205 protein-coding genes, 3 tRNA genes and 7 pseudogenes (2 of these 215 only partly in view) are annotated in these 228,357 nt (G+C 68.7%); 81 read left to right on the top strand and 134 right to left on the bottom strand.

Features of this window, described 5'->3' with window-relative positions; translation table 11 throughout:
- The 9 genes from OHS82_RS29510 to OHS82_RS29470 all read left to right on the top strand — a co-directional run.
- On the top strand, positions 1 to 538 hold the final stretch of the coding sequence (locus OHS82_RS29510) for a mandelate racemase/muconate lactonizing enzyme family protein (protein WP_057582961.1). Its footprint begins 623 nt before the window's first position; 538 of the gene's 1,161 nt are visible here — the last part of the coding sequence; its start codon lies beyond the left edge, outside the window; the stop codon is at positions 536 to 538.
- Positions 535 to 1,539 carry a zinc-dependent alcohol dehydrogenase gene (locus OHS82_RS29505; RefSeq protein WP_057582959.1) on the top strand — a complete coding sequence of 335 codons (1,005 nt, stop codon included), beginning with the start codon at positions 535 to 537 and terminating at the stop codon, positions 1,537 to 1,539. Before OHS82_RS29510 ends, OHS82_RS29505 begins: the two co-directional genes overlap by 4 nt.
- A gap of 121 nt (positions 1,540 to 1,660) precedes the next feature.
- Positions 1,661 to 2,632: a hypothetical protein gene (locus OHS82_RS29500; RefSeq protein ID WP_057582957.1), complete on the top strand. Its 972-nt coding sequence runs from the start codon at positions 1,661 to 1,663 to the stop codon at positions 2,630 to 2,632.
- Positions 2,633 to 2,773: 141 nt separating this feature from the next.
- Positions 2,774 to 3,880 carry a multiple monosaccharide ABC transporter substrate-binding protein gene (gene chvE, locus OHS82_RS29495; RefSeq protein WP_057583418.1) on the top strand — a complete coding sequence of 369 codons (1,107 nt, stop codon included), beginning with the start codon at positions 2,774 to 2,776 and terminating at the stop codon, positions 3,878 to 3,880.
- 32 nt (positions 3,881 to 3,912) lie between these two features.
- Positions 3,913 to 5,466 (top strand): multiple monosaccharide ABC transporter ATP-binding protein, encoded by a 1,554-nt coding sequence (gene mmsA / locus OHS82_RS29490; protein ID WP_057582955.1) that lies wholly within the window; start codon positions 3,913 to 3,915, stop codon positions 5,464 to 5,466.
- Complete coding sequence (mmsB, locus tag OHS82_RS29485) at positions 5,463 to 6,710, top strand: multiple monosaccharide ABC transporter permease (RefSeq protein WP_057582953.1); 1,248 nt, start codon at positions 5,463 to 5,465, stop codon at positions 6,708 to 6,710. The genes mmsA and mmsB overlap by 4 nt, the downstream gene beginning before the upstream one ends.
- 85 nt (positions 6,711 to 6,795) lie before the next feature.
- Entirely contained in the window at positions 6,796 to 7,842 is a 1,047-nt protein-coding gene (locus OHS82_RS29480) for an aldose epimerase family protein (protein ID WP_057582951.1), read from the top strand.
- Between the two features lie 183 nt (positions 7,843 to 8,025).
- Positions 8,026 to 9,876 carry a pyridoxal phosphate-dependent aminotransferase gene (locus OHS82_RS29475; protein ID WP_057582950.1) on the top strand — a complete coding sequence of 617 codons (1,851 nt, stop codon included), beginning with the start codon at positions 8,026 to 8,028 and terminating at the stop codon, positions 9,874 to 9,876.
- Between the two features lie 140 nt (positions 9,877 to 10,016).
- Positions 10,017 to 10,784 (top strand): intradiol ring-cleavage dioxygenase, encoded by a 768-nt coding sequence (locus tag OHS82_RS29470; protein WP_057583415.1) that lies wholly within the window; start codon positions 10,017 to 10,019, stop codon positions 10,782 to 10,784.
- 36 nt (positions 10,785 to 10,820) lie between these two features.
- Here OHS82_RS29470 and OHS82_RS29465 read toward each other — a convergent pair.
- The 5 genes and pseudogenes from OHS82_RS29465 to arfA form a co-directional block, all read right to left on the bottom strand.
- A pseudogene (locus tag OHS82_RS29465) lies at positions 10,821 to 11,021 on the bottom strand (FAD-dependent oxidoreductase); the annotation flags it as partial.
- The gene (locus tag OHS82_RS29460; protein ID WP_328436187.1) at positions 10,934 to 11,152 is read right to left on the bottom strand and encodes an NAD(P)-binding protein; all 219 of its coding nucleotides are present in this window, start codon (positions 11,150 to 11,152) and stop codon (positions 10,934 to 10,936) included. The pseudogene OHS82_RS29465 and the gene OHS82_RS29460, both read right to left, overlap by 88 nt.
- A 270-nt stretch (positions 11,153 to 11,422) precedes the next feature.
- Positions 11,423 to 12,073 carry a DUF4360 domain-containing protein gene (locus OHS82_RS29455; protein WP_057582947.1) on the bottom strand — a complete coding sequence of 217 codons (651 nt, stop codon included), beginning with the start codon at positions 12,071 to 12,073 and terminating at the stop codon, positions 11,423 to 11,425.
- A 251-nt stretch (positions 12,074 to 12,324) separates the two neighbouring features.
- Positions 12,325 to 12,783 (bottom strand): RrF2 family transcriptional regulator, encoded by a 459-nt coding sequence (locus OHS82_RS29450; RefSeq protein WP_266717300.1) that lies wholly within the window; start codon positions 12,781 to 12,783, stop codon positions 12,325 to 12,327.
- A gap of 65 nt (positions 12,784 to 12,848) precedes the next feature.
- Positions 12,849 to 14,363 (bottom strand): arabinosylfuranosidase ArfA, encoded by a 1,515-nt coding sequence (gene arfA / locus OHS82_RS29445; RefSeq protein ID WP_057582943.1) that lies wholly within the window; start codon positions 14,361 to 14,363, stop codon positions 12,849 to 12,851.
- Positions 14,364 to 14,654: 291 nt separating this feature from the next.
- On the opposite strand from arfA, the gene OHS82_RS29440 reads away from it, so the two are divergent.
- The 3 genes from OHS82_RS29440 to OHS82_RS29430 are packed head-to-tail and all read left to right on the top strand — an operon-like array spanning position 14,655 to position 18,107.
- The gene (locus tag OHS82_RS29440) at positions 14,655 to 15,278 is read left to right on the top strand and encodes a toxin-antitoxin system, toxin component family protein (protein WP_199863962.1); all 624 of its coding nucleotides are present in this window, start codon (positions 14,655 to 14,657) and stop codon (positions 15,276 to 15,278) included.
- Positions 15,275 to 16,714 (top strand): MAB_1171c family putative transporter, encoded by a 1,440-nt coding sequence (locus OHS82_RS29435; protein ID WP_328434915.1) that lies wholly within the window; start codon positions 15,275 to 15,277, stop codon positions 16,712 to 16,714. Before OHS82_RS29440 ends, OHS82_RS29435 begins: the two co-directional genes overlap by 4 nt.
- A 52-nt stretch (positions 16,715 to 16,766) precedes the next feature.
- The gene (locus OHS82_RS29430; RefSeq protein WP_328434914.1) at positions 16,767 to 18,107 is read left to right on the top strand and encodes a pyridine nucleotide-disulfide oxidoreductase; all 1,341 of its coding nucleotides are present in this window, start codon (positions 16,767 to 16,769) and stop codon (positions 18,105 to 18,107) included.
- Between the two features lie 89 nt (positions 18,108 to 18,196).
- Here the strand turns inward: OHS82_RS29430 and OHS82_RS29425 are convergent, their stop codons facing one another.
- Together OHS82_RS29425 and OHS82_RS29420 are read right to left on the bottom strand one after the other, a co-directional pair.
- Positions 18,197 to 19,048, bottom strand: a complete 852-nt coding sequence (locus OHS82_RS29425) for an SMP-30/gluconolactonase/LRE family protein (RefSeq protein ID WP_057582937.1) — start codon at positions 19,046 to 19,048, stop codon at positions 18,197 to 18,199.
- Positions 19,045 to 19,818, bottom strand: a complete 774-nt coding sequence (locus OHS82_RS29420; RefSeq protein WP_057582935.1) for an IclR family transcriptional regulator — start codon at positions 19,816 to 19,818, stop codon at positions 19,045 to 19,047. Before OHS82_RS29420 ends, OHS82_RS29425 begins: the two co-directional genes overlap by 4 nt.
- A gap of 131 nt (positions 19,819 to 19,949) precedes the next feature.
- On the opposite strand from OHS82_RS29420, the gene OHS82_RS29415 reads away from it, so the two are divergent.
- Positions 19,950 to 20,549 (top strand): hypothetical protein, encoded by a 600-nt coding sequence (locus OHS82_RS29415; protein ID WP_057582933.1) that lies wholly within the window; start codon positions 19,950 to 19,952, stop codon positions 20,547 to 20,549.
- On the opposite strand, the gene OHS82_RS29410 is transcribed toward OHS82_RS29415, so the two are convergent.
- Positions 20,539 to 21,450: an ATP-grasp domain-containing protein gene (locus OHS82_RS29410; RefSeq protein WP_328434913.1), complete on the bottom strand. Its 912-nt coding sequence runs from the start codon at positions 21,448 to 21,450 to the stop codon at positions 20,539 to 20,541. The two genes, OHS82_RS29415 and OHS82_RS29410, sit on opposite strands and share 11 nt — an antisense overlap.
- Positions 21,451 to 21,794: 344 nt before the next feature.
- Between OHS82_RS29410 and OHS82_RS29405 the strand changes: the two genes are divergently transcribed.
- From OHS82_RS29405 to OHS82_RS29365, 9 genes and pseudogenes are all read left to right on the top strand, one after another.
- Positions 21,795 to 23,357 (top strand): acyl-CoA synthetase, encoded by a 1,563-nt coding sequence (locus tag OHS82_RS29405; protein WP_328434912.1) that lies wholly within the window; start codon positions 21,795 to 21,797, stop codon positions 23,355 to 23,357.
- Positions 23,354 to 24,811, top strand: a complete 1,458-nt coding sequence (locus OHS82_RS29400; protein ID WP_057582926.1) for a carboxyl transferase domain-containing protein — start codon at positions 23,354 to 23,356, stop codon at positions 24,809 to 24,811. The genes OHS82_RS29405 and OHS82_RS29400 overlap by 4 nt, the downstream gene beginning before the upstream one ends.
- A 107-nt stretch (positions 24,812 to 24,918) precedes the next feature.
- Positions 24,919 to 25,245, top strand: a complete 327-nt coding sequence (locus tag OHS82_RS29395) for a CU044_2847 family protein (protein WP_057582924.1) — start codon at positions 24,919 to 24,921, stop codon at positions 25,243 to 25,245.
- Positions 25,246 to 25,731: 486 nt separating this feature from the next.
- Positions 25,732 to 27,249, top strand: coding sequence for an FAD-binding protein (locus OHS82_RS29390; protein WP_057583411.1), 1,518 nt, complete (start codon positions 25,732 to 25,734; stop codon positions 27,247 to 27,249).
- A gap of 368 nt (positions 27,250 to 27,617) precedes the next feature.
- Positions 27,618 to 28,655: a rod shape-determining protein gene (locus tag OHS82_RS29385; RefSeq protein WP_057582922.1), complete on the top strand. Its 1,038-nt coding sequence runs from the start codon at positions 27,618 to 27,620 to the stop codon at positions 28,653 to 28,655.
- A 461-nt stretch (positions 28,656 to 29,116) separates the two neighbouring features.
- Positions 29,117 to 30,214 carry a glycoside hydrolase family 5 protein gene (locus OHS82_RS29380; RefSeq protein WP_057582920.1) on the top strand — a complete coding sequence of 366 codons (1,098 nt, stop codon included), beginning with the start codon at positions 29,117 to 29,119 and terminating at the stop codon, positions 30,212 to 30,214.
- 98 nt (positions 30,215 to 30,312) lie between these two features.
- Positions 30,313 to 31,230: an LLM class flavin-dependent oxidoreductase gene (locus OHS82_RS29375; protein ID WP_057582917.1), complete on the top strand. Its 918-nt coding sequence runs from the start codon at positions 30,313 to 30,315 to the stop codon at positions 31,228 to 31,230.
- A 118-nt stretch (positions 31,231 to 31,348) separates the two neighbouring features.
- Positions 31,349 to 32,512, top strand: a complete 1,164-nt coding sequence (locus tag OHS82_RS29370) for an FAD-dependent monooxygenase (protein ID WP_328434911.1) — start codon at positions 31,349 to 31,351, stop codon at positions 32,510 to 32,512.
- A gap of 59 nt (positions 32,513 to 32,571) precedes the next feature.
- Positions 32,572 to 32,915, top strand: a pseudogene (locus OHS82_RS29365) (aldehyde dehydrogenase family protein); the annotation flags it as partial.
- A gap of 42 nt (positions 32,916 to 32,957) precedes the next feature.
- On the opposite strand, the gene OHS82_RS29360 reads toward OHS82_RS29365, so the two are convergent.
- Positions 32,958 to 33,881, bottom strand: a complete 924-nt coding sequence (locus OHS82_RS29360; RefSeq protein ID WP_199863960.1) for a helix-turn-helix domain-containing protein — start codon at positions 33,879 to 33,881, stop codon at positions 32,958 to 32,960.
- Between the two features lie 110 nt (positions 33,882 to 33,991).
- On the opposite strand from OHS82_RS29360, the gene OHS82_RS29355 reads away from it, so the two are divergent.
- From OHS82_RS29355 to OHS82_RS29335, 5 genes are all read left to right on the top strand, one after another.
- Complete coding sequence (locus OHS82_RS29355; protein WP_328434910.1) at positions 33,992 to 34,840, top strand: NAD-dependent protein deacetylase of SIR2 family; 849 nt, start codon at positions 33,992 to 33,994, stop codon at positions 34,838 to 34,840.
- 47 nt (positions 34,841 to 34,887) lie between these two features.
- A complete protein-coding gene (locus tag OHS82_RS29350) occupies positions 34,888 to 35,826 on the top strand; it encodes an SDR family oxidoreductase (protein ID WP_079041555.1) in 939 nt (312 codons plus the stop codon).
- Positions 35,827 to 35,976: 150 nt separating this feature from the next.
- Entirely contained in the window at positions 35,977 to 36,738 is a 762-nt protein-coding gene (locus OHS82_RS29345) for a nuclear transport factor 2 family protein (protein ID WP_057582908.1), read from the top strand.
- A gap of 96 nt (positions 36,739 to 36,834) precedes the next feature.
- The gene (locus tag OHS82_RS29340; RefSeq protein ID WP_242433388.1) at positions 36,835 to 37,857 is read left to right on the top strand and encodes a macro domain-containing protein; all 1,023 of its coding nucleotides are present in this window, start codon (positions 36,835 to 36,837) and stop codon (positions 37,855 to 37,857) included.
- A 121-nt stretch (positions 37,858 to 37,978) separates the two neighbouring features.
- Positions 37,979 to 39,040, top strand: a complete 1,062-nt coding sequence (locus tag OHS82_RS29335) for a LacI family DNA-binding transcriptional regulator (RefSeq protein ID WP_057582903.1) — start codon at positions 37,979 to 37,981, stop codon at positions 39,038 to 39,040.
- Positions 39,041 to 39,135: 95 nt separating this feature from the next.
- Here the strand turns inward: OHS82_RS29335 and OHS82_RS29330 are convergent, their stop codons facing one another.
- From OHS82_RS29330 to OHS82_RS29320, 3 genes are all read right to left on the bottom strand, one after another.
- A complete protein-coding gene (locus tag OHS82_RS29330; RefSeq protein WP_057582901.1) occupies positions 39,136 to 40,620 on the bottom strand; it encodes a ricin-type beta-trefoil lectin domain protein in 1,485 nt (494 codons plus the stop codon).
- 237 nt (positions 40,621 to 40,857) lie between these two features.
- Positions 40,858 to 43,125, bottom strand: a complete 2,268-nt coding sequence (locus tag OHS82_RS29325) for a family 43 glycosylhydrolase (protein ID WP_057582899.1) — start codon at positions 43,123 to 43,125, stop codon at positions 40,858 to 40,860.
- Positions 43,126 to 43,401: 276 nt separating this feature from the next.
- Entirely contained in the window at positions 43,402 to 44,979 is a 1,578-nt protein-coding gene (locus OHS82_RS29320) for a sigma-70 family RNA polymerase sigma factor (protein WP_328434909.1), read from the bottom strand.
- A 443-nt stretch (positions 44,980 to 45,422) separates the two neighbouring features.
- Between OHS82_RS29320 and OHS82_RS29315 the strand changes: the two genes are divergently transcribed.
- Positions 45,423 to 46,853, top strand: coding sequence for a glycoside hydrolase family 43 protein (locus OHS82_RS29315; RefSeq protein ID WP_328434908.1), 1,431 nt, complete (start codon positions 45,423 to 45,425; stop codon positions 46,851 to 46,853).
- Positions 46,854 to 47,017: 164 nt separating this feature from the next.
- Here OHS82_RS29315 and OHS82_RS29310 read toward each other — a convergent pair whose 3' ends face one another.
- The 6 genes from OHS82_RS29310 to OHS82_RS29285 all read right to left on the bottom strand — a co-directional run bounded on the left by OHS82_RS29310 (position 47,018) and on the right by OHS82_RS29285 (position 55,905).
- Positions 47,018 to 48,715: an RICIN domain-containing protein gene (locus OHS82_RS29310; protein WP_443041913.1), complete on the bottom strand. Its 1,698-nt coding sequence runs from the start codon at positions 48,713 to 48,715 to the stop codon at positions 47,018 to 47,020.
- Between the two features lie 127 nt (positions 48,716 to 48,842).
- Positions 48,843 to 50,969, bottom strand: a complete 2,127-nt coding sequence (locus OHS82_RS29305) for a beta-galactosidase (protein ID WP_057582893.1) — start codon at positions 50,967 to 50,969, stop codon at positions 48,843 to 48,845.
- A gap of 52 nt (positions 50,970 to 51,021) precedes the next feature.
- Positions 51,022 to 51,960 (bottom strand): carbohydrate ABC transporter permease, encoded by a 939-nt coding sequence (locus tag OHS82_RS29300; RefSeq protein ID WP_057582891.1) that lies wholly within the window; start codon positions 51,958 to 51,960, stop codon positions 51,022 to 51,024.
- Positions 51,957 to 52,901 carry a carbohydrate ABC transporter permease gene (locus tag OHS82_RS29295; RefSeq protein WP_443041036.1) on the bottom strand — a complete coding sequence of 315 codons (945 nt, stop codon included), beginning with the start codon at positions 52,899 to 52,901 and terminating at the stop codon, positions 51,957 to 51,959. Before OHS82_RS29295 ends, OHS82_RS29300 begins: the two co-directional genes overlap by 4 nt.
- Before the next feature lie 100 nt (positions 52,902 to 53,001).
- Positions 53,002 to 54,390 (bottom strand): ABC transporter substrate-binding protein, encoded by a 1,389-nt coding sequence (locus OHS82_RS29290; RefSeq protein WP_057582887.1) that lies wholly within the window; start codon positions 54,388 to 54,390, stop codon positions 53,002 to 53,004.
- 387 nt (positions 54,391 to 54,777) lie between these two features.
- Positions 54,778 to 55,905, bottom strand: a complete 1,128-nt coding sequence (locus tag OHS82_RS29285; RefSeq protein ID WP_079041553.1) for a LacI family DNA-binding transcriptional regulator — start codon at positions 55,903 to 55,905, stop codon at positions 54,778 to 54,780.
- Between the two features lie 730 nt (positions 55,906 to 56,635).
- Between OHS82_RS29285 and OHS82_RS29280 the strand changes: the two genes are divergently transcribed.
- Complete coding sequence (locus OHS82_RS29280; protein WP_057582885.1) at positions 56,636 to 56,908, top strand: hypothetical protein; 273 nt, start codon at positions 56,636 to 56,638, stop codon at positions 56,906 to 56,908.
- Between the two features lie 287 nt (positions 56,909 to 57,195).
- Here the strand turns inward: OHS82_RS29280 and OHS82_RS29275 are convergent, their stop codons facing one another.
- A complete protein-coding gene (locus OHS82_RS29275; RefSeq protein ID WP_057582883.1) occupies positions 57,196 to 58,659 on the bottom strand; it encodes an aldehyde dehydrogenase family protein in 1,464 nt (487 codons plus the stop codon).
- A 136-nt stretch (positions 58,660 to 58,795) separates the two neighbouring features.
- On the opposite strand from OHS82_RS29275, the gene OHS82_RS29270 reads away from it, so the two are divergent.
- Complete coding sequence (locus OHS82_RS29270) at positions 58,796 to 61,264, top strand: SpoIIE family protein phosphatase (protein ID WP_328434906.1); 2,469 nt, start codon at positions 58,796 to 58,798, stop codon at positions 61,262 to 61,264.
- A gap of 153 nt (positions 61,265 to 61,417) precedes the next feature.
- Here OHS82_RS29270 and OHS82_RS29265 read toward each other — a convergent pair whose 3' ends face one another.
- Positions 61,418 to 62,815 carry an NAD(P)-binding domain-containing protein gene (locus OHS82_RS29265; protein WP_328434905.1) on the bottom strand — a complete coding sequence of 466 codons (1,398 nt, stop codon included), beginning with the start codon at positions 62,813 to 62,815 and terminating at the stop codon, positions 61,418 to 61,420.
- A 396-nt stretch (positions 62,816 to 63,211) separates the two neighbouring features.
- Between OHS82_RS29265 and OHS82_RS29260 the strand changes: the two genes are divergently transcribed.
- Positions 63,212 to 63,583 (top strand): ArsR/SmtB family transcription factor, encoded by a 372-nt coding sequence (locus tag OHS82_RS29260; protein WP_057582879.1) that lies wholly within the window; start codon positions 63,212 to 63,214, stop codon positions 63,581 to 63,583.
- Positions 63,584 to 63,675: 92 nt separating this feature from the next.
- Here the strand turns inward: OHS82_RS29260 and OHS82_RS29255 are convergent, their stop codons facing one another.
- Both OHS82_RS29255 and OHS82_RS29250 read right to left on the bottom strand, forming a co-directional pair.
- Positions 63,676 to 64,467 (bottom strand): aquaporin, encoded by a 792-nt coding sequence (locus OHS82_RS29255; protein WP_443041037.1) that lies wholly within the window; start codon positions 64,465 to 64,467, stop codon positions 63,676 to 63,678.
- A gap of 39 nt (positions 64,468 to 64,506) precedes the next feature.
- On the bottom strand, positions 64,507 to 64,821 hold the full coding sequence (locus tag OHS82_RS29250; RefSeq protein ID WP_057582875.1) for an ArsR/SmtB family transcription factor: 315 nt from the start codon (positions 64,819 to 64,821) through the stop codon (positions 64,507 to 64,509).
- Positions 64,822 to 64,951: 130 nt separating this feature from the next.
- Here OHS82_RS29250 and OHS82_RS29245 point away from each other — a divergent pair, with 130 nt between their 5' ends.
- The gene (locus OHS82_RS29245) at positions 64,952 to 65,164 is read left to right on the top strand and encodes a hypothetical protein (RefSeq protein ID WP_328434904.1); all 213 of its coding nucleotides are present in this window, start codon (positions 64,952 to 64,954) and stop codon (positions 65,162 to 65,164) included.
- A gap of 48 nt (positions 65,165 to 65,212) precedes the next feature.
- Entirely contained in the window at positions 65,213 to 65,632 is a 420-nt protein-coding gene (locus tag OHS82_RS29240; protein ID WP_057582871.1) for an arsenate reductase ArsC, read from the top strand.
- A 264-nt stretch (positions 65,633 to 65,896) separates the two neighbouring features.
- Here OHS82_RS29240 and OHS82_RS29235 read toward each other — a convergent pair whose 3' ends face one another.
- Positions 65,897 to 66,082 (bottom strand): hypothetical protein, encoded by a 186-nt coding sequence (locus tag OHS82_RS29235; protein WP_328434903.1) that lies wholly within the window; start codon positions 66,080 to 66,082, stop codon positions 65,897 to 65,899.
- Positions 66,083 to 66,194: 112 nt separating this feature from the next.
- On the opposite strand from OHS82_RS29235, the gene OHS82_RS29230 reads away from it, so the two are divergent.
- From OHS82_RS29230 to OHS82_RS29220, 3 genes are all read left to right on the top strand, one after another.
- On the top strand, positions 66,195 to 67,100 hold the full coding sequence (locus OHS82_RS29230; protein WP_328434902.1) for an NADP-dependent oxidoreductase: 906 nt from the start codon (positions 66,195 to 66,197) through the stop codon (positions 67,098 to 67,100).
- 64 nt (positions 67,101 to 67,164) lie between these two features.
- A complete protein-coding gene (locus OHS82_RS29225) occupies positions 67,165 to 68,226 on the top strand; it encodes an alkene reductase (protein WP_057582862.1) in 1,062 nt (353 codons plus the stop codon).
- Positions 68,227 to 68,233: 7 nt separating this feature from the next.
- Complete coding sequence (locus OHS82_RS29220) at positions 68,234 to 68,713, top strand: MarR family winged helix-turn-helix transcriptional regulator (protein WP_328434901.1); 480 nt, start codon at positions 68,234 to 68,236, stop codon at positions 68,711 to 68,713.
- 132 nt (positions 68,714 to 68,845) lie between these two features.
- Here OHS82_RS29220 and OHS82_RS29215 read toward each other — a convergent pair.
- A pseudogene (locus OHS82_RS29215) lies at positions 68,846 to 69,217 on the bottom strand (response regulator); the annotation flags it as partial.
- Between the two features lie 87 nt (positions 69,218 to 69,304).
- On the opposite strand from OHS82_RS29215, the gene OHS82_RS29210 reads away from it, so the two are divergent.
- The 4 genes from OHS82_RS29210 to OHS82_RS29195 all read left to right on the top strand — a co-directional run bounded on the left by OHS82_RS29210 (position 69,305) and on the right by OHS82_RS29195 (position 72,881).
- Entirely contained in the window at positions 69,305 to 70,513 is a 1,209-nt protein-coding gene (locus tag OHS82_RS29210) for a DUF418 domain-containing protein (protein WP_057582859.1), read from the top strand.
- A gap of 322 nt (positions 70,514 to 70,835) precedes the next feature.
- Positions 70,836 to 72,131 carry a DUF418 domain-containing protein gene (locus tag OHS82_RS29205; protein ID WP_328434900.1) on the top strand — a complete coding sequence of 432 codons (1,296 nt, stop codon included), beginning with the start codon at positions 70,836 to 70,838 and terminating at the stop codon, positions 72,129 to 72,131.
- Between the two features lie 82 nt (positions 72,132 to 72,213).
- Entirely contained in the window at positions 72,214 to 72,471 is a 258-nt protein-coding gene (locus tag OHS82_RS29200) for a type II toxin-antitoxin system VapB family antitoxin (protein WP_328434899.1), read from the top strand.
- On the top strand, positions 72,468 to 72,881 hold the full coding sequence (locus tag OHS82_RS29195; protein WP_057582853.1) for a PIN domain nuclease: 414 nt from the start codon (positions 72,468 to 72,470) through the stop codon (positions 72,879 to 72,881). The genes OHS82_RS29200 and OHS82_RS29195 overlap by 4 nt, the downstream gene beginning before the upstream one ends.
- Before the next feature lie 507 nt (positions 72,882 to 73,388).
- Here the strand turns inward: OHS82_RS29195 and OHS82_RS29190 are convergent.
- From OHS82_RS29190 to OHS82_RS29145, 10 genes and pseudogenes are all read right to left on the bottom strand, one after another.
- On the bottom strand, positions 73,389 to 76,316 hold the full coding sequence (locus OHS82_RS29190) for a discoidin domain-containing protein (RefSeq protein ID WP_057582851.1): 2,928 nt from the start codon (positions 76,314 to 76,316) through the stop codon (positions 73,389 to 73,391).
- A 27-nt stretch (positions 76,317 to 76,343) separates the two neighbouring features.
- Entirely contained in the window at positions 76,344 to 77,834 is a 1,491-nt protein-coding gene (locus OHS82_RS29185) for a glycoside hydrolase family 32 protein (protein WP_057582848.1), read from the bottom strand.
- A 99-nt stretch (positions 77,835 to 77,933) separates the two neighbouring features.
- Positions 77,934 to 80,234, bottom strand: a complete 2,301-nt coding sequence (locus OHS82_RS29180) for a glycoside hydrolase family 3 N-terminal domain-containing protein (RefSeq protein ID WP_057582846.1) — start codon at positions 80,232 to 80,234, stop codon at positions 77,934 to 77,936.
- 61 nt (positions 80,235 to 80,295) lie between these two features.
- Positions 80,296 to 81,183: a carbohydrate ABC transporter permease gene (locus tag OHS82_RS29175; protein WP_057582844.1), complete on the bottom strand. Its 888-nt coding sequence runs from the start codon at positions 81,181 to 81,183 to the stop codon at positions 80,296 to 80,298.
- A gap of 6 nt (positions 81,184 to 81,189) precedes the next feature.
- On the bottom strand, positions 81,190 to 82,176 hold the full coding sequence (locus tag OHS82_RS29170; RefSeq protein ID WP_443041038.1) for a carbohydrate ABC transporter permease: 987 nt from the start codon (positions 82,174 to 82,176) through the stop codon (positions 81,190 to 81,192).
- 34 nt (positions 82,177 to 82,210) lie between these two features.
- Entirely contained in the window at positions 82,211 to 83,506 is a 1,296-nt protein-coding gene (locus OHS82_RS29165; protein WP_328434897.1) for an extracellular solute-binding protein, read from the bottom strand.
- A gap of 451 nt (positions 83,507 to 83,957) precedes the next feature.
- Positions 83,958 to 84,965: a LacI family DNA-binding transcriptional regulator gene (locus OHS82_RS29160; RefSeq protein WP_057582838.1), complete on the bottom strand. Its 1,008-nt coding sequence runs from the start codon at positions 84,963 to 84,965 to the stop codon at positions 83,958 to 83,960.
- A gap of 188 nt (positions 84,966 to 85,153) precedes the next feature.
- Positions 85,154 to 86,197: a LacI family DNA-binding transcriptional regulator gene (locus tag OHS82_RS29155; protein ID WP_328434896.1), complete on the bottom strand. Its 1,044-nt coding sequence runs from the start codon at positions 86,195 to 86,197 to the stop codon at positions 85,154 to 85,156.
- Positions 86,198 to 87,208: 1,011 nt separating this feature from the next.
- Positions 87,209 to 87,388: pseudogene (locus OHS82_RS29150) on the bottom strand (XRE family transcriptional regulator); the annotation flags it as partial.
- A gap of 133 nt (positions 87,389 to 87,521) precedes the next feature.
- Entirely contained in the window at positions 87,522 to 88,430 is a 909-nt protein-coding gene (locus OHS82_RS29145) for a LysR family transcriptional regulator (RefSeq protein ID WP_328436122.1), read from the bottom strand.
- Positions 88,431 to 88,562: 132 nt separating this feature from the next.
- Between OHS82_RS29145 and OHS82_RS29140 the strand changes: the two genes are divergently transcribed.
- From OHS82_RS29140 to OHS82_RS29130, 3 genes and pseudogenes are all read left to right on the top strand, one after another.
- Entirely contained in the window at positions 88,563 to 89,681 is a 1,119-nt protein-coding gene (locus tag OHS82_RS29140; RefSeq protein WP_328434895.1) for a PrpF domain-containing protein, read from the top strand.
- Positions 89,678 to 91,111, top strand: a complete 1,434-nt coding sequence (gene dctA / locus OHS82_RS29135; RefSeq protein ID WP_057574818.1) for a C4-dicarboxylate transporter DctA — start codon at positions 89,678 to 89,680, stop codon at positions 91,109 to 91,111. The genes OHS82_RS29140 and dctA overlap by 4 nt, the downstream gene beginning before the upstream one ends.
- 317 nt (positions 91,112 to 91,428) lie before the next feature.
- Positions 91,429 to 91,943 (top strand): annotated as a pseudogene (locus OHS82_RS29130) (XdhC family protein); the annotation flags it as partial.
- On the opposite strand, the gene OHS82_RS29125 reads toward OHS82_RS29130, so the two are convergent.
- Together OHS82_RS29125 and OHS82_RS29120 are read right to left on the bottom strand one after the other, a co-directional pair.
- Positions 91,856 to 92,506, bottom strand: coding sequence for a response regulator transcription factor (locus tag OHS82_RS29125; RefSeq protein WP_328434894.1), 651 nt, complete (start codon positions 92,504 to 92,506; stop codon positions 91,856 to 91,858). The pseudogene OHS82_RS29130 and the gene OHS82_RS29125 overlap by 88 nt on opposite strands.
- Entirely contained in the window at positions 92,503 to 93,657 is a 1,155-nt protein-coding gene (locus OHS82_RS29120; protein WP_328436121.1) for a sensor histidine kinase, read from the bottom strand. The genes OHS82_RS29125 and OHS82_RS29120 overlap by 4 nt, the downstream gene beginning before the upstream one ends.
- Positions 93,658 to 93,780: 123 nt before the next feature.
- On the opposite strand from OHS82_RS29120, the gene OHS82_RS29115 reads away from it, so the two are divergent.
- Positions 93,781 to 94,512, top strand: a complete 732-nt coding sequence (locus OHS82_RS29115) for a class I SAM-dependent methyltransferase (protein WP_057574815.1) — start codon at positions 93,781 to 93,783, stop codon at positions 94,510 to 94,512.
- The gene (locus tag OHS82_RS29110; protein WP_328434893.1) at positions 94,509 to 95,186 is read left to right on the top strand and encodes a DedA family protein; all 678 of its coding nucleotides are present in this window, start codon (positions 94,509 to 94,511) and stop codon (positions 95,184 to 95,186) included. Before OHS82_RS29115 ends, OHS82_RS29110 begins: the two co-directional genes overlap by 4 nt.
- A 596-nt stretch (positions 95,187 to 95,782) precedes the next feature.
- Here the strand turns inward: OHS82_RS29110 and OHS82_RS29105 are convergent.
- From OHS82_RS29105 to OHS82_RS29095, 3 genes are all read right to left on the bottom strand, one after another.
- Positions 95,783 to 96,121, bottom strand: a complete 339-nt coding sequence (locus OHS82_RS29105) for an XRE family transcriptional regulator (RefSeq protein WP_328434892.1) — start codon at positions 96,119 to 96,121, stop codon at positions 95,783 to 95,785.
- On the bottom strand, positions 96,118 to 96,498 hold the full coding sequence (locus tag OHS82_RS29100; RefSeq protein ID WP_370444064.1) for a type II toxin-antitoxin system RelE/ParE family toxin: 381 nt from the start codon (positions 96,496 to 96,498) through the stop codon (positions 96,118 to 96,120). The genes OHS82_RS29105 and OHS82_RS29100 overlap by 4 nt, the downstream gene beginning before the upstream one ends.
- Before the next feature lie 185 nt (positions 96,499 to 96,683).
- Complete coding sequence (locus OHS82_RS29095) at positions 96,684 to 98,333, bottom strand: MFS transporter (protein ID WP_328434891.1); 1,650 nt, start codon at positions 98,331 to 98,333, stop codon at positions 96,684 to 96,686.
- Between OHS82_RS29095 and OHS82_RS29090 the strand changes: the two genes are divergently transcribed.
- On the top strand, positions 98,295 to 99,290 hold the full coding sequence (locus OHS82_RS29090) for an Lrp/AsnC family transcriptional regulator (protein WP_057574812.1): 996 nt from the start codon (positions 98,295 to 98,297) through the stop codon (positions 99,288 to 99,290). The genes OHS82_RS29095 and OHS82_RS29090 overlap by 39 nt on opposite strands.
- A 668-nt stretch (positions 99,291 to 99,958) precedes the next feature.
- On the opposite strand, the gene OHS82_RS29085 is transcribed toward OHS82_RS29090, so the two are convergent.
- From OHS82_RS29085 to OHS82_RS29050, 8 genes are all read right to left on the bottom strand, one after another.
- Positions 99,959 to 101,419 (bottom strand): aldehyde dehydrogenase family protein, encoded by a 1,461-nt coding sequence (locus OHS82_RS29085; RefSeq protein WP_328434890.1) that lies wholly within the window; start codon positions 101,417 to 101,419, stop codon positions 99,959 to 99,961.
- 59 nt (positions 101,420 to 101,478) lie between these two features.
- A complete protein-coding gene (locus OHS82_RS29080; protein ID WP_328434889.1) occupies positions 101,479 to 102,420 on the bottom strand; it encodes a malate dehydrogenase in 942 nt (313 codons plus the stop codon).
- 25 nt (positions 102,421 to 102,445) lie between these two features.
- Positions 102,446 to 104,074: a thiamine pyrophosphate-dependent enzyme gene (locus tag OHS82_RS29075; RefSeq protein ID WP_328434888.1), complete on the bottom strand. Its 1,629-nt coding sequence runs from the start codon at positions 104,072 to 104,074 to the stop codon at positions 102,446 to 102,448.
- 117 nt (positions 104,075 to 104,191) lie between these two features.
- The gene (locus tag OHS82_RS29070; RefSeq protein ID WP_057574808.1) at positions 104,192 to 104,929 is read right to left on the bottom strand and encodes an IclR family transcriptional regulator; all 738 of its coding nucleotides are present in this window, start codon (positions 104,927 to 104,929) and stop codon (positions 104,192 to 104,194) included.
- The gene (locus tag OHS82_RS29065) at positions 104,926 to 105,948 is read right to left on the bottom strand and encodes a carbon-nitrogen hydrolase family protein (protein ID WP_057574807.1); all 1,023 of its coding nucleotides are present in this window, start codon (positions 105,946 to 105,948) and stop codon (positions 104,926 to 104,928) included. Before OHS82_RS29065 ends, OHS82_RS29070 begins: the two co-directional genes overlap by 4 nt.
- Before the next feature lie 20 nt (positions 105,949 to 105,968).
- The gene (locus OHS82_RS29060) at positions 105,969 to 107,336 is read right to left on the bottom strand and encodes an amidase family protein (RefSeq protein ID WP_328434887.1); all 1,368 of its coding nucleotides are present in this window, start codon (positions 107,334 to 107,336) and stop codon (positions 105,969 to 105,971) included.
- A 367-nt stretch (positions 107,337 to 107,703) separates the two neighbouring features.
- Positions 107,704 to 110,295, bottom strand: a complete 2,592-nt coding sequence (locus OHS82_RS29055) for a beta-glucosidase H (protein ID WP_443061807.1) — start codon at positions 110,293 to 110,295, stop codon at positions 107,704 to 107,706.
- 171 nt (positions 110,296 to 110,466) lie between these two features.
- Positions 110,467 to 111,747, bottom strand: coding sequence for an MFS transporter (locus OHS82_RS29050; RefSeq protein WP_328434886.1), 1,281 nt, complete (start codon positions 111,745 to 111,747; stop codon positions 110,467 to 110,469).
- Positions 111,748 to 111,948: 201 nt separating this feature from the next.
- Between OHS82_RS29050 and OHS82_RS29045 the strand changes: the two genes are divergently transcribed.
- The 6 genes from OHS82_RS29045 to OHS82_RS29020 all read left to right on the top strand — a co-directional run bounded on the left by OHS82_RS29045 (position 111,949) and on the right by OHS82_RS29020 (position 117,491).
- Entirely contained in the window at positions 111,949 to 112,605 is a 657-nt protein-coding gene (locus OHS82_RS29045; RefSeq protein ID WP_328434885.1) for a helix-turn-helix domain-containing protein, read from the top strand.
- A 231-nt stretch (positions 112,606 to 112,836) separates the two neighbouring features.
- Complete coding sequence (locus OHS82_RS29040; RefSeq protein WP_057574805.1) at positions 112,837 to 114,159, top strand: ABC transporter substrate-binding protein; 1,323 nt, start codon at positions 112,837 to 112,839, stop codon at positions 114,157 to 114,159.
- Positions 114,156 to 114,884 (top strand): ABC transporter ATP-binding protein, encoded by a 729-nt coding sequence (locus OHS82_RS29035; protein WP_057574804.1) that lies wholly within the window; start codon positions 114,156 to 114,158, stop codon positions 114,882 to 114,884. The genes OHS82_RS29040 and OHS82_RS29035 overlap by 4 nt, the downstream gene beginning before the upstream one ends.
- Entirely contained in the window at positions 114,881 to 115,609 is a 729-nt protein-coding gene (locus OHS82_RS29030) for an ABC transporter ATP-binding protein (protein ID WP_328434884.1), read from the top strand. Before OHS82_RS29035 ends, OHS82_RS29030 begins: the two co-directional genes overlap by 4 nt.
- Entirely contained in the window at positions 115,606 to 116,478 is an 873-nt protein-coding gene (locus OHS82_RS29025) for a branched-chain amino acid ABC transporter permease (RefSeq protein ID WP_328434883.1), read from the top strand. The genes OHS82_RS29030 and OHS82_RS29025 overlap by 4 nt, the downstream gene beginning before the upstream one ends.
- On the top strand, positions 116,475 to 117,491 hold the full coding sequence (locus tag OHS82_RS29020) for a branched-chain amino acid ABC transporter permease (protein WP_057574801.1): 1,017 nt from the start codon (positions 116,475 to 116,477) through the stop codon (positions 117,489 to 117,491). Before OHS82_RS29025 ends, OHS82_RS29020 begins: the two co-directional genes overlap by 4 nt.
- Positions 117,492 to 117,561: 70 nt before the next feature.
- On the opposite strand, the pseudogene OHS82_RS43560 reads toward OHS82_RS29020, so the two are convergent.
- Together OHS82_RS43560 and OHS82_RS29010 are read right to left on the bottom strand one after the other, a co-directional pair.
- Positions 117,562 to 117,996 (bottom strand): annotated as a pseudogene (locus OHS82_RS43560) (zinc finger domain-containing protein); the annotation flags it as partial.
- A 161-nt stretch (positions 117,997 to 118,157) separates the two neighbouring features.
- Complete coding sequence (locus OHS82_RS29010) at positions 118,158 to 118,769, bottom strand: TetR family transcriptional regulator (protein WP_057574800.1); 612 nt, start codon at positions 118,767 to 118,769, stop codon at positions 118,158 to 118,160.
- Positions 118,770 to 118,855: 86 nt separating this feature from the next.
- Between OHS82_RS29010 and OHS82_RS29005 the strand changes: the two genes are divergently transcribed.
- From OHS82_RS29005 to OHS82_RS28995, 3 genes are all read left to right on the top strand, one after another.
- Positions 118,856 to 119,281 carry a nuclear transport factor 2 family protein gene (locus OHS82_RS29005; RefSeq protein WP_328434882.1) on the top strand — a complete coding sequence of 142 codons (426 nt, stop codon included), beginning with the start codon at positions 118,856 to 118,858 and terminating at the stop codon, positions 119,279 to 119,281.
- Positions 119,278 to 120,126 (top strand): NmrA family NAD(P)-binding protein, encoded by an 849-nt coding sequence (locus tag OHS82_RS29000; protein ID WP_328434881.1) that lies wholly within the window; start codon positions 119,278 to 119,280, stop codon positions 120,124 to 120,126. Before OHS82_RS29005 ends, OHS82_RS29000 begins: the two co-directional genes overlap by 4 nt.
- Positions 120,127 to 120,308: 182 nt before the next feature.
- Entirely contained in the window at positions 120,309 to 121,199 is an 891-nt protein-coding gene (locus tag OHS82_RS28995; protein WP_057574797.1) for a MerR family transcriptional regulator, read from the top strand.
- A gap of 102 nt (positions 121,200 to 121,301) precedes the next feature.
- Here OHS82_RS28995 and OHS82_RS28990 read toward each other — a convergent pair whose 3' ends face one another.
- On the bottom strand, positions 121,302 to 121,490 hold the full coding sequence (locus OHS82_RS28990) for a hypothetical protein (RefSeq protein WP_328434880.1): 189 nt from the start codon (positions 121,488 to 121,490) through the stop codon (positions 121,302 to 121,304).
- A 56-nt stretch (positions 121,491 to 121,546) separates the two neighbouring features.
- Here OHS82_RS28990 and OHS82_RS28985 point away from each other — a divergent pair, with 56 nt between their 5' ends.
- On the top strand, positions 121,547 to 122,632 hold the full coding sequence (locus OHS82_RS28985) for an aromatic-ring hydroxylase C-terminal domain-containing protein (RefSeq protein ID WP_328434879.1): 1,086 nt from the start codon (positions 121,547 to 121,549) through the stop codon (positions 122,630 to 122,632).
- A gap of 354 nt (positions 122,633 to 122,986) precedes the next feature.
- On the opposite strand, the gene OHS82_RS28980 is transcribed toward OHS82_RS28985, so the two are convergent.
- Positions 122,987 to 124,498: an NCS1 family nucleobase:cation symporter-1 gene (locus OHS82_RS28980; RefSeq protein ID WP_257233864.1), complete on the bottom strand. Its 1,512-nt coding sequence runs from the start codon at positions 124,496 to 124,498 to the stop codon at positions 122,987 to 122,989.
- Positions 124,499 to 125,169: 671 nt separating this feature from the next.
- Between OHS82_RS28980 and OHS82_RS28975 the strand changes: the two genes are divergently transcribed.
- Positions 125,170 to 125,304: a hypothetical protein gene (locus OHS82_RS28975; protein WP_257233865.1), complete on the top strand. Its 135-nt coding sequence runs from the start codon at positions 125,170 to 125,172 to the stop codon at positions 125,302 to 125,304.
- A 127-nt stretch (positions 125,305 to 125,431) separates the two neighbouring features.
- Here the strand turns inward: OHS82_RS28975 and OHS82_RS28970 are convergent, their stop codons facing one another.
- From OHS82_RS28970 to OHS82_RS28960, 3 genes are all read right to left on the bottom strand, one after another.
- Positions 125,432 to 125,839 carry a PIN domain nuclease gene (locus tag OHS82_RS28970; protein ID WP_057574795.1) on the bottom strand — a complete coding sequence of 136 codons (408 nt, stop codon included), beginning with the start codon at positions 125,837 to 125,839 and terminating at the stop codon, positions 125,432 to 125,434.
- Entirely contained in the window at positions 125,836 to 126,069 is a 234-nt protein-coding gene (locus OHS82_RS28965; protein ID WP_053672219.1) for a type II toxin-antitoxin system VapB family antitoxin, read from the bottom strand. The genes OHS82_RS28970 and OHS82_RS28965 overlap by 4 nt, the downstream gene beginning before the upstream one ends.
- Before the next feature lie 815 nt (positions 126,070 to 126,884).
- Positions 126,885 to 127,271, bottom strand: coding sequence for a hypothetical protein (locus OHS82_RS28960; protein ID WP_328434878.1), 387 nt, complete (start codon positions 127,269 to 127,271; stop codon positions 126,885 to 126,887).
- A gap of 70 nt (positions 127,272 to 127,341) precedes the next feature.
- Here OHS82_RS28960 and OHS82_RS28955 point away from each other — a divergent pair, with 70 nt between their 5' ends.
- Entirely contained in the window at positions 127,342 to 127,509 is a 168-nt protein-coding gene (locus OHS82_RS28955; protein ID WP_157876249.1) for a hypothetical protein, read from the top strand.
- Between the two features lie 1,039 nt (positions 127,510 to 128,548).
- Here the strand turns inward: OHS82_RS28955 and OHS82_RS28950 are convergent.
- From OHS82_RS28950 to OHS82_RS28835, 25 genes and pseudogenes are all read right to left on the bottom strand, one after another.
- Positions 128,549 to 128,666: pseudogene (locus OHS82_RS28950) on the bottom strand (DUF6643 family protein); the annotation flags it as partial.
- A gap of 956 nt (positions 128,667 to 129,622) precedes the next feature.
- Positions 129,623 to 130,489, bottom strand: coding sequence for a hypothetical protein (locus tag OHS82_RS28945; protein ID WP_328434877.1), 867 nt, complete (start codon positions 130,487 to 130,489; stop codon positions 129,623 to 129,625).
- Between the two features lie 67 nt (positions 130,490 to 130,556).
- The gene (locus tag OHS82_RS28940; protein WP_328434876.1) at positions 130,557 to 130,745 is read right to left on the bottom strand and encodes a DUF4314 domain-containing protein; all 189 of its coding nucleotides are present in this window, start codon (positions 130,743 to 130,745) and stop codon (positions 130,557 to 130,559) included.
- 291 nt (positions 130,746 to 131,036) lie between these two features.
- Entirely contained in the window at positions 131,037 to 132,098 is a 1,062-nt protein-coding gene (locus OHS82_RS28935) for a hypothetical protein (RefSeq protein WP_328434875.1), read from the bottom strand.
- Positions 132,099 to 132,175: 77 nt separating this feature from the next.
- Positions 132,176 to 132,772, bottom strand: a complete 597-nt coding sequence (locus OHS82_RS28930) for a hypothetical protein (RefSeq protein ID WP_328434874.1) — start codon at positions 132,770 to 132,772, stop codon at positions 132,176 to 132,178.
- A 15-nt stretch (positions 132,773 to 132,787) separates the two neighbouring features.
- Positions 132,788 to 133,075, bottom strand: a complete 288-nt coding sequence (locus OHS82_RS28925; RefSeq protein WP_328434873.1) for a hypothetical protein — start codon at positions 133,073 to 133,075, stop codon at positions 132,788 to 132,790.
- Positions 133,076 to 133,103: 28 nt separating this feature from the next.
- Entirely contained in the window at positions 133,104 to 133,451 is a 348-nt protein-coding gene (locus OHS82_RS28920; protein ID WP_328434872.1) for a hypothetical protein, read from the bottom strand.
- A 160-nt stretch (positions 133,452 to 133,611) separates the two neighbouring features.
- On the bottom strand, positions 133,612 to 134,016 hold the full coding sequence (locus OHS82_RS28915; RefSeq protein WP_328434871.1) for a hypothetical protein: 405 nt from the start codon (positions 134,014 to 134,016) through the stop codon (positions 133,612 to 133,614).
- Between the two features lie 76 nt (positions 134,017 to 134,092).
- The gene (locus OHS82_RS28910; RefSeq protein WP_328434870.1) at positions 134,093 to 134,395 is read right to left on the bottom strand and encodes a hypothetical protein; all 303 of its coding nucleotides are present in this window, start codon (positions 134,393 to 134,395) and stop codon (positions 134,093 to 134,095) included.
- A gap of 108 nt (positions 134,396 to 134,503) precedes the next feature.
- Positions 134,504 to 135,187: a hypothetical protein gene (locus OHS82_RS28905; RefSeq protein WP_328434869.1), complete on the bottom strand. Its 684-nt coding sequence runs from the start codon at positions 135,185 to 135,187 to the stop codon at positions 134,504 to 134,506.
- The gene (locus OHS82_RS28900) at positions 135,184 to 135,408 is read right to left on the bottom strand and encodes a hypothetical protein (protein ID WP_328434868.1); all 225 of its coding nucleotides are present in this window, start codon (positions 135,406 to 135,408) and stop codon (positions 135,184 to 135,186) included. The genes OHS82_RS28905 and OHS82_RS28900 overlap by 4 nt, the downstream gene beginning before the upstream one ends.
- On the bottom strand, positions 135,405 to 135,752 hold the full coding sequence (locus tag OHS82_RS28895) for a hypothetical protein (RefSeq protein WP_328434867.1): 348 nt from the start codon (positions 135,750 to 135,752) through the stop codon (positions 135,405 to 135,407). The genes OHS82_RS28900 and OHS82_RS28895 overlap by 4 nt, the downstream gene beginning before the upstream one ends.
- Entirely contained in the window at positions 135,749 to 136,450 is a 702-nt protein-coding gene (locus OHS82_RS28890; RefSeq protein ID WP_328434866.1) for a hypothetical protein, read from the bottom strand. The genes OHS82_RS28895 and OHS82_RS28890 overlap by 4 nt, the downstream gene beginning before the upstream one ends.
- 19 nt (positions 136,451 to 136,469) lie before the next feature.
- Positions 136,470 to 136,922 carry a hypothetical protein gene (locus OHS82_RS28885; RefSeq protein WP_328434865.1) on the bottom strand — a complete coding sequence of 151 codons (453 nt, stop codon included), beginning with the start codon at positions 136,920 to 136,922 and terminating at the stop codon, positions 136,470 to 136,472.
- On the bottom strand, positions 136,919 to 138,424 hold the full coding sequence (locus OHS82_RS28880) for a DNA cytosine methyltransferase (RefSeq protein ID WP_328434864.1): 1,506 nt from the start codon (positions 138,422 to 138,424) through the stop codon (positions 136,919 to 136,921). The genes OHS82_RS28885 and OHS82_RS28880 overlap by 4 nt, the downstream gene beginning before the upstream one ends.
- A gap of 69 nt (positions 138,425 to 138,493) precedes the next feature.
- Positions 138,494 to 138,976 (bottom strand): hypothetical protein, encoded by a 483-nt coding sequence (locus tag OHS82_RS28875; RefSeq protein ID WP_328434863.1) that lies wholly within the window; start codon positions 138,974 to 138,976, stop codon positions 138,494 to 138,496.
- A 59-nt stretch (positions 138,977 to 139,035) separates the two neighbouring features.
- Positions 139,036 to 139,188 carry a hypothetical protein gene (locus OHS82_RS28870; protein ID WP_328434862.1) on the bottom strand — a complete coding sequence of 51 codons (153 nt, stop codon included), beginning with the start codon at positions 139,186 to 139,188 and terminating at the stop codon, positions 139,036 to 139,038.
- Positions 139,185 to 139,403, bottom strand: coding sequence for a hypothetical protein (locus OHS82_RS28865; RefSeq protein WP_328434861.1), 219 nt, complete (start codon positions 139,401 to 139,403; stop codon positions 139,185 to 139,187). Before OHS82_RS28865 ends, OHS82_RS28870 begins: the two co-directional genes overlap by 4 nt.
- A complete protein-coding gene (locus OHS82_RS28860) occupies positions 139,403 to 140,053 on the bottom strand; it encodes a hypothetical protein (protein WP_328434860.1) in 651 nt (216 codons plus the stop codon). The genes OHS82_RS28865 and OHS82_RS28860 overlap by 1 nt, the downstream gene beginning before the upstream one ends.
- 84 nt (positions 140,054 to 140,137) lie before the next feature.
- Positions 140,138 to 140,587, bottom strand: a complete 450-nt coding sequence (locus tag OHS82_RS28855; protein ID WP_328434859.1) for a hypothetical protein — start codon at positions 140,585 to 140,587, stop codon at positions 140,138 to 140,140.
- A 103-nt stretch (positions 140,588 to 140,690) separates the two neighbouring features.
- Complete coding sequence (locus tag OHS82_RS43555; RefSeq protein WP_443061836.1) at positions 140,691 to 141,656, bottom strand: helix-turn-helix domain-containing protein; 966 nt, start codon at positions 141,654 to 141,656, stop codon at positions 140,691 to 140,693.
- 104 nt (positions 141,657 to 141,760) lie between these two features.
- Positions 141,761 to 142,888, bottom strand: coding sequence for a PD-(D/E)XK nuclease family protein (locus OHS82_RS28850; protein ID WP_328434858.1), 1,128 nt, complete (start codon positions 142,886 to 142,888; stop codon positions 141,761 to 141,763).
- 32 nt (positions 142,889 to 142,920) lie between these two features.
- Entirely contained in the window at positions 142,921 to 144,012 is a 1,092-nt protein-coding gene (locus OHS82_RS28845; protein ID WP_328434857.1) for an AAA family ATPase, read from the bottom strand.
- A 23-nt stretch (positions 144,013 to 144,035) separates the two neighbouring features.
- The gene (locus tag OHS82_RS28840; RefSeq protein WP_328434856.1) at positions 144,036 to 144,380 is read right to left on the bottom strand and encodes a hypothetical protein; all 345 of its coding nucleotides are present in this window, start codon (positions 144,378 to 144,380) and stop codon (positions 144,036 to 144,038) included.
- Between the two features lie 215 nt (positions 144,381 to 144,595).
- The gene (locus tag OHS82_RS28835; RefSeq protein WP_328434855.1) at positions 144,596 to 145,183 is read right to left on the bottom strand and encodes a hypothetical protein; all 588 of its coding nucleotides are present in this window, start codon (positions 145,181 to 145,183) and stop codon (positions 144,596 to 144,598) included.
- A 467-nt stretch (positions 145,184 to 145,650) separates the two neighbouring features.
- On the opposite strand from OHS82_RS28835, the gene OHS82_RS28830 reads away from it, so the two are divergent.
- Positions 145,651 to 145,851, top strand: coding sequence for a hypothetical protein (locus tag OHS82_RS28830; RefSeq protein WP_328434854.1), 201 nt, complete (start codon positions 145,651 to 145,653; stop codon positions 145,849 to 145,851).
- A gap of 150 nt (positions 145,852 to 146,001) precedes the next feature.
- On the opposite strand, the gene OHS82_RS28825 is transcribed toward OHS82_RS28830, so the two are convergent.
- The 20 genes from OHS82_RS28825 to OHS82_RS28730 all read right to left on the bottom strand — a co-directional run bounded on the left by OHS82_RS28825 (position 146,002) and on the right by OHS82_RS28730 (position 167,771).
- Positions 146,002 to 146,256, bottom strand: coding sequence for a hypothetical protein (locus OHS82_RS28825; protein ID WP_328434853.1), 255 nt, complete (start codon positions 146,254 to 146,256; stop codon positions 146,002 to 146,004).
- A 31-nt stretch (positions 146,257 to 146,287) separates the two neighbouring features.
- Positions 146,288 to 147,136, bottom strand: a complete 849-nt coding sequence (locus OHS82_RS28820) for a peptidoglycan-binding protein (RefSeq protein ID WP_328434852.1) — start codon at positions 147,134 to 147,136, stop codon at positions 146,288 to 146,290.
- Positions 147,137 to 147,176: 40 nt separating this feature from the next.
- A complete protein-coding gene (locus OHS82_RS28815) occupies positions 147,177 to 147,500 on the bottom strand; it encodes a hypothetical protein (protein WP_328434851.1) in 324 nt (107 codons plus the stop codon).
- Between the two features lie 177 nt (positions 147,501 to 147,677).
- A complete protein-coding gene (locus OHS82_RS28810) occupies positions 147,678 to 148,481 on the bottom strand; it encodes an AAA family ATPase (protein ID WP_328434850.1) in 804 nt (267 codons plus the stop codon).
- A gap of 680 nt (positions 148,482 to 149,161) precedes the next feature.
- On the bottom strand, positions 149,162 to 152,311 hold the full coding sequence (locus tag OHS82_RS28805; RefSeq protein WP_328434849.1) for a hypothetical protein: 3,150 nt from the start codon (positions 152,309 to 152,311) through the stop codon (positions 149,162 to 149,164).
- The gene (locus OHS82_RS28800; RefSeq protein ID WP_328434848.1) at positions 152,308 to 153,411 is read right to left on the bottom strand and encodes a hypothetical protein; all 1,104 of its coding nucleotides are present in this window, start codon (positions 153,409 to 153,411) and stop codon (positions 152,308 to 152,310) included. The genes OHS82_RS28805 and OHS82_RS28800 overlap by 4 nt, the downstream gene beginning before the upstream one ends.
- Positions 153,412 to 153,465: 54 nt before the next feature.
- Positions 153,466 to 154,395 carry a hypothetical protein gene (locus tag OHS82_RS28795; protein WP_328434847.1) on the bottom strand — a complete coding sequence of 310 codons (930 nt, stop codon included), beginning with the start codon at positions 154,393 to 154,395 and terminating at the stop codon, positions 153,466 to 153,468.
- 15 nt (positions 154,396 to 154,410) lie between these two features.
- Positions 154,411 to 155,307, bottom strand: coding sequence for a phage distal tail protein (locus OHS82_RS28790; protein WP_328434846.1), 897 nt, complete (start codon positions 155,305 to 155,307; stop codon positions 154,411 to 154,413).
- On the bottom strand, positions 155,307 to 159,557 hold the full coding sequence (locus OHS82_RS28785; protein WP_328434845.1) for a phage tail tape measure protein: 4,251 nt from the start codon (positions 159,555 to 159,557) through the stop codon (positions 155,307 to 155,309). The genes OHS82_RS28790 and OHS82_RS28785 overlap by 1 nt, the downstream gene beginning before the upstream one ends.
- A 553-nt stretch (positions 159,558 to 160,110) precedes the next feature.
- On the bottom strand, positions 160,111 to 160,416 hold the full coding sequence (locus OHS82_RS28780; RefSeq protein ID WP_328434844.1) for a hypothetical protein: 306 nt from the start codon (positions 160,414 to 160,416) through the stop codon (positions 160,111 to 160,113).
- 26 nt (positions 160,417 to 160,442) lie between these two features.
- Positions 160,443 to 161,024: a hypothetical protein gene (locus OHS82_RS28775; protein ID WP_328434843.1), complete on the bottom strand. Its 582-nt coding sequence runs from the start codon at positions 161,022 to 161,024 to the stop codon at positions 160,443 to 160,445.
- A gap of 16 nt (positions 161,025 to 161,040) precedes the next feature.
- Entirely contained in the window at positions 161,041 to 161,526 is a 486-nt protein-coding gene (locus OHS82_RS28770; RefSeq protein WP_328434842.1) for a phage tail tube protein, read from the bottom strand.
- 131 nt (positions 161,527 to 161,657) lie between these two features.
- Positions 161,658 to 162,092, bottom strand: a complete 435-nt coding sequence (locus OHS82_RS28765; RefSeq protein ID WP_043684336.1) for a hypothetical protein — start codon at positions 162,090 to 162,092, stop codon at positions 161,658 to 161,660.
- A gap of 55 nt (positions 162,093 to 162,147) precedes the next feature.
- Positions 162,148 to 162,585, bottom strand: a complete 438-nt coding sequence (locus tag OHS82_RS28760; RefSeq protein ID WP_328434841.1) for an HK97 gp10 family phage protein — start codon at positions 162,583 to 162,585, stop codon at positions 162,148 to 162,150.
- Positions 162,586 to 162,589: 4 nt separating this feature from the next.
- Complete coding sequence (locus OHS82_RS28755; protein ID WP_328434840.1) at positions 162,590 to 162,967, bottom strand: hypothetical protein; 378 nt, start codon at positions 162,965 to 162,967, stop codon at positions 162,590 to 162,592.
- A gap of 101 nt (positions 162,968 to 163,068) precedes the next feature.
- On the bottom strand, positions 163,069 to 163,485 hold the full coding sequence (locus OHS82_RS28750) for a DUF6093 family protein (protein WP_328436119.1): 417 nt from the start codon (positions 163,483 to 163,485) through the stop codon (positions 163,069 to 163,071).
- A gap of 2 nt (positions 163,486 to 163,487) precedes the next feature.
- A complete protein-coding gene (locus OHS82_RS28745; protein ID WP_328434839.1) occupies positions 163,488 to 163,931 on the bottom strand; it encodes a DUF6093 family protein in 444 nt (147 codons plus the stop codon).
- Between the two features lie 54 nt (positions 163,932 to 163,985).
- Complete coding sequence (locus OHS82_RS28740) at positions 163,986 to 165,095, bottom strand: glycosyltransferase family 4 protein (RefSeq protein ID WP_328434838.1); 1,110 nt, start codon at positions 165,093 to 165,095, stop codon at positions 163,986 to 163,988.
- Positions 165,092 to 166,468: a hypothetical protein gene (locus OHS82_RS28735; RefSeq protein WP_328434837.1), complete on the bottom strand. Its 1,377-nt coding sequence runs from the start codon at positions 166,466 to 166,468 to the stop codon at positions 165,092 to 165,094. Before OHS82_RS28735 ends, OHS82_RS28740 begins: the two co-directional genes overlap by 4 nt.
- A 52-nt stretch (positions 166,469 to 166,520) precedes the next feature.
- Positions 166,521 to 167,771 carry a nucleotide sugar dehydrogenase gene (locus tag OHS82_RS28730; RefSeq protein WP_328434836.1) on the bottom strand — a complete coding sequence of 417 codons (1,251 nt, stop codon included), beginning with the start codon at positions 167,769 to 167,771 and terminating at the stop codon, positions 166,521 to 166,523.
- Between the two features lie 66 nt (positions 167,772 to 167,837).
- On the opposite strand from OHS82_RS28730, the gene OHS82_RS28725 reads away from it, so the two are divergent.
- Positions 167,838 to 168,611: a glycosyltransferase family 2 protein gene (locus tag OHS82_RS28725; RefSeq protein WP_328434835.1), complete on the top strand. Its 774-nt coding sequence runs from the start codon at positions 167,838 to 167,840 to the stop codon at positions 168,609 to 168,611.
- A 126-nt stretch (positions 168,612 to 168,737) separates the two neighbouring features.
- On the opposite strand, the gene OHS82_RS28720 is transcribed toward OHS82_RS28725, so the two are convergent.
- The 5 genes from OHS82_RS28720 to OHS82_RS28700 all read right to left on the bottom strand — a co-directional run bounded on the left by OHS82_RS28720 (position 168,738) and on the right by OHS82_RS28700 (position 174,648).
- Positions 168,738 to 169,637 (bottom strand): TauD/TfdA family dioxygenase, encoded by a 900-nt coding sequence (locus OHS82_RS28720; protein WP_328434834.1) that lies wholly within the window; start codon positions 169,635 to 169,637, stop codon positions 168,738 to 168,740.
- 219 nt (positions 169,638 to 169,856) lie between these two features.
- Entirely contained in the window at positions 169,857 to 171,248 is a 1,392-nt protein-coding gene (locus OHS82_RS28715; RefSeq protein ID WP_328434833.1) for a glutamine synthetase family protein, read from the bottom strand.
- Entirely contained in the window at positions 171,248 to 172,753 is a 1,506-nt protein-coding gene (locus OHS82_RS28710; protein WP_328434832.1) for an amino acid permease, read from the bottom strand. Before OHS82_RS28710 ends, OHS82_RS28715 begins: the two co-directional genes overlap by 1 nt.
- Positions 172,754 to 172,828: 75 nt before the next feature.
- Positions 172,829 to 173,887: a hypothetical protein gene (locus tag OHS82_RS28705; RefSeq protein ID WP_328434831.1), complete on the bottom strand. Its 1,059-nt coding sequence runs from the start codon at positions 173,885 to 173,887 to the stop codon at positions 172,829 to 172,831.
- Positions 173,888 to 174,060: 173 nt separating this feature from the next.
- Positions 174,061 to 174,648: an ATP-binding protein gene (locus tag OHS82_RS28700; RefSeq protein ID WP_328434830.1), complete on the bottom strand. Its 588-nt coding sequence runs from the start codon at positions 174,646 to 174,648 to the stop codon at positions 174,061 to 174,063.
- Between the two features lie 130 nt (positions 174,649 to 174,778).
- Between OHS82_RS28700 and OHS82_RS28695 the strand changes: the two genes are divergently transcribed.
- On the top strand, positions 174,779 to 176,023 hold the full coding sequence (locus tag OHS82_RS28695; protein WP_328434829.1) for a helix-turn-helix domain-containing protein: 1,245 nt from the start codon (positions 174,779 to 174,781) through the stop codon (positions 176,021 to 176,023).
- Between the two features lie 65 nt (positions 176,024 to 176,088).
- On the opposite strand, the gene cutA is transcribed toward OHS82_RS28695, so the two are convergent.
- The gene (gene cutA, locus OHS82_RS28690; protein WP_328434828.1) at positions 176,089 to 176,415 is read right to left on the bottom strand and encodes a divalent-cation tolerance protein CutA; all 327 of its coding nucleotides are present in this window, start codon (positions 176,413 to 176,415) and stop codon (positions 176,089 to 176,091) included.
- Positions 176,416 to 176,700: 285 nt separating this feature from the next.
- On the opposite strand from cutA, the gene OHS82_RS28685 reads away from it, so the two are divergent.
- Positions 176,701 to 177,009, top strand: a complete 309-nt coding sequence (locus OHS82_RS28685; protein WP_328434827.1) for a hypothetical protein — start codon at positions 176,701 to 176,703, stop codon at positions 177,007 to 177,009.
- 77 nt (positions 177,010 to 177,086) lie between these two features.
- A complete protein-coding gene (locus OHS82_RS28680) occupies positions 177,087 to 177,650 on the top strand; it encodes a GNAT family N-acetyltransferase (RefSeq protein ID WP_328434826.1) in 564 nt (187 codons plus the stop codon).
- A 476-nt stretch (positions 177,651 to 178,126) separates the two neighbouring features.
- Here the strand turns inward: OHS82_RS28680 and OHS82_RS28675 are convergent, their stop codons facing one another.
- From OHS82_RS28675 to OHS82_RS28660, 4 genes are all read right to left on the bottom strand, one after another.
- Positions 178,127 to 178,978: an HNH endonuclease gene (locus tag OHS82_RS28675; protein WP_328434825.1), complete on the bottom strand. Its 852-nt coding sequence runs from the start codon at positions 178,976 to 178,978 to the stop codon at positions 178,127 to 178,129.
- Entirely contained in the window at positions 178,978 to 180,459 is a 1,482-nt protein-coding gene (locus tag OHS82_RS28670) for an AAA family ATPase (protein WP_328434824.1), read from the bottom strand. Before OHS82_RS28670 ends, OHS82_RS28675 begins: the two co-directional genes overlap by 1 nt.
- Before the next feature lie 793 nt (positions 180,460 to 181,252).
- A complete protein-coding gene (locus OHS82_RS28665) occupies positions 181,253 to 181,387 on the bottom strand; it encodes a hypothetical protein (protein WP_328434823.1) in 135 nt (44 codons plus the stop codon).
- Between the two features lie 146 nt (positions 181,388 to 181,533).
- Positions 181,534 to 181,719, bottom strand: coding sequence for a hypothetical protein (locus OHS82_RS28660; protein WP_328434822.1), 186 nt, complete (start codon positions 181,717 to 181,719; stop codon positions 181,534 to 181,536).
- Between the two features lie 309 nt (positions 181,720 to 182,028).
- On the opposite strand from OHS82_RS28660, the gene OHS82_RS28655 reads away from it, so the two are divergent.
- Positions 182,029 to 182,382 carry a DUF6233 domain-containing protein gene (locus OHS82_RS28655; protein WP_328434821.1) on the top strand — a complete coding sequence of 118 codons (354 nt, stop codon included), beginning with the start codon at positions 182,029 to 182,031 and terminating at the stop codon, positions 182,380 to 182,382.
- A 1,585-nt stretch (positions 182,383 to 183,967) separates the two neighbouring features.
- On the top strand, positions 183,968 to 184,183 hold the full coding sequence (locus OHS82_RS28650; RefSeq protein ID WP_328434820.1) for a hypothetical protein: 216 nt from the start codon (positions 183,968 to 183,970) through the stop codon (positions 184,181 to 184,183).
- 32 nt (positions 184,184 to 184,215) lie between these two features.
- Here the strand turns inward: OHS82_RS28650 and OHS82_RS28645 are convergent, their stop codons facing one another.
- Complete coding sequence (locus tag OHS82_RS28645) at positions 184,216 to 185,571, bottom strand: hypothetical protein (RefSeq protein WP_328434819.1); 1,356 nt, start codon at positions 185,569 to 185,571, stop codon at positions 184,216 to 184,218.
- A 747-nt stretch (positions 185,572 to 186,318) separates the two neighbouring features.
- On the opposite strand from OHS82_RS28645, the gene OHS82_RS28640 reads away from it, so the two are divergent.
- On the top strand, positions 186,319 to 186,549 hold the full coding sequence (locus OHS82_RS28640) for a hypothetical protein (RefSeq protein ID WP_328434818.1): 231 nt from the start codon (positions 186,319 to 186,321) through the stop codon (positions 186,547 to 186,549).
- A 68-nt stretch (positions 186,550 to 186,617) separates the two neighbouring features.
- Here the strand turns inward: OHS82_RS28640 and OHS82_RS28635 are convergent, their stop codons facing one another.
- Both OHS82_RS28635 and OHS82_RS28630 read right to left on the bottom strand, forming a co-directional pair.
- Positions 186,618 to 187,112, bottom strand: a complete 495-nt coding sequence (locus OHS82_RS28635) for an HNH endonuclease (protein WP_328434817.1) — start codon at positions 187,110 to 187,112, stop codon at positions 186,618 to 186,620.
- A 65-nt stretch (positions 187,113 to 187,177) separates the two neighbouring features.
- The gene (locus tag OHS82_RS28630; protein WP_328434816.1) at positions 187,178 to 187,597 is read right to left on the bottom strand and encodes a hypothetical protein; all 420 of its coding nucleotides are present in this window, start codon (positions 187,595 to 187,597) and stop codon (positions 187,178 to 187,180) included.
- A gap of 118 nt (positions 187,598 to 187,715) precedes the next feature.
- On the opposite strand from OHS82_RS28630, the gene OHS82_RS28625 reads away from it, so the two are divergent.
- Positions 187,716 to 187,874: a hypothetical protein gene (locus OHS82_RS28625; RefSeq protein WP_328434815.1), complete on the top strand. Its 159-nt coding sequence runs from the start codon at positions 187,716 to 187,718 to the stop codon at positions 187,872 to 187,874.
- A 414-nt stretch (positions 187,875 to 188,288) separates the two neighbouring features.
- On the opposite strand, the gene OHS82_RS28620 is transcribed toward OHS82_RS28625, so the two are convergent.
- The 5 genes from OHS82_RS28620 to OHS82_RS28600 all read right to left on the bottom strand — a co-directional run bounded on the left by OHS82_RS28620 (position 188,289) and on the right by OHS82_RS28600 (position 192,193).
- Positions 188,289 to 189,104 carry a hypothetical protein gene (locus OHS82_RS28620; protein ID WP_328434814.1) on the bottom strand — a complete coding sequence of 272 codons (816 nt, stop codon included), beginning with the start codon at positions 189,102 to 189,104 and terminating at the stop codon, positions 188,289 to 188,291.
- Between the two features lie 6 nt (positions 189,105 to 189,110).
- On the bottom strand, positions 189,111 to 189,437 hold the full coding sequence (locus OHS82_RS28615; RefSeq protein WP_328434813.1) for a hypothetical protein: 327 nt from the start codon (positions 189,435 to 189,437) through the stop codon (positions 189,111 to 189,113).
- Positions 189,438 to 189,849: 412 nt separating this feature from the next.
- Positions 189,850 to 190,893, bottom strand: a complete 1,044-nt coding sequence (locus OHS82_RS28610; RefSeq protein WP_328434812.1) for a major capsid protein — start codon at positions 190,891 to 190,893, stop codon at positions 189,850 to 189,852.
- Positions 190,894 to 190,906: 13 nt separating this feature from the next.
- The gene (locus OHS82_RS28605; protein ID WP_328434811.1) at positions 190,907 to 191,320 is read right to left on the bottom strand and encodes a head decoration protein; all 414 of its coding nucleotides are present in this window, start codon (positions 191,318 to 191,320) and stop codon (positions 190,907 to 190,909) included.
- A 186-nt stretch (positions 191,321 to 191,506) separates the two neighbouring features.
- The gene (locus OHS82_RS28600; RefSeq protein ID WP_328434810.1) at positions 191,507 to 192,193 is read right to left on the bottom strand and encodes a hypothetical protein; all 687 of its coding nucleotides are present in this window, start codon (positions 192,191 to 192,193) and stop codon (positions 191,507 to 191,509) included.
- Positions 192,194 to 192,378: 185 nt separating this feature from the next.
- Here OHS82_RS28600 and OHS82_RS28595 point away from each other — a divergent pair, with 185 nt between their 5' ends.
- From OHS82_RS28595 to OHS82_RS28580, 4 genes are all read left to right on the top strand, one after another.
- Positions 192,379 to 193,896 carry a type I restriction-modification system subunit M gene (locus OHS82_RS28595; RefSeq protein ID WP_328434809.1) on the top strand — a complete coding sequence of 506 codons (1,518 nt, stop codon included), beginning with the start codon at positions 192,379 to 192,381 and terminating at the stop codon, positions 193,894 to 193,896.
- A 40-nt stretch (positions 193,897 to 193,936) separates the two neighbouring features.
- Positions 193,937 to 195,121 (top strand): restriction endonuclease subunit S, encoded by a 1,185-nt coding sequence (locus OHS82_RS28590; RefSeq protein ID WP_328434808.1) that lies wholly within the window; start codon positions 193,937 to 193,939, stop codon positions 195,119 to 195,121.
- 80 nt (positions 195,122 to 195,201) lie between these two features.
- Positions 195,202 to 198,663, top strand: coding sequence for a DEAD/DEAH box helicase family protein (locus OHS82_RS28585; protein ID WP_328434807.1), 3,462 nt, complete (start codon positions 195,202 to 195,204; stop codon positions 198,661 to 198,663).
- A gap of 81 nt (positions 198,664 to 198,744) precedes the next feature.
- On the top strand, positions 198,745 to 199,155 hold the full coding sequence (locus tag OHS82_RS28580) for a hypothetical protein (protein ID WP_328434806.1): 411 nt from the start codon (positions 198,745 to 198,747) through the stop codon (positions 199,153 to 199,155).
- A gap of 253 nt (positions 199,156 to 199,408) precedes the next feature.
- Here OHS82_RS28580 and OHS82_RS28575 read toward each other — a convergent pair whose 3' ends face one another.
- On the bottom strand, positions 199,409 to 201,235 hold the full coding sequence (locus tag OHS82_RS28575; RefSeq protein ID WP_328434805.1) for a hypothetical protein: 1,827 nt from the start codon (positions 201,233 to 201,235) through the stop codon (positions 199,409 to 199,411).
- Between the two features lie 137 nt (positions 201,236 to 201,372).
- On the opposite strand from OHS82_RS28575, the gene OHS82_RS28570 reads away from it, so the two are divergent.
- Positions 201,373 to 202,221 carry a hypothetical protein gene (locus tag OHS82_RS28570; protein WP_328434804.1) on the top strand — a complete coding sequence of 283 codons (849 nt, stop codon included), beginning with the start codon at positions 201,373 to 201,375 and terminating at the stop codon, positions 202,219 to 202,221.
- 92 nt (positions 202,222 to 202,313) lie between these two features.
- Here OHS82_RS28570 and OHS82_RS28565 read toward each other — a convergent pair whose 3' ends face one another.
- A complete protein-coding gene (locus tag OHS82_RS28565; RefSeq protein WP_328434803.1) occupies positions 202,314 to 203,852 on the bottom strand; it encodes a terminase large subunit domain-containing protein in 1,539 nt (512 codons plus the stop codon).
- The gene (locus OHS82_RS28560; RefSeq protein WP_328434802.1) at positions 203,849 to 204,385 is read right to left on the bottom strand and encodes a hypothetical protein; all 537 of its coding nucleotides are present in this window, start codon (positions 204,383 to 204,385) and stop codon (positions 203,849 to 203,851) included. The genes OHS82_RS28565 and OHS82_RS28560 overlap by 4 nt, the downstream gene beginning before the upstream one ends.
- 555 nt (positions 204,386 to 204,940) lie before the next feature.
- On the opposite strand from OHS82_RS28560, the gene OHS82_RS28555 reads away from it, so the two are divergent.
- Positions 204,941 to 207,169: an AAA family ATPase gene (locus OHS82_RS28555; protein ID WP_328434801.1), complete on the top strand. Its 2,229-nt coding sequence runs from the start codon at positions 204,941 to 204,943 to the stop codon at positions 207,167 to 207,169.
- 156 nt (positions 207,170 to 207,325) lie between these two features.
- Here the strand turns inward: OHS82_RS28555 and OHS82_RS28550 are convergent, their stop codons facing one another.
- The 3 genes from OHS82_RS28550 to OHS82_RS28540 all read right to left on the bottom strand — a co-directional run bounded on the left by OHS82_RS28550 (position 207,326) and on the right by OHS82_RS28540 (position 209,959).
- Positions 207,326 to 207,787: a hypothetical protein gene (locus OHS82_RS28550; RefSeq protein WP_328434800.1), complete on the bottom strand. Its 462-nt coding sequence runs from the start codon at positions 207,785 to 207,787 to the stop codon at positions 207,326 to 207,328.
- Between the two features lie 67 nt (positions 207,788 to 207,854).
- Positions 207,855 to 209,300, bottom strand: coding sequence for a methyltransferase domain-containing protein (locus tag OHS82_RS28545; protein WP_328434799.1), 1,446 nt, complete (start codon positions 209,298 to 209,300; stop codon positions 207,855 to 207,857).
- Complete coding sequence (locus tag OHS82_RS28540) at positions 209,297 to 209,959, bottom strand: ParB N-terminal domain-containing protein (protein WP_328434798.1); 663 nt, start codon at positions 209,957 to 209,959, stop codon at positions 209,297 to 209,299. The genes OHS82_RS28545 and OHS82_RS28540 overlap by 4 nt, the downstream gene beginning before the upstream one ends.
- Before the next feature lie 129 nt (positions 209,960 to 210,088).
- Between OHS82_RS28540 and OHS82_RS28535 the strand changes: the two genes are divergently transcribed.
- On the top strand, positions 210,089 to 210,436 hold the full coding sequence (locus OHS82_RS28535) for a hypothetical protein (RefSeq protein ID WP_328434797.1): 348 nt from the start codon (positions 210,089 to 210,091) through the stop codon (positions 210,434 to 210,436).
- A 391-nt stretch (positions 210,437 to 210,827) separates the two neighbouring features.
- Here OHS82_RS28535 and OHS82_RS28530 read toward each other — a convergent pair whose 3' ends face one another.
- From OHS82_RS28530 to OHS82_RS28515, 4 genes are all read right to left on the bottom strand, one after another.
- Positions 210,828 to 211,745, bottom strand: a complete 918-nt coding sequence (locus OHS82_RS28530; RefSeq protein WP_328434796.1) for a methyltransferase — start codon at positions 211,743 to 211,745, stop codon at positions 210,828 to 210,830.
- A 10-nt stretch (positions 211,746 to 211,755) separates the two neighbouring features.
- Positions 211,756 to 212,073 (bottom strand): hypothetical protein, encoded by a 318-nt coding sequence (locus tag OHS82_RS28525; RefSeq protein ID WP_328434795.1) that lies wholly within the window; start codon positions 212,071 to 212,073, stop codon positions 211,756 to 211,758.
- A 60-nt stretch (positions 212,074 to 212,133) separates the two neighbouring features.
- Complete coding sequence (locus OHS82_RS28520; protein WP_328434794.1) at positions 212,134 to 213,273, bottom strand: ParB/RepB/Spo0J family partition protein; 1,140 nt, start codon at positions 213,271 to 213,273, stop codon at positions 212,134 to 212,136.
- A gap of 162 nt (positions 213,274 to 213,435) precedes the next feature.
- A complete protein-coding gene (locus OHS82_RS28515; RefSeq protein WP_328434793.1) occupies positions 213,436 to 213,606 on the bottom strand; it encodes a hypothetical protein in 171 nt (56 codons plus the stop codon).
- Between the two features lie 337 nt (positions 213,607 to 213,943).
- On the opposite strand from OHS82_RS28515, the gene OHS82_RS28510 reads away from it, so the two are divergent.
- Positions 213,944 to 214,471: a hypothetical protein gene (locus OHS82_RS28510; RefSeq protein WP_328434792.1), complete on the top strand. Its 528-nt coding sequence runs from the start codon at positions 213,944 to 213,946 to the stop codon at positions 214,469 to 214,471.
- 5 nt (positions 214,472 to 214,476) lie between these two features.
- A complete protein-coding gene (locus OHS82_RS28505; RefSeq protein WP_328434791.1) occupies positions 214,477 to 215,247 on the top strand; it encodes a hypothetical protein in 771 nt (256 codons plus the stop codon).
- Here the strand turns inward: OHS82_RS28505 and OHS82_RS28500 are convergent.
- Positions 215,236 to 216,195 (bottom strand): recombinase family protein, encoded by a 960-nt coding sequence (locus OHS82_RS28500; protein ID WP_328434790.1) that lies wholly within the window; start codon positions 216,193 to 216,195, stop codon positions 215,236 to 215,238. The genes OHS82_RS28505 and OHS82_RS28500 overlap by 12 nt on opposite strands.
- 490 nt (positions 216,196 to 216,685) lie before the next feature.
- Between OHS82_RS28500 and OHS82_RS28495 the strand changes: the two genes are divergently transcribed.
- Positions 216,686 to 218,272, top strand: a complete 1,587-nt coding sequence (locus OHS82_RS28495; protein ID WP_328434789.1) for a tyrosine-type recombinase/integrase — start codon at positions 216,686 to 216,688, stop codon at positions 218,270 to 218,272.
- 127 nt (positions 218,273 to 218,399) lie between these two features.
- Here the strand turns inward: OHS82_RS28495 and OHS82_RS28490 are convergent.
- The 3 genes from OHS82_RS28490 to OHS82_RS28480 form a co-directional block, all read right to left on the bottom strand.
- Positions 218,400 to 218,473 (bottom strand) — tRNA-Ile (locus tag OHS82_RS28490).
- 180 nt (positions 218,474 to 218,653) lie between these two features.
- Positions 218,654 to 218,726: transfer RNA gene (locus tag OHS82_RS28485), tRNA-Asn, on the bottom strand.
- A 5-nt stretch (positions 218,727 to 218,731) separates the two neighbouring features.
- Positions 218,732 to 218,804: transfer RNA gene (locus OHS82_RS28480), tRNA-Asn, on the bottom strand.
- Positions 218,805 to 218,961: 157 nt separating this feature from the next.
- Here OHS82_RS28480 and OHS82_RS28475 point away from each other — a divergent pair.
- From OHS82_RS28475 to OHS82_RS28460, 4 genes are all read left to right on the top strand, one after another.
- Positions 218,962 to 219,267 (top strand): hypothetical protein, encoded by a 306-nt coding sequence (locus OHS82_RS28475; protein ID WP_057574869.1) that lies wholly within the window; start codon positions 218,962 to 218,964, stop codon positions 219,265 to 219,267.
- Between the two features lie 104 nt (positions 219,268 to 219,371).
- Positions 219,372 to 220,826, top strand: coding sequence for a xylulokinase (locus tag OHS82_RS28470; protein ID WP_057574793.1), 1,455 nt, complete (start codon positions 219,372 to 219,374; stop codon positions 220,824 to 220,826).
- A 163-nt stretch (positions 220,827 to 220,989) separates the two neighbouring features.
- Complete coding sequence (locus OHS82_RS28465; protein ID WP_057574792.1) at positions 220,990 to 222,723, top strand: ABC transporter ATP-binding protein; 1,734 nt, start codon at positions 220,990 to 220,992, stop codon at positions 222,721 to 222,723.
- Positions 222,723 to 224,651, top strand: coding sequence for an ABC transporter ATP-binding protein (locus OHS82_RS28460; protein ID WP_057574791.1), 1,929 nt, complete (start codon positions 222,723 to 222,725; stop codon positions 224,649 to 224,651). The genes OHS82_RS28465 and OHS82_RS28460 overlap by 1 nt, the downstream gene beginning before the upstream one ends.
- 94 nt (positions 224,652 to 224,745) lie before the next feature.
- Here the strand turns inward: OHS82_RS28460 and OHS82_RS28455 are convergent, their stop codons facing one another.
- The 3 genes in view from OHS82_RS28455 to OHS82_RS28445 are tightly spaced (at most 54 nt apart) and all read right to left on the bottom strand, a layout consistent with a single transcriptional unit that may run on beyond the window.
- Entirely contained in the window at positions 224,746 to 226,032 is a 1,287-nt protein-coding gene (locus OHS82_RS28455; protein ID WP_079040936.1) for an RNA polymerase sigma factor, read from the bottom strand.
- Between the two features lie 54 nt (positions 226,033 to 226,086).
- Positions 226,087 to 227,988 (bottom strand): DNA primase, encoded by a 1,902-nt coding sequence (dnaG, locus tag OHS82_RS28450; RefSeq protein ID WP_057574789.1) that lies wholly within the window; start codon positions 227,986 to 227,988, stop codon positions 226,087 to 226,089.
- Positions 227,989 to 228,017: 29 nt separating this feature from the next.
- On the bottom strand, positions 228,018 to 228,357 hold the final stretch of the coding sequence (locus OHS82_RS28445; RefSeq protein WP_057574788.1) for an NAD(P)/FAD-dependent oxidoreductase. It continues 926 nt past the right edge of the window; only the last 340 of its 1,266 coding nucleotides appear in the window; its start codon lies beyond the right edge, outside the window — the gene reads right to left on this strand; the stop codon is at positions 228,018 to 228,020.

Raw genomic sequence — 228,357 nt, 5'->3', positions numbered from 1 at the left:
GCCCTTCAAGCCCGCGTGGCTGGAGGAGCCCTGCCCGCCGGAGAACCTGAAGGCCCTGGAGAAGATCGCCGCCAAGGTCGACATCCCGGTCGCCACCGGTGAGCGCATCCACGACCGCATCGAGTTCCGCGAGCTGTTCGAGAGCCAGGCCGTCGACATCATCCAGCCGGACGTCGGTCACATCGGCGGTATCTGGGAGACCCGCAAGCTCGCCGCCACCGCCGAGGCGCACTACGTGCTCGTCGCCCCGCACAACGTCGGCGGACCGGTCCTCACCGCCGCCTCCCTGCAGGTCGGTTTCACCACCCCGAACTTCAAGATCCTCGAGCACTTCAACGACTTCGCCGACGCGGAGATCAAGAAGGTCGTCAAGGGCGCGCCCGAAGTGATCGACGGCTACTTCCACCTCTCCGACGCGCCAGGTCTCGGCGTCGAGCTGGACGTGGACGCGGCCGCCGAATTCCCGCAGCAGCAGGCGCGCTTCGACCTCTGGGCCGAGGGCTGGGAACAGCGCAAGCCGAAGGCCGCCGAGCAGTGAGCACAGCCGTCGTGGTCGAGGCGCCGGGCGAGCACCGCATCGTCCCGCACGAACCGCGGCAGCCGGAACCCGGCGAGGCGCTGGTCCGCGTCCACGCGACCGGCATCTGCGGCAGCGACCGCGAGGTGTACCACGGCAACCGGCCCGAGGGGTACGTGCGCTACCCGGTGACCCCCGGCCACGAATGGTCGGGGACCGTCGAGGCGGTCGGCGCCGGCGTTCCCCCGTCGCTCGTCGACCGCAAGGTGGTGGGTGAGGGCTTTCGCAACTGCCAGGTCTGCGACCGTTGCCACACGGGCGCGACGACACTGTGCACGGAAGGGTACGAGGAGACCGGTTTCACACAGCCGGGGGCGATGGCCGCCACCCTCACCCTGCCGGCCCGGCTGCTGCACGCCCTTCCCGACGACGCCGACCTCACCGCGGCGGCCCTGCTGGAACCGGCGGCCTGCGTCGCGGCCGCCGCGATCAAGGCGCACGCCCTGCCGGGCGAGAGGGTGGCCGTGGTCGGCACCGGGACGCTCGGCATGTTCGCCGTGCAGTTCCTGAAGGCCGGCTCGCCCGCCGAGCTGCTGGTCGTGGGCACGGGCGGCGACCGGGAGGTGCTCTCCCGGCAGTTCGGCGCCACCGACTTCCGCACCAGCGACCAGGAACTCCCGGACGACATCGACGTCGTCATCGAGACCGCCGGGTCCACGACCGCCGCGCGGACCGCCTCCTCGCTGCTCAGGCGCGGTGGTCGGCTCGTCCTGACGGGTATCCCGGCGCCCGGTGCGGACGGGCTCGACCCGACGGACCTCGTCGTCCGCCAACTGGAGGTGCACACCGTCTTCGGGGCTCCACCGGACGCCTGGGCCTACACGGTCCGGGTGTTCGGAGCGGGGCTGCTCGATCCGCTGCCGCTCATCACGCACGAGCTGCCGCTGACCGCGTTCGCCGATGCCATCGAGCTGGTCGGCTCCGGTGATCCGAAGGTGGGCAAGGTGCTGCTCAGGCCGTAGGCCTCCGCCAAGCCGTACGCCGGCTCGGGACGTCCTGACGCGCCCCGGGCCGGTGTACACCCAGCCCAGCACGACCTGAGCCGCGAACCTTGACCGACATATCGAACACGAAGGACGGCATGTGACCACCGACGCTTCCACCACGGCAGCTCGCCGACCTGGTGAGCAGGCGCTCGCCACGCTCGGCCTGGGCGCGCCCGCTCTCGATCCCGCCGACGCCTCACCCCACGGGTTCCCGGGCGGCGGTCGCTGGCGCACCGAGGTCCCTTCGTGCGAGGGCCCCGAAGCGCTGGCCGTCATCCTGAAAGAGGCCTCGCGCCTCGACGTGCCGATCCACCGGATCAGCCAGGGCAGCGGCGTGTGGATGCTGACCGACGCCGAGATCACCGACATGGTCGACTCCACGGCCGAGCGTGACATCGAGCTGTGCCTGTTCACCGGCCCGCGCGGCACCTGGGACATCGGCGGCTCGACCCGCACCGACTCCCGGGGCGGCGGACTGCGTGCCCGCGGGCACGACGCGGTCGCCGGGTGCGTGGAAGACGCCCTGCGGGCAACGGAGTTGGGCGTCAAATGCCTGCTCGTCGCCGACGAGGGCGTGCTGTGGACGCTGCACCGCGCCCGCACGGCAGGCGTCATCCCGGCCGACACGACGCTGAAGGTGTCGGCACTCATCGGCCCCGTCAACCCTGCCGCGTACGCGGTGTACGAGCGTCTCGGCGCCGACTCCGTCAACGTGCCCAGCGACCTGACGCTCGATCATCTCACGGAGATCCGGCGGGCGTCGGCCGCTCCCATGGACATGTACATCGAGGCCCCCGACGATCTCGGCGGGTACATTCGGATGTACGAGGTCGCCGAGCTGATCCGGCGCGGCGCACCGCTCTACCTGAAGTTCGGCCTCTCCAAGGCGCCGGGCATCTACCCTTACGGCCACCACATGCGCGACGTGGCGCTCGCCACAGCCCGGGAACGGGTGCGTCGCGGACGTCTGGCCCTCGACCTGCTCGCACGTCACGGGGCGGACGGCGACATGGCCCCCCTCGGCTCGCGACTACCCGGTGAACTGAACAGGTTCGACTCCGGGTCATAACGTTCCGGAAACCTTGCTTCACAGAAGCCGACACAGGCGCGCAGAATCCCACACATCGCTTCTCGGTCTTTCCGGCGTCGCTCCGGAAGCGTCCTTCCCAGCGCGAGACCGATCCCTGCACACACATCAAGGATGATGATCATGCGCAACCGCAGAGCTGCCCTCGCCGCCATAGCCGGAGCCGCCTCCCTCGCCCTCACCCTGTCCGCCTGCGGGCAGTCCGGTGAAGGCGGCAGTGAGGAGAAGGCGGGCGACGCCAAGGGCGGCACCATCGGCATCGCGATGCCGACCAAGTCCTCCGAGCGCTGGATCACCGACGGCGCCAACGTGGAGAAGGACCTCAAGGCCAAGGGCTACAAGACCAAGCTGGTCTTCGGCGAGGACGACCCCGACCAGCAGGTCTCGCAGATCGAGAACCTGATCACCCAGGGCGTCAAGGCGCTGATCATCGCGGCGATCGACAACAAGTCGCTGAACAACGTCCTCCAGCAGGCCGCCGACGCCAAGATCCCGGTCATCTCCTACGACCGCCTGATCCTCGGCTCGAAGAACGTCGACTACTACGCGTCCTTCGACAACGAGAAGGTCGGCAAGCTCCAGGCCACCTACCTGGTGGACAAGCTGGGCCTGGCGTCCGGCAAGGGCCCCTTCAACATCGAGCTCTTCGCCGGCTCCAACGACGACAACAACACCAAGTACTTCTTCAACGGTGCGATGAGCGTGCTCAAGCCGTACATCGACAGCAAGAAGCTCGTCGTCAAGTCCGGCCAGACCGCGATGACCCAGGTCACCACCCTGCGCTGGGACGGCGCCACCGCCCAGAAGCGCATGGAGGACATCCTCACCTCGTCGTACAAGAGCGGCAAGGTCGACGCCGTGCTCTCGCCCTACGACGGCATCTCCATCGGCATCATCGCCGCGCTGAAGTCGGACGGCTACGGCACCGCCGCCAAGCCCCTGCCGGTCATCAGCGGTCAGGACGCCGAGCTCGCCTCCGTGAAGTCGATCATCGCCGGCCAGCAGTCGATGACCGTCTACAAGGACCTCCGCAAGCTCGCCCAGGTCGCCACGGACATGGTCGACGCCACCCTGAACGGCAAGAAGCCCGAGATCAACGACACCAAGTCGTACGACAACGGCACCAAGGTCGTCCCCGCCTACCTGCTGCAGCCGGTGAGCGTCGACAAGACGAACTACCAGAAGGAGCTCGTCGACGGCGGCTACTACACCGCGGACCAGCTCAAGTAAGCGTCGAACCTTACGGATTGGAAGGCACGACCATGGCGGGACCCGTCCTGGAAATGCGCTCGATCGTCAAGACCTTTCCCGGCGTCAAGGCGCTGTCAGACGTCTCATTGACCGTCCGTCAGGGCGAGGTCCATGCCATCTGCGGTGAGAACGGCGCCGGAAAGTCCACCTTGATGAAGGTGCTCTCCGGCGTCCATCCCCACGGCAGCTACGACGGCGACATCCTCTTCGAGGGGGAGGTCGTCCGGTTCAAGGACATCCGGGCGAGCGAGCAGCACGGCATTGTGATCATCCACCAGGAGCTGGCGCTGTCGCCGTACCTCTCCCTGGCGGAGAACATCTTCCTCGGCAACGAACACGCCAAGGGCGGGTTCATCGACTGGCGGGAGACCCTGCGGCACGCCACGGAGCTGCTGCGGCGGGTGGGTCTCGGCGACCACCCGGAGACCCGCGTCGCCGACATCGGCGTCGGCAAGCAGCAGCTCGTGGAGATCGCGAAGGCGCTCTCCAAGAAGGTGAAGCTGCTCATCCTCGACGAGCCCACCGCGGCGCTGAACGACGAGGACAGCGGCAAGCTCCTGGACCTGATCCTGGAGCTGAAGAAGCAGGGCATCACCTCGATCATCATCTCCCACAAGCTCAACGAGATCCGCAAGGTCGCGGACTCGGTGACGATCATCCGCGACGGGCACTCCATCGAGACGCTCGACGTGAAGTCGGCGGAGACGACCGAGGACCGGATCATCAGCGGCATGGTCGGCCGCGACCTCGACCACCGCTTCCCCGAGCGCACCCCGCACGAGGCGGCGGAGAAGGACGCGGCTCCGGCCCTGGAGATCCGCGACTGGACCGTGCACCACCCGATCGACCAGCAGCGCAAGGTGGTCGACGACGTGTCGATCCAGGTGCGCCGCGGGGAGATCGTCGGTATCGCCGGCCTGATGGGCGCGGGCCGCACCGAGCTCGCCATGAGCGTCTTCGGACGCGCCTACGGCCGGCACGCGGGCGGCACCGTCCTCAAGGACGGCAAGGAGATCCGTACGAAGACGGTCGCCGAGGCCATCGGCCACGGGATCGCGTACGTCACCGAGGACCGCAAGCACTACGGCCTCAACCTCATCGACACGATCAACCGCAACATCTCGCTGACCGCCCTGAACAAGGTCGCGAAGCGGGGCGTCGTCGACGAGCACGAGGAGCGGCAGGTCTCCGAGGGCTTCCGCAAGTCGATGAACATCAAGGCTCCGACCGTCTTCGAGCCGGTGGGCAAGCTGTCCGGCGGCAACCAGCAGAAGGTCGTCCTCAGCAAGTGGATCTTCGCGGGTCCTGACGTGCTGATCCTGGACGAACCGACGCGCGGTATCGACGTCGGCGCCAAGTTCGAGATCTACACGGTCATCGACCAGCTGGCCGCCCAGGGCAAGGCGGTCGTCTTCATCTCCTCCGAGCTGCCGGAACTGCTCGGCATGTGCGACCGCATCTACACGATGGCCGCCGGACGGCTCACGGGCGAGTTCCCGCGGGCCGAGGCCACGCAGGAAGTGCTGATGCGTCAGATGACGAAGGACAAAGAGGTAACGCGATGAGCACGGACGTGACCGACAAGAGCCCGGCGGCCGCGCCGCCCGGGAAGAGCGGGGGCTCCGCCTCCGGCGGCGGGCTGCTGCAGGTGATGCTCGACGGCCTGCGCCGCAACATGCGCCAGTACGGCATGCTGATCGCGCTCGGCCTGCTCGTCGTCCTGTTCCAGGTGTGGACCGGCGGCGACCTGCTGCTGCCGCGCAACGTCTCCAACCTGGTCCTGCAGAACAGCTACATCCTGATCCTCGCGATCGGCATGATGCTGGTGATCATCGCGGGTCACATCGACCTCTCGGTCGGTTCGGTGACGGCGTTCACGGGAGCCTTCGCGGCCGTCCTCACCGTCCAGCACGACGTGACCTGGCCCGTCGCGCTGGTGCTGTGCCTGATCGTGGGCGCGGTGGCCGGCTCGGTGCAGGGCTTCCTGATCGCCTATCTCGGCATACCCTCCTTCATCGTCACCCTCGCGGGCATGCTGCTCTTCCGCGGTCTGACCGAGATCCTCCTGGAGGGCCAGACCCTCGGCCCGTTCCCGGACGGTCTGCAGAAGATGGGCAACGGCTTCCTGCCGGAGGTCGGCCCCAACACCAACTACCACAACATCACGCTGCTGCTGGGCTTCGCCCTGCTGGCCTTCGTGGTCCTCCAGGAGGTCCGGGACCGCAAGCGTCAGCAGGAGTTCGCGCTCGACGTGGTGCCGCGCAACCTCTTCCTGCTCAAGCTCGTCGCCATCGCCGCCGCGGTCCTCACGGTCACGATGCTGCTCGCCAGCTACAAGGGCGCGCCGATCATCCTGATCATCCTCGGCCTGCTGGTGGTCGGCTACGGCTACATCATGCGCAACGCCGTCTTCGGCCGTCACATCTACGCGATCGGCGGCAACCTGCCGGCGGCGAAGCTGTCCGGCGTCAGGGACAAGAAGGTCACCTTCCTGGTCTTCCTGAACATGGGCGTGCTCGCGGCCCTGGCGGGTCTCGTGGTCGCCGCCCGTCTGAACGCGGCCTCGCCGAAGGCGGGCCTCAGCTTCGAACTCGAGGCGATCGCCTCGTCGTTCATCGGCGGCGCGTCCATGAGCGGCGGCGTCGGCACGGTCCTCGGCGCGATCATCGGTGGTCTCGTCCTCGGTGTGCTGAACAACGGCATGAACCTCCTCAGCGTCGGCAGCGACTGGCAGCAGGTCATCAAGGGCCTCGCCCTGCTGATCGCGGTCGGGTTCGACGTCTGGAACAAGCGCAAGTCCGGTTCCTGATCCGACGAGCGGGCCCCGCCTTCGAGGCGGGGCCCGCTCGTGTTTCCAGGGGCGGGCGGCAACGGGAAGTGGAAGGCGGGAAACAGTGAAGACGCTCTTCGGCGTGCTGGCCGACGGCACCGAGGTCTCCAGCTGGTCGCTGGAGAACGGCGGGACCCGGCTGAAGGTCCTCGACTACGGCGGCATCGTGCAGTCCCTGGAGATCCCCGACCGGGACGGCCGGTACGCCAACGTCTCCCTCGGGTTCTCCGCCCTCGACGACTACGTGGCCGGCAGCCCGTACTTCGGAGCGCTGATCGGCCGCTTCGGCAACCGCATCGCCGCGGGCCGCTTCACCCTGGACGGCGAGAACCACCAGCTGCCCCTCAACGACGGGGACCGGAGTCTGCACGGCGGCACCGAGGGCTTCGACCGGCGCGTCTGGGACGTCGAGCCGTTCACCGAGGGCCCGGACGTCGGTCTGCGCCTGCGCCTGACGAGCCCCGACGGCGAGATGGGCTACCCCGGCACCCTCGAGGTGACGGTGACGTACACCCTCACCGGCGGCGGCGACTGGCGCATCGACTACGAGGCCACCACCGACAAGGCCACCGTCGTCAACCTCACCAACCACGTCTACTGGAACCTCGCCGGCGAGGGCAGCGGCTCGGTGCACGACCACGAGCTGGAGATCGCCGCCGCCCGCTACCTGCCCGTGGACCAGGAGCTCATCCCCACAGGCGAACTGGCGGACGTCGCGGGCACCCCCTTCGACTTCCGCACGGCCAAGGCGGTCGGCCGGGATCTGCGCGTCGCCCACGAGCAGTCGTTGCACTGCAAGGGCGTCGACCACAACTACGTCCTCGACAAGGGCGTGACCGCCCGGCCCGAGCCGGTCGCCGTCCTGCGCGACCCCGCCTCCGGCCGCACCCTGAGCATCGCGACCACCGAGCCGGGCCTGCAGTTCTACTCGGGCAACTTCCTCGACGGCACGCTCGTCGGCACCGGCGGCCGCGTCTACCGTCAGGGCGACGCGCTCTGCCTGGAGACCCAGCACTTCCCGGACGCGCCGAACCAGCCGTCGTTCCCCACCACGGTGCTGCGACCCGGACAGACGTACCGGACGACGACGGTCCACTCGTTCGGCTCCTGACCCGTCCGTACGTCCCACGACCTGTGCTTCACAGCCAAACCACAACTTCTTACCGATTTCTCAGCGGTTGAACACCACCACCCGAACCCTCGTATGTAAGGACGGCCCGTGCTCCCCCGCGCGGGCCACCCAATGACGACGGGCCCGGTCGTCCCCGCCGGGCCCGCCCCATACGGAGGTTCCATGGCCGACAACGTCTCCTCGTTGTTCCGCAACAACGCGGCGCACAGCCCGTCGATGGCGGCGCTGACACGGGAGGGCGGCGAGGGGGTCGGCCCGGTGGACTTCTGCATACCCTGCAACCCCTACTTCCCCACCCCGGCGATGTTCGACGAGATGGCGGCCCGGCTGCGCGACATCATCACGTACTACCCGAGCAGCGCCGACACGATCACCGCGGAACTGTGCAGTCTGCTGCAACTCCCGCCGCAGGCCGTCGCCATGGGCAACGGCTCGACCGAACTGATCACCTGGATCGACCATCTGCTGGTCCGCGAGTCCCTCGCCGTCCCGGTCCCCACCTTCGGCCGCTGGACCGACCAGCCCATGGAGACCGGCAAGCGGGTCGACATGTTCCCGCTCCAGGAGTCCAGCGGCTTCGCCCTCGACCTCGCGCAGTACGCCGAGTTCATCCGGGCGCGCGGCACCAGGGCCGCGGTCATCTGCAACCCGAACAACCCCGACGGCGGGTTCCTGCACAAGCACGCCATCGTCCAGTTCATGGACGCGATGGCCGACCTGGACCTGATCGTCATCGACGAGTCGTTCCTGGAGTTCGCGGACGCCGAGGCCGAGCCGAGCGTCGTCCAGGAGGCGATGCTGCGGCCCAACGTGATCGTCCTGCGCAGCCTGGGCAAGAACTTCGGCCTGCACGGCATCCGCTTCGGCTACCTGGTCGCCAACCCTGCGCTGGCCGGACGGGTCCGCTCGATGCTCCCGAAGTGGAACCTCAACTCCTTCGCGGAACACGTCGTGTTCATCCTCAAGCAGCACGGCGCGGAGTACGCGCAGAGCCTGATGCAGGTGCGCCGGGACCGCCTCGACATGGCGAGCCAGCTCAGCGCCCTGCCGGGCCTGACCGTCTACCCCTCCCAGGGGAACTTCCTCTTCGTGCGCCTGCCCGTCGGCGCCGAGGGAACCGTGGTCCGCGACCGGCTGCTCGCCGAGCACCGCATCCTGGTCCGCGAGTGCGGCAACAAGATCGGTTCGTCGAGCCGCTTCCTGCGGCTCGTGGTGCGCCCCCAGGTGGACGTGCGCCGTCTGGTGTCCGGCATGGAGCAGGTGCTCTACGGGACCAGGAGGGGAGCCCCCGTGCCCGAGCTGAGCGCCGGCGCCGGCTACAGCTCGGGCACGGCGGCGGTGGACCGGCTGGTCACCAACGGGGCGGGCATGCCCGGCCTCGCCGCCCAGGCCATGGGCATGGCCCCGCCGGGACTGGTGGCCGCCGCCCCGGCCGCCGCCGTCGCCTCGGCGATGCCCGCCCCCGCGATGCCCGCCCCGGCGATGGCCCCGGCGATGGCGCAGCCCGCGCCGTCCGAGGGCGCCGGGGTGCCGCTGCCGGCCGCGGCGCAGGTCTTCCCCCAGTCCGTGCCTGCCCCGGCCCCCGCCCCCGCCCCCGCCCCGGCCCCCGTTCCGGCGCCGGCCCCCATGGCCCCGGCGGCCGCGATGGCACCTGCAGCAGCGATGACACCTCCGCCCATGTCTCCGGCGGCCATGTCCCCGGCCGCCATGTCGCCTCCGCCCATGGCCCCGGCCGCCATGTCCCCGGCGGCCATGTCCCCGGCGGCCATGTCGCCTCCGCCCATGTCGCCGGCCGCCATGTCTCCCGCGGCGATGGCCCCCGTGATGGCCCCGCCCATGGCACCGGTCGCTCCCGCCCCGCCGATGGGCCCGACGCCGCCCGGCGTCCCGGCCCGCGGCGGCCTCACGGCCGCCCAGGTCAGGGGCACCAACGGCCTCTCCCCCGCCGCGGCGACCGGCTGGCCCAACGCCCAGAGCTGGCCGAACGCCGCGGGAATGGGCCAGGCGGGGTAGTCCCGCCCAGGTGAGCCGACAGCCGGGTCCGGAGACCTGCCCGGTCCGTCGACTTCCTTGGCCTGCACGCGACTTGACGGCTCCTCACTTTGCCGTCCTGACAGCCTGCGGACAGAAAGCGTTCCTAGGGTGCCGTGTTCATGACAGACACTTCAGATGTGCGCACCCCCATCGGACGCCGCAGCGTGCTCGTCGCCACGGGCGCGACCGCGGCGGCCCTGGCCGTAGGGGCCGCCGCCCGGCCCAGCGCTTCCGGCGCCGACGCGGCCGACACCGCCCCCGTCGCCGCCGCGGCCGTCTGCACCCTCACCAAGGAGATGACCGAAGGCCCCTACTACCTGGACGGACAGTACGTCCGCGCCGACATCACGGAGGGCAAGGCGGGCCTCCCGCTGAAGCTCACCCTCACGGTCGTCGACGACGACACCTGCGTCCCGATCAGCAACGCGCTGGTGGAGCTCTGGCACGCCGACGCCCTCGGCGAGTACTCCGGCTTCGTCGGCAACAACGGCCACAGCGAGCCGGACAGCGGCACCTTCCTGCGCGGCGGGGTCCTGACGAACGCGTCCGGCGTCGCCTCCATCACCACCGTCTACCCCGGCTGGTACCGCGGGCGCTGCGTGCACATCCACGTGAAGGTGCACACGAACGTCACCCTGACCTCGGACGGCTCCTTCACCGGCGGTCAGGAACTGCACACCGGCCAGCTCTTCTTCGACGAGACGATCACGACCGGCGTCGCGCGGGTCTCCCCGTACTCGACCAACAGGGTCACCCGCACCACCCTCGCCCAGGACTCCATCTACGACGACAAGGGGGCCGCCTCCGGTCTGCTCACCCTGACGGCGCTGGGCAGCTCGACCTCGTCCGGCTACGCGGGAACGCTCACCCTCGGCGTCGAGCGCTGACGCCCGTCATGTGACCGCCCCCCGTCCGACTGGACGTCACCGGATGAGCGGTGGCGTCCAGTCGGCGTGCCGGAGGGCGACGCGCAGCATCACCGCGGACGGCACGAGCCGCAGAGCGGTGTCGCGCAGGGCCATGGCGGCGGGATGCGTCAACCGGTGCCCCATCCGGCCGGCCTGGCGGGCCGCTCGGGCCACGGACCGGACGCGCGGTCGCCGTGCCGCGTCGTAGCGGCGCAGTTGGCGTGCAGGGAGATGCCCGCGCACACGTCGGCGAAGGCGGGGGCGCGTTCGAGGACCGTCACGTCCCAGCCGATCCGGCGCAGCCCGATCGCGGCGGCCGGCCCGCCGATACCCCCGCCGACGACCACCGCACCACGACCGCGACCCGTGTCCCACCCGCCCCTTTGCCCGCCGCGCGGCGAGCCGAGGCTCCATGATCGCTCAGGAGAGCGGCAATCTCTGCGCCAGGGGCCTGCGGCAGCGGCTCCGGCGGCAACCGCATCGAGGTCGTCGCCTTGTTCCGCGCGGATGCGTGTCCGTGGCTCAGGGCCGAGGGCGGTCCCGAGCTCGCCCTCTCCCCCGCCGCGTGGGCCGGTTCGTGACCCACGCGGCGAAGTGACCCTAGGGCCGTGGACCGCTCACTTCGCCGGGCACTGCTGCCAGGCCATGTGGTAGACGGTGCTGAGGTCGCCGTCGGTCGAGTCCATCGTCATGAAGCTGACCTTGCTCGGCGAGGACGAGCCCGCGTTGACCCGGAGTTCGGTGTTGATGTTGAAGTTTCGCTGGACTCCGCAGGGGGCCCAGACGAGTTGGGCCCAGTCGGTGCTGTCGGTGGCCTGCCAGTTGTCGTTGTAGGAGCCGGAGAAGTTGTGGTTCTTGAACACCGTCTGCGACGAACCCTGGAAGTAGTACGAGGCCCGCTGCACGGCGCTCGCGCCGGACTGGAGTGAGGCGTAGCCGCGGTAGTCCGCCTTGGCGATGGCGTACGTGAAGCCGGAGGGGACGTGGACGACCAGGTTGAGCTGGCAGTTCTTGCGGAAGGCCGTGGGGTTGGAGCCTCCGCCGACCTGGGCGAGGTAGTCGCTGTAGGTCACGGTGAAGGCGGTGTTGTCCTCGGACACGGCGACGGCGGCCGTGCCCGCGGGACAGCCGGAGCCGTTCACCGTGGCGACATCGATGACGATCTTGTCCGGCGGCGGGTTGTCGAACACGGGGGACGAGTTGTGCGCGGGCACCGCCGCGGTGATCAGAGCGGCGACAGCGCCGCCCAGAAGCAGCCCACTTGCCATGGTCACTCTCCTTGGTTCAACGGAAAACCTGTGGAGTTCCTGTGAAGAACTGGGGGGGCGATCGCATCGTAGGAATGCCACTGAGGCGCGGCCAGGTAGAACTCCGGCCATTCACCCAGTCCCGTTCACACCCCCGGGATGCCCGAACTCATCGGAAAACAACGGGAGTTGACCGTTGCGTCCACAAGCCTCGGACAGTGCCCGCGGCAAGCACCCCCACACCGCTCAACGCTGGACCCGGACCACCGCGCTCACGGGTTCTCCCAGGCCGCCGGCTCCGCCGCCAGCTCCTTCACCGGGACCGGCAGCGCGTCGGCGGCGATGTCGGCGATCGTGACGCCCTCCAGGATGCGGCGCACATTGGCCCGCAGCGCGATCCACAGCGGCAGCAGGGGCTGCGCGGACCCCGTGTACGACAGTCCCGTCGGGCGTTCGCCGCGCACGGACACGATCGGGCCGTCCACCGCCCGGATGACGTCCGCGACGGTGATCGTCGCCGGGTCGCGGGCCAGCCGGTAGCCTCCGCCGCCGCCGCGCCGGCTGTCGACGATCCCGCCGCGTCGCAGGTCGCCGAGGATCCCCTCGAGGAACTTGTGCGGAATGTCCTGCTCGGCGGCGATCGCCTCCGCCTTCACCGGGTCGCCGCCTTGCCGCACGGCGAGCTCCAGCACCGCCCGCACCGCGTAGTCCGCCCTTGCCGAGATCCTCATGACTCCATTGTGGGGTCAGCGGCCGGCCGCGCCCGCCGCCGACCCCGTCCCGGCCGCGACCGGGCCTACGCCAGCCGGATCACGTTCCACGACAGCGGCTCGAGCGTCGCCGTCAGCGTGCCGTCCGTCAGCGCGGTGCCCTCGGCCGGGTGCGGGGCGACCCGCTCGGGGTCGGCGAGGGTGTTGCGGGCGTCCGGGTCGGCGTCCGCGAGCACGCTGTGCTCGACGACCGACGTCAGTTCCAGCCCGTGCAGGGCGACCTGCAGCGGCAGCGCGCCGGTGCGGCTGCGGTTCACGGCGAAGACGGTGACCGTGCCGTCCTCGGCGCGGACCGCGGTGGCGTGCAGCAGGTCCGTCGTGCCGTGCTTGCGCGTCTCGTACGTCGGCGAGTCCACCCGCACGTCCAGGACGGTGCCGCGGCCGTACCGGGACGCCTGCGCGAACGGGAAGAACGTCGTCTGCCGCCAGGCCGGGCCGCCCGGCTCGGTGAGGATCGGCGCGATCACGTTGACGAGCTGGGCGAGACAGGCGACCGTCACGCGGTCGGCGTGGCGCAGCAACGCGATGAGGAGCGAGCCGAAGACGACGGCGTCGGTGACGCTGTAGTTGTCCTCCAGCAGACGGGGTGCCTGCGGCCAGTCCCCCTGCTCCAGCCCCTTCGCGTGCTCCTCCCACTCGCGCAGGTACCAGACGTTCCACTCGTCGAAGGAGAGATTGATCCGCTTCTTCGACTTGAGCCGCGCGCCGACGTGGTCGGCGGTCGCCACGACGTTGTCGATGAACGACTCCATGTCGACGGCGGAGGCGAGGAAGGAGTCGACGTCGCCGTCCTCGGGCCAGTAGTAGGCGTGCAGCGAGATGTAGTCGACGAGGTCGTACGTCTCGGCGAGGACCGTCGCCTCCCACTCGGCGAACGTCGGCATGGACTGGCTGGAGGAGCCGCAGGCGACGAGTTCGACGCCGGGGTCCAGCTGGCGCATGGCGCGGGCGGTCTCGGCGGCGACGCGGCCGTACTCCTCGGCCGTCTTGTGGCCGGTCTGCCAGGGACCGTCCATCTCGTTGCCCAGGCACCACAGCCTGATCCCGAACGGCTCCTTGTCGCCGTGGGCGGCGCGGAGGTCGGAGAGGGCCGTGCCGGAGGGGTGGTTGGCGTACTCCTGGAGCTCCAGGGCCTCGGCGACGCCGCGCGTGCCGAGGTTGACCGCCATCATCGGCTCCGCCTGCGGGCCGATCTTGCGAAGGAAGCCGATGTACTCGGAGAGGCCGAAGCGGTTCGTCTCCGTCGAGTGCCAGGCCAGGTCGAGGCGGTGGGGCCGCTCCGCGGCCGGGCCGACGGAGTCCTCCCACTTGTAGCCGGAGACGAAGTTGCCGCCGGGGTAGCGGACGGCGGTGACGCCCAGTTCGCGGACGAGGTCCAGCACGTCGGTGCGAAGGCCCTCGGCGTCCGCGCTCGGGTGGCCGGGTTCGTAGAGGCCGGTGTAGACGCAGCGGCCGAGGTGTTCCACGAAGCTGCCGAAGACACGGGGGTCGACCTCGCCGACGGTGAAGGCGGGGTCGAGGGTGAAGCGGGCGGTGCTCATCTTGGCCTTTCGGGTTCGGTCTCGCCCGACGCCCGGGCGGCCGGCCCTCCCCGGACCTCCTCCGTCGCGTCGGGGCCTGGTGGGCCGGTGGGCCGCTCGGTTCGACATGCCGGAATGTGATCGCTACTTCGAACGGACCGTAGATTTCGAAACGGCCGCTCGTCAATGCCTTCGGCCCGACTTCCGACAGCGCTTTCCGTCCTTGACCGTGCAACGACTTCTCGTGACGCGGACACAACCAGCCGCGTAGTCTCGGACCGGCCGTCGCCGGGCGGCCGGAAGGGGGAGCCGATGGACGGCGCGGGCGCGCGCGGGACGGCGGCCCGGATCGCCTCGGCGCTGCGGCGTGCGAGGACCGGCCCGGCCATGCGCGAGCTGACCGGCGATCTCTCCGCCGCACTGCGGGCACGCACCGAACGGCCCGAAGGGGTGCGGGAGTTGTGCCGTGCCCTGTGCGAGGAGCTGTCCGTGCGGCGTGGCGGACGACCGGTGGAGGTGCGCTTCGAGCGGTTCCCCGACGAGATCGACGTGACCGGGCTCTGGGTGGAGTTCCAGGACTTCGATCTGGTCATCGTCGAGGAACGGGCCGAGGCCGTCCAGCAGTTGGTCATCCTCGGCCATGAACTGTGGCATCTGCACGCCGGGCACCGGCACCACCACCACGGCCTCGGCACGGTCGCCGCCGGGGTCCTGGCCGGCCGTTCCGGCTGGGAGTCCGCCGCCCTGGCCTTCGCCGCCCGCAACGGCTCCCGGGAGGACGACGAGGCCGAGGCCGACGACTTCGGCCATCGGCTGGCGGCCCGTTTCCGGCGCTACCTCGCCGGCTCCGGGCCGGCCGCCGCCCCGGGGGCCGCGGACACCGCCGCGGTCCAGCGGACCCTCGGCTACCGCGGACGCAGGGGGACGCTGCGGTGAACCACGGGCTGTACATCTCCTTCTGGCTGCCCACGGCGGTGCTGGGGGCCGCCCTCGCCATCAAGCTGCCCAGCATCGTCAAGCTCTGGCGGGACCCGCTGCTGCGCGCGGTCGGCGGCCTGCTCGTCTTCGGCTGTGCGGTGTTCGTCTTCGCGGCCCCGAAGACCATCGCCTGGACCAACCGGGTCACCGGCGTGCCGAACATCGCCGCGCCCTGGGTGTACTCGCTGCTCACGGCACTGTCCGCGTCCTGGCTGCTGCTGATCATCGCCTGGCGCAACGGACGCACCGAGCGCTCGGCCCAGACCCGGCGGACGACCCGCCTGGTGGTCTCCGTCTACGCAGCGGTGGTGGTCGCGCTGTGGGTGCTGTTCGCGCTCGCCGACGTCCCCGTGGAGCGCATCCGGGACCTGGACACGTACTACGCCAACACGCCCTTCATGCGCGAGGAGATCCTGCTCTACCTGGTCGCGCACACCGTGGCCTGCTCGGTCACGGCCCGTCTGGTGTGGAACTGGAGCCGCACCGACGGCCTCGACGCGTGGCTGCGCTGGGGACTGCGCTTCCTGGGGGCCGGCTATGTGACGAACCTGCTGTTCAGCGCGGCCAAGCTGACGGCCGTCGGCGCGCGTTGGACCGGGCACGACCTGGACTGGCTGAACACCGGCATCGCGCCGTCGGCCGCCTGCGTCGCCGCCACGCTCGTCGCGATCGGCTTCATCGTGCCGCACGCGGGCCAGTACCTCCAGGAGCGGTGGCGGGTGCGCCGCCGCCACCGGAGCCTGCAGCCGCTGTCCCGGCTGATGCGGACCGTCACCGGCGGCCGGGAGCCGTTCGACCTGCGCGCCACCCCGGAGCTGCGGCTGATCCGCCGTGAGACGTTCATCCGCGACGCCCTCCTCCCGCTGGCCCGCCGCCTGGACGACGATCTGCGCGCCCGGGCCTACGACGCCGCCGTCGCCCTCGGCGTGGAACGCGGCCGGGCCCAGGCCCTGGCGGCCGCGGTGGCGCTGCTGGACGTCGTGGAGGCGCGGGAGCGGGCGCAGCACGGCACGGCGGCCCCCGAGGCGACGCCGCCCCCGGCGAGCGACGGCGGGGCCGCCTCCCCGGCTCTGGTCGCTCCCCGGGCTCGCCGAGCCGCCGCCGCCTTCCCCGCGTCCGCCGCGCCCCCCGCCTCTGCCTCTGCCTCTCCCGCCGCGTCCGCCGCGCCCCCCGCCTCTGCCTCTCCCGCCGCATCCGCAGCCTCCGCTTCTCCCGCCGCGCCCGGTGTCTCCGCTTCTCCCGCCCCTTCCGCTCCCTTCGCCTCCGGCCCGGACACCACGTATCTCCTGCGGGAGATCCAGGCCGTGTCCCAGGCCCTGCGCCACCCCGACGACATCCAGGCGGTCCGCGCCCGCGCGGCCGCCCCGGCAGAGAGCATCTCCACGCATGACTGAACCCTCCAACCCCGCCAGAACCGCCGTAGTCCTGGGGGGATCCCATGCGGGCATGCTCACGGCAGGCGCCCTGACCGGCCTGGCCGACCGGATCGTCGTCATCGAGCGGGACGTGCTGCCCGACGGCCCCGCGCCCCGCAAGGGGCTGCCCCAGGCACGTCACGCCCACATGCTGTGGTCGGGCGGGGTGCGGGCGGTGGAGGAGCTGCTGCCGGACGTCACCGGGGCGCTCCGGGCGGCCGGGGCGCGCCGGGCCCCGGTCACGACGGACATGGTGGTCCTCGGCCCGCGCGGCTGGTTCCGCCGCTGGCCCGAGTCGCACCACGTGATCCTGGCCGGCCGCGACCTCCTGGACGCGACGGTCCGGGCCCGGGTGCTGGCCGACGAGCGGGTCGAACTGTGCTCGGGGGCCGAGGTGACGGGGCTGGTCGGGGACGCGGGCGCGGTCACCGGCGTGCGGGTGCGGGAGGGCGGCGCGGAGCGCGTCGTCGAGGCGGGCCTGGTCGTCGACGCCGGCGGGCGCGGGTCGCGGGCGGCGGGCTGGCTGACGGAGCTCGGGCTGCCGGCCCCGGAACGGCGCGAGGTGGATTCCGGACTGGCCTATGCCAGCCGGCTGTACCTCGCGCCCGAGCCGGCCCGCTCCGGATACCCGATCGTCAACGTGCAGCCCGACCCGCGGGACGCCGGCCCCGGCCGCGCCGGGTTCCTGCTGCCCATCGAGGACGGTCGCTGGATCGTCACCCTCAACGGCACCCGGGGCGGCGAACCCTCCCCCGACGGCGACGACTTCGTCCGCTTCGCCCGCGAGGAACTGCGCCACCCCGTCATCGGGCAGCTCCTCGAACAGGCCGAGCCGCTGTCCGAGGTGGCGTACACCCGGTCCACCGTGAACCGCCGCCACTTCTACGAGCGGATGCCGGCCTGGCCCGACGGCTTCGTCGTCCTCGGCGACGCCCTCGCCGCGTACAACCCGCTCTACGGGCACGGCCTCGCGGTCGCCGCCCAGAGCGCGGTGCTCCTGCGCGACACGGTCCGGCGGCACGGGTGGGGCGCGCCGGGGCTGTCCCGGCGCGCGCAGAAGGCGGTGGCCCGGCCCGTCGCGACCGCCTGGGACCTCGCCGTCGGCCAGGACGTGTTCTACCCCGGCGCGACCGAGGCCGGCCCCACCCGGCGGGACCGGCTCGTGGCCGCGTACGTCGGTCGGCTGATGCTCACCGCCACCGGCAACGGCCGCTTGGCCCGCCGGGTGACGGACGTGACGTCCCTGGAACGCGGCCCCCAGGTCCTGCTGTCCCCCTCCGCGCTGGCGGCGGCCGCCGTCGGCCCCCTCCGCCCGCCCCTGCCCGGCCCACCGCTGACGGTGGACGAACGGAAGCGGGCGGGCCTGCCGTAGACGGGCGGTGCCCGCCATTCCCGGTGGGGCGGAACGCAGACCGGCGTAGGGCCGGCGGGGCGGAACGCCGGCCGGCGTGGCGTCGTCGGTCAGCCGGCGAAGGCCGGTTGGGGCAGGCCGTTGCCGGCGTTCGGAAGCACCAGGAGGGAGCCCGCCGTCGGATGGGGGGCGTCGAGGCCCACACGGGCCGTGGTCACGTACAGGTCCGTCAGGTCCGGGCCGCCGAAGGCGCAGGCGGTGATCCTCGGGGTGGGCAGGTCGATCTGCCGGTCCAGGACGCCCGCGGGGGTGTAGCGGCGTACCGCGGCCCCGTCCCACAGCGCCACCCACACGCAGCCGTCGGCGTCGACGGTGAGGCCGTCGGGGAACCCGGCCCCCTCCTCGATCGCGACGAAGGGTCGGCGGCCGGACGCCCGCCCGTCCGCCGAGAAGTCGAAGACGTCGACCCGGCGCGTCGGCGAGTCGACGTAGTACATCAGCGTGCCGTCCGGGCTCCAGCCCGTCCCGTTGCTCACCGCCACGTCGTCGAGGACCACCTCGGCCGTCCCCTCGCCGGTGAGGCGGGACAGGGTGCCGCCGCCGGGGGCCTCGTCGTAGCGCATGGTGCCGGCCCACAGGGAGCCGTCCGGGGCGACGGCCGCGTCGTTGGCGCGGCGGCCCGGGACGGGCTCGTGTCGCAGCCAGCGGAAGCCGCCGTCCGGATCGAGGAGGCCCACGCCGTCCCGCAGGTTGAGGACCAGGCCGCCACCCAGCCGGGGCTTGGCCGCGCCCACGTGCTGGTGGGTCGTGCGGACCGTGCGGCGGCCGGTGGCGGGGTCGTACGCGTGCAGCCGGCCGCCCAGGATGTCTGTCCAGAGGAGTCGGCCGGCGGCGGGGTCCCAGGTCGGCCCCTCGCCGAGGACCGCCCCGGCCCGCACGGCCACCTCGTACCGCGTGGTCATCCCGCGCTCCGGTAGCCGAGCAGCTCGGACAGCTCCCCGGCCCCCTTCACGGCGAGCTGCTCCAGATCCCCGCGGCGCTCCTCGCTCCAGCGGATCATGGGGACGGAGATGGACAGGGCCGCGACGACCTGCCCCGTGCGGTCGCGCACCGGCGCGGCCACGCAGCTGACGTCCGGGTTGGACTCGCGGTTCTCGACCGCGACGCCCCGCTCCCGGATCTCGGCCAGGGCCGCCCGCAGCGCCTTCGGCTCGGTGATGCTGTTCGGGGTCATCCGCACGAGTTCGGCGTCGTCGGGGATGCGCGCGGTGAGCTCCTGCTCGGGGAGCGAGGCCAGCAGCATCTTCCCGACGGAGGTGCAGTGGGCGGGCAGGCGGCGGCCGGCGGCCGACACCATCCGGACCGCGTGCGTGGAGTCGACCTTCGCGATGTAGATGACGTCGGCCCCCTCCAGGATCGCCACGTGCACCGTCTCGTCACACGTTTCGGCGACGGTGCGGGCGATCTGCTGACCCTCGGCGGCGAGGTCCAGCTGCTCGGCGTACCGGCTGCCGAGCTGGTAGGGACGTACCCCGAGACGGTATCGTCCGGGTTGTCCGGGGACGGGCACGATGTACGCCCGGGCGGAGAGTGTGGTCACGAGTTCGTGCACGGTGGTGCGCGGAAGCTGGAGCTTGCGCACGATGTCGGGGGCGGAGAGCGAACCGTCCCCGTCGAGGAAGAGCTCGAGGATGTCGAGAGCTCGGGTCACGGCAGGTACGAGGCGTCCCACGACCGGCCCCCTTCTTAGTCTGTAGTCTCAGTGCCCGTGTTCGAGATATCAACAGGCGATCGGCATGACGAACACAGGCTGTCATAAGGTGTTGCGGCGGGCAATGGTCGTGAGTCGCGCGGTGGGCCAGGATGGGGCGCATGCCGACCCAGAAACGCCTCGCGGGCTCGTTCACGCCGCTCGACTTCCAGCTGGTCCTGCTGCGCCGCATGGCCGATCACAATCCGGATCTGGTGGAGAACGCCCGCCACGAACTGGGCGTCTCCCTCACGCAGATGAGGGAGGCCAACAAGCGCTGGCAGGCGATGGTCCACTCCCCGCACGCGCGGGGCTCGCTCTCCCGGCACCGCTCGATCCTCGGCGAACCCGAGTCGAGAACCGCCCGGCGCGTCGGCGACCTCGACTGCGAGGCCTGGCTCTGGCCGCTCCCGCTCTGGCCCGACCTGCGCTTCGAGGTGCTGCTCGCCCCGAACGGCTCGGTCTGGAACGAGTGGCTGGTCCGCGCCCCGGGAGCGAGGCCGCCGTTCCTGCGGTCCCTCGCCGACCTCACCCCCTGGTCCTGCACGGTCGACGAGGCCGCCCACGCCTTCGCCCCGGCCCGCCCCCTGGAGGGCACCGCCCCCGCCCGCTGGGGACTGGCCTTCTCCGCGCCGGACGGGCGGGGGGCCCGGCGGGAGGTCGTCGCCGAGTTCACCTGGGGCCTGCTGCAGCGGACGGCCGTCAGGGAGTGACGGCTCCCCGGTTCCGCCCGCCGTCCGGAGCCGCCCCGGCGGCCGTCAGGATGCCCGCGACGACGTGCGCCACGGACTGCGGGTGCAGGAACAGGAAGAGGTTCGGCTCGACCAGTTCCAGCTCCATCACCCGCGGCTCCCCGTCGTCGCCGTCCACCAGGTCGACGCGGGCGTAGAGCAGCTCCGGCGCGTCCGGCACCGCGGCCAGGGCGCGTTCGGCGACGGCCAGCTCGGCCGGGGACGGCGTCCAGGGCTCCAGACCGGGGTGGGCGACCTTGTCCGCGTCGAAGGCCGTGCCGGGGGCGAGGACGGCCCGCTTGCGGCTGGCGTGCAGCAGGCGGCCGCCGAAGAACTGCAGGCCGCGTTCGCCGTCGGCGTCGATGCCGCGCACGTACGGCTGCACCATCGCCGTGAGCCCCTCGGCGTGCATCCGCGCGAGGTGGCGGACGGCCCTCTCGTGGCCGTCGGGCGTGTAGCGGGCGGCGTAGCGCGCGCCGGCCCCGGAGGCGGGCTTGATCACGTACTCGTCGCCGTCGGGCAGCTCGGCCGGCTCGCCGGGCGCGAAGTAGCGTGTCGGCACCGTCGGCACCCCGGCCGCCGCCAGCTCCCCGAGATACCGCTTGTCGGCGTTCCAGCGCACCACGTCGGCCGGGTTGGCCAGCCGGGTGACGGACGCGACCTTCCGCGTCCAGGCCGCGAACTCGTCCGCCCGCCAGCTGTAGTCCCAGGTGGAGCGGATGACGACGAGGTCGTACGCGGCCCAGTCCACGTCCGCGTCGTCCCAGAAGACGCCGTCGGCCTGCGCGCCCGCCTCGCGCAGCGCGCCCAGCAGCACCGGGAAATCGGCGTCCTTGCTCGGCTCCGGCCGGGGGTCGTAGGTGACGAGTGCGATACGGGCCACGACGGACTCCCTGTTCGTACGACTGTCCGATCACCGGAAGGCTAACAAGCCCGCTCCCGCACCGGCCCGGCCGACCTGGGCCGGGCCGACCCGGGCCGGGCCGACCCGGGCCGGGCCGACCCGGGCCGCCGACGTGAGCCCACCGGACATGGGCGCACCGAACACGGCCCGCCCGACATGGGCTCACCGAACATGGCCCGGCCGGCGGGAGCGGGTGGGGGCCCGGTCGGCCTCGGTCGCGCGGTCGAGGCGCGGTGGAACGGGCGGGACGGGGAGGTGCGGGCGCGGCGGGTGGGGTAGGAACCTGCTTGTCGCCCACCTCAGCCGTACAAGGAGTCCGTCCCGTGTCGCCTCTCTTCCCCGCCCTGACGAACGATCCGTCCGGCCGCCCCGCCCTGCGGTTCGGTGAGCGTTCCCTGTCCTACGCTGAGCTCGCCGGGGCGGCCCGCGCCGTCGGCGGACGCGTGCGGGAGGCGACGGGGGCCCACCCGCTCGCGCGAGGCGGGGGGCGGGGAAGGGTCGCCGTATGGGCCACGCCCACCCTGGAGACCGCCGTGGCCGTGGTGGGCGTGCTGCTCGCCGGGGCGGCCGCCGTGCCGCTGAACCCCAAGTCGGGCGAGAAGGAGCTCGGGCACATCCTGTCCGACAGCGCGCCGAGCGCGGTCCTGGCGGCCGCGGGCGACGAACTGCCCGAGCCGTTGCGCACGTTGCCGCGGATCGACGTCGACGTGGACGGGCGCGGCGGCGCGGGTCCGGCGGCGGCCGGCGGACCGCTGGACGGCCGGCCGTCGGACGGCGAGGCGTCGGACGGCGAGCCATCTGGCCCTGAGCGGTCGTACGAGCCGTCGGACGACGAGGAGCCCGCCCTCGTCGTGTACACCTCCGGCACCACCGGGCCGCCCAAGGGCGCGGTCATCCCGCGCCGGGCCATCGCCACGACCCTGGACGCGCTCGCCGACGCCTGGGAGTGGACCGGCGAGGACGTCCTCGTGCACGGACTGCCGCTCTTCCACGTGCACGGGCTCGTGCTGGGGGTCCTCGGGCCGCTGCGCCGGGGCGGGTCGGTGCGGCATCTGGGGCGGTTCGACACGGAGGGCGTCGCACGGGAGCTGACCGACGGCGCGACCATGCTGTTCGGGGTGCCGACGATGTACCACCGCATCGCCGAGGCCCTGCCGTCCGACCCCGGGCTCGCCGCGGCGCTCGCCGGGGCGCGGCTGCTGGTGTCCGGCTCGGCCGCGCTGCCCGTGCACGACCACGAGCGGATCGCGGCGGCCACCGGACGGCGGGTGATCGAGCGGTACGGCATGACGGAGACGCTGATGAACACCTCCGTTCGGGCCGACGGGGAGGCCAGGGCGGGCACCGTCGGGGTGCCGCTGCCGGGGGTGGAGCTGCGGCTCGTCGACGAGGACGGGTCGGCCGTCGAGGCGTACGACGGGGAGAGCGTCGGCGAGATCCAGGTGCGCGGGCCGAACCTCTTCACCACGTACCTCAACCGGCCGGACGCGACCGCCGCCGCCTTCACCGCCGACGGCTGGTTCCGCACCGGCGACGTGGCTGTCCGCGACCCCGACGGATATGTGCGGATCGTCGGACGCAAGGCGACCGATCTCATCAAGAGCGGCGGCTACAAGATCGGCGCGGGCGAGATCGAGAACGCCCTGCTGGAACATCCCGGGGTGCGGGAGGCCGCCGTCACCGGGGAGCCGGACGCGGACCTCGGCGAGCGGGTCGTCGCCTGGGTGGTGCCGGCCGATCCGCAGTCGCCGCCCGGTGAGCGCGAGTTGGCCGACCACGTCGCCCGCCGCCTCGCCCCGCACAAGCGGCCCCGCACGGTCCGCTACCTGGACGCCCTGCCCCGCAACGACATGGGGAAGATCATGAAGCGGGCGCTGCCGGCATGACGGCGCAGCGAGCGAGCGCGCGGGAGTTCATCGCCCTGGTCGCCGACGGGTTCCACGAACTCCCGCAGGTGGAGCGGGAGTCCCCGCCGGACGGACCGCTCGGCTGGCCCGGCTACGACGCCTCGCGCGAGCGCGCCGCCCGGCGCACCGGCGAGTCGGAGTCCGTGGTCTGCGGCGTCGCCGACGTCGAGGGCGTCCGGGCGGTGCTGATCGCCTTCGAGTTCGGCTTCCTCGGCGGCTCACTGGGCGAGCGCACCGGCGACCGGCTGGTCACGGCGTACGCATACGCCCGCGAACACCGGCTGCCGGTCGTGCCGTTGGTCGCCACCGGCGGCAGCAGGATGCAGGAGGGCATGCTCGCCCTGACCCAACTCCAGCGCGTGGCCCGCGAGTCGGCGCTCACCCGGGAGGCCGGGCTGGCGCAGATCGCGGTCCTGCGGGATCCGACGACCGGCGGCGGCTGGGCCACCCTGGGCGCGGGCGCCGACGTGGTGCTGGCGCTGCCGGGCGCGCAGGTCGGCTTCGCCGGCTCACGGGTGCGGCCGCCGGACGCCGACCCGGCCGCCTACACGGCGGAGGCGCAGCTCACGGCGGGGGCGGCGGACGCGGTGGTGCCCGCGACGGAGCTGCGGAACGTCCTGGGCCGCTGGCTGCGCCTCCTGGCCCGCGGGACGACCTCGGCGGCAGGCGCCGACGCGCACAGCCGCCCGGAGGAGACGGCACACGCCCCGGCGCCGCCCGGGGCCGCGCCCGGCACCCGGGCCCCGGTCGAGCCCGCCCCCGTGCCGGGCGCTCTCGGGGCGACGGATCTGCCGCGTACCGGCCGGGACGCGGTGCGGCGGGCCCGTGCGCCGGAACGACCGCGTGCGCAGGCCTACTTGGACGCCTACTTCACCGACCGGCTCGCGATCTCCGGCGACCGGTGCGGCGGCGTCGACCCGGAGGGGATGCTGTGCGGCTTCGGCCTGCACCGGGGCCGTACGGTCGCGTACGCGGCGCAGACCGGAGCGGCGACCCGGCCCGCCGGCTACCGCACGGCCGCGCGGTTGATCCGGCTCGCCGGCCGGCTCGGCATCCCGGTGCTGACCCTGGTGGACACGCCGGGCGCGGCCAACGACGCGGAGGCGGAGCGGCAGGGCGCCGGCGCGGCGATCGCGGACCTGTTCGGCGCGGTCGCCACCGCCCGCACGCCGCTCACCACGCTGGTGATCGGCGAGGGCGGTTCCGGCGGCGCGCTGGCGCTGGCCGCGCCCGGACGCACCTGGGCGACCCCGGACAGCTATTTCTCCGTCATCGCGCCGGAGTCGGCGGCGGCGATCCTGAAGCGGCCCCCGCAGGAGGCGGACGCGACGGCCGACCAACTGCGCCTGAGGCCTCAGGACTTGGCGGAGCTCGGGGTGATCCGCACCGACCAGGCGCACGGAACGCAGGACAGTCGCGCGTACCGTCCGTGACAATGAAGACGCGCAGAGCCGCGATACGGGAGTGACGGCCGCGCGGAACGCGACACGCGGCACGCGGCACGCGGCACGCCGAGCGCAGAAGGGGTTACGGGGGAGACGTGGACGGACTGGTGGAGTTCAGAACCGACGACGGCGCCGTGGTCGCCGTGGAGGCGGTCGCGGAGGGGCGGTCCGGTTCCCGGCTGGTGGCCCGCGGCGACGGGACGGTGCAGGCGGCCCGCACCTTCGAGGGCGCCCTGGAGGGCGTGCGCGCCGCCGCCGAGTCCGCGCTGCGGGTGTTCCGGGAAGGGACGCTGCAACCCGACGGCGTCGAGATCGAGTTCGGCGTGAAGCTGTCGGCGGAGACGGGCGCGATCATCGCCAAGGGCACGGCGGAGGGGCATCTCGTCGTGAAACTGACCTGGTCGCCCTCCGCCGGCTCCTGAACAGCGCCGGACGGCACGACGGGAGCAAGAGCGGCGGCCGGGTGGCCGGGTGGCCGGCACGGGCTTTCCCGTCACCCCGCGCGAGGCGCCGACCTGCGCCCATGTCGTGAACGGGCCGCCCCGGACGCGCTGCCGGTGACGTTCACCGAGCTGCCCGGCACGACGACCGTCCGGCCCGGGTCACGGCCGAGGCAGCCCGGGTGACGGCCGAGGCGGCCGACGCGGCGGCGCGACCGGCCTCGACGACCTCGCCGTCCTCGAGCCGGCTCACGGGGCACTGACCGCACCAGCCGTGCCGACCCCGCGGGCTCGTCGTCCACGGCTTCCCGGTCGGTTTCGGCGAGGGCGCGCACGCCCTGCAGCGGCGGGGCACGGCGCACGGAACCCAGCGCCGGGCACATCCGGCCGGACCACTGAAACGCGGTGAACTGCCTTAAGCTGTCGGAGTTTTGAAGATTTCATGAAGATCGAGAGGTGGACTCGCGCATGTCTCGCACACCGTCCCGACGCACCGTTCTGCGCGGACTCACGGTCACCGGAGCGGCGGTGGTCGCCTTCGACACCGTGTCCCGCTCCTGGGCCGCGACCGCCGCCGAGTCAGAGACCGCCTCCGCGGCCGCGTCTTCGGCGTCCTCGACGTCCGCAGCCCTCGCCAAGGTCCCCCGGCTGGACGGAACGCTCCTCACGGACGCCTCCTCGCTCGCCGGCGCCGCCGACGACTACGGGCACATCGTGCACCACCGCCCGGCGGCGGTCCTGCGCCCGGGCTCGGTGCGCGACGTCGTCGCCATGGTCCGCTTCTGCAACGACCACCGGCTGCCGGTCGCGCCGCGCGGCCAGGGGCACTCCCCGTTCGGCCAGGCACAGGCACAGGGCGGCCTCGTCATCGAGACCGCGCCGCTCGCGGGCATCGGCTCCGTGGACACGGCGTCCCGGACGGTCACCGTGGGCGCGGGCGCAAAGTGGAGCGCGGTCGCCCGGGCCACCCTCGCCCAGGGCCTGACCCCGCCCGTGTTCACCGACTACCTCGAGCTCTCCGTCGGCGGCACGCTGTCCGTGGGCGGCCTCGGCGGCCAGGCCCACCGGGTCGGCGCCCAGGTCGACAACGTGACGGAACTGCAGGTCGTCACCGGTGCGGGCGAACTCGTGCGGTGCTCCCCGTCCCGGCGGCCCGACCTCTTCCGCGCCGTCCTGGCCGGCCTCGGCCAGTGCGCCGTCATCGTGGAGGCCACGCTGCGCCTGGTGCCCGCGCCCACGACCGTGCGCCGCTACCAGCTGACCTACGGCGACCTGGCGACCTTCCTCGACGACCAGCGCGTCCTCGTCCGGGAGAGCCGCTTCGACTACGTCGAGGGCCAGGTCCACGCGGACGCCTCCGGCGCGTTCACGGTCCACGTCCTGGAAGCGGTGGCCTACGGCCCGCCGGTCGGACCCGCCCCCGACGACACGGCCCTGCTGCGCGGCCTGCGACACGACCCGGCCACCGTGCAGATCGTCGACCAGCCCTACTTCGACTTCCTCGACCGGCTGACCCCCGTGGTCGCCGCCATGAAGGAGGCCGGCATCTGGGGGTTCGCCCACCCCTGGCTGAACCTGATGCTCCCCGGCACGTCCGCCGCGGCCCTCGGCACACAGGTGCTGGACGGACTCACCCCTGCCGACGTCGGCCCCGGCGCCGTCATCCTCTTCTACCCCCTGCTGCGCGAGCGCCTCACCACCCCGCTGCTGCGCACCTCGGACGACGACGTGTCGTACCTCTTCGACATCCTCAGCGCGGCCGCGCCGGACGACACGGCAGCCGTCGACCGCCTCCTGGCCGTCAACCGCTCCGCCTACGACAGGGTCGCCGCGGCCGGCGGCACGCACTACCCCGTCGGCAGCATCCCGCTCACCCCCGCGGACTGGCAGGCGCACTTCGGGCCGGCGTGGGCGGGCCTGCAGTCGGCCAAGTGCACCTACGACCCGCGGGGCATCCTGGTCCCGGGCCAGGGCATCTTCGCCTGACCGAACAGTCACGAGCAGGGGGCGGGGGCACGGGGAAAGACAAACACAGGGCACGGGGCACGGGGCACGGGGCACGGGGCACGGGGCACGGGGCGAGTACAAGGCACAGGGCACGGGGCACGGGGCAGCACGCTCCAGGGCACGGGCGCGGGCCCGGGGGCGGACCGCGGACCGGCCGACGGCGTGCGGGGGCGACAGGCGGGGCCCCTCACCACCCCTCACCGCGCGCTGTGGGCGGAACAACCCCCATTCAGCCGCGCCCCACCCGGCCCACCTGAAAGGGCGGCCTCCTTCCCACCCGCGCACGATGCGTAGGGAGGCCTGCCGACCGGCGGCCCCCACGGTCTGTGCTCTCGGGAGGACCTGCCATGACCGCCAGTCTGGAGCAGCTGCGCCGCTGCCACTTCGCCGTCGACCTGGGAGCGGCGCGGACGCGGGTCTACGTGAAGGGGGCCGGGCTGGTCGTCGACCAGCCGTCCGCCGCCGCCGTGAACACCCGCACCGGCGCGCTGATCGCGGTCGGCGAGTTCGCCGAGAAGATGACCGGGCGCACCCCGCACTACATCCGCGTGATGCGCCCGGTCTCCGGCGGCACGGTCGTCGACATCGAGATGGCGCAGCGCATGCTGCGCCATCTCATCGGTGACAAGATCCGCCGGCAGCTGCGCCGCAAGCCGTTCCTGCGCGCGGCCGCGTGCACCCCGCACGACGCCGACCCGCTCGCCCAGCGCGCCGCCATCGAGACCCTGGTGGGGCTCGGCGCCCGGCGCGTGGAGCTCGTCGACACCCTCATCGCGGCCGCCGTGGGCTGCGGGCTGCCCGTAGAGCGGCCGGAGGCCACCATGATCATGGTGTGCGGGGCCGCCGCGACGCAGGTCGCCGTCCTCTCCCTCGGCTCGATCGTGACCGCCGAACGCATCCCGGTCGGCGGCGAGGCGGTGGACCACGCGATCGTGCAACACCTGCGCCACGAACACGAGTTGATGCTGCCGAGCCAGTCGGTACGGCCGCTGCAGCTCGCCCTCTCCGGCAACGGCCTCACCGCGCAGGGGCCCGCGTCCACCGAGATCCACGGACGGGACGTCGCGACCGGCCTCGCCCGTTCTGTGCAGGTCGACACCGCGGCCGTCCGCGACGCCATCGAGACCCCGCTGACCGCCGTCCTGGACGGCATCGGCAGAGTGCTGCGGGAGTGCCCGCCCGACCTGGTCGCCGACCTCGCCGACCGCGGGATCATGATGGTCGGCGGCTCAGCCCTGCTTCCGGGCTTCGACCAGATGCTGCGCCAGGCCACCGGGATGCCGGTGCACATCGCCGAACGCCCCGACATCTGCGCCGCCCAGGGCCTGGGAGCGATGCTGGAGGGCAAGATCGAACCGCTGACCCTGAACCCGCTGGGCGCCTGAGCGACACCCGGGGCGGTCCCGCGCCCGACGGGAGCGGGCCGCCGGAGGACCGGGCCGGCACGGACCCGCGCGGACCCGCACCGCGGGCACGGGCAGGCACGGACCCGCGCGGACCCGCACCGCGGGCACGGGCAGGCACGGACCCGCACGAACCCGCACCGCGGGCACGGGCAGGCACGGGAACACAACGGCGGGCACGGGAACGCACCGGCAGACACGGGAACGCAAGGGCAGGTTCAGGAACGCACCGGATCGCACCGGAACGCACCGGCAGGCACGTGAGCACCTCGGCTTCACCGGCGTCACCTGTGCGAAACCTTGACGATCACCTGGCCGGGTGCCACGATTCCGGCGCCGCCATGTTTACGTAAACATCCGCCACCGCAGGGCCGCCTCGGGGGTGCCGCGGGTCACCGCGAAGCTCGATGGTTACGTAAACATCGTCCTGAAAGGGCACGTAGATGCGCAAGTCCCCCACCACAGCGTCCTCCGTATCCCCCCGCCTGCGCGCCGCCTTCGCCTCGGTCGCCGTCGCCGCCGTCGCGGGCGCGACCCTGGTCGGCAGCCCGGCCTCCGCCTCCCCCACGTCTGCCGCCTCACCGGCGCACCAGGCTCCCCGGCCGACCGCCGGCACGACCCAGTTCAAGGGCGTGAACTGGGCCGACCCGCGCGACAACTTCGCCGACGACCACCTCCAGCTGTCCGGCCTGAAGACCACGGACAGCTACCGGCAGACCTATGCCAAGGCGAGCCGGATCATCGCGGCGTTCCGCGCGAACCTCGGCGCGAACACCGTGCGACTGCCGATCAACCCGTACACGGTCAACGGCGCGTACTGGAAGTCGTACCGCGGAGTCATCGACGCGGCCTCCGACCAGGGCTTCAAGGTCATCGTCTCCTACTGGGAGGGCACGGGCGCCCGGAAGGACGGCTTCATCGACGACGAGGCCGCCTACTGGCCGATGTGGAACACCGTCGTCAAGGCCTACAGGAACGACAGTCGCGTCTACTTCGAGCCGATGAACGAGCCGCACGGCTACACCGACGCCCAGTGGGCCGACATCGCGGCGAAGTGGCTGTCGACGTACTCCAAGGTGCCGCGCGACCGCGTGTTCGTCAGCGGCGCCGGCTACAACGACCACGTCACCACGGTCTGCGCCGACCCGCGACTGAAGGGCACGTACCTCTCCCTGCACCACTACGGGTTCTGGAAGGACTACGCGACCTACGACCAGTGGGTGGCCGACCTGAAGGTGCGCATCGGCGACTGCGCGGGCCGTACCGTCGCGGACGAGTTCGGCGCCCCGATGACGACCGGTCTCAACTACGACGTGAAGACGCCGGACGACAACTTCGTCAACTTCATCCAGGCCGTCACCGACACCTTCCGCGAGCTGAAGATGGGCTCGGTGTACTGGCCGGGCCTGCGCACCGACGACATCTACTCGGTGCAGACCCTCGTCGGCCCCGCCGCCCGACCCTGGCTGGCCACCACCAACCAGTCCGGCGCCGACCGCCTCGCGTGGGCCTGGGGCCGCGGCAAGCCGGTCAAGGGCTGACCGCCGGCCGGCCCGACCGCCCCGCCCTCGGAGGCTCCGTCCCGGCTCTCGTCCGGGCGGAGCCTCCGCTGACCCGACAGGAAGCAGGTTTCCGATCCATGACGAACACGACGAACGTGCCTGACACGGCGAACGCGGCGAACGCGTCCCGCGTGCGGATCGGCGTCATGTACGACCGGGACTGGGCGCCCGAGGGACTGCCCGGGTTCGCGCGGGAGGCCGAGGCGCTCGGCGTGGACGACCTGTGGGTGGTCGAGGACCTCGGGTGGAACGGCGGCGTGTCGGCGGCGGCCGTGGCACTGGGAGCGACCGCACACATCCGGGTCGGCATCGGCATCGCCCCCGCCCCGCTGCGCAGTCCGGCATTGCTGGCCATGGAACTGGCCACGCTGGCCCGCGTTTTCCCCGGACGGCTGGTCGCCGGGGTCGGACACGGGGTGCGGGAGTGGATGGAGTCGGCCGGCGTCGCGCCCCGGTCGCCGCTGGCCCTGCTGGAGGAGACGATCACCTCCGTGCGCGCGCTGCTGCGCGGTGAGCGGGTCGAGCTGGACGGCCGTGAAGTGCGCCTGGACGGCATCACGTTGGTGCATCCGCCCGCCGACGTGCCGCCGGTGATCGCGGGCGTGGTCCGGCCCCGCTCCCTGGAACTGGCCGGACGGGTCGCGGACGGCGTCCTGATCGCCGAGGGACACGGGCCGGGCGACCTGGAGAACACCCGGACCCTGACCGCCAAGGGCGGCGCCGGCCCCGAACACACCCTGACCGTGCTGTCGTTCGCCTGCGTGGGCGACGACGCCGACGCCGTCGCGCGCACCCTGCACCCGCACACCGAGGGCCACGGCGCCTGGCTCGGCCGCCCGCAGGACGAGGTGTTCACCGTCTCCGGCACGCCCGCCCAGGCCGCCGACGACGTCCGGGCCCTGCACGCCTGCGGCGCGGACACCGTCGTCCTGCGCGTCGTCGGCCCGGAGCCGCTCGGGCAGCTCGCGGCGCTGCTGACGTCCTTCGGGCGCTGACGCCGGGAACTCCCGGCGACCGCCCGGACGTTCCCCCGCACAGGATCGTGGGCAGGACGATCCGTGCACGTCCGGGCACATCCGAACACGTCCGGACCCCGAGAGAACGGGGAGAGACATGGCGCGCGTACTGGTCGTCGGCGGCGGGATCGCCGGCGCCGCTGCGGCACTGGCGCTGCGGAAGGCGGGACAGGACGCCGTCGTGTACGAGGCACACCCCGACTCCGCCGAGGACGTCGGCGCGTTCCTCACCCTCGCGGGCAACGGCCTGCGGGCACTGGCCGAGATCGACGCCTCGGACGCGGTGACCTCGCTCGGCTTCCCGCTCACCTCGATGCGCGTCGTGGACGCGACCGGCGCGGAGACGGCCCACGTCCCGCTCGGGGAGGCCGACGACGCCCGGCTGCGGTACCGGTGTCTGCGCCGCGGCGAGCTCAGCGCGGCGCTGCAGGCGGAGGCCGTCCGGCGCGGCGTCGAGATCGTCCACGGCGCACGCCTCGTCTCCGTCGGGGACGGCCCCGAGGGCGTCACCGCTCACTTCGCGGACGGCGGCTCGGCCACCGGCGACCTGCTGCTCGGCGCGGACGGCCTGCACTCCACCGTCCGCCGGGCGACCGCCCCGACCGCGGTGCCGTGTCACGCGGGGCAGCGCGTCTTCTACGGCTACACCGCCGACGCTCCGGTGAGCGACGTCGACGAGACGGCGTGCATCACCATGATCCGCGGCAGCGCGGTCGCCTTCGGCCATATGACGTCACCCGGCGGGGAGACCTCCTGGTTCGCCCGCGTCGACGCCGACGAGCCGCTGACCGCCGACGAGATCGCGCACGCGGGACCCGGCCACTGGCGCGACCTGCTCGTCCCGCTGCTGCGGGCGGACCGCACGGCCGCCGCGGACATCGTCGCCTCCACCAAGGCCCCCGTGCTGGTCACCGACGCCACCGAGATCCCCAACGGCACCCCGTGGCGCTCCGGCCGCACCCTGCTGATCGGCGACGCGGCCCACGCGGCCTCCCCCGCGACCGGACAGGGCGCGTCGATGGCCCTGGAGGACGCGGTGATCCTCGCGAAGTGCCTGCGCGACGCCCCGGACCCCGAGTCCGCGCTCACCCTCTACGAGACGCTTCGCCGCCCCCGCGTGGAGTACAACACCACCGTCAGCGGCAACATCTCCCGCGGCACCCACACCCCCACGCCCCGCCCCACCGGCACCCCACCCCCACCCCGCCCGTCCGACGACGACATCACCCGCCAACTGGACTGGAGCACCGGTCTGGTCTAGCCCAGGCCGGCGCGCTGTCGGCGCCGATCCGACGGGCCCCGCCGGCGCCCCGCTTCACCCCGTCGGACGCCGACCTGTACCACGCGAAGGCGTTCGGTCCCGTGTGCGTCATCGACACCTTCGCCACCGACGACGAGGCCGTCGCCAGGCGAACGACTCCGACCACGGCCTCACCGCCGGCGTCATCACGGAGAACGGCACCCACGGACTGCGCGTCGCCCGGCGTGTCCGCACCGGCATCGTGCATGTCAACGACCAGTCCGTCGCCGACGGACCGCAGGCCCCCTTCGGCGGGTTCAAGTCCTCCGGCCACGGCCGCTTCGGCGGACGCCGGGGCATCGGGGCCTTCAGCAACACGCGCTGGGTGCCCCTCGCCACCGAGCAGGCCCACTACCCGTTCTGACGGATCCGCCGCACCGGGAGCGTGGCACGCCCCCTCGGCGTCCTAGCGTGCGGCAGCGGGCGGGGCGGCTCCGTCGCCCCGCCCGCGGACCCCGTTGCGGAACTCGATCGGGGACTGGCCCGTGCGGTGCAGGAAGTACTTGCTGAACTGGGAGGGGTTGACGAAGCCGAGCTGGTCCGAGATCTGGGCCGCGGTCCGGTCGCCGTGCGCCAGCAGCCGCTTCGCCTCCAGCACCACCCGGCGGTCGACGAACTCCTTCGCGCTCAGCCCGGCGCCGGCCAGCGTCGCCCGGGACAGGGTGCGGCCCGAATAGCCGAGCGTGCGGGCGTAGTCCTCCACGCGCCGGGTGCGGGTGAAGTCCCGTTCGACCGCGTCCCTGAACCGCAGGTACGTCTCGTCGGGGTCCGGTGCGGCGGCGCCGACCGGGACGGTGAGGTGGGCGAGCCGCAGCAGCAGGACGGCCAGCAGGTGACGCAGGGCCGCCATGTGCACCTCCAGCGGGAGGTGTCCGAGCGCCTGGAACTCGCGGCGCAGGTGCTCCGCGGCCATGGTCAGTGCCTGCGCGTCGTCGGCGACGGGGGTGGTGACGACGGATGCGTGCGGGTCGTCGACCCGGGCGGCCGTCGCGGTGGCCGCGTCGAGCTCGTCCTGCCGGAAGAGGATCAGCGTGCCCTCTGCCCTGTCGAGGTCGCCCCACTGGTGCACCTGCCCCGGGCGCACCCACAGCCAGGATCCGGGCCGCAGCACGTGACCGGTGAAGTCGACGGTGTGCCGGAGGTCGCCCGCCGTGAGGGTGAGGAGGTGATGGAAGTCGGGGCGCAGCGGCCGGTCCCGGGTGGGCGCGGGGACGCGGCGGCGCAGCTCCGCCAGGGACATGACCTCGACTCCGGCCGGGGTGCCCGCGGGCGCGGCGAAGGGGACCTCGAGGATCTCCTTCGCGGCACCGTGTCGGGTTTTGGCCATCATCAGTCACAAGTTTATCGGGATGCCCCTTGTCGTCCTCGTACGTTGGTCGTACCGCCGAAGGGACGGGTTCTCCCCGTCCCGGCGGAATACGGAAAGGACGGCGCAGGGCGATGGAGCTGGTGACAGAGGCGACGCAGGACACGATCCGCAGGTGGCTGGACGAGGCCGACCGGGTCCTGGTCGCGGCCGGCGCCGGTCTGAGCGCGGCGGCGGGCTACGACTACGGCGACGCCGAACGCTTCAGGGAACTGCTGCCCGGGCTGTACCGGCTCGGCCTGCGCTCGCGCTATCTGCTCGGCGCGCCCCTGCCGAAGGACATGATGTGGGGTTACTGGGCCGTCCACATCGACGACATCCGTCACAGCCCGGGCCCCAACCCCCTGTACCGGCGGCTGCGGGCGCTGGTGGGCGAGCGCGACCACTGGGTGATGACGTCCAACGTCGACGCCCTCTTCGCCCGCGGCGGTTTCGCCGAGGACCGGATCTTCACCCCGCAGGGCGACTACGGCCGCCTGCAGTGCACCGTCCCGTGCACCCGTGAGACGTGGCCCAGCAAACCGTTCCTCGACACGGTCCTCGCGGCCTACGACCGTGACACCGGCCGGGTGACCGACCCCCGCGCGCTGCCGCAGTGCCCCCACTGCGGCGGCGAGGTCTTCCCCAACGTCCGGGTCGGTCCCGAGTTCGTGGACGACGCCTACCTGCCCGCCGGGCGGCGGCTGGTGCGGTGGCTCGAGGACGCGCCCACGGACAGCACGTTGCTCTTGCTGGAACTCGGCGCCGGATTCAATACCCCGGGGGTGATCCGCCTGCCCATGGAGGACGTGGTGCGCCGGACGCCCCGGGCCCGCCTCGTCCGGATCAACCCCCGACACCCCGACGTACCCGCAGACCTCGGCGAGCGGGCCCTGTCCGTGCCCCTCGGCGCGGACCGGCTCCTCGACCGGCTCGGTCCCTGACGGGTTCCGGCGGAACACCCACGTCACCACGCGAGGAGACCCACCTCATGTCCGAGGCATCCGCAGCACCCGGCACCTCCGCAGCATCCGCCACCACCACGACGTCCGGGGCCTCCCGGGCCTCCGAGGCCTCCGAGGCGCCCGTCCCCACGATCGCGGTCACCGGGTCCACCGGCCGGCTCGGCGGGCGGGTGGCCCGGCGGCTGGCCGGGCGGGGCGTCCCGCAGACACTGGTGGTCCGCCGCCCCGAGCGGGCTCCGCGGCTTCCCGGCGCGGTGGCCGTGCGCGGCGACTACGCCGACCGTGCCGCGGTGGGCGAGGCCCTCGCCGGGATCAGCACCGTCTTCATGGTGTCCGCCTCCGAGAGCGCCGACCGCCTCGCCCAGCACAAGGCGTTCGTGGACGCCGCCGCCGAGGCGGGGGTGCGCCACCTGGTGTACGTCTCCTTCTACGGCGCGGCCCCCGACGCCACCTTCACCCTGGCGCGCGACCACTTCCACACCGAGGAGCACATTCGGGCGAGCGGACTGGCGTACACGTTCCTCCGGGACAACCTCTACGCCGAGTTCGTCCCCGACCTCGTCGGCGAGGACGGCGTCATCCGCGGTCCGGCCGGACAGGGGCGTGCCGCGTTCGTCGGCCAGGACGACATCGCCGACGCGGCCGCCGCGGTGCTCTCCCGTCCGGGCGACCACAGCGGCGTCGCCTACGACCTGACCGGCCCGGAGTCCCTGACCCTGGACGAAGCGGCCGTGATCCTGTCGGAGCAGATCGGGCGCACGGTCACCTACCGGCCCGAGACGCTCGAGGAGGCGTACGCCTCCCGCGCCTCCTACGACGCCCCGCCGTGGCAGCTGGACGCCTGGGTGTCCACCTACACGGCCATCGCGTCCGGCGAGCTCGACGGCGTCAGCGACGCCGTGCCCCGCCTCACCGGCCGCCCCGCCACTCCCCTCGCCGACGTCGTCCGCGCCGTCCGCGGCTGACACACACGCCTCAGCCACACGAGGCGTCGCTTTTTGAACATAGAAAGTCCCCTTCTGCTCCGATCGACCCGGCTCCGCGGCCTAGTTTGAACACATCATCACTCGACCGCCGGTTCGTCCCGCGCAGTCCGCCACGCAAGGAAGACCGTCATGAGCAACGCAAGAAACGCCGTTCTGCAGGCCGCCTCGGAGCTGTTCGGCGACAAGGACCCCTCCGCCGTGGACCGCTGGGCGGCCGCGGACTACACGCAGCACAGCGCCCTCGCCGCCGACGGCCCCGAGGCCCTGCGCGCACTCGTGGCCGGCCTCGGCGAGGACTTCCGCTACGAAGGCGCCCGGGTCATCGCCGACGGCGACCTGGTCGCCCTGCACGGCACCTACCACGGGTTCGGACCCGTCCCGCTCGTCGGCTTCGACATCTTCCGCGTCGACGCCGACGGCAAGCTGGCCGAGCACTGGGACGCCCTGACCCCCGAGGTCGAGAACACCGTCTCGGGCCGCTCGCAGACCGACGGCCCCACCGCGGTCGCCGACATCGACAGCACCGAGGCCAACCGCGCACTGGTGACCGGGTTCGCCGAGAAGGTCCTCGTCGGCGCCGACTACTCGGTGCTCACCGACTACATCTCCACCGAGACCTACCACCAGCACAACACCGAGGCCGCCGACGGCCTCGACGGTTTCGGGGCGGCCGCGGCGAAGTGGGCCGAGCAGGGCAAGAACCTGGTCTACAAGAAGGTCCACAAGGTCATCGCCGAGGGCGACTTCGTCCTGACGCAGTCCGAGGGCGAGTTCGGCGTCGCGGTCGCCTACTACGACCTGTTCCGGGTGGCGGACGGCCGGATCGTCGAGCACTGGGACGTCATCACGCCCGTTCCGGCCGAACTGCCGCACGGCAACGGCCTGTTCTGACCGGCCCCGACACCGCCGACGGCCCGGTGCGCGCACGACGACGTGCACGCGCCGGGCCGTCGGCGCGCCTTGTCCGTACTCCCCCACCCGGAGCTCATGATGCATGCGTCCCGCCCCCGCTCCGACGTCCCCGCCGGGACGCAGGCGCGGCCGTCCCCGTCCTCACTGCCCCTGTCCGCCTACCGGGATGCCGTCGCCCTGGACGAGCCCTTCCGGCCGACGACGGCCGACACGTCCGCCATGTCCGCCACTTCCGCCATGTCCGCCGACCGGCTGGACGCCCACGTCCGCCGGGCGCTGCGCCTGCTCGGCTCCGACCCGGCCGCGGCCCGGGCGGGGCTGCGCCCCGATGCGCCGGCGGACGGCGCCGGCCCGGACGCGGCGACGGCACGCCGGATGCTGCGCGCTCTGCTGACCGTCCGCGGTCCCGGCCCGCTGCCGGAGGGCGCGGACGACGCGGTGGACGCGGTCCTCGACGGGGAGCGCCGGCTGCGGCCGGCCGTCCGGGTGGAGAGTCTGCCCACGATCGGGGAACAGTTCCCCGGGTCCGTCCTCCCGGCCGGACACCAAACCGCGCTGTGGCGCGGAGACCTCACCGCGCTGGACGCGGACGCCGTCGTCAACGCCGCCAACAGCGCCCTGCTGGGCTGCTTCCGCCCACTGCACCCCTGCATCGACAACGCCTTCCACAACGCCGCCGGACCCCGCCTGCGCGACGACTGCCACGCGATCACGACGCTGCAGGGCGCGCCCGAGGCCACCGGCACGGCCAAGATCACCCGGGGCTACCACCTGCCGGCCCGGTACGTCCTGCACACGGTCGGCCCGATCGTCGACGGCCGCCCACAGGCCGACGACGCCAGGGCGCTCGCCTCCTCCTACCGGGCCTGCCTGGACCTCGCCGCCGAGGTGGCGGCCGTCCGCACCGTCGCCTTCTGCGCCGTGAGCACCGGTGTCTTCGGCTACCCGAGGAGCGAGGCCGCCCCCGTCGCGCTGCGCACGGTCACCGACTGGCTGGACGCCCACCCCGGCCGTTTCGACCGCGTCGTGTTCGCGGTGTTCGGCGAGGACGACGAACAGGCCTACCGGCACGCCCTCGGCGCGGCCGCCCGGCCCTGACCCGCGGTCCTGCGCGCCGTGCACGCGAGGTTCGGGCGGGACCTCGCCGCAGGCCCCCGGGGAGGGGGCCTAGGCTGTCCCCAGGGCCCGAGAAACAAGGGAAACAAGGAAACAGGGGATCATGGCGATGGGGGACAGGTCCAGGTCCGGACGGCCCCGGCCGTCGATGGCGGACGTCGCCCGTCACGCCGGTGTCGCACCGCAGACGGTCTCACGGGTGTCCAACGGCCACACCAACGTCGACCCGGCGACCCGGCAGCGGGTCGTGGAGTCGATGCAGGCCCTGGGCTACCGGCCGAACGGAGCCGCACGCGCGCTCAAGAGCGGGCGGTTCAACACCATCGGTGTCATCACCTTCACGCTCAGGACGTTCGGAAACACGCGCACGCTCGACGCCATCGCCAAGGAAGCCGCGCGCGCCAAGTACGCGGTCACCCTGATCCCCGTGCCGGACCCGACGATGGGCAGGCTGTCCGGCGCCTACGACCGGCTCAGCGAGGCGGCCGTCGACGGCGTGATCCTCGTCTTCGAGGCGCATCTCCTGGACGACACGGAGTTCAGCCTTCCGCCGGGGGTCCCGATGGTGGTCGTCGACTCCGACACCGGCCCCGGCTACACCGTGGTGGACACCGATCAGGCGCAGGGCGCCCGTCAGGCGACGGAACACCTGCTGGAACTCGGTCACCGGCAGGTGTGGCACATCGCCGGTCCCCCGACCTCGTTCTCCGCGGCCCATCGGGTCGAGTCCTGGCGGCGCACGCTGGAGGAGGCCGGCATCGTCCCTCCCCCGGTGCTGTACGGCGACTGGACCACCCGCTCCGGATACCTGCACGGGCTGACTCTGGGACGGAGGCCGGAGGTCACGGCGATCTTCGCCGCGAACGACCACATGGCGCTCGGTGTGATGCGTGCCCTGCACGAGCTCGGCCGCCGGATTCCCGAGGACGTCAGCGTCGTGGGGTTCGACGACATGGAGGAGACCCAGGCCTTCTGGCCGCCGCTGACCACCGTGCGGCAGGACTTCGCCGCGGTCGGCCGGCTCAGCCTGCAGAAACTCCTGACCAAGATCGCCCGGACCGGGCCCGACCTGATCGACAAGACCCTGGTCCCGACCCGGCTGATCGTCCGCGCGAGCACCGGAGCGCCGCCGCCCTCGCCCGAAGGCGACGCACGGGGGCACTGAACCGGACGGGCCCGGCGAGGGTGATCGCCGGGCCCGCACGGTTCACATCAGTGGTCGAGTCGGAGCCGGCCGCCGAGGGCGACCGGCGCGGGCGTCTAGCTCCTGGCCCACTGCTGGTTGGTGCTTCCGTTGCAGTACCAGACGTCGACCGACGTGCCGTTGCCGGTGCCCGCTCCGGCCGCGTCCAGGCAGAGCGCCGGGTTGGCGACGCTGGTCACCGACAGGTCCGCGTTCACGTTCCACTGCTGTGCCGTCGCGCCGGTGCAGTCGGTGATGACCACCGGGTCCCCCGCCGAGGCTCCGGTGCCTCCCACCGTCATGCACTTGTTGCCGTAGACGGTGAGCTGCTTGGCCGCGTTCCAGTTCCAGGACTGGTTGCCGCCGGCGTTGCAGTCCCAGAGGTCGAGCTGGGTGCCGTTGGACGTGCTGAAACCGGGCACGTCGACGCAGCGGCCGGAGCCCACTCCGCGCAGGACCTCACCGGGAGGCGCGGGCGGCAGGTCGTTCACGGGCGGGGTCTTGCCGAAGCCGTATCCCCAGCGCAGCAGCGCGACTCCGGTGGCGCTGTTGTCCACCAGGTTGCCCTTGGCGTCCAGCGACTCGATCGAGTAGGCGTCGCCGAACCTCAGGCCCGGCCAGTACACGAGCCCCATCCCCTTGCTGCGGGCGGTGTTCGCCACGGCGGCGAGATACGAGGTGTAGATGTTGCCGTTCCACGCGCCGTAGTTCAGACCGATGGTCATCGGGGCGCCGGCCTCGTCGATGATGGTCCGGCCGGTGTACTTGCCGAGGCGCTTTTCGAGGTCGGCGGTCCAGTCCGACTGCTGGGTGTAGCTGTTCCAGAACCCGTAGAAGTGCAGCGACAGCAGCGTGCCCCGCAGTGCGCGGGCCGCGCCGACACCGGTGACGTTGTCGTTGTAGCCTGTGCCGCTGATCACGACACGGCCGCGCGGGACGTCCTTGTGCTGGGCCAGCCAGCCGCTGGTGACGGACACCCACTGGTCCAGGGTGTAGCCGTGCGGCTCGTTCATGGGCTCGAAGTAGACCCGCGGGTTGTGCTTGTACTCCCGCACCACGGTGTTCCACATCTTCTTCCAGGCGGCCGTGTCGTCGACCAGGCCGTCCTTGCTGGTGTCGGCCTCCCAGTAGCTGACGATGACCTTGTCACCGGAGGCCGTGGCCGCGTCGATCGTCGCCCGGTACGACTTCCACCAGGTGGTGCCCACGCTCGCCGGGTTGATCGGCAGGCGCAGCGTGTTCGCGCCCAGGTTCTTCTTGAAGCCGCTCACCATGCGGCCCGTGACGCGGTACACGGTGCGGTAGTCGTCGGTCACCTTCAGCCCGCTGGGCACCACGGCGTCACTGGCGTAGTTGTCCCGCGGGTCCGCCCAGTTCACCCCGCGGAAGTCGCTCGTACCGCCCTTGGACGCGGGCGTGCCCGGCGCGTACGAGCCGGCCGGCGCCTTGGCGGCCGGCTGGGCGACGGCGGGGGCGGGGGCGGTCAGCAACATGAGTGTCGCGCCGAAGCCGGCCATGAGCACACTGGCCAGTCTTCTCGACCTCGTCGGGGTCTTGGTCATGTCGTCTCCAGTGACGGAAATCGCGGGGCGGAGTGCGGGTTCGTCACCTGAGCCGAGGCAGTGAGGAACCAGGGGCCGGGTCCGGACAGCGGCGCTCGGACCCTTGTGAACCGGCCATGGTTACGTAACCATGGCCGGACATTGGCACGTCGCCCGCACCGGTGACAAGTCCTGTGACCGGTTCGGAAGGACCACGGCCCCTTTCGCCGGGTGCGGGCCGGGAGGCGGGGAACGCGGTCAGGCCCAGGGGCTGACCGGCGTGAAGGAGCTGTCGGCGCGGAAGGTGGCGTTGTCCTGGTAGGTGTCGAGGCGCAGCTCGTAGTCGTAGTGGCGGAGGTAGCGGCCGGGGTAGTTGTACGACTCGAGACCGACCGAGCCGGTGACCGAGCCCTGCCGGGCGCAGTAGGTGGCGTCCTTGGCGAAGAGCGTCGTGCCGTTGCTCGCGTCGGCGCGGATGCGGAGGTCCTTGTGCCGCAGGTACCGGCCGGACGCGTCCCGGAACGAGTAGCAGCTGCCGTCGGCCAGGCCCGGGACGACGGTGAAGGTGGCGCTCTGCAGGACCGCCGTGGTGCTGGAGGAGGTAACGGGGTCGAGGTAGCCGAGGCTGTCGGAGCGCACGACGGCGTAGCGGCCGGGGAAGTTGACGGACCGGAGCGAGCGCGTGGTGTTCGTCGGCAGGGTGACGCCGCCGGTGACCGGGGCGATGCTGCTCAGGGTGGGGACGACCTTCTTGATCAGGCCGTCGGCGTCGAACTCCAGCTTGTCGACGGTGGTTTCGCGGTGGGTGCCGTCACCGCCGGGGATGGCGAAGCGGTGGTAGGCGATGTACCAGTCGTCGGTGCCCGGCACCTGCACCACGGAGTGGTGACCGGGACCCTTGATGCCGAGCGAGAGGTCCTTCTCCAGGATGACGCCCCGCTTGGTCCAGGGACCGGTGGGCGAGGAGCCTGTGGCGTAGGCGACCCGGTAGTTCTCGTCCCGTGTGTCGTTCTCGGACCACATCAGGTAGTAGGCGCCCTTGCGCTTGATGACGAAGGACCCTTCGTTGTAGCCGCCGGGGGTGATCTCGGTGATCTTCGAGGCGTCGAACGAGAGCATGTCGTCGTTCAACGGGACCACATAGGCGTGGCCGTTGCCCCAGTAGAGGTACGACCGGCCGTCGTCGTCGGTGAAGACGTCCGGGTCGATCATCTGGCCCGGGTGGGAGCCGCGGGCGATCAGCGGCTTGCCGAGAGGGTCCTTGAACGGGCCGGCGGGCGAGTCGGAGACCGCGACGCCGATGTTGGTGTCGGCGGAGTAGTAGAGGTAGAACTTGCCGTTCTTCGCGGTGGCCGTCGGCGCCCAGGCCCGGCTGTCGGCCCAGCTGACGTCAGGACCGAGGTCGAGGACGACGCCGTGGTCCGTCCAGTGGACCAGGTCCTTGGACGAGTACGCCCTGAACCGGGTACCGCTCCAGCCCGCGAAGCCGTCCGTGGTCGGGTAGATGTAGTACGTGTCGCCGAAGCGGACGATGTTCGGGTCGGCGGTGAGCCCCGGCAGGACCGGGCTCCTCATGATCTGCGCGGAGACCGTCCAGGTGCGCTTCGTCCCGTCGGAGCCGGTCACCTCGTACGTCACGGGCTGGGTGAAGTCGTGCGGGGTGCCGGAGGCCGGGCTGATGGACGCGCCCTGGGAGAGGGTGAACCGCGGGGCGAGCGCGGTGAGGTCCGTGCCCTCCTTCAGCGGGAGCGTGACCTTGCCGTTGGCGTCGTCGACGAGGGCGGCGATCTTCAGCGAGGCGTCGTCGGCCGCGGCGATCGCCGTGGTGTTCCCGCTGACCGCGAGGACCTCGCCGGGCGCCAGCGCACGGTTGTAGACGCGGAAGTCGCGGATCCTGCCCTTGAACAGTTTGTCCGTGCTGTAGAGCGACTTGCCGATGTAGTCGGCGGTGGTGACACCCGATCCGACGGCACCGGGCGTGACGGTGACCGACGGATTACGGGCCACTTCCACGCCGTCCTGGTAGAGGATGCCCGTGGTGCCGGTCTGGGTGTAGGTGACGTGCTTCCACACCGAACGCGGCAGCGCGGTGGAGGTCCGGGTGTTCTGCTCGGTCGCGAAGCCCCCGGAGGCGATGGCCGTCCGCAACGTGTCGCCGGTGGCGAAGAGGTACCCGTCACCGGCGCCGCCCGCGGTGTTGCCGAAGCCGTAGAGGAAGTACGGCGTGGCCTGGGCGGCGTCGATCTGGACGTCCATCGAGACGGAGACCGAGTTCATGCCGCTCAGGATGTCGTCCGGCACCTTGATGTAGGTGTCGGAGCCGTTGAACGTCAGCCCCTGCCCCGAACCCGACCAGCCCGCGGCGCCGTTGACGGTTCCGTTGCGGCCGTTGCCCGAGGAGTCCACTGCCACGGTGCCCGAGGTCGCGTCGAGTTTGTACCAGAGCACCAGACCGTCGGTGATCTCCGCCGCCTGGGCCGGGGCCGGCGGACCGGCGAGACCCGTGAGGAGAGCGGCGGCGGTCACGGCGGCCGGCCACCATCGTCGACGGCCTTGAAGTCTCACGCTGTGCATGGGTTCACATCCTGTGATGAAGGCATGCCTGAGAAGGGGGTTCACGTCCTCGGCCGAGGTGCTGACGTGCCGCCCTTATGACAATCGCGCTGCGTGAGTGTGAAGTGAGCCGCGAGTCAACGTCAATACGTTTCGAACAATGTCCGACAGGCCGAACACATTCCTTCCGGTGCGGCGGTTCGATCCCGGCTGCGCGTCACGCGCCATTCACAGCGGGGTCGTTCGGCGTCAGATCCAGGGCTTCACGAGGACGAAGGAGCGACTCGCCCGGTACGCGGCCGTGTTCTCGGAAGGGTCGAGCCACAGCTGGAGGTCGTCCCGGTGGCGGAGGTAGCGGCCGGGGTAGTTGTACGACTCCAGCGAGACCGAACCGGCCGTGGAACCGGGGCGCGGGCAGAAGGTGACGTCCTTCCGGAAGATGGCGGATCCGTCGTCGGCGTCCAGCCGGATACGGAACGCGTAGTGCCGCAGATACCTGCCCGTGGTGTCCCTGAGCGAGTAGCAGCGGGGGTCGGCCAGGCCGGGGACGAAGGCGAAGGTGGCCGCCTGCCGGGTGGCCGCGGAGCTGGTGGCGCCGACCGGGCCCAGGGCGCCGAGCCGGCCGGACCGGCTCACGTAGTCGCCGGGGCTGTCGACCGACCGCAGGGCATGCCGCCCCGACATCCGGGCCTCAGCCGTCGCCGCCGGGGCCGCTGACTGCGTCGGCGTGGGGCGCGGTGTCGGCGTCGGCGTCGGCGTCCGCTCAGCGCGCCTTTTCGGGGACGACGGCGCGGACGGGGCCGTCGGCGACAGCGGGGCCGCGACGGCGGGCCGCGGGGCCGGCTCGTGCGAGCCCGCGACGGCGTACCAGGCCAGTCCGGCAGCCGCGAGCGTGACGGCGCCTGCGGCTGCCGCCGCCGCGGGCTTGGCGGCCAGCCTGCCGATCGTCCGCGCCGTACGGCCTGCACCGCCCGCCGTGCGCGTGCCCGCGCCGGCGGTCGCCCCGGCCGCGTCCGCCCCCGGCAGCCCGGCCAGCACCAGCCCGGCCAGGCCGACCGGCACCGGCACCAGCGCGAGGCCGGCCAGCAACCCCTCCGCCGGTATCAGGTCGGACGAGCGCGACAAGCACTGCGGACAGTCCCGGACATGGCGCGACAGCCGCTTGCGCCACAGCCCGGACGGCCGCCCGTCCCACGAACCGAGCGCGGCGGCCAGGTCCGGGCAGCGCGGCGAGGCCGTCACGGCACGGACGACGGCGCGCGCCGTCTCCAGCCGTTCCTTGACCCGCTGGATCCGGACGGCGGCATGCTGCGGCGTGAGGCCGCAGGCGGCCGAGAGCTCGCCGCGGGTCAGTTCACCGGCGCTCTCCATCCACCACAGCGCGAGCACCTCGCGCTCCTCGCCCTCCAGCCAGCGGGTCGCCTCCACCGCTTCACGCCGCTGGCCCGACAGCGCGAGCCGGAGAACCACCAGGTCGGAGAAGTCGGCCTGCGGGTCCGTGTCGTGGCCGCTCTCCTCCAGGGGATCCGCAGCGAGCCAGGTCCGCCCCCTGCGCCACCGGTCACGGATCTGGCGCACGGTGATGGCGACGAGCCAGGACCGGAACCGATCCGCTCGCTCCAGTCCCGGCAACCCGTCCAGGACCCGCAGCATCGTCTCCTGGACCACGTCGTCGACGTCGCTGTGACCGTCCAGCGCCCGCCCGACGATGTTGTAGACCAGCGGCAGACAGTCCCGTACGAGCTGTTCCGAGGCCTGCCGGTCCCCGGCCCGCGCCGCCGTGACGACGGCGACGTCCGGCCGTTCCTGCGCGTCCCGCGAGCGCACCCCGCCTCACCTGTCCCGTCGCCTTGCCGATCTGTCGCGGGCGACAGTGTGCCAGGAGCAAATCCGGAGGGATCTGCTCGGGTCGCTTCCCGGGTCCCACTCCGCGTCCGGTTCCGTTCGGCGATTTTCGTTATGCGCGACGCGTCGGCGCGTCTCCGGTGCGTACGACCCCGCCACACCGCTCCGCCGCACGGCCCGTCCCGCGACGGACGGAGGCAACGCCGCTTCTCCTGACATCTGACCTCTTGACACCCACTCTTACCCCGCTTTAACTTTTGCCGAATTCACGAACATTGTCCGCTATTTCGAACAGACGGGGTCCGTCGGAACCCTCCCGCCCGCATCCACCGATGCGGAACAGTTCATCGGCCGGCTCCCGCCGCCCCACGCCCACACCCCGCCTGCACCCCGTCCCGGCACCCGCAGAAAGACAGGAAGCGCGCATGTCAAGGGTTCTCACCCGGCTCGCGGCGATACTGGTCGCCGTCGGCCTCTTCTTCACCTCGCAGTCCCTGACCACACCTCAGCAGGCGGCGGCCGCAGACCCCGGCTACCTGATGGTGCACTTCACGGGTGAGGGGTCGACCAACCAGCAGATGTACCTCTCGCACAGCACGGACGGCCTGCACTGGAACGACCTCAACGGCGGCGGCATGGTCCTGCGCTCCACGGTCGGCACGAGGGGAGTGCGCGACCCCGCGCTCGTGAGATCCCCCGACGGCAGCAAGTACTGGATCATCGCGACCGACCTGTGCATCAGCTGCGGGCAGACCTGGGACTCCTCCATCAACAACGGCAGCCGCAACCTGGTGGTGTGGGAGTCGACGGACCTGGCCACCTGGTCGCAGCCGTGGCTGCTCAACGTCGCCGGCGCGATCCCCGACGGCCGCAACGCCTGGGCCCCCGAGGCGATCTGGGACCCCCAGACCAACGACTACGTCCTGTACTGGGCGACGAACGTGCCCCTCAACGGCAAGACGAAGCACCGCATCTACTACGCCCGCACCAGTGACTTCCACACCATCACCACCCCCCAGACCTACATCGAGCGCCCCGGCGCCCAGGAGATCATCGACACGCAGATCATCGAGATGCCGTCGGGCGTCGGCGCCTACCGCTACGTGCGGGCCTCCGGCGACGGGCAGATCACCCTTGAGGGCAGCAACTCGATCCTCGGGACCTGGACGAACCTCGGCAACCTCTCCGGCGTCGGCCTGACCGGGGCGATGGTCGAGGGCCCCATGTGGATGAAGTTCAACGGCACGAACAAGTGGGCCCTCTACCTCGACCAGTACGCGTCCAGCGGCGGATACATGCCGGTCCTGACGACGGACCCGTCCAACCCGTCCTCCTACCAGAAGCAGGCGTCGAGCAGCTACAGCATGGGCGGCACGAAGAAGCGCCACGGCTGGATCATGAACCTGACGGCCGCCGAGGAGAGCCGCGTCCTCGCACGCTTCCCCAACACCCCGGCCAACCGGCTCCAGTCGTACAACTTCCAGGACCGGTACGTACGCCACACCAACTTCGACGTGCGCATCGACCAGAACGTCACCAGTGAGGACGCCCAGTTCAGACTGCGGACCGGACTGGTGGGCTCCGGCACCGTCTCCTTCGAGTCGGTGAACTTCCCCGGGTACTTCCTGCGGCAGGACGGAACCGACTTCCAGCTCGTCCACAACGACGGCACCAGCCAGTTCGCCCAGGACGCCACCTTCAACAAGGTCGCCGGACTCGCCGACGCGACCTGGTCGAGCTTCCAGTCCTACAACCACCCCGACCGGTACATCCGCCACTACGCGTTCGAGCTGAAGCTCGACCCCATCACCAACGCCACGGGCCGCAGCGACGCCACCTTCCGCGTCACAAGCTGACCTGACCGGGATGCCGGCGCCTCCACCGGAGAGCGTCGGCATCCCGTCCACGGGCAGCGGCTCCGCGAAGCGCCGGACTGAGCAACATCACGACATGACCTCCATCACGTCGCCTTCTCCGGCAGACAGCTGGTGGTCCGGCACGTCTGCCGGACCGCCCGTGCCTAGCGGACGAGCTTCCAGTCCTGTGAGCCGTCGTCGGCCGCGGTCCGGAGGGTCAGCGGCGCCGACGTCGACGCGCCTGTGAGGAAGAGACTCGTGTTCTTGACGGCCTGGAGCCTGTAGTAGCCGTCGGAGCCCTTGACGAGGGTCCAGCTGCCCGTCGAGCTGTTGTCGACCCACTGGCCGATGCGCTGCCCGGCGGTGGCGTTGCCCGTCCAGACGGCGGCGGCTCGACCGCCGGACTTGTTCAGCAGGGTCGTACCGCCGTTGGGCTCGGTCACCACGTGCCAGTACTGGGTGTCCTGTATCGCCGCCGCGCCGGAGTCCTCCAGGACCACGTCCGGCGTGTTCCCGTTGCCGAGGTTCGCGTCGTTCGTCTTGTTGCCGGTGCCGATCACCTGGCCGGTCTTGCGGTTGACCAGCCGGTAGTAGGCGCCGACCGACTCACCGAGGTCGACCTCGGCGTAGGCGATCGTGGACGTGCCCTGGTTGTTGAGGATCACCACGCGGCCGGTGCCGTCGACGTACTGGAGGTTGCGGCTGTAGCCGGCCGGCGACGTCGTCTGGTACTCCGTCCACACACCGTCGCTGCGTCCGCTGCCGTTGACCCAGACGCTGCCGCTGTTCGCCGCGTTGTAGACCAGGCGCCCGTCGGGGAGCCGGATCAGCACCGGGCTGCCGCCGCCGGCGAGCGGACGGGAACCGGCGACGACCGGCAGCGAGCCGACCGACATGCCCGTCTGGCTGCCACGGAAGAACTTCAGCGGGTCGTCGGCGATGACGTAGCGGGTGTTGGCCCCGCCGCCCCAGTACTCGTAGGTGAGCATCCACCTGCCGTCGGCCGTGGGCACGATGTTGGTCATGCCCGGCCGGCCGCCGCCGATCTCGGTCTTGCCGCCGCCCATGTCCTGGACGGATCCGGAGATGTCGACGACGGGGTCGCTCCAACCGGTGTTCTTGCCGTCCCAGGTCCGGTGCACGAGGATCTGGCCGTGCGAGTCGGTGGCCGTGTCGTTGGCGGGGTCCTTCCGGGGCACGCCGGTGACCGGGTCGAAGCCGACGTAGTCGTTCTCGTCGGAGTAGTAGCAGACCAGCTTGCCCTTGTAGACCATCAGGTACGGCTCCCACAGCGGGTCCACCTGCTGGTACTTGTTGGCGGCGGCGATGTTCTCGCCGACCGCGCCCGCGCTGCCGCCCTGCCGGCCGGCGGTCGCCACGACGTTCTGGATCTTCCAGGTCCTGCCGTCATCGGTGCTGGAGTACAGGGCGATGGCCAGATCGCTGCGGTCTCCGTCGTTGGACGGGGTCCAGTCCGGGTCGGCCGCCTTGTGCTCCTTGTAGTAGTAGTCGTCACCGGAGACGACACTCGCCAGGAGCAGCGTGCCGGCCTTCAAAGCGCCGACCTTCTGCGGGAGGACGTACAGGTACGGGTTGGTCCAGTTGCTCGTGTACTTGGCGTACTCGGGGTCCTCGGAGAGGTACGCCGGCGCCTTGACCTCCGACAGCGGCTGCCAGCTCGTCCCGTCGTCGTCGCTCTTGTAGACCGGGAGGGTCTGTCCGGCCGCGCTGCCCGACGACGTCACGACCGTCGACTTCTCGAACGACGCGACCAGCCGTCCACCGGGGAGTTCGGCCGACTTCGGATAGACCGCGCAGTTGCCCCGCCCCTTCAGGCACGGCTCACCGCCCAGCTGGTACATGGTCCCGCCCGTGGGGTTGTACGCCTGCGCGCCGGCCACGGAGCCGGCCAGCAGTGCCGCGGCCGCGATGGAGCTGCCCAGCGCCTTTGCTGTGGTTCTTCTCTTCACTGCCCCTCCTTCGGGGAAATCACGGTGTTGCGGTGCTCAGCACGCGGACGTCCCATGGACCGAGGTCCAGCCGTGAACCGGCGGGGACGGACGTGCCGTCCAGAACGTCGGAGAGATCGGCCGGCGCGCTCACGTGCGCGGACTGCCAGCTCCAGTTGTGAACGACGTGGACGCGACGGCCGTCGGGAGAGGTGCCGGTCGTCGCGGTGACCGACTCGGGAAGGTCCTGCCATGCGTGGCTCGCGGCGGGCGCCAGCCATTCGGCGAGCGCCCGGGCGAGGTCGCGGCCCGGCGCCGTCCCGACGGTGGTCACCCGGCCCGCGCCGTGACGGCGGGTGGTGACGGCCGGCCAACGGCCGAAGTGCGGGTGGTCGTACCCGGCGAGGACCTCGGCGTCGGTGGCGTTCAGGCACTCGATCCACCGGGTCGCGGTGGCGGTCTCCGGGAGCCGCAGCGGGCTGCCGGGCGCACCGTGCACGGGGACCTCCTGGTGGAGGTTGCTGAACTCGTCGTACGTCGCCCCCGCGGCGTCGGCGAGGCGGCCGGGGGCCGGGGCGATCCGGGCCCGGGCCTCGTGGTCGGCGTAGCCGGTGCGGGGTCCGAGCACCAGGTGGCCGCCCGCGTGGGCGTAGGCCGCCAGCCAGTCGAGGGTGACGTCGTCGACGACGTAGAGGGCCGGGACGACGAGGACGGGGTGGCGTCGTACGGCCTCCTCCGGGGTCAGATCCCCCAACTGCCTGGCGTGGACGATCCGCACCTGGCGGCGCGCGTCGAAGGCGCCGCGGTAGAAGGGGTCGAAGAGGCGGTGGTAGGCGGCGGCGTCCGGTTCGCCGTCGGGGGTCGCGAGCGGCGGGTACTTCTGCATGAGCCACTTGCTCGGCGTCGAGTAGACCATCGTGATGTCGGCGTCCGGTTCGAGCCCGGCGACCAGCGGGCCCGCCTTGTCGAACTCCGCGCCCAGCCGGGCTATTTCGGCATACGCACGGCCGGGCCGGCCGTTGTGCGGGAGGACTCCGCCCCAGTAGGTCTCGGCGCCGAAGCGCAGGGTCTGCCACTGCCAGTACTCGATCATCCGCGCGCCGCGCGCCACGTGCGCCCACGCGGCCTGGCGCCACTGGCCGTCGTATCCGGGCCGGTTGTCCCACGCGAAGCCGATGCTCTGGGCGTTGGTCTCGGTGACGAGGAAGGGCTCCTGGCGCGAGGAGAACATCCAGTCGGCGGTCTGGTACATCGCCCACACCCCGGTGGTCTTCCAGACCTGCTCGTGGGTGTCGGGGGTGGGGTCGGGGAGCAGGAGGCCGTCCTGCATGTCGTAGTACGGGTTGCCGGAGGCGATGTCGAGACGGGCGGCGAGCTCGTCGTCGGCCACTCCCGGCCGGGTGTACGAGATGCAGGTGGTGACGAACTGCTCGGGGTGGGCGTACTCCCGGACGATGTCGGCCTGCCAGCCGATGAACTCGGTGACCTGGCGGGCCTGGAACTCCCGCCAGGCGACGTCGTACTGCGGCTGTTCGTTGCCGTCCGGCATCCACAGGTCGGCCCAGTCGGACAGCCGGTGGGACCAGTACACCAGGCCCCACTCGCGGTTGAGGGTCTCGACGTCGCCGTACTTCTCGCGCAGGCAGTCCACGAAGCGCTGGAAGACACCACGGTTGTGGAAGAGGTGCAGACCCGGTTCGTTGTCGACCTGCCAGCCGATGACCGCGGGGTGGTCGGCGTAGCGTGCCGCCATCTTGCGGATCACCCGTTCGGCGTGGAACCGGAACGCGGGGTGGGTGAAGTCGATCTCCTGCCGGGCGCCCCAGCCCAGGCGCTGACCGGTGGCGTGCTCGGCGGTGATCTCCGGGTACTGGCGGGCCAGCCACGGCGGCGCGGCGTACGTCGGGGTGCCGAGGATGACGGAGATGCCGCGCTCGTGGGCGCCGTCGAGGACGGGCTCGAGCCAGTCGAGGTCGAAGCGGCCGTTCTCCGGCTCCCAGGTCGACCAGACCGACTCGCCGACCCGGATGACGTTGAAGTTCGCCTCGACCATCAGGTCCAGGTCGGTCTTCAGCCGTTCGTCCGGCTGGAGTTCGGGATCGTAGGCGGGCGTGTACTCGTGGTAGTACGCGGCGCCGAACAGGACACGGGCAGGCAGAGCCGCCATGGGGGAAACCTCCGGGAATACGTGGAGTGGGGTGCGGGGTGAGGCGTGCGGGCTACTGCTTGACGCCGCCGGAGGCGAGGCCGCTCTGCCAGTACCGCTGGAGCAGCAGGAAGGCCACGACGAGCGGGATGATCGAGATCAGCGAGCCGGTGACCACCAGCGCGAGCATGTCGCTGCTGGCGCCGGATCCGCCGTTCTGGGCCTGGGCCGCCCAGGAGGACAGGCCGACCGTGATCGGGTACAGGTCCGGGTCGTTCAGCATGATCAGCGGCAGGAAGTAGTTGTTCCACGTCGCCACCAGCGTGAAGAGCAGAACCGTCACCAGGCCGGGGCCCAGCAGCCTGAGGACGATGCGGAAGAAGATCCGGGCCTCGCCTGCGCCGTCGATGCGGGCGGCCTCGAGGATGCTGTCCGGCACCGCGTCCTCGGCGTAGACGCGCATCAGGTAGAGACCGAAGGGGTTGACGAGGGAGGGCAGGATGATCGCCCACGGGGTGTTGACCAGGCCCGCCTTCGCGAAGAGCAGATAGGTCGGGATCGCCAGGGCCGTGGTCGGCACCATGACCGCCCCGAGCACCAGGTTGAAGGCGGTGCGGTCGCCGCGGAAGCGGAACTTGGAGAAGCCGTAACCGCCGGCGGCGGCGAGGAGCGCGGCGCCGACCGCGCTGACGCCCGCGTACACGACCGTGTTGAGCAGCCAGCGTACGAAGACGCCGTCGTCCTGGGTGAAGGTGTCCTTGAGGTTCGTCAGCAGTTGCGGGGCGTGCGAGAACCACAGGCCGAAGCTGTTGAACAGGTCCTGCGTGCTCTTGGTCGAGGCGATCAGCAGCCAGAGCAGCGGGAGGAGGAAGTAGGCGAGGGCGGCCAGCATGGCGATGGTCAGCGGGGTGCTGCGGCGGCGGCCCGACGGCCGGCGTCGCTTGCCGCGGTCCGTGCCCCAGGTGCGCTCGGCGGTCGGTGCGACGGTGGCCGGGGGCGTGAGGGCGGTCACGGGGTCCTCCTGCGGTTCGCGGTGAGCAGGACGGCGTAGGAGGCGATCACGATGACGAGGCCGAGGAGGAAGGAGACCGTGGCCGCGTAGTTGACCTGCTGGCCGGTGAAGGCGAGCGTGTACGCGTAGAGGTTCGCTGTGTAGGAGCTCGAGATGACGTCCGGGGCGATGTTCATCAGCAGTTTGGGCTCGTTGAACAGCTGGAAGCTGCCGATGACGGAGAACAGCAGGGTGAGCAGGAGCGCCGGGCGCAGCGCGGGGATCTTGATCGACCAGGCGATACGCCAGGCGCCTGCGCCGTCCATGGCCGCGGCCTCGTACAGCTCGGTGGGGATCGTGCGCAGGGCGGCGTACAGGATGATCATGTTGTAGCCGACGAACTCCCAGGTCACGATGTTGGCCAGGCTGCCGAGCATCCAGCCGTCGCTGAGGAAGTCGGGGACGGGCAGACTCACCTTCCGGGCGATCTGGGCGAACGGGCCGAAGTCCGGGCCGTACAGATAGCCCCACATGAGCGAGGCCACCACGCTCGGCACGGCGTACGGCACGAAGATGCCGAGCCGGATCACCCGGGCGAGCCGCAGCAGGCCGCTGTCGAGGGCGAGCGCGAACAGCAGTGCCAGCAGCAGCATCAGCGGCACCTGGATCACGAAGAACAGTGCCACGCGGCCGACGCCGTGGAGGAACTGGGGATCGGTGAGGGCCTGGGTGTAGTTGTCGAGGCCGACGAACGCCGTGCCGCCGATCAGACGCTCCTGGAAGAGGCTGAGGTAGGCGGCATAGCCGAGCGGCGCGAGGAAGAGCAGGAGGAACAGCACCATGAACGGTGCGACGAACAGCGGCCCTGCCGACCGGCGCCTGCTCGCTCCGCCGCGCCCTGGGCGACTCGGCCCGTCTCGGCGCCGGCCCTTGGGAGAGGCCGTGGTTGTGGCGGTCATCATCGGCCCTTTCTGAGGAGGGGATGGTGCTGGATGTGGTGGTGGAGGGGAGCGTGGGGAACCGCGACGGGTCCCGCGCCGTGGAGCGGGACCCGGCGAACCGTCAGGAGTGGACGGTGAAGCCCTGCTTCTTGGCGTACGTGGTGAGCCGCGACTGCCAGGTCCCGAGCGCGCGGGCGGTGTCGGCGCCGTCGGCCAGCGACTTGCCGACGGTCTCGGTCCAGTCGGTGGCCGCCTGGTCGAGGAACGGCGGCCACTGGAAGGAGGAGCTGACCGTGGAGCTGATGTCAGCGAAGATCTGGTTCACCTTCTGACCTCCGTAGAAGGCCGGCGCGTCGCCCACGAACGAGGCGTCCGTGAGCAGGGCCTTGGTCGCGGGGAAGAAGAACTGCTCGGTGGCGAACATCTTCGCGCTGGCCGGGTCGCTGTTGAGGAACTGCGCGAACTGGGCGGCCGCGATGGCGTTCTTGGTGGACCGGATGACCGCGGTGGTCGAACCGCCCCAGTTGCCCGAACTCGGTTTCGACGCGTCCCACTGCGGCAGCGGGGCCGCTCGCCACTTGCCCGCGGTGGCCTTGGCGGAGCCGGAGAGGAACACGGGCCCCCAGGCCGCGGTGATCCAGGTGGCGTACTTGCCCTTGTTGAGCGCGGCGTACCACGAGTCGGTGAAGTCGGGTTCGACGCCGATGACCCCTTCCTTCGCCAGACCGCCCCAGTACGTGCCGAGCTTCTGCGAGACGGCGTCGTCGACGCTGATGGTGATGTCGCTCTTGCCGGAGGTCACGTACGGCTTGGCGCCCGCCTGCCACAGCAGACCGTGCCAGGCGGCGACCTGGTTGGCGGCGAGGTTGGTGAGGTAGACGTCGGGGTCGGCCTTGTGGAGCTTGCGGGCAGCGGCGGCGAACTCGTCCCAGGTGGCGGGGACTGCGATGCCGTGCTCGTCGAAGATGTCCTGCCGGTAGAGCATCCCCATCGGGCCGGTGTCCTGCGGGATCGCCCACACCTCGCCGTTCGTGCCGCTGACCTGCCCCCAGGTCCAGTCGACGAACGTGTTCTTCAGCGCGGCGGCGCCATGGGGCCGAAGGTCCAGCAGGCTGTTGGTGATCGTGAACGTCGGGATCGCCTGGTACTCGATCTGGACCATGTCGGGGGCGCCGCTGCCGGCCTTCAGCGCCGTGCGCAGCTTGGTGTACTGCGGGGTGCCCTGACCGGCGTTGACCACCTTGACCTTGATCGCCGGGTACTTCTTCTCGAAGAGGGCGACCTCCTTGGCGATGTCCGGGACCCACGTCCAGAACGTCAGCTCGGTGGGCGTCTGCATGGCCTTGTCGATGTCGGCCTGGCTTACCGCCTTGGCGGAGGCGCCTCCGCCAGAGCCGCCGCTGCCGCCGCAGGCGGACAGGCTGGTCGCGAGTGTCAGGGCTCCGGTCGCGGCGAGGAAGCCGCGGCGGTTCAGAGGGGCCGAGGAGGCGGCTGTGAGGAATTTCGACATGATGGACTCCGCAGAGGGCGTAGGAAATCGGCGCACCGGGCGACGGCGTGCTGCAGGGGATGTCAGAAGCTGGGTTCGGCGGCGGGACGGGCGGGGCCGGCGGGGTGCGGGGGGTTCCTCGCGAGGCCGAGCGCGTCACGCTCGTCGGCTGACCGGAGGGCTCACGCCTGAGGCGGCGGGAGGAGGGGCGAGGGCCCGGGGCGAGCGGCTCTGGGAGCGGCGTCCGGGCCCCGCGCTGATGAGTGGGCACGACGGCGACCGGATGCGGCTGGGTCGGCTCGCGCACTAGGGCCGGGTGCCGGGGGGGAAGGCGGATGAGCGTGGCGCGCTGTGGGTGGGCCGGCCTCCTGTCGTGATCGGGGAACGTGGTGCCGGGCGGGTGACGGGTCAGACCGAGGTCCGCCGGGGGGCCGGGGCCGTCCTGGTGGGAGCGGTCGCCCCGTCGGACGAGGCCGTCCCCGTATGCACGGTGGTCCGGTTCGGCGGGGGTGCCGTCGAGGAGCGGACCACGAGGTTGACCGGCGGGTCGTGCACCTGGACAGGGTCCGAGTCCGGGTGCTCGATGGCGTGCACCAGACGCTTGAGGCCGTCCTCTGCGATCGCGTCGAAGGGCTGTCGCACCGTCGTCAGGGGCGGAGTCACGTAGGCGGCCACCGGTATGTCGTCCAGACCGACGACACTGATCTCTTCCGGCACCCGTCGGCCGGCCTCCAGCAGTGCGCGGATCAGGCCGATGGCCATGTCGTCGTTCGCGGCGAACACCGCCGTGACGTCATGGTCCTCGGCCAGCTCGCGTCCTGCGCGGTATCCGGAGGCGGCCGACCAGTCGCCCACGATCACAGGCGGTTCGCGCCTGCCGTGCGCGGCCAGCGTCGCCCGCCAGCCCTCCATCCGGTCCCTGGCCGCGTACCAGCGTTGCGGACCGGCGAGGTGGTGGACGGTCGGGTGCCCGAGGTCGAGCAGGTGCTCGGTGACGGCGCGGGCCAGCTGGTGGGCGACGAGCCCCGCGGTCACCACCCGCTGGGCGGTGAACGGCGGCGGCGCTCCGAGGATCAGGAACGGCACGTCGGCGCGGATCGTGAGGTCGACCTCGCCCTCCTCGTCGATGGGCTCGGAGATGACGATGCCGTCCACGCCCTGGTCGAGGAGCGAATCGACGGCACCGGCGATGCCCGCGGCGTCGCCCTCGAGCGTGTTGACCACGCGGAGCGTGTAACCCGTGTCACGGACGGCCCGCTCCAGGCCCATCAGCAGCGAGGCGGGACCGTAGAGCGCCGTGCCGAGCGTCACCACGCCGACGGACCGGGTCCGGCCCGAGGCCAGTGCGCGGGCGGCGTGGTTCAGCCGGTAGCCGAGCGTTTCGGCGGCTTCCATGACACGTCGGCGCACGTCGCCGGAGACGTACTGCTCACCGTTCATGACCCTGGACACCGTCTTCTGCGAGACGCCCGCCAGCCGCGCCACGTCGATGCTGCGCGGTGCGGTGCCGGTGCTGCGGCCTGCCAGTCGTGCCATGGGGTCTCTCCTGATCTCCGACAGCGGGCAGCGCGGTCCGTTCGCGTATGACTGCGCTGACATGACTGCGCTGACATATCTACGCAGCCGGAGAGGGCACGTCAAGGGTTCAGGCAACATTGCCGTCATCCGAAGGCAACGCCGCCCACCTCGACAGTGCTCGTCCGGCACGGATCCGTCCGTCGGTGACGGGAGGATCCGGGACATGTGGACCCCGGGTCACCATTCGCCGGAAACCGCGCAACGGCCCGGGCGCCGGCCGGACGCGCCCAGGACGCCGGGCGGAAGGCCACCGCGCGGACACCCGAGGTTCCTGTCCTGTCCTCAAGGTCTCTCCGGGGTCCGGCGTCGAGAGTCCGGCACACACCACGCCGGGTCCGGAGGGAGTACGGTTGCGGCACCGAGCGCACCCCGCACGCCGTCATCAGTTTCGGCGTCGCCCTCGGGCCGCCGCCCTCGGGCATCGGCACAGGCCGGCGTACATCGGATCCGGCCGGAAATGAGCCGCACCATGACTCCTGGGTCGCCGTCTCACGCCGTCTTCCGTACCCGGTCCCGCGCAGCGCGGTAGCGGGTCTCCCGGCTTCGGGGACACCCCGGGGCGTTCCGGCATCCCGCACGGCCCTGGACCGGTCGGCACGTTCGAACCGGTCAGCACGTCTCTGACCCGATCAGCACGGCTCCGAACCGATCAGCACGGCTCCGAACCGATCAAGAGGATGCGAGACGCATGTATTCACAGGACTCGATTTCCGGCCACCGTCGCGGCCGTCCCGAGCCGACCGCGGAGGTGCTCTCCGGACTGACCTGCCTCGTCTGCGCCACCGACTACCGCAACGCACCCGACACGGAGGCGGTGGTGGTCTCGCACCGCGACGACAAGCAGCTTCTCGCCTGCCGCGGCACGTGCGCACGCATCGCGAGCGGGTCGGCCGACGGCCTGGACGAGACACCCCTCCCGCTGGCCGAACGCGTCCTCGGGCACCGGGCCGACCGTCCTTGACCCGGAGCCCGGCCGACCGCGACGAGCACGCCGAGAGCGCATCGAACGAAATGCCGAGGAAGCGTACGAGCCTGATGAGTCTCGGAGCACTCGCCTCCTCCCGCAAGGAGAACGAGTTCCGCGCCGAGTGCGACGGTGTTGCTGCTGCCCAAACCCGTGCACGACGACGTCGCCGCCCTGCGCGAGGGCCAGGTGCTGTGGGGACGGCCGCACTGCGCGCAGGACGAGATGACCCAGTTGGCTGCCGGTGTGCGACGCTGCGCTGGTCGCGTCAACCGTCCCCGCAGTCACACGGACCCCGGGACCGTCATCCAGCGCCACTGGGTGAACTGCTCCAGGTTGGCGGTACCGCCGATGCGGGAGCCGTTGCCCGACGCTCCCATCCCACCGAAGGGGGCGTTCGCGGCATCCTTGGCGGAGACGTCGTTGAGGTGCACCATGCCGGTGCGCAACTGTTCGGCGATGACCGCGGCCCTCGACGTCGAACCGGAGTGCACAGCCGCCGTCAGACCGTATTCGGTGTCGTTGGCGATCTCGACGGCCTCACGGTCGGTACGGAACACGACGACGGGAGCGACCGGCCCGAAGATCTCCTCGGTGAATGCGGGCATGGTCCGCTCGACGCGGTCCAGAACGGTGGGCGGGTAGAACAGCCCGTCGCGGCGTCCGCCCGCCAGCACCCGTGCACCGGCGGCCACGCTCTCGTCCACGATGCGTTCGACCCTCGCGGCCTGGCGCTCGCTGATCACAGGACCGAGGGCCACGCCCTCCTCGCGCGGGTCCCCGACCCGCAGCTCGTCGGCCTGCCTGATCAGCGCCTGCGTGTAGGGCTCCACGACGTCGGCGTGCACCAGATGACGTCCGGCGGCGACGCAGGCCTGCCCCTGATAGCCGAAGGAGCTCATCGCCCCGGCTGCCGCGGCGGAGTCGATGTCCGCGTCGTCGAGCACGACGATCGAGTTCTTGCCGCCCAGTTCCAGCGCCACCCGCTTGAGCCCGTCGCCCGCGGCGCGGGCGACCGCCCGTCCCGCCTCGGTGGAGCCGGTGAAGACGACCATCGCGACGTGCGGATCGGCCACGACCGCCTCGCCGGTGCCGGGGCCTCCGGGCAGGACGTGGAGCAGCCCCTCGGGCAGTCCGGCCTCCTCGAACAGCCGCGCCACGACGACACCGCCGGACACCGGCGTGTGGGGATCGGGCTTGAGCAGAACGGCGTTGCCCAGCACGAGTGCGGGCGCCAGGGCTCGCATGGCGAACAGCAGGGGTGCGTTCCAGGGGTTGATGACGCCGACCACCCCCAGGGGGACCCGCCATGCGTAACTGGTCTGGGCGGGCGCCGACGGGCTCAGGATCTCGCCCCGGGGCAGTGACGCGAGGCCGGCGGCCTGCGCAAGCTGGCTGAGTCCGGCCGCGATCTCGTAGTCGCCCTTCGCCGGGACGCCTCCGGACTCCCTGACGATCCACTCGCGAATCGCTTCGCGGTTGTCGCGCAGTGCCCGGGCGGCGCGGAGCAGGACCTCGGCACGCTCCTGGGGTGCGGTCGCGGCCCAGGCCCGTTGCGCTCGGGCCGCCTGGGTCCCGGCCCGGGCGACATCCGCGGGCGCCGCCACACCCACCTCAGCCAGCCGCTCCCCCGTGGCGGGTTCGTTCACCGGCTGAACACCGCCCTCGGACTGCCGCCACCCGCCGCTGTAGATCTTCCCGGTCCATTCGGCGGCGTCCGGCCACGTCTCCTCGTCGGTGACGCTCATGGCACGGCCCTCCAACCCCGACGGATTGGTCCATCTTCGGCATTTATGCCCTCATCGCGGATATACGTTCCACCATCTCCCTAGGTTGCCCGTGGTCGGGCCGGGACGCACGGTGGAAAGACCGAAGTGAGGGCGGATGAACGCGATGACGGGTTCTGACACCGCCGGCGACGACCGGGCGGCGTGGCGGCCGGACGACCCCATCGAGGAGTCGGCCACGGCCGGAGCCGGCGTGGACTCGAACGGCATCGTGACCAGATGGAGCGAGGGAGCACGGCGGCTGCTCGGATACCGGTCCACGGAGGTCATCGGCCGGCCCGCGGCGTCATTGCTCGCAGGAAAGCCGCCCGCCGAGACGCTCCGCTCCCTGAAAACGCTGGCGCGGTGGAGCGGAACGGCGACTCTCCGGCACCGGGACGGCCACCACCTCGCGGTGAACCTGCTGGCCCACCGCCGGGAGCCCGACGGCGAGGCGAAAGGAGGCGGCGAGTGGCTCCTCGTCTCCCCCCTGGCCCGGTCGGCGTCGCCGCTCCACGACGACGCGCTGGTGATGTGGGCGTTCACCCGGTCCCCGCTCACGACGGCGCTCTACGACACCGGCCTGCGGCTGCGGCGGGCGAACTCGGACATGGAGCGGGTGATCGGTCTGCCCGAAGCAGCGATGCGGGGGCTGCGCGTATCGGAGATCGTGATCGACCCGGAGAGCGACCGCACGGAAGAGTGCATGCGGCGGGCGCTGGAGACCGGCGAACAGCAGCACCTGCAACAGTCCCTGCATCTGGCGGGCCATGAGAGCCAGAGCGTCTGGACGACGTTGCTCACCCCCGTGCGGGACGCCGAGGGAACGGTACGGGGAGTGCTCCTCTCCGCGTACGACGTGACCGAGGAGCACCTGGCCCGAGGCCGCCTGGCCCTGCTCAACGAAGCCAGCATCCGCATCGGCAGCACCCTGGACCTCGCCCGGACCGCGCAGGAACTCGCCGATGTGGCCATCCCTCACCTCGCGGACTTCGTCACCGTCGACCTGCTTCCCGCCATCGAGGGCGGCGACGACCCGCGCGCCGGCTCGCCGCCCAGCCCCGTCATGCTGCGCCGTGTCGCCTACCAGTCCGTCCTGAAGGGCTGCCCCGAGGTCGTGGTGGAACGCGGAACAGTGGCCGCGTACCCGGACGATTCGACTGCGGCCAGGTGCCTGACCACCGGCCGGCCGCTGATCGAGAACGTGACGGCTTCCGCGATGGACCGAGTGGCGAGCCAGACCCCGGACCGGGCCGAGCGGATGCGACACTACGGCTTCCACTCCGTGCTGGCGGTGCCGATGCGCGCCCGCGGCATCACCCTCGGCGTGGCCACGTTCTCCCGCCACCGGCACCCGGAACCCTTCGAGCAGGACGACCTGCTCCTGGGCGAGGAGATCACCGCCAGAGCAGCCGTCTGCATCGACAACGCACGCCGCTACAGCCGCGAGCGCCGCACCTCCCTCACTCTTCAGAGCAGTCTCCTGCCACAGCGGCTGCCCCCGCAGGCCGCCGTCGACGTCGCCTCCCGCTACCTCCCCGCCAGCACGCAAGCCGGCGTCGGCGGCGACTGGTTCGACGTGATCCCGCTGTCCGGGGCCCGGGTCGCGCTCGTCGTCGGCGACGTCGTCGGCCACGGCATCCAGGCCTCGGCCGCCATGGGACGACTGCGTACCGCCGTGCGCACCCTTGCCGATGTCGACCTGCCGCCCGACGAGTTGCTGACCCACCTGGACGACATGGTCATCCACCTGTCCGCCGAGGCCGAAAGCGCGGCCGGCATCGTCGGCGACATCGGCGCGACCTGCCTGTACGCCGTCTACGACCCGGTCTCCCGGCGCTGCGCCATGGCTCGCGCGGGCCACCCCGCACCCGCGCTGGCGACCCCGGACGGCGTCGTCGTGTTCCCCGACATACCTGCGGGCCCGCCTCTGGGGCTGGGCGGCCTGCCCTTCGAAGTCACCGAGATCGAGCTGCCCGAAGGAAGCCTCCTCGCGCTGTACACGGACGGCCTCATCGAGGCCCGCGGCCGTGACGTCGACGAAGGTCTCGACGCACTGCGCAAGGTGCTGGCCCGGCCCGCTCCGTCCTTGGAGAGCACCTGCGACACCGTGCTCCAGACGCTTCTCCCGGACCACCCCGCCGATGACGTGGCGCTGTTGATGGCCCGCACCCGCGCCCTGGACGCGGCCCATGTCGCCACCTGGGACGTGCCGCCCGATCCCTCGGCGGTCGCCCAGACCCGTAAGAACGCCGTCCGGCAGCTGGCCGCCTGGGGCCTGGACGAGGCCGCCTTCGTCACCGAACTGGTGGTCAGCGAACTCGTCACCAACGCCATCCGTTACGGCGGCGCCCCCATCCAGCTCCGGCTCATCCGCGACCGCAACCTCATCTGCGAAGTCTCCGACGCCAGCAACACCAGCCCCCATCTGCGCCGCGCGCGCACCTTCGACGAAGGCGGCCGCGGCCTGCTCCTCGTCGCTCAGCTCACCCAGGGGTGGGGCACTCGCCAGACGTACACCGGCAAGACGATCTGGGCCGAACAGGCCCTCTCCCCGCATGCTTCACCGTCGGCGACGACGGACTGACCGATGCCAGAGCCCTGCGGCGCGCTTCGAGTCCTTCGAGGATCTTGACGGCTGTGTCGTGATCCGGGTGACGCAGAGCCCGGGCAGGGCGGCACGAGGCCGCGGCCGGTCCCCTGTTCCGGTCGCGGCCCCGTCGGTGAGGGTGGAGGTCGGTCACGAGCCGCAGCAGCCGCCGGCCTGGTTCTCCCCGTTCGGCTCGACGGCCGGGACGGCACCGATCTGAACGAGGGCGGGCGCGGGCGCGCAGCAGCCGCCGGCGTCCTGGTCGCCCTCGGGGGCGTCGAACAGTCCGGCGCCGCCGCACACCCCGGTCTCCGGGAGGGTGAGTTCGACGCGGTCGGCGGATTCCAGGTCACCGGCGATCGCGGCGGCGACGGAGCGGACCTGCTCGTACCCGGTCATCGCCAGGAACGTCGGGGCGCGTCCGTAGGACTTCGTCCCGACGAGGTAGACGCCCTGTTCGGGGTGGGACAGTTCGCGGTGACCGTGCGGGTAGACGGTGCCGCACGAGTGCTGGTTGGGGTCGATCAGCGGTGCCAGCCCGACCGGGGCCTGGAGGCGCTCATCGAGGTCGAGGCGGACCTCGGACAGGAAGGACAGGTCGGGGCGGAACCCGGTCAGCACGATGACCTCGTCCACCGGCTCCAGCCGTCGGCCGTCCTCGGCGATCAGGACCAGCCGGCCGCCGGCGTCGCGTTCGATGGCGTCGGTGCGAAAGCCCGTGACCGCGTCGGCGTGGCCGTCGTCCACCGCGGCCTTCGCCGCCAGGCCCAGCGCACCGCGTGCGGGCAGCTGGTCGGCCGAGCCGCCGCCGAAGGTGGAGCCGGAGATGCCGCGGCGCAGGACCCACACCGCCTTCGTGCCCGTGCCGTCCTCGGACTCGGCGAGGTCGGCCAGATAGGCGAGTGCGGTGAAGGCGGACGCTCCGGAGCCGACGACCGCCGTGCGCCTGCCTGCGTAGCGGGCCCGGGCGGCGGGGTCCTTGAGGTCGGGGACCCGGTAGGCGACGCGGTCGGCCGCCGCCTTCTCGCCGAGGGCGGGAAGCCCGCCGGCGCCGGCCGGGGAGGGCGTGGTCCAGGTGCCGGACGCGTCGATCACCGCACGGGCGAAGATCCGCTCCTCGCGACCGTCGGCGTACGCGACGTGCACGACGAAGGGCTGGCTCTCGCGGTCGGCGTCGACGATGCGATCCCGGCCGCTCCTCGAAACACCGGTCACGGTCGCGCCGAAGCGGACACGCCTGCCGAGGACCTCGGCGAGGGGCTCCAGGTACTGCGCCGCCCAGTCGCCGCCGGAGGGGTAGGTCGCCGGGTCGGGCCGGGTCCAGCCGGTCGGAGCGAGGAGCTTCTCGGCGGTCGGGTCGACCACTTCGCCCCACGTGGAGAACAGCTTCACGTGCGACCACTCCCGTACCGCTGCTCCCGCGGCCGGTCCGGCCTCCAGGACGAGCGGCTCCAGGCCCTGGTCGACGAGGTGAGCGGCGGCGGCAAGACCGGCGGGACCGGCTCCGATCACGACGACGGGCAGCTCGGTGAGGGCAGGCGCGTTCACGGCGACTCCTTGCTTGTTTCGACATCCGTCGATGGCTTGCGCGGCCCAGCATGGCACCTGTATCGATGAGCGTCAACATAGACATTCATCGAAACCAAGGGGATCCCTTCATGGCGCACATCGACGTCGTCGCCATCGGGGCCGGCAGTCGGACTACCGGCCGGACCTGTCCTTCCTCGCCGGTCCCGACGGCGCCCTGGACGACATCGGACACCGGCGGCATCACGAAGGGGTCGCCGCCTCCGTCCGGACCGGCCTTCGCCGGTCGGGAGCGGCAGCGCAGCCTCTCGTCCGATTCGCTGCGAGGTGCGGGCCGGGACGCGGCCCGGGCCGCTGATGAAGCGCACCATCGAGCGACCCTCGCCCGCCTGGTTCGACATGTGTCAACATAGACGTATGTCGAACATCAAGGCGTTGCCGCTGTTGGCCCCGAAGGAGGTCGCCGAGGACGTCGTGCCATGCTGCCCGCCGCTCACCGAGCGTCCACTGACGGCCGAGGAAGCCGAACGGACCGCCGCGATGTTCAAGGCGCTCGGCGATCCGGTGCGGCTCCGGCTGTTCTCGCTGGTCGCCTCGCACGAGGGCGGTGAGGCGTGCGTGTGCGACATCTCCGACGTCGGGGTCTCCCAGCCGACCGTCTCCCACCACCTGAAGAAGCTCAAGGCGGCCGGCCTGCTCACCTCCGAGCGGCGCGGCACGTGGGTGTACTACAAGGTGGAGCCGTCGGTGGTGGCCGCGATGGGACAGATGCTCGGCACCCTGGGCTGAGCCGTCCGGACGGACCGCGAGGACGGTGCGGGCAGAACCGGCGGCGAGCCCGGATGGACCGCCGCCGATCACCACCGCCTACGTGCCACGGCTCATGCGGCCGACCGGACCGGGCGGAAGACGAGCGCGACCAGGGCCAGGCCGAGGGTGCCGCCGATGAGTTGTGCGCCGACGAAGCCCGCGAGGGAGCCGGGCGCGATGCCCGCGAAGGTGTCGGAGAAGGTGCGCCCTACCGTCACCGCAGGGTTGGCGAAGGACGTGGACGAGGTGAACCAGTACGCGGCGCCGATGTACGAGGCGACCGCGACGGGTGCGAAGCGGAGCCGGCCGGTGCGGGCCAGGCCGAAGATCAGCAGGACCAGGCCGGCGGTGGCCACCACCTCGCCCAGCAGGAGGTTCCCGGCCGAGCGGTCGTGGGTGGACCACTCGGCCAACGGCTTGCCGAACATCGCGTCGGCCAGGATGGCGCCGGCGATCGCGCCGACGACCTGCACGGGGACGTAGACGGCCGCCTCGCGGGCCGTGACGCCGTCGCCGCCGCGCCGCGCCGTCCACCACTCGGCCAGGGTGACCACGGGGTTGAAGTGGGCGCCCGAGACCGGGCCCAGGAGCAGGATCAGGACGCCGAGGCCGAAGACCGTGGCGATCGAGTTGGCCAGCAGCTGCACACCGACATCGCGCGTGAGCTCGGCGGCCTGGATGCCGGAGCCGATCACGACGGCGACCAGGAGGGCGGTGCCGATGAACTCGGCCGTCGCCCTGGCGGTCAGGGGTGCGCGGGGCGGGGTGGCGCCCGGGGCGGGCTGCGGCTCGTGCCCCGTCACGGCCGAAGCGACTGCGGCTTCTCCGGCGCGGTCGTTCTCGGTGGCCTCAGTGGCGGTCAACAGGACTCCTCGGTGCGTGCGACGGCGTCGGCCGCCGGGTCAGGGGCAGGACCGCTTGACGTTGTTCTCGGCGGTGGCGCGCGCCGCCTCGGCGAGAGCGGCGAACTGTCCCGCGAGAGAGGCGATGACATCGGGCCTGAGCCGGTAGTAGGTGAACCGGCCGCACGGCTCCGTCTCCACGACCCCGGCCTCGCGCAGCACCTTCAGATGGTTGGAGAGGTTGGTCTGCCTGACGCCCGTCTCCTCGATCAGGTGCGTGCTGCACAGCGTCTCCTCGGCGAGCAGGGTGACGATCTGGAGCCGGACCGGGTCCGCGAGAACCCGCATCAGATCAGTGTCGACTGACATCATCATGGGCTGATACTGTCACATCATTCCAGGCTGATACCAGCCCGGGTGATCCTTGGGGCTCGCGTCCCCACGCACGGGGAGACCCATGCCCCGAAGGGGGATCCCATGACCGCTTCTCGACCTTGCGGACGCGGTGCGCGAGCCGCTGACGAGCGAGGTCGTGCGGGCCGCCGACATCGTCATCACCATGGGCCGTGGGGACGCCCGCCCCGTACGGCCCGGCCGCCGCGACCCGGACCGGCCGGTCACCGACGCCGAGGGCGCCCCGACAGCCGTCGCACGCGGCATCCGCGACGAGATCGACGTGCGGATCACCGCACCGCTCGCCTCGCCGCCGAGCACCTGAACCCGACTGCGCTCCACGCATCTTGATCGACTCATGAAGGAAGAACCGATGTCCTCCAGCCCGCTCGCCTCCGTGCTGTTCGTCTGCGTCCACAACGCCGGCCGGTCGCAGATGGCCGCCGGATTCCTGTCCGACCTCGCGGGCGACCGGATCGAGGTCCGCTCGGCCGGCTCCGTCCCCGGCGACCAGGTCAACCCGGCCGCGGTCGAGGCGATGAAGGAAGTCGGCGTCGACATCGCCGACGCGAAGCCGAAGGTCCTCACCACCGAGGCCGTTCAGGCGTCCGACTACGTCATCACCATGGGCTGCGGCGACGCCTGTCCGATCTTCCCCGGCAAGAAGTACCTCGACTGGGCCCTGGAGGACCCGGCCGGCAAGGGCGTCGAGGCCGTGCGCCCGATCCGCGACGAGATCAAGACCCGCATCGAGGCACTGATCGCCGAGATCGACGCCAAGCAGGAGGCCTGATCTCAGCGACCGGCACCGGCTCGTGTGCGTCGGCGAGGGACGCCTCGCACAGCGGGACGAGGGGGGCCATCGCCGGGTTGTGCGGGGCCAGGGTCGGCTCGGGGGGGCACCGTGGCCACGTCGGGTCCGAGGGCGTGCGAGTGGCCCAGGGTCGTCTCCCGAGCGGGCACGACGCAGTCCAGGCCGTCGTGGGGGCGCCGGGGCCGTAGCCGCCACCGCGTGCCGAGATCACCTCAATGGCACCTGGGGGCATCGTCCCTGACGTCAAGGCGCGAGCCTGCCCACCGGACCGCTCATCGACCTGGGCCGCAGCGCGTCGACGGGCCGGCCGAGGACACAGGCCTCATCACCGAAGTCAGCGACGATCCTCGACTTGCCGCCGAGCGCCTTGACGTGGGCAGCGAGGGCGTCGACCTCACGGCGCTCCGGTTGAACCTTCGACGCGACCACGACCACTCTTGCCCAGCGCGAGCGACAGCAAATACTTGGCTAGCCACATGTTTGCTGTTACGGTAATCATGTGTCCAGCCACCTAAATGGGTGGGGCACGAGAGGAGTCGTCATGAAAGCCATCCTGTTCGACCGTTTCGGAGGCGCCGACGTGCTGCACGAGGCGGACGTCGAGGTCCCGCAGCCCGGCCCCGGGCAGATCCGCGTCCGCGTCAAGGCGGCCGGGCTGAACGCGCTGGACGGCAAGATCCGGTCCGGGGCAATGGAGACCGCGTTCCCCACGCCGCTCCCCTCCGTCCCCGGTCACGAGCTCGCCGGCGTGGTGGACGCCCTCGGCGAGGGCGTGCAGAACGTGCAGGTCGGCGATGAGGTGCTGGGATGGTCGGACACCGGCTCGTACGCCCAGTACGCGCTGGCCACCACCGTGGCCCCCAAGCCCGCCGACCTCGACTGGCAGCACGCGGTCGCGTTGCCGGTGGCGGGCGAGACGGCCGAGCGGGTCCTGAACCTGCTGGGCGTCGCCGCCGGGGAGACGGTGCTGATGCACGGCGCGGCCGGAGCGGTCGGCACCCTGGCGGTCCAGCTCGCCGCGGCCCGCGGAGCACGCGTCATCGCCACCGCCGGCCCCGCCAACCAGGACTACCTCACCTCGCTCGGCGCCACCGCCACCCTCTACGGCGAGGGCCTGGTCGAGCGGGTCCGTGCGCTCGCCCCCGACGGCGTGGACGCGGTGTTCGACCTGGCCGGCAAGGGAGCCCTCGATGACTCCATCGCCTTGCGCGGCGGCACCGAGCGCATCGTCACCATCGCCGACTTCCGCGCGCACCAGCTCGGCATCACCTTCTCCAGCGGTGGCCGGGAACGCTCGGCCGCCCGCCTGGCCGCGCTGGCGCAGGACGCCGCGACCGGCAAGCTCGTCACCACCGTCACCGCCTACCCGCTCGACCAGGCCGCCACGGCCCAGCAGGTCAGCGACGCCGGGCATGTCCGGGGCAAGCTCGTCCTCACCCTCGACTGATCACGCCCGCCATTCCCCTTTGTTCCGATCATCACCTGGTCAGCACCGCACCGAAAGACCACTCATGCTGAACGCCCTCTGGACGCCGACCACCGTCGGCGACATCCCCCTCCCGCACCGCCTGGTCATGGCCCCCATGACCCGGGACCGCTCCACCCCCGAAGGCGTACCGACCGAGCTCAACGCCGAGTACTACGCCCAGCGGGCCTCGCACGCGCTCATCGTCACCGAGGGGACTCAGCCCTCCGCCGACGGCCAGGGCTACCTCCTCACCCCCGGCATCCACAATGACGATCAGATCGCCGGGTGGCGCAAGGTCACCGACGCCGTGCACGCGGCCGACGGCCGGATCGTCATCCAGCTGATGCACACCGGACGCATCTCCCACCCCGACAACACCCCTCACGGCCGTCAGCCGGTCGCCCCATCGGCGATCCAGCCGCAGGGCGCGATGTTCACCGCGTCCGGGCCCCAGGAGATGCCGACGCCCCGTGCGCTGTCGACGCAGGAGGTCGTGGCGACCGTCGACGACTTCCGCCGCGCCGCAGCGGCCGCCGTCGCGGCAGGCGCCGACGGCGTGGAGATCCACGGCGCCAACGGCTACCTCGTGCACCAGTTCCTCGCCGACAACACCAACCGGCGCACCGACCGCTACGGCGGGTCCGTCGACAACCGCATCCGTTTCGCCGTCGAGGTCGCAGCCGCCGTGGCCGACGAGATCGGCGCCGACCGCACCGGCCTGCGCATCTCCCCCGGCAACCCCTACAACGACATCGCCGAGTCCGACACCGTCGAGCTGTATCCGGCGCTCCTGCGCGCCCTCAGTCCGCTCGGCCTCGCCTACCTCCACATCCTCCACGCGGGTGACGAGGAACTGCTGGGCGCGCTGCGCGCGCTGTGGCCCACCACGCTGATCCTCAACCGGGCCGGCACCGACCTGCCCACCCGCGCCAAGGACGTCGACAACGGCACGGCCGACCTCGTCTCCGTCGGCGCCCTCGCGCTCGCCAACCCGGACCTGGTCGAGCGGCTACGCTCTGACGCGCCGCTGAACAGCCCCGACCCGAAGACCTTCTACGGCGGCGGAGTGGCCGGCTACACCGACTACCCCACCCACACCGTCTGAGGAACCGATGCCCGTCCCTACACACCACACCCCCTCCACGGCCGGCGAGGGGCCGATGAGCTACGCGATCTTCCAGCTCGCCCGCGCTCACCGCGCCCGCGCCGCCGCGATGCTCCGTGAGATGAACCTGCATCCCGGACAGGAACTGCTGCTGATGCAACTCCTCGACCGGGACGGCCAGACCCAGTCCGAACTGCTCGAAAGCGTCGGCCTGGACCACTCCACCGTCTCCAAGTCCCTGCGCCGCATGCAGGACGCCGGCCTGCTCGTGCGCGAGCCGGCCGAACACGACCGGCGCGTCATGGTCGTCCACCTCACCGACAAAGGCCGTGCCATGCGCGAGCCCATCGCTGCCATGTGGCGGGCCCTGGAAGAAATCTCCGCGCGGGACCTGTCGGCGCATCAGGCAGAGTCCTTCGTCCGTGTCGCCTACGCCATCACCGACGCGATCAACAACCGTGACATTGCGGCGGGAGAGTCCGAGTAACTCCCCTCGGCCTGCACCCCGGTTCCGGCCTGGGGGGGGGCGAATCGTTTCCGGCGTTGCCGCGAAGGCGACAGTGCCGCAGCGCACTCGGCCCATGAAGGCCCGTGAAGGCCCGTGCTGAACGGAGCCAGGCTCCCGGCTGTCGGAAGAAGACCCGACGAGCTGCGACGCCTTGGGCGACAGCACCACACCGCCCGCGACCAGGGTCCGCACCAGGTGGGCGAGCTGCTCCGGCTCGGTGTCCTTGAGCAGGAGACCGGCGGCACCGGCGTTCAGCGCGGTCAGGATGTACTCGTCGGCGTCGAACGTGGTCAGCATCGCCGCCACAGGAGCGTCCGGAATCGTCCGCAGCTCCCGCAGGACGGTGAGCCCGTCGACGTCCGGCATCCGGATGTCCAGCAGCACCACGTCCGGCTGCTCCCGCCGGACGGTCTCCACCGCGTCGCCGCCGCTCGCGGTCGCGACGACCTCGATGTCCTCGGACGCGCCCAGCTCCAGCCACATGGCGGGGTAGCACCCACCACTCGGCAGGGACACGGCAGCCTTCTGGCGGATAGTCCATGATCGGCCCGGGTCTCCAGCCTGAGGGTCATGACCCATCACCCGGACTCCCCGCCGCTTACGGCCGACGCGCCGTCCCCCGAACTCGAGCGCAGTGAGCCCTCGACCGGCGCGGGCGTGGGCCGGCTGATCGGGCTGGACCTGGCCCGCGGCCTGGCCGTCTTCGGCATGTACGCGGTCCACGTGGGCCCCGCCCCGGCTCAGGGCGGAGCCATCGGCTTCCTGATGGAACTGGCGCAAGGCCGCTCATCCGCCCTGTTCGCCGTCCTGGCCGGCTTCGCGGTCGCCCTCATCACCGGCCGCCGCACACCGAAGACCGGCCTGGCCGGCCGCCAGGCCGCCGCCAAGGTGATCATCCGGGCCGTGATCCTCATGGTCCTGGGCACCGCTCTGACCCTGACCGGCACCCCGGTCGTGCCGATCCTCGCCTTCTACGGACTGTTCTTCCTGCTCGTACTGCCCCTGTACCGGCTGGGCGCCAAGCCACTGGCGTTGACCGCCGCAGGATGGGCCCTGGTGGGTCCACAGCTGCTGTACGCGCTGAAGCCGGTGGTCGGCGGCCGCGTGTTCCTCTCCTACGGCCAGGCCGACGGCCCCGTCTCACTGTTCTTCACCGGCGGTTATCCGGCCCTGACCTGGGTCCCGTTCGTGATCGCCGGTATGGCTGTCGCCCGCTGCGACCTGGCTGCCACGTCCGTCCGGATACGCCTCGCGCTCACCGGCGTCGCCCTCGCCATCACCGGCTACGGCGGCTCCTGGCTGGCGGTGCGTCTCGTACCCGGTGCCGCCGAAGCCGTCCGGAAAGCCGAAGAGGGGCCGGGCATGTCGTCCGCGCCGTCCGTATCACCCGACAGCATCGGCATCTTCGGCGACACCCCCGCCGGGATGCTGGCCTCAGCTCCGCACAGCGAGGCGACCCTGTCCATCGTGGCCGCCACGGGTGTGGCGATCCTGGTGATCACCGCGTGCCTGGCCGCCATGGACGCCTTCCCCCGCCTGCGCCGCCTGGCCAGGCCCGTCATCGCGGTCGGCTCGATGTCACTGACGGCGTACGTCTACCACATCGTCGCCATCTGGCTCCTGGACACCGAGGAAGCGACCGTCCCGCCCTTGTACGTCCTGCTCGGCTTCATCGCGTCCGTCACCGTCCTCGCCACCCTCTGGTCCCGCTTCTTCCAGCGAGGGCCGCTCGAATGGCTGATGGGCAGGGCGACCGGGATCGCCCGACGCATCCGATAAGACACATCGGGGTGTGTCGCTTCCCGCGGATGCCGTTCCGCCGAGAGTTCGGAAGTCACCCCGCCGCCCGCCTGCGTGATCAATATCGATGAGATGCGTGAAGTGACGCCGCTCGGCCTTCAGGCGGAGCGGAAGAACTGCCGGCTCGTGGTGAGCCTGCCGACCCGCGGCATCGCGGCGACCAGCTTGACCACCACAGGCGTTCTTGTACGACCGAGACCGGGCCCCCGCCGATCGGAGGGGGCCACGCCGGCCGACCGGCGGGGGGCCTCCTGAAGCCCGGCGGATGGTCGACCGCCCCCGCCTCGGCAAGGTTGTCCCGGTGACCGAGATCGAAAGCACCAAGAAGGCGCCTGCCCAGCCCCTACCCGCACCCGAGTCCGCCACAGCGACGAAACGCCCTTCGTCGACCGCACGGTTGGTCGGGGTGGACCTCGCCCGTGCCGTGGCCGTGTTCGGAATGTTCGCCGTGCACGTCGGCCCCTTCAATCCCTTCCCCACCTCCGGCGACGGCGCGGGCACCTGGTTCGTCTGGCTGGCGAGCGGCCGGGCCTCGGCGCTGTTCGCCACCCTCGCCGGATTCTCGATGGTGCTGATAGCCGGCCGCCTGGAGCCGAAGACCGGACTGGCCGGCCGACAGGCGAAGGCCAGGATCGTGATCCGGGCCGCGATCCTGCTCGTGGTGGGCACCGCGCTGGCGATGACCGACTTCGGCGGCGGCGTCATCATCAACTACTACGCGGTGTACTTCCTGCTGGCCCTGCCCCTGCTGCGGCTGCGGGCCAGGACCCTCGCGACCATCGCGGTCGCGCTCGCGGTCATCGCGCCGCAGGTGGCGTACTGCCTGCGGGCGCTGCTCAGCGAATCGATCGTGAACACCATCGACTCCTACGACCCGATCGCGCGCCTCTCCGGCGTGGGCGTGCTCGACTTCCTGCTCACCGGCTTCTACCCGGCGATCACCTGGATGACGTTCGTGGTCACCGGCATGGCGCTGGGCCGGCTTGATCTGTCCTCGAGCGCGGTGCGGCGGCGGCTGGCCATGGTCGGACCCGCGCTGATCGCGTTCGGATACGGCCTCTCGTGGTTGGCGCTCCGGTGGACCGGCGGCGCCAAGGAGATCGCGGCCGGGATGCCCGGCATGGAGGACTTCGACGTCCTCAAAGACCTCGGTGCCATGCAGGATCCCGGCATGGCAGAGGGAGGCTTCGACCTGCCGGTCGGCAGTGGGCTGTGGGGCCCCGACGCATGGGGGCTGCTGGCGGCCGAGCCACACAGCGGTTCCACGTTCGACGTCGTCGGCTGCCTGGGAGTCGCGATCACCGTGATCCTGTGCCTGACGGTGGCCGTGGACCGGCTGCCGGTGCTGCGCCGACTGGCCGCGCCGGTCATCGCCGTCGGCACCATGTCCCTGACCCTGTACGTGAGCCACATCCTGGTGATCCTCGCCCTGCCTGGCGAAGCCGTGACCCCACCGCAGTCCGCCTCCTTCGAGCTGCTGCTGTGCTTCGTCGTCGGAGCCACCCTGTTCGCGGCGATCTGGTCCCGCTTCTTCCACCGCGGACCGCTGGAGTACCTCCTCAACACCACCACCAAACTGGCGAACCGCGTCCGCTGAGCCTCGGGCGGGCACCCCGGAAAGTCCCTTCGGTACACCGGAAGTGACTGCTACTCCAGTTGATATACGCAGGAGGGTGCCCGTGAGCCGTACCGTGATCGACCTCGACGACGAGGCCTTGGAAGAAGCAGCCAAGGAACTCGGCACCACCACCAAGCGCGAGACCATCAACACCGCCCTGCGGGAAGTCACGGCCCGTCACCGGCGTCTGCGCGCGCTCGACGAAGCCCGCGAGCTGGTGACCGACGGCGCGCTGGACATGGACCTTCTCCTGGACAAGAGCAAGTACCGGCCAGCGAGCACAGCCGACGCCGCCTCCGACACCGGAGCGCATGAGTGACCGTCGCCGACTACCTCATCGACACCTCCGCGCTCGCCCGCGTCCTGCTCCGCCAGAACACGACCGACTGGGACGACAGGATCGGCGCCGGCCTCGTCGCGATCTGCGACATCACCGAACTCGAGGTCCTCTACTCAGCCCGTTCGGCCGCAGACCGTACGCGTTTGAAGGCGGCGCTCGACGCCCACTACGCCTGGTGCCCCATGCCGGACGGCGTCTACCGCCGCTCCCGCGTCGTCCAGGAACAGCTGACCGCCAAGGGTGAGCACCGCAGCGCGGGCCCGGTCGGCCTCCTAGTGGCTGCCGCCGCCGAGGAAGCGGGGCTCACACTGCTCCACTGCGACCACGACTTCGACACCATCGCCCGCACCACGGGACAGCCGGTCCGCACGATCGACCTCAGGCAGTAGGGCCTCCACAGCCGCACAGTCGGCGATGAGGAACGGGGTGGCCCGTAAGATTGTTCAGGTCGTTGCCCACTCGTTGATGTTCCTGCTCGAGCGACATGTCGACCTCATCCCGGACCGCGCCCGGGCTCCGGGCGCGGTCCTGTTCCAGGGCGCCGAACAGGGTTCCAGATCCTTGGGAGGAGGATCCCGTGCGCTTCCCGGTTCAAGCTCCGGTGGGCCGTCCTGCGAGCGCAAAGTCCTCCACGAGCACCTGATCGATCTGATCTCAGGCGATGAGGCCATCGAAAGGAGCGTCGGAGCGCCAGCCGTCCGCGCCGCCCTTGGTGACGGTGACGACCTGCGTCTCTGGGCCGAAGGGCGCGGGCTCAGGCCTTGCTGCCCACGCCTTTCACCGACTCCATGGCGGTGAGACCGACCGAGAGGATCCGGGGCAGAGTGTCGCAGGGGGTGCTGACAACAGTGCCACCGACGGCGGCGTCTGGACGTCCTGGCCGATGTTGCCGGATGTCAGTCGCTGTATACGTTCAATTCTGCGATTGACCACCAGTTACTCGCGACGTTGCCGGTGTTGACGACCTTGATGTAGCGAGCCGTCTCGGTCGAGAAGGAAATCAACTCGACACGCTGGCCGTCCTCTATCGAAGAGACCTTGGTCCAGTCTGTTCCGTTCGCCGATACGTACACGTCCGCACTTCGCGCATAGTCGCCGATGCTGCTGCCGGAATCGAGCAGGATCTTGCCGAACGTCTGGGTCTGCCCCATGTCGACCTGGATCCACAGCCCGTCGTACTGACCTGTTCCGGAGCTGTACCGGGTGCCGGAATCGCCGTCCAGCATGTTCGCGGGACCGTCGTTGTTCGGGCTTGTGTCGGAGGTCGTGGCGGTCCAGCCCGTGCGCGACAGCGCGGGACCCAGGTCTATGACGTCGAACGAAGCTGAACCCGCGTCCGCTCCGCCGACGCCGTTCACCGAGACCTTGTACGTGCCCACCGCAAGACCGCTCGGCACGTACGCGCTGATGCTCGTGTCCGACCAGCTGTCGATTTCGGCGAAGAGCTTCCCGAAACGCACCGTGCCCAGCCCCTGCGCGTCACCGAAGTGAGAACCGCTGATCGTGAACTTGGCGCGCGGTATGCCTTCCTTCGGCTTCAGGCTTCCGAAGATCGGTGCGGGGAAGCCGGCCAGCTTCTGCGTGGTGAACATCGCCGACGTTCCGCTCGGCAGGGTGTAGGTGTACGAGCCGTCGGCGGACACCGGGAAGCTCCGGCTGCCGGCGGTGCCGTTGAACACCGCGGTGACCTGTTCCCCTTCCGGACTGGTCCAGGTCTTCAGCTGGAGGCCCTTGGGCACCGCTGTCGGGGCTGCGATCGAACCGGTGCCGCTCGAGGATCCGTATACGTTGATTTCGGCGATGCTCCACCAGAAACCGGATGCCGCGGCACAGACGACGCGAATGTACCGTGCCGTCTGGGCCGGCAACGTGACGGCTATCTTCCCTATGTTCCCGCTGCCGTTCGCGACTGCGCTGCCCCAGTCGGCCCCGTCGTCCGAGACGTATATCTGGTACTTGGTGACGTAGTCGAAGGAGCTGCTTTCTCCGGTGGCGAAGACGATCTTGTTGAAGCTCGTCGGGCTCCCCAGATCGACCTGGAACCAAGCCCCGCTGGTCGTCCCCTGGCCGAGATTCCACCGGCTGTTGATATCGCCGTCGATCGCGTTCGAGGCCGCACCCCAGTCCGGGCTCGACGAGGCCGTGGCGGTCCACTTGCCACGGCTCAGTGACGTTCCGGGCGTCTTGATGGACGCTCCGATCGGCAGGGAGTACGTGAGCAGCTTGCTTCCGGTGCGGACGGCGTTCTGGTACTGCAGGAGGGCCGGCTCGTACGTGACCGTCATCGGCCCCAGCGACGACTTGAACGTGAAGTCATGGGACGGGTCGAAGACATTGGTCGCCGCGGGGGTCCCGCCGCTGCGCCCGCCCGTGTAGGTGAACGTGACAGCGTCGCCGGCGTTCAGGGTGTAGTCGAAGGACTGCGTCCCGTCCGCGACGCTGAAGTTCTTCGCGGCGCTACCCGAGTTGTACGCGATCACGACCTTCGAGCCGTCCGGGTTCAGGAACGCGACGCTCTCGATGCCTCCGTCCCCGAAGGTGTTCGAGTAGATGCGATGCGCTCCGGGCTTCACAAACCGGCTGGCGTGAGCGAGTGCGTAGTAGTCCACGTTGTAGGACACCTGCCCGCTGTCCGGATCGACCGTGACCAGTCCCCGGCACATGGGGATGCCGTTGGTGTCGCTGTTGAGCGGCCCCAACTTGGGGTCGAGCGCGGTGTTCCAGAGCATCACACCGTTCGCCCAGTTGCGCATGCCCTTGATGATCCACGTGCCGAGTGCATCATGGAACGCCGTCTCGTCGTCACCCTGCCAGACGCCTCCGGTGGCCTCCGTGATGTAGGTTTCCTTGCCCGGAAAGTCGTTGTGGACCACAGTCTGGTACATCGGGTTGCCACTGTAGATGTGCCATCCGGTGCCGGCCGTGTACTGGGAGGCGGCGGGGTCGCTGAAGATCGTCTCGGGATACGAGGGCACATCCCAGTTGTGGTCCCAAGCCAGGATCTTCGTGGAGATGCGGTTGGCCGCGAACGCCTGGCCGATCTCCTGGATCAACGCGGATTCCTGGTATGCGGACAGGAACATGCCGGGCCAACTGGGCGTGCCCATGGGCTCGTTCTGCGGCGTGATGTAGGAGATGGGCACACCGGCCCTGTCGTAGGCCTTGATGAACTTCACGAAGTAGTCGGCCAGCGTGGAAGCGCAGTCGCTCTTGAGGGTGCCGCCGATCATGGAGTCCGAGGTCTTCATCCAGCCTGGCGGGCTCCATGGGGTGGCCAGGATCTTGGCGGACGGGTTCTGTGCGAGAGCCTGGCGCAAGATGGGAATGATGTAATTCTCGTCGTGCTGGACCGAGAAGTCGGACAGCGTCGGGTCCGTCTGTCCCGCCGGCATGTCGTCGTAGGAGTAGGTGCCCGACGCGTTGAAGTCCGTGGCACCCATCGGCGTACGGATCAGGCTGAGGCCGATGCCCTTGGAGGGGTCGTACAGCTTCTGCATCAGCTTCGCTCGGTCAGCGGTGGACAGCTTGTTGATGAGCCAGGCGGAAGAGTCGGTCATGGCCGCCCCGAAGCCCTGGATCCTCTGGTACTTGACGCTGTCGTCGATTTTGATCGTGAGCGGGTTGCCGGTGCTCTTCGTCCGGAACAGCACATCGCTCTGGCCGACGACCCACTTCTTGGCCGACGTGTCGGTCAGCCAGACCTGCACGGAAGAATTACGCGACGACGTGGCGGCGGCAGCGTTGCCGGAAACCTGGGTCCAGGCGGCGGCTACGCCGATGGCGGTGGTGAGGAACTGACGTCGTCCAAAACCGTGCGAGCTCATTGAGGATCCTCCTTCAGACCTGTTGGTTCAGTACTGTTCGGCGGCGCCGGCGGCCGGCTTCTTGATCACCAGCGGGTGCAGCTCCCACGCGTCGACCGCGTAGCGAAGGCGCGTGCCCGGTGCGGTGCGGGCCTGAAGTCGCCACGCGCCCTGCCCTGTCGGGTAGAACCGCAGCGTGAGGACCTGGCCGGTAGAGGTCAGGAAGACCTCGGCGATGGAGTGGTCGACGACCACGCGGAGGTCGACCGGCTGTCCGGTGGGGCAGGGCATCCGGTAGGCGCCGCCGTGGGCCCGCGTGTCCAAGGAGGCGTGGTAGCGGTCGACGACCAGTTCGCCCGCGTCCGGATCGAGGTGGATGTCGAGGTACTCGGATCCGTCCGGGGTGGTGAGCAGCCGCAGGCCGGCGGTCCCGGTCGGCTCCAGACGGGCCGTCAGGTCGAAGGCCCCTCCAACGCCGCCCAGTTCCACCGGCTCCGGGCCATGGGTCGCACTCTCGGCGTGCACGATGTGCTCACCGCGCAGGGCGAGCAGTTCGGTGGCAGGCCGCTGATGCAGCGTGCCGTCGCCGCCGACGTGGATCTCGCGGGGCAGAGTGAGGACGCCGGCCCATCCGCCGGCGACGGCCCAGGCCTGGTCGCGGGCTTCCCACGACCAGCCCCACAGCAGCCATCTGCCTCCCCCACTGCCTCCGGCGTGGGAGGTACCCCCTGGTGCACGCAGCAGGGCAGGTGCGTAGCAGTCCGGGCCGTGGTCCGCCCACACCGGTGCGCCTGCCTTGAAGCGGCCGTCGTGCTCTTCGCCGATCAGGGCCGCGACGCGCATCGGGCCAGTGGGTTCGGTCCAGGTACTGAAGATGAGGGCGGCCTGTCCGCCGGCTGCCGGGAGGTACTGGGGGCATTCCCAGCCATCGCCGGTGAGCTCCTTGGTGCCGCCGATGGGCTCTGAAGGGCGGGCGACGAAGGGGCCTCGGTAGGTCCAGTTCTCCAGGTCGGGTGAGTCGTACAGGAGGGTAGCGGCGCGGCCGTCGGCGAGAGCGGCGCCGACCAGCATCCGCCAGCCGTCACCGTCCCGCCAGACGTACGGGTCGCGGTACATGGTGCAGCCCTCGGGCAGCTCGGGGATGAGCAGTTCGCCCCGCGGGCGGAAGCTGGTGCCGCCGTCGTGGGAGACGGCGCAGGTGACCGGCTGGTGCTGGGGGGAGCGCGCCACGAGGTGCGCGGAGTAGAAGGCGACGAGCCGGTCGCCGTCGGAGACGGCGTTGCCGGAGAAGCAGCCGTCGGAGTCCACGCCACCGGGCGACGGGGACAGGGCGATCGGCAGCGGCTCCCAGGTCAGCAGGTCGGGGCTGCGGAAGTGGCCCCAGTGCATGTTCGCGTGGGTCGCTCCGTACGGGTTGTACTGGTAGGAGACGTGGTAGTGGCCGTCGTGGAAGACCAGCCCGTTGGGGTCGTTGATCCAGTTGCGGGGCGGGCGCAGGTGCGCGACGGGGAAGTGCACATCGCGGGGTGTGGTGGACACACGCGTGCCTTTCGGTGGTTCAGGGGAGCCCGCCCAGCCGGGTCAGGGATCGGCTGGGCGGGGGCTTCGAGCAGCGTTCGCATGTCCCGCAAACGGCGTTCAGGCCCGGATGCGGAATCCCGCGCTGAGCTGGTGCTCCCGTCGTGAACTGGGGCCGACGCGGAGCATGAACTCGCCTGGTTCGACCACGCGACGGTTGTCGGCGGTGACGAGTGAGCAGTGTCCGGCAGGGACGCTGATGCCGACGGCGAGGGTTTCACCGGGCGGGACTTCGGCCTGGGTGAACGCCTTCAGCTCCTGCTCGGCCCAAGTGACGCTGGTGGTCAGGTCACTGACGTACGCCTGGACCGTCTCCAGGGCCGGACGGCTTCCGCTGTTCGTGAGCCGTACGGTGGCGTGGACTGTGCCGTCGGCGGAGACCTCGTCCTCGTGCACGGTGAGGTCGGAGTAGGTCACGGTGGTGTAGCTCAGGCCCTCGCCGAACGCGAACAGGGGGTCCTGGGTGAGGTCCGCGTAGCGGTCACCGTGCTGGCCCCGCACCTGGTTGTAGTAGACCGGCTGCTGCCCGACGTGGCGTGCGAAGGAGACCGGGAGCCGGCCGCTGGGTTCGGTGAGTCCGAGGAGGAGTTCGGCGACGGCACGGCCGCCGCGCATGCCCGGGTTGAACGCCTCGATGAGCGCTGCCGCGTTCAGTGCCGAGTCGGGGAGGGTGCTCGGCTTGGACTGCAGCAGTACGACGATCATGGGCGTGCCGGTGGCGGCGACCGCGTCCAGCAGCGCGATCTGGCCTCCCTGGAGGTCGAGGGTGGCCGTGGAGCGCACCTCGCCCGTCAGGGCCTTGGTGTCCCCCACGACCACGACGGCGTAGTCCGCGGCCTCTGCCGCGGCGGTGGCCTCCCGAAGCTGTGCCTCGTCGACCGGGGCGGGGATGAAGGCGGGCGGCTGCGGCTGGCCGTCGGGCCCGGCGACCCACTGGTCGGGGTCGAAGGCCGGGCTTTCGATGTCGGCTCCGCGGGCGTGGGTGACGGTCCAGTCGGCGGGAACGACGGCGCGAAGGCCGTCCAGCACCGTCTCCACCAACTCCCGTGGATGTCCTTCGGGCATCCACGGCACCTGGCCGGTGGCACCCGCCCAGTCGCCGAGCATGGCCTCCGGGCTGTCGGCGTTGGGGCCGATGACCGCGATCGTGCGTGGCGAGCCCTGGCCTGTGGCGCGGCCGGTTCCGGCCGCGGTCAGCCCGCCGTCGAGGGGCAGGATCCCCTCGTTGCGCAGCAGTACCAGGGAACGTCGGGCGGTCTCGAGGTTGAGGTCGGCGTGCTCGCGGCAGCCGATCACCTGTGCCTGCCGCTCGGGGTCGGGGGCGCGGGGGTCCTCGAAGAGCCCGAGTTCGAACTTCAGCCGCAGCACCCGCCGTACCGCGTCATCGATCTGCTTCTCTTCGACCAGGCCGCGGGCGACCGCCTCCTGGGCGCCCTCGAAGAACGCGGGCGTGGCCATGACCAGATCGTTTCCGGAGTTGACGGCGACCGCCGCCGCCTCGGCGTAGTCGGCGCAGGTCCGCTGGTCGTAGACCATCCGTCCGACGTTGTCCCAGTCGGTCACCAGCGTGCCGGTGAAACCCCACTCGCCCTTGAGCACGTCGTTGATCAGCCACTCGTTCGCGGTGATGGGCACCCCGTCGATCGACTGGTAGCCCAGCATGAAGCCGCGGCAGCCGGCCCGGGCCGCCCGCTCGAACGGGGGCAGGAACCACGAGCGCAGCTTGCGCGGGCTGAGATCCGCCTCGCTGGCGTCGCGTCCGCCCAGGGTCTCGGAGTAGCCCGCGAAGTGCTTGGCGTACGCCAGCACGGCGGTCGGGTCGCCGAGGCCCTCACCCTGGTAGCCGCGCACCATCGCGGCCCCCAACTCGCCTATCAGGTACGGGTCTTCGCCGAACGTCTCGTTGATCCGGCCCCAGCGCAGGTCGCGGGTGATGCACAGCACCGGGGAGAACGTCCCGTGGATCCCGGTCGTCGAGATCTCGATCGCGGACGCACGGGCGACCCGGTGGATCAGAGAGGGATCCCAGGTGCAGGCCATGCCGAGCTGTGTGGGGAAGATGGTCGCGCCCGGCCAGAACGAGTGGCCGTGGATGCAGTCGTCGGCGGTCAGCAGCGGAATGCCTAGCCGTGTCCGCTGGGCCCGTTCCATGGCCTCCGGCATCCGTGCGGGCGTCACATGCAGGACCGACCCGGCCAGCTTGGCCGACACGATGTCCTCGAGGTCCCCGTGTTGGGCGTCGAGCATCAGCAACTGCCCGACCTTCTCCTGCAAGGTCATCCGGGACAGCAGGTCCTCGGTTCTCGTTTCCACGGACGCGTCCGCATCCAGGTACACAGCAGAGCGGACCGGGTGTCCCACTATGTTCTCCAAGTCATGAGTCGTCACAGGTCAGAGGGATAACGGGGGTAGGCGAGGGAGGTCACTTCAGGCCGGTGGTGGCGATGCCGGCGACGAAGTGGCGCTGGAAGAGCAGGAAGACGACCATCACAGGGAGCAGGACGACGACGGAGCCGGCGAGGAGGACGCCGAAGCGGGTGAAGTCCTGTCCGCTGCTGGCCAGGGCGAGGCCGACGGGGAGGGTGTACTGGTCCGCGTTCTGGGCCACGACCAGGGGCCACAGGAAGTTGTTCCAGGAGCCCAGGAAGGTGATGATCCCCAATGTGGCCAGGGCCGGCCTGGTCAGAGGCAGGATGATCTTCCAGTAGATGGCCAGTTCACGGCAGCCGTCGACGCGGGCGGCGTCGATGAGTTCGTCGGGCAGGGTGGAGATGAACTGCCGCATCAGGAACACCCCGAAGGGGGCCGCCAGGAACGGCAGGATCAGCCCGAGCAGCGAGCCGGTCAGCTTCATGTTGGCCACCAGCACGTACAGGGGCACGAAGGTGACCAGGCCCGGCACCATCAGGGTGCCGATGACCAGGCTGAACACAGCACGTCGGCCGGGGAAGTCCAGCTTGGCCAGGGCGTAGCCGAGCATCGAGCAGAACAGCAGGTTGCCCGCGGTCACGGCCAGGGCCACGATCACCGAGTTGGCGAACATGGTCGTGAAGTCCAGGCTGCTGAACAGCTGCCGGTAGCTGCCCAGCGTGGGCGCGGTTGGGACCAGGACCGGCGGCACCTTGCGGATGTCCGCCTCGGGCTTGAAGGAACCGGAGAGCATCCACAGAAACGGCGCGACCATCAACAGCAAGCAGCCGAACAGCGGCAGATACAGCCAGGGATGGCCCCATTTCTGCCGGATGCGACGCCGCCGCAGAGTCCGGTCCGTGCCCGGCCCGGCCGGCCGAAGGGCGGAGAGAGTGCTCATGGGGCATCAGTCCTTGTCTCGCAGCACGCGGAACTGCAGCACGGTCAGCGCGATGATGAGGACGAAGACGACGTAACCGGCGGCCGACGCAACGTCGTAGTTGCCGTTGCCGAACTGGTTGTAGGCGTACATCGTGGCGGACAGGGTGGAGTCCAGCGGTCCGCCGTCGGTCATGACGAACGGCTCGTCGAAGAACTGCAGATAGCCGATGCCGGTCGTGACCGCGGTCAGCAGCAGGGCCGGACGCAGGAGCGGGAAGGTGACCCGCCAGAACCGCTGCCAGGCCCCGGCCCCGTCGAGCTCGGCCGCCTCCATCAGGGACTGGGGCACGGACTGCAGACCCGCCAGCATGATGATCATGACGGTGCCGAGGTTGCGCCACACCGCCATCACGATCATGACGGGGAGAGCGAACCGGGTGTCCGCCAGCCACGCCGGACCGTCGATCCCGAACCATCCCAGAACCGTGTTCACCAGCCCCGCCCGCGGCTCCAGCAGCGTCTTCCACACCACCGCGACCGCCACGACGCTGGTGATCACCGGCAGATAGAAGCCGACCCGGAAGACGGCCCGGAAGCGGCTGATGCCGCTGTTGAGGGCGACCGCCGCGGCCAGCCCGGTGGCCAGCGTCAACGGCAGACCCACCAGGACGAACACGGCCGTGTTGCGCAGCGCATGAACGAACTGCTCGTCCTCAAACAGCCGTACGTAGTTGTCGAAGCCGGTGAACGACACGCTCAACGGGGTCCGCAGGTCGGCGCTTTGCGTGTCGGTCAGGCTCATCAGCAGCGACCAGACGACCGGCAGCAGCATGAACGCCAGGAACAAGGCCAGGAAGGGAGCCGCGAGGATCCACGCGGCCCGGGTCTGCCTGCCGCGCGCGGTACTGCGGAGGGCGAGTAGCCGACGACCGGTGCCCCTCTCGGGCCGTGCGGTGCTCGGTTCGTGGGTGCCGCCCCGCCCGGGGAGTGTTTTCGTGGACATGGATGTCATCCGTCCGTACGAGGGGTGCTCACGTGGCGGCCGTTCAGCGGCCCGTGCCGATGCCGGTGGCCTTGGACTGCAGGTCCTGCTGCGCCTGGGCGACGGTGGCCTTGCCGAGGCTGAGCTTCTCCAGTTCGGAGTCGATGGCGTCGGCGACCTGCTGCCAGGTGGTGATGGCGGGCGGCGCCTTGCTGACCTTCAGCTGCTCGGCGAACGCCTGCATCGCTTCGTCGTCGCTCAGCTTCGCTGCGTCCCACGCCCCCGGCGTGGCGGGAAGGGAACCCGTTGCCTTCGCGTAGGCGGCGAGGTTGGCGGGTTCGGTGAGGAACTCGGCGAACTTCCAGGCCGCGTCGGAGTTCTTGGCGTCCTTGAACACCGCCAGGTCGCTGCCGCCGGCGAACCCGGCCGCCTGCTTGCCCTTCGGCAGCGGCATGGTCTTCCACTTGCTGTCCAGCTTCGGGGCGTCCTTGCGGAGGCTGCCGCTGACCCACGCGCCGTCCTTGTAAACGGCGATCTGTCCGTCCTGAAAAGCCTGCAGGCTGTCCGTCTTGTCCGTGGGCGCCAAGCCCTCCGTCGGGACGCTCGCGTAGTACTCCAGCGCCTTGGCGACCGCCGGCGAGTCGAAGGTGAACTTCTTGGTGCTCGGGTCGTAGATGTCGCCGCCCTGCTGCCAGACCAGCGGCAGCAGGAAGATCCAGGAGTTGAAGCCGATCGACAGCCCGCTGGCGTAGCGCAGCTTCGGGTTCTCCTTGCCCGCAGTGGCCTGGATGGCCTTCAGATCCTTCAGGTAGCCGGCCCAGTCACTTGCCGGGGCGCCCTTGATACCGGCCTTCGCCGTGAGGTCGCTGCGGTAATAGACCGCCTGGGTGTCGGCGATGAACGGGACGCCGTAGGAGGTGTCCTTGTACTTCGTGGTGTCCCACTGCCCCGGGTAGAAGTCCGACGACTTGATCGACGTCGGGGTGGCCTGGAAGCCGTTCATGCCGGCCATCTCGGCCATCCAGGTGGTGCCGATCACGGACATGTCGGGTGTGTTGCCGCCGGCGATGGCAGTGGTCAGCTTGTCGTGGGCGGAGGCCCAGGGCACCGGGGTGATCTGCACCTTCACGCCGGGGTTCTGCTCCTCGAACTTCTTGGCCAGGCTCTGGAGGGACTTGTCGGGATCGCCCATGGACCACATGACGACCTTGCCCGTGGCCTTGCCGCTGCCGATCTTCGCGGGTGCGTCCTTGCCGGGTCCTGAGTCGGCGCTCCGGCCGCAGCCGGTGGCCACCAGGGCTGCCGTGACGGTGGCGCAGGCTATCTGCAGGGTTCTGGTGGTGGGGCGGGTCGTACGCATGGGTGCAACTCCTTGCCGTTGAGGTGATACAGGCGCGGGGGCCAGGGGGCGAAGGCTGGGAACTAGCGGGCGCCCGAGCGGTATCGACGGTCAGCCGCAGGGCGCGGCTGGAACGTCCGGGGCGAAGCCGGTGGCGGCTGTGCCAGGCTTACCGATCGGTGCCGGACCGAGAAGACATCGAGGGAAACGGCACCTCGACGGTGACGCGTGAACACGGTTCCGCGTGAAGGGTGAGGGTGGTGGGGCAGACCGGATGGCGAACAGGCCGGTCAGGGCCGCTGCGTGGAGCGGCTTCAGGCAGAGCTGGGCGACCTACCGGCCTGCCTGAGCGCCGGTAGGGTCCGTTCCACGGCCGGATGGAGTCCGTCTCCGCCTGCGGGGCAGGACAGGATCGGCGGAGACGGACGGTTCGGTGAGAAGCTCACGCCGTGCGCATCGCGAGAACGCGGCGTCAGTTCGAGCCCGGCTGTAACGTCGAGCCACGGATCACGAGGCTGGTGGGAATGACGCACGAGGGGGCGGCCTCCGGCGATCCGCGCACGTGGTCCAGCAGCAGACGCGCCGCCGCCGCACCCATCTCCCGCATCGGCTGGCGGATGGTGGTGAGTGCCGGATAGGTGTACGACGCCATCTCGACATCGTCGAACCCCACCACGGCGACATCCTGCGGAACCCAAAGACCGGCCTCGTGCAGGGCGGCGAGCACGCCGGCTGCCGAGGGGTCGTTGTGTGCGAAGACCGAGTCGAACTCCAGGCCGTCCGCGAGAGCGCCCGCGACCGCGCTCCGGCAGCGTTCGAACTGGAAGTCGCCGCAGATGATGCTGCGTTGGTCGATCTCGATACCGGCTTCCGCGAATACATCCACGAAGCCGCCCAGCCGTTCCCGGGTGCAGCCGAAGGCATCGGGGCCGGTCACGACCAGAGGACGACGGCGGCCGATGTCCAGCAGGTGGCGCGCCGCCTGCTCACCCCCCTCCCGGTTGGTGGTGGCCACGTAGGGGAATCCCGGCCGCTGGAAGCGGTCGTCGATCAGTACGACCGGCAGCCCCGCTCCGTGCAGTTCCGTGATGTAGCCCATGGCGCCCTCGGGCTCTATCACCAGCAGACCGTCGAACGACTTGGCGGCGACCTGAAGACCGAGCCTGCGCAGTGACTCCTCACCGCGGTTCCAGGTCAGCATGCGCAGCCCGAAACCCTCGGCCTCCAGCGTTTCGACGACCGCCTGCACGATGCCGGACCAGGCCCAGGCCAGGTCAGGGACCAGCATGCCGATCATCTGCGTCGTGCCGCGTGCGAGCCCGACTGCTCCGGCGCTCGGCACATAGCCGAGCTCCGATATCGCCTTGCGGACCTTCAGGACGGTGTTCTCGTTGATCTCGCCTTTGCCGTTCAGCACTCGCGAGACCGTCGTCTTGCTGACGCCGGCCCGTGCGGCCACGTCGGCGATGGTGACTCCCATGCCACCTCCTCTCACTCCACGCAGAGGCGGAAGACGTTCTCCCGCACCGAAGGACCGATCGTACAGAGATCGGTGGAACCGGTACCGGGATCGGTGCCGGAACCGGTTTCGGTACCAGTTCCGGCAGTGAAGCATCGAGAAGCTCGCCCCGTCAACACACCGGAAACAACTCGTTCACGGGGATGTCGTCAGCCGTCTTCGGGAGCGGGGAGTTCGCCGGAGCCGCGGGCGAGGTAGCGGGTGGGCAGCACGCGGTGACGGGCGGGTCCGCCCTCGCCCTCGAGCCGGTCGAACAGCAGGCTCGCGGCCTCCCGGCCGATGGCGGCGTGATCCTGGGCGATCACCGAGATGCCGGGTTCGAGCAGGTCGGCGAGGGGCAGGTCGTCGAATCCGATCAGGGCCACGCGGCGCTGTAGCTGAAGCTCCTGCAGGGTCATGCGGGCCCCGACGGTCAGGAGGTTCTGGCCGGAGACGAGCGCGGTGGGCGCGTGGGCGAGGGCCAGAAGTGCGCGGGTGGCCGCGCGGGCGGCTTCCGCGCCGTGCAGGCCGCGCCTGACGAGGGAGGGGTGCAGGACGCATCCCGCTTCGGCGAGCCCCTCCACGAACCCGGCGTAACGCTCTTCGGCGGTCCAGATCGAGCGGAGATCCCCGAGGAAGGCGATGCGCCGGTGGCCTGCCTCGTGCAGTCTCTTCACCGCCGCCCGCACGCCCGCGCGGTTGTCCACGGTCACGGCGTCCACCTGCGGCGCCGTGGTGCGGCGGTCCACGCAGACGACGGGTGTGCCGGCGCGGCGGGCAGCGTCGAGGTCGGTGTCGTTCCGGCCGGTGGGCACCACGATGAGGCCGTCGACCCGGCGGGCGGTGAGCGTCTTCAGCAGGCCGCGTTCCCGGACCGGGTCCTCGTCGGTGGATCCGGCCAGGAGCAGCAGGCCGCGCTCGGCGGCGGCGTCCTCCACCGCACGGTGCAGCGCGGCGGAGAAGGGGTTGGCCGCGTCCTCCAGGACCAGGCCGAGGGTGCTGGTGCGGCGGTCGGCCCGGCGCAGGCTGCTGGCCGTCAGATCGTGGCGGTAGCCGAGCAGCTCGGCGGCGCGCGTCACCCGTTCCGCCAGGTCGGGGGTGACGGGCTTGCCGTTGACGACCCGTGAGACGGTGGCGATCCCCACCCCGGCCATGGTCGCGACGTCGCGCATGGTGGCGGGCCGCCGACCCGTGTCGTCCTGCTGGCTGGGCAACGTTCTCTCCCCGATCTCGGTGGCTGAGCGAAGGGCACCCGTGCAGCCGTCTCGATCCTCGCATTGAGGAGTTTTCCTGCCCAGGGTCTGGACTTCGGCGACGTGGTGCCCTTACGTTCGGCGAAACGTTTCCAGCCGCTGGCTGGAGCCGCCGGTGCCGTATTGCCCCCACCGCCAGGCCCGCCCGTGGCCTTGGACGAGCCCACGGCGGAGCCGCCGCCCGTACTCGCACCCGACACGCGCGTCCTCGCCAGCCCGGCGCTGGAGACAGACTCCCGCTGAGCTGGCGGGGAGGGACTCACAGTCGCGGGCCGGACGTCGGCGGGGCATGCTCCTTCCCCGGTTGGTCGCGGGCCTTGGTCGGTTACTGCTTTCCTGGCGAAGCTGCCGGTGTCGATCTCGGTGAGGGCGCCGAGCTTGACAGAGCGTTTCAGCTTGGCGCGGGTGCCTTCGATGTTCCTGGGCAGCAGTTCGCGGTCGAGGGCTTCGCAGACATCACGGGCCCGCTGCGGACCAGTGGCCTCGCCCGACCTGCCCGAGCACCCGGACTACCCCCATCCGCCCTCTTCAACGCCCTGATCCGCACGTCCGCTGAGACGTTTCCGCAGGTCACGGACCTGCACAGGTGGGGCGGGCGGGACTCCAACCCACGGCCGACGGATTATGAGTCCATTGGGGATCTTGGCGGTGCTTGCCGATCAGTGCCGATTCAGGACGTTCTTGCAGGTCAGACGTGCTGGTCTATGTCAGCCGTGTGCAGTGTCCGTCAGCCTGTTCCTGTCCTTGTGGCCCCTCAATGGCCCCTGGGGGTCGACGAGTTGGACACTGCCACAGCGGCAGCCGCGTCCGCCCTGTTCAGCCGAGGGCCCGGACCCTTCTCGCAGCGGAGTCCCTTACCGACGCGATGATGCTCCATCCCAGGCCACCGGGGTGGAGCATCATCCCTGACGTCACGAGGCGTTCCCGCCCACCGGACTGTGCATCGACCTGGGTAGCGGCGCGTCGATCGGGTCAGCCGAGGAGGTAGCTCTCATCACCGAAGTCAGCGACGATCTTCAGCTTGCCGCCGAGCGCCTTGACGTAGGCGGCGAGGGTGTCGACCTCGCCGCGCTCCAGTTGACCTTTCTCGGTGCGTGAGACGCGGGCCTGGGTGACGCCCACGGCTTCGGCGACCTGAACCTGCGTGGTGCGCTGCGATCTGACGACGGCCTACGTCGCCGAAAGCGTGCCGGGCTTCTTCACCAACGATCCGAGGAGGTTCGATGCAGCCGATCCGGCCGCCACCGACGGCGCGGAGTCACCGGCGGCCGATCAACGCGACAGGTCATGCCACCGTAGCGGCGGCGGCGCTGTTGCGGAGAAAGACCGCGAAGGCCTGGGCGGCGGGGGTGAGGGCGTGGTCGCTCATGCGGACGAGGAGGATGCGGCGCACCGGGCCGGCGGGCTGCAGCGGCAGGATGCTGACACCGGCTCGGATGCCTTCCAGAGCAAGGGTGGGGGCGAGGGCGACGCCGATGCCGGCGGCGACCATGGCCTGGGCCTCCTGGTAGTCGTGGGCCTCGTAGGCGATCTGCGGCTCGAAGCCGGCTGCGTGGCAGCTCCGGGCGAGGGCCTCGGCCACCGGGTGGTGGTCGGCGCGGGTGATCCATGGATCGTTCGCGAAGTCCGCGAGGGCGGCCGAAGGGCGGTCGGCCAGGGGGTGGCCCTGGCCGACGAGGAGGGCCGGGGGGTCGTCGGCCAGTGTGGTGACGGCGATGTCCTCGCGGTCGATGCGGTTCCAGTCGTAGTCCCACATCAGGGACATTTCGATCTCCCGGTTCTCCAGCATCGCCCACAGGCCCGCGATGCGGGCGCTGCGCACGGTCAGCCGTACGTCCGGATGCGCTTCCCGGAAGGCGATCACAGCCCGCGGGAGGAGGGAGGCGCCGACGGTGGGGAAGGTTCCGACCCGGAGGGTGCCCGCGCGCAGTCCCGCGAAGTCGGCCAGCTCGTTCTCCGCGGCCGTCAGTTCGCGCTCGATCCGCTCTCCCCGTTCGGCCAGCGCGCGGCCCGCATCGGTGAGCGTGACGCCCCGAGCATGGCGCTCCAGCAGGGGCTGCCCGGCTTCTGCTTCCAGGCGGCTGACCTGCTGGGACACCGCTGACGGAGTGTAGTTGAGGGCTCGTGCGGTCGCGGTGACAGAGCCCCGGCGGGCGACCTCGGTGAAGAGCAGGATGCGCCGGACGTCGAGCATCATGTCACCTCCAGCATTAACTTCACCTTAATACCCATGCAGATTTCCGAGATTGTACTTCACGCTTCGCGCGCTCACTGTGGATCGCACCCCACACGGAAGTGCCGTCGGGGTTTCCACGAGGAGACCGTTGTGTTGCGTCTGCAGGGCGAGATGATCCGCGGAGGAACCAGCAAGTGCTGGATCTTCGACCACCATGACGTGGTGGCGACCGGCGTGGACGCCGACACCCTGCTGCTGGCCGCCTACAACGCCGCCGACCCTCGCCAGATCGACGGTGTCGGCGGTGCCTCCTCCACCACCTCCAAGGCGGCGATCGTCCGGACCTCGACGAAACCGGGCATCGACGTCGAGTACGCCTTCGCGCAGGTCGGCATCGGCGACGAGCGCGTGGAATGGGCCAGCAACTGCGGCAACTGCGCGACCGCCGTCGCCCTGTACGCCGTCCACAACGGCCTGGTGCCGATCACGTCGGACTCCACCACGGTGCGGATGCTCAATGTCAACACCCGGGCCCGCCTCACCGGCACCATCCCCACTCCCGGGCGGACGGCCTTCGACGAGGGCACGGCCGCGGTGCCCGGCACCGCCGCGCTCGGGGTTCCGGTCCTGCTCGGTTTCGAGGACCCGGCGGGTTCGACCACGGGCCGCACCCTGCCGACCGGCCACGCCGTGGACACCCTGACCGGCCCGGTTGGCGGGATCGAGGTGTCTCTGGTCGACGCCGGCGCCCCGGCCGCGCTGTTCGAGGCCAAGGCCTTCGGCCTGCAGGGCACCGAGTCCCTGGCCGAGTTCGCCGCGGCAGTGCCCACGCTCACCATGCTGCGCCGTCAGGCCGCCCTTGCCATGGGCCTGGCCAAGGAGAACGATCCCGTCAGCCACGCCGTGCCGAAGGTCGGCGTCGTCGCCCGCCCCGCGGCCTACCGCACCACCGACGGCACCCCGGTCGGACCGGACGAGTACGACCTGGCCGTCCGGATGGTCTCGATGCACGCCCCCCACCCGGCGATCGGTCTCACCTCGGCCGTCGCGCTGGCCACCGCAGCCGCTACCCCCGGCACCCTCGCCCACCGCGTCGCCCGGCAGACCGCCGACGGCACGCTGCGACTGGGCACCCCGGCCGGTGTCATCACCGCCCGAGCCGTCCCCGCAGCGGAGGGTGCGTCCCCCACGGTGCTGCTGCACCGCGCCGCCCGCCGCATCGCCCGAGCCGAACTCCTCGTTCCCGTCCTGGAAGGACGCCCCGCATGAGCCGCAACGACGCCGCCCCGGGCACCGTCACCGCTCCACCCGGCCGCATCCGCCGACTGCTGTCCCTGCTCTACGTCCAGTGCCTCATCGGTGTCTTCGCCGGAGCAGCCGTCGGCTGGCTGTGGCCGTCGTTCGGAGCCGACCTGAAACCCTTGGGCGACGGCTTCATCGCGCTCGTACGCATGATGATCGCGCCGGTCATCTTCTGTACCGTCGTCCATGGCATCGCCTCCATGGGCAACGCGCGTGCAGTGGGCCGCGTCAGTCTCAAGGCCCTGATCTACTTCGAGGTGCTGACGACCGTCGCCATGGTGATCGGCCTGGTCGTCGTCAACCTCGTCCAGCCCGGCGTCGGACTGCACGTCGAGGTCTCCACCCTCTCCACCGAGGGCCTGCCGCCGGAGGCGACCCAGAGCCACGAGAGCGTCGCCGCGTTCGTCCTCTCCACGATTCCGGACACCCTCATCAGCGCGTTGACCGGCCACGAGATCCTGCCGGTGCTGCTGATCTCGGTCCTGTTCGGCTTCGGGCTGAACGCCGCCGGCGAGGCGGGTGCGGGGATCACCCAGGGCATCGAGAAGCTGTCCAAGGTCCTCTTCACGCTCATCCGCTGGATCATGCGGCTGGCCCCGATCGGCGCTTTCGGCTCCATGGCCTTCACCATCGGCAACTACGGCCTGGACACCCTGCGGCACCTTTTCCTGCTGGTCGGCTCCTTCTGGCTCACTGCCCTGTTCTTCGTCCTGGTCGTCCTCGGGACGGTCATGCGCTTCAACGGCCTGCGTCTGCTGCCCTTCCTCCGCTACATCAAGGAAGAGCTGCTGATCGTTCTGGGTACCTCGTCCTCCGAGCCGGTGCTGCCGCGCATGATGGCCAAACTGCAGCACGCCGGAGCCTCCAAACCGGTCGTGGGCATCACGCTGCCCGCCGGATACTCCTTCAACCTCGACGGCACCGCGATCTACCTGACCATGGGCTCGGTCTTCCTCGCCCAGGCCCTCGGCATCGACCTCAGCCTCACCCAGCAACTGTCGATGCTCGCCGTCATGCTGCTCACCTCCAAGGGCGCCGCCGGGGTCACCGGCTCCGGCTTCATCGCCCTGGCCGCCACCCTCAGCGCCGTTCCGCACGTCCCCGTCGCCGCCCTGGCGCTCATCTTCGGCGTCGACCGCTTCATGTCCGAGGCCCGTGCCCTGACCAGCGTGGTCGGCAACGGCGTCGCCACCCTGGCGGTAGCCAAGTGGGAGGGGGAACTGGATGCGGACCGCGCCAGGGCCGTCCTGCGCGGCGAGATTCCGTACACCTCCGGCCCCGAGGCCGATCACACCGCCGCGCCGTACACCGATCCCGCGCCGGGTGAGAGGGCCGGGGACGCCGACGTCAAGGAAGCGGCCGGAACGGACCGTGTCCCCGTGCCGGCCGTCGGCTGACGTACCCACACAACCGGTCCGGAGTTCGGGCTCCGGACCGGCTCTTCTCCTGATCAGGAACACGGCACTCATGGCACCACCTCAGGTCGCTGCAGGGGGTGGGTAGCCGGTGCCGAGGCAGGATGCTCCTGTCCTCCGCGAAATTCGGGGGTTCTGGAGTCATCGCCGAACTGAAGGTGCAGGTCGGCGGGTTGGTGGCTGGTGACGCGGTTGGTTTCGCCTGGAGACGCAATTTCGGGAATCCCCTGCGCTGGCCTGGGCTTGCTCCGTGTGGTCCTTCAAGTGCGTCCTCGCGCGCGAGCTGGACGATCCCGGCTTCCACCGCCGCCCGCTTCCCGCACGCCGCCGAAGTCGTCGTCGACTGGCCCCACCGCCACCTCACGGCCACGAGGTCGACGCCCGCACCGCGATCTGCGTCCTCACCCACGACCCGAAATTCGACATCCCCCTCCTGAGCCCGGCGCTGGGTCACCCCGTCGCCCACGTCGGCGCGATGAGGTCCCGTCGCACGCACGAGGACCGCAACCAGCGACTGCGGGAGGCCGGCGTCACCGCGGGGCGACTCAGCCACCTCAACTCCCCGATCGGACTGGACCTCGGCGCCCGCACTCCCGAGGAAACAGCCATCTCCATCACAGCCGAGATCATCGCCCACACCCACCACGGCACCGGCCGGTCCCTGTCCAACGGCACGGGCCCCATCCACCCGGCTAGTGGCCGCCACGCAGTAACAAACTGCTCGGGTCAGGAGGTGAGGCCTGCGTCGCGGGCCACGAGGGCGGCTTGGACGCGGTTGGTGACCTCCAGCGCGGTCAGGATGCGGCTCACGTGAGCCTTGACGGTGCTCTCGCGCATGGCGAGACGGGTGGCGATGTCGGCGTTGGTGTCGCCCTTGGCGAGCAGGGCGAGTACGTCGCGTTCGCGGGGGGTGAGCCGCTCCAACCGGGCCTGAGCCGCGGTGACCTGGGGCTGGTGGGTGGCGTGGTAGCGGTCGATGAGGCGGCGGGCCGCGGTGGGGTGGAGCATGGCCGAGCCGGCGGCCACCAGGTGGACGGCGCGCAGTATTTCGGCGGGGTCGGTGTCCTTGAGGAGGAACCCGTCGGCTCCGGCGGCGAGGGCCTCGTAGACGTATTCGTCGAGGTCGAAGGTGGTCAAGGTGATCACCTTCGGGGGGTAGGGCAGGGCTCGCAGGCGGGCGGTGGCGGTGATGCCGTCCATGCGGGGCATGCGGACGTCGACGAGGGCGACGTCGATGCGGTGGGCGGTGGCCTGCTCGATGGCCTGGAGGCCGTCGGTGGCCTGGGCGACCACTTCGATGCCCTGGTCGCCGTTGAGGAGGTCGGCGAGGCCGAGGCGGACCAGGGCATCGTCGTCGACGATCATGGCACGGATCATGTGGGGGTGCCGTTCTGCTCGATGCCGAGGGGGTGGGAGATGCGGGCGGCCACGCGCCACGCGCCCGCGCCGGCCGGTCCGGCGTTCAGGTGGCCGCCGAGGGCGGTGACGCGTTCGCGCAGACCGACGAGTCCGTAGCCGCTGCCGACGGTGTCCGTGCGGGAAGTGCCAGGAGGGTTGGTGACCTCGACGAGGGTGGCCGGCGGTCGGTAGTCGATGCGTACGGTCACCGGAGCACCGTCGGCGTGCTTGCGGGCGTTGGTCAGTGCTTCCCGCACGACGCGGTGCACGGCCAGGCGGTGGGTGGTGGGAGCCTGTTCGGGAAGGCCGTCGATGGTCAGCTCGACGTGCTGGCCGGCGGCGCGGGCCTCGTCGGCCAGTTCCCCTACGTCCCTCATCACCGGCGTGAGCGCGGCGCCGGCCGGCGTGGCGTCGGGGTCGCGCAGCACACCGAGAACGTCGCGCAGATCGGTGAGGGCTTCGACGGACGCCGTGCGCAGCAGACCGAGTCGTTCGACGACCGGTGCGGGCAGCATGTCGCCCTTGGTGGCCAGCACGCCGGTGTGCAGCGCGATCAGGCTCAGGCGATGGGCCAGGACGTCGTGCATCTCGGCGGCGATACGGGACCGTTCCGCGATGCGGGCCGCTTCCTCGCGCAGCTGCGACTCGATGCGCAGGTGCTCGACGTCGGCTGCCAGTGCCCGGACCAGGCGGCGCCTGCCACCCAGCCACAGCCCGACGAGCACGGCCAGCACTGGTAGGAGCAGCGTGGACGCGTAGGACTGCGCCGTCCACAGGGAGGTGGCCCGGTAGCTGAGCAGGTTGGCGCCCAGGGCGGCGACGGCGCATCCCACCGCCACCCGCGCTCGGCGATCCACGGACAGGTCGAACAGGGTGACAGCCAGCAGTGGCAGCAACGGCCATCCCCACCACGCCGTGGCCACGGTCACCAACAGCGGCGCGACCGGCCAGCGCAGCCGGGGTACGAGCAGGGCCGTTCCGCACACCAGCGCCGCGGTGACGACGGGGGCCAGGTAGTGCCCTTCGAACGACATGTCGTTCAGCGCGGCGGCCAGTACGCACAACGCCACGAGTGCGCCACGCCCGTAGGCCGCCCATCTGCGGCCTTCTCTGCTGCTCACCTGGCCCATGCTAGGCAGACCGGTGCGCCGTTCCGTCCGGCGATCGGCGATGTTCACCCCCTACTTTCGTAGGGGTACGCCGTCGCAGAACGGAGGATCCGATGACGGTCGCGGCTTTCTAGCGTCGATTCCATGAACGACTGCACCACCTCCCACGACCGTGTCCTGGCGCAGCGCAATGCCGAAGGCTGGATGTTCCTGATCGAAGCAGCCCGTGATCTGCGCACCACGGGTGCCATAGCCCCCAGCGGAAAGGCCCTGGCCCGCGCTCTGACGGATCCCGTACGGGCTCAGGCACCCCGCCCGCTGGCGGTCCTGGAGGCCGGTGCCGGCACCGGCGCGGTCACCCGCACCCTGATACCCGAACTGCCCCGAGCCAGCCGCCTGGACATCGTCGAGGCGAACCCGCGTTTCGCCGCGCGACTGCGCCGTCTCGTCACCACGCATCCGGACCTGGCTGCCAGGCCCGCGCAGGTGAACGTGCATCAGACCTACGTAGAGCAGCTCGACAGCGACCAGCGGTACGACGTGATCGTCTCCGGGCTGCCGCTGACCAACTTCCCGCCCGTGCAGGTCGGGCGGATCATGGCCCTCTACATGGAACTGCTCCACCCAGGCGGCACGCTGACCTACTTCGCCTACCTCGGCACCCGCAAGGCGCGTGCCCTGACGGCATCGCGAGCCGAAGCCCGCCGCCACGCCGCCGTCGACGAGATCATGGCCGCCTACCAGCACACCTACGCCACGGGCCGCTGGACGGTATGGGCCAACCTTCCCCCCGCCTACGTCTGGCATCTGCAACGCCCCCTTGTCTCCGCGCACCAGGACCAGCTCGAGCCGCAGACAGACCGGGCAAGTCGGTGAACGCGCTCTCCGACATCCTCGGCCATATCTCGCCGGTCGCGGCGTACGCGGTGGTGGCAACCGCGGTCCTGGCTGAGTCGATCCTTCTCGTCGGCGCTTTCATCCCCACGCTCACCCTGCTCCTGACAGCCGGCGCGCTGGCCCGCACCGGCCACATCAGCCTCCCCCTCGTGATCGCTGCCGCGGCCGGAGCCGTGGTGGTGGGTGACTTCCTGGCCCATCGAACCGGCAGACTCCTCGGTGAACAGCTGCGCGGAGGCCGCATAGGGGGTCGGATACCGTGTGCCGCCTGGCACCAGGCCGAGACGCTGATGACGCGCCACGGCGGCCGAGCGGTCTTCCTGGCCCGCTTCCTGCCGGTGGTGCGCACCCTCGCCCCGCACTCCGCGGGCGTCACCCGCCTGCCCTACCGCCGCATCGCCCCGTACAGCGTCGTCGCCGCCTGTGTGTGGGCCACCGCGGAAGCAGGTGTCGGATACGCTGCCGCGACCTCTCTCCAGCGCGTCCTCACCCTGGGCGGCCCTGCCCTCGCCCTCGTCGCTCTGATGGTGATCGGCACGCTGCTGTGGCGAAGAAAGCGCCGCCCGTCTCCTCCGACCCAGGAACCGGTGTCCGAGCCCGCCACGACGGCCACCGGCCACGTTCAGGCGGGTCTGACGAGGCCAGTGTCGTAGGCGAAGATCACGGCCTGGATCCGGTCCCGGAGAAGTACGCCGGTCGGCGACGCCCTGGCCGGCGGGAGACCGGCCGGACCCCGAGCCGAACCGGCCGACATCATCGGACCAGACCTCAGCGCCCACGTCACGGTAGTAACCCGGCGTGCTGTTTCGTTCCGGCGTCACGAAGCCATGGGCGGCGCGGGGCGACGGCGGCACCCCGCTCGAGCAACTCATCGAACAGACCGGGCCGTTTAAAGCCGCGCGCAGCGGATTCAGTCCGTTGAGCGACAGTTGACGCTCCGACACCTCACGAGAAACGTTTCCGCAGGTCAGGATCCTGCACAGGTGGGGCGGGTGGGACTCGAACCCACGGCCGACGGATTATGAGTCCATTGGGGATCTTGGCGGCCCTTGCCGATCAATGCCGATTCACGCCGTTCTTGCAGGTCAGACGTGCTAAAGGGGATGGAACCCTCGCACAGCGGAGTGCCTTACCGACGCGTTGGTGCTCCACCCCTGTACCGGGGTGGAGCACCAACCCTGACGTCACGAGGACGAGGCGAATCCGTCCACCGGACTGCGCAGGACCTGGGCGCAGCCCGTCGATCGGGTCAGCCGAGGACGTAGCTCTCGTCGCCGAAGTCAGCGACGATCTTCAGCTTGCCGCCGAGCGCCTTGACGTAGGCGGCGAGGGTGTCGACCTCGCTGCGCTCCAACTGACCCTTCTCGATGCGTGAGACGCGGGCCTGGGTAACCCCCATGGCTTCGGCGACCTGAACCTGTTCGGTGTGCTGCCGCTTCCGCAACTCGGCGAGGCGGTGCACACGGGAGGCCAGGACCATCGCCTGCGCCCCCTTGTGGATCTGGTCCTTCTCGGCATCGGTGAAGGCGAAACCCTCGGTCAGGTCTCCCCAGGAGACAGCCTGCGGGCCCTTGAGGTGATCAGTCATCGTGCCCCGTCCTCTCCATCGATTCGCTTCAGATGCTCCGCGTACGCCTGCTCCGCCTGGGGCACCGCGACGCGGTACCAGCCGGACCAGTTGCCCGCCTTGTCACCACCGACCAGGATCACTGCCTGGCGGTCCGGGTCGAACACGAACAACAACCGCACTTCCGTGGCCCCCGCCGAGCCCGGGCGCAGCTCCTTGAGGTTCGACAGCGCCGAGCCCTTGATCGTGTCCACGAGAGGCCGGCCCAGCGCGGGGCCTTCCTCCTGGAGGGCGGAGACAGCCTGGCCGACCTGAATCAGGGTGTCGCGGTCAGTACGGCGCAGGCCGTGAAGCCACGAAAGAGCAGGCTCGACCACGATGATCTTCGACCAAGCCAAGGTGTGGCCGACGCCGAACGACGACAGCCACACCAGGCGGGAGACCTGCGCCTCCTCGGCCGCACCGACCACCGCCGCCAAGGGCGGGTTCGCGACGCGATCCCGAATTGCTCCACCACGAGCCTGTTCGGCGCTGTGAGCGTGCGACAGACGCGGGCCCGTGGATCGGACAGCCGGTGTGACGATCAGCCTGTCTCGTCCCTGACCTCGTCGGCAGGACCGGTCGATCGGGTACGGCGCGCGGTCATCACACCGGCGGCCGCCGCGGTGGCGGCCAGGAGCAAGGTTGCTACGCCAAGCGCGTGTTCGGCTGCGGTGCGAGGGCCGCCGGTTGTGTCGAGGTAGAGCCCGCCGATGAGGGCGACTCCGAGGGTTCCGCCGAGTTGTTGGACCGCGTTGAGCAGTCCCGCCGCGGATCCGGTCTCCTGTGGTCCGACGGCTCCCAGCGCGGTGGTGAAGAACGGTGGCGTGAACAGCCCGGAGCCCAGCCCTGCCAACGCGAGGGCGAACGGGAGGGCTGTCGGGTAGGCATCGGGGGCAGCGGCGCGGTAGGCCAGCGCGGCGGCGGCCAGCCCGCCGGCGAAGGTTGCGATGCCGGCGTGCATGACGCGGGCGCCGTACCGGGGGACGAGGTGGCTTCCGGCGGCCCAGGAAGCGACGGCCAGTCCTGTGGACCAGGGCAACAGGCTGAGTCCGGCGGTGAGCGGCCCGTCATCGAGGCCGAGTTCGAGGTGGAGGACGACGGTGATCATTACGCCGTTCATCACGGCGAAGAACAGAGTGGACGTGGCCAGTGCCGCGGGAAAGGAGCGGCCGCGCAGCAGGGCGGGTTCGACCAACGGGGCTTTGCCACGGCGGGCGGTTCGGCGCTGCTGGGCGACGAACACCGTCAGGACGGCGGCGCCGGCCGCGGCGGTCGCCCACGCTGCGGGTCCGGGGCGTCCGGTGGCGAGCGGGCACACCAGCAGGGCGGTTCCGAGCATGGCCAGTGCGGTGCCGGCCGGGTCGAGGCGGGGCCGGACGGGGGCGCGGTCTTCGCGCAGCCGGGGTGTGGCGGCCAGGACGGCAGCGGCGAGAGGAAGGTTGACGAGAAAGACGGCGCGCCAGGAGGCGCCGAGCAAGTCGGCGTGGGTGAGGACGCCGCCGAGCGCGGGGCCGGCAACGGCAGACAGCCCCATGACGGGACCGATCATGCCGAGGGCCTTGGACAGTTCGGTGCCGGTGAACATCGCGCGGATCAGCCCGAACGTCTGCGGGATGATTGCGGCCGCGGCGGTCCCTTGCAGGGCGCGCAGGATGATGAGAGCAGTGGTGGTGGGAGCGAGCGCGCACGCCAGGGAGGTGACGGCGAATGCGATGACCCCGGCGTGAAAGACGCGCTTCCGGCCGTGAATGTCGCCAAGGCGTGCGCCGGTGAGCAGGCCGAGGGCGAAGGCGAGGGTGTAGGAGGCGCTGAACCACGGGATGGTAGCGCCCGCCCCGCCGAGGTCGGTATGTATGACAGGGGCAGCGACCTGGACGATCGTGGCGTCGAGCAGGTTCATAGCCTCGGCGGCAAGGAGCGCGGCGAGTGCGATCCAGCGCCACCCGCATGGCGCGGGCGCGTCAGTAGAGGCGGGGGTACCCGATGCGGCAGGAACGGTGGCGGGTGTGCCGGTGGTGCGGGACATGCGGTCTCCCCAGGGATACGGGTCGCGGCGGGCAGGTGACCACCGTGCCCGCCCACTCGCAACAGCTTCCATTTCTTCGTGATCGATAGGTGATTTCTTCCATCCAGATCGGATAATTTGCTGAATATGCTTGTGCTGGATGATCTGGATCGAGGTCTGATCCATGCCCTGCAGGTGGACGCACGGGCGCCGTTCACTCTCATCGCCGAGGTCCTCGGCTCCTCGACTCAAACCGTCGTCCGTCGTTACCGTCGCCTGTACGCACAGGCCGGGCTGCGGGTGGTGACGCTGCCGACACCGCGCAGCGCGGGCGCGCACCAGTGGTTCGTGCGGCTGACGGCCGCGACGCGCAGCGCGCACGACATCGCAGTGGCGCTCGCGCGCCGGCCGGACACCTCGTGGGTGCGGCTGACGTCCGGCGGAACGGAGATCGTGGCGATCATCCACACAGCACCGTCGGGTCCGGACGCGCACGCTCTGCTGCTGCGCGACATCCCGCGTACCGCCGGGATCACCTCGGTCTCCGCGCACTACCTGTTGCACACCTATCTCGGCGGGCCGACCGCATGGCGGGGACGGGTGAACGTCCTGGACGAGGAGCAGCAGGCTCGGCTACGCGCCGAACGGGAAGCAACCGGCGTCAGCGGGCGCGCCGCGCAACCTGGGGAAGAGCCGTACCAGCTGACCGGCGCGGACCGGGTCCTACTGGACGCGTTGCGCGAGGACGCTCGGATCAGCTACGCAGAACTGGCGGCGGTGACCCGTACGACGGCGTCGACGGTGGCCCGCAGGCTCGCCGAACTGCGGACGCGCAGAGCATTGTTCTTCGACGTGGACGTGGATCCGGCGCTGGTCGGCGTCACAGTGTCGGCGCTGTTGTGGATGCAGGTCGCGCCCGCGCAGTTGGAGACGGTGGCGACCGCCCTGGCGGGTCACGAGGAACTGGCGCTGGTCGCGGCGACGACGGGGCCGACGAATGTGGTCGCGCAGGCGTTGTGCCAGGACGCAGAGGCGCTCCACGCATACCTCACGCGGCGCGTGGCATTGGAGGCGGTGGCACGCATTGAAACGGCCCCGGTACTGCGCACATACAAGGCGGCGGTGGCTTTGCGGAGACCCTGATCCCCGCCCCGCTCCGGTGGTCGCCCGGATGGTCGGCTACGACGACCGCAAACCCACGCCGAAGAGTTGCACGAGGCCGGCGGGCCGCGTCGCTTCGTCCTCTTCCGGCTCCAGACCTGGCCGGGCACGGCTTGAGGACTCACCCGTCTGCGGTGCCTCAGACAGACGATCGGCTCACCAACCGCTGACGTCCGTATCCGCGGAGCGGGAAAGGCATCTCAAAAACTGCGGCCGTTGAGACCTTCGTACGACCCGGCCGCCAGCTCCCCGCGCCAACGACTTCGGGGAAGAGGCCGATGACGACCCCCGCAGGGCCGTTTCCTCTTCGGGTAGTTCCCGAGCCCCCGGACCGCGAACCAGACGTACCGGCACCCGTGACAACACCGTTCGGCCCCCCGCGCGGGCATAGCTCGCAGTCGCCCTGGTATTCGATGGTCGCGATCTCGTCGGCTCCGCGCGTAGGCGGGACAGCTCCGCGTTTTATTGCCGGATCACCAACAGACCACGCGAGGGAAGTGCGCTGGATGTCGGGGCTGTCGATTTGTTCATGTCGCTCCCAAGGCGCGTGGGCAGCGTGTTCCCAGCCCTGTCGCGACGTGCCCGACAGGCCGTCCGGTGGTCCGGGCTTCGCCTTGATCGCCCAGTGGGCCCCGGCACTCCGATCCGGTTCAGAAGGGGTAGTGCGCTTGCTGCGTGGCGATGGTCACCCAGCGGGTGTTCGAGAACGCTTCGACCCCCCAACGGCCGCCGAAGCGCCCGTACCCGGAGGCCTTCGCTCCGCCGAACGGGGCTTGCGGTTCGTCGGCCACCGTCTGGTCGTTGATGTGCACGATGCCCGTCCGGATCCGGCGCGCCACCGTCAGTCCGTGGGTGGCGTTCTCCGTGATGATGCCGCAGGTCAGGCCGTTGTCGGTGTCGTTGGCGAGGGCCACCGCGGTGTCGTCGTCGGAGAAGGTCTCGATCACGCAGACCGGGCCGAACGCCTCGGTGTGGTACAGGTCCGCGCCCTTCGGGACAGCGGTGAGGACGGTCGCGGGGTGGACCGCGCCGTCCGGTTCACCGCCGCCGAGCAGGACCTTCGCGCCCTTGGCCACGGCGTCCGCGACCAGGCCGGCCACCCGCCGGGCGGCCTGTGAGCTCACCAGCGGGCCCACGACCGTGTACGGCTCCCCGGGGTCACCGGCCGCCAGCGAACCCGCCTTCGCGGTGAACTTCTGGATGAACTCCTCGGCCAGGGACTCGTGGACGAGGATGCGGTCGCCCGACATGCAGATCTGTCCGGCGTTCATGAACACGCTGAACGTCACGGCGTCCACGGCGTAGTCCACGTCCGCGTCGTCGAGGACGAGCACCGCGTTCTTGCCGCCCAACTCCAGTACGGCGGGCTTGAGGTGACGAGCCGCCAGCTCTCCGACGATCCGCCCGACGGCGGTGGAGCCGGTGAAGTTCACCGCCCGCACCCGCTCGTCGGCGATCAGCGTCTCGGCGATCTCGGCGGCGTCCTCACGGGCGTTGGTGATGACGTTGAGCACGCCGTCCGGCAGCCCGGCCTCCCGCAGCACGTCGGCGACCAGCAGGCCACAGGCGATCGGCGCGTCCTCGCTCGCCTTGACGACGACCGTGTTGCCCGCGGCCAGCGGCGCCGCCACGGCGCGCACGCCCAAGATGACCGGCGCGTTCCAGGGCGCGAACGCCGCGACCACGCCCAGCGGTTCGCGTATCGCCAGGCCCAGCGCGCCCTGCTCCTGCGCGCTGAGCACCTCACCGCGCGGGGCGGTGATCGCGGCTGCCGCCTCGCGCAGGATGTTCGCCGCCAGCATCACGTTGAAGAACGCCCATGGACGTGTGCCGCCCGCCTCCTGCGCCATCAGGTCGGCGACCTGTGCGCCGCGCCCGTCCAGCAGGTCGGCGGCCTTGAGGAAGATCGCCCGACGGGCGAAGGGGGCCAGCGCGGCCCATGCCTCGAAGGCCGCGTCGGCCGCGTCCACGGCACGGGCGACGTCCTCGGGACCGGCGGCGGCGACGGTGGCGTACACCTCCCCGGTGAAGGGGTTGATGTCGTCGGTGGTCCGGCCGGAGGCGGCGGGCACGTCTTCGCCGGCGATGTACAGGTCTCGGGTGATGGTCATGAGGTCGTTCTCCTTGCTACGTAGCGTCGTTGATACGTGGTGGCACGTGATCAGTTGGGTCAGGACGGTTGAGCCACGGCCTGGTCGGTCAGTTCGGAGGCGCCCGCCTCGACACGGTCGGCGGCCCGGACCATGCCGGCCGCTTCCTCCTCCGGCAGGTCCCAGGCCGCGATGCGCCGTACTCCCTCGGGCCCGAGCTCGACGGGCACGGTGAGGCTGGTGCCGTGCACGCCGTACTCGCCGTCCAGCACGACGGAGGCGGGGACGAGCGTCCCGGAGCCGGTGGCGATCGCCTCGATGAGACGGGCGGTGCCCAGACCGGTGGTCCAGGTGGAGGTGCGGCCCGAGTCGAGGGCCACGTGCTTGGAGTACCAGGTGTCCACGTACTCCTCGGCGGCCACGCGCTGCTCGTCGGTGAGGACGACGGGTTCCCCGCCGATCCTGACCCGGCTGTACAGCGGGACCTGGCCCTCGCCGTGCTCGCCGAGCATCCAGGCGTCGACGTCCTTCGGCGGCACGCCGAGCGCGAACGCGATGCCGGTGCGCAGCCGGAGGCTGTCGTTGAGGGTGTAGCCGATCAGCCGCTCGCGCGGCAGCCAGTCCTGCCGGTGCACCCAGGTCAGCAGCGGGTCGACGGGGTTGGTGAGCAGGAGCACCAGCCCGCCGAAGTCCGCTCCCGCCTCCCGCAGGGGACGCAGGCACTCGCTCACGATCCGCGCGTTGTCGGCGAGGAAGACGGAACGGGAGGAGTTCAGCCGCAGCGGGACGGCGGCGCTCAGCACGACCACGTCCGCGTCGAGCGCGTCCTCGGGGGTGCCGCCCCGCACGGTGTCGGCGGTGGCGCCGAGGCCGAGGGCGTTCTCCAGGTCCATGGTGTGGCTGGTGATCATGTTCGGCCGGGTGTCGACGAGCACGATCTCGTACGTCCCCTGCGCGGAGAGCAGGTTGAACGCTGCGGAGGAGCCGATGCCGCCGGCGCCTCCGATGATGACGACCTTCACGGGTCTGTGCCTTCCGTTCAGCGGGTCATGAGGAGTAGTGGGCGTCGGCCTCGACGGCGACCTCGAGCACGAGCGGCTCACGCCGGTCCGCCAGGGTCGGCAGGACCTCGTCCAGGACGGACAGCAACGCGGTGTGGTCCTCGACCCGTTCGGCCGGGCAGCCCAGGCCCTTGGCCAGGGTCGACACGCTCAGCTCGGTGAAGGCGGGCCAGGCCGGGGCGGCGGAGCCCTCGCGCTCGGAGAGGCGGTCCATGATCGCGTAGCGGCCGTTGGCGAGGACGACGAACAGGACGCCGATGCCGTAGTGGGCGGCGCTCCACAGGGCCTGGATCGAGTAGAGGGAGGAGCCGTCGCCGAGGACGGCCACGACGGGCCGGTCCGGGGCGCCGTGCCGGACGCCGATCGCGGCCGGCATGGCGAAGCCCAGTCCGCCCATGGCCGCGCTGAGGAAGCCGAGCGGCGCCCGGGCGGGCAGCAGCCGGTGCAGGTCCGGGCGGCTGGAGGGGGTCTCCTCGACCACCACGGCCGTCGGGTCGAGCCGCTCGGCGAGGGCGGCCAGGACATGAGCGGCACGCAGGGGCTCACCGGGGAGAGGCGGCTGGGGTGCGGTCGGCCGGTTCGGCGCCGAGGAACGCGGGATGGCGGGCACCAGCGGGGCCAACCGACGTACGGTGTCGGCCGGTTCGGCGAGCAGCACCAGCTCCGCCGGGCTGCGGTGGGCCTCCTCCGGGTCGTTGGTGATGACGGCGACCCGGGTGCCCGGCTCGGTGAACTCGCCGGGGGCGTAGGTGTATTGGCGGAACGCGGCGGCTCCGACGGTGAGGACCGTGTCGTACGGCGCGAGCGCTTCGCGCAGTGCGGGGCGCACCGCGGGCAGGTGGCCGGCGAAGAGACGGTGGTCCTGGGGGAAGCCGGCGCGGGCGCCGAACGGCTCCTGGTAGACCGGGCAGTCCAGACGCTCGGCCAGCGTGACGAGCGCCTGCCAGCCGTCCGCCGTGTCGTTGCCCGCGCCCGCCACCAGACAGGGCGAGTCGGCGGCCGTCAGCAGCGCGGCGAGGGCGGCCACGGCGTCGTCGGAGGCCGTACGACCGCCTCGTACCGCGAGCGGTCCGCGCGGCGCGGCCTGGGCGACGTCCTCCTCGGCCTCGGCGAACCAGTCGTCCATCGGGACGACGACGACCGCCGGACCACGGCCTTCCTGGGCCTCGTGCCAGGCGCGGGCGACGGCACCGGGGACGTCCTGCGGACGGGCCGGCGTGTGCTGCCACACGGGGTACTCTCCGGCGAGTCCGTCCAACCGTCCGGCCAGGAACGGCTCGTGGGGCAGATGCCGGCGGTCCTGCTGGCCCACGATGACCACCAGGGGCGCGCGGTTGGCGCGGGCGGTGGCCAGGGCGCTGACCGCGTTGCCGTATCCGGCGGTGGTGTGCAGCAGTACGAGCGCGGGGCGACCGGTGGCCAGGGACCTGCCGGAGGCCATCCCTACGACCGAGCCCTCGTGCAGGCCGAGCACGAAGGAGATGTCGGCGGGCAGGTCGGCGAGGAAGCCGACCTCGGTGGAGCCCGGGTTGCTGAAGAGGGTGGTGAGGTCGTACTGGCGCAGGACGTCGAAGGTCTGTTCCTTGACGGTCCTGGGGTGGGCGGCCGTGGTCATCGCGGGTCCCCTTTCTGGCAGGACTGGACGCTAAGCCGCCCAACCCTGGGGGACCACGGGCACGTTCACTATGCGAAACGTGCCGTACGTGAGTCGGTCGCCGGGTCGGCGGACGAGTCAGTCGACCCCGGGCAGGATCGCTCCGGTGGACAGCTCTCCGCGCAGCCGGCCGGTGATGAGGCGGGCGGTGTCGAGGACGGCCTCGATCTGTGGCGGGCCGGGCTGTTCGACGGTGAAGGCGATCGACACGGCGGCGACGGCGTGGCCGGGCGCCGACACGACCGGCGCCGAGATCGTCCCGAGGCCGCGCACGACCTCGTTTCGTGTGGTGGCGTAGCCGCAGGCGCGGGCCCGGCTGATCTCCGGTCGCTCACCGAGCAGTTGCGGCTCGGCGGACAGCATGGCGACGCCCGGGGAGCCCAGGGTCAGCGGATGCCGGTCGCCGGGGCTGTAGACGGTGCGCGAGCGGGTGCTCTCGACCTCGACGGAGACCAGCGTCACCGCTTCTTCGCCGTCCCGGACGACGAAGAAGGAGGTCAGGCCCACCCGCGCGGCCAGCTTGGCGATCTCCGGTTTGGCGATGCGCTGGAGCATGGGCAGGGTGCGCCGGCCCAGTGACTGGGCGCGGGTGCCGATGACGTACCCGTGGGTGGTGTGCGCGACCAGGTGGTGGTCCTGGAGGGTGCGCAGCAGCCGGTAGACGATCGAGCGGTGCAGCCCCATCTGCTGGCTCAGTTCGGCCAGCGTCAGCGGTACGTCCGACAGCGCGATCACTTCCAGGAGCCTGAGCCCCCGGTCCAGGGTCTGGACGGGGGGCCGGCCCGGCGGCGGGGAGTCTTCGGCAGGCCGGGTCATGGCTCGGGGATCTCGTCGTCCAGCGACGGGAACAGCGCCGGGAACGCGGTCTCGGCGGGGCTGCCCTCCCGGACCACGGGCCGGCGGGCTTCGCGACGGTGAACGAGATAGGTGGCGTCGGCGCGCGCGTAGTGCCCGGCCGGGTCGTAGGCGTTCTTCGCGAGGTCGATCTCGTCGAGGTCGATGTCGGCGTACACCAGTGCCTCCTCACCCTCGTCGACGTCCTTGGTGAGGCTACGCCCGTCAGGGCCGAAGATCCGGGAGCAGCCGCCGCCGGCCGTGAGCAGGCGGCGCTGCTCGGGGGTGGACGCGAAGACGTCGATGCCGGCCGGGGAGATGACCTGGGTGGCCATCAGGACGAAGGCGCTGCCCTCGATGGCGTACACCTGGCTCGCGGCGGTGTTGGCCTCGGCGCTGAGCTGGAAGGCTAGGTCGCGGTAGAGACCGAAACACGGCCAACTGGCGATGTGCACCTGCTCGTTCTGCGCGTACAGGGCGTACTTGCTGAGCGGCTGGACGTGCTCGGCGCAGTTCAGGGCGCCGAGCCGGCCGAGCGCGCTGTCGACGACCTTGAGGTCGCTGCCGTCGCCCTCGCCGAACAGGCTGCGCTCGACATGGGTCGGCTTGAGCTTGCGGCGGTGCAGGAGCACGCTGCCGTCGGCGGCGATCACGGTCTGGGTGATGTAGAGGCTGCCGTGGTCCTTCTCGCTGTATCCGAGCGCGACGGTGATGCCGTGCTGTCGGGCGGCGCGGCGGATCGTGGTCATCCCGTCGCCGTCGGGGGCGAGCGAGGCGGCGTGGTAGCGGCCGACGTAGGGGACCTGGTCGGCGACCGCGCCCAGCCACAGGAAGTGCGGGTAGCCGGGGATCCATACTTCGGGGAAGGCGATGAGCGAGGCCCCGCCCCGGGCCGCTTCCGCGATCAGGTCGACGGTCTTGGCGACCCCGGCCTCCGCGTCGAGCCAGGCGGGCTCGGCCTGGACGGCCGCGGCCTTGAAGCGGCGAGTGGTCTCTGTCATGTCCGATCGTCTCCTTCTCTTCATGCTCCCGCTTCCAGGAGCTTTTCGACCAGCAGGCCGAGGCCCAGGAGCCGTCGGTCGGTGTTCCAGGGCGCGTCGAGCGCCACACCCACCGGGAGTCCCGGGCCCGCCGACCGGACGGGCACGGTGAGGCCGGGAAGAGCGGCGACGCTGCCGGGTCCCGTGTTGCGGATGTACGTGGGGAAGGTCGGACGCGCGTCGCCGTCCAGCCGTACCCGCTCGGTGTCGGTGTCGATCCGTCCGGCGGGCAGGGGGGTGGTGGGGAAGAGCACGGCGTGTGCTCCGGTTTCGCGGAAGATCCGCCGGTAGCCGTCCACCAGGACACGGTCGCGGACCTCGAGGGCGGCCCGGTACGCCGACTCGGTGACCGCCTGCGGGAACACGACCCGCTCCATCGTCGTGCGTACGTCGGGGTGGGTGATCCGGGCCAGGAGTTCCGCCGGTTCCGTGCCGCCCGTCGCCACGCTCAGGTACCCGGGGAGCTGCCTGGCGGCCTCGTGGAGGGTGATGGGGAATCCGGCCAGTTCCTCGGCCGTCTCGACCTCGGGCAGCCGCACCGGCACGAGCCGGACCCCGGCGGTCCTCAGGACGGCCAGGGAGTGCTCCCACACCTCGGCGGTACGCGGGTGCAGCGGCTCGGTGAAGTGGTGTGCGGGGACGGCGAGCACGACCTCGCGCGGGTCGGGTGCCTCGGCCGGGCCCCGGTCGGCGGCGAGGACGGTGTCCAGCAGGACGAGGTCGGCGACGGTCGCGGCCATGGGGCCGATGGTGTCGCGCGTCCGCGACAGCGGCGTCACGCCCCCCGTGGGGTAACGGCCCGTGGTCGGTCGAAGACCGGCGATGCCGGTGAGCGCGGCCGGAACGCGGACCGAGCCGCCGGTGTCGGTGCCAAGACCTGCCGGGGCCAGACCGGCGGCGACGGCCGTGGCGGTGCCGCCGCTGCTTCCGCCCGCGAAGCGGTCGGGGTCGGCCGGATTGCGGGCGGGGCCGTACGGGCCACCCGTGGTGGTGGCTCCCAGGGCCAGCTCGTGCATGTTGGTCTTGCCGAGCACGATCGCGCCCGCCGCACGCAGCCGGGTGATCGCCTGCGCGTCACGGTCAGGGACGAATCCGGCGAGCGCCTCGCACCCCGCGGTGTTGGGGAGTCCGGCGACGTGGATGTTGTCCTTGACGGCGATCGGCAGCCCGTGCAGCGGGCCCCGACCGGGGCGGCGGTCCGCTGCCGCGGCCTCGGCGAGAGCGCGGTCGGCGTCGAGGGTGACGAAGGCCCCCAGGTCGCCGGCCCGCTCCGCGCGCGCGAGGAGTTCCTCGGTGAGCGAGACGCTGGTGAGCGTCCCCGTGGCAAGCCTGGAGAGGGCGGTCTGCATGGGCGGACGATAAGGTCCTGTCCGCCGCTCATGAACATGGCTGTTTCGCAATGCGAGACTCCAGATGCGTTGGTCGGCGCCGTCCGGGACTGAGCCGGACCGGCACACGAGCGTCCACCGCGCCGAGAACGACCTCGGTGCGGTGGGAGACCGGGATCGCCCGGTCGGTCGTCGTCAAGCACCTCTCGCGAGGTGGCGGCGTGCCCGAACCGGCGTGGGGCTGCGGTACGCCGGTCTCACGGTCCGCAAGGCCGGGAGGCCGCGAGACCGGGAGGCCGCGAGGCCCGCCAAGCCGCGACACCGCGAGTCCGCAAAGCCGCCAGGCCGCCAAGCCGCCAGGCCCCGAAGCCACCAGGCCCCGAAGCCGTCAGAGCGCGTCGCATGCCGCCTCGACGCGCAGATCCGGGTACGAGCGCCCGGCGCGCAGGCGGTAGCGGCCCTGGACCGTGTGCCAGGCGTCCAGCTCCGCGTGCCAGATCTGCGCGGCCCTGCGAGGCACCGGTATCTCCACCACGGTCGTCCTTCCGGGGGCGGCCTGGGCGGTGGCGAAACCGGCGAGCCGGCGTCGAGGGCGCTCGGCCGCGTCGGCGGTGGCCGTGTCCGCCGGTTCCAGATACACCTGGACGACCTCACGGCCCGGGCGCCCACCGGTGTTGCGTACCTTCACGCGCAGTGTGCCCAGCTCGTGGGCGCCGGGTGGCGCGGGCGTGAACGCGGCCTCCTCGTACGCCCAGTCCGTGTATCCCAGGCCGTGGCCGAACCAGTAGGCGGGCGGGGTGTCCTGGCAGGCCCAGGCCCGGTAGCCGATGAAGACGTCCTCGTCGTAGGTGAGGAGGCCGTCGACGGGCTCGGTGTCCAGGACCGGGCAGTCGGTCATGGCCGCGGGCCAGGTGGTGGGGAGCCTTCCGCCGGGTTCCTCGGCGCCGAGCAGGACATCGGCGAGGGCGTGCCCGGCCTCCTGCCCCGGGAACCAGCCGAGCAGGACGGCGGCGACCTCGTCGCGCCACGGCATCTCCACCGGGGAGCCGGTGTTGACGACCACGACGGTGCGCGGGTTGGCCTCGGCCACCCGGCGGACGAGTTCGTCCTGGTGGCCCGGCAGCTTCAGGCTCGCGCGGTCGAAGCCCTCGCTCTCCGTCTCCTCCGTGGTGGCCACCACGATCACCGCGACGTCACTGGCCGCGGCGACCGCGACGGCCTCCTCGATGAGTTCCTCGTCCGTGGCGGTCGGCGGGCGGTGCCCCAGGCCGAAGGCGAGAGCCGCGATGTTGTCGTCCATGCCCTTGGTGAACGGGACGAAGCGAAAGGCGACCTCGACGGTCTCGGCCGCCGTCAGCTCAACGGTGAAGCGCCGCTCGGACGGGTCGGTGAAGGCGAGGAAGGGGTCGTCGGAGTCGGGGACGCAGACGTCCTCGGCCAGCCGGTGACCGGCGACGTCGAGGGTGTAGCTGCCGAACCCCGTGACGCCGAAGGTGTGGGTTCCGCTCCGGTCGGGGGTGAAGCTGCCGGTGATGTCCACGGAGTGGAGCTGCCGTGCGGTCACCCCGGTGGGCAGGCTGCCCACCGTCATCACCTGGCCGTCGGGCTGGGGCAGTTCGGCGAGGACGTTGCCGTCCTCGTCCCGGTAGCGGGAGCGCAGGGTGAAGTACTCGGCGGCCGGGGCGAGGCGGGTACGCGGGTCGGCGCCCTGTGCGTGGACCAGTTCGACGGCCGGCGGAAGAGCGCGGCGCAGACCGGCCAGCGGGCTGACGACGTGCTCGGGGAAGACGGTGGCGCTGCCGCCGCCCATGACTCGGGCGTGGCGGGCGGTGTCGCCGATGAGGGCGACCCTGCGCAGCGCGTCCCGGTTCAGGGGAAGCACCGCACCGCCGTCGGGAGCGGGGGCGTTCTTGAGCAGGACGAAGGAGCGGCGGGCGATCTCGCGCGCCAGAGCCCTGCCGTCGATCTCCTCGGCCCCTGACGTGCCGGCGGGCGGGGCGCCGTCGAGGGCGCCTACACGTGCGGCCAGCCGCAGGACGCGACGTACCGCCGCGTCGAGTGTCCGCTCGGCGACGCGGCCGTCGCGCACGGCGTCGGCGAGAGCGGCGCCGTAGACGGTCTTCGGGCCCGGCATCGCGATGTCCAGGCCGCCCTCGGCGGCGCGTACCGTGTCGCGGGCGGCCATCCAGTCCGAGACGATCACGCCGTCGAAGCCCCACTCCCCGCGCAGGACCTCGTTCTGGAGGCGGTGGTTCTCGGTCATGGTGGCGCCGTTGACACCGTTGTAGGCGGACATGACACCCCAGGGCCCGGCGTGGGTGACGATGTGCTCGAAGGGGGCGAGGTACAGCTCGCGCAGCGCCCGTTCGCCCACTCGCGCGTCGAGGGTGAACCGCTCGGTCTCGCTGTCGTTGGCGACGAAGTGCTTGACGGTCGTACCGACACCGCCGTCCTGCACACCGCGCACGTATCCGGCGCCGATGACCCCGGTGAGCAGGGGATCCTCCGAGAAGCACTCGAAGTGACGGCCGCCCAGCGGAGTGCGGTGCAGGTTGACCGTGGGCGCGAGCAGTACGTCGACGCCCTTGCGGCGGGCCTCGTGCGCGAGCAACCGGCCGGCCCGGTGCGCGAGTTCGGGGTCCCAGGTGGCGGCGAGGGCGGTCGGACTGGGCAACGCGACCGAGGGGTCGTCCGGGGACCACCGGGTTCCCCGCACTCCGATGGGTCCGTCGGACATGACCACGGACCGCAGGCCGACGGCGGGCACGGCGGGCAACGACCACATGTCCTGGCCCGCGATCAGCCGGGCCTTGGTGTCGAGGTCCATACGGGCCAGAGCGCCCTCGACCACCCATGCGCGCAGTTCGTCATCGTCCGCCGCGGTCGCCGCGGTCGCCGGGATCGTGTCCCGGCGGCTGTGATCCGCCCGCGGGGTCGTCCCGTTCACGGTGTGGCTCGTCACCGGGGTGCCGTCGGTCATGGCCGGTGCTCCTTCGTTCGGGTCGGCGGTGGCGGGGCGTCCAGGTGCGCCCCGCCCCCGTTCGGGCCCGCGGCCGGTGCGGTTGGCGCGCCCACCACGGGCAGGAGAAGGCGTCGACACACGGACGGCCCCCACCGGCCCGCGTGTCGACACCGTGATGTCCGGGGACGCTCAGCGCGCTCCTCGCACCGGCCGGACGGCCAGGGCGCCGAGCACCGCGAAGCCCGCGGCGGCCAGGAACAGGGCGGTGTAGTTCTGCCCTGCCCCGAAGGCCAGGAAGACCGGCGCGATCGCCGGGGCGACGGACTGCGGAAGCGCGTTGGCGATGTTGAACACGCCCAGGTCCCTGGCCACGTTGGTCTTGTCCGGCAGGACGTCGAGCACGAGCGCGAGGTCGACCGACATGTGGACGCCGATACCGAGACCCACGACGGCCACCCCGGCCAGCAGCAGGGTCATGCTGTGCGCGACGGCGACGGTGGGCAGACCGATCGCGGCGATGACACCCGCGAGCCCGACGAAGAGCTTGCGCCGGCCGAGCTTGTCCGACAGCCAGCCGCCACCACCGGAACCGGCCAGGATGCCGACGACCATCACCGACAGGACGACCCCGACCTGACCACCGACGTCGTCCGGCGTGTAGCCGAACCGGTCGATCAGCAGGAAGGCCTGGTACGTCATGAGGGTCGCCCAGCCGAGTACGAGGAGGAAGCGGCTCAGCCAGGCCCAGGCGTAGCTCGGCTGCGCGACCGGGTTGACCCAGAAACTGGCGAGGAACTCCTTGACCCCGTACGGCGTGGACGGCTTCTCGGTGCGCACCCTGTCCCGCAGCACCACCAGCAGCGGCACGACGGCCAGCAGGCCGAACAGGGCCGGTACGCCGAACATCAGCGTCATGTTCCCGGCGACGAGGTCCACCACGTAGGCGGCGACGCCGAGCGCCAGGAACTGGCACAGTCCGAGCAGGCCGGAGAACTTGCCGCGCTGGTCCTCGGGCACCTGGTCCGGAACCACTGCCACGATGCCGGCCAGCGCGGTGTTGTAGGACAGCTGGACCAGCGAGCACCCCACGATGAGCATGCCCATGTTGGGCGCGTAGACGATGACCGCGGTGCCCAGGGTGCCGCCCACCATGCCGCCGAGGATGAACGGCCGGCGCATGCCGAAGCGCGACATGCACCGGTCCGACAGCTTCCCGGCCCACGGGTTGCCGATGAGGGCGAACAACGCGCCCACGCCGCTGACGACACCGATCACCGAGGTGGCGTCGTCGGGGTACAGACGCAACACCTTGAGCTGCAGGGTCACCACGGCCGGTGCGAGGACCGCCAGCCAGATACCGAAGTAGGCGAGTGCGTAGAGCGAGATAAATCCGGCGCCGACGCGGGCGGTGACGGCCGGGGTGGCCGTACCGGCGGAGGCGGGAGGAGCGTCGGTGGTGCTTTCGGACATGGGGATCTCCCAGAGCGCGGAAGAGAGCGGAAGAAAGCGAGCGAGAGGGTCACAAGAGACGCGGAAGGGAGCTGGGACTCGTTCCCCCGGGGCCCGGGCGGACGGCTTCGCCGCGCCGGTGGGACCGCACTCTACAATCGCTACCTATCGGTCGGTAGGTTTTCGTTCCATGATTTTTTCCGCCGCACTAGAGTGAGCCGGGTGGCGGACGACAACAGCGCGAGAACAGGCGAGAGCGCGAGGACCGGCGGCAGGGCGAGTACGTACGCACGGGGCGACGCGGCCAAGCGGCGGATCCTCGACATCGCGACGGAGGAGTTCGCCGCCCGAGGCTACTGGGGCGCGTCCCTCCAGGACATCGCCGGCCGGACGGGCATGTCCAAGCCCGGCCTGCTCCACCACTTCCCCAGCAAGCAGGCACTGCTCGCGGCCGTACTGGCCGAGCGGGATCTGCGCGACCGGTACGGCATGGGGGTGGACGACATCTTCACCCTGCGCGGCCTGCAGGTGCTCGACATGCTGGACCGGCTCGTGGTGCGCAACGCCGAGCGTTCCGGGCTCGTACAGCTCTCCCACGTCCTGGCCGCCGAATCGGCGGGCGGCGACCACCCCGCGGCCGAGCACGGCAGACGGCACTTCACGGAGGCGCGGACGCTGGTGCGTACGGCCCTGGAGGCGGGCATCGCCGACGGTGAGCTGCGCGGGGACCTCGACTGCGGCCTGCTGGCCACGCAGATCGTCGCTGTCATGGAGGGCCTGGAGAACCAGTGGCTGGCCGATCCCGGCCAGGTCGACCTGGTGGGCGTGTTCCACGCGTACACCAGGGACCTGCGCGAACGGATCCGCGCGACGCCCTGACCAGCGCGGGCACCGACCCCAGGCGTCCCGCCCGTCCGGTTACGGACGTGCAGCAACTCCTCTACGCCCCCTGCGTACAGCCGATGTTTCATTAGGGTCACCGACGGCCCACCCGTCTCGCATATCGAATCCGTGCCCTGTCCAGGCACGGACGGCGGGCCTACGTTCGCGGCCACTTCCTCCACTCGCCGCAGCCCGCGACCTGCGGCTCAAGGCCCTCCGGAGCCCGCCATGGAACACCCCGCGATCAAGCCCTCCCGCCGCACCGTCCTCAGAGGCCTCGGAGTCTCCGCTGTGGCGGCCTCCCCGATCCTTTCCGCCTGTTCCTCCGGCCTCAAGGGCTCGGGCAGTCCGACCGGCGACACCATCAAGATCGGTTACGTCAGCCCGCGCACCGGCGCCTACGCGGCCTTCGCCGAGTCCGACGCCTACATTCTCGAGCAGGTGCGTGCCTTCTTCGCCAAGGGGATCACGCACGACGGCAAGAAGTACGACGTGAAGATCCTGGACCGCGACACGGGATCGGACCCGCAGCAGGCGGCCACCATCGCGGACGAGCTGATCTCCCAGCAGCAGGTCGACCTCGTCCTCGTCACCGCGACGCCGGACACGATCCACCCGGTGGCGGCCAAGTGCGAGAGCGAGGGCGTGCCCTGCGTCTCGACCATCGAGCCCTGGCAGGCCTGGTTCTTCGGGCGCGGCGGCACGCCGAAGAAGACCTTCACGTACACGTTCCACTTCTTCGACGGCATCGAGCACCTGGCCAGGGTCGAGAGCGACATGTGGCGGCAGCACGACACCAACAAGAAGGTCGGCGTGCTGTGGCCGAACGACTCCGACGGCAACGCCTTCCGGGACAAGACCACCGGATACCGCTCGCAGCCCTCGACCAAGGGCTTCACGTTCGTCGACCCGGGTTCCTACGAGCCCGGCACCAAGGACTTCTCGTCGATCATCGCGAACTTCAAGAAGGAGGGCGTCGAGATCCTCGCCGGCGTGCCCTCGCCGCCCGACTTCTCGACGTTCTGGACGCAGGCCGCACAGCAGAACTTCAAGCCCAAGGTCGCCACCATCTCCAAGGCCATCCTCTTCGAGTCGACGGTGGCCTCCCTGCCGAACAACCTCGGCAACGGGCTGTGCACGGCGAGCTGGTGGGTGCCGCAGTTCCCCTTCACCTCCACGATCACCGGTCAGACCGCCACCGCACTCGCCGACGACTACGAGAAGTCCCCGCTGGCGAAGGGCCGGACGTGGAACCAGGGCCTCGGCCCCAACCACGCGCTGTTCGAGGTGGCCAACCACGTCCTGCGCAACACGAACCCCAAGGACCGCGAGGCCGTCGCCGCCCAGATCGCGAAGACCAGCCTCGACACCGTCCTCGGCCACCTCTCCTGGACCGGCGGCGGTCCGGCCAACCCGGTCAAGAACGTCGCCACCATCCCCATGGTCGGCACCCAGTGGATCAAGGGGAGCGGTGACGCGTTCGAACTGAAGGTCGTCAGCAACAGCTTGATGCCGATGGTCAAGACCGACGCGAAGGCGGCGGAACTGTGACCGCTCCACTCCTCGAAGTGGACCATCTCGCCGTGCACTTCGGCGAGTTGCGGGTCCTGGAGGACGTCGAGCTGACCGTCCCCCGCGGGCAGGCGGTCGGCATCGTCGGCCCGAACGGCGCGGGCAAGTCCACCCTGCTCAGCGCGATCTCGGGCGTCGAGCGCGCGACCGCCGGCTGCGTGCGGCTCGCGGGCCGCGATGTCACCCGCACCTCCGCGGCGCAGCGATGCCGGCTCGGCGTCGGCCGCTCCTTCCAGATACCGCGCCCCTTCGGCGACCTGACCGTGTTCGAGAACGCACTGGTCGGCGCCGAGCGGGGGGCCCGGCTGCGGGGCGGCCCCGCCCGCGAGCAGGCCCTGCGCGCGCTGGAGACCGCCGGGCTGCTCCACCTCGCCAACAAGCCCGCCGGCTCCCTGCCCCTGCTCGGCCGCAAACGGCTGGAGCTGGCACGGGCGCTGGCCACCGGTCCCGACCTGCTGCTCCTCGACGAGATCGCGGGCGGCCTCACCGAGGCCGAGGCGGAGGAACTCGTCGCCACCGTGCTGTCCCTGAAGGAGTCCGGCGTGACGATCCTGTGGATCGAGCATGTCGTCAAGGCCCTGGTCCAGGTCGTCGACCGGCTGGTCTGCCTCGCCTACGGGCAGATCCGCGTCGACGGCGACCCGCACGAGGTACTGGCCAGCGACGAGGTCGCGGAGGTCTACCTGGGAGGTACGGCGGCATGAGCACGCTTCTGCGAGTCGACTCCGTCGACGCCGGATACGGCGACTTCCAGGCCTTGTTCGGCATCGACCTCGACGTGGCCGAGGGTGAGCTGCTCGCCCTCGTCGGCGCCAACGGAGCGGGAAAATCCACCCTGTTGAAAACCATCGCGGGAGCCCTGAAGCCCTTCCGCGGCACGATCGGCCTGGCCGGTGAGGACGTCACCGCCGAGCCGGACATCCGCCGGGCCCGCAAGGGCGTCTGCCTGGTCCCGGAGGGCCGTCGGCTCTTCCCGTCGCTCACCGTCGAGGAGAACCTCCAGGTGGGCGCCGCCACCGGGCGCAAGGGCCCCTGGAACCTGGCCAAGGTGTACGAGACGATGCCGCTCGTCGCCGACCGCCGTACCCGCAAGGCGGCCCGGCTCTCCGGCGGTGAGCAGCAGGCCGTCGCCATCGGCCGCGCGCTGATGGGCAATCCGCGTCTGCTGCTCCTCGACGAGGTCTCCCTGGGCCTCGCCCCGCTCGTCGTGGACCAGCTCTACACGGCGCTGCCCGGTATCCGTGCCGAGGGCGCGACCGTGATCCTGGTCGAACAGGACCTGAACCGCACGTTCGCCGTGGCGGACCGCATCGCGTGTGTCCTGGAGGGCCGGATCGCGCTGACCGGCACGGCGACCGGACTCACCCGCGACCAGGTGACCGCCGCGTACTTCGGCACCGGCGCCTTCCCGGAGGTGAAGACCCCATGACCTGGCTCAACGCAATCCTGCAGGGCGTCCTGCTCGGCGGCATCTTCGCCATGGCCGCCGCGGGCCTGTCCCTCGTCTTCGGTGTGATGCGGATCGCCAACCTCGCCCACGGGGACCTGATGATCCTCGGCGGTTACGTGGCCTCGGTGACCGCGGCGCACTACGGCGTCCCCGTCCCCGTCACCATCGTCGTGTCGATGGTCGCGGTGGGCGGGCTCGGCTACCTGGTCCAACGCTCCATGCTGGACCGGGCGATGGGCATCGGCGAACTCGCCCCGATGCTGGTCACGTTCGGCATCTCGGTCATCATCCCGAACGTACTGGTCCAGTTGTTCAGCAGCGACGCACAGCCCCTGCCCATCGGCTCGCTCGGCACCGCGAGCATCGACCTGGGCGGCGGCCTGGCCGTCGGCTGGTTCCCCCTGATCACGGTAGCGGCGGCGGTGGCGGTCCTCGTCTCCCTCCACCTCTTCCTCTTCCGCACGCAGCCCGGCCGTATCGTCCGGGCCACGTCCGACGACCGCGCGGTGGTCCGCCTGATGGGCGTCGACAACCGCCGCGTGTACGCCCTGACCTCGGTCATCGCCTTCGCGACGGTGGCCCTGGCCGGTGTCCTCTACACGATGCGGCAGGGCGGAGTCACCCCCTTCGAGGGTCAGCTCACCGTCCTGTTCGCCTTCGAGACGGTCATCATCGGCGGTCTCGGCTCGCTGTGGGGCACGCTCGCGGGTGGCGTGGTGCTCGGTGTGGCCCAGTCCGTCGGCGCCCAGATCTCCCCGGACCTTCCCCTGCTCGCGGGGCACGTGGTCTTCCTCCTGGTCCTGGTGTTCCGCCCGCAGGGCCTGTTCGGCAGGAGTGTCCTCGCATGACCGTCCAGACAGCCCCCGCCCCCGAGGCGACCGCACTGCCGGCCGTACACCGGGGTGGCCGAGCGACCGCCCTGGGCCTGGCAGGAACAGCCGTCGTCCTCGTGACGATGGCGGCCCTCCCCTACGTCGTCGAATCGGGCGTCACGGCCCAACTGGTCAAGCTCTGCTACCTGGTGGCCCTGGCCTCGATGTGGAACCTGCTCGCGGGGTACGCGGGCATGATGTCCATGGGCCAGCAGGCGTTCATAGGCCTGGGCGCCTACCTGTTGTTCGTGGTCAACGACCACGGCGTGAACGTCTACGCGGGCACGCTCGTCGTCTCCGCCGTGGTGGCGCTGCTCGCCTGGCCGGTGTCGTACCTCGCCTTCCGGCTGCGCGGCGGCTACTTCGCCGTCGGCACCTGGGTGATCGCCGAGGTCGTCCGCCTGATCGTGGTCCGCTTCCACTCCCTGGGCGCGGCGAGCGGACGCACCCTCTCGGACGTCACCGCCGATCCGGTGCTGCGACGCGCCTTCACCTACTGGCTGGCGCTCGCCGTCATGGCAGCGACCGTGCTCGGCACCTACGCCGTCCTGCGCAGCCGCCTCGGCCTGAGCCTCCAGGCCATCCGCGACGACGACACCGCCGCCGGCTCCCTCGGCGTGAACGTCACGCGAGGCAAGCGGATCATCTACATCACGGCGGCTGCCGGATGTGCCGCCGCCGGTGCGGTGATCTGCGTCAACAGTCTGGGGGTGGCGTCGCCGACGCAGATCTTCGGGGTGCAGTACTCGGCCCTGATGGTCTTCATGGTGATCATCGGCGGCATCGGCACGATCGAGGGCCCCGTCGTCGGCGCGATCGCATACTTCCTCCTCGACAAGTACTTCGCGCAGAGCGGTGTCTGGTACCTGATCGTGGTGGGCGCGGCGGCCATCGTGGTCTCGCTGTACCTGCCGCGGGGGCTGTGGGGGACGCTGGCGCACCGCACGGGATTCGCCGTTTTCCCCGTGCGCCATACGGTCCGGTTGTAGACCCGGCATCAGGAAGCACGGTGATGATGACCCGGCAGTGCGGGGCGTGTGCCTTGATCTCCCGCGCCGTACGCAGCGCCTGTTCGAACTGAGGGCGCGCCCGTACCCGGGTGCTGATCTTCTCACTGAACACCTTGTCGCGCGGGATGCCGTGCGCGGTGAGCGCGTCGAGCCGGGAGTCGAGTTCCTGGCTCAGGTGCGAGCAACGGGCGTACCCGATGCGAATGTCCGCGCCTGGGGTGTCCGCGACGGCTGGGCGGGGGGGCGGGGTGCCGGGCCGCCACGGTTGACCCGGCCCGCGGTCGGCCGGGGTCTGCACCCGCAGCAGCTTCGCGAGACGGGGCACCTTTGTGAACCCACCCGTGTGGTACGCGCCGGCGACCGCGCCGCCACGCGAGCGGCAGGGCGAGCCGGGCTGAACATCACAGCGGGGGCAGGGGTGCAGCTCTACGTCGTCCGCGTCGCTCGGCAAGGGGTCCTGAGTGTCGGCCTGGAATCCTCGCACAACACAAGTCTCAGAAGGGGGTTCGGACCACGTTTACGTGAGAACGGGTTCTGAGAACCGATCGAAGATCGACGGCGGCCCAGCGGCCTTTTGTTGATCTCGCTCGGGCACAGGGTCGTTTGCGAGAGGCCCCACTGATCAAGGACTCGCCCGATCCTCGATCACTCCTCGGCGGTCAACCCTTGCAGTGGGCCGGAGGCCAGGACGCTGGTGACGAAGTTCGCCAACTGTGCCCGCATTCTTTCCCGCGGAATACGCTCTTCTCCGGCCAGGTGCTCGACGAGGTCGGCTCGTGTGGCGGCGAGCAGGGCGTGGGCGGTGAAGTCGCTGTCGGTCAGGCCGGGGATCTGCTCCAGTACGGCTCGGAGCAGGCTGTGCCACCGCTCGTAGTGTTCCGCCCGGTACGGGCTGCTGCTCCCGCCTTCCTCCAGGGCCAGCGCGAGGCGCCGGTTGTCGAGTTTGAAGCACAGGACGGCGTCGAGCAGGGCGGGTACGCGATCCCGCGGTGGGGTCGCTGGCCCCAGGGGTGGTGGGCCGGTCTCGACGGCCTGCCTGATCGGTTCGAGCCGTGCCGCGTACAGTGCGCGGAGCAGCCCGGCGCGATCGCCGAAGGCCCGGAAGAGTGTGCCCTTGCCGACGCCGGCCGCAGCCGCGACGTCGGCCATGGTGACGTCTTCGGGACTTTCACGGCGGGTGAAGAGGGCGTCGGCGGCCGCGAGCACGGCATCCCGGTTGCGAATGGCGTCCTTGCGAGACGACTGGCGTTCGGGCATGGCGCTCCTTCCATTTACAAAACGGACCCGTGGTCCATATCGTTGAAGCGGGCCCAGGGTCCGGATTCTGTGACTGGAGGATACCCATGTCCGCACCGACCTCCCCGGCGGATCTTTACCGCCACAGCCTGCGACTGCTTCTCGACAAGGACATGCCCGCGTGGGTCGCCCTGTGGGCCGAGGACGGCCTCATGGAGTTCCCCTTCGCCCCCGACGGCTGGCCCCGGCGTCTGGAGGGCAAGGAGGCCATCGCCGCCTACATGCGCCACTACCCCGACCACATCGACCTGCACGACTTCCCCGACCTGCGGATCCACCAGACCACCGATCCGGCGACCATCGTGGTCGAGATGCGCGGTGTCGGCCGCCTAGTGGAGAGCGATGCTCCCTTCGACATGACCTACATCGCCGTCGTGACCGTTCGAGACGGACACATCACTTCCTACCGCGACTACTGGAACCCCCTCGCCGTCCAGGAACCCGGCGCCGACTTCGCCGGGAGCAGCCGATGACCACCGCCGGCACCACTCTGGTCATCGGAGCCACCGGCACCACCGGCAGCCGCACCGCCGCACAGCTGACGGCCACGGGGCACCGCGTCAAAGCCGCCAGCCGCCGGGCCACCCCGGTCGCCGGCACCGAGCCGGCCCCCTTCGACTGGTACGACCCCACCACCCACGCGGCCGCCCTCGACGGCGTCGACCGCGTCTACCTCATACCGCCCCTGGGTGACTCCGACCCCGCGGCAATCGTGCTGCCGTTCCTCCATCAGGCCCGCACCGTCGGCGTGCGCCGCGCGGTGCTGCTGAGCTCCTCGGCCATCCCCGAGGGCGGCCCGGCGGTGGGAACGGTGCACCAGGCCCTGCCCGATCTGTTCGAACAGTGGGCGGTACTGCGGCCCTCGTGGTTCATGCAGAACTTCACCGGCACGCACGCGCACGCTCGCAGCATCCGCGACGAGGGCATCATCTGGACCGCCACCCAAGGGGGCCGGGTCGGCTTCGTCGACGCCGAGGACATCGCGGCCGTGGCCGTCCGCGCTCTGACCGACGAGCAAGCCCCCAACACCGATCTCGTCCTCACCGGACCCGAGGCACTCCGCTACGACGACATCGCCGCGATTATCACCGAGGTCACCGGTCGGGCCGTGGTCCACCGCCGTCTGTCCTACGAGGAGATGCGCGATCGCCTCACGACGCAGGTGCCGGTGGAGTTCGCCGCAATGCTGGCCGGCATGGACCGTGCCATCGCCGGAGGGGCGGAGGACCGCATCACCGACACCGTCCAGCGCCTCACCGGTCGGCCCCCGCACACCTTCCAGGCCCTCCTCGAGAGGGAGATGCGATGCGGCAGCTGATGTTCCAGGACGATCAGCAGTTCTGGTTCGAGACCCTGCCGGCTCGGCCGCCACCGTTGGACCATCGAACGCACCATGTCCTGGCTCGCCGGATGCCGACGCCTGCACCGTCGCGTTGTTGCACATGCCGTAGCGGCATGTGGTGGGGTCGGGGCACCACAGCACGAAAGGCTCTGCCTGCGATGTACCCCTCCCTCACGCCTCCCCGGCAGGTCAAGATCGGTGATGCCGCTGCGTTCGCCGGGATCACTCCACGCGCCATCCGCCACTACCACGAGATCGGTCTGCTGCCGGAGCCCGAGCGCGGTGGGGACGGCCGCCGCCGCTACGGCTATGACGACATGATCCGCCTGCTGTGGATCCGCAAGATGGCTGATGCCGGTATCAGCCTGGACGACATGCGGACCGCCTTCGGCGAAGCCCGGGGCGAAGCTGGAGACGAAGCCCTGGACCACGCCCCGGATATCGAGTCGGTCCTGAGCAGGCTGGAGGAAACCTTGGCGGCGCAGGAGGCCGCCGTCAAACGTCGGCGCGCGGCTGTCCAGCGCCTGCAGGCGGTGGGCAGCCCGCTGGGGCTGCTCTCCGAACTGGTCACGGACCGGCTCAGCCACCTGCCCCCGGGCGCGTTGCGCCCCTCCGATCTGGACGCCCTGCTGGTCACGGAACGGATCTTCGGGCCGCTGGGCGCCGCCATCCAGGCCGGCACGTTCATCGTGCTGGCCACCCACCCCGGCCTGCGGGCCGAGGAGGACCGTCTTGAGGCGGCCGAGGCCGCTCTCGACGACGGCGTCGAACCCGACGACCCGCGCGTCGAAGAGCTCGCCGTACAGCGATGCGCTCACCAAATGGCCCTGAATCAGGCCATCGAGGCAGCTGGTCTCGACGCGGCCGAGGAGAAGATCTTCGAGATCTACGACGCCGACCTGAAAGGGGAGGAGGGCACAGAGATGAGTGCCGCCGCAGCGATCACCAAGATGCCCTACGACTTCTCTCCTGCCCGGATGCGCTGCGTGGAACTCGCCGGACGACTCTTCGGCGAGGCCCTTGCCGACGCCCACTCCGCGGACAGTTGATCGCCCGTGCCTGGCACTGACGTGGCCCGACAACCGGTCACGTCCATCCGCATGTGACCGGTCGGGTCAGACGTCGAGCCCGGGACGTAGCCAAGAGTGACATCACAACTGGCCGTGCGTGGGGATTCCGAGCTGGCCGCTGACACCAGTCTGCGGTTGCAAAGCCAGCACCTCCCAATCGCCATGTCGACGCCGACCACCGCCCTGTGGTCGCGAACGCACCTCGGGCACCACCCGCTGGAACAGTTCCCCCGACGCATCCGGCACCAGCCGCACCACGATCGCCACCACGACCGACAGACCGGCGATCCCATTGCGATGACGTCCAAGAGCACGAACGCCGGGCCGTGGCCCTGCGCAACCGGCAGGCCGCCGCCCGGCACGCCCTCGTCCGGGCCGCCATCATGACCGCCAACCGAGCCGAACTGCACAGCGAACGCTGGCTCGGCGCCCGCACCCGCCAACGCGTCGGCCGCGAGATCCTCGACCTGGGCAACCTGGAGAACGAGGCCCTCGGCATCGAACTCGGCTACCGCTACGACAGCTCACCCGTCGTCTGCCCCGACACCGCACCCGGCGCCAGGGCACCCCGCCGGACGATGGACGAATACGTCCCCAGCACCTGGCCGGGCGCACGGCCGCCGAGCGTCCTGCTGGCCGACGGCACCGCACTGTTCGACCTCTTCCACTCGGCCGGCTCCACCCTGCTGCGCTTCGCCGACCACGACGTCACCGCGCTCACCGACGCCGCCACCGAACGCGGCGTCCCCCTCAAGGTCGTCGACGTGCGAGACCCGCACGCCCACGCCCTCTGCGAACGGGACCTGGTCCTCGTACGACCCGACCAGCACATCGCCTGGCGCGGCGACACCGCGCCCACCGACCACGGCTACTGGCCGTCGTCGCCCACGGTGGGCACGATGATCCCGCCGAGCTGGCGCTGCGACGGGGTGGCCGAGGTCCGCTTCGGGAGCACGACCGCCGCGCTGGGCATGCCGATGCACATGCGGGAGGTCTACCTGGATGAACAGAACGTCTTCGAACGGGTCCTCGGACAGGTCACCGGCCCGGGCTGCGGACGCTGGTGGACCGACGGACACGACGACGCCGTAGGCCATCGCACGGTTCTGCTGCTGCGCCGGCGCCGGGGCGTGGGCGGCCGTACCTTCCGGCGATTCGTCCACGACCGCATCGGCCCTGCGCTCCAAGAGGCCGCCGCGCAGGATCTGCGGACGTACAACCTTCCTGCCGTGGTCGCGGTTCGTGCACCCCACGCTCGGCGTCTGTCACGACAACCCGATCTTCCGCCGCTATCACGCGAGCGTCGTCGTCTGGCAACGAGGTTGAACTCACGAGCAGCGGATTCGGTCCGCTCAGACGAAGTTGACGACCCGACAGGGCAAAATGAACGTTTCCGCAGGTCAGGGACCTGAACAGGTGGGGCGGGTGGGACTCGAACCCACGGCCGACGGATTATGAGTCCTTTGAGGATCTTGGCGGCCCTTGCCCATCCTTGCTCATTCGTGACGTTCTTGCAGGTCAGATGGGGTAAGCCGTGTCGGCATCCCTTCGTCCTTGTCGGTCTGTTCCTATCCTTGCGTCCCGAACGCGTCCCGAACGCGCCGAGGACGGACGGACTCAAGGGTCGCGGAGACCGATCCCGCCGGCTCAGGAGAAGGTCTCGAACTCGCCCACAGCGTTGCCTTACCGACGTCCATGAGGTTGGCGACCGAGAGGGAGAGGTTCTCGACAACTGTGGGCCCCGGACCGGGGCCCACAGTCACGAATCAGGCGGTGCCGTCCGCCGGGAGGGCCGGGAGGATCCGGCTCCTGCCACCGCTCACCGCGAAGTACAACGAGCCGGAGACGATGACGCCGATGAACCAGCTGTAGGGCCCGAGCGCCCCGCTGTAGCCAGCCGGCCCGTAGACCGGGAGGAGGCTGGAGAAGACCGCGCCGACGGCTGCTGCGGCGAAGGCTCGGATGTTCCAGCCTCCCTGGAAGCGGAACTCGCCGTTCTCCCGGTAGAGCGCCGGGACGTCGATCCGCGCCTTGCGGATCAGGTAGTAGTCCACGATGATCACGCCGAAGATCGGGCCCATGGTCGAGCCGATGGCGTTGACGAAGCTCGGCGCGTTGTCCCACGGGTGCAGGGGGTAGAGCAGGAGCGCGATGGCGGCGGCGATCAGGCCTCCGCGCCGGAAGTCGATGTACTTCGGGGCGACGTTGGCGAAGTCGAACGCCGGGCTGACGAAGTTCGCGACCACGTTGATGCCCAGCGTGGCGACCGCGAAGGTCAGGGCGGCCAGCAGGACGAGGAAGACGCTGTCGAACTTGGCCGAGATCTCGGCAGGTTCAAGGATCACCTGACCGTAGACCTTGCTGGCTGCCGCAGTGGTGAGGGCGGCGACGAACGAGAAGAGGATGAGGTTGACCGGCAGCCCCCAGATGTTTCCCTTGCGCAGCGTCTTCTCGTCGGGCACGAATCGCGCGAAGTCGCCGAAGTTGAGCACCAGAGCCGCGAAGTAGGTGATCCACGTCGCCGCTATCGCCGCGATTGCGGCCAGCGAGCCGGGGGTCACGCTCAGGCCCGTCGAGCTCTTGGCGAGCACGGCGAGATCCTTGGCCGGCATGTCGACCGAGAAGGACAGCGCGCCGGCCTTGACCGAGAGAGCGACGGCGAGGACCAGCATCATCAGCCAGACGACCGGCCCGGCGAAGTCCTGGAATCGGCGCACCGTCTCCATTCCCTTGCTGATGATCAGCAACTGGGCGGCCCACACACCCAGGAAGCACATCACCTCCAGGCCGCTGTGCCCGAGCAGGTGGGTGGTCTCGTGGAAGTGTCTGGGGCCGCTGTATCTGGTGAGGAACGCGACGATCGCACCGGCCGCCGCGCTGGTCTGCGCCCCGTACCAGAAGGTGGCGACCACCGCCCGCACCAGCGCCGGGACGTTTGCGCCGAAGGTGCCGAACGAGGCCCGCGCGAGCACCGGATACGGCACACCGGTCCGCACCCCCGCCTTGCCGATCAACGTCATCAGCCAGTAGACCACCAGCGAGCCGACACCGATCCCGATGACGAACTTGAAGGCATTGCCGGCGACGAGGAACAGGCTGGCGGCCAGGAAGTAGCCGTAGAGACTGTGTACGTCCGAGGTCCAGACATTGAAGATACTGAACGCCCCCCACTTCCGCTCGGTGGCGGGGGCCAGGTCCTCGTTGTAGAGGCGCGGCGAGTACTCCGCCAGGACCGGGGTCGGGGTGGGGGTGGGGGCTGTGCTCTCTGTCGCCGTCACGCTTTCTCCTTGCTGAGCTGACCTGCAGAAGCACCTGTGCGCCTCCGCAGCCGCAAACCAGGTGCCAGACGACATACATGGAACGAGCAGCGTATTTCCTCTCGATTCCGGACATGTAAGCGTCTCATCAATGCCGGAAGTAGAATTTCGCATGACGGAATAACTGTCGCGGCGCCGGAGGCCGGTCCATCGCAGGACGCGATCCCGTCCACGCCACCACTGCCGCCGAGCGGCGACCGGGTAAACAGGTAAGGAGAGGAGCCCGGCCATCGCGGAGGACGGCCGGGCGTGGTCGGCTTTGGGTTCGGCACCGGCCATCGAACGTCGACGGCAACGGCTGCTGTCTGTCGCAGCGGCCCCGCGCAGCGGTCCCGAAGCGCGGGAGCCACTGGAAGGTCAGCGGTAGAGCCGTGTCCGCGAGGCTCCACCAGTTGCCAGCCGTGCCGGTCGCCGTCACCCGGACGTAGCGGGCGCTCGTGAGCTGGAGGTCGACGTTGGTGAGCTGTCCCGTGCCTGTTCCCATGGCCGCGGTCTGCCAGATGGTCCCGTCGTCGCTGCCGGAGCGTCCGCCACCACGATCCCGTCGGCCACAACAGCCACGGCTCAGCTGAATCCGGAGCAACGCCCCCTCGCAGGCCCTTCCTGTTCCTTGCGTCCTGCCAGCGTCCCGAATGCCGCGCCAGCCCGCCGGACAGGCGGCGCTCGTGCTCTATCTCGCCGTCCAGGCGGCGTGGGCGTACACCACCTGGGCGGTCACCCTCGTCCCGGCATCGGCCCCCGGGGCGGCATCCCGCTGGTCCTGCTGAACCGGGTCCGCGGGACCCTCGACTGGTGGGACCCGGAGTTCCTGGACCACCTCGCCGCCGCCCACGACGTGATCGTGTTCGACAACGTCGGCACCGGCTACACCACCGGCACCGCACGCGACTCGGATCAGGCTCGTGCGTCTCGCTGCTGCACTTCCTTAAGGACTCCCGCCACCGTCACGAAGTCGTTGTCCACATGGAGAACGGTGTGCCCATGGTGTACAGCTGTCGCACACACCAACAGATCGATCGCCCCAGCCGCCCGATGCTGGCCCTGCTGGGTCAGTTTGTACTGGGCGGTGTCGACCCAACGCCAGGCGTTCTTCGGAACCGGAGAGAGCAAGCAGAGCGCGTCCAGTTCCTCTGCGAGCTCATCCCGATGGGACGGGCTGGTTGCCGAGTAGAGAAATTCGGCACGTGTCGGCTCGCAGAGGTGGAACACCCCTGCGGCAATGTGTCCCTCCCATGGCCGCAATGCGCCTGGGGTGCGAAACAGGTGCCACAGAGCCGAGGTGTCCACCAGATACGTGATCACTCGAAGGCCTCGCGTCGCGCGCGCTTCTCCGCGTCATGCGCCGCCGCGGCCTGCTCGAACTCTCCACGCGCACCCCGCGCGGCCAGCTTCTCCGCAGCCTCAAGCCGCTTGATCCGCGCCACGTAGTCGCGAAGGGCCGCGTTGACGGTCTCCTTCTTCGTCGTGACACCCATGAGCCGCATGGCCTCGGCCAGCGCCTCGTCGTCGAGATCAATCTGCGTGACGGACATCGGACACCTCTAACATCCACGATGTATGTACCCAAGATACATCACCAACATTAAGCGCAACCATCGATCACAAACAGACCACGCGGGGGAAGCGCGCTGGATGTCGGGGCGTTCCCATGGGCCGCTTCCCGCCACGGGGCGAGCCGACGGAGACCTGCTCGACGTCGACACGAAGCACTGCACAGGCACCATGCCTGACTTGACCGGAATCAGCGTCCAGAAATTCGCCCAGGCGATCATGAAATCATGATCAACACGGTGCCGCCAGGACTCTCAGACTCTCGCCCCGACCAGGGAAGTGCCTGGTCAGAGGGTTTCCCCTCGCATAGCGAAGAGTGGGGCGGGTGGGACTCGAACCCACGGTCGATGGATCATGAATCCTTTGAGGATCTTGGCGGCCCTTGCCGATCAGCGTCTGTTCGTGGCTTTTTTGCTGGTCAGGCGGGGTGCACCGTGTCTCCGCGCCTCCGTCTTTGTCGGTCTGTTCCTGTCCTTGCGTCCCAACTGCGTCCCGACACCGCCTGCGGACGGCCGGGGACACCGGGCTGTCGGACGATCACTCCAGCTCGGAGGTGGGTTTCGATCCCGTCCGCAGCGGATTGCCATTCCAATGCACGGAAGCTCCGCCTCGACGATCGAGGCGGAGCCTCTGCGCCCCCCGTCGAAGGGCAGGGGCAGACCCGGCCTACGGCCTGTGAGGCACCGTCGGGGATGTCGGCGACCGCCTCGGCGGCGGTGTCGCGGACTTTGTACAGTGCAGCCTTTTGCAGGCGGTGGCGGGGCAATGCGCGTTTCGTGAGGTAGGCCGACGCCGGTCAGACCTGGGTGTGCAGGGGGCCTGAGTTGTAGGTGATCGCGTCGGTGAACGCCTGGGGCAGGTCGAAGGGGTGGCCGGTGGTGTCGGCGTAGGCGCGGTGCAGGTTGAGGACGATGCGTTCCGCGTCAGGCAGGTCGGCGAATGGGCCGAGGTGGCAGGTGCGCGCCGCTTGCAGGGGTGTGAGGCCGTCGCGCAGGCCGGCCTGGGCTGTGGTGTGTACGAGTCTCTGTCGCGGACCGGTTTCGAGTGAAACGAAACCCGGACCCGAGCCCGGAATGAAGATCCACCATCCTGACTCCTGCTGGTCAGCAGGGCTGGCGTGATGTCTCGGCGGGGTACTTGTGCTGGTCGGGCGGGAGATCGTTAGCACGTGATCGTCCGTCACAGGCGGCCTCGGGGATTCCCGGGCCGGGGCGGCGGCCTCCCGCATAGGTTCCGCGGTGGGAGGGATGTGCATGACGGACGTGCTGACGTGGACGGTCGAGCAGCGGGTTGAGCTGGAGGAACGGGCGGAACTGCTGCGCAAAGAGCAGGCCGGGATCGAGACGCGGCTGACCCGGCTGGAGGCCGCCGAGGTGGTGTTCGGGCAGTTGGGCCCAGCGCCGGCCGTCGCGAAGCGTTGAGCGGCCCGTGGGGGTTTCGTGGTGCCGTGTGCGAACGACGACTTGTCGGTAACTCCCGTAGCAGCCCCGGGGTGATCGACCTTCCGCTGTCCGTTCCTGATCCCTGTGTCCCATCAGCGTCCCAACTCGGGAGCTCACCAGCCGGACAAACAGCCCGCCACGTATGCACGAACCCATGGACCCATCCACCGGTGCAGGTCAGAAGGGTGTCAACCATCGCGCAGGGAACCATCATTGAAGTCACGAGCAGCGGATTCAGCCCGTTGGCCCAAAGTCCTGAATCCGCACGCCCGCTGAGACGTTTCCGCAGGTCAGGACCCTGCAAGGGTGGGGCGGGTGGGACTCGAACCCACGGCCGACGGATTATGAGTCCTTTGAGGATCTTGGCGGTCCTTGCCGATCATTACCGATTCACGCCGTTCTTGCAGGTCAGACGTGCTGATCCGTGTCAGCCCTGTGCAGTGCTTGTCGGTCTGTTCCTGTCCTTGTGGCCCCTCAATGGCCCCTGAGAGCCTTTGAGTCAGACGCTTACCACAGCAGTAGCCGCGTTCGCCCAGTTCAGCCAAGAGGATCGAACCCTCGCACAGCGGATTTCCCTTCCAACGCGCCGAGGCTCCGCCCCTCTACTCGGGGCGGAGCCTCTGTAGCCATTTCCGCAGGCCAGACGTTGTCTCGTCAACTTATCCGGCTCAGCCGCCATCTTCCAGAGTGAGCTGGAGAGATCGGACGGGCTGCGGCTTCAGGCGCGCTGTGTGGAGGATGAACCCTCCGCCGGGGGGCTCTCCCGGCTTCGTGTCGGTCGAAGGGCGGATCGGAGTAGTGGCGGAGCGGCCCGCTGGCGTCGAACCATCCCTCGGGGTACGTCGCAGCCGGTGGTGTCCCGCACTCTCGGACTGCTGCGACGGTGACGAACCGCTCCCACACGGTCTCCGCCTCCAACAGCTCGGCCTGGAGGACCTCCACCCGCTGCCGCGCAGCACGCTCCCGCTCTTCCAGCAGCCCCATCACCGACGGCATCCGATACCTCCGCGAAGAGACGACGGATCGAAGCGATCTGCGGGGTACGCCGCCTCCGCCACGAGGGCGTCGTAGATCGGAGTGTCCCGGAAGGGGGCGGAGTAGTAGCCGTCGCCATAAGTGGAGCGGGGGCAGATCATGGCACATAAGTTGAGCCCACGATGTGCGGGTTGGGGATCCCGGTAAGAGGGGTGTTTTCCGTGTCGGCAGCGGCACGGGATCCCTAATGCGAGCGAACTTGGCAAAAAGGGAGAGCTACCCGTGCTCGGATCGCGTAAAGGCCCAGTTCTCGGCGGGTTACCGGGGGTTGGCCGACGGTGTCCCTTCCTGCACTCCTCATGGGAGTTCGCTGTCCTGGGGAATAGGTTGTGCGGGTAGGAGTGACACACAAACAGCCACAACCGGCAGTGATAGCACGCGCGTTCGGCACAGCCGTGGGCGTGTCCCTCCGTGTCGGCACCAACCGACACACTGTTCCCGGCGGCCTATCGGCACCGCCGCCTACATGGCGGCGGCCCCCTGCTCGCAACAGGAGGCCACCGACTTCGACAGCAAGAACCGCCAACCAGAAGGAGGTCACGATTCCTACCGACAATGAGCCTACGGGCTCCCACCGTCAAAGCAACCCTGACCAGCGCCTCGACGGCCCTCCACTCGGCGCGAAACCGCAGAACAGGCGCCTGAGCCCGGGCTGGGCGCAGGCCCGTCGGCTGCTGGAGACCGCGAGTGACGAGTTCGTACGACTGACCGTGAAGGCGTCCACGACGGGCCTGACCGCGTTGGCGGTCTACTGGTTCGAACGCCGTTGAATCGGGCCGGCTGGGAGTGCCCGAGGTGCTCCCAGCCGGGGCCCCTTGCCAGAGAGTTCAAAGAAGGAGTACGTACAACGGGGACAAAGTCGACCCCGTCCCCGACTGGGTGGTGAACCGAACCCGGGGTCCGCGCACCCGATGGACCAGTCTGGTGGAGTACTTCTCTGTCCGCGTTCCGGAGGGTGGTGTAGTGGCGCTGGCGGCCGATGGCTCCGGTGGCGTTGCTCACGGCGCTCCGGAGGGAGCGCGGCGCGGGCCGCGCTCCCTGGTCGAGGGCTACGTGGTCAGGTGGAGCTGGCCTTCGGGCGGCGCTTGGGGGTGCGGCTGCGGGGGCGCCGTTTCGTGGTGGAGCTGGTCTCGGCTGCGGGTTGGGCATCCGCCTCGCCGCTGATCTCGCCGGAGGGCTTCGGCTCCGAGGCGGAGTCGGGCTCGGCGCTCGAGGGCTGCGTGCCTTCCGGTTCGGGTTCGGGCTCTTCGGCGGATGCCGGATCGCCCTCCTGGGCCTCGTCAGCGGTGGGGCTTTCGGGCTGCTGGTCGCCGTCGGGCGCTGGGGGTGGATCGGTCTCGATCGCCGGGTCGTTGTCGGCGACGGGGCCAGGTTCGGTGTCGGTCGCGGGCTCGGCGTCTTCACCGACACCGGACGGCGTCGTGTGGGCTTCGGGGCCGCAGTCGCGAAGCGAGGTGCCCGTGGCCGGCGGGGCTTCATCTATCACCTGCGAGAGTGCGCTCTCGAACAGGTCTATCCATGGCCGGTGGCCGACGTAGCGGGGTTTGCAGTCGAAGGCGGGGAGGAGGTGGTCTTCGAGGGTTCGCAGGATGATGAGTTCCGGATCTTCGTCGGCTTCGGTGACGAGGGTGGTCGCCTTGTTGTAGCGGTGCCCTTCGGTCAGGCGTGCGGTGAGTTGCGCTTCGCGGAGGGCACGGTCGGCCAGGGTGGCGTCTTCGGGGAGCGGGGGTGCGGCGCTGCCGGTGATCCAGAGTTGGACGGTGGTTCCGCCGAAGATGGGGCGGAAGCTGATGCCTCGTCCGTCGCTGTAGACGAGGTGGGCTGCGCCGTCGGCGGGCGCTGCGGTGTCGATCGCCCAGTCGCCGCCGAGGCTTTGGGCGAGGTTGGCCGCGGCTTCTCGGACTGCGGCGTCGGTGATGAGCATGTGTGGTTCTCCAAGAGGTCTGCAGGTGAAGCGGGGGCCCGCCCCTGCCGGGGCGGGCCCGGTGTGGTTATGCGGGGCGTACTTCGTCGCCGTCGTCGAGGAGCATCGAGAGGGTGGAGCCGCTGTCCCAGCTCACGGAGAGGATGGAGAGGCTGGCGTCGAACCGGTGGACGGTACCTTCGTCGCCGGGCTTGAGTTCGGTGTGCGAGTCGGTGGTGTGTACGAGGGCGATGCGGTCGCCCTTTTTGTAGGTCATCTGCGCTCCAGTCGTGATGTGTTGTGGAAGTTGTGGTGCGCCGCCGGGTGACGGGGCCGTTGGTGGCCGCCTGCTAGGCGTCGTGGTCGCATGCCTCGGTAGGGCAGGCTCCGCAGTCGAAGCAGTGGTCGCAGGCGCAGGCGCCGCAGCCCGGCTCCTGGCACCGGACGTCGTGGCTGCGGCAGTACGGGAATGTGAACGGTGGCTTTTCCATGACTCCCCTCCCCTTCTGGTTCTATTCTATATGCATTCGGGGTGGGGTTCAAGATCGCCTAAGGCGATTTTCGCAGGTCAGGCCGCTACATCGCGTATCAGGGCTTCGACCTTTTGGATGGCCGCGAGGAAGACAGCCTGCGAGTGCAGTCGATCGCGCCGTTCCAGGGACTCCAATGCCTCCCGGGCCGCCCTGGCGGGCACGTTGCCTTCGTGCAGGGTGTCGCCGCACCCGATGAGTACGTGCGGGCCGAGGTCCCAGAGGATCGCGTTGACGGCGGCACCCGCTGCCGCGAGGGAGTCGATGTCCGTCAGCGACCATCCGAACTGGTGCGGGTCGATGCCGCGTTCACGCATGACCTGTACGGCTGCGCGGTACATGCCACCGGTTCCGCCGGCGGGCTCGTCGAACTTCATGCCGGGCTCGAGCGGCATATCGTCGAGCAGCATCCTGGCCATCAGGTAGGCGACGTCCGGCGGCGTGTGTATCTCCGCGAGTGCATCGTGAGCGCCCTCGGAGCGCATGACGGCAAGCAGGGTTCCGATCACGTCGGTGGTGGAGCGGACGTCGGGGTCATCGCTTGCGGTCAGGTGCAGCAGCCCGTTGGTGAGCGCCGCCTCAACGACGGCTCGTACGGCAGTAGCTCGCCGAGCATCGGGCTTCTCGTCGTCGACCCACTTGTGGAGAGGTGTGGCTCGGTCGATGAGGTCGGGTCGCATGATCCACATGCGGGCCCAGCACTCGCGGAAGGCGGCCAGCAGCTCGGTGTCGTCGAGGCTGAGCCACCAGTCGGCGGCAAGGTGGGCGTCTGGGCCGCGCAGGGGCCACAGGGCGAGCGCGGCGACCGTGCCGATGGGGATTTCGATGCTGCTCCCGCCGTGCGCGTGGTGCCAGGCGTAGCTGACGGCTTCCGCGATCTCGAACGCGTGCGCGTGCGGGTTGCTCTGCGCCGGGCGGTAGTGACCCAGCTTGGGCTTGACGACCGCCAGGGAAGGGCGAGGCGCGGCGGCGGGCATGGTCACGGGCGCGGGGGCCGGCGGTAGGTCGGTGAGGTACTTGCGGGTCGGGGCGGCAGGGGTGGGCGGCGCGGGTGGCTGGTCTGGCTCATCAAGGGCGGCGAACAGATCGAGTTGGCTCATGCTGGTCCTCCTGGCTCGTAGGTCTGAGTACGGCGTCCGTGTCGGCCTGCGGGGGCGCAGGCCGACACGCGTCGCCGTCAGGGGGCGTGCTGGATGCGGCGCAGCAGGACGGCGGCTTCCTCGGCGCGTCCGGCGTCGACGAGCGCGGCGTGCTGGAGCAGTTCCGTCAGGTCCTCTGCGGTGAGCTGTGCGAGGACGTCGGTGAGGCTGAGGTGCCGCATGTCTGCGGAGCGGTAGGGGTAGCCGCTCGCGATGGTGAAGACCAGTCCGGGTATGAGCCGGTCGGTGTGCTCGTCGGCGAGGCCGAGTTGGCGGCCAACGCGGTGGATGGCGTCCGGGTCGCCGAGGATGGCGCTCGCCGGTACGGCCTGATGGGCGAGCCTGGTGGTCTCCATCTCCCGGTCGAGATAGGCAGTCCAGGTGAGGCGGGCGTCGGCATCCCGGCCGGCGGCAGTCAAGGTGGCGGCGATGAGCAAGGCCTTGAATCGATCGCTCTTGAGCGCCAGGCCGAGGTATTCGGCGGGCGTGATGCCGGCGTTGACGACCGCGGGGTGGTGGGCCTGGGCGCGGAAGAGGCCGAGGGCGGCGCGCAGCGCGCGAGCGGCGGCGTCCGGGTGAACACCCAGTTCCTCGGCGACACGGACGGACACGGTGTGCAGAGTGGTCGGACTCATGTGGTCTCCAGAGATCTAGTCGGTGGGCTGGTTGAGGGAGGCGAGGTAGGCGTTGGCCGCCGCCAGCCGTGTCGGGCTGTTGACGAGTTCTTCCGACCAGACCCGCAGAGCGATGTCGCCTGCCACGTCCTCGTCGGGTGCGGTGACGACGTAGGCGGCCTGGCCGGATGCCTCCAGTTCGGCGCACCGTTTGTCGTGGGCGGCGTCGTCCTCTGGAGGGGTCTCGACGGCAACGACGTCTATCTGTGCGGGGTTCGGCTCCCGGTAGATGACCCACCACTGCCGTGCGGGTGGACTGGTCATAGCTCTCCTTGGTGCTCAGGGGCGGGCGTCAGACCTGGGGATCTGGCGCGGAGTAGTGGGTGAGGAGTTCCGCGATCTCTCGGCCGATGTGGTCCATGAGCGTGCGGATGTGCTTCCTGTCGCCGCGCAGGTAGAGGGCCAGGTCGAGGACTTCGGGAGCGGCGGCGTAGGCGAGCAGCTCCCGGTACTGCTCGACGGTGAGGGGTTCGAGGTCGTCCGGGCGCAGCGCCCAGGAAGCGACCACCGCGCTGTCGGCGAGGCGCGTGGCGGCGCTGAGCGTGGCGGTGTCGGGCGCGCGGGAGAGAAGGATGAGGAACATCGCAGCGAAGTGGTGGTCCGGCGTGTGGATGACCGGTACCGCGGGGCGAGCGGGCATGGATGCCTCCTTGAGGATGAAGGGACCCCCGGATGCTTCTTTTCTATATGCACTCAGGGGATGTTGCGGCCCTGCCGCAAGCGAGCACGGAGGGGTCAGTCCGTACTGATGCCGACCACGAGCGCCGCACCGTTGGCGGAGCAGCCACCCTGGCCGACGGCTACCACCGAAGGGGGCCGATCTCGCGAGGAGGGAGGCCGCGGGGATTGGCGGGGAGAGCGACGGCGATGTCGCGCTCATCGGTCAACGGGTGGACGAAGTAGTAACCGGGCGGGTGCGTGCGCAGGTCCGCGAGCCGAGCGAGGAGGCACAGATCGGTGGTGAGCTTGCCCCAGATCGGGTCCGGCTGTTTTTGCAAGTCGAACCGGAGAAGGAGTCGTCCGTCGTCGCCGTGCAGACTCCACAGGGCATAGCTGGGGTCGTCGCGGGTGGCGACGAGAGTCCTGATGCGCGGCTCGATCGCTATCGCCGTCACGGCCATGCGCCTCAGTACGGCGCGAGCGAGGTTGCGGGTGGCCTCACACACCCGCCGGTCCGCGAGCGGGCAGGGATCTTGCACTTTCACGCGCCTCCTTGGCATAAGGCCGCCCGGCGGCCGGGATGCGATGGTCACCGGTCGCCGGACGGAGTCGTTGACGGCGTCAGCCGACGGGGATGGGACGGTTCTGCAGATCCAGGAAGATGCAGGTGGCTGCGGCGGTGGGCCTGTAGTCGGCCACGATTTGACCGTCCTCGCCCCAAGTGAGGAGTTGGACCAGGACGTCGAGCAGCGGTTCGGGGAGCATCTGCCGCCAGTTGTCGTAGTCGGTGCCGGGGAACCACTCCTTGCAGGTCCGCTGGAGGGATTCCGCGATGGCCTCGGCCAGCCGGTCCGCCTGGGCGGGGCTGATCTGCTCGACGCTCAGGCGCTGGCGGATGCGCTCGGGACTGAAGGGGTCTGTCACGGTCTCTCCTGACGGCTCAAGAAGGGGGCCACTCTTTCTGGTTCTATTCTATATGCATTTGGGAGGGGGGCAAGATTTCCGGTGGATTTTCTTGATCACCGGAGGGCTTTATTTCCGCAGGTCAGCAGCCATGTCCGCAGGGGTGAGGTCGCGTACGTGCAGGACGAGCCGCGCGCCCTCGACCACGTGCCCCATGCGCATGTCCGGGCCGACGACGCGCGCGTGGTCGTCGTCGTCCAGGACGCCTTGGTCCACCAGCCCGTCAACGCACGCCTTGAAGCTGGGGTACCAGTTGGCCGGGTCTCTCCTCTGCCTGTCCTCGGGGTGCAGGACGCCGATGATGTGGACCCGTTCCAGGTGTGGCACTGCGCGTGAGGCGGCCCAGGCCGCGCGCCGCAGCACCCTGGTGATCTCCGCGCGCTTGTGGTGGTGGAGCCGCTGGTTGGCGTTCAGGAGCGTCAACCGGGGCGGCAACGCGACCCTGAACTGGCGGCCGGGCATCCCCTCGAACCAGTCCGGTTCCCCCTCGCCCGGAACTCCGACCGGGGTAACTGCTTTGGGCGTTGCCAACTCCGTTGTTTCGGGGGCGTATCCGCGCCGACGCGGCACGCCGGCGTTGGTGAAGGCCGACGCGTGCAAGGCCGAGATCAGCATGAGGCGACGCCTGCGGCCAGTCGCGGCGTCCGCGACCAGGGCGCGCATGTCCCCCGGCTTGTACTGCTCGATCCGTATGCGGATGCTGTCCCGCGGGTCGCAGGCCACGAAGATCCGTCCCGGCTTGATATGGGTCACCTGCGGCCCCGGTCGAAGAGATCCGACAGAGCTTTCGCCGCCACCGCCGCCGGCCACGCGACGATGACCACCGCGAGGTACAAGGCGACGGCGGCCGGCCGCAGTTGGCACACCAGTCGCAGCGTCGGGTCGTGGGCGAGCAGCCTCCGGAAGGCGCCCGCCAGGACCACGGCCCCCGCTGCCCACGCGAGGAGGACAAGCAGAGCGAGCACGCTGGTCACGACTCCACCTTTCTGGTGTCGACGTGAACCCAGACGGTACGAAGGACGCGGGCTCGCACCAGTCGCAGGGCGAGGGAAGCGGCACGGCCGTTCCGGTGCGCGGCGAAGCCCGCGCAGATGGCGGGGGCATCCGTGCCGAGCGTGGCGTGGCAGACGATATGCCCCTCCTCGGCGATGGCGTTGGCGATCATCTCTGCCACGCGCCCCTCTTCCAAGCGCATCAGGTTGCCTGGCCGGAAGATGCACGTGCCGCATCGCCCCGCGCAGATCCGGACGCTCCATGTCGCCGGGTCGGCAACGTCGTAGCGCAGTCCGTCGGACGAGTAGGTGGCAGAGCTGGTCATCGATCGGCCCCCGGAGTGGCGGCGCGCACTGCCTCACCGGTCGCTGCCAGCAGCATCTCGAGGCAGTGGGAGAACAGTTCGGGGTCCGGCGCGGTGAAAGCGGCCCCGTAGAGGGCGAGCGTGGTCGCGGTGTCCCCGTTGGCGAACGCGGTGATGAAGCGTGCTGCGAAGAGGTGCGGCTGCGGGACGATGTCCTCGGGACGGCTGCCGTCGGAAGTCAGAATGATCCAGTACGCCGTGTCGGCATCGAGTCCCTGCATCTTCGCCAAGGCTGCCTTCGCCATAACTGCGAGTCCCGTCGCAACGCCGTACATCAGCGAGGGCGTCCCGTTCCGTGCCAGGTCCGCCAGGATCTCCTGGGCCTCGTCGTGGCGGCCTTCCGTCCAGTGGGTGACCGCCTCGACGAGGCGCTCGCTGACCATCGGGGGCGTCACTGGGTCGCCCCCGATCGTCGACATGACTGGCGCGGACCAGGTTCCGGACTGGCCCGGGACCTCTCTCCAGCCGTTCACCGCGTCCTGGGTTCGGGCGTCGGGTCGGATCATGTAGCCGTGCTCGATCAGCCGGTGCCCGGCGCTGGCCGGGCGGAAGCTGTCCCAGTCGAAGACGAGGTCCACCAAGTCGTCGTGGTCCTCGGCCAGAACTCGGATCCGGTAGCCGTCCGGCGTTCCGGTGCATATTGCGGTCAGGTGCTTCACTGCGATTCCTCTCGGATGGTCAGGGAGCGTCGGGGAGTTCGAGCTGCTGCGCGGCCTGCTCCTCCGCGTCCAGTGGGTTCGGTCCGGGGCGGTAGTGGGGCAGGCACCGGGGGCACTGCTGCTCTACGGCCCGGCGGTGAGCGCGCGATCCGGCGGCCGTGCCGCACGATTTGCGGATGACCGGGACTGGCAGCTCGCTGGGGTTAGCGTCGGGCAGCTCGTGGATGATCACGCCGTTGAGCCAGATCCGGCCGCCGCAGATGCCGGTGAACAGGCTTTTGGCTGGGAGGACTTGCCGGATGCAGGCGGCCCGGAAGGGGCATCCTCCGCAGACGTAGAGAACGGGTTCGCAGATGGCGACCAGTTCGACGCCGTTCTTCCATCTGTCGTCGGCAACGGCGAAGTCCTCGTCGCCGAAGCATGGGGCGTGGGAGGTGACGTGGGTGCCGATCAGGGTTCGTGATCCGGTCACAGGACGGGCTCCAATCGCTGGCCTATCCACCGGGCGACATTGACCGAGACCGCGTTGCCTGCCTGCGCGGTCTGCTCGGCCTGGTTGCCGTAGACGACGTACTTCTTGGGGAACCGCTGCCCTTCGAGCTGTTCGCGGGGCTTGAGCATCCGGAAGTAGCAGTCGTTGATGTCCGGGGTGTTTTGCACCAGGGCGGCTGAGTCGCGGGTGGAGAGGGTGTGGACGGGTTCGGCGGCCGTCTTCACCGCGGCCTTGCGGTACGGCACGACGAGGGTGTTGCGCGCATGCTCGGGGGTGGTGCCGGCGTGCGTGACGAGGCCGTGGTGGTTGCCCTGGGCGGTGACGACGCTGAGCGGGTCGCTCGCGGGGCTGGCGGTGGCGTGGTTGCGGTACTCGATGATGAACGGGTCCATCGTCAGCAGGGCTTCGCTCTCGCGGGTGGTGCGGGTGCGCATCGGCACGTCGAGGGGGACGGCGTCGGTGTTCCACGAGCCGCCGGTCGGCACGAGGAGCGCGTCTCCCTGCTTCACCGTCCGGGCGGGCATCGGCCGGTCCTCGACGGCGTACGCCCTGTCCCCGCCGTCCTTGCCGTGGGTGAGCGAGATCGAGTAGGGACGCCAGGGGAACTTGAGGCGGCCCGCGCGGATTCGGTCCATGGTGGTGTCCGCGAGCGGTTTCTTGCGGTCGCCGATCCGCTTCCCGAGGTCGCTGAAGTCGATGATGTCGCTGGCCGGGCGAACGTACGGCTCGACCATGGCGTGGCGGCAACGGGTGTTGGGGCAGCGATAGATGTAGTCGCGCCGGTACTTCCCGATACGCAGGCCATCGGTCTTGGTCCACGACTGGACGGCGTGCACGTCTTCACCGCAGTCAACGCAGGGAGCGAGCGGCCTGGGCTCCAGGTCGGGCTTGCGCATGGTCTTGAGGGTGAAGACCACGTACATCCGGTCACGCCACTGCGGGGCGCGCAGGTTGACGTCATCACCAACGTGGGCGCTGCTGACGCACACGATCTGGTACTGGTATCCGAGCAGTTCCATGGCTTGAAGCCAGGTCGCGAACAGGATCCAGTCCAGGCCGAATTCGACGACGTTCTCTACGACGATGGCCTTGAACCGCTTCGCCTCAGCGGCTCGCACCACGCACCACGCGGTAACCCGGGTCGCCTCGAAGGCGTCCTTGGTCAGGGACTCCCACTCGTCGCGTTCCTCTTCGAGCAGGTCGAGGAGATCAAGTTGGTTGGTTTCCCGGGGCTTGCCGCCCGCGGGGCTGATCTCGGTGCAGATGACGGATGCCCACAGTCCATCGGCCTTGGGCAGCATGCGCATGGGGAAGCCGTCGCTGAGCGTCATGACGGCGTGCTCACAGTTGGGATGGTTGGCGGCGTGCGTCTCGATCGCGAGCCGCCAGTGGTTGATGCCGAGCAACAGCTCGTGCCCGGCTTCGACAAGTCCGGTGCTACTGCCGCCCGCGCCACACAAAAGGTCAATCCAGGTGGCCATGCTGGTAGTTGTTCTCCAAGAGGTCTTGCGTGCCCGGCCCCGCGACGCGGGGCCGGGCGACGGCCGAGATCAGTGAGTGCGGAGACCGCCGTGCGCCTGCGCGCGGCGCAGGAAGGTGATCCAGTGCCCCCACACCGGGTCGCCCACGGGCATCTCTGCGATGGCCACGCCCGGGTGGGCGTCATAGGTGGTGAGGGCTGCGGTGATCTCGGCGACCGTCACGAGGAAGCCGTCGTTGTAGGCGAGCTTGTACCTGGGTATGCCGGTCGGCACCGTCTCGGAAGCGTCCTTGACGGCCTGGTAGGCGGTTCGAAATTCGGCGACGCGGTTCGTCGTGCTCTCGTCGTACTTGGTGCCGGGCCGGAGGTCCACGCCCGCCAGCCCGTAGGCGGACAGCTGGGGGTATGACGGGATTGGCAGCTCGACGAGCATCCCGAAGTTCTTCATCGCGTCGAGGGTGCGCGGCATCGCGGTGTAGGCGAACCGGAAATAGTTCCTGTCCCCTTCGGCAGGCTCGCCGGCAGGGGTCTGGATGTAGATGTCGAATCCCACGAGGTTGTTCTCCAAGAGGTCTGCGACTGCCCGGCCCGAGGTCGGGCCGGGCAGCGCGTTCAGCGGTGGGCGTCGTGGCGGTGGTGGACTTCTCCGTAGGTCATGCGTGGGGCCCTCGTGCGGGCCTCCCAGCGGAGTTCTTCGATGACGATCGCGGTGAGGCCGGCACCGACACCGAGGGCGAGCACGAGCAGCGCGTACAGGACGGTCACCGCGCCACCACCTCGTAGCGAGCCGGGCAGGGCTGAAGGAGCTGCATGCACGCGACGAACACCCCGTGGGCGTCGTTGGTCGCGAGTCCGTTGTCCAACGCCGCCTGGGCCCGGGCCCGTTCGCCGTCGTCCTGCGGGTGGGCGATGACGCAGGTGCAGCGGCGCTTGCCGGTCTCCTCCGCCGGATTCGGCGGGGCCGCTTCGGTGTCCGCCATCAGACGATCACCTGCCCGGCGGACGCGAGGTAGATGGTGGCGACCTCGTCGTTCATCTCCCACACGGTGAGCGGCCAGTCCGTGCCGCCTTGCGCGTGGACGCACGTCCAGCCCTGCTCCCCCATGGCGCGCACGGCGTTGCCGTACTCCTTGATGGCCGCGTCGTTGTCGGCGAGGGGGCCATGGAGCAGCTTGGACAGCGGCTGGCGCTGCGCTGTCACGCCCTGAAATCGGACGGAGACCAGGTGGGTGACGCGTGGCGCGAGGCGCCGCTCGGTGACGAAGGCCGTGATGGCGTGGATGAGCGGGACGACGTTGTTGCCGTGCTCCGACTGCTCTCCGCTGTCGGTGGAGTCGTAGAACACCTCGTCGATGTTCGGGTTGTCGTCGTGGAGGCGCTTGACCTGGAAGCCCTCCAGCGCGGCCGGGTCCATGGGCAGGTCCTCGACCGAGGAGATCCACAGGTACGAGCCGTCGGTGAGCTCGGCGGTGATGGCGAACATGTTCCCGGACTCGACGTTGGTCACGAGCGGGATGCGGCGCAGCGCGGTGATGACCGGCTCGTACGCGCTCCATAGGGCCAGCCACAGCGGGTCTTCGGTGTTGTTGTGTACGGGCATCGGAGCCAGCGGCGCCAGGTCGTTGCTCACAGTTCCTTCTCCAAGAGGTCGTGTGCCAGTCAACAGTACAGAGTTGGGATCTATCTCAGGGCAAATTGATGCACGTTGACGCGCTCACCACGGGCGGGTGACGAACACCAGGCGCGGGGCCTTGCGCCGTTCCTCTCGCGCCTGCCGGGCGAGGGCGGTCGAAGCCTCCAGCTCATCCGCACGCTGGATGGCGACATCGGCGATGTCCAGCGCCTGGTGGGCGAGGCCACGGGCCTGCATGAGCGCCCGGTGGTTCTCACGGTGGTCGAGGTGGATCTCGGCGCCGCCGATGTCGTCGAGGAGTTCACCCACGACCTCGTCCCGCACCAGCTTGGCGCGCCCGAGTCCGCCGAGGTGGCGCTCACAGTCGACCACGTCCTTGAGGTCGGCGATCTGGATGAGCATGTCGCCGACGCCCTCGGGGTCTTGGCGGTAGAGGTCGGCGATTCCGTGGATCTGCTCGCGGGCGGCAGCGCCGTTGTCGAGCACGAGCGCGCCCTTGTGGCAGCGGCGAAGGATGGGCAGGTAGTTCATGTCGTCCTTCCGATCAAGAGGGGGCTTCTCCCCCTTTTCTGGTTCTATTCTATATGCATTGCCAGGGGTGTCCATATTTCTGGTGCAATTTTCTTTCGGGTGCCTAAGTTTTTCGCTGACTGTCGCCCTTCCGCGCTCGTACGGCCTCGCGCACAGCTCTGCGCGCCTCTTCGGTCGCTTCCGGGTGCTCCTCGACCCGTCGGCGGCGCCTGGCGGCGTCCTCGTGCCACTCATCCCAGAAGCGCCCGTGCTCCCGATGTTCCTCGTCCTTGGCCTCCTCCTGCTCCCTCCGGCGCCCTGCACGCGGGTTGGTGCCACACCCACGACAGGAGGCGGCAGGGCGCCCCCGGTGCTTCGTGCAGCCCCTTGGCGGCTGCCCGCGCTCCAGGGCGGAGCTGTCTGATGGAGCGGATGCGGGCTCCCCTGCGGCGTCAGCCGTGGGGGTAAGGGGGGAAGGAAGGACAGAGGAAGAACCAGGAAAGGAAGGGGTTCCACCTCTGGAACCCACTGGGTTCCCCCCGTGAAACTCACCGGGTTCCACGGATGGAACCCGGCTGTCCTGCCCGACCGGGTTCCCCCCGTGGAACCCTGCCTCCTCGCCTGGGTTCCCCGCGTGGAACCCAGGTTCGACCTGCGACGATTCGGTCTTCTCTCGGCGAGCGGCCTCACGGTCTTCGACGTCCTGATAGGTCATCGCAGGCTTTGCGGGGGCCGAACGCGCGACTCCGGAGCGGGCCTTGTTGGCGTTCTTTGGAGCAGCCTTGCGAGCCTCCAGGCGATCCTTGAGCTCCGGCGTGGTCGGTGTGGGCGGCACCCCGAGGGGGAAGACCCGGTAGACCGCCGCGCGTCCCGCCTTGCCGGTCTCCACGCGCTCGACAAGCCCTTTGGCTATCAGCTCCGTGACGATGGTGATGGCGCGTTTGTCGGTCACGCCGACCCATGCCGCGAGACGCGTGAGGCCGGGGCGTGCGAGGCGCGTCTCGTCGTCGGCACTGTCCGCGATCTTCATAAGGGCGAGTTTCTGGCTCTGGCTGAGCACGTCAGGCGGCAAGTAGGCCGCAGCAATCATCAGTTGGATGGACACGGTTCCCCTTGGGCGGTACAGGCACGGCGGCAGGACGGGGTGCCCCGCCCGGTCGCTCCCGGGCGGGGCTGAGACTCATCGGAGTTGGGTCAGGCCGGCGCGATGTTGATGACCGCGGGCGTCTTCTTGCCCGTCTTCCGCCGGGGGATCGCCAGTCCTGCGTCCTTGAGGTTCTTGACCATGCGGTTGACGTCCGGCGTCATCGGGACCGGGATTCCGGCGACCTCATGCAGGTCGACCATCGCCTCCACATCGTCCTTCTCCTCGTCGTTGCCTCCGCGCCAGGACAGCTTGTTGGGGCCGTAGATCCCCTCGGGGGATTGGTCGAGCTTCTTGCGTGCGAACTTCTTGACCCTGTCGCCCTCGCTGGCGAGTTCGTGTCCCTTCACGTAGTCGATGAGCGCCTGTTCGCGGTCGGCGTCGTTGCGGATGAGCGCGGTCTGCTCGGGCACACCCGGAGCTGTCCCGGGCCAGCACAGGGAGCGGAACGGGCAGTAGTCGCAGATGGCGTCCAGACCGGGGCCGTTGAAGTCGCGGGGCATCTCCTCGGGGTTGCCGGTCTCGCGCACGCGTTCCACCCACCACTGGGCCTCCGCTGCGCGCTGCGGGTCGAAGTCGATCTCCTGAACGTGCTCCGCGCCGGAGTCCCGGTTGATGAACCGAAAGCGAATACGACCAATGTCCAGTGGCCCCAGGCGGGACAGGTACCGCTGGCCGGGAACGTCCTCGAACCCAACTTCGAACAGCGCGCCCGCGTACAGATGGACCTGGCGCAGCTCGGCGGCCGTGGCTCCGTAACGAAGAACGCGGTCCCACAGGTATGTGGACTTGGTCTTCACGTCCTCCACGGTGAGGACGTCGGCGGGTATCGCTGGCCGATGACGAGCGGGCAAGCGAGCGGCGGTCGCCGCGTCGAGCTGTACGACGTCGACATGCCCTCGGATCAGGTTGTCCTGGACACTGCGTTCAACCAGCCATCCGTACTCTGTGCGCGCGGACTCAAGCAGCCCGTGGTGAATGAACGTTCCGAGAATCGCCGCTCGCTTGTCGGGGTGATCGGTCGGTGTGGTGCCGTGCAGGATGTAGGCGGCGCGTCGGCCGCACACGGTGTCGGACGCGCCGAGCTGCGTCTGACGAGAGCGCGGGCGGCGGGCGTCCACGTCGTGTGCGGCGTCCCAGATGGAAGGTGCGATGCCGTCAACGGTGGCTACGGACATAGAGGGGTTCTCCAAGAGGTCAGCGTGGGCGGTCACTGCTCGGCGTCCGCGTCCTGCTCGTCGGCCTTGCGCTGGGCGGCGGCACGGAGCTTGTCGGCGTCGGACAGTGGGCCCTCCCCCATCTCCCGCCGGGGGCTCTCGAGTTCGGCGGCGCGCTGCTCGGCGGCGGCCCGGATGGTGAGGATCTCGTCGTGGCTCAGGCGGTTCACCGGATCTGGGACGGCCCGCCACAGCGCCTCGAGGAGCTTCTTGTCCGTCAGGCCGGCGATGCGGGCGAGCCAGGGCTGTACGAGATCGCCGACGAGCGCGGGCATGATGCGCGGCTGGGATTCGACGGAGCAGCCCAGCTTGTTGAAGACCAAGTCTTCGATGCTGAAGTCCCGCAGCGGCAGTGGCTTGTTCCGCTCGACGCGCATCCGGAGCGATCGGACCTTGATGACCTGCGGGTCGGCGTTGCGCTTCATGCGCACCCAGCACGACGAGTCGAAGCCAAGGTCTTTCTGAGCCGAGACCTTCCACTCGCTCTTGTTCTGGATCGGCTGGCCGTTGTCGTCCGTGGCGCTGACCTGCTTGCCGCGGGCCAGCACGATGGCGATGCCGGGCAGTGTGCGCAGCAGGTAGATGATCCTGTTCCACCGCTCCGTGGCGTCGTTCCACAGATTCCGGCCGATGTCGAACGCAGCGTCCGGGTCCTCCTTGAGCAGAGCGCGGTTCTTGCGCGTCCGGCGACCGCGTTCGTAGGTCCAGTTGGTGAGCATCCGCCACAGCGCGGATCCCGAGTCGATGGTCAGGACGACCGGGGGCTCTCCGGCTGCCGCCGCGCGCCTGGCCTCGGCGTGCACGGCCTCAACCTGTTCGAGAATGTCTCGGTAGGTGCCGTCGTGCTCGATGATCAGATAGTTGGCGCCCTCGATGGCCGCGTACTCGTCGGCCGATCCCTCGTCGAGGTCGATCCAGTACATCTGGCCGATGCGGTCGCTGCTGGAGAACTGTGCGGCCGCGTAGGTCTTTCCCGCGCCCTCCTCGCCCTCGATGAGGAGGAGAGGCCAGGGGACGATCCCCGTCGGCTTGCGTGTTTTCAGTTGGACTGCGGGCGGCTTTGCGGTGCCCGCCGGTGCGTTCACGATCTGGCTCCAAGAGGTCGTGGTCAGTCCGTGCGCAGGGCCCGGACTTCGAAGAGGGCTGACCACTCCGGGTGTTCGGCCAGCAGGAGCCGTACATACCTGGAGCGGTAGTCGTTGTTCAGCGCGAACTCGTCGCCTCGGGTCGCCGCGCCGTACTGGTAGCGCAGGAGCTCGAAGAGCATCCCGATGCCGATGCGGCCGAACCCCTTCTCCGCGCAGTCGGCGGTCATCCGGATCAGCGCCCTGAGAACCCAGGGGTTGAGCGCGTGGAACGCCTCGAATCGCTGCTGGATGGTCAGGCTGCCGGCATCGGCGGGATGGCGAACGGGCTGGATGGTGCCGAACAACGGCGGCTGCTCGATCAGCAAGGCTCCCCCCTCAGAGATAGACCTAGCACATTGAAGTGTTGGAATCTATCTCCGGCCAGGGGGATTGTCGATCGACAACACCGCCAACCACCCCCGGCGGCCCTCTGGGTCGACGCACGATCCCCCCAAGCGAATGAAGCGCACCCCGTCGAATGCGCTTCTATTCTATATGCAAATAGGGATTGAATCAAGAATCGAAATCCCCTGACCTGCGATTATTCGGCGGCTTTGTTCGCCGCTCTGCCGCGCGGCACGATCCTGGATCCGGGCCCGTCATAGCTGCCCTCACGCAGGGCATCCAGGACTTTCCCGCTGATCGCCCACTCGACGCCACGCGCACCAGCCTGCAGTGCGGGGGCATCTTCAACTACCGGCTCCAGGAGCCAGATCGGCGACCCGGACAGCGTGTAATCGGCAGGACGGAACCGGCCCGTGCCCATCGCCTTGCGCAGTAGCGCGCCGGACGGAAGCTGGAACAGGGCCACCAGCTCGGCCTGCCCCACCAGCGGAGGCAGCTGTTCAACCTCCCCGACCCAGTAACCGGGCGACTGCTCTTTGACGAGGCGCGCAAGTTCGGCCTCGTTGAGCTGCCGCGGGCGCGGGGTGGTCTCCCCGAACTGCTTGGCGAACTGGAGGAGCCAGTACGGCGAGCCGCTGACGATCTTCGCGTACCGGTAGTCGAGGGTGTGGTCCCGGCTGATCCACTGGCTGACCTGGAGCCGCTTCACGTCATAGAGGGCCGCGAACTCGGCCCCGCCGGCCAGATACGGCTTCCTCGCCATCGACCTCTCGTCGCCCGCCACTCCATCGCCCCCTGATCACAGTGCGTGTGCATATAGATTGTAACCGGAGGAGGAACGAGGAGTCATACCCCTTCAGAAGGCGCTAGGGTGGGTGCTTCCAAGAGGTCGAAGGCCCCCGCCGTGGCGGGGGCCTTCTTCCATGTCGGCTCGCGGGCGACTCAACGTCCCTGCGCCCAGACCGCAGTGATAGCACGCCTACCGAGCGTTGCTGTACTCTCGAGCCATCGTGTCGCTATCCCGCGACCGAAGTAGGCCCCGTCCCGATACTGATGGATGTCGTAGCGACGGGTGTGTGTTGCGCTTGAAGCGCGCACAGGGACTCGAAAGAGAAGTACCCGGAGGTCCTCGCTGCCATCGGCAAGCACCTCAACCGAAGCAACCCATCTACTGGGGTAGCTCGGTTGAGAGCTGCCGCGCAGACATCTTGACCGGTCCCCAGTTCGGAAACGAAGGGGCCGATGGCGGCCGTGAACCAGAAGACCACCTTCCGCATCAAGATGCAGACGATCGCGCTAGTGATTATGAGTTGTGCATTCCTGGCAGTCATCGCTGGACTACTCGGGCACGCATATCACCGTGACCCCATCGACTGGGCAGCGTGGACTTTCGCCACGTTCTCCTTCCTCGGTGTCACGATCTGCTTCGGGCTGTGGGCGACCGAGAGCTAGCTGTACTGACCCGTGAGATTGGGGACGATCACGGCGGTGCCATCTCCCCCACAGATCAGGCCGGCGTCCATCTCGCCAGCGCCCCTGCGAGTGCGGCAGGGGCGCTCGGTCTTGGGGACCACGGTGGTGTAGCCCTCCTGAGCAAGTGGGTCAGGCGCTCGGCAAGGCTAGCGATGCCCCCTGGTACTGCGGCGGGCGAGCGTAGCCGAGTAGCCAGCCGAACCGAGGCGACAGATGCTCCTCGGCCAAGCGGAAGACGCCGTAGTAGGCGAAGGTGGCCACCGGGGTCAGTACTCCAGTGACGGCTGTCTCGTCGAGGCGGAGGCCATAGCGAAGCCCCACCGCAATGAGCCAGCCGACTGCGGCCGGGACACCGGTGCGCACCAGCGAGGTGTAGAGGTTCATGGAGGTGTGCTCCTTGGGCTGGTCAGAGGGATCAGGCGAAGAGACGGCGCCAGGTCTCGGGGCCGGGGTAGCCGTCGGCGTCGGACCCGGTCCACTTCTGGGCGTGCTGGAAGTCGACGACGTTGAGGCGGTCCGCCTCACCCCAGTCGCGGGACGGGCCGACGCGGTAGTGCTTGCCGTAGCCCTTGCGCACGAGCTGCTGACCCAGCAGAAGGATCGAGGCGTTCGACTTGCCGGGCCCGAAGGCGCTTCGGCCGGGGAACGCCGGCGGGCCCGGCTTGGGCGTCGTCGACGTCGTGTTCGGCCACTTCGGCATCGGGCCCGGGTCCGTGTGCGTGTTCTCGGGCGTCTGGCCGTGGCCGTAGTGCCCGCCCTCCGTCTCCCAGATGTGCTCGCTTCGGTTCGCCTTCCAGGTCGGGGCGCCCATCGGCCATACGTCCGGCACCCCCCAACTACGTGCCCAGGCAAGGATCTTGTCGAGTCCCTTGGCCGGGGTGTCCCGGACCGTCGCGTACGACTTCCCGTTCACGCGGCAGTACGGGAAGAACAGCGTCTCGACCTGGAGACACACCTTCCCGGTGCGGTTGGTACGGGTGCCGCCGGCTAGGTCGACGACCGACTTGGCCCGGCTGTTCGCTGGATAGAACTGGGCGATCCTGCCCGTGAAGGGATCCCAGAGCAGATGCGGCGCAGCTCCCTTGCCCCCGCCCGTGAAGTACTGCACGAGCTTGTCGAACGCGACGAGATCGGCGGGCTTGGCTGCGGTGGCGTTCTTGTCCCACGTGATGTGCCAGATGACGCGTGGGTCGTACTGCGTGTCGGTGGGTGCGGTGTCGCTGAGCGGGTGCCGCTCAGCTCCAGGCAACCAGAGATCAGGCATGGCGCGTTCCTTGTTCTCCCCCGCGCCTGCTGTTCCGAGCCTACAGTCCGAGCTTGCCGGTCACGATCGCGACGATCACTCCCACCACGACCGGCGCCACGAGGGCGGTAAGCGCCAACCGCCGTACACCGCGCGCCTCTTGGCGCTCTGTCTCGCGCTCGCGCCGTATCTGGGCGATGTCGTCCTCGACGGCTTTGATCCGTACCTCGTCAGTCCGCCGGTCGGCGTCGTACTGGATCTTCGTCACCATCTCGGCGAGCCGCGCGCTGAAGGCAGCGAAGTCGGCCCGCAGGTCGTCGCGCATCTGCTGCATGGCCCGCAGCAGTTCCCACGGCGTGGGGTCCTGTCCCGGCGGCGCGCTCACGGTGCTCCCTTCGGCAGCCCCGCGCCGCTGAAGATCAGTCTATGAGACGAGGGGCAGGCCTGGACCAGCCGCGCCGCTTCGGGGGACAACCTTCAAGCAGCCCCCAAGTGGTCGACGCATAGCGAAACGCCGCCACGCCAGCCAGCGACTACCGCGGCACGACCTCTGCGTCACCGCTCAGCCGCCTCCGATGCGTTCCAAGTCCGCATCCTCCTGGGAAATTCGGGACTGGCGCTCCCCCTCAGGTACCAGCACCGTGGCGCTCCAGCCGTGATGCCGACGCTCGTAGGCGGTCGGACTGTGTTCGGCCAGGATGACCTGAAAGGTCCACGTCGCCGACTCGAACAGTTCCAACACATGCCGTTGCGCTACAGGATGCAGGGAAACGAATGGCTCATCCAACACAAGGATTGTTGGCTCCACCCGCGCTTGAAGTTCCGCAAAAACAGCTAGCGCATAAAACCAAACGGCCACCTGTCCGAGCTCTTCCTCTCCGAACGCATCTTTCCGATATGAAATCTTTACATCATCCCCGTAGAAGGCCACCTCGGACATCACATCAGGCAGCATGACGGGCATGTTGGAGATTACAGTTCGCGCGGTCCAGCGGTCGACTCCAAGGAATTCGGCAATCCCTGGTACCGAGGAAGCCTTCAGACGGAAAAAACGCCCCCTGTAGGCCTCGGAACCCAACGACAGAACCCTGTACGGGCGAGGAGGAAGCGCCACCCGCCGGTCATCGACCCGGTACTCCAGCCACCGACCCCGGACATCCACCAGCGCCTTCCGAAGTTCCGGATCGAACCAAGTGATGGCACACGAGAGATCCGCCGGATACTCCATCAGCAAATGTGGCGAACTGAGTGATCGAAGAAGGTGCAAAAGTTTCGTCTTGCCCGAATTATTCATTCCGAAGAGCAAGTTTAGCCTTGAAAGCCGTAGCATGCCGGGCATCAGGATGTAGTGGCTGACAACCTCCAAGGTTTGGACCCAGCCGAAGGGCTGTGCTTGTCCACCCTGCTCCAGGCGAGTTCGATGTTCGTGGAGGTCCTTCCAGCTCCGGAGTAGTGATCCCGAAAATGCGTCACCTGAATTCGCATCGACTAAGCGACCGCAGGTCGCACATAGCCAAATCCCATTCGAGATGTGTGATCGCTCCGCGTCCGACAGACCGCCGGCCCCCCGGGGTCCTCGTTCCGCAGCAGCAAAGATGTGAGCGGCTGTGCCCGTGTCGGTGACATCATCCGAACCGATGCCCGGCCCGATCGTGAGCGCCCCACACCTCGGGTTCGAGCAGCGAAACGCCGCACGCTGGGCTAGGAGCCGTCGGGTCTTATCGTTGAAGTCGGCCTGTCCACGACCGCTGCCGCCCGTCGTTGGCACCGAACGCTCCCCCTCATCTGCAACTCCCTGCCGGTGGGCAACTGTACAAACCCTCACTGACAGGAGCCCTGACGTGCCCTCGCCGAACCGTTGGGGTGAACGGGACCCGGTGACGGACGGAGCCTGGCACCTCCATGAGGCAGACGCATCATCCAGCCGGCGTGAGGTGCCTTCCTTGGTCGAAGCACCTACTTGGACGATGACCGTTTTTGTGTACGGCAGTTACCGAACCGAGCCCTCAAGTGCACCGTTCGACGCCTTAGGTTTAATGACCAAGGTCAGGTGATTGCCTGTCCGGTGTAGTCGTCGCTGGAGCCGCAGTCCTCCACCAGGAGATAGGCGACGTTGCTGCTGCTGGCTGCGAGCGTCCACGTCTGTGCGACTCCGCCTTGAGTTCCGGTCCAGCACAGCGCGGCTGTGACGTCGCTGCCCGTGGTGTTGGTCAGAATGGTTTGGACGGAAACGGCTGCGTTCGCTGTGGAAGCTTGCAGATTGTTGGCCCGTATCTGGTCCTTGTAAATCGTCCCGGCCACGGTGTTCTTGCGGATTCGGTATAGCGCATAGCTGTCACTGGCCGCACTGTGCAGCGCCCAGAGGGAGACACGGTAGGCGCGGCCGGTCTTGAACGTGATGCTGCCGGTGGTGATGAGGGCCGTCTCCGTGCTGGAGAAGGTGACGTTCGCGGTCAGAGTCTTCTGCGCGACGAACCCGCGACCTTGAGATTTGCCGTAGACGCTGAGGTCTCGGTCGATCGCGAATCCGCTGGATGTGAGCTTGGCAGTGGACTGGGCCGACCCGGACGGCGCGTCGCGAACGTGCAGCTCGATGGACGATCCGGTGGCCGATGTATCAGCGCCGTACCCGTTGATGTAGGCAACTCCGTTGCCGCCCAGATCGTTTGCGTAGAGGTTGAAGACTCCTCCCGAATAGCCCGGCACGTGGCTTTGCAGGAACACTCCCGTTTCCTGGCTCGAACCAGTCACCTTCGGGGCGCTGAGCGAAACGCTCGGAACTTCGTAGGTACCGGAGGAATCTGAGGCGTACCCGATGGCTGTATTGAGTTCTGCCGGTGCTGACTCATCGGCGCTGCCGGAATAGAACTCAATCGATCCAGTCTCCGGATTGGTGTTTCCGGGGCTGATGACAACTCGCTGTCCACTCGCGGCAGTTTGAAGGGTGCTACCGGTGAGGATGGCTCCGTTGATCGTCTTGCCGTTGATGGCATCGGCGTCAAGCTTGTCCGCCGTGATCGCCCCGGCCTTGATATGGGTCGCTTCGATCGCGCCCGCCGAGATCTTCGTTGCCGTCACAGCGTTGGCCGCGATCTTGTCCGCCGTGACGGACAGCGCGTTCAGCTTGTCCGTGGTGACGGACAGCGTCGCAATCTTCTCGGCCGTGATGGCCAAGGCCGCGACCTTCTCGGCGGTCACCGCTCCGGCGAGGATCTTGGGAGCGGTGACTGCGCCGTCAGCGATCTGCACACCCGGCACCACCGGACGGACGACTGCGTTGTCCCACAGCACGGCTCCGGCGGTCGACTGGTACGTCTCCACCCACACCGTGGCCGCGGTGGTGTTGGCCGGCGCCGTGACCGTGGCGGCAAGGCGCTGCCACGAGCCGCGAACCGGGACGTCCACCTGGGCGACACCGAAGCCGACGGTCGCGCCTGTGCCGTCCAACCACCGGGCGTAGAACTTGAGCGCGCCTCCCGCCCAGTCGGCGGACGCATTGGCGTCGATGGCGAGGTAGAGCTGCTCTCCGCTCAGGATCGGCATCGACGTGAGGTTCAGGGACCGTGTCGTGGCGACCGCCGCCGTGGCGTCGACGCGGAGCGCCTTCGCGGAGCCGTTGCCGCCGGAGACGACGGACCATACGGTCGTGGCGATCGCCGCGGTGTAGGCACCTTCGAACGATGGGTCGCCGAGCACGTTGGTGCCGCCCGCCACGACCAGTTTGTCCGTGGAGATCGAGGCCGCCGCGACCTCGGTCGCCGTGACCGAATTCGCGGCGATCTCGCGGCCCGTGATGGCATCTGCCGCGACCTTCCCGGCGATCACCGAGTCAGCCGCGAGCGCGGCGGCGGTCACCGAACCGCTCACGAGGTTGGTTGCGTCGACGATCCCGGTCTTCAGCGCCTCGATGGCAACGGCGTCGACCTGCATGACGGCCGGGGAGCCGGAAACGCCCATCGAGGCGTAGTTGAGCCACAAGTAGGGGGTGATGTATCGGACGGCGTCGTGCACGGTGCCGGGAGAGCGCGGGTCGTTGTTGGGGCCGGCGGAGCCCGCGGCCGCGCGGTCCTTGAGGTAGCCGACGACCGTGACCCAACCGTCCGTGGTCGGCAGCGATCGATACGACGCCGCGATGTAGTAGTGGCTGTTCGGGGTGTTCGCTCCGGCGCGGTTGACCAGAGTGGTCTGGTCTGAGCCCACGCCGAGCACGCCGACGTAGAACGCGTCCGGGCCGGTGGCAAGTTGGGCTGTGGCCCGGATCCGGGCGCTGATCCGGTACAGGACACCGGGCTCGTACGGGACGAGGGTCGTGCCACGAAGCCGGATGAAGCCGCGGGCCTCGCCGACGTTCCGGCCGGTGGGCGCGTCCGGCACGCCCGTGAGGTGCGCCCATGTGGCACCGCTGCCCTGGTCAGTGGTCTGCCAGGCGGCGGCCTCGCCCATCGTGTCGACGAGGCGCTGGCTGGTGGCGTCCGCGAGCGCGCCGCCGAGCGCGCTGAGGGTCACCGCGCCGCTCGCGACCTTGCCCAGGGTCACGGAATTGGCCGCGAGCTTCTCGGCGAGCACCGCGCCGTCCGCGAGCGCGGTGGAGTTGACTGCCCCGAGGGCGAGCGCGGCTTCGGTGACCGCGCCGCGGGCTAGCTTGTTTTCGTCGATGATCGCGTTGACGAGGTCATCGGGGACGGCCTTGCGGGCCTGGCCCTGCACAGCGGTCGAGGGCTCTCCGGCCGTGCCGGAGGTGTTGACCGCGATCAGACGCACCCACAGCGGGGTGTAGGTGTCGGTGGCGAGGGTGATGCTTCCGCCGGCGGCCGTGTGGAAGGCGGCTACAGGGCTGCTGGTGTCGGGTTCGGCGTCGGCGGTCGTCGACAGGTGGACCTGGACTTCGGCCAGGTCGAGCGGAGCGGTCTCGGCGTCCGTCCACGTTCCGGGCCAGGTCACGGTGAGCCCGGACAGCGCGGACTCGACCATGGGTGGCGTGGAGGTAGGGGGCGGCGGCCCGTTGTGGGCGATGAAGCCGACGGTGCCGTCATCCTGGAGGCCCATGCTGCCGCGCAGGGTGCCGTCCTGGTCGTAGACCTCGATCGCGCCGTCCTCGATGGATGAGTACGCCATGCGGGCAGTGCGGGTGGTGCGGGCCAGCTGCCGTTCCAGCACGGCAACGCGGGCGGCCAGTCGGGCGATGTCGCTGCTCACGCGGTACCTCCCCCGTAGGTGAAGCGGTCTGCGCGCTGGAGTTGGATGACGGCCTGCTCGGGGGTGTCGCCGGAGGCGGGCCGGATCTGCCAGCCGACGATGCGGGACCAGGCGTCGAAGTCGGTCCACTGGTCGTGGACCCTGGCCCGTACGTCGTCGCCGATCTGCCAGGAACCGAAGCGGGCCGCTGGGTGGTCGCGGACGGTGATCTCGGTGACCTCACCGATGACCTGGCGGGAGATGCGTTCCGTGCGGGCACGTGCGGCCAGCCGGTCGTTCGCCTTCTCCTCCGGTACTTCGAGCAGATGCTCCAGGCGCAGCCGACCGTCCCGTACGGCGTCGACGGCGCGGCGCCGGTTGCGGCCCTCGCCGGCGCCGAGCGCGATGACGACCTGGGCCAGGTTGTCGGCGTCGTACTCGACAGGGACCGCATTGACGACGTTCACGTCGGACTCGAAGTGGATGTCCGTGCGGCGGCGGCCGAGGCGGGGCCAACCAATGCGGACGCGGCCCTGCGGCGTGCCGTTCTGCCAAGCAGCTTCTTCGGTCCACTCGGGGCCGCCTTCGACGGCGACCATGTCCGAGATGACGTCACCGAGCGAGGGGGTGTCCCACCAGTCGATTCGGTAGGGGTCCTCCGGCGTCCCGACGGTGACCTTCGAGGTGGTGTTGTCGACCTGGATACCGAGCTGGCCGTCCGGCGTCTCCTGGCAGTACGCCCACACGTCGCGAACGACCTTGCACGGGTCCGCGTAGGTGTAGGGGCCGCGTGCGTTGAGCTGGCCGTGGAGGTCGTAGCGCCGGTAGGGGTAGGAACCCCAGCCGGATGCCTCGATGTTGAGCTGCTGGCCCTGGGGGTCGGCTCTCCAGATCAGACCGCCCCACAGCAGCCGACCGTCACGCTCGGCGTAGATCTTGGTGTTGCCGGGGTCGAGTTGGGAGCGGACGAGGTGGGCCAGGCGGGGTTCGACCGCGCCGGTGAGGCTGCCCGTGGCGGACAGTGCGGGCCCGAACTCGACGCCGGTCAGTGGCAGGTCCCAGGCGAGGACCTTGTTGGTGAGTGCGTCGGTGGTGAGGTAGCGGTACGACGGCGACGCCATCAGGCGCGTTCCTGCTTCTCCCCCGCGCCGTGGTGTGGTGGTGCCGGTTTCTTGTCAGGCGACGCCTTCGGTGAACTCCACATCGGCGATCAAGGAAGTCGCGGCGTCGACGCCGAGGTTGCCCCACTCGGATTTGGAGGGCTGGGTGCGCACGAAGAGGTCCTGGGTGGTGCCGCGCAGGGCCGCAGAGAGGGTGATGGTGTCGGCGAGGACGACGGTGTTGCGGCGGATGTTGGCACCCTGGTCGTCATCGATGGCGGTGGTCTGCCCCGTGTCGGTGCCCAAGGAGGTCTGCATGTTGGCGAACACGTCGGATTCCGAAAGGCGCAGGCCCGCGAGAGTGACCAGAAGCTTTGCGCTCGTCGCCCAGCTTGGGATCGGGACCTTCCAGCGGGCGGCGGCTGGCCAGTTGTACCACTGGCCGTTCTGCGCGGTCAGCCTGTTCAGCGCGCTGGGGTAGGCGGTGTACAAGGTCCGCTCACGTCGGGGGTTCGCGATCCGCCGCAGGTCCGTGACCATGGCGTTGGTGATGGTGGCCGTGTTCGCCGGGATGTCGAGGCGTGCCAGCGGGATCGCCGTCATTCCGGACGGGACTACCTTCGCTGTGGCGGAGACGCCCGACACGACATGGAAGTAGCCGATGTCGTCGGCAGCCGGGTCGCGGTTGCCTTCGTACTCGGGATCCTCAACGCGAAGGCATATGAGGTCGGATCGGACTGAGGAGCCAGTGGGAGCGATCGGCACGATGGCGTCGCCCACGTTGTACTGAGTGTAGGAGCCCTGGCCCCAGGCAGCTCCCGTCACGACTGCCGAGCCGTCGCCGACGCGGACGCCGGCTCCCGGCGTGGTCCACTGTCTGACCTTCAAGTCGTTGCCTTCGGTCACGCCCTGGTTGCCGGACGCGAGGTCTCGCACCATCATCCGGAAGGCGCGTGCGGGGTGGGTGCCGCCGTGGGTCAGCATGGGCGGCTGGATCAGTGCCATCTGCGAGTGCTCTCCTTACAGGGCGGTGTAGGCGTCGCGCCACGACACCGCGAGGCGAGTGGAGTTGGTGTAGTCCGCGCCGGTCCACCGGACTTCGCTCGTTCCGGGCGGGATCTGGAACAGATCCAGGCGTGATGCAGCGGACAGGGCCGTTGCGACGTTGCCCCCGTTGCGCAGGACCCAGCGCGTTCCGGGGCGCGTGTCGATCTGAAGGGTGTCCCTCTCGCCAAGGACCAGCGACAAATCCAGGACGCGGCCTGTCTCCGTGATCCAGATGCGGGGGTTCACGACCGGGCCCTTGATCTTCAGGGAGGGCCAGGCGGGCAAGTCGCCAGCGTTGGTCGCCCACCCGGGACGCTCCACAGGATTGGATACGCCGGTCGTGATCGGCGCGGTCACCGGAGCGGTGAACCCTCCGTCGTCGCCGCGCGCGAGGGGAAGAGTGACCTGCTGCTCGGGCTCTCCCTGCCATACCGGGTCGGTCACTTCGAACACCAGGTTCAACGGAATCCAGCCGAAGACAGCCTGTGCCATGGACACCGGTTCGACGTCGCGAATTCTTCCCAGCACGCGCTTGGGCCCGTCACGGCCCGGCCAGAACACACGAAGCGTCTGCAAAGCCCCCGCGGTCTTGCGCGTCGTGGGGTCCGACGCAGCACGCTTCAGCTCAGCCAGGGCATCGGCAGCGGCGGCCGGATCACCCGGTGTGCGGATGCCGGCCTCGATCGTCACCGTCTGCGTGCCGTAGTAGTCCACACCGGGGAACGCACCGTCCTCGGTCGGCAGCTCGACGTCCTGAGAGCGGACTTTGGGCGTGCCGAAGCCCGTGATATCGCCGACGGGGTATCGCGTTCCGGGGCCCAGGAGGACACCGGCGAAGTCGATTTGCCACTCTTGGGTGATCGTCGCCATCAAAGACGACCTCCTCGCTGGGCGTTCCGAAGGCGCCGCATGATCTCTGTGCCGACACGGTCGGCCGCTTTGGCGTCGGCGCCGCCGTTGACGGTCACGGGCATGGATCCGACGAGCGCGGCGGGTCGCTCTTCTCGGACGACGACGACTTGGACCGGGGCGGGCCGGGCGTTGACGAGTCGTACGAGGCCGCTGTCGCCTGCAGGGGTGAGCTGGTAGCCGAACCGGTCCGCCACGTCCGCCAGGACGGCCGTCGCCGATCGCCGCTTGTTCACGCCGAGCGGCAGGTACGCCTCTCCACCGGTGGAGGGCTCGGCGAAGCGGATGATCCCGTTGTCGGTGGCGTAGAGGCCGGCGCGGATACCGCCGTCCTCGTAGGCGAGTTGTTTGTTGGCCTTGTCCAGGTCGGACAGGAAGCGCGTGGCCTTCTTCCCAAGCGCGTCCTTGATTCGGGTCCGGCCGAGCGTGGCGATGTCGATGATTCGGTCCTCATCGAGCTGTGTCTTCGCCGCGACGTCGTGGATACCGGTCTTGCTGGAGGTGATTGCGGAGATGATCGCCACGAGGTCCGGAAGGTCATCGTCGGGGATGGCCTTCGAGGCGGCCTTGGCCTGGGTGTTGGCCTTCTTGGCCTTGCTCGGGGATTTGGCGGCTTCGGCGGCGATGTCCTCCGCGTCCTCGTCGCCCTGCTCGGCGAGCATCGTCGCCAGGTCGCCGTAGCCGATGGCCGCGAGCTTGGAAAGGTTCTTCTCGAACGCGGCCTGGTCCTTGATCGCCTGCTTGAGCTGGGCGGTGTAGTCGGACAGCGTGGCCCGCGCGACCACGCCAAGCCTCTCCAGGTCCTTGGTCATCTCCATGACGTACTTGGAGCTACCGGTGGCCATCTTGTGGGTGAGTTCCACGCCGTCCTCGCCCATGTCCTCCAGGGCGTCGGCGACATCCTGGCCAGCGCGGCGAGCGACGGTGGCGAGGTCCTTGCGCCACCGCTGGGCGCGCTTTACCGCCTTGTCGAGGTTCTTCTCGAAGAGCTTGAGGTCGAAGACCTCGGTCTCCTTGCCGCCCTTCTTCACGGTGCGCATGGAGTCCGAGCGGACAGACGAAACGGAGATCAGCTCCGTCGAGCCGGAGGGGCTGTAGGACCAGCCGCTCAGCCCTCCGTCGGCGTGCCATTCGACGCCCCTGCCGCCCAGACGTCGTACAACTTCCTCGGTAATGGCGCGGGAGCGGGCGCGCTTGTTGTGGGCCAGGGGTACATAGGCCTCCCCACCTGTGGCTTCCTCCGCCCATACCCGCCAGGTTCCGGCCTTCGCGATCTGCGCCATGTGGTCTTCTCGCCTGGCGGTGACACCTCCGTCTGCGAAGAACGACAGGATGCCTCCGTCTTTCCACTGCGGCTTGTTCGCCCACGGCAGGTCGGTGCCGGGCGCCACGCGCGGAATCACGGAGACCGACACAGGAGCGGGAGGGGTCACGGAGATCGCGATGCTCTTGGTGCCGGGGATGTTCGTGACGCTGATGCCGATGGCGTCCAGCTGTGTCTGCACCGCGGCCATGTCACCCGACAGGAGTGCGGAGGTGAGCGCGCTCGCTGCTTCCGTGCCCTTGGACTGTGCCACCTGCCGGATCAGGTCGAGGGCACCTGACCATTCGGCGTTCGCGTCCTTCCCAGCCTGGGAGAAAGCGGACACGACGTTCGCCAAGTCGGGCGCGGTGATCGGCACGTCGGCTCCCCAGATGCTCTTGAGGGAGTCCATTGCCCGCTCCACGTCGCCGGACAGCAACGCGTCCTGAAACGCGCCGGCGGCGTCCTTCCCTTTCCTCCTGGCGACCTCTGCGAGGAGGCCCATGCCACGGTCGAATTCGCTGCGCGCGTCGCCGACGGACTTCTTCACGGCCTTGCGCAGGTCGACCATGGCCATCTGCTCGGTGACCTTCTGGAAGGCGGCCGGGTCGTTCCGCTCCGATGCCTTGGCCCAGGCGCGGCCGATCTCCTTGCCGTACTTCTCGGTGATCTCGGCGGTCTTCTGCAGGCCGAGCCGGTACGCCTCCGTGGACCGTTCCGCGTCCTCGGTCACGATGTCGCGCAGTTCGTCGGCGACCTTCGTCTTGCCCTTCTTCAACTGGCCGACGAGTTCGTTGAGCATCGGTGCGGCGTCTACGCCGAGTTCCGCGAAGTGGTCGGCGAGGTCGTCGTAGCCGAACACCGCGAGTTCGAACAGGTTGCCTTGGAAGTCGCGTTGCGCCTGAAGCTGTTTGTGCAGCTCCTTCATGTAGTCGGACAGCTTCACCTTGGCGGTGTCGGCGTCCTTCCCGGCTTTGCGCATCGCCTCGGCCGCAGCGGTCTGCGCGTCCCTGAAGGCTCGGGACGGGTCGACAGCGGCACCGACGGCCTCGGCGAGTGCCTTCATCTCGTCGGTGATCTCGGGCGCACCGGTTCGGTCGATGTCCGCGAGGGAGAACAGGTCGAAGATGCCGCCGCTGGACTTGGCCTGCTGTTTGATCTTCGCCTCGACGATCGCCTTCTGTTGGGCGATCTCGGCTTCCTTCTTGACTGCCTCGGACCACATCTTGTGGCGCTCTTTGAGGGTCTTCTCCGCTTTGGAGTACTGGGTGATGCTCTCGTAATCGCCAGATACCTCACCGGCTTTGGCCTTGCCGGCGTACTCGTAGGCGTCCTGCTGAAGGCGGCTCTGGAGGATGGCGAGCTTCGCCCCGCCGGAGGTGATCGCGTCGATGGCCTCCGTCGTGCCGATGCCGACCTTCTCAAGGTCCTTCAGTGCGCCGTCAGCGGTGAGCTGGTCGTACAGCTTGTTGATGCTGGCGCCGGTCGTCGTCTCCTCGCGTTCCTGCTGCAAGGCTTGGACCAGCTCATTGGTGGCGTCCTTCGCCTTCTGCTTGGAGGCGGTGTAGGCGGCGTATCCGGCGATGCCGAGGGTGAGGACGGCGGCAAGGCCGGTGACTGCGAGGCTGGTGCCGGCCAGCACGGCGGGCATCACAGCGCCTCCGGCCTGGGTGGCGGCCAGGGCGGTACGGAACGCGGCGATCTGTACGGTGATCTTCGTGTAGGCAGCTCGGAGCAGGAGCAGTCCCGCAACGGACGCGGCGACCATCGCGATGACGGACTTCATCGGTCCGGGCAGGTCCTCGATGGTGCCGACGAAGGTATGGACTGCGGAACCGACGGTCATCAGTACCGGCAGCAGGGCTCGGCCGACGTCGATGGCGAGGGCGCGGGCCTGGTTGGAGGCCAGCTGCCACTGGCCGGTGACGGTGCCGGTCTGGAGGGCGTACGCCTTCTGCGTGGCTTCGGCGCGCGCCACTTCGTTGGCAATGCCTGCGTAGGTGTTGGCGTAGTTCTGTCCGCCGGCGGAGGCCAAGGCAAGAGCGGCACGTGTGGCGCGGATGTCCTTCCACATGTTCGAGATGCCCTCGGCGGTGTTTCCTGCCGCCCCGTTGAGCTTGTTGACGACCACGTACAGGCCGTCCTGTTCGACGGCGGAGGCGGCCGACTCGTAGCCCAGGTCCTTGACGGCCTGCTTGAGGTCCTGCGTCGGCTTCATGACGCGGGTGAGGAGCATGTTCAGTGCGGTCACGGCTTCGGCCGCTGGGATGCCGGTGAGGGTGATCGCGGCGAGCGCGGCACTCATGTCGTCGAACTCGACGCCGGCTGCCGCAGCCATCGGTACGACGTCGCCGAGCTGCTGCGCGAGTTCCTCGAAGGAGATGACGCCGTAGTTGACGGTCTGGAACATCACGTCCATGACGTCGCTGGCGTCGGACGCCGACAATCCGTACGCGTTCAGCACTCCGAGCAGCGCGCGCGCTGAGGTCTCCGACGTGGTCAGGCCCGCTGCCGCACCCTGAGCCGCGACCTCGAGGATCTGCATGGCGTCCGCGCCGTCGAAGCCGGACGAGACGATCTGATACAGGCCGTCGGCGAGCTGCTCGGCGGTCTGCGGTAGGCGGGTGGACAGCTCGACGATCTGATCGGTGAAGGCTCCGACGTTCTCGGACGTGATCTGTTGCGAGATCGTCAGCACGTTGGCCATTGCCCGCTCCAGCGAAATCGCCTGAGCCACTCCGACACCGAGTGCGGCACCGATGAGCAGGCCGTTCTTGGCGGTCCGCGCAGCCTGGGCGTTCCGTGCGGCGGCCAACTGGGCTTCAGCCCGAGCAACTTGCTGTGCCTGTCGCTGCGCGTTGCGTGCGGCCGTGGTCTGCGCCTCGTCCCGCATCCGCACTGCGGACACAGCACGAGCCTGGGCCGATGCGGCGAGACCGGTGGCGCGCGTCGCCGTAGCCTGGGCCGCTGCCGCCCGCCGCTGCGCTTCGGCGTGCTCCTGGGCGGCGCGGGCGGCGGCCGACTGAGCGGTAGCTGCGGTACGCGCGGCAGCTGCGGCCCCGGCGCCAGCCGTGGCCTGTGCACGCGCGTTCATCGTCTGTGCCAGGGCCTGCGCCCGTGCGGCTCGCGCTCCCGTCGCCGCCACGGCGGCCTGTTCCGCTGCCGCGCGGCGGGCCGCTGTCGCTGCTACTGCTTGTGCACGGCCTGCGCGTTCCTGGAGCGCGGTGGTCCGCTGCACAGCTTGAGCCACCTGCGCCTGGGAGCGAACCATCTGCGCCGACGCGGCAGCTTGAGCGCGGGCGAGGTTGTCGCCGGCGACGCGTACTTGGTTGAGTCGGGCGGCCGTTCCGTCCAACTGGCCGTCAAACGCACGAAGTTGAGCGGCACCCTGCCGCAGGCCGGTCGACAGGCCGCCCGTTGACGCGAGCAGGTTGACGTACAGGGTGTAGGCACCAGCCACGTCAGGATGCCTCTCTGGGCCTCAGCCCGATCTTGAGCCCCCGCGCATCTGGTCCATCAGGAATGTGTTCGCGCTCCATCTCGATGACCTCGCAGCCCACACAGCGGTAGGGCTCGGCCACATATGCGAAGCGGTCGCCGTCCTGGCTCTCGTCCCACTCCGCCGCCCGGGTCCCGCACGTCTCGCAGACGCTGCGTTGGTACGCGAGGTAGGCCATCGCCTTCGCCCGGTCCAAAGCCGTCCACCGGCCGTCCCCCGCACCCGTGAACTTCGAGTGCGGGAGTCCGTAGACGTGGCACAGCTCCATCTCGGCCCTGAATTGGGCGTCGGCGATCAGCCTTTTCCCAGGTCGGCCCTCATGGTCTGGTTGACCAGCAGCGCGGCCGTGAACAGTGCCTTGGCGTCCGCGTCGCTCCAGCTGTCGAGCAGTTCCTGCGCCTCCGCCTCGCTCATGCCGTCCACCGAGGAAGCCGATACGAGAGCGGCGGGGAAGGTCTCGACGTTGTACTCATGGCCGAGATCGCCTTGCCCCTCCGTGGGGGCGTGCTCGCGAAGCAGCTGCTCCCAGGCGGGTCGCGGCAGAGCCCGGAAGGTGAGCGTGAGGGTCCCGGCTGCCAGGGCTCGCCGGGCCTCGTCCAGCGCGGCCTGGGCGGCCAGCACTTCCGGCTGAGCGAGCGCCCAGCTCTCACGCTCGTCGGCTGGTACCTCCATCTCGGAGGCCCGGCCCACGGCGCTGGTGCGTGCCTTGGCCATGTCGAGCGCCGCATCGGTCACGCGCTGCTTCAGGTCCTGTTCGTCGAGGAAGGACACGGCGCGCTCGGGAAGTCGACGAGCCCGCAGACGGGCCATCTTGGCCGCCCAGTGCGGATCGCGGGCGACGGCACCGGCCGGCGGTTCAACGAAGGTCGAAGTCATGCAGCACCCCCGCCGATCAGGCCGCGGCCGGAACGGCTACGTCCTGGACGGGCTTGCCGGTCACGTTGAAGCTGACCTTGAACTTCGCCGGCTCAGAGGCCGTCGTGTACGTGCTCGACCGGGAGCCGACGCGCACCGGGAAGATGTCCATGGACTTCGACGCCGGGATGTCGCCCTTGCGGAGGATGACCACGTACCCCTCGACGCCCTTGGCGAGGAGCGTCTCCAGGGCGTTGTCGACCTTGTCCTCGTAGAAGGTGAGGCTGGAGTTGTCGGCCTTGTCCTCACCGGGGATGTTGCCGGTGAACTCGGTCGCCAAGTCCGGTGTGTCGATGGGGGTGTTCTCGACGGCGAAGCCTTCGATGTCGCTGATGGCTGGGGACAGATCGGTCCCGTTGGTCCCGCCGAGCTCCGGACGGATCGGGATCAGTTCCTTCGAGACGATGTCCTTCAGGAAGAAGAACTTCGTGGTGCCGCGACGGGTGAACCGCTGCTGTGACACTGATTCTCGCTCTCCGGGAACCGGTGTTCCGGAGCGCGCACACGCCGGGCCGGCCCCCATGAAGGGGGAATCGGCCCGTGCCGGGTGGCCGGGCGTCCGCGAGATGCCTCCGCGGTGAGGTAGCTGGAACGTCAGGACCCGAGAGTGGTCACAGTGAGGACGTACCGCTGCACATAACTGTATACGCCACCGCTGACAGACATCCCTTCCTCCTTGTCCAGCTCGCGGTCGATCACTATGTAGCCGGTAATGGTGATGGTGTTGACGTAGGTCCCGCTCAAGCGCGCGAGGAGCGCGGTGCGGACCTTGTCGGCCATCCACTCGACCTGTTCGGCGGTTGAAGCGACCGAGGTGACCTGGACGAGCACTCGGGCGTCAGCGTCACCATCACCGTACGGCGGGCCGCTCGTAGTCACGCCCAGCGGGTAGAGAACGCTGTAGGGGATCGTGGCGCCAGTGGGCGTACTCGATGCCGTGGGGGCAGTCCCGTACCCGCAACTTCGGGCGGTTGCTGTGGCCAGTGTCTTCTGGATCGCGAGGGACACTTCTCTGCCGGAGACGGGCACTACTCCTCCTCTACTCCCGGGGTGGTGAACTGCCGCCCGGCGGCGCGGCGGTCACTCACGAGTCGTCGTCGATCGTGTCGCCGAGCGCAGCGATGAACAGCGGCCGGATCTCCTCGACGGCTGGCCCGACGTGCGGGTAGGGCGGCTGGTTGTAGATGCGCCCCAGGCTGTCGGCGCCAACGAAGCCGTACTCCAGGCGGCGCGCCTGGGGCTTGTTCGTGCCGACAACCGCCGTGACGGAGAACCCGTCCGTGGACACCTCGTGTGTCCAGGAGCGCCGGTAGTCGCCCGTGGGCGCGTTGGGGCCCGGCCGGCCGCTGGCCTTGGCCTTGATCCTGGTCTCCAGCAGCATCGCGTAGTGCTGGACGGTCGCCGTGACCTCGGGCAGAGTGCGCGCCGCCCTCGCATCGAACTGCGCGGCGATCTGGAATGCATTGGAGTAGGCGCCCGCAAGAGGGTGGGCGTTGGGGTGCGGATTCAGCGAGGACGCCACTGGCTCACGGCCCGTCTTCCGGTTCCGACTCGCCCCACTGGCCAAGGGCCCATTCCCGCAACAGGGCGAGCATGGCGCGGGTCAGCTCGTGCGGGCGACCGTCCATGAGGTCGTGACGGTCGAGCGCGGCCTTCTCCAGTTCGGCGGGACTGATCGCGGAGAGGAAGGCAGCCGCTGCCGGACCAGGGTCCGGTGGGTCGCCGATGACGACGTGCGCCAGGCCCTCGAACACACCGGTCGCCGTGGATCTCGGGGAGAGTTCGATGACCATCTGCGGTACGTCGCCCGCGCGGTGGGCCAGTGAATAGGCAGCGAGGTCCCGGGAGACGTCGTGACCGCCGATCTCCACGACGGCGGCATGCCCCTGCCCGGTGACGCGCACCGGCAGGGGTTCACCCTCGGGAGAAATAGGTTTTGAATTCTGATCTGTTGGCACCTATCTGAGCTTACGGGTATCTGTTGACAGCCCAGCTCGCCAGCCGTCTACGGAGGGGTGATCTCGTCAAGACGGGTCACCCGAACGATCTCGACCGTGGACGCCTCCGACGGATCGAGGACCTGCCACACCCGATTCGCTGTCGCCGCGTGCTCGCCAGCTGCGGCCACGACCTCCACGCGGTCGTACCGCACCGGAACGGGGGCGGAAATCGGCGTGAGGAGCCGATACCAGCTGACCGTGTCGTCCAGCCATTCCCGCCCGAGAACGTGCTGCGCGGTGACCTGGCCATGGCCGGACAGGACAGCTCCCGGTCCCTCGTAGACCGATTCCGCCGGCACGGCCCCCAAGAGACCGGTCGAGGGGTCGAGTTGGGGAGTTCCCGTTGGGCGGGTGATCCGTACCGTGTCCACCAGCAACGTCGACTCCAGCTTCTCCCGTTCCGCCTCGGTGTCGATCGGCATGCTCACGAGGTGCCGCCTGAAGTGCTGGACTGCGTGTTCTGGTCCAGGAACGTCGTGCGGACCACGGCCAGAGTGGAGGTCTGCCCGACATCGAGGACGCGCCACGTACGGCCGACCGCTGCCGGGTCGGCGGCGTTGACGACGCTCACCGTGTCCTCGCGCGAGGCCACCGGGGCGTCCAGGGGCGTGATCAGCTTGTACTTCGACGCGGAGTCGTCGACGTACGCCTGACCTTCCAGGTGCAGCACGATCCCGGGATCTCCATTCGGGAAGACCCCGCCGTGCCCTTCGTAGACGATGACGGGCGGGCCGGGCTCGTACTGGCCTGTATCCGGGTTGAAGACCGGCTCGCCCGCTCTACTGATACGTACGATGTCGGTGAGGATCTTGCGTTCGATCAGGGCGCTGACGGCCCCGAGGGTCAATCCTTCAGCGGGAGTGCTCATATGTTCGAGCGTAGCCTCGCCAGCTGACAGCCCGGATTCCTCTTGACACCGGGGTTAGGAGGTAACGCGGAGCATCAGTTCGCGAAGCTGGCGGCCGGTGGTAGTGATGTCGTATCGGCGCGCGTTATCGAGAGCCGCCTTGGCCAGGGCCTTGCGCCGGCCGGAGTCCCGGCCCATCTCGTCTAGGGCCACGGCCAGCGAGCGCGGGTTGCCAGGAATATATGGAACGCCAGCGCCCCCGAGAATTTCCCTCACACCGGGAAGATCGGAGTAGGCAACCGGAAGTCCGTGGGCTTGAGCCTCAATGAGGACGAGCCCGAAAGCCTCCAGATCCCTGGTTGTGAAGACGAAGGCGTCGAAGTTCGGCAGGCGGCGCCACACTTCGGCGCGGGGCAGGAACGGATCAAAATGAACCCGGTCCCGGAGCCCGAGTTCGATAGCCCGCTGTTCCAGATAATCCCGTAGGATTCCTTCGCCGATCACGGTCAAGTGGTGCGGCTGATCGGTCAAAGCGAGGGCTTCGACGGCGGTGATCGTGGATTTGTTGTCGTCCAGACGACCGGCGTGCACCAGAGACAGAGGTCCGGTTCCGGTAGGCGGTTGATCGCGTACCCGGGTATCACTCAAAGGGATGCCCCACGGGATGACGCTGAGTCGATCGGTGAATCGGCGTCCGGTGAGACGGTCGATGCGGTCGGCGAGGGCGGAGGTCGGGGTCACGATCGCGGCGCTGGCGGCAGCAACTTCATTCATGGCCTCGCGTTCCGATGCGCTGCGCTCGGCCACCATCACCTCGGGGCCGTGGGCGATGGCGATGATCGGGATGTTGCCGGCGGTTCGGGTGAAGGCCAGGCTGAGAGCGAACCCGAGGTACTGGGCGTGAATGGCGTTCGGTTGGATCTTTTCGATGAGCGCACCGACCTCACGCGTCAACTCGTCAACGTACGGGTCGAAGTCCGGGCCGTGGGGGCGTTTCGTCGTGGAGAGGGTGATCAGCTGATCAAACGTAGCCTCCCAAGCCTGATCGACAGGCGCCCTGCCCAGGAAAGTCGTGTGGATTTCAGGCATCGCGCCGTAGAGGTCGTTGACGAGGATCATGCTCCCGGACGAAGGCGCGGCAGTGCGGTTGATGCCGGTCAGGATGTTCAGGAGCTGGGCGATCATGCGGAAACTCCATTCATCGGTGGAACCGGAGGTCGGGCTCCCAGAGCCACCCCGAATCGTGAATCATCGGTGGCGTTCTGTATCTCGCGATGACGGGGTGGCGCCCACCATGACGCCAGGTGCGGTGTGAAGATAGCCGTGACCTCATCGGCCGGATGCAAATAGCCCTTACCGTCCAGTTCTGCCGTCCATACTCTGACTGCCGATCGGGCGTAGACGGGATTTATCCCTATCTCTCCCTTGGGGAGGACTCCGTTGAAGGGGGTGGGTATTCCCTCGTTGTTCCAGTAGTCCCATGCCTCAAGGGCCTTGGCTTTCTCGAAGCAGTGGTACAGCTGCTGGTAGCGCGGCATGTACCGGATCTCGCGGAAGATCATCTGGCCGATCAGTCCGGGCGCGGCTTTCCGAAGCGTGCCGAGATCGACGCCGTGGAAGGTGACCGATGCCGCATCCTGGGATGGGTGCAGCGCGGTCCGGGCGAACAGGTGGGACAGTCGTCGCCGAACGTACTCGGCGACTCCCGAGCCGAGAGCTGGTTCCATGCCTTCGATGAGCTGGACGAGCCGGTGATAGCGCAGATTGAAACGGGCTAGGTCGAACAACTGGTCCATGCCGTCCACGGCGGCGAAGGCGAGTCGCTTGTAGAGCCAGTTGTTCAGCTCTCCCGCCTGGGCGTAGGTCTTGGTCTCCGGAGTAACGGAGTGGAGCATCAGGTATTCGGACAGAACCTCGAAGTACAGGTAGCCGAGGAACGGCACGTGGGCCACGGCCTCGGACAACTGGTCGATGAACTCGGGTGCCGGAGTGGCATGGCCGGCGGCGTTGTGCAGAGCGGTGTCGAGGAACACGGCCGCGGCACGCAGCCCGGCCAGCACCGCGCGGTCGAGCTGGTCGTTCTCGGCCGGAGTGAGGAAGCTCTGGTAGCGCAGGTAGGTACGCAGGTGGATGGCACCGAGATGCAGGTAGTCGACGCCCTTGGGCCGGATCGGGGCATCCGGGATGACCTCGAAGACCATGGGCGTGGTGGAAGGCTTCGTCCGCATCAGGTAGGCGCCGAGGTTGTGTGGACGCAGCCCCTCGCCCTGACTGACGAGAGGCGAGCAGTACAGGGCTCCGACCAGGCATCCGGTGGAGACGTGCAACTGCCGACTGATGCGGATGGCGTCGATGTCCTTGGTGGTGTGGAGCAGGTACATCGGCTTTCCGCTGACGAGCGCGTCAGTCATGGCGTTGTTCTGTATCAACCAGCCGTTGGGGGTTGAGCATTCCAGATAGTGGCGCCAGTCGCTCTCGCTTTCAGCCAGCGAGGCAGGAATGCGACGCTGCACGGGCATGGTGTAGTCCGTGTGGGCGTGTTCCCATTCGTCGCGCAAGAGAACTCCCGAAGATGAAGGGTTGGCTGCGGTCCGGGGGCATTCCGAGAAGCTAAAGAGTCTCGACGTTCACTCCGGAAAGACGGTTTCGGCAGTCGAGAACATAGGTTGCGCATTTCTCGATCATCGGGAGGTCGAATCGCGGGTGGTCCATGAGAAGAACCACTGCATCAGCGGCCCCCACCTCGTCCGGGCTCGCATCGACGCGAAGCACGTTCAGCTTGGTGTCGTCGCCGTCCGGGATGTTGGGTTCGGCACCGCGAACCTCGGCACCGAGGTCGATGAGAAGTTCGGCGACACGTGCCGAAGGTGAATTACGAAGGTCAGTGGCGTTGTACTTGTAGGTCAGGCCGAGCAGCAGAATCCGAGATCCCCTGACGGGCATGCCGCGCTTGCCGAGTGCACCCACGAGACGCCGGACGACGTAGTCGGGCATGTGCCGGTTCACGTCGGCGGCGAGTTCCGCGAACCGGAACGGGGCGCCAAGCTCCTGCTGGGCCTTCCACGAGAGGAACATCGGGTCAACAGGCAGGCAGTGCCCGCCGACTCCCGGCCCCGGAGTGAACCGTGTGAATCCGAAGGGCTTGGTTGCGGCGGCGTCGATCGCCTCCCAGATGTTCACGCCGAGGGAGGCGGCCAGCATCGCCATCTCGTTGACCATGGAGATGTTGACGAACCGGAAGGTGTTCTCGATCAGCTTGGCCAGCTCGGCGACCTTCGTCCCGGACACCGGCACCGTGGTCTGAAAGATGCCGTCGTAGAAGCCCTGGATCACATCGAGTGATTTGGCGTCGATTCCGGACACCAACTTCGGCGTCCCGTCGAACGACCACCGCTTGTTTCCGATCCGCTCGGGACTGAATCCGGCCAGGAAGTCCACCCCGCCCTTGAGGCCCGACACCTCTTCCAGGATCGGCAGCAACAGCTCCTCGGTGGTGCCGGGATAGGTCGTGGACTCCAGGACCACCGTCCCACCGGGGCGAAGGTGCTTGCCCAGCGTCCGGGCGCAGGACTCGATGTAGGTCAGGTCGGGCACGCCGTCCCGCAGCGGGGTCGGCACGGTGATCACCGCGATGTCGAAGCCGGCCAGCGCGGCAGCGTCGGCGGTCGCGGAGTAGGCCCCGGAGTCCAGCACCGCGCGCAGCCGCGAGGAGTCCACGTCCGCCACGTAGGACTGGCCGGCGGCGAGCTGCTGGACGCGGTGCGTGTCCACGTCGTAGCCGACGACACGGTGACCCATCTCGGCGGCGCGCACGGCCAGGGGAAGCCCTACGTAGCCCTGACCAGCGACAACTATCTGCATGGCAGCTCCTACTCGATTGCGGTGCTTGAATGGACCGTCGTTCCTGGTCTGGCAAGGAGAAGTGCTGTGCCCCTGGTGTCTGTCGTGATGCCCGTGTACAACTCGGCAGCCACCCTCGGCGCAGCCGTCCGATCGGTGCTCACGCAGACCCACAGCGACCTGGAGCTGCTGGTCACCGACGACCAGTCCTCCGATGGCTCCATGGACCTGCTCCGTGAGTTCGCCGAGCAGGACGAGCGCGTCCTGCCGGAGTCGGCACCCGAACGGGGCGGTGCGGGCCGGGCCCGCAACCTCGCGATCGAGCGGGCCCGCGGGGACTACATCGCCTTTCTCGACAGCGACGACATGTGGCTTCCGGAGAAGACCGAGAAGCAGCTCGCCTTCGCTGCGGAGGCGACTGCGCCTTTGACGTTCACCTCGTACTTCAAGATGGACGCCGACTACGACGGCGAGAGCACCGACTGGGTCCCGAACGGGCGGGTGATCCGTGCGCGGGAGCACGTGGACTACCGCGCGATGCTGGTCCAGGACCACATCGGTGCTCTCACCGCCATGTACGACCGCAATGTCCTGGGCACGAGGCTGATGCCGGAGATGCGCAAGCGCCAGGACTACGCCCTCTGGCTGTCGATCATGCGGGACGGAGCTGACGCCCGGGGCCTGGCTGAGCCGCTTGCGGTGTACAGGGCCCACCAGGCGGGATCGCTGTCCTCCAACAAGCTGTCGCTCGTGCAATACAACTGGGCCCTGTACCGCGAGCACGAGCGTCTGTCGGCCCCGCGGGCGACGCGGGCGCTGGCCGGCGCTGTGTGGCAGTCGCTGCGCAACTCCCGCATCTAGGGCCGTGCACGGGCCTGGGGAGCCCGGTACGCGGCTGTTTCCGGGGGTGCCCGACCGGCCCCCGCCCCGTGGCAGTGCCGCGTGCTCAGGGGCTGGACCCGGTAGGTCACCGGTGCCGTCGGCCGGCTACGCGGCCGAATCGTCGCCGGTCCTCGCGCGCAGGAACAACTGGAGGAGCAGCCGTCGGTCGGCGACTGGGATGGTCTCCTGACCGCTGTGGAGCGCCTCCCGACCGTGCAGGAAGCGGCGCTGGTTCACGATGAGGTAGTCCCCTGGCTGGAGCATGAAGGAGACCTGTCCCCGGACGAGTTCCTCGGCGAGTTCCCTGGCGGCGTCGGCGTGCGCCCGGCCGAGCTCGGACCTCTTCAGCATCTTGGCGGTGAACCGGACGAACCCGCCTGGGTCGGAGCCGTCCAGGATCGGGAACGGCTTGTACTCCTCGCCGACGCCGTGCAGGTCGAAGAAGGTCCCGTAGTGGTAGGCCGACTCGGCCAGGAGGGCGCGGCTGTTCGCCGACAGCCGCGCCACCGCCGCGTGGGCGTCGGAGAGGATGCTGGGGCCGCCGCCGAGCGGGTCGGGGCGGACGCACAGGAGCGTGGTGTAGTCCGGGGGCAGGGTCCCGTTCACTAAGTCCATGTGGAACGCGTTGTACCCGATGCCGCTGGACTTGCCGGGGTCCTTGTCGACCTTGACCCCGATGTCCTTCCACAGGGGCCACCGCGGGAAGGGCGAGAAGGGAACGGCCACCTCGGCCGCGAAGCCCGTCACCCGCCGCAGGAACTGGTCGCCGTCGGTCCCCAGCGCCTTGGCGAGGTTTCCCAGGCGCAGCACGGCGTACCCGCCGCCCGCCCCGGTCAGCGCGTGGCGCAGCGTCGCGACGGTCTCCTCGAACCGCGGGGTGGCCGTCAGCTCGGTCCGGTACTCCTTCATGGTGGACTGCGCCAGGAACGAACCGTCCAGTTCCCAAGGCGGGAGAGAACGGTCGATCAGAGTGGCTTCGAGTTCGCTCGGGATGTCGATGAACACGCGGAGCTTCCTTCTCTCTTGGAGTTCTCGGGGTTTCGTTCTGGTGCTGCTGCTGTCGTCCGGGCGCCGAAGGCGGTCCGACAGCGGGTAGGTCTCGTCGGGCCGTGGGGTCTCGGAACCCACTGCCGGGCGGGTGGATCGTTCCAACAGCGAGCCTCGAACCCACAGAGGCCTGCGGGGGATGCCGTGCACAGGAGATTCGCTAGGGCCCGCCCTTCGTCAGCCGTGCCCGATCCCGTACTCCCGTTCGATGTCGGTGACCTGGGTGCGCTCCCGTTGGGTTTCGGCTCGGGCGGCGCGGGTGAAGTGGCGTACGACGGTCTCGCCGAATGCGGCGAGCGGTACCTTGCCTCCGCTGAAGTAGGCGGAGCCTTCGGTAAGCGTGGCGGCGATCGGGACGGCGAGGGCGGTGTAGGCGTCGCCGTGGCAGGGGTCGGTCAACTCGGGCTGGTCTTGGAAACCGTGCGTGATGGAGGCGCAGGATGCGGCGAGGGCGAGGTAGGGGTTGGCGTCGGCCCCGGGCAGGCGGATCTCCAGGTGGGCACCCTTACCGACGCCGGTGATTCGTACGGCGCAGCCTCGGTTGTCGAAGCCCCAGGTGTGACGGGTCGGGGCGAAGGTATGCGGCCGGAACCGCTTGTACGAGTTGGTGAACGGCGCGTACAGAGGGGACAGGGATGGCATGCCGGAGATGAGGCCGGCGATGGCCCGTTCCATCGCTGGGGGCAGGTCCTGACCGCGGTGATAGGTGAAGGCGGTTCCGTTGGCCGACCACAGAGACACGTGCAGGTGCAGCCCGCTGCCGGTCCCGGTGAACGGCGTGGCCATCCAGACGGGTGTCATTCCGTGACGTTGGGCGAGGTCGTCTGTAATCAGGCGAAAGACGGGGTACGCATCGCAGGCCGCCATCGGGTCCCCGTGGGCGAAGGTGACCTCCACCTGGCCAGCCGCCCCCTCAGTCTTGATCGCTTCGACCGGGATCCCGGCCAGGCGAAGATCGGAATGGAGGTCGCGGAAGAAGTCGCTGATCTTCGGAGGATGTCCGAGGGCGTAGTCGAGGTTGCGGGGCCAGGCCGGGCGCAGGTCGCGATAACCGGCGCGGCGGATCTTGTCCGGCGTCCCCGCCAGGAGCAAGAACTCGGACTCGATGCCCAGAGAGACGTGGTACCCGACGTCGGAGAGACGTTCCAACTGGCGGCGGAGCACGTTACGGGGCGCCACCTCGACCGGCGAACCGTCGTGGTTGAGGGCGTCGCCTACGACGACGGCAGTCCCAACCTGGTAGGGCAGCATCCGCACGGTGCCCAGGTCTGCCTTGACGGCGAGATCGCCGTAGCCCTGCTTCCAGCCGGTGAGGTCGTAGTCGTCGAGCGGGGTCATGTCGAGGTCGGTCGCCAGGATGTAGGCGCACATCTCCGCTGCAGAGCCCATCCGCTCAAGGAGCACCTCGGCGTCGAGCACCTTGCCCTTGAGCCGGCTGTACATGTCCGGCACGGCCAGGAGGACTCTGGTGATCTCCCCGCTGCCGACGTCTTTGCGCAGCTGGTTCCTCGGGTCTGAAGTCGTCAGACCGGGGGCTGGCTCCGTGCCCTGCTCTTCGCCGTCAGCCATCAGACGATCTCCTTCATGCTGGCCTGGTCGGCCGCAGTGGTGTGAGCGGTGAGCTGATAGTCGCGGCGGCCCCGGGTGATCCAGGTCAGCCAGGCGATCCCCAAGGCCACCGCCAGAGTCACGCCGGCGTAGTTGAAGGTCTCTGCGGTCACGGGAGAGGTCTGGGGCAGGCAGAAGACAACCGTGATGACCACGACATAGATCACGGCGATCCAGCCGATCGGGCGCCGCCACCGGCCCAACGTCCACGGGCCGGGCACGTACGCGTCGCCCTTGCGCAGGGCGAGGTAGACGGGAATCCCGTACGCGGGGGTCATCCCGACTGCGTTGATCGCGGTGATCGCGCCGTACGCGGCCGGAGACCACAGAGCGGGCAACGCGAGCAGGAACGGCATCACCACCGCCAGCCACACCGCCGGGACGGGGGTCTTTGTGCGGGGGCTGACGCTCCGAAAGGTCTGCCACCGCGGCAGCGCCCGGCTGCGGGAGAAGGCGTAGATCATCCTGCTCGCGGCGGCCACCTCAGCGTTGCCGCAGAACAACATCGCGATGATCACGACCAGCAACAGGGCCTTCGCTCCGACGTTGCCGAGCACGTCGAGGAAGATCTGGGCGGGGGGCACGCCCGTCGCCGTGTTCTGCGTGCCCTTGTAGTCCTGGATCGCCGACAGCATCCCCGCCAGCAGGATGAAGCCCGCGATCCACGACACGGTGATGGCGTGCACGATCCCCTTCGGGGCCGAGGTCTGCGCCTTGGTGGTCTCCTCCGCGACGTGGGAGCTGGCGTCGTACCCGCAGAACGTGTACCCAGCGATCAGGCTGCCGATGAGGCACACATAGAGCGGGTTGGAGAAACCGCTGTCGTTGACAAACTGGGTGAAGACGAAGTCGGGCGAGCGGTGCTGGACAGGGGCGAGAGCGAGCGTGCCGACGATGAGCGTGACACCGCCCAGCTGCCACCACACGGAGATGGAGTTGAGGACGGTCACCAGGCGTACACCGCATACGTTCAGCAGGCCGTGCACCAGCAGGATGCACCCGAAGATGCCCATGGTCGTTGTGCCGGTCGGGGTGATGTCCCACTGGAGCTGGGCGAAGGCGCCGATGAACGCGGCAGCGCCGTAGTCGATGCCAGCGATCGCGCCCCACAGTCCGAGCAGGTTCAGCCAGCCGGTCATCCACCCCCAGCGCGGCCCGCCGAGCTTGTCGGCCATGAAGTACGGACCCCCGCTCGTGGGATAGGCGGAGACCACGTCGGCCAGGGACACCCCGACAAGCAGCGTCATGAACCCGATCACGACCCAACTGCCCAGCATGACCGCGGGTCCGCCGTGGCCCAGGCCGAAGCCGAACAGGGACATGCCGCCGGCCAGAATGCAGATCACGGAGAAACTGATCGCGAAGTTCCCGAACACCCCCATCTTCCGGGAGAGTTCAGCCTTGATCCCGAGTTGGGCCAGGACCGCGTCGTCATGCGCTATTGCTTCTGATCTACTGCTGAGCACTTGTGATCCTCATAGGTGATGTAGGGGACGAAACGAGGCGGGGCGTATGAGAGCGAGTGGGCGGCTACCGGGCGTTCATCGATGACGGACCCTTGGCCGTACGACGGAGGCCCGCATGCGCAGGAACTCGGAGTGCCAGTCACGGCGCAGACTCGTGCTGAAGGTCTCCCACGGCGCGTTGGTGGCGTACGGGCCAATCTCGTTGAACACCGCGGCGGCCCCGTCCTCGCCCGAGGCGACGAGGGTGAACGCCAGGTAGTTCAGGTCCAAAAGCGACAATCGCGAACGCTGCTTCGGGGGTGTCGACTCGAACCAGCCGAACCGGGCACGGCGCGCATAGTGCCGAATCTGGTCCGAGGTCCAGAACGACAGCGCGCCGATCTCCCCACTGCCGTGTCGGCGCTGGTATTCCGTGACGAAGGCGTGCAGCGGCAACATGTGGAGCGCGGACGCGGAATCTTCCGGCGCGCCGCCAGACGCCCAACGGGTGAAATCCACAGCTAGCCAAGGCGCACGAAGCTCGGCGTACTCCCGCATTCGGTGGTATGCCTCACGGCTACCGGGGTGGCGCCGGTCGGCCTCGTGTAACAGGGGCCATGGCCCGGGGAACAACGCCTTCTCGGGGGCTTCGTCCCATCGGTTCATCTCAATGCTCTGGCCCCAGAGCTGAAGGCGTTGGATGAAGTACGGGTCCAGCAACCTCAAACCCCCGCGACCGACGGGCAGTTTGGCCAAACGGAGCAGGTCCACCCACGGCACCGGATCCTCCGGCCAACGACCCACAGCCCCGAAACAGGCATCCCGCGCGAAAGCGCCGGCCTGGAGGACGAGGTCCCGGTCTCGCCCTTCGTCCATGGCGCGCAGTGCCTCGCGGGTGAGCACTCTCGCCCACATCATCAACGCGTCGGCAGAGAAGGGCTCTTCAGAGAGCCAAGCCTTGATCGCGCCGAGGGAGCCCGCACCCACAGAGAGCACCAGGCTGCGCGAAGTCCGCAGCTCCCAGTCCGGACCCGTCCTCCTCAGTAGGTCTCGTGCAGCGGACCAGCGCCCAAGCCGCAAGTCGTCCAAGGGGGCACGCAGTTCGTCATCGCGACCGGCCAGATCGACGATCAGGGGCATGTCAGCAGCGGGCATCGGAACCTCCCCGGCCAGTGGGAGGGACGAGCGCCCGGAAGGCGGCGTCGGCTCTCCGACGGCGTAAGGAGAAGGCGGTAAGCACGGGGAACCTCACGATGGGGGATGGGGGCCGCCGAGCCGCAGCCGGGCACACACCTTGGGGAGGTAGGCAGCTGCGGCCCGACGGCTGTTCAGGGGGTCCCGACAGATAGAAGCGTCCGGTCGGATTTCGGTGCAGGCGCGGGCCTCTCACCAGTGCCAACGGATCGGTGACTCGCTGGCTCTTCGGTGAGGGCCATCGGCGCTTCGACGGCGCGAGCGTCCGCCGGCGGGAGGGAGAGGCAGCACCACGTCATCGTGCCGTCGCTGCTGACACCCCACTCCTTCGAGAGAGCTGCGACGAGCCACAGCCCCCGGCCGTTCTCCGCCTCAGCGTCCACCTCACGTCGTTGAGCCGGAGTCGGGTTTCCGTCCGTGACCTCGATGCGCAGTTCCTCAGCCGAACTCACAATCCGAAGCCCGATCTCGCTGCCGTGGCAGTGCCGCACGGCATTGGTCACCAGTTCCGAGACCGCAAGCGTGGCCGTGTCATTCAGTGCCGTGATGTCCCAAAGGCGCAGGTGCGCCAAGGTGATCCGTCGCATGAGCCGGACGCGTGCGTCGGCTGGAGCGAAGGCCACCTCGAAGCTACGGATGGCCACCCGCTCTGATCCGGCCGGGGTGCGCTGCTCGCAACACCGTCGGCCGTCCTCGAAGGTGGATGCCTCACGGAACGTCATGGACCTATCGCACCGCGGCCTCAAGCAACCTGCCAGGGGAAACTAGCGGGGGAAAAACTTGTCAAGGGGGAAACTGCGAGGGGGATCTGACGCCATGATTGGGTCCAGTCCACCAACAGAGGTCACACTCATGGCAGCAGATCCGTTCGCTGAGCTGCTCGTCCGGCTGCGCAAGGAAGCCGGACGCACACAGGACGAGCAAGCAGAGGCGATCAACACAGTCTCCGGCCGGGAAACGATGACCCGTCGCGAGATCAACCGGTACGAACATGGGCAGAACATCCCTACCAACCACACGGTTGCGCACATTGCGACGGCCTGCGGCTTACCCCCTGAACAGTTGCAGCGGGAGGCAGCAGCAGCCCGCGCCCGGCGGAGGAAGGGGCGCCGCCGTGAAGGGGAGGACCTGGACGACGTGAACCGCAGGACGCTGATTGGTGGCGCCGTACTCGGCGCGGCTGCTGCCGCCGAGCCGTGGGGGCGCCTCGCGCACGCCCTCAAACGGGGAACGAAGGTCGATTCAGCCGGAGTGGAGGCTCTCACTGATCACGCCGCCGCCCTCCACGTGAGCGAGCATCACCTCACAGCCCGACAGCTCCAGAACAGGGTTGAAGCACACCTTGACGCCATCACAGCCGTACTGCCCCAAGTCGGCGAGCGTGAGCGCGCTGTGACCATTGCCGCTGGTGAGACGGCCGCCCTGGCCGGGTGGGTAGCTTGGGATCTGGGCGACTCCGAGAGGGCGCGCGCCTTCTACGAGGTCACGAGCGAGTGCGCCGAGGTCGCCGGACATCCCCCACTGCGGGCCCTGGCCCTGGCGTACGCCAGCTATGGGGCTGCCACGCCGGAGAAGGCGATGAAACTCCTGGCTCAAGCTGCCAAAGATGTACGGGGGCCGGGTAATGCTGCCGCCGCTGCCTGGGTCCACGGCCGCTATGCGGAAGAAGCGGCGACCGCTGGCGATGACATCGGGGCGCTGCGAGCCCTGGAGCGTGCCCAGGCCGTGTACGACTTCGCAGACCACACCACCGAACAAGCATGGGTACGCTTCATGACCCCTTACCGCCTCGACTCTCTGTCGTTGTCGGTATACGGCCAGCTCAAGCGGCAGGAGTTGACGGAGACCGCGGACAACGCCGTGAACCGCCTCGGTGATGAGCTGCCAGACTCGGGGGTTGTGGTCCTGGGCGACCTGGCTTCAGCACTGCTGCGCGGAGGAGACGTCGAACAAGGTGTCTACGTGTCGCATCAATTCGCAGCTGCGGCAGATGCCCGGCCGAACACCATGGGTAGGGCACGCGCGCAGGACATCGCCGCGCTGCTTCCCAGCCGGGAGAAGGAACTCGCCTTGCACCTGCAGCAGCTGGCGGCTTGACCTGATCTGCGGCTGCCGCACGCAACGGTTCGTGCAGCAGCCACTCCTCGTAATTGGTCCGCTCACTACCTCGCGGTCGACTGTTCGGCTACCCATGACAGGTACGCCGAAGAACCCCCGATAATCGGCAGGACGACCCACTCCGGAACGTCGTAGGTGTGTTCCTGGGCCACCCACGCTTCAAGCTCCGGGAGACGGTCGGTGGTCGTCTTGTACGAGATCCGCCATTCCCGAGCCGTCTCGATCTCACCCTTCCACCAGTACACCGCGGTCAGCGGAGGGTCGATGTGAGCGCCGGCGGCCAGTCGGTTCTCAACCGCACCTCGTGCCAGTACCGTTGCCTTGGCCTCGTCATCGATGGTCGTCTGCGCCACCACAGTCTCGCTCGCCATGCGACTCCCCTCCTGGTCCGATGTACAACGACCCTACCTAGGCTGCCCGGGGCATCGTGCCCTGGCTCATTCCGGGGGGCGTCTCCGGTCAGAAGCCCCCGGCGGAAGACGCCCCGCCGCACACCGCACTGAAGAGAGGGCGCCGTAGCTGTCCTCGGCAACAACGAGACGGTCCAGGCGTCGAACCAAGCGGCGGACGACCTACCAGAGCACGTCATACCCGACGAGCTAGATCAACTCGGCGGCCTCCTCACCTACTCTCTGGAGAAGCAGCGGTACTACGCCGTGGAAGCCTCGGCCCTCCTCGGTGACGGCAACGCGGACCTCACCGCCCAAGCAGAGCTGGCCATGCAAGGCTTTGGCTTCCACACCCCTGAGAACCCCAACTGGGCGCTCGGCGATCTGGCCGGCGCGCAGTGCAACCTGGCCCTCATCCACATCCGCAGCGGCGACGTCGACGGAGCCGCGCAGGCCGTCCGCCCCCGTGCTGGACCTCCCGGCCAGTTTCCGGATCAACGGCATCGTCGTCTCGGCCCTGCGCGTCCGCCAGGCCCTGACGACGAGCGGTGCGCGCACCGCTCTCACGGCCCGTGACCTGCGAGAAGAGCTGGCGGTTTACCCGCCCCGACGATCAGCACTCCCCGGCGGGACACAGCAGTAGGGTTCCTGGCATGTACCCGGTCCAGCGTTCCAGCCAGCGTCTCGGCCTCCGCGAACTCACCGTCGATGATGTGGACGGGGTCTTCGCGATCTACGGCGATCAGGAAGCGACGGAGCACCTGTCGTTCGAGCCGCGGAGCCGCGAGCAGGTTGGCCACATCGTGGCCCGGTCCATCGCCTCAGCCACCGCGACGCCGCGCGCCGAGTACGCACTCGCAGTCGTCGAGCGGAACACCAACGAACTGATCGGATTCGGTCGCATCGCCACAGATCCACACCAGCAGCGCGGAGCTACATTCGGCTTCGCGCTGCGCCCAGATGCCTGGGGCGTCGGCTACGGCTTCGAAACCGTACGCCTCCTGCTGGCCCTAGGCTTCGAAGACCTCGGCCTGCACCGCATCTGGGGCGCCCGCTCCCCGCTCAACGAGGCCTCAGCGAAGACCATGACAGCCGCAGGCATGGTCGAGGAAGGCACCATCCGCGAGCACATCAACAAGGCCGGGCAGTGGCGTGACTCAGTCGTGCACGCGATCCTCGATCGCGAGTGGCGTGATCTCCAGACCACCCGATCCTAAGCAAGACGCTCCGGACGCGGTCCGAGATCGGCCACTGGGCGGCTTCCTCGGCAGTGCGCACGGTGCGGTTGGCCTTGTCGGGGTCACGGTCGTGGGTCCATCCGCAGTCGGACCCGTCGAAGACCTCGACGTGGGTGACACCGGCCTCGCGGCTCTTGTTCAGTGTGCGAGGAGGTTCCTCAGCGTCTCCTGATCTGCCTCGATCATCCCGGAAGACGGCATAGCGGGGTCGGGCCCCGGGGCGGGCGGGTTGGTCGGGTCTCGGTCGGGCACTGTGTCCTCCGAGCCAAAGCGCCCCCGCGCCGACACGTCTAGCCACCGTCAATCGTGACGATTCGAGTGTCCTCCGAGCCATCGCTCTGTCAGTGCCGCCGGCTACGGCGAAGAAGTCCTGATCGACCCTTCTGGCTGCTGGGTGCTCAGACCGCCCCGCGGAGTCGATTCCGCGGGGCGTCGAACCCGGTGTGATGCATGCCCTATAGCGCGAACCCACCGTCGCAGAACCAAGTGTTAACTGCCAGAGCGGAATAGGTCGCCGTCTGCCAACTGTTCAAGTAGACCCGGCGGCGGCTTTCCGCCTCTCTTTCCAAGTATTGCCGGACTCGCCGAACACCCCCGCCGGGAATTTCCGAATAGTTCTCAGTCAGAACGTATCGAATATCACTCAATAGTTGCGCAGCCTGCGCACCATACAGCGCGGCGAGCCCAAATATCTTGAAATGCGATTCAACTCGGCGAGCCAGAACATCACTCCAGTCGGCCGGCGGTCTCACGAAGAATCGCAAAGCAGCAGGGGCAGACTCGACAACTTCGGCATAAAGCCAAGACTGTTGCTCAACATTGTCAAAATACGGATGCAGCGTCTGATCTTCGACCCCTGCGGGGGAAACATCCAGCTTGAGCTTATTACAATCCGAGCAGGCAGGTACCAGGTTCAACGGATCGACAGCAAGCGCCGGGAAAAGGGATTTCGGCAGGTGGTGATCAAGAGTCGAGACCTGCCGTTGCCCGCACAGAGGGCAACGACCTTCCTTGGCGGCCAGAACTAGATCATCATAGATTCCTCTCCCTGCCGCCCCCTTCTTAGCCATACGACTGGTATATACGGCTGTCATCTCCGAAGTGGTGACTTCGTCAGGTTTGAAGTCTTTGGGGTCGAGATTATGAAGTGTCGTCGCTTGAGCTGCTGCTACATATACCTGCCCAGCCTCAACTACCTCCCCCTCAGATTTTTGCAGACGTTCTTTGAGCTGCTTATCCCTAACACGACTGATACAGGTCCGAAAACTATCCGAGGCGGTATGCTTAGGTTGGACGACACGCCACATCAGAGGCCAACCCCTGCATCTCTCGCTGCGACCAACGCCCGGACCAAACCGCGCGCCTCACTTCCCAGTTGGCCACCAAATCGTTCCACGATGTCTTCATAGGAAGCACCCTCACCAACTGCATCTCCTAACATGCGATGGAATCCAGCCCGAGTGACTTCCAATCCGAAGATTTCACGAGTCAGCACGCCGACATTTTCGCCGAAAGTCTCGACACTAGGCTGCTCCACCACCACCTCGCGGCCAGAGCGGCGCAAACGCCATGCGCATTTCCTTGGAACCTCCTGAAGAACCACCGGCGAGTGAGTGGCGATAATGGCTACGCCATTTCGATTGATCAGAAGATCAGAGAGAGCCCGGGTGAAAGCACTCAAAAGCGGCGGGTGGAGATGGGCCTCCGGCTCATCCAACAGAACCAGCGACCGTTCCTCAACCGTCTCCACTAGGCGAGTAATGGTTAGGAGGACGATCTTATGGCCAGAACTAAAATTGCGATATAGGTGACTCGCCTTTGCTCTGAGGAGCTTCTCATCCGCTGCGGACTCCGCCAATTCGGCAACCTGTGCGTCGCTAAAGATCGGGTCAGCTTCCAACATCTCTAGCGCCCGTCGCCACCGAACCAAGCGGGCACCTTGAACGCAGACCTGAACGCTCTTGGTGAATTCTGCCGCTAGTGCCCGCCAGTCCTTGGGAGGTTGGGGCTTATCATCAATTTTCACACCGATCCGCTTTAGGCCGATATACGTATACGGCAAGACAACTTTAGTCGTATCACGAGGCTGACTGATTGGCTCGAATGGGTCAAACGCGCTGAAAGTCACTGAAACGAGGTTGGCGAAAGTGTTCTGATCACCCCCTCTCATCTCAAATGTGCCGACTTCTTCCGGATCCGCCCGAGGGTCTGCCAACGCTCGGGCCATGTGAGTGAGCAAGTGAGTCTTTCCGACTCCATTTCTCCCGATCACTACATGAATATTGGTGGGAGGCGAAGATTTCGGCTCCACTTCAAGATCGAGCGAGGCAGGGATCACGTGCGGGCGGGGCTCAGAAGGTAGCGTGTAGGTGAAGCTATAGCGTGAAAGCCGTCGGCCGCCTTTAGCCAATCGACGAAACTGTCCCTCTGCGGTGACTCGGGTCACGGACCGCAGCAAGGACGTCCCCGTCACATGCTCTTGGGCTGCCCGGGCATACAGCTCCTCATCCAGAGCCATGTCTCGCAAACCCCGAAGGATTTCATCTCGAACCTCAACGCCCAACCGATTCAGATTCTGATAGTAGGTGGCATCTTGGCCTAGCGAGAAGAAGCGGTTGTCGAGTTCATCAAAGGATCCAGGCAAATCGGGACGCCTTTGGTCTTGGACCATGCCGAACTGACCGATCTTGACCTGACCAATGTCATGGAGACCTCCATCCGTGTCCCGGTATCGGAGGTCGTACTGCGTACTGTATTGGAACCAGTCGTCCCAGTTGTCGGTGATCAAATAGGCGCACGGCCGAGTGCCATCAGACGGCGGAGACGCTCCAACTGGCAGTACAGCAAACCGCATCGCACCCTCCCGTTGCACACCTAGAGCTGTCTCAACCCAAGTGAATCAGTGAGTCATCATGGCCGTCCATGGCCGAGAGACGGGACAGGGCCACGCGGCAACAAGACACTCGCCACGCCGCGGAAGACAAGACCGTCTGAGCCGCTCCCTCACCCCCGTGGTCGGGTAGCCGGATCACGTTGCCGTGAACCGGCTACCCGCCGACCACAACACCGCCCGCCACTTCGACCTATCACCTTGGCCAGAAAATCGAACATGTGAACTCATGCGACCCATGAGGCACACTCCCTTCCTCTCCGACCTGATCCAGCTCCAGGCGGACTGGCAGCGGACATACGCGGCGCTCGCCGTACCGCGTCCGGTGCACACCACCGCACTGCGCCGCCGCCTACATTCCTTGTCCGCTCAGCTGCTGTTTCACCCGTACTGGTCCAGCTCTGACCGGTTGCCCGGCGCACGAGTGGAGCTGCGCCGCCAGGCGCGCGCCCTGGTACGAGTGCCGTGACACCGCTGGTCCGGCTCCAGTTCGTGGCCGACGGTCCGGCGGTCACCGGGGAGTGGACCGACGGTGCGACAGCCAGCCGAACCTGGCGGGACTGGGTCGGGCTCTACGGCAGCGACAAGAAGGTCGTCATCCGACTGACCGACGACACTGACAAGAGCGAGCGCCTGCTCAAAGCGTGGGAGCGGGGGCGCCTCGTTGAGACGGGCCCGACTCCAGGCCGTCCTAGGCGATGACCTTGGCCGTGACGAGGCCAGAGAGGAGGCTGGTGCGGTGCCAGTCGACCACCCACGACCTGCCGTTCAGGCTGACGCACAGGACCACCTCCTTGATGTGGTGCAGAACCGTCAGATAGTCCATAGGCACCGTCCGCCGCCGGGCGACACCGAACGGGGGCGTGCCGTCCGCCGGCCGGATGCGGAGCACCCATCGACCGACGAGCCAGCGAACACGCCAGGGCCCCACCGCGCAGTGCAGCGGGGCCCATACGCTGAAGCCGCCTCGTTTCAGACAGTCCGGCGATACCGGATGCAGCGGAGCGCCGCGAAGGCGACGATCGCCGGGATGGGCGCCGGGACCTGCGGCTCCAGATAGAGGAGGGCGGCGAGCGTGCCCGCGATGAGCCAGTCGTAGAGGCGGGGGCGTCTGTACTGGACCGGGAGGGGCTTCCACGTCTGTGCTTCCATAGGCATGTCTCTCTCTTCTGCGCGCAGCGGTTGGAGTGCGGACGTTTCGGGGATCGCCCTGGCCGGGGCGGTCCCCGTCCGCTTGCGCAGTAGACGTTAGGCGGTGCAGGTCGGCCTTGATTCCGTCATGGTTTGCCGTCAGCCATGTCCCTAGGGCTGAATCTTCAGCCTGATCGATCTGCGGGGATGAACGATGGAAAAGTCGCAGGTCAGAGGGTCTATAGCCTTCCCTGTAGAGATTGTGTGATCACCCAAAGGCCCTGGCGGGACCACCTGTAGCGAATCTGACGCGAAATCGTCTCTAGAATCGAACACATGACCGACGTGCCGTCTCGTCTTGAGTTGCTGTACTTCGCGCGTCGCGTGATCGTGCAGCAGGCGCAGGCGAGTCTTGCCCAGCTGGATCGATGGATCGCGGTCGAGGAGGACCGGGAGACCACACGGCGGAGGGCAGAGGATCGGCGTCCGCCTCCGCCCGAGTGGCTTCTGGAGCGGGGTATAGGTGCCGGGAGCCCGCCCGCGCTGGTTCACCAGGGCGGTTGCACCATGGCGAAAGGCGTCCGGATCCAGCCGATCAGCGAAGGCCAGGCGCGGAGGGCGCTGTACGAGCATGTCGAGGCCTGCCCGTTCTGCAATCCGGACACGGCACTCCATGTCATCCCGGAGTAGGCCGACGGGCGGGCGGCCGTTCGTGGGCGGAGGCTGATCACGTGCAGTTCCCCGTGGAGGTCGCGCTGGCCGAGCTGGCTCCCGTGCTGCCCGCCAGCCGGGATGGTGGTACAAGATCAAGCTCGACGGTTCTCCAGACACTCTGTTGTGTCTCATCTGAGTGACTCCTGAGCCGTCCCGTACCCCACGTAGGGCGCCTCCGTTGGCTCATGACGTACACGCGAACGTGCACAACCGCGTACGCCGAGGCTCGGAGGATCTGTGCAGTTGTACTTCGCCAACCCCCGGGCGATGTGGCGGGTTGGGGACGTGGCCGGGGTTGATCTCGCCCTGCTTGAGGAGTCGCTCGAACGGCATCGGCTGCCTGCCGGTACGCCGGTGCTGTTGGACGATGTGATGCGGCGCCGCGACGCCGACCGTCGAGCCCGCGTCATCGTCGCGCCCCCACGGCCCTCGTCGCGGGCATGTAACCGGCGGTGGTCCGGTTGGCCAGGGCCTGGGTACCTCGGCTCATGAGACATGACGCACGGCTGGAGATTGCTCAGGATCCACACCCGACCATCTGCAAAACCTGAGGCGTCATGGCGACCAACAGTCCATCAAGGGCAACAGCGGAGCCGAGTCCAGCCAGTATCGATTTCCAGATATTGGAGCCGGACCTGCGGGTGAGCCAGCCCACCAATACTGCGGCAAGAACTGCCATGAGAGCCAGGAAGATCAAGTAAGCCAGCACCCACAGGATCCCCTGAAGGGTCGGGCCAGTGGTCGAGCCCTGCCTCGGCTCGGTCGTCGTCTTGTCCCTCACCACGACGTCGGACTGAGCCCCCTGTCCCTCCTGGCATGCCGTCGAAGAGGCTGGGTCGGAGGGGCGGATCTCCGCCCGGCTAACTACGGACGCGGACGGTTCATATGCAGAAGCGGAGGACGCGAAGCCGAAGATCAGGCCAGTACAAACGGCGACACAAATGATCTTGGCGAGAAGCTTTGTGATCACGCGGCTGCCTTGGATTCGGGAGCCGCTGCGACCCTCGCTCTGCGAGGGCCCACGCGGCTCGGTCCGACGACGCCGCACGCCTTCAGCTCATGAGGGCAGGCAGAGTCGCCTTACCGACCTGCGAAGGCCTCCACGACGAGAAGGTCGGTGAGATGGATTCCCGCCGTGGCAGAGACGGCAGAAGCCACGCATGTGCGCTCAGGCTATCCGAGGGCGAGACGTATCGGAATGGGCTGCTCCGCTTCTGTTTCGCGGTGTCTCATGAGACACCGATCTGTCTGGAGAAGGACGGCCACAGGACGGTCATGTGGCGCACAGCCGACAGCGTGCGTCTTCTGGCGCGTTCCGAGCGCGATGTGACGGCCACGTGGATGGACATCGCGCTGCCAGGGATGGAGTTGCCGCCCGGTGTGGTCCTGGACGGTGAGGCCGTGGTCGTCGTGGGCGAGCGGATCACCTTCGAGGCGGCGCAGTCCCGGGCGGCGTCGGCGCCCGCGCGGGCCGGCGCACCCGGCTCTGTACATCGTCTGGGACGCCCTCGCCCTGCCGACAGGGGATGTTCGCGGGCGGCCGTACGTCGAGCGGCGCGCGATGATGCTCGATGTGCTTGCCGGGCTGTCGTCGCCGTCGCCGATTCAGGCGGTGTCGGCGACGGACGATCTGTCGGTGGCGCAGGCCTGGTACGCCTCGCTTCAGAACACGGGCGTTGAGGGCGTAGTGGCGAAGTCCCTATTGGATCAGGGCGTGGAAGCTGACCTGAGAGGGTGCGTTGGTGATTTGGTGTGTCTTCTACGTGCAGAAATCTGATGCTCGGCAGGACATGGGCATTGAACCATCGGTTAGATCCGACCTCGCGTGAACACGTCTTCCTCCGCCCAGACACGTTCCATATGGGTTGCCCCATGGCCGAGTCGCCATCGATCAAAGAAAACTGTGGTCAGGTTAGGGGCGGGAGGAATCCTCTGCCGGGTCCGTGCCAAGACCAGGACGGGGTCGAAGCGCAATCGGACGTCCACTACCCGAAGACCAGGCGTGCTGACGACAGCCTTAACGAGACGCGTGGCTGGACTGCTAAGCAAGACAAGCTCACTCAGGGGTGTCCCTGTCAGAACAGCGCGCGCCGCAATCTCACCGCCGAAGCTGTGAGCAAACAGGGTCTGCAATCCATTCGGCGCCTCGTCAGATGCCCATTTACAGAAGTCGTCCGCCGCTAGCTGGCGGGCTTTGTTTCTGTAGGCTCCGCTCCAGCTGAACCTACCGCCGCGGCTGTAGAGATTGGGGCGATGAGGCAGGATGAACGCATGAAAGTCACCACCCGGACGCCACCAATCGCCCATCCAAGCGAAGGTGCCATGGATCATGGTTGAGACCGCCTGCCCCCCTGGCTGCGCAGAAATCCCACGGGGCGGCGCAGGAACCCCGCCCGTGTCGTCAACTGGCGCAACCGCCGCCATGGCCAGTGAGCGGGTTACGGCGTCCGGTGACCGCAGAGCCAGGTCCAGACGCCACAGGACGAGAAGCCTGATGAGGAAGACCGCAAGGTCCTGAGGAAGCCTCTCCGACATCGCCCGATCGTAGATCTCTGTCCACTGATCAGGATTCCATTGAACCCCCTGAGGGTCATCCTCGCCTGGTTCGAAATCGATCGGTCCTGGGCGTGACCACGCGAAGGGTTCCCACGGAAAGCCCCGAAACGGCCCCCACATGTGGACCAAGTGATGCCAAAATTCCCATAGATCCGGATGCTGCGATGAGAGTCGGTCGAATCCAAGATTCGCACGCCACAGCGCGGCAGCAGCAGCTGCAGACTCTCGTTCGAGATTACTCCCGAGGACGGCCACCAGGAATGCATTGGCGGATTGCGGCTGCGGCTCCTCGTTCAGCATCTGCCATAGCCGGACACGGTTGCGACCCTCTCCTCTATATTCTTGCTCGCGCAAGTCCGGGAACTGTTCCAAAGGATCAGCAGCTTGCCAGGTGCTTTGTCCGGTACTTAGTCTTTCAGAGAAGCCAATCTCTCGGAGCTCGGGTGCGACCTCACCCACTCTCTCGCGATCTCCGCCGAACATCATCGAGAGTGCAGCTACTCGACAGACATTTACTCCCTCGAACTCCACCTGCGATACGGCTGTTTGAGGGGAACCGGATACCTCAAACGGCTCGCCGTCGTCAGCGCCAGCCGAGGGTTCCGTCATCCTTGACTCCCGATTCGTATCATCTAGGTAGGTGCCACCGTATTCGCGACTGGGGCGAGGCTCTGCGAAATCGGACCATGTCGCCCTGTAACTCACCCATTGGTCGCACAACCCTCAGAACTAAATGTGGCTTCGGAGGGCAGAAGGGCGGATCGGACTGGACAGACCCCGCCGCCACAGGGCCCTTCAGCCATCCGAACCGCGGGCCATCGTCCCCCGCAGGAGAGGAGCACGTGAGCCCTGCCGTGCAGCAGCGAAGAGCCACATGCCGACCATTCAGTCTCACACGCAGAACTTGACAGGGAACGCGAAGCTCGGGACGTCGCCGTACCGGTCAGGGCGCGCCTCGTCGTGGAAGAAGGTCAGGCACGCGGAGACGACCGACGCTGCTGTGGTCGGCTACACGGGGCCGGCGATCCGCCCGAGGGCGCTCGTCGTACGGCTGCCGGACGGGCGAGTCCGGCTGACCCGGGCCATCGGTGCACAGTTGGCTGCCCAGGTCGCGGCGCAGCTGACCCTTTCTGAGCCGGGGCGCACGGCGTCTCTGGGACGGGTGAGGTGTACACGGCCGTGGTCGTCGACCTGATGGTGGAGGTGCTGGCCGAGACGACCCGGCACGCCGTTGTCGCGGTGACGCGGTTGCGGTGAGCTATCCACAGGCATTTGCGGTTATCCACAGGCCGTCACGCGCTTCGCCATCGCACCGTACGTTGCTGCTCCAGGATGATCACGAGCACGGGGGTGCGCATGACGTACGAGGTGGATTTGGCGGTTCGGGCCGAGGAGGTACTGAACGAGTTGCCCGAGCACGGCCGCCAGGAGGTCATGGAGGTGATCGCTGCGGTTCTGGTCCGGCCCCGGGCGTGGCCTCCGCTCGGTGGCTGGGATGGGGCTGTGGTGTTCGGGCCGCGGTCATGGGTGGCGTTCACCTCGTACCTCGGCGGGATCGAGGTGTACGACATGGGTTGGGCAGGTTGAAGCCCCGCCGCGCCAAGGCGCGGGACCCCCGTACCAGATAGCCCCCGTCCCTGACCGCCTTGGCCGTCTCAGTCCGCTGGTGAGAGGCCCCTCTGCGTCATCCTGCGGGCGAGTTCTTCGTCCACGCTCGGATAACCCCTCTCCTTCGCATCGGCGATCCGCTGTTCGGTCTGCTTCCGTGCCCTCGGCACCCCGTACGACGCAGAGGGGTAGCCGTACAGCCGATACCGGGTCTCGAACCACTCTCGGCGTTTCGGATCAGCGATTTCTGCGGCCACCGTGTCCAGGTCGTCGAGCAGGCCCAAAACCTCTTCGTGGACCGACAGGTACATCTCTCGGAGGCTCATGATGCCGTCGCCGTGCCCACTTCGCCCTTGAGGGGTGCCGTTGCCGGACCAGCGGATCGTCAGGTCCATCCCGATGAACCAGGCCGGAGGAGTCTTGTCCGTCTTTCTCCGGTTACAGTCGTGACAGACCGGCACGAGGTTTGTCAGTTCATCCGCTCCTCCGTCGGCGAATGGGATCACGTGGTCCATGGTCTGTGAGCGGTCACCGCAGTACATGCACTCGCCATTGTTGGCCGTAAGCACTGCGAGCCATTCCCAGATCATGAACCGCCGACGGCGCCTCACCCTGAAGTCGTGGGGACCGCCACGTCCACGTCCGTGCATCCGGCGACCCAGGAGGCCACGAGGTCCTGGCCGTACTTCTCGTCGAGGTCCTGTCGCTCCCACTCGGCACGGCACTCCGCCTCACCCGGTACAGCTTCCACCGGGGACGTGCCGCCGCGAGCGAGCGCCGTGTCCCTCAGCAACTCCCCGGCTGTAGTGCCGGCGTTGCGGACATCAATCCACTCGTCGACCCGCTGTTGCGCCTCGGCCTTGATGCGGTCGCTACGCTCCTGCGCCGACTCCTCCGAGCCACAGCCCGCAATTCCCCCAGCAAGAGCCGCAACCAGTACGAGGGCTGCAACCCATCTCCCCTGTCTCCCCATGATCGCGGACAGTACAAGGGCGCCGTCGTTATCCACAAGGCGCCATCTGTCCACAGAAAAAAGGGAGTTGGGAGCGTCGAGGAGGTTGCTTGTATATCGTCGCGACTACGTGTTGACCGGCCTTCCAGTGGTCCCACGTCGCAACTCGCGACGGCGGCCATAGGGAGGCTGGATGGCACAGCACCGAAAGAGCCGCGCGAGGTCGAAGTCTCGACCTAAGCACAAGCACCGCGCGAACTCTGCGGCGCAGAAGAGTGGATGGCCCGACCTGGTGAAGGTCGGGGCCATCCTGGTCCAGCTGGGAATCGTGGTCTACGACCACCGCTCCTAGCCTGGTTCCCGGCGTCGGTCGCCTTGACCCTGGAAAAGTAAGGGTGACCGGCGCCCCTCTCGCATCAGCCGACTGGTCACGCCCGCAGAGCTCCACGAACCCTCAGGCTCAGCCACCGACACCCCAGAGCGTCGGTGCCCCCGATCCGCTCGTGAAGACTGCGGGACGCGACCAGCTAGCTTTCCATCACACCCTAGAGCAACTGAGGATGCGTCGACGTACCTTTCCGGCTCTTAAAACTTGACGTCGTTCAGCAATGTGTGTAATTCATGGCTTCCTGGCCCTGACCAGGTCGGACGCTAGTCCCGTAACCCCTACAGCCTGCCGGTAGGCGACGAAGAGCAGCTTTTCGAGGTGCTCCAGCTCGACGGCCCTCCGCTCGTCAACGGACTTGTCGAGGTCCGTGATGCGCGGTCAGACCGACGTCAGATCCGGCCGTGGGCCAAACCCCCGCCGACAGCGCGGATGGGAGATGGGCCACTCGGCAGCTTCTTCGACGGTCCGCACCGTGCGGTTGGCCTTGTCGGTGTCCTGATGGGTGGTCCAGCCGCAGTCGAGGCCGTCGAAGACCTCGACCATCGTGACGCCCGCCTGGCGGCTCCGGTTGAGGGTGCCGGCGTTGTAGGCGACGGCCGACTTGGCGAGGGTGGCGGCCTCGGCCCAGGAGCGGACCGGAACGCGAGCGCCGTTGCGGTAGACAACGTGGGTCAGCTTGTGCTCAGTGGCGAGTTTGTCCGCCAGATTTTTCGCGGCCTGCTTCGCCGTTATATTGCCCGCCGCGAGCAGGGGCACCTCTCGGCGGGCCGCCTCTCGCGCCGCCCGATAGAACTGGTTCGCCATTCGCTCGGCTTCCTGGGAACGGCGCAGGAAATCGGCGTAGGAGTCGGCCGCGAGCGACTGTAGAGCGTCGCGGTGGAACGTGGTCCAGGTGAAGGTCACGTCGAGGGCCTCGGCTGCGGATTGAGCCCCTGCGGCGTACAGGTGAGGTAACTGCCGCTGGACAAACTGCCGGGCCTCTTGGTCTACGCGCTGCCGGAAGGCGCGGATCGCTTGCTTGAACTCCTCCAACGTCGCCACGGTGTGCGGCGTCCTCAGGTTGTCGGCGAACTGGGCGAGGACGGCGCGCTGTTTGGCGGCGAGTCGCTGCCAAGCGTCCTCGAGTACGCCAGCCACGCGGCGTGCGATCTCGTCCGGGTCTCCGGGTACCAGCGGTGGCCACTCGTACGGCATGCCGGTCTACCGGCCCCGTCGAGCAGGCAGCAGCGGCGCGGTCACGAGGTCAGTGCTTTCCTCTCCCTCAGCCAGTTCGTCAGGCGCGACCAGGTCCACGAGCGCGGTGATCTGGCGTTCGAGCCCTGCGAGGTTGTTGCTCTGGTCGATGGTGACCACGCCGTCCACGGTCATGCGGAGCGGGTCGGCGAGCAGCTTCGCGCGCCGTTCGGCCAGGACCTCGGTTGCGACAGCGCGAGCGGAGGTCAGCCGCGCATAGCGTGCGTCCAGGTCGGCGGTGTCCGTGGTAGGGCCAAGCTGAGCCAGCAGCCAGGCTCGTACTGCGATGTCCATCGGGTGCTCCTGTCGTACGAGGCGAGGCTCGACACCGTGACGGCGCCGAGCCTCACTCGTGATGTGCCGCCACCTACGCACCTGCACCGGCAGCCTTCGCGGTGCGTCGCCTCGGAGCCTTGACGGGCTCCGGCTCCGGCTCCGGCTCCGGCTCCGGCTCCGGCTCCGGCTCCGGCTCCGGCTCCGGGGCAGGATCCGCCACGGTGAGCGTGTGTCCCGCCTCACTGTCCGGGCCGGTCGGATTCGGGGTGTCCTCCTCAGGAGAAGGAGCCTCCCCTGACCACGCGGCCGGGTTCGGGATGAACAGGACGAGCCGCTCGGGAACTTCCTCCCCCGCTTCCAGCCGGATCGGGCCTTGCTCGGGATCTCGTACGAACACCGTGCGCGCCAACTTCGCCATGACCAGCTCCCTTTAGAAGACCGTCGCGGCGATGTGGATGTCCGGCACGTACAGCACGGGCATCGCAGCAGCAGCGGAGATCGTGGACAGCTGGACTGGGGTGCGCGTCTGCACGTGGGTGGTGATCACGATGCCGGGGGCTTCCTCGGCAGTGATGACTCCCTTGCCGCGGAGCTCGATCGCCTCAGCGGTCAGACCGTACTGCGTCTCGCCCCACTGTTCGCGGCGGGGCGGGATCATCGCCCACAGCGACTCCGGGGTCGTGCGCACAAGGTTGTCGCTGCTGTCGTACGCCTGCACGTCGTAGGTTGTCACGGGCGGCAGGTTGTACTTGGCGCGGACCCGGTTGACCTCCTCCGGTGCGAGCATTCCGCTCGGGATCTGCTCGGTGGAAGGCGAGTTGTGGAAGGCCGCCCGGTACTCCGCCGTGGACCCGAGCAGCGACAGCGCCTTCTCCGAGCTGATGACCCGCTCGGGGCGCGGCGCTCCGATGCTCTTCAGGTAATGGATCCACGCCAGCTCGTCGGTGATCGGGGTGGCCGCATCCGATTGGGACCACGGCACCGCCACCATCGGCCGGTTGGCGGCCGGCACCTTCCAGTCCACGTCGAGGGCGACTCCGGGCAGGGACACCACACCGGTGGACAGCATCTGTCCGGCGGCGATCTCCATGGCGGCCTTCGTGGCCTCCACGTGCTGTTCGAGGTCGTCGTAGAGCAGGTCGAGGAACTCGCTGGTGTCCTGGCCGCGGTCGACGGCGGACAGGATGATCTGGAGTTCGGAGAAGGGCAGTTCCTGGCCGACCCAGGGCAGCATGCCTTCGTTGATGACCTGCTCGGCACGCCGCCTGGCGAGCGTCGGCGCGGCTTCCCACGCTCGGAACTTCGCCGCGTTGACGCGCCGCTTGCTACTCTTCGTACGGAACTTGACGTTGTCGATGTTGCGTTCGGCGAACACCTCGCGTGTGAGGAGGTAGTCCTCCGGCGTCGTGATCGCTCGGATGAACGCCTGGATGTCTTCGGGGACGATCGCCTCAAGAAGCTTCTCAAGTGCCATGGGGTCTGCCTCCTTACCGGTAGTGGATGAACGCGGTCGTGTTCGCGGCGGCCGGAGGCGCGAAAGCGACGGGCAGCTTCGACGGCTGCACCTCGCCACGCCACAGCAGTGCGCCTGCGGTCTTCGCGGAACCGGGGGTGAACGCGGTCTCGGCAACGAGGAATCCGGCGAGGATCTGGGTGCCGTCGCTCGCAGCGGAGTTGTACGGGGCGTACAGGCCAGACGCGGTGATCTTCCCAAGCGGGATCCCGGACTTGATGATGTGGCGGGGCTGGTTCTGGGTGCCCGCCGTGTAGTGAGTGCCTGCCGTCAGCTTGCTGGTGTCGACAGTGATCGTCTGGGCTTCGTGGACGCCGTCCAGCGAAGCGAGCCACGTCCGGTCGTCGGTGACCGTCGTGACAGTGGTGAGGACCTGGTAGTCGCTCACGATGTCTCCCTCGTGGGTGCGGATCGGATTCCTCCCGCACCCGGCGCGAGCTGCAAGGGGCGGTGTCCACGAAATGACGACGGCCGAGCTGCGCCAGGGCGTGGTCCCTGATCAGCCCGACCGGCTTCCGGAAGGGCGTCCACGGTTTGAGGGGCGTGGTCCCCCGGCCATGTCTCGTGGACGTGGTCAGTCGCTGATGAGCCCTCGCCGCCGGGCCATTTCGAGCCCCGCCGCTCCGCGCCGGGGTGGAATGCCTCCGCGCTTCGGCGGGCCGCCGGCGGGAGATCCGCCCGGAGCGGGCGGCACGGTCTCCCGGGCCTGGCCGAACAACTCGGGGCGCCGCTCCTTGAGTTGCTCAGCGGCAGCGGCGACAGCCGCCTCGTCGGCGTCGGGCTGATCGTGCAGGGCACGGTCGATCAAGAGGACCGCGTCATCAAGGTCGTCCCCCGTCGCGCCGAGTCCGCCGAGGGCAGCACGCCGGATGGCGGCGCGCTCCTTGGCCAAGGCCTGCGCCTCGCGCGTCTCGGCTGACCTCAGCTTCTCCTCAGCGGCCTGCTCACGGCGTTCGATCTCGGTCAGCTCAGCCTGCTCGGCGTCGCGCTTCGTCGTGATGAACTCGGTCAGCGCCTCGGAGCTGTCGAACCCGAGGTCGCCGAGCAGCTTCTTCACAGCCGCCCGGCCGCCCTGGGTCTTCTCGCGAGCCAGCAGCCGCGAGAGATCCTCCTGCGTGACGCCGCCGTTCGGGGCACCGTCCTCGTCACCGGGCTTGTTGGAGTCAGCCTCGGGCGAGGCCCCGAGAACGGGATAGATCGGCCGCCCATCACGGCGGTGCCCGACCGGTTCGAGCGGGTTGGGGAGCGAAGGGCGCATCATGCGTAAACCATCCACAGGTCTCCAGCGCCCCCGCGCCGGTGATCAGTGTAGCGATGGAGCGGGGCGGGCCGTTTCCTTATGGGGCTGTAACGCCACCAGATGCCTTGCTTTGAAAGTCGTGGCACCACCACCAACGATTCTGGGGGCGCCCCGCTCGTGTCAGAGGGCTGCGCTAGCCTGCATCCGTGATTACAGGTGAGCTGAAGAGCAAGATCGATCGACTGTGGGACGCCTTCTGGTCTGGAGGTATCTCCAACCCGCTGGAGGTCATCGAACAGATCACCTATCTGATGTTCATCCGGCGCCTCGACATCCTGGAGCAGGCCAAGGAGAACAGGGCCAATCGCACCGGGCGGCCCGTCGAGAACCCGATCTACACGGACGGTACCCAGGTCCTGCGCTGGTCCGTGTTCATCAACGAGTCCCCCGAGAACATGCTCACTCGAGTCCGGGACGGCGTCTTCCCCTGGCTGCGCACGCTGGGTGGCGAGGAGTCCACCTATGCGCACCACATGAAGGACGCACGCTTCACCATCACGACCTCGAACCTGCTCACCAAGGCCGTCGACATGATCAACGGCATCGACATGGGCGACAAGGACACCAAGGGCGACCTGTACGAGTACATGCTTGGCAAGATCGCCACAGCCGGGCAGAACGGCCAGTTCCGTACGCCCCGGCACATCATCCAGCTGATGGTGGAGATGATGGCCCCGCAGCCGGGCGATGAGATCTGCGATCCGGCGTGCGGTACGGCTGGCTTCCTAGTGGCGTCTGCCGAGTACGTCGAGCGCACCCACCGCGAGGCGCTGTTCGAGCCGAGCCAGCGGCAGCACTTCAACGAGAGCATGTTCCACGGGTTCGACTTCGACAGCACCATGCTCCGCATCGGCAGCATGAACATGCTGCTGCACTCGGTCGAAAACCCCGACATCCGCTACCGCGACTCGCTTGCACAGAGCGCGGCTGGCGAGGCCGACCGATACTCCCTCATCCTCGCCAACCCGCCTTTCGCCGGCAGCCTTGACTACGACGCGACGGCGGCCGACCTGCAGAAGGTCGTCAAGACCAAGAAGACCGAGCTGCTGTTCCTCGCCCTCTTCCTGCGCCTACTCAAGCCCGGCGGTCGAGCTGCGGTCATCGTGCCAGATGGGGTCTTGTTCGGTTCCAGCAAAGCGCACAAAGACCTGCGGAAGCTGCTCGTTGAGGGCCACAAGTTGGACTCAGTGGTGAAGTTGCCAGGCGGCGTCTTCAAGCCGTACGCGGGAGTCTCTACGGCCATTCTGTTCTTCACCAAGACGAACAGCGGTGGCACGGACAACGTCTGGTTCTACGAGGTCACAGCGGACGGCTGGAGCCTCGACGACAAGCGCGCACCGTTGCTGCAGGAAGACAAGCTCGGGCCGCTCGTCGGCGATGGTGCGCTGACTGAGAACGAGCACACGAAGAACAATCTGCCCGATGTGCTGGCGCGCTGGCGGCGCCGTAATGGCAGCGAGCAGGAACGGGCACGGACCGAGCAGAGCTTCTGCGTGTCCAAGGATGATATTGCTGCACAAGGCTATGACCTGAGCCTCAACCGGTACAAGGAGATCCTCCACGAGGAGATCGAACACCGGGCACCGGGCGAAATCATGGATGAACTGTCCCGAATCGAGACAGAGATCCAGCGAGGGATGAACGAGTTGAAGGGGATCCTGTGATGACTCTTCGAATCATCGTTGCTGGACAGGGGGAAGCACAGTGAAGGAATTGTTTCAGATCCCCCCGGGCTGGCAGTGGGAAGAATTCCGAAATGTAGCCCGGGTCGTCAGTGATCTCGTCAAGCCCCAAGACTATCCAAACGCTTCACACATCGCGCCGAATCACATCGAGGCAAAAACCGGTCGCCTTCTGCCCTATTCGACCGTTGCTGCAGACGGGGTCAGCAGTGTGAAGAATAGGTTCTACGCCGGTCAGATCCTCTACTCAAAAATTAGGCCATACCTTGCGAAGGCCGCGCTTGTTGATTTTGATGGCGTGTGTAGCGCCGACATGTATCCGATCAACACGGAGCTAGATCCCGGCTATCTGCATCGCTGGATGCTCACTCCGGAGTTCACTGCGGCGGCGGCACAGAACCAAGGGAGAAACCTCCTCCCGAAGATTAACGTAAAGGAACTCTCTTCGCTCCCGGTTCCCGTCCCTCCAGCTTTCGTGCAGAAGCAAATCGCTGCACTACTGGACCAAGTGGACGCACTTAGGGAAATGCGCCGCAAGGCCATCGCTCTCCTTGACGATTTCACCCAGTCGAATTTTATCGACATGTTCGGCGACAGAAGCGAAATCTATCGACGATGGCCTAAAGCGCGCCTGGGCGAAATGCTCGAGTTCCTGACCAGTGGATCGCGCGGCTGGGCTGCCCATTACGTAGATGAGCCGGGAAGTCTATTTCTGCGGATTCAGAATGTACGCGGAGGGGAACTTCTACTTGATGACGTTGCCTACGTTAACCCCCCTGACACGGCAGAAGCTCGGCGAACTCAAGTCCAGCCCGGAGACGTGCTGTTGAGCATCACAGCCGACCTCGGGCGAACGGCTGTAGTTCCTGGCGAGCTCGATCAAGCGTTCATTAATCAGCATCTCTCGATTCTGCGTACAACCAGCCTGAACCCGCACTTCCTCTCCGCCTTTCTGGAAAGCCCATTTGGACACGAAAAGATCCTAGGCAGAAATCGTCAAGGGGTGAAAGCTGGACTAAATTTCGACGACGTTCGATCGCTTGAGACCCCGTGTCCGCCTATTGAATTGCAGGAGGAGTTCGCGAAACGCATCAAGCTAGGGCGTGAACTCCGAGAGCTCCATCGTGCACATCTCGCTGAGCTCGACGGTTTGTTTGCTTGCCTGCAACACCGTGCGTTCCGAGGCGAGCTCTGGCCAGGCGCCTAGAACGCCCCGGATCGGGGAGTTATACCGCACCAATTACACCCGGCATCACCTCACCTGACATCAGTGGAAGGTCACTTATTGTGAGCAACTTCGGGTTCCTCCAGGCCGAGTGGCCTGAACTGCACCGCGAGGCCGTCCATGCCGAGCGTCTAGCGTATGCAGATCCGAGGGCCTCCGCGTTCTACGCACGCCGGGTGCTGGAACTCACGGTGACTTGGCTGTTCGAGGCGGATGACACCCTCAAGCTGCCGTACCACGATGACCTGGCGGCGCTGATTGCTGAGCCGACGTTAGTGAAGGCGACTGGACCTGCGATTCGGGCGAAGATGGATGTGATCCGTAGGCAGGGTAACGTTGCCGTGCACCGCAAGACGCCCGTAGCTCCCAAGGATGCGGTGCGCACGGTCGCTGAGCTGTTCCAAGTCCTGTACTGGATGGCTCGTACCTACACCCGCGACCAGGCCCAACTGCCGGCGTCCACGCTCGCGTTCGACACGGAGCTGATACCTCGGCCTATCCCGGCGGAGGTTCGGATTGCGAAGCAGGCCGAGCTGAAGGCCCAGGCCGAGAAGTACGCCGCGCAGGATGCCGCGCTGGCCGCCGAGCGAAAGAAGAACAAGGACCTCGACGCCGAGATCGCCCAGCTGCGCGCGCAGATCAAGGCGGCCAAAGCAGCGAACGAAGCGAAGCCGGACACTCACGACTACAACGAGGCCCAGACCCGCACCCTGATCATCGACCTCCTCCTCAAGGAGGCCGGTTGGGCGCTGGATCAGCCGAGAGACCGTGAGTATCCGGTCACCGGATTGCCCATCTCGGCCGCGCCTTCCGGTAGGGGCAAGGTCGACTACGTTCTGTGGGACGACGACGGCAAGCCCCTGGCCGTCGTCGAGGCCAAGCGGACCACCCGCGACCCGAAGCAGGGCAAGTACCAGGCGACGCTCTACGCCGATGCCCTGGAATCGCAGTTCAACCAACGACCGGTGATCTTCTACACCAACGGCTATGACACCTACCTCTTCGACGACCTCAACTACCCGCCTCGTGAGGTTCAGGGCTTCTACACCAAGGATGAGCTGCGTCTTCTGGTCCAGCGCCGGGCCAGCCGTCGCAACCTCGCCAAGCTGCCTATCAACGAGCAGATCGCCGGCCGCCACTACCAGTCCCGTGCGATAAGGCGGATCGCCGACTCCTTCGAAAAGGACTCGCTGCGCCACGCCCTGCTCGTGATGGCGACCGGCTCCGGCAAGACCCGCACCGTGATCGCGCTCAGCGACCTAATGATGCGCGCCAACTGGGCCAAGCGCATCCTCTTCCTTGCCGATCGTAAGGCCCTGGTCAAGCAGGCCACAAACGAGTTCAAGAAGCACCTGCCCGGTGCCCCAGTGGTCAACCTGCTGGAGGAGAAGGACCCCAACGCGCGGGTGTTCGTCTCCACCTATCCGACCATGATGAATCTGATCGACCAGACCGACGCCGAGGGCCGCCGCCCCTTCGGCCCCGGCTTCTTCGACCTGATCGTCATCGACGAGGCACACCGCTCGATTTACCAGCGATACGGCGCGATCTTCGACTACTTCGACGCGCTCCTCGTCGGCCTGACGGCGACACCCAAGGACGAAGTCGACCGGAACACCTATCGGCGCTTCGAACTTGAGGACGGCGTGCCCACAGACGTCTACAGCCTGGACGAGGCGGTGTCCGAGGGCTACCTGGTGGCGCCGCGGGCCGTCGACGTCCCGCTGAAGTTCCAGCGGGGCGGCATCAAATATGACGACCTGTCCGACGAGGACAAAGAGAAGTGGGACGAGACGGAGTGGAGCGAGGACGGTGACATCCCTGACGAGATCACCACTGAGGAACTGAACAAGTACCTCTTCAACGCCGACACCGTCGACAAGGTCCTGCAGACCCTCATGACACACGGCCTGAAGGTCGACGGCGGCGACAAGCTGGGCAAGACCATCATCTTCGCCGCCAACAACCACCACGCGGAGTTCATCGCCGAACGGTTCGACAAGAACTATCCGCACCTCAAGGGCGCATTCGCGCAGGTCATCACCTACCGCAAGGAGTACGCCCAGAGCCTGATCGACAAGTTCTCCGATGCGGCGGAGCTTCCCCAGATCGCTATCTCGGTGGACATGCTGGACACCGGCATCGACGTCCCCGAAGTCGTCAACCTCGTCTTCTTCAAGCTGGTGCGCTCCAAGACCAAGTTCTGGCAGATGATCGGCCGCGGCACCCGCCTCGCGCCCGACCTGTTCGGCCCGAACCGCAGCAAGGACGGCTTCCTGGTCTTCGACCTCTGCCAGAACATCGAATTCTTCAATCAGAACCTGATGCGCGCCGAGGGGAAGGTTGCCCCTTCGCTGAGTCAGCGGATCTTCGAGCGTCGTGCCGACCTGCTCCTGGCCCTCGACGGCGCAACAGCGCACGGTCAAGCGGAAGCCGCAGAGGTCGCTGTACGCCCCGATTCGGACGGCACCATCAGCGACTCCGGCCTGCGCTGGGACCTTGCCACCCGCTTGCACGACGAGGTCACGGCGATGAGCCCAGAGAACTTTCTGGTCCGCCCGCACCGCGAGCAGGTCGAGGTTTTCGCCGACTTCGATGCTTGGCTCTCGTTCACGCCCGACGCGCACGGCCAGGTCATCGATCATCTGGCCGGACTTCCGACCGCCTTCCGCGACAAGGACGACTCCGGCGAGGAGGCCAAACGATTCGACCTGCTCGCGCTACGTCTCCAACTCGCCGTCGCGAACGGAGATCCGGGCTTTACGCGCCTACGGAACCAGGTCCAGGAGATCGCGTCCACCCTGCTCGATCAGCTGACGATCCCCGCGATTAAGGCCCAGCAGCTCCTGCTCGACGAGGTCGCAGGCGACGAGTGGTGGCAGGACGTAACGCTGCCCCTGCTCGAGACCATGCGCCGCCGACTGCGCGGACTCGTCCGTCTGATTGAGAAGGCCAAGCGCGGCATCGTCTACACCGACTTTGAGGACGAGCTCGGCGAACTGACCGCCGCCACGCTCACTGGCATGGAGATCGGCACCGACCTCACCCGCTTCGAGCAGAAGATCCGCATCTACCTCAACACTCACCAGGACCAGCTCGCTGTCCAGAAGATCCGGCGCAACAAGCAGATCACCGCCACGGACCTGTCGGAGCTGGAGCAGATCTTCGTGGAGGCTGGCCTCGGCACTACCGCTGACATTGACTACATCAAGGACGCCAAGGGGGGCCTCGGCCTTTTCCTACGGTCGCTGACAGGCTTGGAGCGGGAGGCGGCGGCCCTGGCCTTCGACACCTTCCAACAGCGCAAGACGCTCACAGCCAACCAACTCCGCTTCGTCAACGAGCTGATCGACTACCTCGCACGCAACGGCACGATAGATGTCGACGCTCTGTACGAGTCTCCGTTCACCGCGCTCGCCCCGACCGGCCCCGAGGCGATCTTTCCCGAGGCCGAGGTGGACGTCATGGTGTCCGTCATCCACTCGATCCGCTCTACCGCCGTCGCTGTAGAAGGCGCGGCCTGATCAGAATCGAGACGCTCGAACGACGGCGGCAGTCGCACTACAGAAGTTCCCACATTCCCTAACATGCGCTAAGCTCCACGCATGACGGAACAGCACGCTGTCTCACTCGACAGCGCCACCTACACCCAGATCACACTGCTGGCCCGCGCCTGGGGGACCTCGCAAGGTGAGGCGGTCAGCCGCCTCGTCGACCACTTCCAGCAGGCACCCACCGCGCCTCCGCCAAGCGCAGCCGCGACATCGGCGTCCGACAAGGATGTCCTAGTCCATGCCCTGTACGGGGGCAAGAAGATCATGGGCCGATTCGACCCGGTCAGCCGGAGCCTAACTATCACCGATGGGCCGGGTGCTGGACATTACAAGACACCCAGCGGTGCGGCGGCCGCCGTACTACAGGCCGTCAACCCCAGCGTGAATCCCAACCGCAACGGATGGAGCTTTTGGGTAGTCGACGAGACTGGGGGGCTCTTGCAGTCCCTCCGCCATCAGTAGTGGATGTGAGAATACTTAGGATCCAGTCTCAGGTGGCCCGAGACCAAGCACGCGGTCGCCAGACACGACGGCAGCTCCGCGGTGGGCATGCCGCAGCCCCCAAACAGAGCTGGGGGCTGCGGCTGCTGTCCGTTGAGAGGCAGGCCGGCCTGAGGAAAGAGCGCATCAAGCAGCGCGGGATCCACAGTCAAGGACTCTCCCTTGGATCAGCTCGACGGTATGACATGCCTGACGCCCGGAGGCATCCTCTCCATCAGCTATCGGTAGCGGGCACGAGTGGGACCGAAGGGACATCGGAATCGGCCTCGGACAGTCCGAGGTACTCACGCACGGCGGCGCTGTCGCCCGTTGCGTCAGCGAGGCGGGCTGCGGCCTCGAAGGCGCGGGCTTGAATGCGCTCGATCTCTGTCTGCGCGTCGTCGATTGGATATCCGGCATCGATGAGCATCCGGACGCCGGTCTCGACGGACAGGACCCCGGCGCCGACACCCTTGACCACCTCGTCAAGAACGGCGGCGCGGTCTGTCGGGGTGTGCGGTCCCCACATCAGCCGTGCGGGCAGCGACTCCCCCGCGGGCCAGGCTTCGGCCTGCCCGGCCTGATGGAGGCGCTGCACCATGCGCAGCAGGACAACGTACTTGTGGTTGCGGGCCAAGCGCATGGCGGCCACCAGCGAGTCGAGCGGGCCGAGTGCGAGCTGTAGCGCGTACCCGGACGGCAGGGCGGTTGGGTCGAGGGTGCCGAGGCCGGCGGCGGTGAGGCGGCTGTTCGCGGCGATTCGGTCAAGTATGTGGTCGACGCGGGCGCGCAGTTCGGCGAGTTGGGCCGAGGTGTCGAGCACGTCCATGCGCCCGTTGTCATTGAGCTGCCAAACCGTCCCGGCCCGTACCTTGATCGGGAGCGGCTGGCCGGTGGCGCGGTCGATGGGCAGTCGGGCCCCGGCCAGACCGATGATGGGCGAGCCGGTGGTAGCCGAAGCGCCAGAGCTATCGGTGTCCGTGGCAGACAGTTCGTCGAGGGCCTGGAGGATGGTGGCCACGGTGGGCTTGCCCCAGTGCTCTCCGCTGCCAGGAATGCTGTTCGTGATGTGGATGACGGGTATGAAGTCCGTCATCAGGTCGAGCCTGTCGAGGACTTCGCCATCCGAGCGGACCCGGTACCGAGCCTTGTGCATCGGCAGGTCGTACAGCAGGTCGGCGTACTTAAGATCATCCAGGTCCCATTCCGCGTCGGTCAGGTAGCACGTCCACGGGGAGCGCCGGGTGGGTGCCCACGGGTAGGTGCGGGTGATGAGTCCTGTGTCGGCGTTGCGCGCGTCGCCCGTGACCAGGACCGGGTCGCCGCTCTCGGTGTACAGGTACTCGCGCGTCGGGCTTCCGTCCTTTGCTGCGCCGCGCCGACTGGCCGGTCCAATAGCTCCGAGTTCGTAGGTGACCCGCCGAAGCCTCGCTTTGAGACCGCGCCGTTTGTCCTCGGGCAGTTCCCACGCCAGGTGAACGCGCAGTGGGAACTCGGCACCGTCCTGCTCGCCGTCCTCCGGCCACTCCGGGAAGTACAGGCCCGGGTCCCAGGTGCGCAGCAGGACCCGGCCTTTCCCCGGGTCCCAGGCCAGGGTGTAGACGGCGTCGCCCAGCAGGATCGCGGTTCTCTCGGCCTGTTGAAGGCGCAGCGGCAGCATTTCCTTCTCCGCCCAGGCCCTCAGCTTGTCCTGGACGGCCAGCGCCGCGGCTGCCTCGGCGGTCGGCTCGTCGTCGGTGTGCTCCGCGCCCGCCACGCTGATGACCTGCTGGGAGCCGAGGAGGTAGCCGAGCGCGGTGTCGACGAGTTTGGAGGCGTCGCCGAGTTCCCTCCGTTCGATACCCGCCTCGTCGTCGCCTGTCACGGCGGCGACCTGGCCGGCCTGATTGGAGTCGTACGCGGCCAGGAGCCGGTAGGCGGCCAGGCGTCGCAAGTCCTCGTCCGGCACCCAGGAACGGGTCAGTTCCGCCCAGGTGTTCCGCCTTGGTCGGCGCGGGTCGGCCATGGCTGGCTTGTAGTCCAGCCAGCTCCAGACGTCGGTGATCAGCTCGCGCAGGCCCACAGTGCCCCTCCGGCAGTCGGCCCCGCGCCGCGCCTCCAGCCTACGAGACGTCTTCTACGTCGGACTTCCGCAGTTCCCAGCGCCTCGGGATCCGGAAATTCCTAGCAGCCGAAGCCTCCCGGGTCGAAGATTCCGTCATGAACAGCAATCTGCCGGATGATTGGTCCCCAGCGGACAATCCGTACTCGATCGCGCTCTCGGAATCGAGCTGGCTGCGTGCCACGGTCGCCTTGACCGTGGCACGCATGCACGGTGCCGACGTCCAAGTCGGCTGGTTCAGCTCCCGGCAGATCGACGCACGGACACTGGTCGTCGCTCTGCGCCAGCTCCTCGCCGCGGTCAAGCTCGAACGGATCGCTCTCACAGATCTCGGCGTGGATCCCGCGGTGATCAGCGCACTCGATGACGCCGAGCAGGTCTTCCTTGATGCCCTGCCGAATATCAAGCACGTCCGCGACGGCCTCACCCACTTCGAGGACTGGGCCCTCGGCAGGGGCAGCGGACCGCAGAGAGACGCCCGAAAAGTTGCTGACCCGCGCGACGTAGCCCGCGACTTCTGGAGTTTCGGCTACGACCCGGTCACCGACTCCGTCACCATGGGACCGTTCACCATCTCCGTCAGCGCGGCAGTCCCCGCCGCCAATGCACTGTGCGCCGCGATCTACGCCGCGACACGCGCGGTCGACCAGCGGACCACGGCCGAACTACGGGACCAAGTCGTCCAGTCGCTGACCGACGCGGCGATTTCCTGCACTCCCCCGCAGGGTCCGGTACTCGTCTCGCAGGGCCACGACACGCGGGTCTGGCTCTCCCTCAACCTCAGCAGCGTTCCGGACGCAGAACACATGGAACTGGCAGAGCGCGTTGTCACGGTGATGGCTCACGCCGGGCTGCGACTGACGTCTTCCACGTTCCCGGAAGCACAGGACTTCGCTGCCCGCCTGTTCGCTGACGAGCCGCTGCGCGTGGAGAGGAACAGCCCGTAGATCGGCAAGTCCAGGCAGGCCACCGTGGGCCATTTCTTCATGGGCCGTTTCCTCTTGGGGCCGTTTTCGGTCGTACGTCTGCCCTCGCGAGTTCAGCGGCGGCCGTCGAATCGGTCGTCATCGGTGTCGGTGGGCAGAGTGTCGAGCTGATCGGGGTCGGCTAGTTCGGTCAGTCCGTGCACGGCGGCGTCCATGCGGTCGGGGCTGTCCATTCCCTCAACCCAGGTGACCATCTGGCCTTCCAGCTCGGTGTATTCGCCGACATGGCGCACGAGCTGCTGTTCGTAGAGCTGGGCCACGGGGGCAGCCCGCAGGCGTTTGCCGACCTTGGCGGTGACCTCCAGGATCATGGGCATCAGGAGCCCCTTGGTGACGCCCTCTCGGCGCAGTTGCTCCCATGCCTGGGTGACGATCTGCCGCGCCATGTCGCCGCCGTAGTTCTTCTCGACCACGATCGCGTCGGCCTTGAGTTCGAGGGCGAGACGGCATGCGGCCAGGCCCCAGTCGTTTGCGCCCATCGATCCAGATCGGTCGGCCAGGACGTACAGCTGCCGGTCGAAGTCGCGGCCGACGCCGATGACGCCCGTCTCGTCTCCGACGGTGGACTCTCCGCCGGCGGGGTCCACGGCGACGACGATGCGCGCCATGTCGAGGCCGGAGAACTGGACGGCGTTGATGCGGGCGGTCTCGATCCACTCCCGCTTCCAGACGCCTCCCTCTGGCGGCCGGGGCTTCTGCAAGTAGAGGGCGGCCCAGACGCGCTCGCCGACTCGCTTGCGGGTCTTGGCGTGGTGGGTGACGTCGAAGCGTTCGGGCCACAGCGCCTCACCAGGAGCGCGGCCGAGCGGGTCGTCGAGGCTGTCGGCGATGGCGGGCAGGTCGATGACCCGCCAGGCGTCGCGTTCGGTGGCGAGGATGCGTCCGGCGAGGTCGTCTTCGTGCCACCGGGTCTGAATGAGGCAGATGGCGCCGACTGGTTCGAGTCGGGTCTGCAGTACCGAGGTCCACCAGTCCCAGGCGCGCTTACGCATGGTCGGGCTGTCGGCGTCCGCCATGTCCTTGACCGGGTCGTCGACGATGGCGATGTGCGCCCCGCGTCCGGTGAGGCCGCCGCCGATACCAGCCGCGAGGAGGCCACCTTCGCCGCCGACGATGTCGAACCTGTTGGCGGCCTGACTGCCTGCCTTCAGCTGGATGCCGAGGTCATCGCCCCAGGTGTTGATGGCGTCCCTGATCCACCGGCCGTGGTCGTCGGCCAGGTCGGCGGAGTAGCTGGCAATCATCATGCGATGGCCGGGATTGCGCCGCAGATACCAGAGGGGCGCCCAGCGAGAGGCCCGTCGGCTCTTGCCGTGTCGCGGGGGCATGGTCAGCATGACGCGATCGCATCGGCCTGCGGCCATGTCGATGAACGCCTGGTCGATGAGGTCCAGGTGCGGGGCCTGCATCTCGCGCCCACCGGTGAGGACGGCGGCGAGTGCACCTGGGGAGTGGTCCATGGCGAGTTGGCGTTCGACGCGCACCAACTCAGCGCGCAGACTGGGAGATGCGGCCCGCGCGATGATGCGGCGCTGCGCTGGTGGAAGGGTCTTGTAGTGGGCGATGACGCTTTCGTGGTCGCGCGGGGTCATGCGCCGTCCGGATCGGTGAGCGCGATCAGGGCGTCGAGTTCGTCGACGGTCACGTTTTCGACCTGGACCGGTCCGCCGTCGGGGCCGGACAGTTCCGTGCGGACGGGCATGTCGAGGCCGAGCAGCCTGGCGCGGCGCTCCATAATCCGCAGGGTGCGGTCGATGGCGGCGAGGTCCTGGTCCCGGACGGCCTTCTTGTAGGCGACGAAGAACAGCCGGTCGAGGCGGTCGGCTTCCAGCGCGCGCAACTCGTCCACGTCGTCGTTGAGTTCGGCGCGACGGTCGGTGAGTGCTGTGCGGACGTCCCGGCAGGCGGCGTGAATCAGGGCCTCATTGGTGGGCGGGTCCTGGTTCTTGCGGTACCGCTCGACTCCGTAGCCCTGCGGGTAGGCGATCCCGTCAGAGTTGACGGTCGGGTCGGCAGCGAGCTTGCGGGCGATCGTCAACCAGTCCACGCCGGCGAGGCGTAGATCGATGGCGTCCGAGCGGCGGCGCGCTATGGCCGCACGCGCGGCTTTGTCGGGGCGTCCCACGGCGGGGGTCCTTCACAGCTCGGGTGCGCCCCCGCGCCCGAGCCCATGATCCCACTTCGTTGCGACTGGCCTGGTGCCAGAGGACGCGTGAGGCGGAGCGGGTGCGGCCGAGCTTCTGGGCCCGCCTGCCAACACGCCCGCCCTCAGGATCCTGGTCATTGCCCGCGATGCATCTGGGCAAGCGTTGCAGGTCTCCGATCTGCTGTTCCCTGCCAATAACACGTACACCGAACACCCCTTCACCGTACCTATTTCGAGCTCTGGCAGGGCGGCAGGCAGGTGATCGAAAACAGGAGGGGGCTACGGGCGAGATGGCGGCCTAGGTAAGGGCATGTGACCGGTCGCCGCCGAGACATCGTGGCTTTAAGTGATGACCGCGCTCCGAATGCAGGATACAGGAACCCTATGTACAATCCCGCCTTCCTGCCACTGAGTAATTCTCAAAAAATTGACAGAGGATGTACAACGGAGCACCCTTAGAAAGCAGGGCTTCTCTGGCCTCTTGGTGCCGGTAGGGCCAATGTACGTTCCGTAGTGACCTTAGGGGCGAAAGCGATGACGTCGCTCGACAAGCACTGCATCGTCATATCAGGAGATGTCGTCATCGGTTGGGCTCTTACCAGCACAGCCAAAGAGCCATCCGGAGATCCCGTCGGGAAATGGTACGACCAGGACAGGGTAAAGGTCAGGCCGTTGGAGGGAGGGGCTTGGCTGCTGAGCAGCATACTTCGGGAACTCAAACCGAGAGGCTTCTATGTGACGTCACCAGACTGGGGAGAGCCCTTCGACGATAAGAGCTTCAACAAGTACAATCACTATTTCGTGACCCTGAAGAATTGCGAACCAGACGCGGACAAGGACCCCGTATGGCGACAGGCTTTTATTCAAGGCTATAGCCCCCGTCCAGTCACTTGCGGAGGGCTCACTCCTTCATCGCCGGAAGACCAACACCTCGACTATGTAATCCCAGACGACCCAACTAACCCTGACATAGTTGTTCTAGAGGATGCGGGCGTCGGTTACAGAGATGCGCACGACGAACGCTGCTGGCCGCGATCAATAGAAGATGACACGGGCCACACGCCTTGGTGCATTGTCGAAGCCGGCTACGGTGCAGGAACTAGTGGGGGCATAGCCGGGGGAGAACTCTGGGAAAGACTGAGAAGTAAGTCACGCCTTGACCGCCTAATCATCGTCACAACCGCGGAAGATTTGCGGCATGACCCCGAACTTGAAATAAGCAAGAATCTCTCATGGGAAAGGACTGCGGAAGATTGCGTACATGCGATACTCAAGCCAGACCAACTCCCCCCTTGCCGCTATTTGATAATTTCTTTCGGACCGGTCGGAGTACTCCTCTACGATCGCGGTCAAGATGACTTCAGGTTGTATTTCGACCGTCGAAATATGGAAGGCGCGGAAACGTACAGGAAGGGCGGCATGTGGGGATTCACAACAACACTCACAGCTGCCATCTCCAAGGCGCTAATGGAGCACTGCTCTGACCCTTCCTCTCCTCCCCATATAGATACGGCGATTCAAGCATCTCTTGATGCCGTGCGAGTCGGCTACAACGAGGGCTACAAGACGGACGGCAAAACTCGGGGAGGGATGCCCGCAATCGGATTCCCCATACAGATAGTAACAAGAGAAATAAAGAGAGTATCAAAAGAAATAACAAAGGGCGGTAAAGTCGACGCCTTCGGCATAGTGCATATCCCGAAGCCAGTTCAGAATATCACTCCTGCTCGCTCTCCCAAATGGTCGATGCTTGGAGAATGGCTATCGCAAGATATCGCGACGGCGGAGAAGATTGTCAAGTATGGAATGGACTTTGCTCTACCGAATGTCCCGATTGGCAAATACGCGAACCTGGTGACCGTAGATCGCAAAGAAATCGAGAGCTATGAATCGATAAGAAACCTTGTTCGAGCATACTGGAATCGACCTGTGAGGCGTACTCCCGAGCCGGTTTCGATAGCTGTTTTCGGAGCTCCGGGAAGCGGAAAATCGTATGCTGTAAAGCAAGTGGTCGACTCTTTGCAGCTTCCTCGTAAATTCCTGGAATTCAATCTATCGCAATTCGAATCGGCCAGCGATCTATTGAGCGCCTTTCATGTTATAAGAGATGTTGGGCTCCGAGGTGAATTCCCAGTGGCATTTTGGGACGAGTTTGACGCCTTTCACGAGAGAGATCTTGGGTGGGTTCGACACTTCTTGTACCCTATGCAGGATGGGAAATTTCGACAGGGCGAAATTGAGCACCCGATTGGCCGGGCACTGTTTGTTTTCGCCGGAGGCACCTCTCATAGTTTGGAAGCCTTCGAGGGGCGGCGTGATTTTGAGGCCGCAAAAGGGCCTGATTTCATGAGTAGAATACGCGGTCACGTAAATCTCCTGGGAACAAACGCCGGGAAGGGTGATCGATACCACGTAATACGACGGGCTATTCTCCTTCGCACATGGCTTGAAGGATTTTCGAAGCTCGTGGATGACAAGGGAAATATCGATATCGATGATGGCGTCCTTAGGGCATTCTTGCACGTGCCCCGCTACAAGCACGGGGTGCGTTCGATGAAAGCCATTATTGAAACCAGTTCGTTGTCACGAGCCAGCCAGTTCGGACGGTCGAATCTGCCCGCCCCCGGACAGCTCGCCCTCCATGTAAACGCGAGGGAATTTATGTCACTGGTTCGAACCGGTGAGTCGGACGAAAACCAGCAGCGGGTTAAAAATCAGTCGGCCGAGCATCGGCGCCAGCGGGCGCGTCGGAAGCGAAAATGAAGATTCTTCGAATGCGGCCGCCTCTCGCATGTCGTTGCCACCAGCTACTGGCGCTCTGATCGGGAACACGCGAACGCAACCGGGGCGGCGAATGACGACAGACGGGACCAGAGGACAGCAGCGGGGCCAAGCGGTGTTCGCCCGGCCCCACCAGCGTCACATCAGTGACATCTGCTCGCCCTCGCCGGGCCGCTTGGGCGGCACGTACTCGGGTGGTGCGTCGGGCGCGTTGCGCTCAGTCCGCAGCCACCAGGCGAACTGGTAGTTGCGGCAGGTCCGGAAGCGGACCGAGTTCCGGCGCGGCTCGTTCAGGGGGATGCTGTGCTCGCCCCATCCGGTGATGGGACGAGCGTTGTCGAGGCGCACGTACAGGCCGGGCACGAGGGCGGGCCCTTCCCACTGCTCTCCGGGTGCGCCCTCGAAGGCAAGGTGCGCGTTGTCGCTCCACTTCCACGGGTTGGGCAGCGCGCAGAGGTACCAAGCCAGGGGCGGGTTCTGCTCGGAAAGTTCGACGGTTTGGTGCCAGCGGCGGGTGTCTACCCGGGGTCGGTCGGGCTGGCCGAAGCTGCGCAGGCAGTGCTGGTCGAGGGCTACGTGCCGCACGCCTGCCAGCCACATGATGTGGTATCGAGTTCGCGACTCTATTTGGACTCGTATTGACTGCGACATGCGTTCCCCATTTGGCTCAATTGGCGAGAGATTCATTTCTCTCTACTACCAATTTTATCAAATTTCCCACCAATTCCAGATGCCTGTCATGCCGGAAGCCGTTCGGGTAAGGCATGTTGAATTCTTCTTCGAATGCCTTCTCGTATTCCTCTTGGGGGAGCGGGATGGGGCGGCGACAGGTGGCCTTGATGTTGGAGCCGCTGAGGTCGGTGACCTGTACGTCCTCGAAATAGCGGCGGAGGAGTGGCTCCAGGGTTTCGGGAGTGTGGAAGCGGAGCTTCTGCCACTTCCCTTTGACGAAGTTCATCTCCACGTTGTCGTCGTCGAGGAAGCTCATCTTCGTGGTGGCCGTCTGAGAGGTGACCCGCTTGGCCTGCTCGTCCCGGAGTTCGCGGGCGAGGTTGCGGGTGCCGAGGCATACGACACCGTCGCCCGAGCAGAGTGCGTTGACGGTGGTCATCACCCAGTGCTGGTAGTCGAGGGTTGTAGTGGCGTTGATGACGGAGTCGAGGACCACCACGTCGTACAGGCCGTTGGTCTGGATGTCCCTGTCGATGTCGCGGATCATGCCCACGACGGCGCGGATGTCGACGGCGTACGAGCCGTCCCGGCAGCGGTAGGGCTCGTAGTCGTGGATGTTGAAGCCCTTGGCGCGCAGGTGCTTGGCGTAGTCGCCGTACCCGGCGCCGAAGTCCACGACCCGGTGGGTGGGCTTGAGCCAGGGCGTGACCAGCTGATCCCAGGTCTCGGAGCCGTAGGCGAGCTTCCCGGCCTTGGCCTTGGAGGAGAACTTGCGGAGCCTCTTGGGCTGCACGATGTGCTGGTTCCACACTGGGGCCTTGCTCTCGATGGCCGTCCAGTCGTAGACGCCGTACTCGCCGGTGAGGTCGGCGTGGAGCTGGGCGGCGTCGGCGGATGTGACAGTCCAGGCGAGGAGGTCGAAGCGGTTGATGGAAGCGACGACGGCGTATTCGGCGTTGAGGACGATGCGGCCCTGGTCGTCGATGACGACGCTCCCCCAGGGGCCGTGGCCGGCGGTCATGTGCCCGATGGCGTTGACGAAGGAGAGGTTCTTCCGTTCCGCGACTCGGATGGACTGCCATGGAATCCACGACCAGGCGCCGATGACGCCGGGCTCGGCGTAGACGACGCTGGCCTCAGTCTCGACTCGGTTGTGCAGCAGGTTGAACTGGATCTCGTCCTGCAACCTGACCTTCGTGCCCAGCATGACCGCGGGTGTGTGCGTCAGGCCGATGGCCTGGAGACCCTTGGTTCTCTGGTGGCCTGCGACCAGCGTGCCGTCTGCGTTGAGGATGACGGGCTTCACGACGCCATGGCGACGCAGGGACGCCTGAAGCCGGACGAACGCCTCCTCACTGAGGCGGCGCGGGTTGTAGTCGGCGGGGCGAAGCCGGTCGAGCGGGTACGCCTCGTAGAACGTCGTGGTGGGGGCGCTGCTCATGCCGCCTCACCCTCCTCGTGGGCCTGCTGCAAGACGTGCCAGCCGAAGCCGAGGTCGCTGTTCGTGTCGTCCACGAATTTCGTGTAGATGGCGTTGAGGGCTTCGACCTCTTCGGAGGTGATCCGGACCCGCTTGGACTCCCACTGGAGGTAGCCCCACTGGAGGTAGTCGACGGTGGCTGCGGCGCCGGTGCCCGCGCCGTCGGAGGTGAGTTCCAGTGTCTCGGGAAGGGAGGTGTCGTCGAGGAGCCGGTCTACGCTCTCGCGGTCGTAGCCGGTGCCGGCCAGGTCCGGGATCTCGGAGAGGATCTCGGCCAGGAGCACGCTGTCGTATCCGGCGAGGTCGTTGGTCCGGTTGTCGACGATGACGATGCGGGCCGCCGCATCGTCATCGACGTCGACCCAGGTGACGGCGATCTGCTGCCAGCCGAGCTGCTGGGCAGCCGCGTACGTGTGGTTGCCCGCCAGGATCTCGTTGTGGCGGCCCGTGTGGGTGCCTTTGTTGACGACGATCGCGCGGTACTGGCCGTTGACGGTCAGCGATTCGGCGATCGAGGGGAGGTCACCGTTGCGGGGGTTCCGGTAGTACGGAACGAGGTCCTCGGCGGGGACGGCGAGCGGCAGGAGCAGTTCGGGGATGTTGGCGGGCGTCGGGGTCACTGGGCGTCCCTTGTGTAGGCCGTTCCCCGCGCCCTACAGCTAGTTCAGATTAGACGATCACGCCGGGCCGCGGCGGTCGCCGGGGTGAGGGTTCAGTTGGTGCGTCGGCCGCCGACTGCACACCCATCGATGGACGTGGTGGATGGCGGCGGCCACCAGCCCGCAGGCGGGGAAGGCCAAGAGGCTGGCAAGAAGGACACCGCCGCCGAGCTGTCCAACGACCCAGGCGCCAACGGCGATGACCGCCATGAGCAGGACGGCCATCGCGTCGGCGACAAGGCGCAGAAGGGTGTGCATCACCGGTTGTTGCAGCCACAGATGCCGGTCGGCAGGCACCAGGAGTTACAGGATCGGCACCACACCGCACCGGGTACGGGAGGTATCCGGCGTTCCGGCTCTGCGGGCTGTGCCTGCTTGGTGGTCATGCTCCATGTCGCTTTCGTTGTCTGGGAGTTGTGGCTGCTTCGAGTTCCGTGAGGTGCCGGGCCGCGCCTGGATCGGGGTCTCCTGGTACTTCGAGCCCCGGGTCACGTTCAGCGAGGGCCCTGATCGGCGTCCCGTCCCGCTCGACGAGGAGACGTTCGTACAGCTCGCGATCTTCTGGGTGCCCGGCGAAGTCCTCTGTGTTCATGGCGCTCCTGAGTGCACGGGGACCCGCCCCCGGCGTGAGGCGGGGACGGGTCCGGTCGTGATCGTGGATCTTGGCGACGCTCCGGTGGCTCCGCTCAGGCGCGGGGCCGGTGCCTGGCGGGTAGGGCGCGGGGGATTGGCCACCCGCCAGGCACCGAAGGGGAGTGCCGCATGCCACGGCACGTTGGTGAGCCGGTTCCTCGGCTGAGGCCGCCCCCCACCAACGAGATAGAACGTATCACGCATCAGTGTTGGGATCTATCTTTAGCCAGGGTGCAGCCCCGTACTCGAACCCGTCGAGCGGCGTTGTGCCGTGAGCAGTCGGCGCGTCCGTGAGGAACAGCCCCTGCTGGGCCACTGCGGGCCTTGCGGTGAAGTCTTCGGGTCTGGGCGCCTGGGGGTTGAACCGAGAGGGCGGCGCAGACTCTCGGACAGGGATGACGACAACCACCGTGGACACGCCGACCGGGAACGCGTCGTCGGGCAGTTCCGTGATCGTCCCTCGCGCCTCCCGGACCCGTGCCCGGAAGTCCTTGGCCTTACGGTCGCTCCGGTACGGGAGGCTGCCATACATGACGGCCACGACCAGGCCGCCCGGCTGCACGAAGCGCAACGCCCGCTGGACGTGCCGGATGTCCTGCCGGTCAGCGAACGGCGGGTTCATGATGACCCGCTGGTAGCGGCGCTGAACCTTCACGCTAAAGAAGTCGGCGGCCGTGACCTCGCGGGCGTAGCCGCCGGCACGGATGTGCTCGGCGCGAGCGGTGTCGAGTTCAATGCAGTCGACCACGGCACCGCGGGCAGCTGCGGCCTTGGCGATGGCGCCGCGTCCTGCCGACGGCTCCAACACCTCGCAATCGGCCTCGAGTTCCGCCAGGTCCAGGAGCTGCTCGACAAGCAGCTTCGGCGTGGGGAAGTATCCGCGGTCGACGTCGGTGATTACCTCGCCCGTGGCAAGCAGTCCCGCGATGGCGTCGGCAGCAGCGAAGGGGAAGATGTGGGCGCGCTGGTAGCGGTTCCACGTGCCGCCGACCGCCTGAAGGGCCAGGTTGACCCGGTCGTACAGTTTGCGGTCGAGCGTGCCGTCGAGACGGAGCGTCAGACCGTCGACCGTGGCGGAGCGGATGACCTTGAGAACGTCGGGATCTATCTTCACGGTCGCCTCCTCACTCGCTGGCGGACTTGGCCTCGGCGGCGAGCAGCGCCGCTTCGAGCTCGACCAGGCGGGCCGTGACCATGAGGTGAGTGCGCACGTACACCGAACTACCGGCACCCTTCATGAGGTCGGAGGCGGCGATCAGGGTGAGGTTGTATGCCTCATTCAGGGCGGCCCCGTCGTTGTCACGGCGCGCCTTGAACAGGTGCGCCGCAGCCTCGCGGACGAGTTCGGCCACCTCGGAGTCGTACTCCTCAAGGGCGTTGGCCGAGGCCGGCACGTCGAACAGGTTGTGATTGATGTTGCGCATGGTCCGGATGTCGTTCATCACTGTGGGGCTCCATCGAGAAGGGGGCGGCCCTCTGGGGGCCGCCCCGGGACGGACAGGTCAGGCCGCGACGGCGACCGGCTCGGCCACCGCCTCGGCCTCGGTGTCGTCCTCCTCCGGCTCCGCCAGGCTCTCGGGCTCCACGTCGGCGGCCGCGGTGGCCTCGGTCTCCGGCTCCGAGGCAGGCTCGGCCTGAGTCTCCGGCTCGGTGTCGCCCGCAGCCGGGTCCACCTGGGCGAGTACGGCGTCGGCCTCGGCCACCAGGTCGGGCGCTGCGGCGGCGGGGTTGACCATGATCTCGCTGGCGTCGGCGTGCGCCTTCGCCTGACGGAGCTGGAAGCGGGCCTTCTGCACGACGTCCGCGACCCGGTCCATCTGCTCAAGCCGCTTGCCGACCTCCCCTGCCAAGGTGCGGGCCAACTCCATGGGGTCCGCCTTGCCGATGCTGTCCAGCAGCGCCCACATTCCCTCGATGGCGTCGAGGTCACTCTTGGTCTTGGCCTGCGCGCGACTCCGCTCGGCCTTCTCCTCGGGGGTCATCTCTTCGACGTCGACCATGGAGTCCTGGGTGGCCGCCTTCTCCTGCTTGCGCATGGCGTAGGCGATGTGGACGAGCTGGTTGTCGTTCTTGTCGCCCTTCTTCCAGTCCTGGAAGACCGCCTTCTGGTTCTCCTTCGAGAGCGCGGCGATCTGGACGGCGGCCTGGGTGCCGATGTGCCCGAGGTCGACGGCCGCCTGGATCTCGGGGCGCAGAGCGAGCAGGGCCAGGCGCTGGTTGACGAACTGGACCGACTTGGAGAACGCCTTGGCGACGCTCGCGGGCGTGGCGCCCTCCTCCTCATCCAGGACCTTCTTGAAGCCGCGCGCCTCCTCCAGCGGGAGCATGTCCTCGCGGTTCAGGTTCTCGGCCATCGCCTTCTTGAAGGAGTCCATGTCGCTGATCTCGGACTCGCCCTCGGGCAGCAGGATCTTCGCCTCGATGGTGATGTGGTCCGCGAGTTCGTTGGCGCGGAAGCGGCGCTCGCCGGCCACGAGCTCGTAACCCTCCGCCACCTTCCGGACGACGATCGGCTGGAGCAGGCCGTGCTCCTTGATCGACTCGGCCAGCTCGTTCAGCGCGTCCTCGTCGAAGGTCTTGCGGGGCTGGTTCGGGTTGCGGTGGATCTGGCGCATCTTCAGGGCGGCGTACTTGTGCGACATTTTGATCTCCAAGAGGTCGGTGGGGGCTTCTTCTTTCCCCCTCCTTGTGGTTCTATTCTATATGCATTCAGAGTGGAGGTCCACAATTTTCGAGAAGTTTTCGCAGGTCAGACGTGTGGGGGCGGGCCCCTCCTGGGGCCCGCCCCCGACTACTCGCGCAGATCAACTTGCAGCAGCACCGCTCACACGCTCCACGTCACAGCCGACCCGTTTCGGATCGACGACCGCCAGAGCCCCAAGCACGCCGAGCGCCGCTTCGCCATCCAGAATGACGTTTTCCGTGCCACCCGACTCCTCCAGTCGGGCCAGCACTCGATCCAGCTCGATCCCCACCCGCGCCCTCCCGGCGTTACAGCGTTCCGCCTCCATGACGCGCGGCCCACTTAGATCCCCACACAAGCGAGTCAGCGGCACACATTGGGCCCATCTGGGCGCCTGTCGCGATCCTGCACCCTAGGAGGCGAAGTGAGGTGGCGGCCCCGCATGCCGAGCACGCGCTTACTACGCTTTACGTTATAGATCTTGCTTCGAGCGTCACCTATTGTCAACCAACATAGACATTGCAGTGCACCGTCCGCCACAGCTGCCCCACAGTGATACTGAGTGCGCACAACATCCACTGTCCACCGTCAGGTCGGGCCTGCCCGCATCACTAGGAGTAGCCAGCACAATGCCGCTCGGCCCGGACACCCCCCTCGCCAGCAAGCTCGCTGTGCTACTCAGCAGGAAGCGTGGCACGGACGGGAAGACCCCAAGCACGCGCGCCATCGCCGCCGCCACGGCCGAGACTCCCGGCGGCAAGCCGGCGATGACCCACCAGGTCGTGAACGACCTTCTGAACGGTGTCAAGGCGAACCCATCGAGCGCCCAACTGGCCGGACTCGCAAGGGCATTCGACTGTCCGGTAGCTTACCTACTCCCCGGTTACAACGGACTGACGTCCCTATCGGTCTACGAGGAGCATCAAGACGCACGCGAGGCACTTCGACTCATCCACGACCTGGGCGAAGCCGGGGCTGCCGAACTTCTGGAGGCCGCCCGTGAGATCCGTCTGCGACACGGACACAGTGATCTCAATGTCCCGGAAGTGCCCGAGCCTCTTCCCCCGGCCGCGGAACCACCGCGGCCCGGCCGGCGGAGGCGTCTCAGCTTCACCGAAGCAGCCGAGCGCGCCGTCTCCGACCTGGAAGGAACCTGAACCAAATGGACGGCCTCGTCTTCGGCCTGTGCGCTCTGATCGGCCTGGTGGGCACCATGCTCTCCGCTCGGGAAGCTTGGCGTCAGCGTGACCGAAGCGACTACCGCGTTGCCCGTTTCACCCGAGCGGTGGCTATCGGCATCTGCACTTTAGGCGTCACCCTCGCCGTCCCAGCGGTAGAGGACATGATGGAGTCTGTGACCGGCATGAACAATGCCGCCAAACTCGGGGCCCACATCTGCGCCGTCGTGTGGTGCGGCAGTCTTCAGCTCATGCTCGTGGACTGGTCCTACAACCATGAGGTATTGAAGGCCAGCCTGTTCGCACGTGGCGCCCTGGCAGCGTGTGTCCTCCTCGCGATGCTGCCGCTGTTCATCAACACCACGGACGAGACCGTGGAATTCACGACCGAATACGCAACAGTGCCAGGCGTCACCGTCTACCTCATGGTCTACCTGGGCTACGTGGCGATCACGTGCGGCGAGATCGCGTTTCTGTGCACCGGAATGGCTCTCGTTGCCCGGCGCGGGGGACACGCCTGGTCGGCTCGCGGCCTCGCCCTGTCGTCGATCTCCGCGATCCTCGGAGTGGCCTACGCCGCCAGCAAGGGGTCATACCTGGTGACCCATTACCTGGGCCATCCCTGGCCACTGCGGTACGAGGAGATCGTTTCCCCCCTCTTGGCGGGACTCGCCGTGATCTCACTGATCACAGGGCTGACGATGGCGATGGTGGGCAGGCGGCTCGCATCGCGGGTGGCGACCTCAGCCGCCTGACATGCTGGAGAGCTTGCGCCAGTGGAGGACGACTCGCCCCGGCTCAATGGTTCGAACACCGCGGGCGCTCGCCGGGAAGACCTCGACCTTCTCCATGAGCAGCACCACAAGACCCCTCTTCGACGCGGTGGGCGCAGTGTTCCACCACTTCACCAGGTCCTTGGCATGACCCAGTGAGAAGTTCGCCATCTGCTCCGCGTACCGAAGACGCGGACGGATGGCCTTGAGGTTGGCCGCGATCTCCCGTTCTCCGGCTACGAGCGCCTCGCTGCTGATCTCGCGGTTGCCGTAGAGCCTCCCGAGCTCGGCTTGGCGGCCCTCCAAATCCTCGATCTCCTGCTTGAGCTCGTCGGCCTTCTTACGCACGGCCTCTTGGGCCTTGGTGATCTGGGCTCGAATGCCGGGCTTGAGGAGTTCCGCCACGACGTTCTCTCCGACGTAGTCCTCCAACAGCCCGGCATCAATCCGGACCTCGCCACAGCCGCCGATCCCCCTCCTGTCCTTCGGGCGACAGCGGTATCCGGGCGTGCCCACATTGGTACGGGCGCCCCCGAGATCCTGTGTGCACTTGCCGCAGGTGCTGCCCCCGCCGGTCAGGAGATAGTCGTACGCCGGCTCAGCGTCCTTCGTGCTGCGAGCCTTCTCCCGCTCGAGAAGGGCCTCGAACTCTTCGCGCATGATGGCTCCGGGGTGACCCGCGTCGACGAGTTCGCCGTCATCGTCGTAGCGCAGTCCGGCGATCGCCGGGTTGCGGAACAGGCGTCCAACCGAGGCGTCCTTCCACTCCCCGCCGAGTGTTCCCCGGTAGCCCTGACCGTTCGCCCACACGGCAACGTCCTGGTTGGACTGATTGCTCAGCGCCCGGCTCACCATCTGGCGGAGCGGGCCCACTTCGTCGTCACGTAGCCGACGACGTGAGGCGTCATCGAAACCGTAGAGCCGTGGCATGCGGTGGTCCGTTCTCGTCTCGTGCGCCCATAGCCGCCTGATCCTAGGCCACGGCACATGTCCGAGCTGTGGCCCAGCGAGGCCAACAGACCCAAGGGCTACCAGGTCACTGCACCAGTGGCGTCACCCCAAGCACTTGCCAGAGCGCAGCAGTGGGGACTCTCACCGTGCCGCCCAAGGGGAGCGTCTGCACGGGGAAAGACCCCTCCTTGATCAAGTTGTAAGCCTTGTGCGTGCCGATCCCCAGCGCCCGCGCAGCCGTCACAACGTTCACGGTCGGTGGCAGCGCGAGTAGTTCCTCCAGGGTCATCGAACTGACCCCGGCGTCCGTAGCTACAGATGCGTCCTTCGTTGTCATTCCCGTTGTCGCGTTCTCCCCCACGCCAACGTGCCATAAGGATACGCCAACACTGGAGTGTTGGGGCAAGATAGGCATCAGTTCGACAAGGACCGACACAAAAGATCCACATGCCACCACGCGGGGAGAAGCGTGTCAGACATCAGCTACTTCAAACGCTGCCAGTGCAAGGAGCCGGCCACAGACGACGCCGGGAAGCCCATATTCAGGGCCGACGGCTCACCGAAGATGAAGGACATCGGCCAGACCTGCCCCAAGCTCACGCGTAAGGGCCACGGGACCTGGTACTTCACCTTCGACGTAGATCGCGGAGAGGGGGGCAAGCGGCAACGCGCGCGGCGGGGCGGGTTCGCGACCAAGGACGCAGCGAAGGACAAGGCCACCGAGGTCTACCGCGAAGCTTTCGGTGGCACCGACGTACTCAGCGATGCCACCGTCGGGGAAGACCTGCGGTCCTGGCTCAAGCGCAAGAGGAGCCTGGCCCGTACCACCCGCCACGGCTACGAGGAGCACATCGACCTCTACCTCGAACCGCACCTCGGTCACGTCAAGCGACGCGACCTCAGGCTGCGCCACATCGAGGCCATGTACGACGCCATCGAGCGCCAGAACGCCTTACGGCTCATCCACCACGCCCAGGTGGTCGAACTGCAGGAAGCTCGCGACGCCGCCTACACGGCGTGGGTGCGCGCCGCAGGCAAGAAGGAGGAGCGCCGTGCCGCACGCCGCGCCTACCTGGATGCCAACGCCGCACTGCGGGAAGGCCGCAAGGGCATGCGGAAGATCACCAGCGCCGCGACGATGCACCGGATCAACGCCACCCTCAGCTCGTTCCTGGGAATCGGCATCAAGCGAGGCGAGTACTCAACCAACTGGGCCCAGTTCGTCGAGCTTCCGGCAGCCAAGCGGCCCAAGCCGCTGGTGTGGACACCAGAGCGGGTTGAGCAGTGGAGACAGACGGGCGAGAAGCCAGGCCCGGTCATGGTCTGGACCCCCGAGCAAACTGGCCAATTCCTGGACTTCGTGAGCGACGACCGGCTCTACCCCCTGTGGCACACCTTCATCTTTCTCGGCCCTCGACGCGGTGAGATGTGCGCCCTGCCGTGGCCGGAGGTGCATCTGACGAGCCGATGGCTCCGCGTCTCCGCCCAGATCGTGGAAGTCGCCTACCGGCTGTACGGAGAACCCCCGAAGGCCGACAGCGTCCGCACGATCTCCATGAGCGCGGAGTCGGTAGAGGTGCTTCGCGCATGGCGGACCACCCAGGAGCAGGAACGGACCCAGTGGTCCGGCGTACGGGCCTGGACCGAGTCGGACCGAGTCTTCACTCAGGAGAACGGCGAGCCGTACCACCCAGACTGGATCAGTCGACGCTTCAAGCGGCTGGTCGAGTTGTCCGGGCTGCCGCCTGTCCGCCTGCATGATCTGCGCCATATCTCCGCCACGCTGTCGCTGCTCGCGAAGAACGACATCAAGGTGGTGCAGGAGCGGCTGGGCCACAGCTCCCGCCAGATCACCTCGGACACGTATACCAGCGTCCTGCCGCAGCTGATGACCGCCGAGGCAGAGTCGACCATCGCCACGGTGCCCCGCGCCGAGCGCAAGGCCAGCCCCAAGAAGAAGGATCAGGACGAGGCTGAGAAGCCCTCTGAGGGCTCCACGGGAACCTCCGAGGGGGACGACTCGGCCCCTGATGAGGGCCCCGCGCAGGCGGCGTGACCCTCTGGCCCCTGGCTGGCCCCTGGATCATGATTCCTTGATCCACTAGAGCCGCCAAGATCCCTCAAGTCACCCAGCCCCCCAGCTAAGTTGCTGGTCAGAAGGTTTCTCCTCGCATAGCGAAGAGTGGGGCGGGTGGGACTCGAACCCACGGCCGACGGATTATGAGTCCGCTGCTCTAACCGGCTGAGCTACCGCCCCATAGCGGCGTGTCGCGTACATGAGTGCGCGCCGTCTGCCGCAGCATAGCCGCTCATACGATCTCACGCTCCGGCTGGTCGACCTTGCCACGATCACGAGGACAGCACCCCTGGCCTGCACGGTTCCCACCGGTGTGACACCACATGAAAAAGGACCCCCACGGGGTCCTCGTTCACGATGCTCCCCCGACTGGACTCGAACCAGTAACCTGCCGGTTAACAGCCGGCTGCTCTGCCAATTGAGCTACAGGGGACCGAGCTCCCCCGACTGGACTCGAACCAGTAACCTGCCGGTTAACAGCCGGCTGCTCTGCCAATTGAGCTACAGGGGAATGCCTCGTCGCATCGAACGTGCCTAGCTGGGTATTCGCCAGGAAGCGCTCGCTCGCTGCGACACATACATTAGCGCAAGCAGGGGGGTGCTCCGCCAATCGGTTCCCCCCGGCACCGGTGTCGTGCCAGGGACCTACTCGAGGAAGGGTGGCCGTCATGCGCTACAAGCTCACGTTCGTCGTCGGACTGGCTGTCGGATACGTCCTGGGCACGCGTGCCGGGCGCGAGCGTTACGAGCAGTTGAAGAAGTCGGCGCGGCAGGTCGCCCAGAACCCCGCCGTGCGCAACACCGCCGAGACCGCCGCACACCAGGGCCGCCAGTACGCGGGCAAGGCGTATCACGCGGTCAGCGACAAGGTCGGCGACCGGATGCCGGAGTCGGTGGCGGGCCGGGTGCGCTCGCTGCGCGACCGCAACGTCAACGGCGCGGGCGGGGACGACTGGGGTACGAGCAACACCTGACGACGCTCCGGTGACGGCGGACGGCGGCGTCGTTCGGCGGTTCCGTCCGCCCGGGAGACGACCGACGGCCGCATCCGGGCCCGGCGTGCGGCAGAATTTTCGGCATGGGGATAGTCGCCGGGTTGGACAGTTCGCCCGATTTCACTCGTATCGTCGTCTGCGACGCGGACACCGGAGCCGTGCTCCGGCAGGGATACGCGCCGCATCCGGTGGAAGGGGCCGAGGGTGGCGGCCGGCCGTCCGACGTCGACCCGCAGGCCTGGCTGCTGTCCCTGGGTGAGGCCGCGGGCGGAGGGCTGCTCGAAGGCGTGCAGGCCATCGGCGTGTCCGCGCAGCAGAACGCGGTCGTGCCGCTGGACTCGCAGGGCAACACCGTGCGGCCTGCGATGGTCGGCGGGGACAAGCGGGCGCAGGTCGCGGCGGCCGACCTGGTCGATGCGCTGGGCGGACGCGAGGCGTGGGCGCAGGCGGTGGGGTGTGTGCCCCAGGCGGCGCAACCGGTGACCAAGCTGCGCTGGCTGGCGAAGAGCGAGCCCGAGGCCGCCGCGCGCAGCGCCGTGCTGCTGCAGGCGCACGACTGGCTGGTGTGGCAGTTGCTGGGGCGGCCGGTGCGCAGAACCACCGACCGCGGCGGGGCCTCCGGCACCGGGTACTGGTCGGCCGCCACCGGCGGATACCGGCCGGATCTCGTCGAGCTGGCGCTCGGCCACCAGGCGATGCTGCCGGAGGTGATCGGGCCCTCCGACGCGGCCGGGACGACTCCGGAGGGGCTGCTGATCTCCGCCGGGACCGGCGAGACGATGGCGGCGGCGCTGGGGCTCGGGCTGGGGATGGGCGACGCGGTGGTGTCGCTCGGCGCCTCCGGGTCCGTGATGGCGGTGCACCCCGAGGCGCTCGTCGACCAGAGCGGGATGATCACCTCACTGGCGGACGCGACCGGCATGCATCTGCCCGTCGTCACCACACTGAACGCCGTGCGGACCCTGCGCGGCGCGGCCGAGCTGGTCGGGGCGCCCGACCTGGACGCGCTGTCGGACCTGGCGATGAAGTCGACGCCGGGATCGCACGGGCTGGTCATGCTGCCGTACCTGGAGGGTGAGCGGACGCCGAACCTGCCGCACACGGCCGGCACGCTGGCCGGGCTGCGACGCGAGTCGATGAAGCCTGAGCACTTCGCGCGGGCCGCCTTCGAGGGCATGCTGTGCGGGCTTGCGGACGCGCTGGACGTGCTGCGCGGCCGTGGCGTGGACGTGCGGCGGGTCTTCCTGCTGGGGGCGGCGGCCGAGCTGCCGGCGGTGCAGTCGGCGGCGCCTGCGCTGTTCGGGGCGCAGGTCGTGGTGCCGCAGCCGGCCGACTACGCGGCGATCGGGGCGGCCCGGCAGGCCGCGTGGGCGCTCGGGGCCTCGCAGGGCACCCTCGACCCGCGGACGCCGCCGGCCTGGCAGGGAGCGGCGGCGCAGGTCCTCGACCCGGGTGAGGACCTGGCCGTGGGGCAGGCGGTGCGGCAGCAGTTCGTGTCGGTACGGGAGCAGACCCATCCGGGAGCTTTCCGGGCATGAGAGAGCAAATAGGGCACATCGGGCACCTGATGGCCGGGAAAACACTGCTGTCGGCTTAATCGGTTGAGGTAACACGGGTGGGGTGTCGGACGATAGGGGCCAGGGGCAACCAATGCCCTTCACGCCACCCCGTGCCCCTCCCGCCGACTCCGAGAGACGTAGCGTGCTCATACGACTTCTGCGGACCTATCTCAGGCCCTACAGGAAACCCATCGCTCTTCTGGTGCTGCTGCAGTTCCTGCAGACCTGCGCCACCCTCTACCTGCCCACCCTGAACGCGCACATCATCGACAACGGCGTCGTCGAGGGAGACACCGGTTACATCCTGACGTTCGGCGGCGTGATGATCGCCGTGTCGCTGGCGCAGGTCGTGTGCAACATCGGCGCCGTGTACTACGGCGCCAGGACCGCGGCCGCGCTCGGCCGGGACGTGCGGGCGGCCGTCTTCGACCGGGTGCAGTCCTTCTCGGCCCGGGAGCTCGGCCAGTTCGGCGCGCCGTCGCTGATCACCCGGACGACCAACGACGTCCAGCAGATCCAGATGCTGGCCCTGATGACGTTCACGCTGATGGCGTCGGCGCCCATCATGTGCGTGGGCGGCATCGTACTGGCGCTCGGCCTGGACGTGCCGCTGTCCGCGGTGCTCGTCGCGGTCGTGCCGACCCTGGGCATCTGCGTGACGCTGATCGTGCGCCGGCTGCGGCCGCTGTTCCGGTCGATGCAGGTGAAGCTGGACACCGTGAACCGGGTGCTGCGCGAGCAGATCACCGGCAACCGGGTCATCCGCGCGTTCGTGCGGGACGAGTACGAGCAGCAGCGGTTCCGGGAGGCCAACGCCGATCTCACCGGCATCTCGCTGAAGACCGGCAACCTGTTGGCGCTGATGTTCCCGGTGGTCATGACCACGGTGAACCTGTCGTCGATCGCGGTGGTGTGGTTCGGCGCGCACCGGATCGACAGCGGCGGGATGCAGATCGGCGACCTGACCGCGTTCCTCGCCTACCTCATGCAGATCGTGATGTCCGTGATGATGGCCACCTTCATGTTCATGCAGGTGCCGCGTGCGGAGGTGTGCGCCGAGCGCATCCAGGAGGTGCTGGACACCTCGTCGTCCGTGGTTCCGCCGGTGGCTCCCGTCACCGAACTGCGGCGGCACGGGCATCTGGAGATCCGGGGCGCCGGGTTCCGCTATCCCGGCGCCGAGGAGCCCGTCCTGAAGGCCGTCGAGCTGGTGGCCCGCCCCGGTGAGACGACGGCCGTGATCGGCTCGACCGGCAGCGGCAAGTCCACGCTCCTCGGGCTGGTGCCACGGCTGTTCGACGCCACCGAGGGGGAGGTGCTCGTCGACGGGGTGGCCGTGGACGAGGTCGACCCGGTGCTGCTGGCGAGGACCGTCGGTCTCGTGCCGCAGAAGCCGTACCTGTTCGCGGGCACGGTCGCCAGCAACCTGCGGTACGGCAATCCGGACGCCACCGACGAGGAACTGTGGCACGCGCTGGAGGTGGCGCAGGCCAAGGACTTCGTCAGCAAGCTGGAGAACGGCCTCGACTCCCCCGTCGCGCAGGGCGGCACCAACGTCTCCGGCGGTCAGCGGCAGCGGCTGGCGATCGCCCGCACGCTCGTGCAGCGGCCGGAGATCTATCTGTTCGACGACTCCTTCTCGGCCCTCGACTACGCCACCGACGCGGCGCTGCGGGCGGCGCTCGGGCGGGAGACCGCCGAGGCCACCGTGGTGATCGTCGCCCAGCGGGTGGCGACCATCCGCGACGCCGACCGGATCATCGTCCTCGACGAGGGCCGGGTCGTCGGCACGGGAACCCACCGCGAGCTGATGGCGGACAACGAGACCTACCGGGAGATCGTGCTCTCCCAGCTCACGGAAGCGGAGGCTGCCTGATGGCCGGGCCCATGGGGCGCATGATGGCCGGCGGAGGTCCCGAGAACCGCTCGCTGGACTTCAAGGTGTCCGGCAGGCGGTTGCTCGCCCGGTTCCGGCCGGAACGGCTGACGCTCTGCCTGATGCTGTTCTGCGTCGTGCTCAGCGTCGGCCTCAACGTGGTGGGACCGAAGATCCTCGGCAAGGCCACCGACCTCGTCTTCGCGGGCATCGTCGGCCGGGAGATGCCGGCCGGGGCGACCAAGGAGCAGGCCCTCGACGCGATTCGGGAGCGCGGTGACAGCGGTGTCGCCGACATGCTCAGAAGCACCGACTTCACGCCCGGCAAGGGCATCGACTTCGGCTCGGTCGGCGAAGTGCTGCTGGTCGCGGTCGGGGTGTTCCTGGTCGCGGGGCTGCTGATGGCGGCGGCGACGCGCCTGGTCAACAGGACCGTCAACCGCACGATGTTCCGGATGCGCGAGGACGTGCAGACGAAGCTGTCGCGGCTGCCGCTGTCGTACTTCGACAAGCGGCAGCGCGGCGAGGTGCTGTCCCGCGCGACCAACGACATCGACAACATCGGACAGACGCTCCAGCAGTCGATGGGGCAGCTCATCAACTCGCTGCTGACGATCATCGGCGTGCTGGCGATGATGTTCTGGGTGTCGTGGCTGCTGGCGCTGGTGGCCCTCGTCACCGTGCCGCTGTCGGCGGTCGTCGCCACCCGGGTGGGCAAGCGGTCGCAGCCGCACTTCGTGCAGCAGTGGCGCTCCACCGGCAAGCTCAACGCGCACATCGAGGAGATGTACACCGGTCACAACCTGGTGAAGGTGTTCGGCCGTCAGCAGCAGTCGGCCGAGCAGTTCGCCGAGCAGAACGACGCGCTGTACGAGGCCGGGTTCAGGGCGCAGTTCAACAGCGGTGTCATGCAGCCGCTGATGATGTTCGTGTCGAACCTCAACTACGTGCTGGTGGCGGTGGTCGGCGGGCTGCGCGTCGCGTCGGGCTCGCTGTCCATCGGCGACGTGCAGGCGTTCATCCAGTACTCCCGCCAGTTCTCGATGCCGCTGACGCAGGTCGCGTCGATGGCGAACCTGGTGCAGTCGGGCGTCGCCTCGGCCGAGCGGGTCTTCGAGATCCTGGACGCGGCGGAGCAGGAGGCGGACCCGGTGGCCGCCGAGCGGCCCGAGGAGCTGCGCGGACGGGTGGCGCTGGAGGGCGTCTCCTTCCGCTACGACCCGCAGAAGCCGCTGATCGAGGACCTGTCGCTGACGGTGGAGCCCGGCCACACGGTCGCCATCGTCGGTCCGACGGGCGCCGGCAAGACGACTCTGGTGAACCTGCTCATGCGGTTCTACGACGTCTCCGGCGGACGCATCACCCTCGACGGCGTCGACATAGCGCGGATGTCCCGTGCCGAGCTGCGCGCGGGGATCGGCATGGTGCTGCAGGACACCTGGCTGTTCGGCGGCACCATCGCGGAGAACATCGCGTACGGCGCGTCGCGGGAGGTCACCCGGGGCGAGATCGAAGAGGCGGCGCGGGCCGCGCACGCCGACCGGTTCGTCCGCACGCTGCCCGACGGCTACGACACCGTGATCGACGACGAGGGCAGCGGGGTCAGCGCGGGTGAGAAGCAGCTGATCACCATCGCGCGGGCGTTCCTGTCCGACCCGACGATCCTGGTGCTCGACGAGGCCACCAGCTCCGTCGACACCCGCACCGAGGTGCTGATCCAGAAGGCGATGGCGAAGCTGGCCCACGGCCGCACGTCGTTCGTCATCGCGCACCGGCTGTCGACCATCCGGGACGCCGACACGATCCTGGTGATGGAGAACGGCTCGATCGTGGAGCAGGGCGCGCACGGCGACCTGCTGTCGGCGGACGGGGCCTACGCCCGGCTGTACAAGGCGCAGTTCGCGGAGGCGGTGGCGGAGGTCGACTGACCGCGACGTACGCACGGCCGGCCCCGCGCCGTGCCGTGTCGTGGGGGCCGCTCGCAACGGGTGACTGCGGGCGGCCCGCCCGGTCGGCGCCGGCTCAGTCCAGGTAGCCCCTGAGCTGGTCCGCGAAGGCGTGGTCGCGCAGTTTGTTGAGGGTCTTCGACTCGATCTGCCGTATCCGCTCGCGTGTCACGCCGAAGATGCGGCCGATCTCCTCCAAGGTGCGCGGGCGGCCGTCGGCCAGTCCGTAACGTAACTGGACGACCTTCCGCTCGCGTTCGCCGAGCGTGGAGAGCACGGCCTCCAGGTGCTCGCGCAGCAGCAGGAAGGCCGCCGACTCCACGGGGCTGGCCGCGTCGCCGTCCTCGATGAGGTCACCGAGGGCCACGTCGTCCTCCTCGCCCACCGGGGCGTGCAGGGAGACGGGCTCCTGGGCGAGCCGCAGGACCTCTCCGACGCGCTCCGGCAGCAGGTCGAGCTGGGCGGCCACCTCCTCCGCCGTGGGCTCGTAGCCGCGCTCCTGGAGCATCCGGCGCTGGACGCGGACGACCCGGTTGATGAGCTCGACGACATGGACCGGGACGCGGATGGTGCGGGCCTGGTCGGCCAGCGCGCGGGACATGGCCTGCCGGATCCACCAGGTGGCGTAGGTGGAGAACTTGTAGCCGCGGGCGTAGTCGAACTTCTCGACGGCCCTGATCAGGCCGAGGTTGCCCTCCTGGACGAGGTCGAGCATGGTGAGCCCGCGGCCGACGTACCGCTTGGCGACGGACACCACGAGCCGCAGGTTGGACTCGATGAGGCGGCGTTTGGCCATCCGTCCCATGACGACCAGCCGGTCGAGGTCGAGGGCGAGCTCGCCGGCCAGGTCGGCGGAGCACGCCAGCTTCTCCTCGGCGAACAGGCCGGCCTCCACGCGACGGGCCAGCTCCACCTCCTCGGCCGCGGTGAGCAGCGGGATGCGGCCGATCTCCCGCAGGTACTGCCGGAACAGGTCGGAGGACGGGCCGGCGCTCTCGGTGACGCGGGCCCGGCGCGGGGCCTCGACGGGTTCGGGCTCGGGGCCTTCCGCGAGCGCCTCGGGCGGCGGGTCCGCGGGCTCGGCGTCGCTGTCGGGGTCGGCGTCCGCCGTCGCGGCGGTCGTCGACTCCGGGTGGTGCGCGGCGCGGTTCTGCGGCGGGACCGCGACCAGGACGTCGGACTCGGCGTCCGGTTCCGTGCCGTCGGGCGCGCTGTCGGCGGTGCTGTCGGTCGGGGTGAGGGTCCGGGTCTGGGTCTGCACGGGGGCGACCTCCAGGATGATCGCTGCTGAGGTGAGCGGCGGCGGTACTGGGGGGCCGCTCCGAGGACTCAGGCACCGGACCCAGTGTGGCGTACGGCACATCGTCGCCACGAGGGGCGTGCGGTGACTTTTTGATTCCGGACCGTGACGCGCTGTTCAGAGGGCGTCGGGGCCGTGCACCTTCAGCGCCTGGTCGTACTGCTGGAGGACCCACAGCTCGTTCTTCGCCGCTGCCAGCTGCGCCGGGTCGCCGCCCGCCTCCAGCCGTTTGACGGTGATCTGGATCTCCTGGACGCGGCGCTCGACGGCGCGGCGGCGCACCTGTACCAGGACGTTGCCCGCGTACACCTCGTCGACGGTGCGGCGCATGATCGGCTCGACCGCGAGTTCGGTGACCATCGCGCGGACGGCGTCGTCGGGGGCCATGTCACGGACGCGGACCAGGTACTCGGAGCCGTCCTGGACGCCGAGCTCGGCGCCGCCCGCGTCGAGGACGGCCTGGCGGACGGCGGCGTAGGGCGCGGCGGTGAACTCGTCGGCCCCGTAGGCGTCGAAGGCCGGGGAGACCAGCTCCGGGCGCTGCAGGGCGAGCTTGAGCAGCTCGCGTTCCGTCGCGTAGACGGGGTTGCGCAGGGTGAGGGCCGGGCCGGGGGCCTGGCGGGGGGAGGCCTCGTACTGCTGGGGGCCGCGGCCGGGCGGCGCCGCCGGGCCCTTGCCGCCCCGGTCGCGGGCCCAACGGGCCAGCTGGGCGACCCGCTTGACGACGAACTGGGTGTCCAGGATGCCGAGCATGCCGGCGAGCTGGACGGCGACCTCGTGCTGGGCGCCGCTGTTCTTGATCCGGGCGACGATGGGCGCGGCCTCGTCGAGGGCGGCGGCGCGGCCCGCCGGGGTGTCGAGGTCGTAGCGGACGACGATCTGGCGGAGTGCGAACTCGAAGAGCGGGGTGCGGGGTTGGATCAGGTCGGCGACCGCCTCGTCGCCCTTGGCGAGGCGCAGGTCGCAGGGGTCCATGCCGTCGGGTGCGATGGCGATGTACGTCTCGGCGGCGAACTTCTGGTCGTCCTCGAAGGCGCGCAGGGCCGCCTTCTGGCCGGCCGCGTCGCCGTCGAAGGTGAAGATCACGCGGGCGCTGCCGTTGTCCATCAGCAGCCGGCGCAGGATCTTGATGTGGTCGCCGCCGAAGGCCGTGCCGCAGGTCGCGATGGCGGTGGTGACGCCGGCCAGGTGGCAGGCCATGACGTCGGTGTAGCCCTCGACGACGACGGCGCGGCTGGACTTGGCGATGTCCTTCTTCGCGAGGTCGATGCCGTAGAGGACCTGGGACTTCCGGTAGATCGCCGTGTCGGGCGTGTTGAGGTACTTGGGCCCGTTGTCGGCCTCGTAGAGCTTGCGCGCGCCGAAGCCGACGACCTCCCCGCCGATGTCGCGGATGGGCCACATCAGACGGCCCCGGAAGCGGTCGATGGGTCCGCGGCGCCCCTCCTGGGCGAGCCCGGACAGGAGCAGTTCCTTGTCGGTGAAGCCCTTGCCGCGCAGGAAGCGGGTGAGGTGGTCCCAGCCCTGGGGGCTGTAGCCGACGCCGAAGTGGACGGCGGCGGCCTGGTCGAACCCGCGCTCGGCGAGGAAGAGCCGGCCGGTGTCGGCCTCCGGGCTGAGGGCGAGCTGTTCCGCGTACCACTCGGCGGCCATCTTGTGGGCCTCGACCAGGCGGATGCGTTCGCCGCGCTGGTGGGAGGGGTTGTAGCCGCCCTCCTCGTAACGCAGGGTGATGCCGGCCTGGGCGGCGAGCCGCTCGACCGCCTCGGAGAAGGTGAGGTGGTCGACCTTCATCACGAACGTGATGGTGTCGCCGCCCTCCTGGCAGCCGAAGCAGTGGAAGAGCCCCTTGCTCGGGCTGACCTGGAAGGACGGCGACTTCTCGTCGTGGAACGGACACAGGCCCTTGAGGTTGCCGCCGCCCGCGCCCCGCAGCTGGAGGTACTCGGACACCACGGCGTCGATCGGGACCGCGTCCCGAACAGCCTTCACGTCCTCGTCGTTGATCCGTCCTGCCACGTGGTGATTCTACGGGGGCGCACCGACACTCACGGGAGGAGACCGTCCAGAGGGACGTGGGGGTCGGCCAGGGCCTGCGTGTCCACCGGGGTCCGGGCGGAGATCAGCTTCTGGACGGGCTCCGTGACGTCCCACACGTTCACGTTCATCCCGGCCAGCACCCTGCCCGACTTCACCCAGAACGCGATGAACTCGCGCTTGGCCGCGTCGCCGCGGATCACGACCTCGTCGTACGAGCCCGGCGGCGCCCAGCCGCTGTACTCCATGCCCAGGTCGTACTGGTCGGAGAAGAAATAGGGCACGCGGTCGTACGCCACCTCCTTGCCGAGCATGGCGCGGGCGGCCGCCGGGCCGCCGTTCAGGGCGTTC

The organism is Streptomyces sp. NBC_00425, from assembly GCF_036030735.1.
GTDB lineage: Bacteria > Actinomycetota > Actinomycetes > Streptomycetales > Streptomycetaceae > Streptomyces.
This window is presented reverse-complemented; position numbering and strand designations above follow the sequence as displayed.

Excerpts from the sequence above, each read along its gene's own strand:
- OHS82_RS29470 (WP_057583415.1), top strand. The coding sequence starts at position 10,017 with ATGACAGACACTTCAGATGTGCGCACCCCCATCGGACGCCGCAGCGTG.
- OHS82_RS28520 (WP_328434794.1), bottom strand. The coding sequence starts at position 213,273 with ATGTCGCACAAGTACGCCGCCCTGAAGATGCGCCAGATCCACCGCAAC.
- OHS82_RS29270 (WP_328434906.1), top strand. The coding sequence starts at position 58,796 with ATGAACGCGATGACGGGTTCTGACACCGCCGGCGACGACCGGGCGGCG.
- OHS82_RS29165 (WP_328434897.1), bottom strand. The coding sequence starts at position 83,506 with ATGCGTACGACCCGCCCCACCACCAGAACCCTGCAGATAGCCTGCGCC.
- OHS82_RS29075 (WP_328434888.1), bottom strand. The coding sequence starts at position 104,074 with ATGACCACGGCCGCCCACCCCAGGACCGTCAAGGAACAGACCTTCGAC.
- OHS82_RS29055 (WP_443061807.1), bottom strand. The coding sequence starts at position 110,295 with ATGACCGACGGCACCCCGGTGACGAGCCACACCGTGAACGGGACGACC.
- OHS82_RS28780 (WP_328434844.1), bottom strand. The coding sequence starts at position 160,416 with ATGGAGCTGTGCCACGTCTACGGACTCCCGCACTCGAAGTTCACGGGT.
- OHS82_RS28700 (WP_328434830.1), bottom strand. The coding sequence starts at position 174,648 with ATGACGTTCCGTGAGGCATCCACCTTCGAGGACGGCCGACGGTGTTGC.
- OHS82_RS28880 (WP_328434864.1), bottom strand. The coding sequence starts at position 138,424 with ATGGCCACCTGGATTGACCTTTTGTGTGGCGCGGGCGGCAGTAGCACC.
- OHS82_RS29400 (WP_057582926.1), top strand. The coding sequence starts at position 23,354 with ATGACGGCGCAGCGAGCGAGCGCGCGGGAGTTCATCGCCCTGGTCGCC.
- OHS82_RS28935 (WP_328434875.1), bottom strand. The coding sequence starts at position 132,098 with ATGAGCCAACTCGATCTGTTCGCCGCCCTTGATGAGCCAGACCAGCCA.
- OHS82_RS28600 (WP_328434810.1), bottom strand. The coding sequence starts at position 192,193 with ATGATGCGCCCTTCGCTCCCCAACCCGCTCGAACCGGTCGGGCACCGC.
- OHS82_RS28635 (WP_328434817.1), bottom strand. The coding sequence starts at position 187,112 with ATGTACTGCGGTGACCGCTCACAGACCATGGACCACGTGATCCCATTC.
- cutA (WP_328434828.1), bottom strand. The coding sequence starts at position 176,415 with ATGGCGAGCGAGACTGTGGTGGCGCAGACGACCATCGATGACGAGGCC.
- mmsA (WP_057582955.1), top strand. The coding sequence starts at position 3,913 with ATGGCGGGACCCGTCCTGGAAATGCGCTCGATCGTCAAGACCTTTCCC.
- OHS82_RS29330 (WP_057582901.1), bottom strand. The coding sequence starts at position 40,620 with ATGACCAAGACCCCGACGAGGTCGAGAAGACTGGCCAGTGTGCTCATG.
- OHS82_RS29230 (WP_328434902.1), top strand. The coding sequence starts at position 66,195 with ATGAAAGCCATCCTGTTCGACCGTTTCGGAGGCGCCGACGTGCTGCAC.
- OHS82_RS29145 (WP_328436122.1), bottom strand. The coding sequence starts at position 88,430 with ATGCTCGACGTCCGGCGCATCCTGCTCTTCACCGAGGTCGCCCGCCGG.
- OHS82_RS29295 (WP_443041036.1), bottom strand. The coding sequence starts at position 52,901 with ATGATGACCGCCACAACCACGGCCTCTCCCAAGGGCCGGCGCCGAGAC.
- OHS82_RS28645 (WP_328434819.1), bottom strand. The coding sequence starts at position 185,571 with ATGACGGAACCCTCGGCTGGCGCTGACGACGGCGAGCCGTTTGAGGTA.
- OHS82_RS29370 (WP_328434911.1), top strand. The coding sequence starts at position 31,349 with ATGGCGCGCGTACTGGTCGTCGGCGGCGGGATCGCCGGCGCCGCTGCG.
- OHS82_RS29475 (WP_057582950.1), top strand. The coding sequence starts at position 8,026 with ATGGCCGACAACGTCTCCTCGTTGTTCCGCAACAACGCGGCGCACAGC.
- OHS82_RS28615 (WP_328434813.1), bottom strand. The coding sequence starts at position 189,437 with ATGGACATCGCAGTACGAGCCTGGCTGCTGGCTCAGCTTGGCCCTACC.
- OHS82_RS29030 (WP_328434884.1), top strand. The coding sequence starts at position 114,881 with ATGAGCACGCTTCTGCGAGTCGACTCCGTCGACGCCGGATACGGCGAC.
- OHS82_RS29355 (WP_328434910.1), top strand. The coding sequence starts at position 33,992 with ATGGAGCTGGTGACAGAGGCGACGCAGGACACGATCCGCAGGTGGCTG.
- OHS82_RS29170 (WP_443041038.1), bottom strand. The coding sequence starts at position 82,176 with ATGACATCCATGTCCACGAAAACACTCCCCGGGCGGGGCGGCACCCAC.
- OHS82_RS29190 (WP_057582851.1), bottom strand. The coding sequence starts at position 76,316 with ATGAGCTCGCACGGTTTTGGACGACGTCAGTTCCTCACCACCGCCATC.
- OHS82_RS29240 (WP_057582871.1), top strand. The coding sequence starts at position 65,213 with ATGTCCTCCAGCCCGCTCGCCTCCGTGCTGTTCGTCTGCGTCCACAAC.
- OHS82_RS28745 (WP_328434839.1), bottom strand. The coding sequence starts at position 163,931 with ATGAGCACTCCCGCTGAAGGATTGACCCTCGGGGCCGTCAGCGCCCTG.
- OHS82_RS28800 (WP_328434848.1), bottom strand. The coding sequence starts at position 153,411 with ATGGCGTCGCCGTCGTACCGCTACCTCACCACCGACGCACTCACCAAC.
- OHS82_RS29385 (WP_057582922.1), top strand. The coding sequence starts at position 27,618 with ATGACCGCCAGTCTGGAGCAGCTGCGCCGCTGCCACTTCGCCGTCGAC.
- OHS82_RS28455 (WP_079040936.1), bottom strand. The coding sequence starts at position 226,032 with ATGTGCCGTACGCCACACTGGGTCCGGTGCCTGAGTCCTCGGAGCGGC.
- OHS82_RS28825 (WP_328434853.1), bottom strand. The coding sequence starts at position 146,256 with ATGAACCTCTACACCTCGCTGGTGCGCACCGGTGTCCCGGCCGCAGTC.
- OHS82_RS28525 (WP_328434795.1), bottom strand. The coding sequence starts at position 212,073 with ATGAACGACATCCGGACCATGCGCAACATCAATCACAACCTGTTCGAC.
- OHS82_RS29440 (WP_199863962.1), top strand. The coding sequence starts at position 14,655 with ATGGACGGCGCGGGCGCGCGCGGGACGGCGGCCCGGATCGCCTCGGCG.
- OHS82_RS28555 (WP_328434801.1), top strand. The coding sequence starts at position 204,941 with ATGACGTCGCTCGACAAGCACTGCATCGTCATATCAGGAGATGTCGTC.
- OHS82_RS29085 (WP_328434890.1), bottom strand. The coding sequence starts at position 101,419 with ATGACCATCACCCGAGACCTGTACATCGCCGGCGAAGACGTGCCCGCC.
- OHS82_RS29350 (WP_079041555.1), top strand. The coding sequence starts at position 34,888 with ATGTCCGAGGCATCCGCAGCACCCGGCACCTCCGCAGCATCCGCCACC.
- OHS82_RS28850 (WP_328434858.1), bottom strand. The coding sequence starts at position 142,888 with ATGTCCGTAGCCACCGTTGACGGCATCGCACCTTCCATCTGGGACGCC.
- OHS82_RS28500 (WP_328434790.1), bottom strand. The coding sequence starts at position 216,195 with ATGCCACGGCTCTACGGTTTCGATGACGCCTCACGTCGTCGGCTACGT.
- OHS82_RS29125 (WP_328434894.1), bottom strand. The coding sequence starts at position 92,506 with ATGATCCGTGCCATGATCGTCGACGACGATGCCCTGGTCCGCCTCGGC.
- OHS82_RS29335 (WP_057582903.1), top strand. The coding sequence starts at position 37,979 with ATGGCGATGGGGGACAGGTCCAGGTCCGGACGGCCCCGGCCGTCGATG.
- OHS82_RS29450 (WP_266717300.1), bottom strand. The coding sequence starts at position 12,783 with ATGAGGATCTCGGCAAGGGCGGACTACGCGGTGCGGGCGGTGCTGGAG.
- mmsB (WP_057582953.1), top strand. The coding sequence starts at position 5,463 with ATGAGCACGGACGTGACCGACAAGAGCCCGGCGGCCGCGCCGCCCGGG.
- OHS82_RS28675 (WP_328434825.1), bottom strand. The coding sequence starts at position 178,978 with ATGTGGCGTGTCGTCCAACCTAAGCATACCGCCTCGGATAGTTTTCGG.
- OHS82_RS28920 (WP_328434872.1), bottom strand. The coding sequence starts at position 133,451 with ATGCCCGCTCGCCCCGCGGTACCGGTCATCCACACGCCGGACCACCAC.
- OHS82_RS28640 (WP_328434818.1), top strand. The coding sequence starts at position 186,319 with ATGACGTACGAGGTGGATTTGGCGGTTCGGGCCGAGGAGGTACTGAAC.
- OHS82_RS28925 (WP_328434873.1), bottom strand. The coding sequence starts at position 133,075 with ATGACCAGTCCACCCGCACGGCAGTGGTGGGTCATCTACCGGGAGCCG.
- OHS82_RS28655 (WP_328434821.1), top strand. The coding sequence starts at position 182,029 with ATGACCGACGTGCCGTCTCGTCTTGAGTTGCTGTACTTCGCGCGTCGC.
- OHS82_RS29105 (WP_328434892.1), bottom strand. The coding sequence starts at position 96,121 with ATGACTGATCACCTCAAGGGCCCGCAGGCTGTCTCCTGGGGAGACCTG.
- OHS82_RS28750 (WP_328436119.1), bottom strand. The coding sequence starts at position 163,485 with ATGCCGATCGACACCGAGGCGGAACGGGAGAAGCTGGAGTCGACGTTG.
- OHS82_RS29050 (WP_328434886.1), bottom strand. The coding sequence starts at position 111,747 with ATGTCCGAAAGCACCACCGACGCTCCTCCCGCCTCCGCCGGTACGGCC.
- OHS82_RS28620 (WP_328434814.1), bottom strand. The coding sequence starts at position 189,104 with ATGCCGTACGAGTGGCCACCGCTGGTACCCGGAGACCCGGACGAGATC.
- OHS82_RS29065 (WP_057574807.1), bottom strand. The coding sequence starts at position 105,948 with ATGACAGAGACCACTCGCCGCTTCAAGGCCGCGGCCGTCCAGGCCGAG.
- OHS82_RS28820 (WP_328434852.1), bottom strand. The coding sequence starts at position 147,136 with ATGCCTGATCTCTGGTTGCCTGGAGCTGAGCGGCACCCGCTCAGCGAC.
- chvE (WP_057583418.1), top strand. The coding sequence starts at position 2,774 with ATGCGCAACCGCAGAGCTGCCCTCGCCGCCATAGCCGGAGCCGCCTCC.
- OHS82_RS29360 (WP_199863960.1), bottom strand. The coding sequence starts at position 33,881 with ATGATGGCCAAAACCCGACACGGTGCCGCGAAGGAGATCCTCGAGGTC.
- OHS82_RS29430 (WP_328434914.1), top strand. The coding sequence starts at position 16,767 with ATGCTCACGGCAGGCGCCCTGACCGGCCTGGCCGACCGGATCGTCGTC.
- OHS82_RS29415 (WP_057582933.1), top strand. The coding sequence starts at position 19,950 with ATGGGGCGCATGCCGACCCAGAAACGCCTCGCGGGCTCGTTCACGCCG.
- OHS82_RS29025 (WP_328434883.1), top strand. The coding sequence starts at position 115,606 with ATGACCTGGCTCAACGCAATCCTGCAGGGCGTCCTGCTCGGCGGCATC.
- OHS82_RS28715 (WP_328434833.1), bottom strand. The coding sequence starts at position 171,248 with ATGGCTGACGGCGAAGAGCAGGGCACGGAGCCAGCCCCCGGTCTGACG.
- OHS82_RS28475 (WP_057574869.1), top strand. The coding sequence starts at position 218,962 with ATGCGCTACAAGCTCACGTTCGTCGTCGGACTGGCTGTCGGATACGTC.
- OHS82_RS28610 (WP_328434812.1), bottom strand. The coding sequence starts at position 190,893 with ATGGCACTTGAGAAGCTTCTTGAGGCGATCGTCCCCGAAGACATCCAG.
- OHS82_RS28975 (WP_257233865.1), top strand. The coding sequence starts at position 125,170 with ATGCCGCGCCAGCCCGCCGGACAGGCGGCGCTCGTGCTCTATCTCGCC.
- OHS82_RS28680 (WP_328434826.1), top strand. The coding sequence starts at position 177,087 with ATGTACCCGGTCCAGCGTTCCAGCCAGCGTCTCGGCCTCCGCGAACTC.
- OHS82_RS29095 (WP_328434891.1), bottom strand. The coding sequence starts at position 98,333 with ATGGATCAGACCTCGATCCAGATCATCCAGCACAAGCATATTCAGCAA.
- OHS82_RS28740 (WP_328434838.1), bottom strand. The coding sequence starts at position 165,095 with ATGATCGCCCAGCTCCTGAACATCCTGACCGGCATCAACCGCACTGCC.
- OHS82_RS29160 (WP_057582838.1), bottom strand. The coding sequence starts at position 84,965 with ATGGGAGTCACCATCGCCGACGTGGCCGCACGGGCCGGCGTCAGCAAG.
- OHS82_RS29345 (WP_057582908.1), top strand. The coding sequence starts at position 35,977 with ATGAGCAACGCAAGAAACGCCGTTCTGCAGGCCGCCTCGGAGCTGTTC.
- OHS82_RS28705 (WP_328434831.1), bottom strand. The coding sequence starts at position 173,887 with ATGCCCGCTGCTGACATGCCCCTGATCGTCGATCTGGCCGGTCGCGAT.
- OHS82_RS29005 (WP_328434882.1), top strand. The coding sequence starts at position 118,856 with ATGTCCGCACCGACCTCCCCGGCGGATCTTTACCGCCACAGCCTGCGA.
- OHS82_RS29305 (WP_057582893.1), bottom strand. The coding sequence starts at position 50,969 with ATGGCGGCTCTGCCTGCCCGTGTCCTGTTCGGCGCCGCGTACTACCAC.
- OHS82_RS28795 (WP_328434847.1), bottom strand. The coding sequence starts at position 154,395 with ATGGCACTGATCCAGCCGCCCATGCTGACCCACGGCGGCACCCACCCC.
- OHS82_RS29275 (WP_057582883.1), bottom strand. The coding sequence starts at position 58,659 with ATGAGCGTCACCGACGAGGAGACGTGGCCGGACGCCGCCGAATGGACC.
- OHS82_RS29380 (WP_057582920.1), top strand. The coding sequence starts at position 29,117 with ATGCGCAAGTCCCCCACCACAGCGTCCTCCGTATCCCCCCGCCTGCGC.
- dctA (WP_057574818.1), top strand. The coding sequence starts at position 89,678 with ATGAGCCGCAACGACGCCGCCCCGGGCACCGTCACCGCTCCACCCGGC.
- OHS82_RS29280 (WP_057582885.1), top strand. The coding sequence starts at position 56,636 with ATGTATTCACAGGACTCGATTTCCGGCCACCGTCGCGGCCGTCCCGAG.
- OHS82_RS28955 (WP_157876249.1), top strand. The coding sequence starts at position 127,342 with ATGACGGACGTGCTGACGTGGACGGTCGAGCAGCGGGTTGAGCTGGAG.
- OHS82_RS29260 (WP_057582879.1), top strand. The coding sequence starts at position 63,212 with ATGTCGAACATCAAGGCGTTGCCGCTGTTGGCCCCGAAGGAGGTCGCC.
- OHS82_RS29425 (WP_057582937.1), bottom strand. The coding sequence starts at position 19,048 with ATGACCACGCGGTACGAGGTGGCCGTGCGGGCCGGGGCGGTCCTCGGC.
- OHS82_RS43555 (WP_443061836.1), bottom strand. The coding sequence starts at position 141,656 with ATGATTGCTGCGGCCTACTTGCCGCCTGACGTGCTCAGCCAGAGCCAG.
- OHS82_RS28995 (WP_057574797.1), top strand. The coding sequence starts at position 120,309 with ATGTACCCCTCCCTCACGCCTCCCCGGCAGGTCAAGATCGGTGATGCC.
- OHS82_RS29060 (WP_328434887.1), bottom strand. The coding sequence starts at position 107,336 with ATGCAGACCGCCCTCTCCAGGCTTGCCACGGGGACGCTCACCAGCGTC.
- OHS82_RS28775 (WP_328434843.1), bottom strand. The coding sequence starts at position 161,024 with ATGACTTCGACCTTCGTTGAACCGCCGGCCGGTGCCGTCGCCCGCGAT.
- OHS82_RS29220 (WP_328434901.1), top strand. The coding sequence starts at position 68,234 with ATGCCCGTCCCTACACACCACACCCCCTCCACGGCCGGCGAGGGGCCG.
- OHS82_RS28965 (WP_053672219.1), bottom strand. The coding sequence starts at position 126,069 with ATGTCCGTCACGCAGATTGATCTCGACGACGAGGCGCTGGCCGAGGCC.
- OHS82_RS29020 (WP_057574801.1), top strand. The coding sequence starts at position 116,475 with ATGACCGTCCAGACAGCCCCCGCCCCCGAGGCGACCGCACTGCCGGCC.
- arfA (WP_057582943.1), bottom strand. The coding sequence starts at position 14,363 with ATGAGCACCGCCCGCTTCACCCTCGACCCCGCCTTCACCGTCGGCGAG.
- OHS82_RS29090 (WP_057574812.1), top strand. The coding sequence starts at position 98,295 with ATGCTTGTGCTGGATGATCTGGATCGAGGTCTGATCCATGCCCTGCAG.
- OHS82_RS29040 (WP_057574805.1), top strand. The coding sequence starts at position 112,837 with ATGGAACACCCCGCGATCAAGCCCTCCCGCCGCACCGTCCTCAGAGGC.
- OHS82_RS29315 (WP_328434908.1), top strand. The coding sequence starts at position 45,423 with ATGTCAAGGGTTCTCACCCGGCTCGCGGCGATACTGGTCGCCGTCGGC.
- OHS82_RS28650 (WP_328434820.1), top strand. The coding sequence starts at position 183,968 with ATGATGCTCGATGTGCTTGCCGGGCTGTCGTCGCCGTCGCCGATTCAG.
- OHS82_RS29375 (WP_057582917.1), top strand. The coding sequence starts at position 30,313 with ATGACGAACACGACGAACGTGCCTGACACGGCGAACGCGGCGAACGCG.
- OHS82_RS28510 (WP_328434792.1), top strand. The coding sequence starts at position 213,944 with ATGCCGCTCGGCCCGGACACCCCCCTCGCCAGCAAGCTCGCTGTGCTA.
- OHS82_RS29310 (WP_443041913.1), bottom strand. The coding sequence starts at position 48,715 with ATGTACCAGCTGGGCGGTGAGCCGTGCCTGAAGGGGCGGGGCAACTGC.
- OHS82_RS29070 (WP_057574808.1), bottom strand. The coding sequence starts at position 104,929 with ATGACCCGGCCTGCCGAAGACTCCCCGCCGCCGGGCCGGCCCCCCGTC.
- OHS82_RS29210 (WP_057582859.1), top strand. The coding sequence starts at position 69,305 with ATGACCCATCACCCGGACTCCCCGCCGCTTACGGCCGACGCGCCGTCC.
- OHS82_RS29000 (WP_328434881.1), top strand. The coding sequence starts at position 119,278 with ATGACCACCGCCGGCACCACTCTGGTCATCGGAGCCACCGGCACCACC.
- OHS82_RS28580 (WP_328434806.1), top strand. The coding sequence starts at position 198,745 with ATGACGGAACAGCACGCTGTCTCACTCGACAGCGCCACCTACACCCAG.
- OHS82_RS28895 (WP_328434867.1), bottom strand. The coding sequence starts at position 135,752 with ATGACCAGCTCTGCCACCTACTCGTCCGACGGACTGCGCTACGACGTT.
- OHS82_RS28695 (WP_328434829.1), top strand. The coding sequence starts at position 174,779 with ATGGCAGCAGATCCGTTCGCTGAGCTGCTCGTCCGGCTGCGCAAGGAA.
- OHS82_RS28855 (WP_328434859.1), bottom strand. The coding sequence starts at position 140,587 with ATGAACTACCTGCCCATCCTTCGCCGCTGCCACAAGGGCGCGCTCGTG.
- OHS82_RS29225 (WP_057582862.1), top strand. The coding sequence starts at position 67,165 with ATGCTGAACGCCCTCTGGACGCCGACCACCGTCGGCGACATCCCCCTC.
- OHS82_RS28565 (WP_328434803.1), bottom strand. The coding sequence starts at position 203,852 with ATGACCCCGCGCGACCACGAAAGCGTCATCGCCCACTACAAGACCCTT.
- OHS82_RS28730 (WP_328434836.1), bottom strand. The coding sequence starts at position 167,771 with ATGCAGATAGTTGTCGCTGGTCAGGGCTACGTAGGGCTTCCCCTGGCC.
- OHS82_RS29285 (WP_079041553.1), bottom strand. The coding sequence starts at position 55,905 with ATGGCACGACTGGCAGGCCGCAGCACCGGCACCGCACCGCGCAGCATC.
- OHS82_RS28545 (WP_328434799.1), bottom strand. The coding sequence starts at position 209,300 with ATGAGCAGCGCCCCCACCACGACGTTCTACGAGGCGTACCCGCTCGAC.
- OHS82_RS28625 (WP_328434815.1), top strand. The coding sequence starts at position 187,716 with ATGGCACAGCACCGAAAGAGCCGCGCGAGGTCGAAGTCTCGACCTAAG.
- OHS82_RS28660 (WP_328434822.1), bottom strand. The coding sequence starts at position 181,719 with ATGCCTATGGAAGCACAGACGTGGAAGCCCCTCCCGGTCCAGTACAGA.
- OHS82_RS29340 (WP_242433388.1), top strand. The coding sequence starts at position 36,835 with ATGATGCATGCGTCCCGCCCCCGCTCCGACGTCCCCGCCGGGACGCAG.
- OHS82_RS28940 (WP_328434876.1), bottom strand. The coding sequence starts at position 130,745 with ATGACCTACAAAAAGGGCGACCGCATCGCCCTCGTACACACCACCGAC.
- OHS82_RS28865 (WP_328434861.1), bottom strand. The coding sequence starts at position 139,403 with ATGGCGGACACCGAAGCGGCCCCGCCGAATCCGGCGGAGGAGACCGGC.
- OHS82_RS29115 (WP_057574815.1), top strand. The coding sequence starts at position 93,781 with ATGAACGACTGCACCACCTCCCACGACCGTGTCCTGGCGCAGCGCAAT.
- OHS82_RS28470 (WP_057574793.1), top strand. The coding sequence starts at position 219,372 with ATGGGGATAGTCGCCGGGTTGGACAGTTCGCCCGATTTCACTCGTATC.
- OHS82_RS29010 (WP_057574800.1), bottom strand. The coding sequence starts at position 118,769 with ATGCCCGAACGCCAGTCGTCTCGCAAGGACGCCATTCGCAACCGGGAT.
- OHS82_RS28535 (WP_328434797.1), top strand. The coding sequence starts at position 210,089 with ATGGACGTGGTGGATGGCGGCGGCCACCAGCCCGCAGGCGGGGAAGGC.
- OHS82_RS28665 (WP_328434823.1), bottom strand. The coding sequence starts at position 181,387 with ATGGACTATCTGACGGTTCTGCACCACATCAAGGAGGTGGTCCTGTGC.
- OHS82_RS28460 (WP_057574791.1), top strand. The coding sequence starts at position 222,723 with ATGGCCGGGCCCATGGGGCGCATGATGGCCGGCGGAGGTCCCGAGAAC.
- OHS82_RS29455 (WP_057582947.1), bottom strand. The coding sequence starts at position 12,073 with ATGGCAAGTGGGCTGCTTCTGGGCGGCGCTGTCGCCGCTCTGATCACC.
- OHS82_RS29120 (WP_328436121.1), bottom strand. The coding sequence starts at position 93,657 with ATGGGCCAGGTGAGCAGCAGAGAAGGCCGCAGATGGGCGGCCTACGGG.
- OHS82_RS29250 (WP_057582875.1), bottom strand. The coding sequence starts at position 64,821 with ATGATGATGTCAGTCGACACTGATCTGATGCGGGTTCTCGCGGACCCG.
- OHS82_RS28790 (WP_328434846.1), bottom strand. The coding sequence starts at position 155,307 with ATGGCGACGATCACCCAAGAGTGGCAAATCGACTTCGCCGGTGTCCTC.
- OHS82_RS29175 (WP_057582844.1), bottom strand. The coding sequence starts at position 81,183 with ATGAGCACTCTCTCCGCCCTTCGGCCGGCCGGGCCGGGCACGGACCGG.
- OHS82_RS29390 (WP_057583411.1), top strand. The coding sequence starts at position 25,732 with ATGTCTCGCACACCGTCCCGACGCACCGTTCTGCGCGGACTCACGGTC.
- OHS82_RS29290 (WP_057582887.1), bottom strand. The coding sequence starts at position 54,390 with ATGTCGAAATTCCTCACAGCCGCCTCCTCGGCCCCTCTGAACCGCCGC.
- OHS82_RS28930 (WP_328434874.1), bottom strand. The coding sequence starts at position 132,772 with ATGAGTCCGACCACTCTGCACACCGTGTCCGTCCGTGTCGCCGAGGAA.
- OHS82_RS28550 (WP_328434800.1), bottom strand. The coding sequence starts at position 207,787 with ATGTGGCTGGCAGGCGTGCGGCACGTAGCCCTCGACCAGCACTGCCTG.
- OHS82_RS28570 (WP_328434804.1), top strand. The coding sequence starts at position 201,373 with ATGAACAGCAATCTGCCGGATGATTGGTCCCCAGCGGACAATCCGTAC.
- OHS82_RS28505 (WP_328434791.1), top strand. The coding sequence starts at position 214,477 with ATGGACGGCCTCGTCTTCGGCCTGTGCGCTCTGATCGGCCTGGTGGGC.
- OHS82_RS28945 (WP_328434877.1), bottom strand. The coding sequence starts at position 130,489 with ATGCTCATCACCGACGCCGCAGTCCGAGAAGCCGCGGCCAACCTCGCC.